Here is a 230,686-nt window from a genome sequence, read left to right as displayed (position 1 = left end):
GGTGCTGCCCGTCGTCGTCCTCACGGCCCGGCACCTGTGCGACCTCGCGCGACAGGTCCGCGCGGGCGTCGCGGCGGAGCGGCACGGCGCCGTCGCCGAACATCTGCGGCTCCTGGGGATGCGGGAGCGGACCATCGTGCTGCGGCATGTGCTGCCCGGATCCCTGGGGCCGGCCGCGCAGCAGTTCGCCCGGTGCGTGGAGGGACTGCTGGGCGGCGCCGTGCTCGTCGAGGCGGTGTTCGGTTTCCGCGGCCTCGGCAGCGGCTTCGTGGAAGCGGTGCAGAACCGGGACCTGCCCCAGGTACAGACGTACGCCCTGCTGTTCGCGGGCACCGCCGTAGCGGTGAACCTCGTCGGCGACCTGGTCGCGCACCGGCTCGTGCCGCGCCGGGAGGTGACCGCGTGACCCCGGCCGGGGAGGCCGGAGCGGCGAGCCGCGGTGACAGGCCGCGCCGGCGTCCGTGGATCGCCCTGGGGCTGGTCGGCGTGCCGGTGCTCGCCGCCGTGCTGGGCCCGTGGATCGCCGACGGTACGGCGCCGGCGCAGGGGCGAGGACTTCCCTCACAGCCTCCGGGAGCCGGGCATCCGCTCGGGACGGACGTACTCGGCCGCGACGTGCTGTGGCTCGTCCTGCACGGCGGTGCCTCCGTCATCGCGAGCACCCTCGCCGCGCTGCTCGTCGGTCTGGCCGTCGGGGCACCCCTCGGACTGCTGGCCGCGGGACCCCGGCGCGGAGTCGACGAGACGGTGATGCGCGGCCTCGATCTGCTGCTCGCCTTCCCGGGGCTGCTGGTGCTGATGACCCTGGCCGCGACGGGGCACCGCGACTGGTACTGGCTGGTCGCCGTCGCGGGGGTTCTTCAGGTTCCGGCGGTCGCACGGCTGGTGCGCGGTGCCGTGCTCGCCCCGGCGACCCGGACGGTCGTCGAGGCGCTGCGCATGCAGGGACGCGGCTGGGCGTACATCCACCTGCGGCACCTGACACGGGAGCTGGCGGCGCCGCTGGCCACCGACACCGGCGGACGGTTCTCCGTCGTGCTGTACCTGCTGGCGTCCGCGAACTTCCTCGGACTGGGACTGCCCGCGTCCTCCCCGGACTGGGCCGTGCTCATCGAGCGCAACAGCGACGCCCTGTTCACCCAGCCCGCCGCCGTGCTGGTCCCCGCCGGTCTGCTGACGGCCCTGTGCGTCGGCGGCAACCTCCTCGTGGACCACGCCCTCGCCCACCACAGGAGAGGCCGATGACCTACTGCCTCCGCCGCGAGCCGCTGCTCGACGTTCCGGAGATCTCCGCCCGCGCCGACGGGGCGCACCGTCTCCTGCTCGACCGCGTGGCCCTGACTGTCCCGCCCGGTAGCGTCACCGCCGTGGTCGGCCCGTCGGGCAGCGGCAAGACGACACTGGGTCTGGCCGTGCTCGGCGCCTCGCGCGAGGGCGTACGGCTGAGTGGCCGGGCGCTGCTCGCCGGAACGGACCTGCTGCCGCTCGCACCGCACCGGCGTCCGGCGGCCCGGGCGGGCCTCGCCGCGCACCTGCCGCAGCACCCGGAGACGGTACTGGACCTGGTACGGCGCTGTGGCGGCGCCCTCACCGAACTGGCGGCCCTCGGCCATACGGGACGCGCCGCCCGCAGGAGCGCGGCACGGGGCGCGCTCGTCGCGGCCGGCCTGGAGTGGGAGACGGTGCGCCGGCGCTTCCCGCACCAGCTGTCCGGCGGCCAGCAGCAGCGGCTGGCACTCGCCTCCGCACTGGTCACGGGCGCCCGCCTCCTGGTGCTCGACGAGCCGACGAGCGGCCTGGACCCGGCGCTCGCGACCGCCCTGGGGCGCAGACTGCGGGACCTCGCGGACGAGGGCACGGGCATATTGCTGCTCAGCCACGACCTGCCGTTGGTCCGCGACACCGCCGACCACGTCGTCGTACTGGAGCACGGCCGGTGTGTGGACCACGGGCCGACGCAGGCCGTCCTCGGCGCGGCCGCCCGCACACCCCGTCACCGGGCCACCCGGGAACTGCTCGCCGCGGAAGCTGGCACCGGCGCGGGCACACGGCCCGGTCCGGCCGCGGCGGCCCCGAAGGCCCGCGTCGGAATCGCCGCCGAGGGCGTCGCCGTACGCCGCCGCTCCGGTGACCCGCTCCCCGGACCCGTGTCGCTGGCGTTCCCGCCCGGGGGCAGGACGGCGCTGCTCGGCCCCTCCGGTTCGGGCAAGACGACCTTCGGACGGGTCCTGGCCGGCCTGACCGCGCCGTCGGCGGGCCAGGTGCGCCACGATGGCGAGGCGCTGCCCGGCCGCGTGGACCGGCGCACGGCCGCCCAGCGCCGTGCCGTCCAGTACGTGCACCAGAGCAGCGCCGCCTCCTTCGAACATCACCGTCCCGTCCTTCCCCAACTCGCCGACACCGCCCGCCTCCTGCGCCGCCGGGAGCAGGCCGGGGCGACGGCCGAGGCCCTGTCGACGGCCGAGGCGCTGGGACTGGAGGAGGAACTCCTGCACCGCACCCCCGGCCGCCTCTCCGGAGGCCAGCTCCAGCGCTGCGCACTGGTGCGGGCGCTGCTGGCGCGCCCCGCCCTGCTGGTGTGCGACGAGGTGACCTCGGCGCTGGACACCGTGTCCCGAAAGCGCGTGGTCGAAGCGCTGCCCGGCCTGCTCGCCGCGGACCGTACAGCCCTGCTGTTCATCAGCCACGACCTGCTCGCCGTACGGCAACTGACGGACGACGCCGTGCTGTTCGAGGCCGGACGGTGCGTGCGGCACGGCACCGTGGACGAGGTGCTGCCGGCCGACTGGCGGCGTGCGCCGACCGTATGCGACCGCTGACGGCCCCGGGGAGGGCCAGCAGACCCTCCCGCCCGCTCCAGCTCCACGGCGGGTACGCCTACCTCGGCGCATACGACACTGAGAAGATCGTCCGTGACCTGTGTGTCCACCAGATCCTGGAAGGAACGAACGAGAACATGCGCGTCATCGTGGCCCGCGGACTGACGGAGGCGTTCCGGTGAACGACGTCCTGTTCCGCACGAGCGGCCGTACCGCCCACGTCACCCTCAACCGCCCGGGGGCCCTGAACTCCCTCACCCATGACATGGTGCTGCGCATCGACGAGGCGCTCACGGAGTGGGAGCACGATTCGGCCGTCGAGACCGTCGTCATCACCGGCGAGGGGGAGCGCGGCCTTTGCGCCGGCGGTGACATCCGCGCCATTCACGACGACGTCCGCGACGGCGACGGCCGAGCCTCGGCCGCCTTCTGGCGCGACGAGTACCGCCTCAACGCCCGCATCGCCCGTTACCCGAAGCCGTACGTCGCCGTCATGGACGGAATCGTCATGGGCGGCGGCGTCGGTGTCTCCGCGCACGGCAGCGTCCGGGTCGTCACCGAGCGGTCGAGGATCGCCATGCCGGAGACAGGCATCGGCTTCGTCCCGGATGTGGGCGGCACCCACCTGCTCGCCCTTGCACCGGGCGAGCTGGGCACCCATCTCGCGCTGACGGGCGCACAGATCGGCGCCCCGGACGCGCTCCTGTGCGGACTCGCCGACCACTACGTGCCGTCCGCCGCGCTCCAGGACTTCGTCGACGACCTCGCCGAGAGGCCCGTACGCGAGGCTCTCGCCCGTCACGTACGGCAGGCGCCGCCGGGAATCCTGGCCGGTCGGCGGGAATGGATCGACTCCTGCTTCTCGGCCGACACCGCCGAGGACATCGTCCAGCGGCTCCTCGACCACGGCGATCCGGCTGCCAAGGAGACCGCCGACACCCTGCTCGCCAAGTCCCCGACCGCCGTGAAGGTCACCCTCGCGGCAATGCGCCGCGCCCGTCGGCTCGGCGCGCTGGAGCGGGTCCTCGACCAGGAGTACCGCGTCTCCTGCGCCTGCCTGAGCAGCCCCGACCTGGTGGAGGGCATCCGCGCCCAGGTCATCGACAAGGACCGTGACCCACGCTGGTCGCCGGCGACGCTCGCGGAAGTCACCGACGCGGACGTCGAGCGCTTCTTCACGCCCCTCGGCGAGCGCGAACTCGGCCTCGCCGGCGTCGGTCCGCTCACTGTCCTCGACAGCGAGGAGTCGAGACCCGAGTGATGAGGAGGGCGCGCGCGATTCGCGCTGGACGCACTGTTCGCCGATGCGCCCGCGGAACAGGTCGATGAAGCCCGCGCCTGCTGCCGGGACATACACGGCGGTGGCTTCTGCATGAACTCCGCGACGGGAGAAGGCACACGCAACCGCGAACTCGCCAACGCTCCTGCATGCTCGGAAGCGCGCGGGCGGCCGTCCTGGAGCGCCTCACCGAAGTGGACCCGACGATCAAGGGTGGGGTGATCACCACGCCCAGCGCCGAGGCGCTCTACCGCCGGGGGATGCTGCCCGCGCTGGCCGAGGTGCAGCGGCAGGCGATGGACCGCTTCCAGGCATTCGTGCGCGAACGGAGCGGCGGGCATTGAGGCGGGGCCGCGGGCCAAGGGCTCGGGTTCGTCGGGCACTTCGCCGGAATCCTGCTGCGCGCCGACCTGGTCGACCGTACGGAGCCGGGCCTCGGCCGGGGAGTAGAACTGACCGGCTTCGACGCGGACGACGGCGCCGTCATCGTGCGGACCGGCCATGGGGCGATACGCGTCGGCCGGCTCGTGGACTGCGACGGCGGCCGCAGCGCGGTCCGCAAGCTCGCGGGGTTCGAATTCCCCGGTACGGGGCCGGAGATGACCTGTCACCAGGCCATAGTGGAGATGACCGGCGCCGAGGACCTGAAGGTCGGCTGAACCGCCACGGACACCGGGGTGTACGCCCACGGGCCGATGCCGGGCCGCGTCGTCACCGTGGAGTTCGACGGCCCGCCGGCCGACCGGGAAGCGCCGGTCACCGAGGACCTCCAGGCGCGGCTGCGCCGCGTCTCCGGCGTGGACGTCACGATCACCAGGGTGCGGACCGCGACCCGCTTCACCGACCACGCGCGCCAGGTCACCGACTACCGCAAGGGCCGGGTGCTGCTGGCGGGCGACGCGACGCACGTGCACTCCGCGTTCGGCAACCGGGGGCTGAGCCTGGGCATCGGGGACGCGATGAACCTCGGCTGGAAGCTCGCCGCGGTGATCGGCGGCCGGGCGCCGGAAGGACTGCTGGACACGTACACCGCCGAGCGCCGCCCGGTCGGCGCGTGGGTCCTGGACTGGACCCGGTCCCAGGTCGCGGCCACGCGCCGATGCCGCACTCCACCTGTTCGCCTGGCGCGGTGCTCGCGGCGACGGCTGATACTCCGGTACGACTTCGCGATCACGTCGGTCTCACGGTCTGCGACCTGGGCGCTCCGCGGCAAGGCAGGCCATGGGGCGTCCCGTCCCCTCGTCAACTCCGCTTCATGCTCTGCAGGCACAGCCCCACGAGCGCATGGCGTCAGTCCTTGGCGCGGTGCAGTTGTATCTGCCGATTGACGAAGAGGTGCACGAAACCGCAACGCAGGCAGATCAGCCCAGTAGCGGACTCGTCCGCCCAGGCCAGATTGAACAATTCCCCGCCTGTGCTGTTGAGTTTCACCCCCCGTTCGCGGAATACGTCGCTCTTGCAGACCTGACACGTGATCCACGTCTCTCCCAGTGAGGCCCGCACCGCTTTGGCCATTGCATCCTCCTTGCCATGCCCAGTGGCTGGGCCGCTGCTCCTCACACTACGTGCCGGCCCCCATCAAGGCGTGGAGCCCCGTGGACAAAGGCCTGCCCGTCCGGGCTGTCACCTTGCGGTAGCCCGGGCCGCCCGCCCGTGTTCGGCCATCACGTCAACGGCCCTTCCGCACTGGACCTCGTGCGTGCCCGGGCATGGCACGGCACCCTGGGCGACCTCGAGCCCAGCGGCCCCGACGGGGTGCGTTACGGCGTGTTCGAGGGGACCGACATCTCCGACGACCTGTCGGCCCACACGCTGCACGTACGGCCCGGCGTCCGCTTCACCGACGGCTCCCAGCTGACCTCCGCCGACATCCTGCGCTCGCTCAGCGCGCTCGCGGCCAAGAGCAAACTGCCGATGTACCGGCTCGCCGCCGCCGACTTCGGCCTCGCGCGGCCTTCGCAACTGCGAGATCGGCTGCTGGCTGGAGCCGTCGGCCGAGGGCCGCGGTCTGATCACGCGGGCCTGCGGACTGTTGCTGGACTGGGCCTTCGCGGCCCGGGGGCTGCACCGGGCCGAATGGCATTGCCGGGCCGACAACGACCGCAGCGCCGCGGTGGCCGAGAGGCTCGGCATGACACTGGAAGGCGTGCGACGCGAGGCGTGGCCGTACGAGGGTGTGCGTTACGACAAGCAGGTCTGGGCGATTCTGGCCGCCGACTGGCGGCCCCGGGGACGGTGAAGCAGGCCACTGCACGAAACCGCCCAGGCCTGAGTACCGGTACCTGCCCGGCTTCAGTACGAGTCCCCGTCCGCCGCCGACAGCGGGTCAGCGCGGCGCTCGTTCAGTCGATGCAGAACTCGTTGCCCTCGATGTCCAGCATCGGGATGCACGCGTCGTTGCCGTCGTACAGGGTTCGCACGTGCACCGCTCCGAGCGGGACCAGCCGTGCGCGTTCGGCCTCGAGTGCGGCCAGGCGCTCCGCGCCCACGAGTCCGGTGCCCACCCGCACATCGAGGTGCACCCGGTTCTTGGCGGCCTTACCTTCGGGGACGCGCTGGAAGTACAGTCGCGGGCCGACACCTGTGGGATCACCGCAGGCGAACCACGCATCGCGCTGCTCGGGTGGCTGCGAACTCCTGAAGTCGTCCCACGTGTCGAACCCTTCCGGAGGCGGTGGTACGACATACCCCAGCACCTCGCACCAGAAGCGGGCGAGGCGCTCGGGTTCCGCGCAGTCGAAGGTGACTTGGAACTTCTTGATCGCCGACACCGGCGCACCCTACCAAGGGGGTCACGTGCTCTGCGACGACTTTCCCCCGCATCAGGGAAGCAGCGCGGAGTTCGTGGGCTTGTCCTGCGGAGGCCGGGGCATTCGTTGGCCTGGAGGTTGATGACTATGGTTCCCCTGCTTCTCGTACTTCTCCTGGCACTGATCCTCTTCGGCGCGGGTTTCGCGTTGAAGGCGCTGTGGTGGATCGCCGTCATCGTGCTCGTCGTGTGGCTGCTCGGCTTCCTCGTCCGGCCCGCCGGCAGCGGCGGCCGCAGGGGGCGCTGGTACCGCTGGTAGACAACGCACCTTTGCCGCACGCTGCGGACAGAGCGGCGGGCCCGGCCGAGCTCGGCCGGGCCCGCCGCTCTGTCCGCCCGGCCGAGTACGGTCGGGCCCGCCGTGCATGCCCGACCGTGGCGGCCGACGGCCCTCGGCGTCCTCGGCGCCTGTCGGGCGTGTCCCGGGGCTACCGGCCCAGTACTGAGCGGGCCACCGTGAACTCGTTGCCGTCCGGGTCGAGCATGAAAGCCCGGCCGCGGGCCCCCTCGCCGGCGGCGTGCGTCGCGCCCAGCGAGAGCAAACGGTCGGTCTCCGCCTCGAAGTCGGCGTCGACGGGGAGCGCGAGTTCCAGATGGAGCCTGTTGGTGCCGGACTTCGGTGCCACCGGCGGACCACCCCAGGTGATCTTCGTGCCGCCGGTCGGGGACTGGATCGCGGTCTCCTGGTCCTGGTCCCAGACCAGCGGCCACCGCAGCGCCTCACTCCAGAAGTAGCCGACCTCCTGCGTGCCGTCGCAAGCCAGTGCTCCGATGGCGCCGGTGCCGGCGAGGAAGTTGTTGCCCGCCTCGATGACGCAGAACTCGTTTCCGTCCGGATCGGCGAGCACCACATGCCCCTCCTCCGGGAGTTGACCCACGTCGATGTGGCTTCCACCCAGTTGCAGGGCCCTGGCCACCGTCCGCCGTTGGTCTTCCGGGGACGTGCTCGTGAGGTCGAAGTGCGCCCGGTTCTGACCGGTCTTCGGTTCCTGGCTCGGCAGGAACCGAATGCGGTACCCGGCGCCGTCAGGGGGCAGAATCGCGATGTCGTCGTCCGGGCCGGCGGCCAACTCCCAGCCCAGTACACCGGACCAGAACCGGGCCAGCCCGGCGGGCAGGGCGGTGTTGAAGCAGATCGCGAACAGTTGACTGGTCATACGCCGCGCAACCTCGATCCGTGACGTTCGTACCCGGAACATCTCCGGCGCTACGACAGGCCGATGCGAGGCCGCTGCCGCCGCCCCACGGCCGCAGCGTAGGGGTGGCCGCGCCGCAACCGCATCCGAGTTTTGCGCGCGAGAGGCGGGAGGCGGCACTGCCCGGCGCAGAACGCCGACTACGTCTGCCGTTCGTCCGGCTCGCCGGCGGCAGGCGGGTGGAAGCAGGCGACAACCGCTTTGCCGTAGGGGCAGGGGCGTGCTTCCCAGCTGTCGGCGAGGGCGTCGACCAGGAGAATGCCCCGCCCGCCGAGGCGTTCGGAGCTCGGCGGGCGGGGAGTGGGCAGGTCACTGGACGCGTCATGGACCGCGACGTGCAGGCAACGCGTGTCCCACGTCATCACCAGCTGGGCGTTGCTGTGGGCGTGGACGTGGGCGTTGGTGACCAGTTCCGAGACGGTCAGGAGCACCGCGTCGACCGTCTGCGGGGCGCTGTCCGTCCAGCCGAGCGCCCGAAGACGCTCGCGGCACCAGTCCCTCGCCGTCTTCACGTCGCTGCTCATCGGAAGGGACCGCGCCCACCCCACAGCCCTGACCGATGATTCGTCCACCTGCATGCACCTTCCATTGACCTGGGTTCCGGTCCTGTGCAGTCGCGTCTACCCCCTGGTGCGGTGTCGACGCGAGGAACGGCGTCGCAACCGGGCTCGGAAGTCGTGGCGCGGGCCAGCGCCTCGCCACGGTCACCGAGTCCGCCGATCGGACGGCGACAGGGGACATGGACGCTCTCGAACCGGGCAGGCGGAGCTTCGTCGGCGCGAGCCGAGGACCGCAGGGCGGTATGACCGGGAGGGCACATTATGACGACGACGACCGCACGAGCCGCCGAGCACGCCACGACGGGCATGCCGGAGATCGCGGACCCGTCGAAGGTGGCGCCCCGGGACGCGCGGGAGTTGTCGAAGCTGTTCGCATCACCCAGACCACCGCGGAAGACCAGATACGCCTGCTGCAGTCCGTGTTCGGCGACAAGTCGCCCCTGAGCGAGGCATCGCGTGCCTACATCCAGGACCTGATGCAGCACGTCGTGGGAAGCCAGGCCTGGGGGGTCTCCGCAGCGGCCGACTCGGGTACGACCGCGCTGAAGAACGGGTGGCTCAAGCGGACCCAGACCGAGAAATGGGACGTCAACAGCATCGGTCGGATACAGCATGAGGGCCGCGTCTACCTGATGGCGGTACTGCTCAACGGCTGCAGCACCCAGGAGGTCGGCATCAGCATCGTGGAACAGGCGACGCGCGCGTCCGCGACGGCGTTCTCCCGGGCACTCAAGGAGAAGTCCGCCACCTGACGGCCCGGACCGCCGTCCACGGATCACGCCCGCCCCCTTTCGCACGGCCTCCTACTTGAACGGCTCCTCGCACCGGGCCGCCACCGCCTTCTCGATCCGCTTCGCGCGCGTCCCGGGCTTCGTCACGCTCTCGACCGCGTGCACGTGCGCCTTCTTCCGACGCGGGGACAGCCCGGCGTAGGCCCTCCGAGCGATCGGGCCGGTGGCTCAGGGCCTCGACGACGTCGGGCGGTTCGGCCAGGTCCCCGGGTTCCGTGTCGAGGCGAGCTGCACCTCGGCCTCCTCGCCGGTCTCCACCTCGGCCGCCTCCCGGTTGACCCTGATCCCACGCAAAGATCCGCGCCCTCGCCGAGAGGGCCGTCGCCACCCTCAAGACCTGAAGGCTGCTGTGAAACCTCCGCTGTTCGACCCATCCGGACAGCAGCCTCGTCCGTGCAGTCCTCGCCCTGCATCTGGCCAGCTCGGACTGAGATCGGACCGACCCGCGTCCACCCAAGGACTTGGTGTAGGCGCCCATGGCGCGGTAGCTCTTTTCGCTCACCAGGTCGTCCAGCCTGCCCATCGGCCACCGCGCCGCGATGGCGCTGACGGTGACCACGCGCGGTGCGGACGAGCGGCGCACGGCGGGCCAGACCTGGGCGTTGAAGGCGAAGTGGCCGAGGTGATTGGTGCCGACCGCCATCTCGAAGCCGTCGTGGGTGGTCCGACGCTCGGGCAGGTTCATCACGCCGGCGTTGTTGAAGAGCAGGTCGACCGTCTCGGTCTCGGCGATTCGGGTGGCCGCGTCGCGGACGGAGGAGAGGTCGGAGAGGTCGAGCACGAGCGTGTCCGTCCGGGCCCCGGGGGTCGCGGCGCGTATGGCCTCCGCGGCCTGGTCCAGCTTGGTCTGGCCGCGGCCGGCCAGGATGACGCGGGCCCCGTGCCGGGCGAGCGCGCGGGCGGTCTCGAGTCCGATCCCGCCGTTCCCGCCGGTGATCAACGCGGTGCGGACGGTCTGATCGGGGATGTCGTCGGGAGTCCAGTGGTTCACCGCGGTGGCCGGCGCGTGGCGGCACGTCGCGACCAGGTGCGACAACACCGTCACCTCCTACGAAGCAGCGGTCTCTCGCCTCGTTCCTGCTCTGGGCGAGACCTGTTTGAAGACGGACCGCTCTAGGTGCGACGTGGGTTACGCGGTGGTGGCCCGCGCGCGAACGGCGGGCGAGACGGCTGATTCAGCTGCGATCGGCGGTTTCGCGTCCCCGGGGGCAGGAGCACGGTGGGATCAGTCCGCCGTACGACCCAGGCGGCGTGTAACAACGGAGGAGACAGCATGAACTGGCCTGCAGGGGAAGCGGCATTCGTCACCGGCACGGCCTCGGGGATCGGCCTCGGTGTCAGCCGGGCTCTCGTCGCCGCGGGCGCGAAGGTGGCCCTCGCCGACATCGACGAGGAGCGCCTGGCCGTCGTGGCCAAGGAGCTGACCGACGCCGGTGGCACGGTGATGACGGTGAAGATCGACGTCGGCGACGCCGACAGTTGGCAGGCGGCGGCCGACAGCGCCGAGGCGGCCATCGGGCCCGTCTCGATCCTGGTCAGCAATGCCGGTCAACGGTGGCGGCACTGTCGAGCAGACACCGCTGGAGGTGTGGCGCTGGGTGCTGGCGATCGACACCGACGGCCCCTACCTCGGCACGTCCACCTTCCTGCCTCGCTTCAAGCAGCGCGGCGGACGCGCCCACCTCATGAACACGGTGTCCATGGCGGGCCTCGTCCGCATGGCGAACGTGGCCCCGTACGTCACCTCCAAGTTCGTCTGTGTCGGCTTCTCCCTGGCGTTGCGCGAGGATCTCAAGGGCACGGACATGTCCGTCTCCGTGCTCACGCCCGGTTCGGTCGTGACCCGGCTCGGCAGCACGGCCCCCGAGGCCGAGGCCAAGCTGCTCGGCCGCGAGGTGGCCAAGAACGTCGTCGAGGCCAACAGCGCGATGCTCGCGCAGGGCGCCGACCCGGACCGCGTCGGTGAGCAGGTCGTCGACGCGCTGCGCGACCGCTAGTTCCGCATCGTCACCCACCGCGACTTCGAACCGCTCGTCACGCGCCTGCACCGCGAGATCGAGCAGACGTTCACGGAGGTCGACGACCGCCACGGGCAGGACCCGGCGGCTCGCATGATGCTCGCGGGCGGAGACCCCGTCACGTCCTGACCCCGCCCCCGTTTTCGCCCCCTGCCGTCCGGACCGGCGGGGGGCGTACGGCGCCTCGCCCCAGGGCGGCGCCTCGCTCCAGGGCGGCGCCTCGTCCCAGGGCGGCGCCTCGTCCCAGGGCATGCCCCCAGCTCAGGCAGGGCACGACACGATCGGCAACCAGGACGTCTGGATCCTGGGCGGCTGCCGTGCTGGTGGCGTTCGTCATCGTCGTGCGGCTGCGCCGACGGACCGAGATGTCTCGTCCGAGTGGCTTCCAAAGCCAGTGCTCAGCCGCCCGCAGCCGGTACGCGCGGTGCGACCAGCGGATATCGAGACGGTTTGTGGGGCGACACACAGGTCGTGTTGGCCTGCGTCCGGTACGCGTGCCTAGCCTCGTGAGTGGAAGTGATCAAACCGGTTACTGATGGTGATACAAGGAGGTGCTGGACATGGCCGAGCACACGCTGAAGGACAAGGTCGCGGTCATTGGCGGGGGCGAGAAGAATCTGGGCGGGCTGCTCAGCAGGTCGTTCGCCGAGGCCGGGGCCAGGGTCGTGGTGCATTACCACACGTCGGAGAAGGAGGCGGAGGAGACCGTCCGGGCCATCCAGGACGCCGGCGGGCAGGCGGTGTCCGTGCAGGGGGATCTGACGGACGTGGCGAGTGTGCGGCGGCTGTTCGACACCGCGGTGGACACCTACGGCGGCGTCGACGTCGCGGTGAACACGACCGGGATGGTGCTGCGCAAGCCGATCCTGGAGACCACCGAGGAAGAGTACGACCGTATGTTCGGCATCAATGCCAAGGCGGCGTACTTCTTCATCCAGGAGGCGGGGCGCCGCCTGACCGATCACGGCAAGATCATCAGCCTGGGCACGTCCCTGCTGGCCGCCTTCACCGATGGCTACTCCACTTACGCGGGCGGCAAGGCTCCGCTGGAGCACTTCACCCGGGCGGCTGCCAAGGAGTTCGCGGACCGGTCGATTTCGGTGAACGTGGTGGCGCCGGGGCCGATGGACACGCCGTTCTTCTACCCGCAGGAGACGCCGGAGCGGGTGGACTTCCACAAGTCGCAGGCGATGGGCAACCAGCTCACGCACATCGAGGACATCGTTCCGCTGATCAGGTTTCTGGCCACCGAGGGCTGGTGGATCACCGGACAGACGCTGTTCGCCAACGGCGGCTACACCACCCGATGAGCCCGCCAAGGGGCGGCTGCCGACCTGCGTGGGCGGAGAACGAGAGACGGGGCGCTTCGCTGCGTCAGCGTCGCAAGGGGGCGACCTGACCCCGTGGGTGTGGACCTGAACAAACTGGAGCACCTGATCGCGGTGGCTGAGGAGGGCAGCATCACCCGCGCCGCCGCCCGCCTGCACCTGTCCCAGCAGGCGCTGTCCACCTCCATCCGCGTCCTGGAACGCGAAGTGGGCGTCCCTCTGCTGGAGCGCACCGCCACCGGTGTGGTACTGCTGCCCGCCGGCGCCGCCCTGGTCGAGGACGCCCGCGTCCTGCGGGGCACGGCACGCTCCGCCCTCCAGCGCGCCCGCCGCATCGGCCGCGGCGAGAAGGAAGTCCTGCGCTTGGGCCACACACCGGCCGTCACCGGGGAGGAGATCATCGCCTTGCTGCGGCAGGTGGGTACCGCCCACCCTCACCTGGCCGGCGACGTCAACCAGCGCTACCCGGGCGAACTGACCGAAGCGCTGCTGGCCGGAGACCTCGATATCGGGCTGTGCCGGGCCATGACACCGCCACACGGACTGGCGCGCACCACCTTGGGGCAGCACCCCCTCAACATTGCGGTCGCCGCCGACCACCCCCTCGCTACTCGCACTTCCGTGGCCCTGTCAGAACTCGCCGACCAACACTTCATCGTGTGGGGCCGATCCGGACACTCCGGCTACACCGACCTGCTCATCAGCCACTGCCGTGCAGCCGGCTTCGAACCCCGCACCGAACGCACCAGCCTCCAAGGCACCCCACCCGCCACCGCCGTCATCGGCACCGGCCATCTCGCCTTCGTCACCACAGCACCAGGCCCCGCTGCGGGCGGCGCCGCCCGCATCATCGCCCTCGATCCACCCCTCTACGCACCCTTGCACGCCCTGTACTCCACGCGGACCACCAGCCCCGCCAAAGACGCGTTCCTCGCCACCGCCGCCCTGTGACCATGCGTGTCCCGTGAGACATGTCGAAGTCTGGAGAAGAACGGCTACCGAGCACAGCTCGCCCGCTACACCGAGGGCCGGGTGCAGCTGCGCTCGCGACAGGGCACGGTCACAACCGGCCCGTTCCCGGAGGGTTGGGGCATGGTGCGGGCGGCGTTGGCGATGATCTCCGCATCGTCAGCCCTGGCAGAGAGACAACCCGGCAGCCCGTATCGCGGGCCACGGCGGCTCTACGCCGACCGCGGATACGACTATGACAAGTACTCCCGCCTGCTGCGGAAGCGCGGCATCAAGCCCCTCATCGCCCGTCGCGGCGTCGCCCATGGTTCCGGCCTGGGCACTGCTCGACGCGGGACGGTGTCTCGTGCTCGAACCGCTCGAAACGAGGGAGGCATCATGGGGCCATGACGCCGGCGTATCCGCCGCCGACCACTGCCAGACCACCTGATCCTGCAGGCTGAACTCGCAGCGCTGGCGTCTCCGGGCGGCGGCCCGACTCACCGTTCAGTCGGCGTCGGTCGATCATGCCGTCGATGTGAGGCCCCGCTCGAGCTCCTCCACGGCGTCCTTCCACAGGTCGGGCAACCGCTCGCCGTGCGGCAGCGCGTGGTCGATCGTGAAGGAGGCTTCGGCCCAGTCGCCGAAGTAGGCCAGTCCCACACCGCAGAGGTGGCCCGGTAGGAGCAGCGGGATCAGGGCCGCGCCTGTGACGTTGGTGGTGCCCAGCGCACCGCCCTCGGCGAGCGGCACGGAGGTGGTCATCATCGTGGTGACGCTCGGTGAGGTGATCTGCCGCATGTACCAGGCCGTGGGCCGGGCGGGCATGTATCGGACCAGGTCGTGGATGGCCTGCCGTCGTGCCCTCCGTTTCACCGCGGAGGTCGCCGCCGCGACGAGTTCGAGCCGCCGCGCCGGAGAGGTCTCGGTCAGGGGGAGCCGCACCGGGACGGCGAAGGTGCGGTTCCCCCACGTCTGCTCCTCGTCGTGCCGACGCGCGTCCACGGGCAGCAGCGCCGACGTACGCCTCAGGGGGATGCCTGCCTGCGCCGACCACCTGCCCAGGGCTCCCGTCAGTGCCGTGAGGTGGACGTCGTTGGCCGACACCCCACGTGCCGTGCCGATCCTCCGCAGCCTCTCGACGGGCATGCGGGCCCGCAGCAGTCTCCGCTGTCCACTGGGCACGAAGGCCGCCGAGGGCCGTCGGCCCGGACGGGGAAGAACGTCGAAGGCGTACTTGGCGGCGAGGCCCAGTGCCATGACCGTCCTGCGCACGTTCTCCCCGTGACCGCGCGGGCCGGGCAGTGGCCGCAGGGCGGGCTCTCCGGTACCGAGCAGGGTACGGAAGGCGAGGGCGGCGGCGACACCGTCCTGGCACACGTGCTCGAACCGGTAACACACGGCGTACCTGTCGGGCGTCTCGCCGTGCACCAGCCACAGTGCCCAGGGGGCGTCGCGGGGCAGTGGCGCGCCGAGGGCTGTCTCCATGGGGGACCGCGGTGCGTCAGGACCGGCCGCCACAACTTCATGGACATGGCGCTCCAGAGTAAAGGTCTCGTCCGGGCGCCACACGGGAGGTCGTGCGGCCCGCTCCAGCCGGTGAGTGAGCATCGGCAGTTTCGGCAGGTGCATTCCCACGTAGGCCCGGAAATCCTCCAGACTCGGTGGTCGGCCACTGAGATACGCGACGCCTCCGGTGTCCCAGCGGGCACCGGGATGAGCCTCCTCCAGCCTGAGGTACGCGCGGTCGATCGGGTGAGTACGCACGTCGGCGGACATGGTCACCATCTTCCGGTCGGGGCGGTCCGGCGGAGCCGCGAAGCGGTCGGCATGGAGAGGGCAGGGCCGACCGACGGACGGAGCAGGGCAGCAGCGGGCGGTCGCTCGAGCGGCCGGCATCCGGGTCGGAAGCACAAGGTAGAGGGCCGTCCCTTTGCGGTCGCGGAGGTCGAAGACCCTTCACGCGGTCGGACCAGGCCTTCGCAAGACTGTGCGTCAATCGCCGTACCGACGTGACGCCTTCGAGGATGAGCGTGAGCAGAAAGGACCCCTCCGGCGTCGGCCACCTGGCACTGTCCTCGATGTGCGTTCGGAGCGTCCGAGGGGGAGGCCGGGGATGAGGGTGGGCGAGTCGGTGGCGCGGAAGCGATCACATTCACCGTCCTTCCCCTGGCGTCGCCCGGGGGAGTCGCAGTCGTGAACGTCGCCCTCACCGGTGCCACCGGTTTCCTCGGCCTCCGTCTGCTGCGGCTACTACTGGAACGACACGGCTCACTGACGCTGCTCACCCACGCGGCTACGGGAGACGTCCTCGGTCGCGTCACCCGGTTCCTGGGGGTGACCGGAGCGCCGGAACGGCTGATCGCGGAACTGCCCACGCGTACACGGGTGGTGCCCACCGACCTGAGCCGACCGCGCATGGGACTGTCCGCGGCGCGGTTCGGGGAACTGGCCGACACCTTCGACGCGATCTGGCACAGCGCCGGCTCCATCAACCTGGAGGGCGACCTCGCCTCGCTGCGCCGCGTGAACGTCGAAGGCACCAGGAACGTACTGGAGTTGGCCGCCGCCGGAAGCCGCCGGCCGGTGATCTTCCACGTCAGCACCGCCTTCGTGGCCGGTGTGCGGCGCGAGGGTGTCGTCTATGAAGACGAACTCGACGACACCCATGGCTTCGAGAACGCATACGAGCGGTCCAAGTACGAGGCCGAGACCCTGGTGCACGCCTGGTCGCGGACACACCGCAGACCCGTCGTCGTCCTGCGGCCGAGCATCCTGGTCACGGACCTGCCACCGCATGCCGAACTGCCCCGGCACCCGCTGCAGGTCATGGACCAGTTGGTAGGGGACGCGCTGCGCGCCACGGGTCTCGCCGACACCCGCCGTGCGCGGGCCGACCTGCCCGTCGCCCGACTGGTCGGCCGACGCTACGGCCACCTGAACATGATGCCCGTCGAGGAGGCGGCGAGGGCGATGGTGCGCCTGGCGGACCGGGAACCGTCCGCTCGGGTCGACACCTACCACGTCGTCCACGAACACGATGTCCCGGTGGCCGCGGTCACCGAACTCATGGAGCGGCTCGCGCCGCTGCGGACCCGACTGGTCGAGAAGCGACCCGATGACGTGTCTGCCCTCGAGGCCTCCATGGACTTCTATCCCGGCATCACGCCCTACCTGAGCCACCTCCGCCGCTACGACGACACCCGGGTACGCACCGTGCTCGGAGCTCCCCGGTCCCTCACCCGGGTGGACGTCGACTACCTGTGGTCCGGTCTCCGCCCGACGTGCCCGGCACCTCCAGCGGTGGCGTCGGCGCAGGCGCGGCACTGAGACCGAGCCAGGCCTCTGCCTCGACCGTCCCCGCACGCACGCCCGCCCATTGGAGCCCGCCCTTGTCCGCTCCCGCCCGACCCGGCAGCACCGCCACGCATCCACCGGTCTTCTCACCCGAAGCGATCACCGCCGGTACCCGGCGGATCCGGGAGCACGTGCACATCGTCAGCGACAGCTCCCGGCGGGCCCTCGGCCTGACGGTCGGACCGCGGCCGGCCGACGAGGTCGTCGGCACGTTGCCGCCGCTGTATCCGGAGTGGCTCGGCGGGCGCACCTTCTGCGAGGCCCACGGCGTCCGCTTCCCCTATGTGGCGGGTGAGATGGCGAACGGCATCGCCACGACGCGCATGGTCACCGCGATGGCCCGCGCCGACATGCTCGGCTTCTTCGGAGCGGCGGGTCTCGGACTGCCGGAGGTCGAGCGGGCCGTGCGCGAACTGGCCGCCCGGCTCCAGGGCAGGACCAACTGGGGCGTGAACCTCATCCACTCGCCGGCCGAACCGGAGCTCGAACACCGGGCGGCGAAGCTGCTGCTCGACCACCGGGTGCCCAGTGTGTCGCTTTCGGCCTACCTGGAACTCACGCCCGCCGCGGTGCTGTGCGCGGCCCGCGGACTGCGCCGGGACGGCGACGGACGGATCCTGCGTCCTACGCGGGTCCTCGCCAAGGTGTCCCGGCCCGAGGTGGCCGAGAAGTTCCTCTCACCCGCACCGCCCGACCTGCTGCGCCGACTCGTGGACCAGGGCGAGCTGAGTGCCGAGGAGGCCGAACTGTCCCGGTACGTACCGGTGGCGGAGGACATCACCGTGGAGGCCGACAGTGGTGGCCACACCGACGGCCGGCCGCTGGGCTCCCTGCTGCCCCGCGTGCTGATGCTGCGCGACGCCGTCTGCCGCCGTTTCGGTTACCGGCGCCCGGTCGGCGTCGGCGCCGCGGGAGGGCTCGGGACGCCCGCCGCGGTGGCGGCGGCGTTCGCGCTCGGGGCGGCCTACGTGGTGACGGGTTCGGTGAACCAGACGGCCACGGAGGCGGGTATCTCGGACGACGCCAAGGAACTGCTCGCCCAGGCGGACGTCGCCGACGTGGCCATGGCTCCCGCCGCGGACATGTTCGAGATGGGCGTCACGCTCCAGGTGCTGCGCAGGGGCACCCTGTTCGCCCCCAGGGCCGCACAGCTCTACGCCGCCTACCGGGCGCACCCGTCCTTGGAGGACATCCCCTCCCCGGTGCGGGCGAAGCTGGAACGGGAGGTCCTGGGTGCGTCGGTCGACGAGGTGTGGGAGCGGACCAAGCGGTTCTGGGCGGCACGCGACCCCGTGCAGATCACCCGGGCGCAGAGCGACCCCAAGCACCGGATGGCACTGGTCTTCCGCTGGTACCTGGGCAGCTCCAGCCGCTGGGCCATCGACGGGGACACCGACCGGCGCGCCGACTACCAGATCTGGTGCGGCCCGGCGGTGGGAGCGTTCAACCGGTGGACGGAGGGAGGCTTCCTCGCAGAACGGCAGAACCGCACCGTGGTACAGATCGCGCTCAACCTCCTCGAAGGCGCCGCCGTTCTCACCCGGGCGCACCAACTGCGCACCTACGGCGTCCCGGTCCCGGCCCCGGCCTTCGCGTACCCGCCGCGCAGGCTCGCGTGACCGCTCCCCTCACCCCGGAGGACGACGCCCCACGAAAGGGAGAGCCCGTGTCCGAAACCCACCCCCGTCAGGTCCCCGTCGCCGTGGTCGGAGTCGGGGCCCTGGCTCCGGGCTCGACCGACCCCGCGGAGTTCTGGCGGACCGTTCTCTCGGGCCGGGACCTGATCACCGACGTGCCACCGTCGCGCTGGCTCGTCGAGGACCACTACGACCCCGACCCCACGGCGCCGGACAAGACCTACGCGCGCAGAGGGGCGTTCCTGCCCGAGGTCGGCTTCGACCCACTGGCCTACGGAATCCCTCCCGCCGCCCTCCCCGCCACCGACACCAGCCAGTTGCTCGCCCTCATGGTGGCCGACCAGGTCCTCGCCGACGCCGGCGGGCTCTCGGGTGTGGACCGCGAACGGGTCGGCGTGATCCTCGGCACGGCCTCGCTGGAGCTGCTGAGCCACATGCAGGGGCGGACCCAACGCCCCGTGTGGCTGAAGGCCCTGCGGGAGAACGGCGTCCCCGAGGCCGCGGCCCGGTCCGTGTGCGACACCATCCAGGACCACTACACGCCGTGGCAGGAGTCGACGTTTCCCGGCCTCCTCGGCAACGTCGTGGCGGGACGCATCGCCAACAGGTTCGACCTGCACGGCACCAATCACACCACCGACGCCGCGTGCGCCAGCTCCCTGGCCGCGCTGTCGGCCGCGGTCGCGGAACTGTCGCTGGGCCGTGCCGACCTGGTCATCAGCGGGGGTGTCGACACCCTGAACGACATCGGCATGTTCATGTGCTTCTCGAAGACACCCGCGCTGTCGCCCACCGGGGACTGCAGGCCCTTCTCGGACGAGGCCGACGGCACGATGCTCGGTGAGGCCGTCGTGATGTACGCGCTCAAGCGGCTGTCCGACGCGGAACGGGACGGCGACCGTATCCACGCCGTGGTCCGGGGGATCGGCAGCTCGTCCGACGGCAGGGGGACGGCGATCTACGCGCCCCTGCCCGAGGGTCAGGCGCGGGCGCTGCGGCGCGCGTACGAGCAGGCGGGCTACGGCCCCGGAACCGTGGAACTCGTCGAGGCACACGGCACCGGCACGAAGGCCGGGGACGCCGCCGAACTCGCGGCACTGCGGGCCGTTTTCGAGGAGAGCGGGCGTGAGGACCGGCAGTGGTGCGCGATCGGCTCGGTGAAGTCCCAGATCGGCCACACCAAGTGCGCCGCGGGCGCCGCCGGGCTGCTCAAGGCGGTCATGGCCCTGCACCACCAGGTCCTGCCGCCGACCATCAAGGTCGAGCGGCCCACTTCCGCGATGCGGACGGGGGACGGCCCGTTCTACGTCAACACCCAGGCGCGCCCTTGGGTGCGCCCGCCCGGTCATCCGCGCCGGGCCTCGGTGTCCAGCTTCGGTTTCGGAGGCAGCAACTTCCACGTCACCCTGGAGGAGTACGTGCCCTCGGCGGGGCCCGACCGTCAGGCCCGGCGCAGCCGGTGCGCGCCCACGGAACTGGTGCTGTTCAGTGCTCCCTCGCCCGCTGCCCTGCTGGAGCGGTCCGTCGACCGGGACCGTCCGCTCGCCGAGATCGCGCGCGAGAGCCAGGCCGGGTTCCGGCCCGCCGACGCGGTGCGCCTGGCGGTCCCGGCGACCGACACCGACGACCTGCACGACAGGTTCTCGCAGGCCGCCGAGGCGATTCGGCGGAGACCGCACGACGCGTTCTCCCTTCCGGGCGCGGTGCACTACGGCATCGGAGAACCCGCCGTCGGCAAGGTGGCGTTCCTCTTTCCGGGACAGGGCGCCCAGTACGTCGGCATGGGTGCGGCCCTGGCCATGTTCGCCCCCGCCGCGCAGGCCGTCTGGGACCGCCTGGCGGGCCGCCGGTTCGAGGGCCGGGCCCTGCACGGCGTGGTGTTCCCGCCTCCCGCCTTCGACGACGCGGAGCGCGACGCGCGGGACACCCTGCTGAACGCCACCGAGTGGGCCCAGCCGGCGCTCGCCGTGCACAGCCTGGCCCTCCTCGAAGTGCTGCACGGCCTGGGGCTGCGGCCCGACTGCGTGGGTGGCCACAGCTTCGGCGAACTGGTGGCCCTGCACGCCGCGGGAGCACTGGACGCCGAGTCCCTGATCGCCTTGGCCCGCAGACGGGGCGAGTTGATGCGTGCCGCGGCCGACACTCCCGGAGCCATGCTGGCCGTGTCCGCGAGCCTCGACCGCGTCAGGGCCGTCCTCGCCGAAGCGGGGGTGGAGCACGTGTGGCCGGCGAACCACAACGCGCCGGACCAGGTCGTGGTGTCCGGCGAGAGCAGGGCGATCGAGACGGCCGAGCGGGAGTTCCACGCCAGGGGCGTCGCCGCGCGCAGGCTGGACACCTCGCACGCCTTCCACACCCCGCTGGTCGCCTCGGCGGCCGAGCCGCTGTCCGCGTTCCTGCGCGACATGACGCTCACGGCACCCGTGATCGATGTGTACGGCAACGCGGACGCGGCACCGTACCCGGGGGACCCCGACGACGTACGCCGCAGGATCGCCGCTCACCTGGCCTCGCCCGTGCTGTTCGACGAGCAGGTCGAAGCGATGTACGCCGCGGGTGCGCGGACGTTCGTCGAGGTCGGCGCCGGGGCCGCGCTGACCGGCCTGGTCGGACGCGTCCTCGGTGACCGTGAGCACGCCGCAGTCGCCCTGGACCGCCGGGGACAGGACGCGGTCGCCACCCTGCACAGCGGACTCGGCAGACTCGCGGCGCTCGGTGCGCAGTTGGACTACGGCTTCCTCTGGGCGCCGTACGGACCGTCAAGGACAGCAGTGAAGGAGCGCGAAGCGCGCATGACCGTCCAGATCAGCGGTGGCAACTACGGTCAGCCCTGTCCCCCGGGGGATGCGGCGGCCGACCCGCTTCCACCGAATGCGCCTCGGAGCCCGTCGCTGCCCGCACCGGCCGCGACGCTCTCGCCTGCCCCGCCGTCGGCGCCGGCCGGCGAACCCGTGCCGGCCCGGGAACCTGTGCCGGCCCGGGAGCCCGTACCCGGCGCGGAAGACGCACCGGCCGAGGTGTCCGGGCCGGCCGCCCGATCCCTGCCGGAGCCGATCGACCCGGCCCTGCCGGCGGACCCTCACTGGCTGGCCATGGTCGAGAGCGTGCAGCGGCACGCGGCGGAGGCCCACGCGGCCTGTCACCGCATGCTGGCCGACAGCCACATGGCGTTCCTGAGGATGACCGAGACGACCCTGGCCGCGCTCCTGGGTGCGCCTTTGGGGGACGACGTTCCCGTCCTGCCCGCGTCACCCGCGTCCCCCGACTTCGCGGCGGCGCCGCTCACCGCGGCCCCGTCCTCCCCTCCCGCAGGCCGGGCGCCCGACGCGACTCCTGGCGCGATGCCGCGGATTCCCGACCCGCTGCCTCAGGCCGCCGACCCCACCGCGGCTCCCGGCGTACCACCCGCCCGCACGCCCGAGCCCTCGCCGCCCCTGGTGCGCGACGACGCGCCGCCGGCCGCGGACCCGGCCCAGTTGGAGGAACTGCTGCTCTCGGTGGTGGCCGAGCGCACCGGTTACCCGGTGTCCATGCTCAACGCGGACATGGCACTCGATGCGGACCTCGGCGTGGACTCCATCAAGCGCGTGGAGATCCTCTCGGCCGTCCGGCAACGGGTGGGTGACCTGCCGGTCGGGGATGTCGCCGTACTCGGCAGACTCAGCACCCTGCGCGAGATCGTGAAAGCCCTCACCGAGGCGGCCGCTCCCGCCGCCGAACCGTCCGTCGCCCAGCCCGAACTCCCCGACCCGAGCCGGGATTCCGAGCCGGTGGAACTGCGACGCCTGGCCCTGCGAACGGTGAAGGCACCCGCGGCGGGACTGGAGATGCCGGGACTCGGTGACGGCCCGGTGTCCGTGGTCGGCGGTCCTCCCGAGACCGCCGCCCTGGTGGCCGGGAAACTCACCGGTCGCGGAGTACGGGCCGAGGCCGCGACACGTGTGCCCGACGGAGCGGGCGCCGTCGTGTACCTCGGCGGACTGGCCGACATCGGGTCACCGGAGGAGGCCGGACAGATCCTGCGCGAGGCCTTCCGCACAGCACGCTCGGTCGCGCCGCGCATGGAAGCCGCCGGTGGTGCGTTCATCACCGTCCAGGACACGGGGGGCGACTTCGGGCTGGACGGCAGGGAACCCGGCCGCGCGTGGCTCGGCGGCCTCGCCGCTCTGACCAGGACCGCGGCACGGGAGTGGCCGGACGCCTCCGTCAAGGCGATCGACTGCGAGCGCGACGGCCGGGACGCCGAGGCCGTCGCCGAGGCGATCGTGGAGGAACTGCTCGCGGGCGGACCGGCACCGGCGGCGGGCCTGCGCGCGGACGGCACCCGCCTCGTACCGTGCGCCGTCGAGTCACCGGTGGAACCGGGCACGGCCACGACGGTCATCGGCCCGCAGTCGGTGATCGTGGCCACCGGGGGAGCGCGCGGCGTCACCGCCGCCGCCCTGACCGACCTCGCGCGGACCCACCGGCCGCGCATCGCTCTGCTGGGCCGCACGGAACTGGTGGCGGAGCCCCCGGGGGCGTCCGCGGCCACCGACGAAGCCGCACTCGTACGGCTGCTCGGCGAGCAGCGAGCCGAGGGCACCGGCCCCGCCGAGATCAGCGCGAGGGCGAGGGAGATCCTGGCCGCGCGCCAGGTACGGGCGACACTCGGCGAACTGGAGGAGGCCGGCTCCCCGGTCCGGTACCTGACGGTGGACGTCAGGGACGGCCAGGCACTCTCGGCCGCGCTGCGCGAGGTCCGCGAGACCTGGGGCCCCGTCACCGGGATCGTGCACGGCGCCGGAGTACTGGCCGACAAACGGATCTCCGACAAGACGGACGAGCAGTTCGACCGGGTGATGTCCACCAAGGTCGACGGTCTTCGGGCACTGCTCGCGGCAACGGCCGACGACCCGGTCGAGACGATCTGCCTGTTCTCCTCGGTGGCCGGGACCTTCGGCAACGCGGGACAGTGCGACTACGCCATGGCCAACGCCGTGCTCGACCACGTGGCGTCGGCCGAGGGGGTCCGGCGGCCCGACTGCCGGGTGCGCTCCCTCGCCTGGGGGCCCTGGCGCGGCGGGATGGTGACCCCGGCACTGGCCGAGCACTTCGGCCGGTCGGGCGTCGAGCTGATCCCGATGGAGCGGGGCGCCGCCGCTTTCACCGCCGAACTCGACGCCGCGGCCGGCGACGGCCGGATCGTCCTGATCGCCGGCGACGGGGACGCGCCGCCGGAAGGCGCGGGCGACCCGCCCACCGCCCACATCCGCGTCACCTCCGACACGCACCCCTACCTGGCCGACCATCGCGTCGTCGACGATCCGGTACTGCCCCTGGCCATGGTCCTGGACTGGTTCACCGGCGCGGCCGGAGCATGGCGCCCCACATCCGGCGTGGCCGTCCTGCGTGACGTGCGGGTACTCGACAAGGTCACCCTGCCGGGGCTGGCCACCGAGGGGCACCGGTTCACCGTGCACGGACGCCGCCGCCTCATCGGCCCCCCGTCGGGCCTGGAGGCGGAACTGCGGGACGCGGACGGGGCGCCGCACTTCCGTGCCGTACTGGACTTCGAGGCGGCAGCGGCCCCCTCGCAACGGGAGCCGTGGGCCGGTCCCCGGACAGGGCGTGTCACGGAGCGCCCCGCTTCCTACGGCGGACGGACCCTCTTCCACGGACCGCGCTTCCAGGCACTCCGCACGCTGCGGGGTGTCGGTGCCGACGGGGCGGAAGCGGACGTCGTGGGCGTCGCCGGACTGGGCTGGGGCGGCGCCCACTGGCAGACCGATCCGGCCGCGGTGGACGGCGCGCTGCAACTGGCCCTGGTGTGGGCGGACCACGCCCTGGGGAGCGCGTCCCTGCCGATGGCCGTCGCCGAGTGCCGCGTCCACCGGCGCGGCCCCGCCGCGGACAGCCTGAGGTGCGTGGTGCGGGCGCGGAAGGTGCACGACACCGGGGCACGGTGCGACGTGGCCCTCTTCGACCCGGACGGCGCCCTCCGCTCGGAACTGCTCGGGGTGGAGCTCGTACGCCGTCCCGACTGAACGAGGGAGCCCCGCGCCCCCGGTCCTCCGTACGCGTGCGCCATGTGGAGTGGAGCAGTATGGGATTCGAACCGATCGCCGTCGTCGGACGCGGCTGTGTGCTGCCCGACGCGTTGGACCCGGACACCTTCTGGGGCAACGTCGCGGAACGCCGCTGCAGCCTGTCGGCGGTCCCGGAGGGGCGGTGGCGGCTGCCCCACCGCTGGGCCATGGGTACGGTCGACGACCACCGCGACCGCACCTGGACGGACATCGGAGGCTACGTCCGGGGGTTCGAAGCGGTCTTCGACCCGAGTCGTTTCCTCATCGGTCCCGAACGGATCCTGGCCCTGGACCCGCTCTTCCACTGGGTGCTGTACGGCGCCCGGCAGGCACTGGGGGAGTCCGGCTACGAGGGACCCGGCGAACGCGCCGGCCTGGTGCTGGGCAACCTCTCCTACCCCACGAGCACCGGGTCGGCCTATGCCGAACACGTCTGGCTGTCCGCCCAGGAGCCGCACGTGCGGGACGCCCTGCTGACCGGCACGCGCCGCCCGCGCCCGGACGCGCGCAACCGCTTCTCCTCCGGACTGCCCGCCCACTTCGCGGCCGGAGCCCTCGGACTGGGAGCGGGGGCCTTCGCGCTCGACGCCGCCTGCGCCTCCTCGCTGTACGCGATCAAACTCGCGTGCGACCGGCTGCACGACCGCACGGCCGACCTGATGCTCGCCGGCGCGGTGAACCGCGTCGACAACCTGTTCTTGCACATGGGGTTCTGCGGCCTGTCGGCCGTGAGCAGATCCGGCCGAAGCCGTCCCTTCCACCGGGACGCGGACGGGCTGCTGCACGGCGAGGGCGCCGGTTTCGTGGCCCTGATGCGACTGGCGGACGCGCTGGCGGGCGGGGTACCCGTCCTCGGGGTGATCCGGGGCATCGGGCTGTCCAACGACGGGCGTGGCCGCGGCCTGCTCACTCCGGCCCAGGAGGGGCAGGAGCGGGCGATGGCGCTGGCGTACTCGGCGGCGGGCGTCGCACCGGAGACGGTCTCGCTCGTCGAGTGCCACGCCACGGGTACGCCGGTCGGGGACGCCGTGGAGGCACGGAGCATGGCACGGACCTTCGCGGCGGCCCGCGACGTCCCCATCGGCTCCGTGAAGTCCAACGTCGGTCACCTGCTGGCCTCGGCCGGGGTGAGTGGTCTGCTCAAGGTGCTGGGGGCGATGCGCGCGGGCATCCGTCCGGTGACGCTCGGCGCCGACCGGCCCCTCGACGGCCTCGACGGCACACCGCTGCGTGTGCTCAGCGAGCCCGAGCCGTGGCGGGGGCTGCGCAGGGCGGCCGTCAGCGCCTTCGGTTTCGGCGGTACCAACGCCCATCTGATCGTCGACGCCTGGGAGGGGGACTCGGGGGCGCACGGGGGAGGTGCGCCCGGCCCGTTCCGTCCGGCCCGGGATGCCCCAGGGGAACACGGCGCTCCGACAGGGGAACACGGCGCCCCGACAGCGGGACACGGCGCCCCGACAGCGGGACCCACGATTGCGGTCGTGGCCGTCGGCGCGCGGGCCGGCGACGGGTCGGGCACCGAAGACTTCCGCCGCGCGGTCCTGGACGGAGAGCGATGCGGTCCCACCACGAGGATCGGTGTGTCCCTTCCGGACCTGTGCTTTCCTCCGTCGGCCCTGCTGAGCACCTCGCCCCAGCAACTCCTGGTGCTGGAAGCCGCTCGCGAGGCCGTGCGAGGAGTCTCCCTGCCCCGCGAGCGGACCCTGGTGCTCATCGGGGCGGGAGTGGACGCCGAGGTGGCGCGCGGCGGCGCACGCTGGAGACTGCCGCACTGGGCGGAGCAGGCCGGGTGCGAAGCCGACCCCGGCCTCCTCGCGCGCGCCCAGGACGCGTTCGTCTCCTCCATGGGGGCGGAGCGGGTGGTCGGCACCCTCCCCAACCTCGTGGCCAACCGGATCAACACCCAACTCGACCTGGCGGGCCCCGGCTTCGCGGTGTCGGCGGAGGAGGCGTCCGGCCTGGTGGCACTCGCCCTCGCGGCCCGGGCCATCAGGGCCGGTGAGGCCGACGCCGCACTGGTCGGCGCCACCGATCTGTCCAGCGGAGCGGTGCACCGCGCCGCCCTGGGCGAACTCGGCCGGGGGACCGGAACCGGGGACGCGGCCGTCGTCCTGGTGCTGAAACCGCTCACCGCCGCCCGCCGGGACGGCGACACGGTGCTCGCCCTCCTCGACGAGGAGAGCGAGGAAGAGGCCGACCTGCTGGTCGGGGACGACGCCTCGGCCACGATCGACCCGGCCTCGATCTTCGGACGGGTCCACGCCGCTCAGGGGCTGCTGTCCGTCGCCGTCGCGGTGACCGCCTTCCCGCACCGTGCGGTGCCCCGCCCGGGAGAGCCCGCCCAGCCGCGACCGGGCCTGCGCACCGCCGAGGCGGTCGTCGCCCCACTGGAGGCCCCCCGCGCGCGTGTCCGGCTGCGCGCCGCCGACGTGCTGCCCCGGGTCGGGGGAGCCGTGCCGCGGCTGCACGTCTTCTCCGGGGCCGAACGGCGGGAGGTGCTGGCCGCGCTGGAGCGGGGAGCGGAGTCCTCGGACGGTCCCGCTCGCCTGGCACTGGTCGTGGACGGCGATGCCACACTCCCGGCGGCCGTGGAGGGCGCGCGCCGCTGGCTCGCCCGAGGCGGGGTCAGGCCCGGTGGTGTGCTGTACCGGGACGCCCCCGTGGTCGGAGAGACCGGGTTCGTGTACACCAACGGCTCGGCCGCGTACCCGGGCATGGGGCGCGAGCTGATGCTCGCCCTGCCCTCACTGGGCGAGGCCGTACTGGCCAGGCACGGTACCGCCGCCCACCCCGTGGGGCCGGGCCCCGCGCCCACGACGCTGGAACGGATCCGGAGCGCCGCCCGGCTGGCCACGGTCCATACCGAGCTGTGCCAGGCGCTGCTCGGTCTGCGGCCCGACGCCGCCATCGGCTACTCCTCCGGTGAGACCGCCGCCCTGGTGGCGCTGGGAGCCTGGCCGGACGCCGAGGGCCTGTACGCGGCCGCCCGCGAGAGCGGACTGTTCACCCGGGAGCTGACCGGAGAACTCCGCGCGGTGCGACGGGCATGGCGACGCGCCGGTGTGGCGGGGACCCGGTGGTCCAGCTACTTGGTGAGCGCGCCCCTCGAACGGGTCGGCGAGGAGATCGCGAAGGAGCCGGCCGTTCACCTGATGGCGGTCAACGCGCCCGGCGTATGCGTCGTCGGGGGAGAGGCACGGGCCTGTGCGGCAGCCGTGGGGCGGCTCGGAGCCGGCAACGCCCTCGCGATCGACTACGACCTCGCCGCCCACGCACCGGAGTTGGCCGAGGTCCGCGACGAGTGGCGCAGCCTCCACCTGCGACCCACCGTCGAGGTACCCGGGGTGCGGCTCTACAGCGGGGCCGAGCGGCGCGCGTACCTCCCGACGACCGAGCGGGCCGCCGAGGCGATCACCGCCCAGGGCCTCGGCACGATCGATTTCGCCGGCACGGTGGAGAGGGCATGGGCCGACGGGGTCCGGATCTTCGTGGAGCAAGGGCCGCGCGGGCTGTGCACCGGGTGGATCAAACGGGTGCTCGGGGACCGGGAGCACGTGGCCGTGGCCCTGGACGCTCCCGACGGCAGGGGCCTGCGGCAGTTGTGCCTGGCCGTGGCCGAACTCGTGGTCGCCGGCGTGCCGGTGCGGGCCGACGCGCTCTTCGCCGAACTGCGCAGGGCCCCGGCGACCGGGACCGCGTCGGACGGTCCGGCGCTGGAGGTACCGGTCCTGGCGGAGCCACGGCTGCCGTCGTCGCTCGGCGCAGCCGCCGTGACCCTCCCCGAGGCGCCCCGGCTGGCCCCCGTACAGGTCCCCGAACCCGGTCCGACCACCCCGCCGCCTGCCTCGTCGGCCGTCGTCGCGCCCCGCGCGGCCGGCGGGCAGGACCCGGGGACCGCGGACCGGCGTGCCCTGGCCGCCCGGCACGCCCTGCGTGTGACGGCGCTCCACCGCGACGTCATGGCCGGACAGGCGCGACTGCACGGACGCTTCCTCGGGATCACCGAGCAGGCCGTCGCCGCGCTGGGACGCGCCGCACCGGTCGCTGCCGTGGACCTCCCGCGACCCGTGGACCCCTCGCAACCCTTGCGCGTGCCGGGTTCCGGTTCGGTGACGCAGCCCGCCGCCCTTCCCGCTGCCGAGCCGAGCCCGCCCGGGCCCGGGGCGCGGCCCGGACCCAGGTTCGACCGCGCCCAGCTGGAACACCTCGCGTCCGGGCGGATCTCCGACCTCCTGGGAGCCCGATTCGCCCCGCAGGACGCCTACGCGGTGCAGACCCGGATGCCGGAGCCGCCGATGCTCCTCGCCGACCGCGTCACCGGCATCGACGCCGTACCGGCGGCACTCCTCGCACCCGGGCCGGCGAATCACCAGGGCACGATCTGGACGGAGACCGACGTCGCCCTCGACAGCTGGTACCTCGACGCCACCGGCCGGATGCCCTGCGGCCTGATGGTCGAGGCCGGCCAGGCGGACCTCCTCCTCATCAGCTGGCTCGGCATCGACCTCCTGAACCGGGGCGAGCGGGCCTACCGTCTGCTGGGCTGCGAACTCACGTACCACGGAAGCCCTCCCCGCGCGGGAGAGACACTCTGCTACGAGATCCACATCGACGGACACGCCGAGCACGACGGTGTCCGGCTCTTCTTCTTCCACTACGACTGCCATGTCGACGGAGAGCTCCGGCTCAGCGTCCGCAAGGGTCAGGCGGGGTTCTTCACCCGGGACGAACTCGCCCGGAGCGCCGGAGTGCAGGGCGACCCCGCCGCCGGCCCACCCGGCCCCGACCTCCCCACCGACCCTCCTGCCGTCCGGTGCGCGCACGGCTCCTTCGGCGCGGACCAGGTGCTGGCCTTCTCCGAGGGGCGTCCCGCGGACTGCTTCGGGCCCGGATGGGAGCGGACCGCGGCCCACGTACGGTCGCCGCGCATCGACAGCGGCCGGCTGCGGCTGCTGCGCGAGGTCACCGCGTTCGACCCGGCGGGTGGGCCCTGGGGCCGCGGCTACCTGCGCGCCGAGACGCCCGTCGCGCCCGACGACTGGTTCTTCGACGGGCACTTCAAGAACGACCCCTGCATGCCGGGGACCCTGATGCTCCAGGGCGGCATGCAGGCGATGGCCTTCTACCTGGCCGCCATGGGCTTCACCGTCGACAGGGACGGCTGGCGCTTCGAACCGGTCGACGGCGCCCCCAGCACGGCCGAGTGCCGCGGTCAGGCCACCCCGGACAGCCGACGGATCGGGTACGAGGTGTTCGTGCGCGGGGTGTCGGCCGGACCGGTGCCGACCCTGTACGCCGACGTGCTGGGCACCGTCGACGGCTGCAGGGCCTTCCACGGCCGGCACGTCGCACTCCGGCTGGTACCGGACTGGCCACTGACGCACTGGCGCCAACTCGGCCCGCCCGCCCAGCAGACCAGCGGAACCCCCGTACCGGTCGCTACGCTCGGCGGCCTGGCGGGACACCGGGAGCCCTCGGCGGTCGCGGTGGTGAACGGCTTGGCCTTCGACTACGCCTCACTGCTCGCCTGCGCGTGGGGCAGGCCCAGTGAGGCGTTCGGTCCGGCCTACGCGCGTTTCGACGGCAGTCGCAGGTGCGCCCGTCTGCCGGGGCCTCCTTATCACTTCATGAGCAGGATCGCCGAGGTGGAAGGGCCGCCGAACGGGATGCGGGAGGGCAGCCGCGTCGTCGCCGAATACGACGTTCCCGACCGTGCCTGGTACTTCGAGCAGAACGACGGCAGGACGATGCCGTTCGCCGTCCTCATGGAGATCGCCCTCCAGCCGTGCGGTTGGCTCGCCACCTATGTGGGCAGCGCCCTGACCAGCGACGTCGACCTGCTCTTCCGTAACCTCGACGGCCGCGGAACCGTCACCGCAGGGGTCACCGACGCGACGAGGACCGTGCGTACCCACGCCGAGCTGACCAGTGTCTCGCGCGGCGGTGACATGATCATCGAGTCGTTCACGGTCCGTTGCCTCGCCGACGGCCGGCAGGTCTTCGAGCTGTCGACGGTGTTCGGGTTCTTTCCGAGCGCGGCCTTCGAGCAGCAGGCGGGGCTCCCCGTCTCCGCGGCCGACCGAGCCGCGCTCACCGCTCCGTGCCACCGCACAGTCGATCTCACGACGCGTAGGCAGGCCTGCTTCGACGGCCCGGCGCGACTGCCGGGCCCCATGCTGCTGATGCTCGACAGGATCACCGGTTACTGGCCGGACGCGGGCGCCGCCGGTCTCGGCCGGCTGCGGTCGGAGAAGGACGTGGACGCCGGGGAGTGGTTCTTCCGGGCGCACTTCTTCCAGGACCCGGTGCAGCCGGGATCCCTCGGCATCGAAGCGATGTGCCAACTCCTGCGGTACTACATGATCGAGCGAGGTCTCACCGACGGCGTCCCGTCTCCCCGGTTCGAGCCGGTGATGCTCGGCCGGGAAGTGACCTGGAAGTACCGCGGGCAGATCACTCCGGCAACCCGTTTGATCACAGTGGAGATGGAGATCCTGGCAGTCGGTGAGGATGCCACGGGCCGCTGGGCCGTCGCCGAGGCGACGCTGTGGGGCGACGACACCTGCGTGTACCGCGCCCACGGACTCGGGATGCGCGTCCTTGGAACGAGCTGCTCGGAGTGACTTCGTGAGCGTTGGTCAAACACCGGGTCAGACAGCCAAATCCTGCTGGATTGCTGGATTGCTGGATTACTGGATGTTCCGTCCCACCCAGGTCAGGGGTTCCAGTAGCCGGTGGTGAATGTGCGGTCGAAGCGACGGGCTTCCAGGTCCGCGCGCTGGATTCCCCACTGCATGTCCACCCCTTCCCGACCGTGGATGTACGGGTTCCAGTGGGCCAGCAGTACCCAGTCCTCGACAGCGCCCGACACGGGCTCACCGCCGCCCCAGCGGCCTTGCTTCGCCTCATGCACGGCCTTTCTCGCGACGGTTTCCAGCGGATCCGGGTCGGAGTCCTCCTGGTCCGCGTACCCGCCGATCTGCAGATGCCCGCTTCTGTCCGCGACTTCGCACCAGACAGTGATCAGCTCGTCGTCGTGCGGGAACCCGGGAAGTGGGTGGTACGGCAGGTCCGGTTCAGTTCTGACTCTCAACTCGCCCTGTGGGAAGGCATCGAAGACCCGCCGCTCCTCCTCGTGGGCGTAGTCCTTCCAGGTGTCCTTGTCGCGTTCCGCCACCGGTGTGCCGGCCGGGACATGGATGGCCTGACCGCGGTTGCCGGTGTCGTACATTTCCCAGAGCGAGGCGAAGAGCAGCAGGCGTCCGTCGGGCGGCAGAGGGAGGTCCGTAGAGCCCTCCGGCAACGCGGCGAAGTCGACGAACCCGACGTAGGGGTGCTCAGGGTCCGGCACCTCGGCGGGCAGCAGCAGCGGCCCGCCGAACCTGCCCGCGACCGGTCCGTCTCCGCCGTTCGTGAGGACCGCGCAAGGCCGGACGTGGCCGATCCACCGGTCCACCTCTTCGGCCGGAATCGGATCCACGTCGTTCCAAGGACTCCCCTCCTCAACGGCCTGCGTACGAAAAGGAATCAACATTTCCCGAAGCTCATCTGTCACACCGGGAACCGTAGTCCCCGCCACCGACAACCGGGCGCCGGCCGAGGAGACGGGTTCGCCGTCTGCGGATCCGCCGGGAGATCCGCGACGACATCCACGAAGCCTCCCCAACTCTGGGACGTGCACCTATCTGCCGGCGGCGCCTGCGCCCACGCCGTCGACCCGTTCAGCAAGTTGGCCGAGGGGACCGCGGGGCGGGACTGCATGCTGCTTCCTGGGCGGCCATGACCTCATCGCCGTGCTCGAAGGCCCATGCGCCGACGGCGTCGATGGGCGCCAGCAAGGTCCGGCCCAGAGCGGTGAGTTGATATGCGACCCGTGATGGCGCGTCGGGGTCTGCCTGCCGGTCGACCAGTCCGTTGAACCGCAGCCGGCGCAGAGTCTCGGTGAGGACCTTGGAGCTGATGCCCCTGATCCGCTCCCGTAGTTCGACCGACCGGGCGTCTGGGGCCGTCGCGCAGTGCCCAGAGCACCACGGCGTTCCAGGTGTTGGAGAGCAGGTCGAAGGCGAGGCGGGCGCGGCAGTCGGCGAGGAAGGCGTCGGTCGTCACGTACCAAATGGTGCCCGAACGGCCTTCTAGCGTCGGTGTGAACGGTCGAAGCAGGCACGGAGACGGGACGTGTGATGAGAATCGGTGTACTGGGAACCGGCAACATGGCCGACGCGCTCGCCACCCACTGGGTGCGGGCCGGGCACGAGGTGACCATCGGGGGACGGGACGCACACAAGGCGGAGCGGCTCGCGACGCGCATCGGAGGCGGTGCGAAGCCTGCCGGTCTGCGCGCGGCGGCCGAGTCCGGTCAGGTGGTGCTGGCCGCGCTGCCCTTCGGGGCGGGAGTGGACGCGGCGCGGGACCTGCACGCGGCCCTGGCGGGCAAGGTGCTGATCGACTGCTCCAATCCGGTCGGGCCGGGCTTCCGGCTTCTGACGGAAGGAGGCCCCTCCGCCGCGCAGCAACTGGCTGCGGCGGCACCGGGAGCCCACGTGGTCAAGGCTTTCAACCTCTGCCACGAGGACGTGTGGCGCATGCGGCCGCCCGTCTTCGACGGGCGACCACTGGCTGTTCCGGTCTGCGGAGACGACGAGACCGCCCTCGCGCGGGTGCGTGAGTTGGTACGGGACGTGGGCTGTGAAGCCGTGGCCGGCGGCGGTCTCGAACGTGCGGGACTCCTGGAAGCGACCGCCGCGCTGTTCGTCGCCCTATGGGTCGGCGAGGGAGCGGATGCCCAGGCGATCGCCCCGCCCCTGGCATACGCGGCCGGACCGAGCCACCAGGAGGCGGAGGGCGGCACGACGGCTTTCCGTTAGGGGTGCCAAGAGCCGACGGCCGCCCGCGGTGGCCGTCGGCTCCCGCGTCGTTCCTGCCTCTCGTCGGCGTCCGTGCGAGCATCGGCGTCGGCCTCACGGCAGCCACGGGCCCCGGCGGCGCCCCGGAATCATCGGTGGGGCGGTACCAACCGCTCTCGCAGCGCCGTCAGTTGGTGGGAGTGCTCGACGGCGCGCGTCCCGTCCAGGGTGGTCATGGCGAGCAGCAGGGCATCGGCGACCAGGAGGCCGGTCAGGGACTCGTTGGTGTTCCCGGTGGGGGTGTGCGGTGCGGTGAGCACGGCGTCGACGCGGTCACCGAAAGCCTCACCGAGTTCGTCGGTGATCAGGACGATGGTGGCCCCCACCGCTCGCGCCCGTTCCACCAGCACGGTCAGTTCGTGCAGGTGCCGGGCCGGCTGGAAGATGACCACCGCGTCGCCCTGGGACAGGGACAGCAGATCGTCGGCGAAGGTGAATCCGGTGGCTCCGCTGAACCGGGAGCGACGCCCCAGCCGGCCCAGGGACAGGGCGAGGTGGCGGGCCCCGACTTCGCAGGCGGCGACGCCGTAACAGAGGACCTCGCGTGCTGAGGCCAGTGCTTCGACGGCCCGTTCGAAAGACTTCGTGCCGGTCAGGCGCCGGGCCTGCTCGATGCGTTCCTGCGCCTCGTCGAACACGTCGCCCCAGATGCTCTCCAGGTCCTGGCCCACGTGGGAGATGCGCTGCTTGAGCCGGACCTCGGGCGCCTGAGAAGCGGTGAAGTCCGCGGCCAGCTCCCTCTTGAGGGCCGGGAGACCGGCGTACCCCAAGTGCTGCAAGGTGCGGACGACGGTGGCGTTGCTGGTGCCGCTGGAGGTGCCCAACTGCTGGGCGCTGGCGAACATGATCTGCTCCGCGGGCGCACTCGCGAGGTACTGGGCGACGGTGCGCTCGGACGTGGAGAGCTCCTCCCACAGATCTCGGATCGCGGTCCGCAGACGGGCCAGCCCGCCGGGACCCACACTGCCAGCCTCTGGAACATCCATTACGCCCCTTGACTTACTCGGTTTCCTGGTTACGCTCTGAGCAACTTGTTCCAATGATGTTCATTCTTGGAATGAATGTTACAGCACTGTTGCCCTCCCGAGGAGTCTTGTCATGCACCACGCCCTGCCGGTCATAGAGATCTCCGGGACACCGGCGGAACGCGGGCGGCAGTACGGCGAAGCGGTGCGCTCCCGCATCGGTGAGGCCATCGGCTACTACACCGAAGCCTTCGGCGAGGCGTCGGGCCTGTCCTGGGACCAGGTCACGGCCCGCGCCCGGCTCTGGCTGGAGCCGGTGCGCGACCACGCTCCCGAACTGGTCGAGGAGATGCAGGGGATAGCCGACGGAGCAGGCGTGGGCCTGCTCGACGTACTGGCGCTCAACGCGCGCGGCGAGGTCATCTACGACTCCACCTTCAGCCGGCTGTCCGAGGACGAGGAGGCCGCCGAGGGCTGCACCTCCTTCGCGGCCTACGGACCGGCGAGCGGCGACGGCCATGTGTGGGCCGGGCAGAACTGGGACTGGCGGGCCGCGGTGGCCGGCACCGTTGTGATGCTGCGCGTCGTCCAGCCCCCGAAGCCGACCCTCGTCATGCAGGTGGAGGCCGGTCAGATCGGCCGCCAGGGCGCCAACTCGGCCGGCATCGCGCTCAACGCCAACGGGCTGGGCGGACGTTTCGACGACACCGTCGGTCTCCCGCAGACGGTCGTCCGCCGCAGCGTGCTGGACCAGTCCAACATCAGTGACGCCCTGCGCGTGCTGAGCCGGACCCGCGCCCACATCGCCGGGAACGCGCTGCTCACCTGCCGAGAGGGCTTCGTGATCGACGTGGAGACCACCCCGGCCGGACACCGCTGGATGTATCCCACCGACGGCCTGCTGGTGCACGGCAACCACTACCAGGCCGGCATCCCCGCCGCTCTCGCCGCCGACTACCGGCCGCTGGCCCCCGACTCCCTGGTCCGCGTTCCCCGTGCCGAACAGGGTCTGCGGCGGCTGCGCGACTCCACAGGCCCCGACGAGTCCCGCAAGACCATCCAGTACGCCATGTCGGACCACCTCGGCTTCCCCGAGTCCCTGTGCACCCACCCCGACCCGCGCAGGTCCCCCGTACGGCAGTGGCAGACACTCGTCTCCTCCTGCGTCGACCTGACCTCCGGCGACTACCACGTCACCGCCGGCACCCCCTGCGACCGCGACTACCAGCACCTGCCCTGGAACCTCTACGACGGCCCCCACGCCCCCCATTAGACCGGATCGAAGGTCACCAAGCCCCCCACCCCCGGAAACGAGCAGTCTCCGCACCACCCTTTCCGCTCAGGAGCCACCGTATGAAGTTGAAGACCTCGATCGCCGCCCTCGGGCTGGCGGGCATGTCGGTTCTCGTCACCGCCTGCAGCGGCGCCGACACCGGCCAGTCCGGGGGCACGGCCCGCGACGTGACCCAGTTGGAGCTCACCCCGACCACGGCCGCGGCCGCCGGTGCGGTGGACAGCGTCGACTGGCTGCTGGAGGACGAGCCCGACTCCCTGGACCTCGACACCCAGGGCGGCAGCGCGGGCCGCACGGTGCTCACCAACGTGTGCGAGCGCCTGTACCAGTTGCAGCCCGACATGACCGTGCGGCCGTGGCTCGTCGACAAGGCCGCCCGGTCGGACGCCAGGACCCTGGTCCTGACCGTGCGCGAGGGCGTCACCTTCCACGACGGCTCCGCCATGACCGTCGACGACGTGCTGTTCAGTCTGCGCCGCCACGCGGACCCGGACATGTCCGAAGCCGACGAGTTCGAGAACGTGACGTCGATGAAGAAGACCGGCGCGCACGAGATCACCGTCAGGTTCAAGGAGCCCGACGCCCTGTTCACCAAGGCGCTCGCCGGCGACGCCGGACTCGTCTACCAACAGAAGCGGGTGCGGGAGCAGGGAGAGGACTTCGGCACGCCGGGCCAGGCCGACGCGTGCAGTGGTCCCTACCGGCTCGCCTCCTGGAAGTCGGGCGACTCCGTCACCCTGGAGCGCTACGACGGCTACTGGGGCGACAAGGCACTGACCCGGAAGGTCGTCTTCCGCTGGGCCGAGGACAGCGCCATGGTCAACGCCCTTCGGACCGGAGCGGCCGACGGCGCCTACACCGACTCCGTCGGCACAGCCGCCGCCCTCGACGGCAAGAAGGGCATCGACCTGCACTTCGGGCCCAGCACCGCGACCCTCGACCTGATCCCCACCGAGCGCGGCGGACTGGCCGACCCCGACATCCGCAAGGCCCTCTCCCTGAGCCTCGACCGCACCGGCATAGCCAAGTCCGGCTACGGCGGCCTGGCCCAGCCGTGGGCCACTCCCGTCGGCTCCGGCGCCTGGGGCTACGAGAAGTCCGTGTTCTCCGCCGCACAGGAGAACCTGACCGGCGCCCCCGCCTCGCCCACCTCCGCCGACATCGCCAAGGCCAAGAAGCTCGTCCAGAACGCCGAGCACAAGCCCGACGGGCCGATCGTCATCGGCACCGACAGCACACAGGGACGCCTCGTCATCGCCAACGGCGTACGCGCCGCGCTCCAGCAGATCGGCCTCAAGGCCCGGATCAAGACCGTGCCCTCCGCCGAGTACGGCGAGTTCTACGGTGACAAGTCCGCCCGGGCCGGCATCGACGTCCTGGTAGCCGACTGGTACATCTCCAAGAGCGACCCCGTCGGCTTCTACGACAACGGCGTCTCCGACGACTCCAACAACTGGGTCGGATTCCACAGCGCCGCCTACGACGCGAAGGTCGAACAGGCCAAGCGGACGCTCGACGACGCCGAGCGAGCCGAGCTGGTCGTCGACATCCAGCGCCGATTCGCCGACTCCGCCGTCTGGATCCCCGTGGCACAGACACCCACCGTCCTGGCCCTCAGCGACAAGCTCACCGGCCCGCCGGCCTCGATGGCCTACCTCTACCACCCGTGGGCCGCGTCGCTCGGCGCGAAGAAGGGCTGAGCACATGATCGTCCGAATCAGCAGACGGCTCGCCGGCCTCCTCGCCACGCTCCTCGCGTCGTCGTTCGTCATCTTCGCCGCGATCTACGCCGCCCCCGGCGACCCCGCGGTCTTCCTGGCGGGCGGCCGCGACACCCTCACCCCCGAGCGCCTGGCCGCCGTACGCGAGCAGTACCACCTGGACGAGCCCCTGGTCGTCCAGTACGGCCGATGGCTGTGGGACTGCCTCCACCTGGACCTGGGACGCTCCTTCCAGTACGGCGACGAGGTCGCGGACCTGCTCGCCGCCCGCTTCCCCACCACCCTGGAACTCGTCACCTACGCCACCGTCCTCTTCGTGGTCCTGGGCGTCAGCGCCGGCGCGCTCGCCGCGCTCAACCGGGGCCGCTGGATCGACTCGGCCGTCGTCGGCGCCACCACCCTCACCGCGTCCGTGCCCTCCTTCGTCGGCGGCATCGCCCTGGTCGCACTGTTCGGCGTGCAGCTGGGCTGGTTCCCCGTCACCGGCAGCGGAGAGGGAGTGGCCGGCACCCTGCACCACCTCACCCTGCCCGCCGTCGCCATGGCCCTGGGCGCGCTCGCGGTCGTCAGCCGGGTCACCCGGCAGGCCGTCGTCGACGCCGACGGAGCCGACCACGTCGCCGTCGCCCGCTCCTCGGGCCTGCCCGAGCGCGAGATCGTCCGACGCCACGTGCTGCGCAACGCCCTCGGCCCGATCGTCACCATGTGCGGTCTGGTCACCGCCGGCATGCTCGCCGGCACCGTGGCCATCGAGACCGTCTTCGGCCTCAGCGGCATCGGCTCCCTGCTCGTCGGCGCCATCAACAGCCACGACTTCCCCGTCGCCCAGGCAGTCCTGCTGCTCATGGTCACCTGCTACGTCGTGGTCACCACCCTCGTGGACCTCGCGCACCCGCTGCTCGACCCGCGCCTGAAGTCGGCAAGGAGCTCCGCATGACCGCCGTACCCGCCGACGCCCCCGCCCCGGTCCGGACCGCACGGCGCGCCCGGCGCCCGGTCGCCGCGCTCGTCGCCACCGGCTTCCTCGCCCTGGTCGTGCTCGCCGCCGTGTTCGCCCCGCTCCTCGCACCGTACGCGCCCGACGCCGTCGATCTGTCGTCTTCCCTGGTCGGCACCAGCGGCGAGCACCTGCTCGGCACCGACGCCTCCGGCCAGGACCTGCTCTCCCGGGTCCTGTACGGTGCGCGCACCAGCCTCGTCGCTCCCGTGGTGCTGCTGGCACTCGCTGCCGTCATCGGGGTGAGCCTGGGCACCCTGGCCGCCTGGCGAGGCGGCTGGATCGACGCCTTCGTCTCCCGGCTGACCGACGTGATGTACGCCTTCCCCGGGCTGCTGTTCGTCGTACTGATCATCGCCGTCTTCGGCACCGGCATGACCACCTCGGTGCTCGGCCTCGGCCTCGCCTTCGCGCCCACCATCGCCAAGTACACCCGCAGCGTGGCCCTGGCCGAGCGTGCCAAGCCCTACATCGACGCCTACCGGGTGCAGGGCATGGGCGGCGCCCGGATCTGCGTACGCCACCTCGTGCCCAACCTCGCCCGGTCGATCGCCGGTTACCTGGTGGTCCTCTTCGGCGAGGCACTGATGAGCCTGGCCACCCTCAGCTACCTCGGCTTCGGCACCCAGCCGCCCAGCTCCGACTGGGGACTGATGGTGCAGGAGGGGCAGTCGGCCATCGTGCAGGGCGCGCTGCTGCCCGCGCTGGTGCCCGGCACCGCCATCGCCGCCGTCGTCGTGGCCTTCAACGTCGCCGGGGTGCACCTCGCCGACCGGCTCGGAACCAGGAGGTAGCCACCCCGTGCTGCTCGACATCGACCGACTCACCGTCCACCTGCCCGGCACCGCCCGTCCGCTCCTCGCCGACGTGTCCCTGCGCGTGGCCGCGGGCGAAGTCGTCGGCCTGGTCGGCGAATCCGGCTGCGGCAAGTCCACCACCGCCAAGGCCGTACTGCGCGTCCTGCCCGACGACGCCGCGGCGCACGGGCGGGTGACGGTCGCCGGAACCGACGTGCTGACCATGACCGACACCGCGCTGCGCGAACACCGGGCCCGGCGCGTGGCCATGATCCACCAGAACCCCCGCTCGGCCCTCAACCCCGTCCACCGCGTCGGCGACTTCCTCGTCGAACGCCTCCTGCACACCGGCGACCGCGACCGCCGCACCGCCCGCGACCACGCCGTCGAACTCCTCGACAGCGTCGGCCTGAACGATCCGGCACGCCGCCTGCGCCAGTACCCGCACGAGATGTCCGGCGGCATGCTCCAACGCGTCGTGATCGCCGGCGCACTGGCCGCCGACCCGGACCTGATCCTGGCCGACGAGTCCACCAGCGCCCTGGACGTCACCACCCAGGCGGAGATCCTCGCCCTGCTGCGCGACCTCGGGCAACGGCGGGAGACGGGCATGCTGTTCATCACCCACGACCTGCACCTGGCCGCCGCGTACTGCGACCGCGTGTACGTCATGTACGCGGGCCGCATCGTGGAACACCGGCCGGGGCGGAGCCTCTTCGACCAGGCCCGCCACCCCTACACCCGCGGTCTGCTCGACTGCTCACCCGAACTCGGCGTGTCCCGCCCCCTGCGGCCCATCCCCGGGCGGCCCCCGTCGCTCGCGGACGGATCCGACGGCTGTCCGTTCGCCGCGCGGTGCCCCCAGGCCGAGTCCGCCTGCGAGGTGTGGACCCCACAGGCGACGGAACTTCCCGACGGCGGCGAGGCCGCCTGCCGCCGGCTGCCCGAAGACGCGGCGGCCACCGCCGGAACGACTGCGAGGAACACCCCGTGACCACCGCGAAAGCCGTACCCCCAGCCCCACCGCTGCTCATCGCCGACGGGCTGCGCAAGACCTACCGGCTCCCCGGCGGGGACAGTCTGGTCGCCGCGAACGACGTGTCGTTCACCCTGCCGGCGGGCGGGGCGGTCGGCATCGTCGGCGAGTCGGGCTCCGGCAAGACGACCGTCGCACGCATGCTCGTCGGACTCGTCCGACCTGACGCGGGAACGATCTCCGTCGACGGACGGGACCGGATGGCGGGCCGACGCCGTGGCCGCGGCGAACGCCTCGCCCGGGCCCGGGAGATCCAGATGGTCTTTCAGGACCCATACCTCTCACTCGACCCCCGGCTGACCGCACGCCAGTGTCTGGCGACCTCGCTGAGCCTCCACGACGCGACCGACGTGGACGGACGGATCGAGGAACTCCTGGACCGGGTCGGCCTCGGCTCCCGCGAGGCCGCCGCCCGCCCGCACGAGATGTCGGGCGGGCAGCAGCAGCGGCTGGCCATCGCCCGCGCCCTGGCGGTGAACCCGCGCGTCCTCGTCCTGGACGAGGCGGTGGCCGCACTGGACGTGTCCATCCAGTCGCAGATCCTGCGGCTGCTCGTCGACATCCGACAGGACACCGGCCTGGCCCTCGTCTTCATCAGCCACGACCTCGCCGTGGTTCAGCACGTCACCGACGAGACGGTGGTGATGCGGCGGGGCACCGTCGTCGAACAGGGCCCCACGAAGCGGCTGCTGACCGCCCCCGAGAACGAGTACACCCGTTTGCTGCTCGCCTCGGTTCCCCGCCGCGGCTGGGACCCGGCAGCCGCGGTACGGGCCCGGGGAGCCTCCGGGGCGGACGGTCGGCAGTCGGCCTGATCAGAGACTGGGTGCGGTGAGCCGCCGCTCGCCTGCCGGTCGGTCTCGCGTGCCCGGCTCAGCCCGCAGGCACGTGAGGCCGGCCGCGGGGCTCAGCGGGTCCGGTAGCGCCCGTAGACGAGCCCGCCGTCGGGGAAGGAAGTCACCGTCGTCAATGACGACGCGACCACGCACACCCTGACGGCGACCAAGGGCGGCGCCTTCGACACCGGCGACATCGACCTGGGCGAGAGCGACACCTTCACGGTGCCGTCCAACCCGGGAGGCTTCCCCTACGACTGCACGTCCGCCCCTTCACGAAGGGCACGCTCACGGTCAAGGGAGGCCCCCGATGTGTGTGTTGGGGGGCCTCCGGGCGCATGGGCGATGGAGGGTGCTACTTCCGGAACGGTCCGGTCACCTCGTAGGTGATGCCGCCGGAGGAACTGCCGGTCGTGCCGCGCTGACTGGAGAAGTACAGGCGGGTGCCGTCGGGGGAGAAGGCCGGTCCGGTGATCCGGTGATCTCCGAGCCGCCCAGGCCGTTGACGCGCAGGAACGGGGTGACAATGTCGTCCGGGGTGATGATGCAGATCTCCATGTTGCCGCCGTCCTCAGCGGCGAACAGGTCGCCGGAGGAGGAACCAGTGACGTTGTCGACGCCGGTCAGCGGAGCCGTGCCGGGGCTGACGAGGCTGTCGTCGTAGGCCAGCTCGTAGGTACTGTTCGCGAGGTCGACCTGCCAGACGCGGTTGTCGCCCTTGGTGGTGAACCAGACGGTGTCGTTGGCGTAGTGACAGCCTTCTCCGCCGTTGAACCGCTTGGCACCGGAGACCTGTCGGCGGGTCAGGGTCGGGGCGCCGTCGGGGTCGGGGCACCGTCGCCCAGGTGGCTCGACGAGTTGAGTCTCAGTGATGCGGCACCGGCGGGTCGCTCACGCGGGTGACGCGTTCGACGGCGATACGGTGTCGAGCGGCGAGGCGGGGGTGCGGCGCTGCTGGCGGTAGCGGGACGGGGGCAGACCGGCCACGCGGCTGAAGGCGTGGCTGAACGTGCTCTCTGAGGCGTACCCGAGCCGCTCGGCCAGCGCGGCGATGGTCGTGTCGGTGGTGAGCAGGGCGTGTCGGGCGAGTCGGATGCGCCACCCGGACAGGTAGGTCAGGGGTGGTTGTCCGGACACGCGGTGGAACTGCCGGGCGAAGTGGCTGCGGGACATGTTCGCCGCGGCGGCCAATTCGGAGAGCTGCCAGTTACGGCCGGGGTCGGCGTGCATGAGGCGGACCGCCGGGCCCAGGCGCGGATTCATCAGCAGGCGCAGCCAGCCGGGCGGGACCATCGCTTCGTGTCGCGTCCCGGCACGAAGCGCTTCGAGGAGAAGCAGTTGCGCGTACTGGTCGGCGGCGAATCCGGCTCCTGCGCGGTCGCCTTCCCTCTCGTCGACGACACGTTCCAGCAGGCGCCGCATCTGTCCCGCCTCCGCGTCCGCGGCGGATGCGTGGAGTACCGCCGGCAAGGCAGAGGTGAACAGGTCGGCTGCTGCGGGGTCGGGACTGACATGCCCGCGGCCTCCGACGCGCAGCTGCGGCGGCTGCGCGGCGGCACGGCGGCGATGATCTTCCAGGACCCGCTGTCGTCCCTGGACCCCTACTACACCGTCGGCGACGAGATAGCCGAGGTGTACCGCGTGCACCACAAGGCGTCGCGGCGGGCGGCACGGGCGCGCGCCGTCCAGGTACTGGACCGGGTGGGCACCCCCGACGCGGTACGGCGTTCGCGCTCGCGCCCGCACGAGTTCAGCGGCGGCATGCGCCAGCGCGCCCTGATCGCGATGGCCCTGGCCTGCGAACCGGAGCTGCTGGTCGCGGACGAGCCCACCACCGCGCTCGACGTGACCGTGCAGGCCCAGATCCTCGGCCTGCTGCACACACTGCGGGAGGAGACGGGGATGGGGCTGCTGCTCGTCACGCACGACGTGGGCGTCGCCGCCGAGAGCGTCGACGACGTCCTGGTCGTGCCGAACGGAGTCGAGGTCGAGCACGGTCCCGTCGCCGCCGTCCTGGGGTCCCCGGCGCAGGCGTACACGCGACGGCTGCTGAAGTCGGCGCCCCGGGGTGGACATGCCACGACCCCGGCAACCGGCCGAAGCGGAGAAGGAACCGGCGTCAGCAGCGGTGGTGCTGGAAGCCGCGCCTGGAGGCGCGATGATCGGCCGAACCCGCGTGAGTGCGTCGCCACCCCACCGCCCAGAGGGGGCAGAAGCCCCCGTAGACCGTGCGCAGCGGAATTGCCATGGTGCTGCGGTGTCTCAGTTCACTTGCGAGACCTTGTCGCCGAGGGCCAGGGCCGCGGTGATCAACTGGCTGCGGGCAGCCGTCGTAGAACGTGCTCACATGGGCGCCTTTCAGTGCGACGGCCTGGCCCACCAACGTGTCGTACGCCAGCCACACGTCGCCGTGCCCCGCGCCGAGGATCTCCTTCAGGACGGCCTGTCCGGCACCGCCGTGGGCCGCTGACAGGGGTGTCCGGACGGAGGGGATTCGTCGGCCAACGAGCAGGCGCGCTACTGACGGGCCGGGGAACGGCCTCCGGAGAGCGCCGTCTGGAGGGCTGCCCTGATGTCGTCGCTCTGCGGGTCCGAACTCCCCGGACATGCCCCGCGCGGCGTCGCCTCCGCCCTGGCCGCACCCGACACCTGTCAGCACACCCCGGACTCCGGTATCGCCGTCGAACAGCGCCGTATGTTCGACGCCACCGGCATCCGCTCCGCCGCCGTCGTCCCCATGCGGGGAACCGGGGAGGTTCTGGAAGGCATCACCCTGGGGCGGGCCGTCACACCGGGGGAGTTCTCCACCCCCGACTCGCCTCTGATCGAGGACATCGCCCGACGTGCCAGCCTCGCGCTGGAACGCCCGCCTCTACCAGCGCCAGCCGGCCGTCGCCGAGACCATGCAGAAGCACCTGCGGCCCGGGGCGCCGAGCGTCCCCGGGCCGCAGATGGCCGTCCGCTGCCTGCCCGCCCCCGACGCCTTCCAGGTCGGCGGGGACCGACGTCTGCATGGCCACGCCCGTCTTCGCCCGCGTCACCAGAACGGACAACGGACCCTGGCGGCTTTCCTGGACCTACGCGGGCCGCACCCGTCCCTGTTCGCCACCCGCGAAGGCCTGACCAACTACCTCTCCGACGGACACAGCCTCCTGCTCGGCACGGGCCCTCAGCACCTCCCGTCCGGACGCGACCATCCTGTTGCCACCGGGTTGCACGCTCCTGCTGTGCACCGACGGCATCATCGGAGTGCCCAGCCACACCCTCGACGAGGGCCTGGACCGGCTGCGTCAGCACGCCGCCGCGCTCGCCCACCGGCCCCTGCAGTCCTTCGCCGGCCAGCTCCTGCACCGTGTCCAGTCGCCCGGCCCCGACGACGTCGCCCTCCTGCCGCTGTGCGTACCCGGGAGAGCTCCATGCGGACATGGGGAACGACTTTCCGGGAACCCGGCCGCCGTCCTGCTCCGACGTGCGGAAGAGACGATGACGACGACACCCGAGGGCCACAGCCACAACCGCTTCTGCAAGGCCTGCGGCACGCCCGCCGGAGACGGACCACTGTGCGAGCACTGCGGCTCCGTCGTGGCACTCCCGGACGACGCCGGGCTGACGGAGGACCAGGGTGCCGCGGTCCGCCGGGACTTCGAGGAGCGCGACGCCCAGCGGAGTCAGTGACTCCAGTAGTCGCGGCGCGGCAGTTTCACCCACACGTCCGGGGGCCCGGCCACGGCACGGCTGTCGGTCGGGCGCAGTCCGGCAAAGGCGCAGGAATACGCAACGGCGTTGTAGTGGTAGAGGTACGAGGACAGAACCTCCTCGGCGGTGTCGTTCTCGTCCGGTCCGCCGCCGGGGTGCAGGTCCCAGCCCTCGACGGTCCCATGACGGGCGATGCTGCCCTGGTTGCCGCTCTTGGGATTGGCGTACAGCCCGTAGCAGACCGTGCCGGCGGACAGCCGGGTCAGCACGCCCGGCATCTGTGGCGCGTACCCCCAGGGCTGGGTCACGACGCAGCCGCCCGGCACGGTGGTGACGCCGACGATCTGCAGGGTCTGGTCCATGTCGTACCCGTACGGGTCCTCCAGCACTTCGTCGACGATCCCGTCCGCGACCGGCGCGGCCTCCAGACGGCGCACCGCCTCGGCCGCGTCGATTCCGGCCACGCAGGCCAGCCCCGTGCCTTCGTAGTGGAACCTGCCCAGCGCCGCGGTGAGCCGCCGGCCCTCCTGCGCCGCCGCGCGCTCCGTGTCGGTCAGACCTGCCCCTTCCGCCACCGGGAACAGATCCGGCGTCGGTCCGGCGAGGCTCAGGCGTCCCGGTGACCAGCCGCCGATGGACGGCCGCCAGGGATCGGCCCCGGCAGCGGCGAGGGCCCGGGCGTTGTGGGGCTTCCCGGACACGACGGCCTCCCACAGTGCTGTCACGCCGTTCTCCAGTGCGTCCACATCCGCGACTCGGCCGGCCAACTCCGCGACGACCTGTGGGGAGCCGAACACCGCTGCGCGATGGAGCGGCCGGCCCCCGCCCCATCGCTCCGGATCAGCGCCTTCGTCCAGACGCCGGCGCACGTCGTCGACATCCGTCCACTTCCAGCCCATGTCCGCCCAGCCGTCACTGCCCGGTGTCATCCGTCTTCCCCCAGCATGTCGCCTGCTTGTCGTGTTCCACGCTCGCACACGGGTCTGACACAAGGGCCGGTCGCCGCACTCGGGCCGCCCGGTCCCGGGGCGCCGTCGGTCGGCGGCTGGCGGTTGGCGAAGACTTTGCGCGTGGCCGATTCCGCGCGGCGGACGCCCTGCCTGAAGGCAACGGAAGGTATCGCGATCGCAAAGGGTGGCCGAAAACGAGGGATGTCGTGTGTCCTTTCCGTTACGGCCGCGTTGACCGTGCCTGCTCCCGTGACGCACGCTTGAAATGTAGATGGCAGCTACAACTGGTTCGTTGTCGATCCGCTCGCAGTCGCAAAAGTGACTGGTCGTGCAGGGTCGCCCGGCGAGCCGGAGGCAGGAGGTAGCGTATGTGCGGTATCACCGGCTGGGTCTCCTTCGACCGCGATCTCGGCACCGAGAGGGCGGCGTTGGATGCGATGACCGAGACGATGGCCTGCCGCGGACCGGACGACCGCGGCGTCTGGACGCAGGGACCCGCCGCGCTCGGCCACCGCAGGCTCGCCGTCATCGACCTGCCCGGCGGCAGGCAGCCGATGAGCGCCGACACCCCCCACGGCACGGTCGCGCTCGTCTACTCGGGAGAGACCTACAACTTCACCGAACTCCGCCGTGATCTGGCGGACCGCGGGCACCGTTTCGCCACCGACTCCGACACCGAGGCCGTGCTGCGCGGCTACCTCGAATGGGGTGACGCGCTCCCCGAGCGCCTCAACGGCATGTACGCCTTCGCGCTCTGGGACGGTCGAGAGAACAAGCTCGTCATGGTCCGCGACCGCATGGGCATCAAGCCGTTCTACTACCACCCGACGGCGGACGGCGTGCTGTTCGGCTCCGAGCCCAAGGCGATCCTCGCCAATCCACTGGTCCGCCGCCGGGTCCGGCTCGACGGGCTGCGGGAACTCTTCACCATGATCAAGACGCCCGGTCACGCCGTCTGGGAGGGCATGCGCGAGGTCGAACCCGGCACTGTGGTCACGGTCGACCGCTCGGGTGTGCACCAGCGCCGCTACTGGGAGCTGGAGACCCGTCCGCACACCGACGGCAGGGACGCCACGGTCGCGCATGTCCGCTCGCTCCTCGACGACATCGTGCGCCGCCAGCTCGTCGCCGACGTGCCCCGCTGCACGCTGCTTTCCGGCGGACTGGACTCCTCCGCCATGACCGCGCTCGCCGCCCGGCAGCTGGGTGAACACGGCGAGAGGGTACGCAGCTTCGCTGTGGACTTCGCGGGGCAGACCGATAACTTCATCGCCGACGAGCTCCGAGGCACCCCCGACACCCCCTTCGTCCACGACGTCGCCCGCGCCTCGGGCACAGATCACCAGGACATCGTGCTGGACGCCCAGGCCCTCGCCGACCCCGAGATCCGCGCCAAGGTCGTCCGCGCCCGGGACCTGCCGGCCGGTTTCGGCGACATGGACGCCTCTCTGTACCTGCTCTTCCGGGCGATCCGCGACCACTCCACCGTGGCCCTGTCCGGCGAGTCCGCCGACGAGGTCTTCGGTGGCTACCTGCAGTTCTTCGACGAGGAGGCACGCCGCGCCGATACCTTCCCCTGGCTGGTCTCGATGAGCCGCCACATGGGAGAGGACACGGACGTGCTGCGCCCCGACCTGGCGGCGAAACTGGACTTGCCCGCGTACGTGGCCGACGGCTACCGCGACGCCGTGGCAGGCATCCGGCGCCTGGACGGCGAGAGCGACTTCGAGTACCGGATGCGGCGGATCTGCCATCTGCACCTGACCCGCTTCGTGCGCATCCTGCTCGACCGCAAGGACCGCGCCAGCATGGCCGTCGGCCTGGAGGTCCGCGTCCCCTTCTGCGACCACCGGCTCGTCGAGTACGTGTACAACAGCCCCTGGGCGCTGAAGTCCTTCGACGGCCGGGAGAAGACCCTGCTGCGCGAGGCGACCGCGGACGTGTTGCCGAAGTCCGTGTACGACCGGGTCAAGAGCCCCTACCCGTCCACCCAGGACCCCAAGTACGCGGCGGCCCTCCAGGACCAGGCCAAGGACCTGCTCACCCGCACCGGCCACTCCGTCTTCGACCTCGTCGACCCCGACCGCCTGCGGCGGGCCGCTGAGCGGGAGGCGCCGATGAGCGGCCAGGCGGAGCGGCGCGGCCTGGAACGGGCCCTCGACCTCGCCCTCTGGCTGGACCTCTACCAGCCGGAACTCGACCTCAGCTGAACGCCCCGGCGCCCACCCCTGCCGAGGAGGGCCTGCCGGCACGGGTGCCCGGAGGCGATGGCCCGGCAAACCGGCGCTCGATGTGTTAGTGCGGGGCGTGATCTCAGGCGCCGCGTGCGGAGTGCTCCTTGGCGCCGTTGGTTGACGGGTGGAACTGGACAGCCTGTCGGCACAACGGTGAGCCGAGGGGGCTTGTGGTGGCCAGTGGGTTCCGCAGGACGAAGGTCCAGGCGAGGTTCGACGTGTTCGACACGGACGACAACGGCTTCTTGGGGGAAGGGGACTTCGAGGCGCTCGCCGCGCGGTGGAGCCGGCTGCCGCGGGTGGCCGCGAGCCCGGAGCTGTCCGACGGGTACGCGGCGTGATGACGGGATGGTGGCAGCAGCTGTCGGCCGCCGCCGACGAGAGCCGGCCCAGCCGGGCCGGCTTGGACGAGCTGATGACCGTGGTCGAGCGGCTGCCGACCATGCCGGAGGCCGTCACGGCCACGGCCGACACGATCTTCGACGCGGTGGACGAGAACGGTGACGGCCGCATCTCCCGCGGCGAACACCAACGGCTCGTCGACACGTGGCACGGCCGCGGCATGGCCACGGAGGACGTGTTCGACCGCCTCGACCAGGACGGCGACGGATACCTCAGCCGTGCGGAGTTCGCGCTGCTGTGGACGCAGTTCTGGATCAGCGACGCCCGACCGAGCACGGCAACGCGATGTGCGGCCCCGTCGCCCCGGCCGCCTGAGGCCACGGTAGCGGCTACTCATCGGCCTCCAGGGCAGACCGAGGAAGTGACCGCAGGCGGGCGGCCCACCAGAGGTTGAGCAGTCCCGGACAGCGAAGCACCTCCCGCCGGGACCGCACCGCGGCACAGCATCCCGCCCACCGATCAGTCCCGGTCGCAGCCGGTGGCGTCGCCGTCGCGGTCGAGGCGGGAGGCGTAACCGGGATCGCCACGGTGCGCGGGAGCGGCGCCGGCGGCTCGGGGGTGACGGTCGTGGCGACCTCGACCACGAGGGTCGTGGCCCCCGTCGGCTCCGGCTCCGGCTCCGGCTTCGCGGTCGCGGTTGCCGTGGGCGAGAGCCGGCACCGGACCCACGTAGCGCATCTGTGCCCGCTTTGATGCGGGTCGTCCGGCTGTAGTCCTCCGGCGCGAAGGTGAACGGCAGGGCGAAGGCCCCCTCCTCCACCTCCCGGTACGCCGCGTGGGCCCGCAGGCGCTCCGCGATCCACTCGGAGGGGCCCACGAGGTCCGGGGCGAACAGCAGACGGGCGGGTCCCTGCGGATGCCGGGTGCGGGGGAGGCGCTGCGCGGCGTACTCCTCGTACTTGGCGCGCTGCGCGGCGTCGGCGGAGTCGGTGGGAACCACCACGAGCCCCTGGGAGACCCGCGCGGCCTCCCCGTCGGGGTGCGCCGCGCGGAAGGCTCGGACGTGGGAGAGCTGGATCGCGGCGAAGTCCTCGGAACCGGCGCCTTCGTCCGGCTCCCCGGCCTTGACCACACTGCTGGTGAGGAGGTGGTTTAACGCGCTCTCTCCGGCCCAGCGGGCCGAGCGCAGGCTGCCGCCCCCGTACCACATTCGTCGCCGCAGGCCGGGGGAGTGGGGCTGTACGCGGTCGGAGTAGCTCTCGATGCCCTCCGTGCCGCGGAAGTCCGTGACCGGCTCACCCGCGACGTGGCCGAGCGGGCGCCGCACCCGCGCGTAGCCGAGATCCTCGGTTTCGGCCGTGTCCGGATACAGTGCGTCCTTCACCCGCTCGTAGTGCATCGGCGGTCCGGTGCTCAGGCCCGGGTTGAAGCGGCCGCCGGACAGGATGTCCACGGTCGCCCAGTCCTCGGCGAGGCGCAGCGGGTTCTCCCACCCCACCGGCGCGACGGCGGTGCCCAGTTCGATGCGGCTGGTGCGCTGGGTCGCGGCCGCGAGCACCGCCACCGGAGAGGTGATCCCGTACTGGAGGTGACGGTGACGCACCCACGCGCTGTCGAACCCGAGTCGCTCCCCCAACTCCAGCATGCGCAGCGTGTCCTCGTGCCCGCGGCCCGGCTCCGCCTCGTCGAACAGCCCGATCGTGAGAAACCACCGGAGGGCGATCCCTGCGGGGCGTATCTCGCCCGGCTGTTCACGAGAACGCAACACCGGAGGGCCGAGCTTCCGCGGCACCCACTCGCACTGGATCCCGGTGTGCAGTACGAACAGGATGCGTTACAGGCAACCTCAGTCGTCCAGTGGCAGCCGGCCGGGATGGCGCGGACGCCGCTGACTGACCGGCAGCAACGGCTGGATCCGCCCTCACAGGTCATCCGCCTGGAAAGTAGGGTGCGGTCGGCTGAGCTGGGGTGATAAATAGGCGATGTGACAGAGAGTCTTGAGTATTCCGCCCTGCTGCAACTGATCGACGAGCGGTCGGCCGCGTTCCGGAGTGCGGTTGCCGCCGCGCCCAGCCTTGACGCGCCGGTGCCGTCCTGCCCCGAGTGGACGTTGTTCGATCTGGTGCAGCACCTGGGTACGGGCCAGCGCTGGTGGGCCGCGATCGTCGCCGCGGGCCCGGCCGAGGCTCCGCCGGCCAAGGATGCCGCGGAAGCGCCGCGCGAGCTCGAGGCGCTGCTGGCCTGGTACGCCGAGTCGAACGAGCTGCTGCTGAGTGCGCTGCGCAAGGCCGGCCCGGAGCGCGAGTGCTGGACGTGGTGGAGCGCCGGCGTGTCGCCGGCGAATGCCTGGGGCGTTGCCCGGCGCCGGGTGCACGAGGTGCTGGTCCACACGTACGACGCCCAGCTCGCCGCAGGCGCAGTGCAGCCGATGCCGGCGGACGTCGCGATCGACGGCGTGGCCGAGTTCCTCGACACCTGCAACTCCACCCCGGCGGCCTGGCCGCACGAGGCCGCCACCATCCACTACCACGCCACCGAGGGCCGCTCCTGGCTCCTCGCGCTGGACAGCACCGGCGCCTGGCCCGCACCCCTCACGGACGACGCCGAGCCCCCTTCCGCTGCGGCCACGGGTACGGCCGAGCAGCTGCTCCTCTTCGTCTGGGGCCGCCTCACGCTGAGCGACCTGAAGATCGAGGGCGACCAGCAGGTGTTCGAGCAGCTGATCGCCTGGGAGCCCGAGGAGTAGCCAGTCAATACCGCCAGCGGACGGCCTCGATGACGTCCGCGCCGGTGAACATCGCACGGCACTGCCGACTCTGCTGTTGCATGCCGATGCCGCGTAGTTGCGCGAAGAGGGCAGTCGCCGTTTCGTCGGGGTGCCACGCGGGGCGGATCGTTTCGGGATCGGCGTGAAGCCCCCGGGGCCCGGGGTGTGTTGAACGATTTTCAGGTCGATGCCGAGAGTGGCTGCGTGCTCGACGAAGTGTTTGCGGTAGCCGCCGTCGACCCCAGACCTTGCGGACGGCGGGGGTGGTCCGCGCCAACCTGGCCGAGGCACGCAAGGCGCACGTGCACGCGGTCGAGAGCGTGACGAAGCCCGGGACGCGCGCGAAGCGGATCGAAATGGCGGTGGCGGCCCAGTGCGAGGAGCCGTTCAAGTAGGAGGCCGCGCGGGAGGGGGGGGCACTTGAAGATCCGCGATGGCGCGGTCGCCAACCGGCCCATCTATGTGGCCCTGGCCGTCACCACTGAGGGTCGGCGGGAGATCCTCGGGTTGTGGGCCGGCGACGGCGGCGAGGGCGCCAAGCACTGGCTGCACATCCTCACCGAGATCAAGAACCGCGGCGTGGGTGACGTGCTGATGCTCGTCTGCGACGGGCTCAAGGGCCTGCCCGAGGCGGTGGAGACGGTCTGGCCGAGGACCATCGTGCAGACCTGCGTCGTGCATCTGCTGCGGAACTCCTTCCGCTATGCCGCCCGCCAGGACTGTGACAAGATCGCCAAGCTCCTCAAGCCCGTCTACACCGCGGCGACCGAGGCGCCGTCCTGGAGCGGTTCGCCGAGTTCGCCGATGCCTGGGGCAGGAAGTATCCGGCGATCGTGAAGCTGTGGGAGAACGCGTGGGAGGAGTTCACCCCGTTCCTGCGGTTCGATACCGAGATCCGTAGGATCGTCTGCACCACGAACGCGATCGAGTCGGTGAATGCCCGTATCCGCCGGGCGGTCAGGGCGCGCGGGCACTTCCCGAACGAGCAGGCCGCCCTGAAGTGCGTCTACATGGCGATCATGTCGCTCGATCCCACGGGCAAGGGCCAAGCCCGCTGGACCGTGCGCTGGAAGACCGCGCTGAACGCCTTCGACATCACCTTCGACGGCCGGCTTTCCGCAGCCCGCCAGTAACCCCAACCAACCTGGTTATTCCGTTCATTTGACAGGCCCTCACCAGCTGCAATCGGGCTGGCGGCTGCGGTCCCGGGCTGGGCCCTGGCTAGGCAGCCGCGTGGGTGGGGGTTCTGTCCCGCTTTGGGAGTGGTTCGGGTATTCCTTCCACCAGCGCCACGACGTCGATTACCTTGCCGGCCTCGGAGCGGTCGCCCCACACGGGGTAGGTACCGTCCCCGGTCGTTGTGAAGGACATGAGCTCGCCGCTGGAAGCCGCGTCCCGGGTGCGGTGCATGAAGATGGAACTGTCGTTGATGTCCTCGTAACCGTCCTGGTCCGACTGTCCCTGGAGCAGCCCTCGGTCGAAGAGCGCGATGAGCGGTTTCCAGGCCGCGGCGTCGGCGAAGCAGCCGGTGGTGCCGTCGGTGTCGTAGCCGGCTGTCTGCTGCTCGATGAGCAGCTGGGGATCGTCGTCCGGACCGAGGGCCGTCTCCCGGGTCGCTGCGGGGGTCTCGCTGAGGAGCAGGCGGACGGCCGTGGGTTTTGTGGTCGTGGCCTCGGCGTCCTGCCACTCGCCGTGGTAGGTGAAGCGGGCCTGCGCCTCGTCGAGTACGTACTTCCCGGCGGGACGGGGACCGTGATGTGTGGCCCGTCGCCGTCGCCGTCGCCGTCGCCGTCGCCGTCGCCGTCGCCGTCGCCGTCGCCGTCGCCGTCGCCGTGGTCGTGGTCGGTGTCGGGGCCGGAGACGGCCAGCAGTCCGCTGGGCAGGCGCAGGGTGCCGGCCCGGTGCGGCTCCACGACGGTCATTTCGGGGTGGTTGCCGTCGGTCACGCGTGTCCCGGGCTGGAACAACTCGTTGATCGGGCCGGGCTGCGCGGGGCGCGGTGGACGCCAGCAGGTGGCGGGGGCGTCTCCGTCACATGGTTCGGCTGCCTGGGCCATCTCAGCCGTCTCGAAGGCCGGCGGCTCAATGAGCCCGTGTACCTGGGCGGAGAGCAGCGGCCACTCCCCGAAGGCGGGGCGGTCCGTCCGGTGCTCGTCGTCCCGGAGTCCGGGCGGGGGTGATGTAGGAGCCCCCGCTCTGGCCCTGCCTCTTCTCTGTCCGTCGGCCCCTCCTGTCCGGGAAGAGGTCCACGGTGATGCGTGGGCATGCCTTGTCGAACTCCGCCATCTCTGGGCCTGTGCAGTACCAGCCGACTGTGTACCGGCGCAGCAGTCGCGACGGGTCGTCGTCCAGCAGCCGCTTGTCCAGGTCGTAGGTGCGGCGGCCCTGGGCGTCGTGGACCCACAGCCCGACGTAGTGGTCCCGCCAGGAGACGGACCGGACTTCCAGCGGAGTCTCCCGGCCCGGCTCCCGGTACACCACCACGTACGCAAGCCCGGCGGCATCCCGCTCCCGGGCCTCCTGGGCGGACGTCGGCCGCCAGGGCGCACAAGCCTCCGGGTCCCACGCCTGCGCGTACCCCACCTCGACGACCACTGCCGCTCCTTTTTCTGCAATCTGCCTCGGGTCTGTGCTGAGCTGCAAGGTAACCGCTGTCCGTGACAACGGCCCTACTGGGCGGGCGGCGGGCCGGGGCGGGGCCGGCTCACCGGGCCGAGGACGTGCGATGGTGGTCGGGGCCCAGGAGGCGAGGACGTGCAGTCTGTCGCGGGTGGGGATAGGGCTTCGGCGGTCCACACGACGAGCTGCTTGTCGGGGTCGGTACTGGCGGTGAGGGTGTCCCATTCCAGTGACGGCTCGCCGGCGACGGGGTGGTTGACGAACTTGGTGCCCACGCTCAGCGTGGCGACGTGGTGGGCTGCCCACCCGGTGCGGAAGTCCTCCTCCTGGACGCGCAGTTCACCGGCCGAAACGGTCAGCCGCGGGTCGTCGGGGTATTTCGCCGCTTCCATGCGCTGCTGTGCGACCGCCGTGCGGGCCACGCTTCTCCAGTCGGCGCAGGGAGTGCGCATGACCGGGTCGGTGAAAAGAATACGGACGTAGGAATACGGACGTAGTTGCGGTGCCTTTCCGGCACGGCTTCGGAATCGGTGACCGTGGCAGTGGCGAGAGGGTACCAGGCGAGTACGTCCATGCGGCGGCCCATGACGACGGCCACGACGGCCGGGGCGGCCGTGAGGTCGTCCAGGACCCGGCGCAGCTGCGGCTGGGCCTTCTGCGCGGCGCGGCGGCGCGGCCTGGCCGTCTCCTTGCCGGCGAGCCCGAAGAGGTAGCGGTGCTGGTCTTCGTCCAGGTCGAGGGCCTGGGCCACCCCTTCGAGTACGGGGGCGGAGGCGGGCAGGCCCACGGTGCGGGGGTCGGCTCGGACAGGCGCGTCTTGAGGAACTCTCCCAGCTCGTTCAGATGCGGTGATGGGCTCATTTCTCCGGTGGCCCAGTGAATACACCGGCCGTGAGGGGGAGGAAGCCTTCCGGGGATGCCGCCCTCCCGGGAAGGCATTCTCCGCTGATCGCGTGTCCGCACGCGTGGCAGTTCGGAATCCGGCATGGCAATACGGTGCTGACGGAAGGGAAACGGAGACCATGGCAGAGAAGCAGTCCGCGGCCAGCGGACCGTCGGTGACCCGGATGGCCCAACGTCATGGGCGCTGCCGCCCAGCTCAAGGCGATCCTCGCCGACGCCGGACAGCCGCCGTTTCGGGAGGCAGCCGTCCCTGCGCAACGCAACGGCGTCTTCGGGCCCCGGCAAGGTTCCGCACGCGGAGTGGGCGCCGCGAAGCCTTGCCGGGGCCCGAAGGCAGCCCAGCCAGTCGGGCCCCCCGGCCCAGTGGCGCGCGAGAACCACGCATCACCCTCAAACCGCAACGATCAAGGAGCCACTCGATATGGCCGACGGATTCGAGCAGATCTTTCCGCTCGGAGAGACGAATGACGCCTACGCCGAGAACTTCGTCGGGCAGAGCTACTTGGCTCCGCTGACCGACGGAAGCGTCCCGGTCAGCAACGTGTCCTTCGAACCGGGCTGCCGCAACAACTGGCACATCCACCACGGCAGGGCCGGCGGCGGCGACCAGGTCCTGCTGTGCACGGCCGGCAGCGGGTGGTACCAGGCCGAAGGCCAGGACGTGGTCAGCATGGAGCCGGGCACCGCGATCCGCGTCCCGGCGGGCACGAAGCACTGGCACGGCGCGAAGGCCGACTCGTGGTTCTCCCACATCGCCTTCATCACCCCGGGGGAAGACGTCAGAAACGAGTGGCTGGAACCGGTCACCGACGAGGTGTACGGCCGACTGCCGAGGAGCGGAGCGAACGCATGAGCATTCTGAACGAGACCTACACCCTTTCCCACGGCGTCAAGATCCCGAAGCTCGGCCTGGGCACGTGGTTCATCGACGACGACAAGGCATCCGACGCCGTGCGCGCGGCGATCGAGATCGGCTACCGCAACGTCGACACCGCTCAGGCCTACGGCAATGAGCGCGGGGTCGGAGCAGGCATCCGCGCCTGCGGAGAGGCCCGCGAGAGCCTCTTCGTGTCGACGAAGCTGGCCGCGGAGATCAAGGACCACGACACCGCGGCCGCAGCCATCGACAACTCGCTGGCGAAGCTGGACATCGGCTACATCGACCTGATGCTGATCCACGCCCCGCAGCCGTGGGACGACTTCCGAGGCGGCGACTACGCCGAGGGCAACCGCGAGGCGTGGCGCGCGATGGAGGACGCCCACAAGGCGGGGAAGATCCGCGCGATCGGGGTGTCGAACTTCCTCCAGACCGACCTCGAGAACATCCTCGCCCACGGAACCGTCGCACCGCACGTGAACCAGGTGCTTCTCCACGCGGGGAACACGCCGGAGGAACTGCTGGCGTTCTGCGCAGAGCGGAACATCCTCGTGCAGGCGTACTCGCCGATCGCGCACGGCACGCTCCTGGACAGCCGTCGGATCACCGCGATCGCCGAGAAGTACGGGGTGAGCGTCCCGCGGTTGTGCATCCGCTATGCCCTGCAACTGGGTACCCAGCCGCTCCCGAAGACCGCGAATCCCGAGCACATGCGCTCCAACGCCGAGGTCGGCTTCGAGATCTCCGAAGCGGACATGGCCGCGCTGCGCACGCTCGACGAGCGGGACTACGGAGAGCACGCCGTCTTCCCGGTCTACAGCGGCAAGTAGACCGCGCCCGGGCCGGCCACGTCGCCCGGACAGCGCGCATCCTTACGCAGGAGCGGGCAGCCCGTGCTCGCGAGCGTATGCCGCACGGCAGCTCTTCGCGCAGAACCCCATGGTCCGGCCCTCGTGCTCGAGAGTGACCGCTCCCCGACCCAGGCGCACATGCATGCCGCACATCGGATCGACCGTGACCCCTTCGGGAAGGTCGGCATGGGCGGCATCGGTTCGCGACCGGTACTCCGCGGTCATGCGGCCGACGACCTCGTCGGCGGTGCCGGGCTTGCCGTCCATCCCGATACTTCCGTCGGCGATGCCGACTACGTTGATCCACAAGTGCCCCTCGGGGCGCTGCCACCCGTACGAACGATCGAGGCGGCGCACCGCGCGGCGCACCATGCCGACCGTGGTCCGCGACATCTCGGTGCGCCACGCTTCCGGCACCGTGAGGGTGACCCACAGCGGCGGCACGTTCCCGGGCCTCCAGGGACCATCGCCGGTGGTCCAGCTGTCGAGTTCGCGGAAGCCGACGTGCGTCATCGCGCGGGCACGGCGCATGGTTTCCTCCGCCACGCCCTCTTCCGCACCGACCAGCACCCGGCAGACGTCGCCGGCGAGTTCCTCTCGGTCGTCAGCGGTCAACGCACCGCGCGGGCATGCGATCTCGATGAGGAACATCCGGGTCCTCCATGAGTCGGAGACGCTCCGTCCAATATACCCCCAGGCGGTATGAAGGGGGGCTCGATTCGCAGAGGCAGTCCACTGTCGCGGCACCGAGCGTGGTTCGCTGCTGGACGGGGGACCGTCTCGACGACCGCTGGCCCCTTCCACCATGGCGTTCAGTGGCGCACGCGCCCGCCGTGTCAGTACCCGCCCCTAGCCTGCGGGCGTGAGTTCACTGACACAGTCCTACGCCTACCTCGACGCGTCCGCCGTACGGGAGTCCGCTTCCGGGCGCAGCCTTGCCCTGGAGACCTCCGGGGGCGCCACGCCGGTGGGGGAGGAAGCCAATCCGCGGTTCTTCAACGGTTTCCTGACCGCGCCTGCCGCCGCGGCGACGGCGCTGCTCGCGGTCGCGGACGTCGCGGCCACCCGGTACCACCGGCCGCGCTCCGCCGCCTCGCTCGACCCCGTCGTCACGGCCAGCGGCGACCGGCTGCGGATGGAGTCCTTCTCCGGCTGCTGCGGCGTCTACGCGCGCCTCGACGTCCTCGCGCCCGGCCTCGACGGCGACGACGTCGGCCACGGCACCACCAACGTCGACATCAATGTGCCCCTGCGCCAGGCCCTGGCCAGACTCGGCGGCCTCGACCCGCTGCGTCTGCGGGTGGGCCCGGAGGGGGTGGCGGCGACCACCCTCGACGGCCGGTTCGTGGAGAAGAAGGCCCCGCTTCCGCAGCGCTGGCTGCGCGGCTTCGCCGAGGCCCAGGTGCTCGGCGCCGGCTTCGTGCCGCGCGCCGAGGTGCCGCCCGCGCAGGCGGCCGCCGCCCTGCGCTCCCTGCCGAGGTTCACCCTCACCTCCGGTGCCCGCACCACGCGCTGGGTGGTCCCCGAGGGGCACACCCTGCGGCCGGTCAGCAGGCCGGTGCCCGGCGCCGTGTGCCTGCCCGGGGCCGAGCGGCTGACGGGCCTGATACCCGTGCTGCGGCACGCCACGGGCGTGCGGCTCTACGCCCCCGCAACCGCCGGGGGCGAGGACGCGGCCGTCGCCTGGGAGGTCGCGCTGCCCGGCATGCGGTTGACGCTGCTGCTCTCCCGGAGCGCATCACGGGGGTTCTCCGGTGAGGGCGGCGTCCTCGACGATCTCGCCACCGGGACCGCGGAGCGGGACGCGCGGCGGCTGGCGGAACTCCTCGCGTGGGAGGCGGAGTTGGACGTGTCCGTCCTGTCGGGCCAGGCCGGCCTGGCGCCCGGGCGGGTCCGCGCGGCGCTCACGGTGCTCGGTGCCTCGGGGCAGATCGGCTACGACCTCGCCGAGGAGGCGTACTTCCACCGTCACCTGCCCTGCGCGGCAGGCGACGCGGAGGCCCGCAACCCGCGGCTGCGCGGGGCGCGGGCCCTGGTGGCGGAGGGCACGGTCAGGCTCGACGGCGCGCTCGCGTGGGTCGGGAAGGACGACCACGCCCACATGGTCCGTGTGGACGGCACCGGGCGGGCGAGCTGCACGTGCCCGTGGTGGGGGAGACACCGGGGCGGACGCGGACCCTGCAAGCATGTCCTGGCGGCCCGCATGGTCCGTGACACGGCGAAGGGGTCGGAGCGGTGAACCTGATCGCGCTCGTGGAGGCCGGTGACACCCAGGGAGTGCTCAAGGTACTCGACGGACCCGCACTCACCCCGCAGCAGCGTGCCGCCCACCACGCGGCGCTGGACGCCCACTTCGGGCAGCAGGACCGGGACGGGCGGCTGCGCCTCGGCTACTGGCAGAAGGTGGCTCTGGCCAGTGCCCGCCTGGGGAGCGTCACCACACCCCGTGAAGCGGCGGACTGGCTGGTGGACAGCCGTGACGTGCCCGGGGGCTGCGACTGGCTGGTGGACGTGGTGGACCTGCGCCCCCCGGCGTGGCGCGCGGAGCTGGTCGCGTGCCTCGACGCGTTCCCGTGGGGACTCGGCGGCGGCGAGCGGTTCGCCCTGGCGGAACACATCGTCCTCGGCACCGGATGCCCGCTGCCGACCTCCGACACCTTCATCCAGGCCTGGCTCACGGACCGCCGGCGCGAACGCCGGTACTGGTGCGAGCGTCCCGGCCACGTGCTCGGCGGCGGGCGCGGCGCCGACTTCCTCGCGCGGCTGCGCAACGACGCGTTCACCCCGACGCTCCTCCCGCTCGCCGTGACCCGCCCCACGGTCCGCATCCATGCCTGCCGCAAGCAGGTCGTCGCCCTCGCCGCCAGGGGTGTCGTCGACCGTGACGCGCTGAGCCGGCGCACCCTCGCGGACCTGGCCCCCGACGGGCCCGCGGCCCGGGCGGCGTGGAAGTCGCTGTCCGGGCAGGGCCTCACCCCCGACGAACAGGACCTGGTGGCGCGGACCCGCGGGGAACTCGCCGCACCTCTGATCGCGCGCCTGCTCCAGGACGGCACCCGCAAGGAGACGGAGACCCCCCTCACCGACCTGCGGGCCCTCGCCCTCACCCCGGCCGAGAACGCGCCCCTGCTCCGCGACCACGTCGCGATGCTCGACCTGTCGGCCCTGGTCGCCGCCTACGGCCAGGACATCCTCATCGGCCTCGACGAGGCGGGACTTCTCGAGGACGACGTCGCCACGGAAATGTGCGAACGCCTCCTGCTCCGCCCCGAGAAGAAGCTGGTGCGCACCCAGCTCGCCTGGCTCGACCGGGCGGCCGAGCGGGACGCCGCCCGGACCGGCAGGCTCTTGACCGACGCGTCGCTCACCTTCCGGCATCCCGACGTGGACCTCCAGGAACGCGCCCTCGACCTGGTCGCCCGTCACCTGCCCGCGGCGGACGAGCGGGTGCTGTCCGGCCTGCGCGAGGCCGCCGGGTCCCTCGGGCCGGGTCTCACCGCGCGCGCCGCCGGACTCTTCCGCCTGCCGGGGCAGGATGCCACCGAGCCGTATGCCGGGCCGCGGCCGGACGCACTGTCAGACGTGCCGCCGGGCGCACTGTCAGGCGTACTGCCGGGCGCACTGTCAGGCGTACTGCCGGGACGTACTGCCGGACGTGCCGGAGCCGGCATTGGTCCACCCCATCGCGACCGCCCCCGAGGCCGCCCTCGAGACCGCGGTGCTGCTCGCCGACGAGGACGACGTGGTGGCGTTCGAGCGTGCCCTCGACGGTCTGGTCCGCCACGCGCGCCTCGACCGGGACACCCTGTCCAAGGCCCTCGGACCGGTCCTGCGCAAGGAGCCGGTGGAGACGTCGGACTGGACACAGCTCGACCTGTACGACGTAGCGGCCGCCGTGCGCGGCGACGAGCCGAGGGCGTGGCACATCCGCACGCGCCGCGAGAATCCGGAATTCCGTCACTGGCGCACCGGCAGGCCGGCCACCCCACCGGAAGCCATGCTCACGGCGCGGCTCGTCGAGGCCCTGAAACTGATCGGGACCGGCGACCAGCCGTACCTGCTCGCCCTGTCGACCCACGCCAACGGCGCGGTGGACGCGGCCACCCTGGCCGCTCGGATCGCCGAGTTCGAAAGCCTGCGCGTCAGACCCGCACCCGTCGACCTGGCCCAGGCGCTGCTGCGGGTCACCCCCACGGACGACCAGCGGGTGCTGGACGCGGCGGGCGCGCTGCGCTCGTCGGCGGGCCGGCGGCTGGCACGGTGGCTGGGCGAGGGCGGCGCACCGCACGGGGACACGACCCCCGAGGGCTGGCCCACCGGTGACCCGACCGGCGCGGAACCCGGCTGGTGGGACCCCGCGGAGCCCCGTACCGACCACGACCTGCCGCTCCCAGGCGTCGCCGCGGCCCTCCTCGGCCCCTACCGCACCCACCGCTTCAGGGCGTACTGGCTCCCCCAGCTGCCGCACCACCGCGACGAGCTGGCCGCGCACTTCACGCACAGCAACGAGCGGTACCTGCTCCCGCGGCTGATGGAGGCGCGGGGCCCCGCGGGTTACGCGACGCACTGGCAGATCCTGTGCGGACTCGATCGGAACCAGGACGCGGCGGTGGACGCCCTGCTGGTCCTCGCCGCGCAGGGACAGCTGGACGCCGGGCTGTTCGCCGGGCAGTGGCAGGCGCTGCTGCGGCACGGGGCGAGCACCCGTGCCACGGCGGCATTGCGCGCGGCGGCCGAGACCGGCGCCCACGCGACCGTCTGGTCGATACTCGAGGCCGCCCTGCCCGCCCTGCTGCGGGACCGGCCGGTCAGGGGAGCGGGCGCGGTCCTGGCCCTGGCCGTCGACTGCGCCTCCCGCTCCGGAGCCAGGGGCCGTATCCCCGAGGTCGACGAGGTCGCCGCGCGCAAGGGATCGAGTCAGACGGTGAGGAACGCCAGGCTCCTGCGCGACGTGCTGAGCTGAGGACGGCGAGCCCGTGCCCGGTACGGGGTCTTGCGGGCGGAAGGCGCGGACCACGTACGGCAGGGCGTCGACGCCCGGGTTCAGCCAGTCCGCGCCGGCCTTGGCGGCGCGTACTCCCGGGGCCCGCCCCCACCCTGGCGGGCGAGGGCGGGCCGCTGGGCCGCGATCGACGCCGGCGGTGAGACCGGTGCCGAGCCCGGTCGAGGCCATGGGGTTGGCCGAAGAGGTTGACCAGCAGGGCCTCACGCCTCGACGACGATGGTGCCTATGGCCGATTCCGGGCCGGGCCCTTGCGGCCGGTCGACCTTCCACCACCCCAGCACGTCCTGGTACTCCGGCTGCGGGATCGCACGTCCCTCGGCAGTCGTCAGGCGTCCCTGATACGCCTGGGCGTAACGTGCCCCGGACCGAGTAGACGCCGGGTTCGTCGGGCACGACGACGTCGCACGACACGTTCACCCACTCCGCCGGACCCGGATTGTCCTCCGCCAGCGCCTCGACGCGCGTGCCGGCGTTGACCACCTTCACGCCGCCCCCGCTGCGCTGCTTGCCGTTCCACACCGATGCCTGGGCCCGGTCCTGGCCCGCCAGGCCGACGATCACCTGGTTGACGGCGTTGCCGCACTCCGAGCAGTCGTGCAGCACGTCGAAACTGACCTCGTGCGAACCTCCTCCGCGGACGTGCACCACGTCGGCCCGGCCATCGATCCGCACGTTGCGGATCTTGAACCGAAATCCCGTCCCGCCTCCGTACGGCTCGACCATCTCGATGCCGGGAGTGGGAGTGGGAGCCGTGGTCCGGTGGGCACTGCCGTAACTCATCTTGTCGGTCATATGCCATGTCAACAGGTGGCGGGACCGTGGGAGTCGAGGTGTTCTGGAGCAGGTGCCGCACCAACTCGCGTCGCGGCCGGCCCGGCCCGGCGGCTTCCCGGCCTACTTGGACTCGACGCGTCCGACGGGGTCGGAGTCGGCCGCCAGCGCATCGCGCGCCGTCTGCCAGGCGGGGTCCTCGGGGTGGAACGCGCTGCGCAGGTAGGCCCAGGCGAGGTGGGCGAGGGCGGCGACCCGCTCGGGGTTCTCGTCGGTGGTCTCGGCGACGTCGTATCCGGAGACCCCGCCGAGCCCGTGCTCCGCGCCGAACAGGGTGAGCAGGGACTTGGGGCCGGGCGCGAGGGTAGGGGTCGGTGTGCCAGTCCGGGCCGTTGACCGTCAGGAAGGCCGAGTCGTCCTTGTCGCCGGCGACCACGAGTGCGGGGGTGGTCATCGTGGAGAAGCCGGTGGTCAGGAAGAAGGAGTAGTTCTCGACGGTGAACTCGGTCAGGGCGTCGCCGCCCCGGCCGGGCGCGGCGAGCAGTACGCCCGCCTTGATCCGCGGGTCGGCCAGGTCCACTTCGGTTCCGTCGTCGGGATCGGTGAGGCGGGCGCCCAGCAGCAGGCTCGCGGTGTGCCCGCCCATGGAGTGCCCGACGACGGCGATCCGGCTCCGGTCGAGACGTCCGGCGCACTGCGGAACGGCTTCCTCGACGGCGTCGAGCTGGTCGAGGACGCGCGTCATGTCCTCGGCCCGGGTACGCCAGTGCGCGGCGGTCCCAGGGGTGTCGGAGTCCAGGCTCAGCGTCCTGGAGTCCAGGTGGGTGGGCTGGATGACGACGAAACCCCGTGCGGCCCAGAAGTCGGCTAGCGGGGCGTAGCCGTTCAGCGAGGAGAGGTTGTTGGAGAAGCCGAGACCGTGCGAGAGGAGAATGACCGACAACTCGCTTCGCGGATCACGTCCGCACCGCCGTCCGCCTCCAGGATGCGAAGGGTGCGGTAGACGGTGGTCAGGCCGATCATGATGCCTGCGGCCTCGGCAGCCGCGTGCAGGGACCGTGCGGAGACGAAGTCCTCGCACGCCTGGAACAGGGTCAGCAGCTCGCGGCGCTGCCGTGTCGAGCGCTGGTTTGCGAGAGCGGAGCCGCCCATGGTCACCTCCCGGTAGATGACGCCGGTACCAGGCTTGACCGGGCCGGGTGATGCCGTGGCTGCGACCATCACCCGGCCCGGGGTCTTCAGACGGGCAGCCCCGTCCCGTGCTGCTCGTGCAAGCAGGCATCGTGGGCCCCGGGGACGTCCCAGACGGGGAAGGGGTCCTCGCCGCCGGTCCACTCGCCGTCCAGGAGGCAGTCCTCCAGCGCCGAGTGCAGGGCCGTCGGCGACAGGTCGGTGCCGATGAACACGAGCTCCTGGGCCCGCTGCTCGGTCGCCCCGGCCTCGCTGATGGCAGCGGGCTCGAAGCGGGCGACGGACCCGGCCTGGGACCACAGGCCGGTCACCCCGGGGCGCCCGGCCAGCGTGAAGAAGCCCTTGCTGCGCAGAACCGTCCCGAACTCGCCGCTGTCGAACCGCTCGGTGATCAGCTGCCACAGCCGGCCCGGGTGGAAGGGCCGGTCGGCACGGAACAGGGTGGAGGAGATCCCGTACTCCTCGGTCTCCGGGACGTGGTCGCCGTTCAGCTCCCGCACCCAGCCGGGTGCCTGCTGAGCCTGTTCCACATCGAACAGGCCGGTTCCGAGCACGTCCGAGGCGCGCACCTGCCCGCGGACCGTCTCGACGAGGCGTGCCCCCGGGTTGAGCCGGGCGAGGACGCCGCGCAGCCGCTCGGCGGAGGTGCCGTCGACGAGGTCGAGCTTGTTCAGGACGATCACGTCGGCGAATTCGACCTGGTCGATCAGCAGGTCGCTCACGGTGCGCTCGTCGTCCTCGTAGGGCGCGAGGCCCCGCTCGGCGAGTTCGTCGCCGGTGCCCAGCTCGGCCAGGAAGTTGGCCGCGTCCACCACGGTGACCATGGTGTCCAGCCGGGTGAGGTCATCGAGCGTCGCCCCGTCGTCGCGCGCGAAGGAGAAGGTCGCGGCGACCGGCATGGGCTCGGAGATGCCGCTGGACTCGATCAGGAGGTAGTCGAAGCGTCCCTCCCGGGCGAGGCGGTCCACCTCTTCGAGGAGATCGTCTCGGAGCGTGCAGCAGATGCATCCGTTGGTCATCTCGACCAGCCGTTCCTCCGTGCGCGAGAGGGCGGCCTCGCCGCCGCGTACCAGCGCGGCGTCGATGTTGATTTCGCTCATGTCGTTCACGATGACGGCGACCCGCAGTCCCTCGCGGTTCGACAGCAGGTGGTTGAGCAGGGTGGTCTTGCCCGCTCCGAGGAACCCGGAGAGGACGGTCACGGGCAGGCGGTCGTGCGGCATGCTGTGTCAGTCCTCCGGGCGGAGAAGGCCGCGCTCGTAGGCCTTCCGCAGGTGCTGGGGCACCAGGTAGGTGCTTCCGTCGACGGTGACGGGGGCGAGCGCCGGCGTGGTCGCGCGCCACTGCGCGCGGCGGTGCCGGGTGTTGCTGCGGGACATCCTGCGCTTGGGGACGGCCATGACGGTCCTTTCGTCGGCGGAAAGCCGGGACGGGGTGGGGTGGGGTGGGGGTCAGCGGCTGGAGTAGGGAAGCAGGGCCATCTCGCGGGCGTTCTTGACGGCCGTGGCGATCTGCCGCTGCTGCTGCCGGCTGACCCGGGTGACCTGGCGGCTGCGGATCTTGCCGCGGTCGGAGACGAACTTCCGCAGCAGGTCGGTGTCCTTGTAGTCGATGTACGTGATACCGGCGGCGTCGAGCGGGTTCGGACGGTTCTTGCGGGCGAGGGGTGCCTTGGCGGGGCGGGGCATGGGACTTCCTCGGTCGTTCGGTGGAGTGGGTCAGGCGGCGGTGTCGAGTAACTGGTCGAAGCCGGTGGGCCGCGGCCAGGCGGCGGGCCCGGAGGCCAGCTCGTCATCCGTGAGCAGGCAGGAGTCCAGCAGCGAGAGCAGCCCCGCGCGGTCCAGGCCGGGGGAGGTGAAAACGAGGTGCTGGCAGCGGTCCCCGTGCTCGGGATGCCAGTCGAGGGCGGCCGCGATGCGGCGCTCGGCCGGCATCATCTCCCAGGCGGCGTCCGGCAGGGAGGCCATCCACGGGCCGGCGTTCTCCACGCACAGTGCGCCCCCGGCCGCGTCCCAGGCGAGCAGGCTGTCCGGCCGGTCCGCCAGCCAGAACCGCCCCCGGCTGCGGGCCGCGGCACAGCACAGGTCTTCCAGTGCCTCGAAGAGGCGGCCGGCGTGGAAGGGCCGCCGGCGCTGCCAGACGAGGGTGCTGACACCCTCCTCGTCGCAGCCGTGCGGAAGGCGGGCGCAGGCGGGGTGCTGGGCGGCGGCGGCCGCGGTCACGTCGAAACCGGCGACCGCGGCGGCGGCCAACTGCCCGGAGGTGACCCGGACCTGACGTGCGGCCGGGTGCAACTGCCGCAGCAGCGCGAGGTCGTCGAGTCCGGTGGCGGGACTGTCGGAGACGGCGAGGACCGGCGCGTACTCAAGCTGTCGCGCGAAGGAGTCGCCCACGGTGCGCTGATCCGTCGGGGCAGCGGCGAGACCGGCCTCCACCAGGTCGTCGCCGTTGGACAGGCAGGGCAGGACGAGCGCGGGATCCACGGCGGTCAGCACGTTGGTGAGCCGGAAGCCGCCGTCGCCGTGGGCGGCGATGACCTCGGCCATGCCGCGAGGTTCCACGGAGTCCCACAGTTCCACGACCGCGAGGGAAGTGAGGCCGACGTCGGCCAGCCGCTCCAGCTCGGGTACGAGATCCTCGCGCAGGGCGCAGCAGGCACAGTCGTTGACCAGGGGCGTCTCGCCCCAGGACGTGGCGCCCGTGGTGTCGCGGACGCGGCGGCGCACCGCGCCGGCCGGGCCGGTGGACAGGTCGTGGTGCAGGGCGACGCTGCCGGGCGCCTCGCGCAGCAGCTGTGCGACCGTCTCGCGGCGGGCGTCAGCGTGCATTCCGCCGACGATCACCACGGGCATGGGTCCCTCGAGGGTCATCGCCGGACTCTGTCCTTTCCGTAGCGGTGCTCGAAGCGCTCGACGCGGCCGGCGGTGTCCAGCACGCGGGCGGTGCCGGTGTAGAAGGGGTGACTCGCGGAGGAGATCTCGACATCAACCACGGGGTAGGTGTGACCGTCCTCCCACTTGATGGTCTTCTCGCTGGTCATCGTCGAGCGGGTCAGGATGGCGAAGTCACCGGCCTTGTCGCGGAAGACGACGGGGCGGTAGGCGGGGTGGATTCCGGGCTTCATGGGGTGTGCCCCTGGTTCGGAGTGCGGGCGGGCGGGCCCGGTGCGGTCAGCGTTCCTCGCGGAAGTCGACATGGCGCCGTGCGATGGGGTCTAACTTCCTGAGGACCAGCCGGTCCGGGTTATTGCGACGGTTCTTGCGGGTCACGTACGTGTAGCCGGTGCCGGCGGTGGAGCGGAGCTTGACGATCGGGCGCAGTTCGTTGCGAGCCATGCGGGTAGCATACGACAATGATTTCCATTACCGATACGTCGGTGTAGAGGAAGGCCGAACCCGTATGTCCGCCCACTGCCAGCTGACCGGCGCCGAGCCGGTCTTCGGCAAGAAGATCTCCCACTCGCACCGGCGCACCTCGCGCCGGTTCGACCCGAACATCCAGAACAAGCGGTACTGGCTGCCCAGCGAGGGGCGCAACGTGCGCCTGCGTCTGAGCGCGCGAGCCATCAAGACCGTGGACGCGATCGGCATCGAGGCCGCTGTCGTCCGGATCCGAGCCCGTGGGGAGCGTGTCTGATGGCGAAGAAGAGCAAGATCGCGAAGAACGAGAAGCGGAAGCTGATCGTGGCCCGCTACGCGCAGCGGCGTGCCGAACTCAAGGCCGTCCTGGTCTCGCCGAGCACCACGGACGGCGAGAGGGCGGCCGCGCAGGCGGAACTCCGCCGGCAGCCCCGGGACGCGAGCGCGACCCGCGTCCGCAACCGTGACAGCGTGGACGGTCGCCCACGCGGCCACCTGCGCAAGTTCGGCCTTTCCCGCGTCAACGTGCGCGAGCAGGCCCACGCCGGATTCCTGCCGGGGGTGACTAAGTCGTCCTGGTGACGGCCGAAGAGGAGGGGGCGGCACGGGTGTGCCGCCCCCTCCTCTTCTGTGCTGCCCGTCGCGCCCAGGCCGATCCGGGCGAGCGCCGGGACCGGGATGTGGCGCGGCGCACGCAGGACGAGGCTTAGCGGCGCGTGTAGATGGAAACGACTAACCCCGGAACGATTGTCGTCACCATCAGGCGGCGACACGTGAACGTGGGGAGGGTACGTGGCGAAGGACGCGCCCCTGTATCTGAGGCCGCGGGTGGAGCCGCCGCTCGCCTCACTGCTCGGGGAGGTGAGGTTCCTGCACTCGCTGGTGGACGCGCTCGGCTCACCGCTGAACGTACTGCTCCCCGAAGTGGTCGCGGAGAACGCCGCACGTTTCCTCTCGGTGTACCGGCGTCACCGCCTCTCCGGCCGGGTGTACTTCGCGCACAAGGCGAACCGGTCCAGTGCCCTGGTGCGGAGGCTGGCCGCGTGCGATCCGGCCGCCGTCGGAGTCGACGTGGCCTCCCTTGGAGAGCTTCGGCACGTGCTGGGCTGCGGGTTCACAGGGGACCGGGTGATGGCGACCGGGCCCAAGGACCCGCAGTTCCTGTGGCTCGCGGCCCGCGTGGGGGCCACGGTCAATGTGGACTCGGCCGGTGAGCTGCGGCAGTTGGCCGAGCTCGTCCGCGGCCACGGCCTGAGCAGGACACGCGTACTGGCACGCCTGTCGGGGTTCGAGTCGGACGCCGGGTACGGCGGCGTCGGCACGCGGGTCCTGTCGCGCGGCAGCCGGTTCGGCACGCCGGTCGCCGAGGCCGAGGCGCTGTGGTCGGCGCTGGACGAGCACACGGACGCCGTCGAACTCATCGGTCTCGCCTACCACTTGGACACCACCGGTCTGGAGGAGAAGGCCCGCGCCCTTGAACGGTGTGTCCTGCTGATGGACGAGTGCCGGGCGCGCGGTCTGTCACCGGGCGCCGTGGACATCGGAGGAGGGTTCGGCGTCGGATACGTCGCCGAGGCCGCCGAGTGGGAGCGCTGGACCACTGCGCTGAGCGAGGCCGTACTCGGGATACGCCCGCCGCTGACCTGGCGCGGCCACGGCTACGGGCTGCGCGCCGAAGGCGGCACGGTGCGCGGAACGGCGGCGCTGTACCCCGCCCACCGGACCGTCGCCGGGCCCGGTTACCTCGACGAGCTGCTCTCCCGCCCCGCTCCGGCGCTGGGCCGGTCGCCGGCCACTCTGCTGCTGGATCACCTGAACGACCTGTACATCGAGCCGGGACGGGCCCTCGTCGACCAGTGCGGGGTGTCACTGGCCCGGGTGCTGGAGGTGCGGCGCACGAGCGACGCCCCCGACCGGTACCTGGTGCGCCTGGGCATGAACGCGGGGGACGTCAGCCTGGAGGAGCACGGCGTGCTCGTGGACCCCGTCCTGCTGCCCCGTGACGGAGCCCCGGACGAGCCGTACGGTGATGGGACCGGGGGTGACGGTCCGGTCGGGGTCCACCTCGTCGGAAACCTGTGCCTGGAGGCCGACCTGGTCACAAGGCGGCTGGTGTACCTGCCGCGACTGCCGCGCGCCGGGGACGTCCTGGCCTTCGTCAACGCCGCCGGGTACGCCATGGACTTCCACGCCCACCGGGCGCAACGGCAGCCTGTCGCACGGACGGTGGCGGTCACGCGGGAGGCCGGCACCTGGCGCTGGTGCCCTGACGAGGACTACTGGCCGCTCATACACCCGCAGAAAGGGCCGTTTTGAGGTACGACAGCATCACCGACGCCATCGGCAACACACCGCTGGTCCGCATCGACGCGTCCGTTCACGGACTGAGCCACATCGACCTCTACGCCAAGCTGGAGATGCTCAATCCCTTCGGGTCCGTCAAGGACCGGCCCGCCTGGCACATGGCCCGTCCGTTCCTGTCGCAGGCGGCAGGCGGCGACGGCACGGTCGTCGAACTGTCCAGCGGCAACACCGCCAAGGCCCTCGCGCTCCTGGCCGGCCTCAACGGGCTGAAGTTCAAGAGCGTGACCAACCGGATGCGCGTGCCCGAGATCAAGGAACTGCTGCTCCTGCTGGGTGCGGAAATCGAGGAGCTGCCCGGACGGAGCGAGTGCTTGGACCCCACGGACACCGACGATCCGCTGACCCGGTTCCACCAGGCGCTGTCCGAGCCCGGCAGCACCTACCTGCACACCGATCAGTACTTCAATCCGCGCAACGTCGAGGCGCATGCGACCGGGACCGGGCCGGAGATCGTCAAGGACCTGGACGGCCGGGCCCCCGACTGGTTCGTCGCCTGCGTGGGTACAGCGGGCTCCTCCACCGGTGTCGCCAAGGTGCTGCGCGAGCACGACCCCCGGGTGCGCGTGCTCGGGCTGGTCGCCGACAAGTCCGACTTCATCCCGGGCATCCGCACCATCGACGAGGTGCACCAGGTCGGGCTGTTCGACCCGGCGACGTACGACTCCATCGCGTCGGTCACCTCCCGGGAGGCCATCGACGGCATGGTCACGCTGATCCGCCGCTGCGGACTGCTGTCCGGGCCGACCGGAGGCGCGGCCTACCAGGGAGCGGTCCGTCAACTCGCCGCGGTCGACGCCGAGCTGGCTGGCACCGGAGACCGGCAGACCGCCGTGTTCATCGTCTGCGACCGGGCCGAGAGCTACCTGAGCTACGTACGTGACCGCCGCCCCGAACTGCTCGGCAGGGCACGGCGCGGCCACTCGGCCGCGTCGCTCACCGACGCCGAGATCCGTGCCGAGGCCCGTACCGTCGCCGTCGAAGAGGCACGGCAGTGGCTGGCCGGGGGTGAACCCCGCCCGCTGGTGATCGACCTGCGCGGTCCGCACGCCTACGCCGCCCTGCACATCGAGGGATCGGCCAACATCGTCGATGAGGTGTTCGACGAACTGGTGCGGACCGGGCTCCCTTTCAGCAAGCGCACCCCGGTACTGCTCGCCTGCCCCGTGGGGGAGAAGTCGCTGCGCTACGCCGCCCTGCTGACCCGCATGGGCCACCCCGACGTGCGCAGCCTCGCGGGCGGCATCGTGGCCTGGCGGGACGCGGGCGCACCGCTGGTGAGGGAGTGAGCCCGATGCCCGGCGAGCCCCCCGACGGCGGAGAGCCCTGGCAGGCCCTGGCGCGCGCCCAGTTCCCCATCCTCACCGCGCACCCGGACCTGGTGTACCTGGACAGCGCGGCGACCTCGCAGAAGCCGCAAGCCGTCCTGGATGCGGTGCACACCTATCTGACGACGACGAACGCCAACGCGGGGCGCGGCACCTACCCGTGGGCCAACCGGACCACGGAACTGGTCGAACAGGCCCGTGAGCGGGTCAAGTCCTTCCTCGGGGACCCCGCGCCGGACCGCTCCACCGTGCTCTTCACCGGCGGGACCACCGAGGGTCTGCGCACCGTCGCCCGCGACTGGCTCACCGGACACCTCACCGACGGCGACGAGATCCTGGTCCCGTTCACCGACCACCAGGCCAACCTCGAACCGTGGCTGGAGGCCCGGCGCTTGCTCTCCGAGCGCGGCACCGAGGTACGGGTGCGGGCCCTGCCCCGGCAGGCCTCGGGCGATTACGACCACCGCGCCCTCGCCGACGCCGTCGGCCCCCGCACCCGCTTCGTCGCCGCGACCCACGTGCACCACGTCTACGGCGGCGACATGAACGTCCACCGCATCCGTGCCGTCGTCGGCCCCGAGGTGCCGATCTGCCTGGACGCGGCACAGAGCGTCGGCCACCTGCCGCTCCGGCTCGACGACCCCGCGCACGACGTCGACTTCGTCGTCTTCTCCGGGCACAAGACCCTGGCGCTGCCCGGCACGGGGGCGGTGTGGGCGCGCAACACCCGGGGGCCGGCCCTGTGGCCCCGGGGATGGCAGGGCACCCCCAACACCGCGGGGATCGTGTCGCTGCTGGCGGCGTTCGACTGGCTGGACGCGGTCGGCGTCGGCCGCATCGCCACCCATGTCTCCGGGCTGGCCAGCCGCCTGACCGACCGATTGCGCCGGCTGGACTCCTACGAGGTCCTCGGCTGTCCCGCCAGTCTGGCCGCCGACTCCGCGCTGCCCGCGGCCCAGCGACGGCACGGCATCGTCACCTTCCGACACCGTGACATACCCTCCGACGACCTGGGCTTCATCCTTTTCAGCCACGGCTTCATGGTCCGGGCCGACAGCCTCTGCCAGGCGGGCGCGGACGAGAAGGAGGGGTCCGTCCGGGTGAGCCTGCACGTCTACAACACCGGTGCGGAGATCGACCGCCTGCTGGAGGTGCTGGCTTCCTTGGAGTGAATGGTTATTGATAACCGTTTCCACCTGTAGATTACGCGGTAGTCGCAAGAGGTGGGAGACGGAAGAGGTGCGCGACCGGTGAGCGTGAGCATGGAGACGGCCAGGACCTGGGTCGAGCGCTGGGAGCGGCAGCAGCAGCGGTACGCGCTGGACCGGGAGGAGCGCTTCACCGTCATCTGTGACGTCGTGGAGCACGTGTGCGTCGACCGCCCCCGGCCGACCCTGCTCGACCTGGGCTGCGGCCCCGGGTCCCTGTCCGTGCGGCTCGCCCGACGGCTGCCGGAGGCGGAGATCGTCGCGGTCGACATGGACCCCATGCTGCTGGAACTGGCGCGCGCCCATCACCCGGACGTCGCGCGCTGGGTGAACGCGGTGATCGGCGAGGACGGCTGGAGCGACGCCCTCGGCCTGGAGCGCGGGCTGGACGGCGCCGTCACGACGACGGCCCTGCACTACCTCCAGGCCCCCGCCCTGCTGAAGACCTACCGGAGTATCGCGGCCCTGTTGCGCCCGGGGGGAGCGCTGATCAACGGAGACCATTTCCCGCCGGACGCGCGCTCCTGCTCCGACCTCACCGCCCACGTGGGACGCCGTCGGGCCGAGCGCGCGGGCGACGGGAGCCACGAGGACTGGGAGTCCTGGTGGTCGGCGGCGGCTGCGGACCCGGAGCTGGCGAACCTCTTCGAGCAGCGTGAACGCAGTCGCCCGTCGTCCGGCGGTGGAGGCGAGAACTGGCATCTGCCGGTGAGCCGTCACGCCGAACTCCTGCGGGAGGCGGGGTTCAGCAGTGTCACGCCGGTGTGGCAGGTGGGGGACAGTTGCGTGCTGGTGGCCTTGAAGGACTGAGAGCACCGAACCCGCTCGGTGTGCCGAGCTGATCCGGCCCCACTCACAGGGCGAGGCTCATCAGGATCTCGTCGCGGTCGTCGCCGGGTGCCAGACGAAGCGCGCCTGGCCACCGCCCCACCTCCGTCCATCCGGCTTTGCCGTAGAAGACTTCGAGCCCCAAACCCGACCGCACCGTCAGCCTGAGCCGCTCCAGGCCCATCTCCTCCCGTGCGATCCGGCGGACGCGTTGCATCAGCGCGGCCCCGACCCCCGAGCCCCGGAAACGCACATGCGTCTGCACGTGGTTCACCGTGCCGCAGTGCGCTTCGAGCGGATGCGTCTCACGCCGGACGAGTAGCCAGCCCGCGAGGGCGACGTCGACGGTGGCCACGACAAGCCTGCACCGTTCGGGCGCCAGTTCACCGGCGATCCGGTCCACGGCGGCTTCCATGTGCGCGGAGGTCAGCGGCGGCAGCGGACAGTCCGCCGGGATGACCGCCCCGCCGGCGTTGACCACCGCGGCGACACCGTCGCGGCGAAGCTGTTGGGCCCGGCGGCCATGGTCACCGACCACGCCTTTATTGAAAATGATTACCGTCTCGTATAGCTTGACGTGGTCACGCTCGAACGATGGGCGCACCGGACTTCGCGTGCCCTGACGGAGTGCACGCCGCGAGCTGTCATGACGGGATGGGGAAGATGGGATCACTGGCACGTTCGGCGTGTGTGGTGGGGGCACTGAGCCTGACACTGTCGGGCCTTCTTTCGGCGAGTGCCGAGGCGGACGGCGTCAGTCGGGCGGTGGGCGGCGCGTACGAGGCGGACGCCGGCACCGTCGCCGAGGATGTTCACGACGAACGCATCGTCATCGACCAGGGGCATGTCGACGCCGTTGCCCCTCGTATGGTCGACGGCACGTTCCGCACCCTGTTCAGGGACAGCAGAACGAGCGACATCGTCTGGCGTGAACCGGAGTCGGTGATCATGCACCTCACGTCCGAGGGGCGGGAGGTCGTTCCCGAGCCCGCCGGCGGTGCGGCGTTCATCGGGGAGGCGGGACATGTCTACTACCTGATCCCTCAGGTGCAGGACTCCGCCCTGCTGTGGGCGGGGTGGAGCACGGAGGCGTTCTCCTCTTCGTCGGTACAGGGGAAGCTGAGCTTTTCGCTCGACCAGGTCGAGGGGCCTGGAGGCGTGCTGGTCTTCGGCTGGTCGCCCTTCGGTGAACCTCTGATGCGCTTCGACTCCCGCGACGGGCTGCCGGACACCTACGGGGTGCCCGCTGTGACCCACGAGCACGCCAACTGGGTGTTCACGGAACCGGGCGTCTACCGCCTGACCTTCACGGTCGCCGCCACGCTCGCTTCCGGCGAGCAGGTCAAGGACAGCCAGACGTACACCATGGCCGTCGGGGACATCGACCCTGACGATGTCCCCCTCCCCGGTGACCCTGGCGGTGACACCGGGGGGAGCACGGGGGGTGACACCGGCGGTAGCTCGGGTGGAGACACCGGCGGCGACTCCGGTGACGACACCGGCGGGAGCTCGGGTGGTGACACGGGTGGTGACTCCGGTGGCAACACGGGTGGCGGCACCGGCGGTAGCTCGGGGGGTGACACCGGCGGCGACGCGGGAGGTGGATCGAACGGGAGCACCGGCGGCGACTCGGGTCAGGTGACCGGTGGTGGAGCCGGCGGCGACTCGGGCGACGACACCGCGGGCCCCTCGGGCGGCGACTCGGGCTCGGGAACCGGTGGCACCTCAGGTGGTGCGGACGTTCCGGACGGCTCGGGCGGCAGGACCGGCACCGGCCTCGTCGCGAACGGCGGCGAAGGCAGCGCCGACAGCAAGGAGTTGGCGCACACGGGGGCAGAGATCGCCGTTCCCCTCGGCGCGGGCGGAGCGGCTCTCCTGCTCGCCGGTGCCGGGGCCGTGTACATCGGCCGGCGCAGGACGCACGCGACGGCGACTGATCACCACTGAGGCAAACGAGGACGCGACGGCCGCCGGCAGTCGCCGTCCGAGGAAGGAAACGTATCGCGATGGGATCAGTCAAGGACCATCGATGGGCAGTGGCGGTAGTGGGTTCCCTGGCCCTTGCGGCCGCTGTCGCACCCGCTGCGACAGCGGACTCGCCAGAGATCGGAGCCGGAAACTCTCCGGTCTCCGCCTCGGCCGACGTGGTGATGGCGCTGGACGGCGACCAGCTGACCCTGGACCTGGGGCAGCCCGGCGTCGGTGATCGCGCCGACGCCGACGCCGAAGCGGGCAGCGGCTCCCGCACGGACGTGTCCGAGGGCAGCCAGTACGGCACCGAGGGTGGAGCGGACACCGCAGCGGCCGTCCCGCGGTGGGACACCACCCAAGTTCCTGCCGGGAGCGTCCAGGACGGCACGGTCACGTGGGCGCTGACGGAGGCCCATGGCCCGGGCGACGTGACGGTCTTCGAACCGACGACCGAGACGGCATCGATTTCCCCGGACCCCGACGCACACGTGCTGTTCGACAGTCGTGACGGGCTGCCCGACACCCAGGAACTGGCGGCGGAACACACCGGTGCGGCGATCTGGGCCTTCACGGAGCCCGGGGAGTACACGATCGTCTCGCAGGCGACGGCCCGGCTCACTTCGGGCGCTGTCACCACCACCACGTCCGAGTGGACGGTGACCGTCCCGGCCGGCGAGCCACGGCCCACGCAGTCTCCCGAGGCGTCGTCCGCACCGTCGGCTTCGCCCGGTGAGCCCCGCGAGACCGGCCGCGCGACGCGCGCCACCTCGGACACCGCCGTTTCGAGGAGTGTCGTCGAGGCGGCGAAGGCGGACATCTCCACCGAGCGGGTGGTCATCGCGGACGGCCATGTGGACGCGGTCGCCGGCAAGATGGTGAACGGGACGCTGCGGACGCTCTTCAAGGACAGCCGCGACCCGTCCCACATCGTGTGGCGCGAGCCGTCGTCCGTCGTGCTGCACGTGAACCCCAAGGCGAAGCAAAAGGTGCCGAAGGACAGTGCCTACGCGTTCCTGGGTGAAGCGGGAAGCAGCTTCTGGCTGATACCGCAGGTCCAGCAGCAGGGTGTGGTCTGGGCGGGGTGGAACACCGAGGACCTGACCGGTGACGACCTCAAGGGCCCCATCGACATGACCCTCACGAACGTGAGCGGTCCCGGCACGCTGGCGATCTGGGAGACCGCCGGTCTGGGAGCTCCGGACGTTCTCTACGACAGCCGGGACGGACTACCGGACGGCCAGAAGGTCAACCTTGGCGTCCATGCCCACGCCAACTGGGCCTTCAGCAAGGAAGGCACGTACAAGGTGACCTTCCGTCTCAGCGGCACGCTCGCATCGGGCGGGTCCGCCTCCGACACCCGCACCTACACGTTCGCCGTGGGAGACGTCGACCCGGGCACGGTCACTCCCGGCGGGGGCGATACGGACGGCGGCGCCACGGCGTCCACCGGCGGCGGTGGGGCCTCCACCGGTGCCGGCGGTGACACGGCGCCCTCCGCCGAGCCGGGCTCGGCGCCCGGCGCCACCGACGGAAGCCTCGCCCACACAGGTGCGGGAGGGGCGCTGCCGCTGGCCGCGGGCGCGGGTGCGTTGGTGGTCGCGGGTGCCGCCGCGACCGGGCTCGTGGCGCGGAGGAGGCGTGCTGCGGTGCCGGGCGCCGGGGGCAACGGCTCCTGACCGAGCTCCTGACCGAGGCCCCACGTCGACCTCCTTATGTGTAATGACTATCATTATCATTAACGAAGCATACTGCGCTTCGGCGAATGATCCACCCTGAAAGGCCCTCATGACCCTGTCCCTGGGGCGTGTCACTCGACGCGCCCGTCAAGCAGCTTCCCTGTTGTCCCTGGGGGGAGTACTCGCCCTGGCGGTCGCCGCACCCGCCGACGCGGCGAGCGGTCCGGCCGACGGCCGCACGGTGTTGGGCGCCGGTCAGCACGTCGACGCCGTCTACCCGGTCATCAAGGACGGCGTCCTGGCCGTCCACTCACTGACGGACAAGGGCGAGACCGAACCCGACAACATCGCCCTCCACATACCCGACACCAAGACGTCCCACGTCACCCTGCCGGAGGAGTACTCCTTCCTCGGCAAGCCGGGCTCCGACGCCTGGATCAGTCCGCAGACGCAGGACATGTCCGTGGTCTGGCCGGGCTGGTCCTTCGAGGGCATCAAGCCCGGTGTGCTGAAAGGCACGATCAGCATGGACTTCGAGGGCTTCGCCTATGCCGGCGAAGCCAAGTCCCCCAAGTTCGCCGTCACCCAGCCCGGCGGGTTCGGCAACAAGAAGGTCAGCCAGCTCATCGTCCCCGGATCGGCGTTCACCAGCGTGTCCGGCGAGGTCGGTTCGCACACGCACGCCAACTGGATGTTCACCGCCCAGGGCACCTACGACATCGACTTCAGCGTCCACGCGACCCTCGCGAACGGCAAGGCGCTCGAAGACACTGCCACCGTGCGCTTCATCGTCGGCGCGGTCCCGGACGAGCAGAAGGCGCCGGTGGCCCAGAAGGTCCGCCATTACAGCGAAGGCTCTGACGACCTGCTGGTCACCCCGAACAAGGTGGACGGGGAGTACTTCGTCGGGCAGACCATCAACCTGACGGCGGCCTCGGACAAGGCCGAGGAGGACTCCGAGTACCGCTGGCACGTGAAGAAGGCCGGTGCGAGCGACTACACGGAGGACCCCGAGCAGCGGACGGCGGTCTACAGCACGAAGCCCGACCGCGCCGTCGACGGCACGCAGGTCTACGCCGAACTGCTGGAGGACGGGAAGATCCTGCAGACCTCCGAGCCGACCACCGTGCACGTGCGCCCGCTCGCCCCCACCACCACCCTGACGGTCACGCCCGACCGCAAGACGTACCACGAGGGCGACACCGCCCGGTTCACGTCGGTCCAGAAGCCGGAGACCGACGACGAGCACTACCACTGGTACCTCAAGCACCGGGGCGAGAGCGCGTACGAGTGGATCGAGGAGTCCAGGCTCGCCGACCAGGAGCTTCCGGTGACGACGGAGCTCGACGGAGCCCAGGTCGTCGCGCGGCTCTTCAACGCCGACCACGCCGTTCTCGCGGAGTCCGCGCCGATCACCCTTTCCGTGGACGGCGGGGGTGCCGCGGCGTCTGCGGTCACCGTCGAGATCGACCAGGACACCGAGGAGCACGCGGCGGGGGAGAAGGCCACCTTCACCGCCCATGTGAAGAACGCTCCGAAGGACCACTCCGTCTCATGGGCCGTGCGCCAGAACGCGGAGAACCCCTTCACCGAGATCGCGGGAGCACACGGAACGACGCTGACGCAGACCCTGCCCGCCGGCTGGAACGGCGCCCAGGTCGTGGCCTCCGTGAAGAACAGCAAGGGTGAGGTGGTCGCAGAGGGCACCGTGCCGGTGCTCAAGGTGACGGAGACCGGGAAGTCTGGCGTGCAGAAGTCCGCCGCCGACCAGCAGTCCGACTCGTCGGGCGCGGTGGTGTGGTGGACGGCCGGAGCCGTCGTCCTCGTCGTCCTCGCGGCCTTGGCCGTCTGGCTGGTGCGGTGCCGCAAGGACCGTACGCCCGCCGCGGAACAGACGCAGTGACAGGTCGGCGCCCGCGGCGAAGACACCGCGGGCGCCGTGACACATCGGTCGGCCCCTGGCCGACCTCTTCCCCTGGGCAGCGCCAGGTCCGTCCACGACTCGGCGCTGCCCCCTGCCACCGGAGTTGGTGCCCTATGCACGTGCCCCGTCCGGCAGGGCGGGCACTGGCCGTGCTTGCCCTGCTCACCGTCACAGTGACCGGTTGCAAAGGTCACGCCCGATCGGGGGACGACGAGAATCCTGATGCCGCCTTGCGCGTGGTGGCGACGACCGAGATCCTCGCCGACCTCGTCCGGCAGGTCGGCGGCGACCGGGTCCACGTCGACTCCATCGTCCCGCCGGGCGGTGACCCGCACTCGTACGAGCCCACCCCGGCCGACGCCGACGCGGTGTCCGAGGCCGACGTGACGTTCACCAATCATCTGCTGCTCGAAGAGCATGCGTTGATCAAGACGATCGACTCCAACGCGCGCAAGGACACCCCGAACGTGTCACTCGCCGAGGCGTCGGAAACCTACGGCGCCAACGTCATCCCGCTGGTCGAGGACATCGGGCTGGACGTCATCTGGCTGGGACTGCGCGTCCAAGGAGAGGGGGAAGCGGCCGGCGCCACCCGCTCCTCCGACGTCCAGCTCTCCGCCACCGACGTGGAGGGGCCCGGAGACCTTGTGGCCTACCTCACGGAGTCACTGGGGCAGCCGAACGTCTACTTCGACTCGTCCGACGGCCTGACCGCGAAGGACACCACGACGCTGCCCCCGGCCGCCCACACTCACCTGAACTGGGCCTTCACCAAGCCCGGTGTCTACAAGCTGACCCTTCAGGCCAAGCTGAAGAACGCGGGCGCGACGGCGAAACCCGTCGGACAGGGAACGTTCACCTTCGCGGTGGGGGTGGATCCGCACACCGTGGCCGACTCCGGCGACACGATCCTCGACGACGGCCACACCGACCTGACCGTGAACATCGACTCGGGCAAGATGTCGGCCTACACGGACGCACGGACCGACGGCAAGAAGCAGGAGGAGATCCCGCCCTCGGACGTCGTGATCGACGTTCCCAACCGGGCCCTGGACAAGGTCCCCTCGGGGGATCAGTTCTCGTTCCTCGGCGAGCCCGGCGCGGAGATCTACCAGCTTCCCCAGGCGGTCCTGGGCAAGCACGTGCACGGAGAGATCGATCCGCACCTCTGGCAGGACGTCGAGAACGCGAAGGCGTACGTACAGCTCATCCGCGACACCCTGAGGAAGGAGGACCCCGAGGGCGCCGCGCAGTACACGGCCAACGCCCGGAGCTACGAGCGGGAACTCGACCAGCTCGACGCCTACATGGCGAAGCAGATCGGCCGCATCCCCTTCGACAGCAGGCAGTTGGTCACCACCCACGACGCCTTCGGCTACCTGGCGGACGCCTACGGCATGTCGGTAGCCGGCTTCGTCGTCCCCAACCCCGCCCAGGAACCGAGCGCGGACGACGTACGGAAACTGTCCCGCACCATCAAGAATCTCAAGATCCCGGCAGTCTTCATGGAACCCAACCTCGTCCAGCGCGCCACGGTGCTCAACCAGGTCGCAAAAGATCAGAAGGTCAAGGTGTGCATGCTGTACGGCGACGCCTTCGACGACGACGTCCAGCACTACACCGACATGATGCGCCACAACGCGGACGAGCTGCTCTCCTGCCTCGGAGGTGAGAAGAAGTGAAGGGCATCGCACTGCGTTACGCCGTCACGGCCCTCGCCGTGGCCCTCTGCCTCTCTGCGCCAGCGACACTCCCCGCCGCGGCGGCCGAAGGTGCCAGGCCCGACACGGCCACCGGACGCACGGTGATCGCGGACGGGCACGTCGACATCGGACCTCGGTTCGCCGAGGACGGTTGGACCGTGCAGATCCGAGACGACACGGTCGACCCCGCCGTGTGGCGCGACACGGACGACGTCGTGCTCCAGGTCAAGGACACGGCCAGGATCAAGGTGCCGGACACGGAGGAGTTCGGCTTCCTCGGCAAGCCCGGCGACGATGTCTGGGTGCTGCCGCAGGCCCAGCAGCAGGGCGTGGTGTGGCCGGGCTGGAACAGTCAGGATCCGCAGGTGGCCGCCACCGTGGCACGCGAGGTGACGTGGGAACTGACCGACGTCACTGGGCCGGGCCACTTCGTGCTGTTCCTCAACGGAGCTTTCGGCACACCCGAGGTCGTCTTCGACACGGTCGAGCGACTGCCTCAGGAGACCGGCATCGAGGTCAACAGCCACGTGCACGGCAACTGGGCTTTCACCGAGCCGGGCACGTATCTGGTCGGCGTGCGGATGACGGCGACCACGAAGGACGGCAAGACCCACGACAGCCGGCGAACCCTGCGCTTCTCCGTCGGCCCGCAGAACCCGGACAGTGCCCTCACGGCGCAGGCTTCCGCGAGCCCCGACGACGCCGAGAAGCCCCAGGGCACCTCCGGCTCGCCGGCGGAGACGCGGTCGGACGACGGCAGCTCCTCCACACCGCTCTGGTTGGGGATCGGGGCGGCGGCTGTCGTAGCGGCCGTCCTGGTGATCGTCGTGCTGCGGCGAGGACGCGGCGACACGGCCGGCCGTGAACCCTCCGCAGAACCCGGTACGGCCTCGGCCGAGCCGACCGAACCCGGCAAGGAGAGGGGGGAGAACGATGAGTCGGCCTGAGGCGACCGACACGCCCGTACTCGAAGTGCGCTCACTCGCCGTGGAACTCGGTGGCCGACGTGCCCTCGACGAGGTGAACCTGGCGGTCCGCACAGGCGAACTGGTCGGCCTGATCGGCCCCAACGGAGCCGGCAAGACGACGCTTCTGCGTGCGGTGCTCGGGCTGCTCAGCCCACAGGCCGGCACCATCCTCCTCGACGGCCGGTCCGTGGACCGAGCCAGAGGCGACGTGGGATACGTACCCCAACGGCACGAGTTCGCCTGGGACTTCCCACTGTCGGTGGAGAAGGCGGTACTGACCGGACGGGTTCACCGCATCGCGTGGCTGCGCAGAGCCAGGTCCACGGACCATGACGCCGTGGCCGAGGCACTCGAACGGGTGGACATGACCCACCTGCGGCACCGTCCGATCGGTGAACTGTCCGGCGGACAGCGCCAGCGGGTGCTGGTGGCCCGCGCTCTGGCGCTGAACCCCACCCTGCTGCTCCTCGACGAGCCGTTCACCGGCCTCGACGTGCCCACACAGGAGTTGCTGACCTCGCTCTTCGGGCGCCTGCGTGAGGAGGGCAAGGCATTGCTGATGACGACGCACGACCTGCCGGCCGCCGCGGACATGGCCAGCCGGCTCTGTCTGCTCAACCGGACGGTGATCGCCGACGGCCCTCCCGAGACGTTGAGAGAGCCCTCGGTCTGGCTGCGCGCCTTCGGTGTGGCCGGTTCCGACCAGTTGCTGACCTCCCTGGGGGTGACGAAGTGAGCGCCGTGATCGACTTCCTGACCGACCCCTGGCAGCACCTCTTCATGCGGCGCGCCTTCGCGGTCGCCGTCATGTGCGGTGTGGTCTCCGGAGTCGTGGGGGCCCACGTGGTCCTGCGCGGCATGGCGTTCATCGGCGATGCCGTGTCCCACTCGGTCTTCCCCGGCGTCGCCATCGCGTTCGTCTTCCACTTCAACCTGGTCGTCGGCGGCGCCGTGGCGGGACTGCTGACGGCGCTGGCCGTCGCGGTGTTCTCCCAGAACCGGCGGCTGAAGGAGGACACGGTCATCGGTGTCTTCTTCGCCGCCGCCTTCGGCCTCGGGATCGTGATCCTCAGCACCGCGCCCGGCTACAGCGGATCACTGGAGTCGTTCCTCTTCGGACAGATCCTCGGCATCAGCGACGAAGACGTCCTCACCGTGGCCGTGATGGGGCTGGTCCTCCTGCTGCTCGCGGCGGCGGTGCACAAGGAGCTGGTCACCGTCAGCCTGGACCGGGAGACCGCCCGGGCCGCCGGGCTGCCCGTCTTCGCCCTGGACATCGTCCTCTACGCCCTGGTCACCGTGACCGTGGTGATCTCCCTGCAGGCGGTCGGCAACATCCTGGTCCTCGCCCTGCTGATCACGCCCGCCGCGTGCGCGCGGCTGCTCACCGACCGGATCGGCGCGATGATGACGCTGGCACCGGTGATCGGCGGCCTGTCGGCCGTGACGGGGCTGTACCTGTCCTACGCCTTCAACCTCGCCGCCGGCGGTCTCATCGTGCTCGTCGTCACGGCCGTCTTCGTCGTCTGCTGGCTCTTCGCACCCAGGCACGGGCTCCTCATGGGGCGCGGCCGTCGCGGTAAGGACGGGGAGAAGGCGGACCGGGACGACGCCGGCCTGCCGAAGGCGTCGGAGGAGACGGCGGCGGTCTGAGAATCGGCAGGGACGTGATGAGGCCGCTCCGCGAAAGGCCGTGGGGGTGGCACTGCCTTCACAGGCGGTGCCACCCCTACGGCCTTTGCACCGAGCTGCTGCTCAGCCGACGGTGAAGTGGTAGTTCACCGGGTCCGAGTTGACGGTCGTGCCGTCCAGCAGCGTGCCGGTCGCCTTGAAGGTGAGTGCGTACTCGCCCTCCGCCTCGAACGCCCAGTTGGTGTGGTGGTGCTCCCCGGCCGCGACGTTCACGGAGTCGGGCAGGCCGTCACCACTGTCGAACCGCTTCGTGGGTCCGCTGCCGCCGACGTCGAACACGCTCACGTCCGCCGGCCCGTCGACCGCGGTCAGCTGCAACTGCACGGCGTCGCCCTGGAAGACACCGGTGTCCACCTCGTGGGCGGCCCAACCCGCGTACAGCAGGTCGGGGTTGTTGGTCTGGGGGAGTATCCACACAGGGTCGCCCGGGGATCCGAGGAACGAGTAGGCGGAGTCCGCGGGAACGGTCGTCTCGGCCTCGGGCTTGACGTGGAGGACGACGTCGGCCGGGTCGTGCTCCACCTCCGTACCAGTGGTCTCCTCGGCCAGGACGAGCCCGAGGGCCCCGTCCTCGTAGCCGATGTCGACGACGTCGACGTGCCCTTCGGAGAGAGTGATGGGGGCGGCCTGCGCGGGGGCGGCCGCGAGGCCGACAGCGGCGATGGCAGCCCCGGTGAATAGCGCCGCACGAGTCGTGGTCGAGAGCAAAGCACCCTCCTGGGGTTGATGTGAACATGAGCATCGTAGATGGATGTGATAATCGTGTTCAATAACGGGGAGGGTGGCGTAACTCTCGTTTGAACGGGGGTGCATGGCGCACCAGTAGTGGACCGGTGCTAGTTGAAGATGGAAGTCGTTTTCGTCTATTGTCTGGTTGTCGTGCCGTCGATGACGTGCGCGGCTACCGGGGAGGGGCCCTCATGACCTTGTCAGACCAGGCGTCCGGACACGAGAGAGTCAGTGCGGAGCGGGACCGGTGCGTGGGGGCGGGACAGTGCGTGCTCGCCGCGCCCGCCGTCTTCGACCAGGACGACGAGGACGGGCTCGTGCTCGTCCTCGCCGAGCAGCCGCCGGCGTCCCAGTCGGACGCCGTGTGCGAGGCCGTGCGGTCCTGCCCGTCCGGAGCTCTCACCCTGCGGTAGACGCCGACTGGACCGATCGCTGTCGACGGCACGACCAGTTCGTACGCGCGCTCGTCGTCCACCGGTCACCCGCCCTCGTCCGGGCCTCAGTTCATGTGCCGTGGAGATCTCCCGGTGCTCGGTTCAGCTTGCGGAACGTCAAGGAGAAACATGTCCAGACAGTTCGATCGCCGTGCCTTCCTCCGTCGGGGAGCGGCGGGTGCCGCGGCTCTGGCGGTCGGACCCGGCCTGCTGGCCGCGTGCTCCACCGACGAGCCCCGCTCCGACGGGAAGGCCGGAGCGGGCGCCTCGCCCCGCTCGGGCGGCACACTGCGAGCCGCTTTCGTCGGCGGCGGCGCCTCCGAGTCCCTCGACTTCTTCAACGGCCCCTCCGCACTGGACCTCGTGCGCGCCCGCGCCTGGCACGGCACGCTCGGCAACCTGGACCCGAGCGGAGCCGACGGGGTGCGCTACGGCGTGCTCAAGGGCATCGACATCTCCGACGACCTGTCGGCCTACACCCTGCACGTGCGGCCCGGCGTCCGCTTCACCGACGGCTCCGAACTGACCTCCGCCGACATCCTGCACTCTCTCAGCGCCCTCGCGGCCAAGAGCACCCTGCCCGTGTACCGGCTCGCCGCCGCCAACTTCGACCTCGCACACGCCAAGGCCGACGGTGACCTGAAGGTCGTCCTGCCCACGCTCCGGCCCATCGCCGACGGCCGCATGATTCTGTGTCAGGGCAACTTCCTCGTCGTCAAGAACGGCACGAAGGCCTTCCGCAAGGGCATGCCCAGTTGCGGCCCCTTCCGGCTGACCGAGTTCACCGCGGGCCAGGGCTCCGCGTTCGAGCGCTACGACGACCACTACGGCCACGTGCCTCACCTGGACGGCCTGGAGCTGCGCTCGATCGCGGACTCGACCGCCAGGGCCGGCGCGCTCACCAGCGGCGAGATCGACTTCGCCCACGACCTGTCACCCGTCACCGCGCGCACGCTCGACGACAACGGGAAGGTCGAACTCGTCCCCACGAAGAGCCCTTACCTGGTCGGCCTCTCCTTCCAGATGAACATGAGCGCCAAGCCCTTCGACGACCCCCGGGTGCGGGAGGCGTTCAAGCTCGCCGTCGACCGGCAGGCCATGGTGAAGACCGTGTTCTACGGCAACGCCCAGGTCGGCAACGACCTCCCCTCCATCGGCTTCCCCGACTACGCCGAGGGCCTGACCCAGCGCGCCCACGACCCGGAGCGGGCCCGCGCGCTGCTCAAGGAGGCGGGGGCCGACGGGATGAAGGTGACGCTGACGACCGGCCCCGAGACGCCGGGCATGGTGGAGATGGCCACCCTCTTCGTGGAGGACCTGAAGAAGGTGGGTGTCCGCGCCTCCGTCCGGGAACTGCCCGCGGGGCAGCTGTACGCGGACTTCCCCGCGTACGCGGCGCTGCCGTTGGCCGGCTCCTACCAGATGCCCATCCCCGCGCTGTCGACCTACCAGATGAGCACGGCCGGCGGATCGCCTTCGGCGTTCGGATGGAAGGAGTCCGCGACCGACGCCCTCGTCGCCAAGGCCCGTGCCGAGAGCGACAGCCGGGAGGCGAAGAGGCTGGGCACCCAGGCGCAGCGTACGCGCTGGGAGGACGGCAACCAGGTGCTGCCGGTCTTCAAGCCGAACCTGAACGCCCAGGCCAAGGGGGTCACCGGGATCCGCGACGACCTCTTCGAGCAGTTCCCCGGCTTCTCCCAGGCCTCGCTGACGTGAACCTGGCCGCGTTCGTCGGCCGTCGCCTCGCGGGGGCGGTCGTCCTGCTCGTCCTGCTGTCGGCCGTCATCTTCGCGGCGACGGCGGTTCTCCCCGGGGACGCCGTGAGCGCGGTCGCGGGAGTGGACGCCTCCGAGGCGCAGCGCGCCGACGTCCGGGCCGAGCTCGGCCTGGACCGGCCGGCCGCCGAGCGGTACGCGGACTGGCTCGCGGGCGCGGTCCAGGGGGACCTGGGCCGTGGTTTCGTGGGAGACCGGCCGGTCACCGAGGTCCTGTCGACCCGGCTGCCGAGCAGCCTGCTCCTCGCCGGACTGACCCTCGCGGTCACCGCGCCGCTCGCCACGCTGCTGGGCCTGTGGACCGGTCTGCGCGGCGGCGCCGCCGACCGCTTCGTCTCGACGGCCGCCCAGACCCTGGCCGCGATACCGGAGTTCGTCGTCGCCGCGCTGCTCGTCGCCGTCCTGGCCGTGTGGCTGGAGATCCTGCCGCGGGTCTCCGTCATCCCCCTGGGCGGCACGCCGCTCGACGTGCCGCACGCGCTGGTCCTGCCCGTACTGACACTCAGCGCGGTCGGTCTCGCGGTGGCCACCAGACTGCTGCGGGTCTCCGTCGCCGACGTCGCGGCCACCCCCTACTGCGAAGCCGCACGGCTCAACGGAGTGCGCGGGATGCGGCTCGCCGTCCGTCACATCCTGCCCAACGCCGCGGGCCCCGCCGTCCAGGCGCTCACCCTCACCACGGGGGCGCTGGTCGGCTCGGCGGTGGTGGTGGAGAACGTCTTCGACTACCCCGGGATCGGCCGGGAACTCCAACTGGCCGTCGCGGCACGGGACATCCCCATGGTGCAGGGCATCGCCACCGCGCTCGCCGGGGTGATGCTCATGGTGCTGCTGGCGGGCGACATCTGCGCGCGTCTGCTGGGCGCAGGGGAAGGGCACGGACGATGACGACGGTCCTCACCCCGCCGGGGAGACGGCTACGCGCCGACCGGCCGGGCACACCCCGGCGCCGTCGGCCACCGCTGATCACGGGGGCGGCCACCCTGCTCGTCCTGCTGTTCGCCCTGCTGGGCCCGCTGGTCGCCCCGCACAGTCCCACCGCGCAGCTCGCCGCGCCCTTCCAGCAGCCCGACGGCCGTTTCCTCCTCGGCACCGACGTGCTGGGCCGGGACGTGGCGAGCCGGGCGCTCGCCGGAGGCCGCACCATCGTCCTCACCGCCCTGGCCGGTACGGCGGCGGCCGGAGCCGTCGGGACGGCTGTCGGCGTACTGGCGGCCCTGGCCTCCCGCCGGTTGGGCAACCTGCTGCTCCGCTGCGTGGACGCCCTCGCGGTGCTCCCCGGCCTCCTGGTCGTCCTGGTCCTGGCCGCGGGGTTCCCCGGCAGCCACGCCGCCCTGGTGGCGGCGGTCGCCCTGGCCACCGCCCCGTTCTCCACCCGTGTGCTGCGTGCCGCGGCGGACACCGTTCTCGGCAGCGGGTACGTCGAAGCCGCCCTGGCCCGGGGCGACGGCCGCTGGGCCGTGCTGCGCCACGACGTGCTGCCCAACATCGCCGGACCGGCCCTGATGGACACCGCGCTGCGCCTGGTCGCCTCCCTCCGCCTCACCGCCACCGCGGGCTTCCTCGGCCTAGGACCGGGTGGGGCGGCGCCCGACTGGGGACGCATGGTGAGCGAGAACGCCCCCGGAGCGACGCTGGCCGCCGCGCCGTTCCTCGCTCCGGCGCTGTTGCTCGTGCTGCTGTCCGTCTGCGTCGGCCTGCTGGCCGGGCGGCTGGCGGACTGGGCGGGAAGGGGTGCCGCATGAGCCGCGTGACCGTCAGCGCGTCGGACGCCGGAACGCTCGCGGAGATCAGCGGGCTGACGGTGGGCCCCGCGGCCGGAGGGCCGCCCGTCCTGCGCGATGCCTCCCTCTCGCTGCCCGCCGGGCAGGTGCTGGGCATCGTCGGCCGGTCGGGGTCGGGCAAGAGCAGTCTGGCGCACGGCCTGCTCGGGCATGTGCGTCCCGGGCTGGAGGCCCGCGCCGGAACCGTCCGGGTGGCCGGCCTCGATCCGTTCGACCCGGCGGACGCTCACCGGCTGCGCGGCAGGGTCGTTTCCTTCCTGGGACAGGACCCGGCCTCCTCGCTGAATCCCGCGCTGCGGATCGGTACCCAGATCGCCGAGGCGGTGCGACTGCGCTCGGCCGTGGCGGGCGGCGAGGGCGTCCGCGCGCGGGTGGAAGAACTGCTGCTGTCCGTGCGGCTGCCTGCCGACAGGAACTTCCGGCGGCGGCTGCCCCGGGAGCTGTCGGGTGGGCAGGCCCAGAGGGTGGCGCTCGCGCTGGCCCTGGCGGGCCGGCCCAGCCTGCTGGTCCTCGACGAGCCCACCAGCGGTCTGGACCCGGTCCTGGCGGACGGAATGCGCGGTCTGCTGGCCGAGACCCTGCGAGAGGGAGACCGCGCCGCGCTGCTGGTCAGCCATGACCCGGCCTGGCTCGGATCGGTGTCGGAAGACGTGATCCGCCTGGAAGCGGGGCGGATCGTCGGCCGCGGTACGCCGGTCGCGCCGTTGCCTGTCCAGCCGTCCGGCGCGTCCTCGGTCGGCGGCTCTCCTGACGAGATCCCCCGCGCCACTGCTGCCGCACCCGTCGTGTCCGACGGGCTCTTCGCGCGGGGACTGCAGGCCGTCCACGGGCGGACCGCCGTGCTGCACGACGTCTCCCTCACCGTCCCGGCGAGCTCCTGCACCGCCGTCGTGGGGGCGTCGGGATCAGGGAAGAGCACCCTCGCCCGATGCCTTGCGGGGCTTCGTCCGAAGGCGGCGGGGACTGTCGAGTGGCGGGGTGAGGGCGCGCCACGGGGACGCGGGGCCCCGGTGCAACTCGTCGCACAGGACGCCCGCGGTGCTCTCAACCCGCGCGAGTCCGTGGGCGCGGCGCTGACCCGCCCGCTCAGGGGGGTCGGAGGCCGGTCGCCGCGGGACGCGTCCGACGAAGCGGTGCGGCTGCTGGGGCTGGTCGGACTGGACGACAGCGTACTGGGACGCCGACCGGGGGAGTTGTCGGGGGGCCAGCGTCAACGCGTGGTACTGGCGCGGACGCTCGCCGCCGGGCCGCGTGTCCTCGTCTGCGACGAGATCACCTCGGCGCTCGACCCGGAGACGGGGGGCAGAGTTCTGGACCTGCTGGACGAGCTGCGTCGGACGCTGGGCCTGACCGTCGTCATGGTGACGCACGACCTGGCGGCCGCGGCCTCCCGCGCGGACCAGGTCGTCGTCCTGGACGAGGGCCGGGTAGTGGAAGCCGGCCCGCCCGACCGCGTCCTGGTGAACCCGGAGCATGCCGTCACCCGGAATCTGCTGGCCCATGAGGGCGGCCCGGTCCTCACCGTGCCGAAGTAGGCGCGGTTGAAGGGCCTCACACGGTGGGCCGGAGGGGCGCCCGGCACAGAGGCGGGCGCCCCTCCGTGCCGCGCGTCACCGGCGGAGCAACTCCCGCGCCAGGGTGGCCTTGTCGACCTTCCCGACAGCCGTGAGCGGGAGATCGGACACCTGGACGACCTCGTCCGGCGCCTTGTACTCGGCGAGTCCGCGCTCCTTGAGATGGGCGGCCACATCCCGCACGCCCGGAGCCTCGCCGTCGCACACCACGAAGGCGACGGTCCGCTCACCCCGGCGCTCGTCCGGCACACCCACCAGCGCCGCCGCGGTGATCGCCGGATGCACGAGCAGCTGCTCCTCCACCTCGACCGCGGCGATCTTCTCGCCACCGCGGTTGATCTGGTCCTTGATGCGGCCCACCACCACGAGGTGACCGGACGGCAGCCGCCGCACCACGTCACCGGTCCGGTAATAGCCGTCCGGAGTGAACGCCGTGCGGTTGTGCTCCTCGGCCCGGTAATAGCCGCGCAGCGTGTACGGGCCCCGGGTGAGCAGTTCGCCCGCCGCCCCGTCCGGCACGGGCCTGCCGTCGGCGTCCACCACCAGGATCTCGTCGTCCGGCGAGACGGGACGGCCCTGGGTGGCGCAGACGAGGTCCTCGGAATCGTCGAGCCGCGTGAGGTTGATCAGCCCCTCCGCCATGCCGAAGACCTGCTGCACGGTCACCCCGAGTGCCGGGCCGAGCTTCCGGGCATGCTCCTCCGGCAGCCGGGCCCCGCCCACCTGCACCAGGGCGAGGCTGCCGAGGTTCCAGGAGCCGGAGGCGGCCTCATCCACCCAGTGGGTGACGAGCGGAGGCGTGAGGGACGTCAGGGTCACGCCTTCTCGCTCGACGAGAGCGAACGCCGTCTGCGGGCTGGGATCCGGGGCGACCACGACCGTGCCGCCGGCCAGGAGGGTGCCGAGTACACCGGGGCAGGCGAAGGCGAAGTTGAACCCGAGCGGCAGCACCGCCAGGTAGACGGTCTGTTCGTCGAGGGCACAGACCTCGGCGCAGGCGCGGGCGTTGTACGCGTAGTCGTCGTGGGTGCGGGGGATGAGCTTGGGAAGTCCGGTGGTTCCGCCGGACAGCAGCAGGAGGGCGATGTCGCCGGGGTCCGCTCCGCCGTCGTCGGCACCCGGCGTCGGCGGGGCGTCCGGCGAGGTGCGTCCGAGCGGCGAGGGAGAAGCCGCCCGCAGTGCCTCGAACGAGACGAATCCGCTCTCCTGACCGGGATCGCCGACCACGACGACGGTCAGCGGCGAGCCGCTCGGCCCGTTCTCCGCCCGCACCGAGCGCATCAGCTCACGGTAGTCGAACCGCGCGTGCCGGTCGCGCACCACACAGGCCACTGCACCCGACACGCGTACCAGATGACCGATCTCCCGGCGCCGGTGGCCGGGCATGGCGTGCACCGGGACCGCTCCGAGGCGCTGCAGCCCGAACCAGACGAGCAGGAACTCGGCGCGGTTGGGGAGCTGAACCACGACGCGGTCACCCCGCCCGACGCCGAGCCCGCGCAGTCCGTGTGCGACGCGGTCGGCCTCGGCGTCCAGGTCCGCGTAGGTCCACCGGCGGTCCCCGTCGACCAGGGCGACACGGCTCCCGTGGTCCGCCGCCGCCCGGCGCAGGCGTGCGCCGAAGGTGACTCCCTCCCAGTGGCCGGCGGTCCGGTAGTGCGCCGACTCCGCCTCGGACCAGGTCTGTTCAGTCTCGGTCATGGGGTTCTGCCTCTCATTGCCGTGCCGAGGGCTCTGGCGCCGCGGCCCCTTGTGTGACTACGATGTGAAGTATAGAAATGAAAATCATTTCTATCTAGGGTGGCTTCGGTCCCTCGGACCAAGCCCCGCCGCCGACGCGGCCACTTCACCCGCCCCCTCAGACCGGAAGGCCCCATCAGTGAGCGATGAAGCAGTCGTCCCAGCGCGAACGGCGAAAGGTGAGAGGTCCCTCTTCACGCCGGACGTCGTGCGTCAAGCGGTGGCACGTGCGCTGGAGATGGCGCCGCACGAGCTGGACGACGACCGCGACCTCTTCGAACTCGGTCTCGACTCACTGATGTTGATGTCCCTTGCCGGCACATGGCGCCGCGCGGGCAGTACGGTCACCTTCCAGGAGCTGACCCGCACCCCGACCCTCCACGCCTGGACGGCCCTGCTCGGGCAGGAGCGTCCCGTCGAGGCACCGACGCGCCCCGCGCCGGCCGGTCCGGCCACCGCGCTCCACGCTCCCACCGACGAGGAACCGGGGGAGTCCTTCCCGCTGGCGACGATGCAGCACGCCTACTGGATCGGACGCCAGGACGGCCAGCCCCTCGGCGGCGTCGCCGCGCACTTCTACGTTGAGCTCGACGGCCAGGAGGTCGACCCGGACCGGCTCGACACCGCCCTGCGCGCCCTCGTGCTCCGCCACGGCATGCTGAGGGCCGTCTTCGACGAGGAGGGCCGGCAGCGCTTCGGCCCGCCGGGAGCCCCCCTCACCGTCCGCGACCTGCGTGACCGCGATCCGCAGGACGCCGAGACCGAGCTTGAGCTGCTGCGCGAACGCAACACCCACGCCCGCCCCGACATCACCTCCGGAGACGTCTTCCGCGCGGCCCTGTGCCTGCTCCCCGACGGCCGGACCCGGCTGCAGATCGACCTGGACATGATGGCCGGTGACGCCCTGAGCCTGCGTGTCCTCCTGTCCGATCTGCGCCGCCTCTACGACTGTCCCGACGACCGGCCCCTCGCACTCGGCCTCGACTACCGCAGGTACCTCGCGGAGCACGACGCCCGGCGGAAGGCGGAACGCGAGCAGCACGCGGCCTGGTGGCGCGAGCGCCTGCCGGAGCTGCCCCGCGCGCCGCGCCTGCCGACGACCGTCGACCCGCTGACCCCGGTCAGCGCCGGCGACCCCACGCTCACCCACTCGCGCCGCCTGCACCACTGGCTGGGTCCCACCGACAAGGCGGCACTGATCGGCGCCGCACGACGGCACGGCATCACCCCCGCCGCGGCCCTCGCCACCGCCTTCGCCGAGGTCGTCGCCGCCTGGAGCGACAGCCGGCGCTTCCTGCTCAACCTCCCGCTGTTCGACCGTGAGATGTTCACCCCGGACGTGGCCGGTCTGGTCGGGGACTTCAGCAGCTCGGTCCTGATCGACGCGGACATGAGCGCGTCCCTGCCCTTCGCCCGGCAGGCCCGCGGCCTTCAGGAACGCCTTCAGGAAAGCATCTCTCACGGCGCGTACGGCGGCGTCGAGGTCCTGCGCGACCTGGCCCGCGCCGAGGGGGCCCCGGTACTGGCGCCGGTCGTCTACACCAGCGCTATCGGACTGGGCGAGATCTTCGAGCAGGACGTCCAGAAGTCCTTCGGCCGCCCCTCCTGGATCATCTCCCAGGGCCCCCAGGTCTACTTGGACGCCCAAGTCACCGAACTCGACGGCGGCCTCCTCCTCAACTGGGACGTCAGGGACGGCGTGTTCGAGGCAGGTGTGCCCGACGCCGCGTTCGACGCCTACCGCCGCCTCATCACCCGTCTGATCACGGATCCCGACACCTGGGCCCGGCCGGTGGACGGCCTGCTCGCCCCCGGTGTCCTGCCGGGGCGCGCGGTGGCCGCGCTGCCACCCACGCCCGTACCGGACCGCGCCCTGCACACCCGCTTCTTCCGGCTCGCCGAGGCCGAGCCGGGCCGCGTCGCGGTCGTCCGCCCCGGCGGCGACACCCTCACCTACGGCGGACTCGCCGACGCCGCCCGCAGGATCGCCGCGCTGCTGCGCGGCCACGGCGTGCGCGAGGGCGACACCGTTGCGCTGACGCTGCCCAAGGGCGGCGACCAGATCACCGCCGTCCTCGGCATCCTGGCCGCGGGTGCCGCGTACGCCCCCGTCGGCGTCGAGCAGCCCGCCGTACGCCGCGAACGCATCCACTCCGTGGCCGGTGCCTCCGCCGTGCTCACCGACCGGGAGTACGCGCCGCTCTGTGAGGGGGTTTCCGCGGCCCCGGTGCTGCTCCTGGAGGACGCCGGGACGCACGAGCCCGCCCCCGTCGTCCAGCCGGACCCCGCCCTGCCCGCCTACATCCTGTTCACGTCCGGCTCCACCGGGCTGCCCAAGGGCGTCGAGGTCTCGCACCGCGCCGTCGTCAACACCGTCGAGGCGATGGAGGAGCAGCTCGGCCTCGGCCCGGCGGACCGCACCCTCGCGATCTCCGCGCTCGACTTCGACCTCGCCACCTGGGACATCTTCACCCCGCTGTCGCTCGGCGGTCAGGTGGTGGCCGTCGGACAGGAGCACCGCCGCGACGCCCACCACTGGGCCCACCTCGTGCGCGCGCACAGCGTGACGCTGGTGCAGTGCGTGCCCGCCCTGCTGGACCTGTTGATGGCCGCCGGGGAGGACCACGGCCTCGGCGACTGTCTGCGCATGGTCCTGCTCGGCGGGGACTGGGTCGGCCTCGACCAGCCCCGCAGACTGCGCGCCCTCGTGCCCGGCTGCCGCTTCGTGGCGCTCGGCGGCATGACGGAGGCCGCCGTCCACTCCACGGTCTTCGAGGTCGAGGAGACCGACCCCGCCTGGAAGTCCGTCCCCTACGGCGTTCCGCTGCGCAACATGCGGGCCCGGGTCGTGGACGGGCGGGGGCGCGACTGCCCGGACCTCGTCCCCGGCGAGCTGTGGATCGGCGGGCCCGGCGTGGCCAACGGCTACCGTGCGGACCCCGGGCGCACCGCCGAACGCTTCGTCGAGTACGACGGCGAACGCTGGTACCGCAGCGGTGACCTGGCCCGCTACCGGCCCGACGGCGCACTGGAGTTCCTCGGTCGCGCCGACCACCAGGTGAAGATCGGCGGTCACCGGATCGAACTCGGCGAGGTCGAGTCAGCCCTGGAGGACGACCCCGCCGTGCTGCACGCGGTCGCCTGCGTCCTCGACACGCCCGCACGGCACCTCGCCGCCGCCGTGTCCGCCCCCGGCGAGGCACCCGATCCCGACCAGGTACGCCTGCGGGCGGCGCAGCGGCTGCCTGCCTACATGGTCCCCGAGCGCCTGCTCGTCCTGCGCGACCTGCCGCTGACCGCCAACGGCAAGCTGGACCGGGCGGCCGTCCGCCGGGCGCTGACCGAGGCGGCTGAGGACGACGGCCCTCGAACCTCGGCGCCGATGGGACCGGTGGAGACCGCGGTGGCAGCCCAGTGGGCCGACCTGCTCGACGTGCCCGAGGTGGGCCGGGAGAGCAGCTTCTTCCTGCTCGGCGGGGACTCGCTCGTCGCGACCCGCATGATCGGCCGGCTGCGTGCCGCCGGATTCCCCGGCGCCCGCGTGGCCGACCTCTTCGCCCGCCCCGTGCTGCAGCACTTCTGCGAGACGCTGCACGCCGCCGCCACGGACGCACAGCCCGTACCGGCCCCGGCGTCGGTCCTCGTGCCCGACCCGGGCCGCGCCCACGAGCCCTTCCCGCTCACGGACGTCCAGGCCGCCTACTACACCGGCCGCGACCCCCGTTTCACCCTCGGCGGCGTCGGCACCTGGCATTACACCGAGTTCGACGGCACCGACATCGACCTCGGCCGACTGGAGCGCGCCTGGAACACCCTCGTCCGGCGGCACGCCATGCTCCGCGCGGTCGTGGAGGACGGACACCAGCGCGTCCTGCCCGACGTACCGCCCCTGCGCATACCGGTGGCGGACGTCCCGGCCGGCGACGCGACGGAGGCGCTGGCCGGCCTGCGCGCCCGCCTGTCCCAGCAGGTGCGCGGCCCCGCCCGGTGGCCCCTCTTCGCGGTCGAGGCGGTGCGCTACCACGACGGGGGCGTCGCACGCACCCGCATCGGAATCGGCCTGGACTACCTGGTCCTCGACGCCCTCTCCATCACCACGCTCTACGCCGAACTGAACGCGCTCTACGCCGACCCCGAGCACCAACTGCCGCCCATCGACGTGTCGTTCCGCGACTACCTCACCGGGCTCACCACCGACCCGGAGTCGGCCGAGCGGGCCCGCGCCCACTGGCAGGAGCGGCTGTCCGAACTCCCGCCCCCGCCGGCCCTGCCCTTCGACCGGGACCCGGCGACCCTCGACGCGCCCGTCTTCACCCGGCGCCGGCTGAGCCTGCCCGCCGAGGACTGGCGGGCCGTCAAGCGGGAGGCGGCCCGGCACGGCCTCACCCCGTCCACCGTCCTGCTGGCCCTGTACGCGGAGGTCCTGGAGGCATGGAGCGGGACGGACGCGCTGACCGTCACGCTCACCCTCTTCAACCGCCGCGACGTCCACCCCCACATCCACCGGGTGCTGGGCGACTTCACCTCCCTCTCACTGGCGGGGCACCGGCGCGACGGCGCGTCCTGGCTGGCGGCGGCCGTGGCACTGCAACACCGCCAGGCTGAGGACCTGGACCACCCGAACGTCCCGATCGACTGGCTGCTGCGGGAGTTCGGCCGCCGTACCGGCACCGTGGACGCCGCCGCGCCCGTGGTGTTCACCAGCGCCGTCGGCGTCGGGGACGCGACCCTGGCCGGACCGGGCACCGGCCTCCCCGCCAAGGTCTGGGGCATCTCGCAGTCCCCGCAGGTGTGCCTGGACAACCAGGTCACCGAGGAGTCCGGGAACCTGGTCGTCACCTGGGACGCCGTCGAGGAACTCTTCCCCGAGGGTGTACTGGACGCGATGTTCGACGCCTACGGCAGGCTGCTGCGGTACGCCGTCGCCGGTGACTGGGACGCGCCGTTGCCCGACCTGCCGCCCGCCTCCCACCTCGAACGGCGGGCCGCCGCCGCACGGGAGGCCGCCCTGGAACCGGTGGACCCGCGCCCGCTGCACGCCGCGTTCTTCGCCCACGCGAAGGCCGCCCCCGACCGGACCGCCCTCGTCACGACCGCGGGGGAGGAGGTGACGTACGGAACCCTCGCCGACCGGGCGCTGCGCACGGCCGCCGCGCTCGGCGACGCCGGCGTGGCTCCGGGCGACCTGGTCGCGGTGACCCTGCCGAAGGGACCGGAGCAGATCGCCGCGGCCCTCGGTGTCCTCGCGGCAGGTGCCGCCTACGTACCGCTGAGCCTCGAACAGCCCGCCGCACGACTGGAGCGGGTGCGCGCCACCGCCGCCTTCCAGGTCGTCGTGGGCGACTGGCCCGCTCCGGGAAGGACGAGTCCCCGCGCCCTGTCCCTCTCGGACACGCAGGGCCACGAGCCGCTGCCCGCACCATGGAAGGTACTTCCCGAAGCGCTCGCCTACGTCATCTTCACCTCGGGTTCCACCGGCGAGCCCAAGGGGGTGCAGATCACCCACGCGGCCGCCTGGAACACGATCGCGGACATCAACGCCCGGCACGGCATCGGTCGGGACGATCGCGTCTTCGCCCTGTCGGCACTGGACTTCGACCTGTCCGTGTACGACGTCTTCGGACTGCTCGGCGCGGGCGGCTCCCTCCTGTTGCCCACCGAGGACCAGCGCCGTGAACCGGCCCGCTGGCCGAGCCTGCTCGACCGCCACGGGGTGACCGTCTGGAACACCGTCCCGGCCCTGCTCGACCTGCTCCTCGACGCCGACGAGCAGGAGGCGCCGGAGGGCGGGTGCTTCGCGGGGCTGCGGACCGCGCTGGTCTCCGGCGACTGGATCGGTCTCGACCTGCCCGGCCGCCTGCGGGAACGCACCGACCGTCCCTGCGCCTTCGTCGCCATGGGCGGCGCGACCGAGGCCGCCATCTGGTCCAACACGCTCACCGTCGGGGAGCCGGACCCCCGGTGGGTCTCCATCCCCTACGGACGTCCCCTGACCGGGCAGCACTACCGCGTCGTCGACCGGGACGGACGGGACTGCCCCGACTGGACGCCCGGCGAACTGTGGATCGGCGGTGCCGGACTGGCCCGCGGATATCTGGCCGACCCGGCGCGCACCGCCGAGAAGTTCGTCGAACAGGGCGGGCGGCGCTGGTACCGGACCGGTGACCTGGGCCGGTTCCGGGGAGACGGACTGCTGGAGTTCCTGGGCCGCCTCGACAGCCAGCTGAAGATCGCCGGCCACCGCATCGAGGCCGGCGAGATCGAGGCCGCGCTGGAGTCCCACCCGGCTGTCGCCCGAGCCGCCGTCGTGGCGGTGGGGGAGCGCACCGCGAAGCGCCTGGCCGCATTCGCCGTACCGCACGCGCCGACGCACGCCGAGCCCGCCGGCGCCGTCGAGTCCGGCGCACCCGCGGCGGACCCCGGCCTCACCGAAAGCCTCTTCGCCCTGCTGGCCGAGCGCGTGCCCGTCTACGCGGTCCCCTCCCGCATCCAGCTGGTGCCGGCCCTGCCGCTCACCGCGAACGGCAAGGTCGACCGGACGGCCCTGGCCGCTCTGGCCGGACCGGAGACGGCGCCCGCCGTGGCCGAACCGCCACGCGGTGAGACCGAGGCGGCCCTCGCCGGCCTGTGGAGCGAGTACCTGCCGCACTGGACGCCCGACCGCCACGCCAACTTCTTCACCGCGGGTGGCGACAGCCTCACCGCCCTGCGTCTGCTCACCGCGATCGAGCGCCGCATCGGGGCCACCGTGCCCGCCCGGCGCTTCTTCGCCGCACCGACCCTCGCCGCGCTCGCCGCGGACATCACCCGAACGCTCGCGGCCCACGGGACCGCCTACGAGACCGGAGAGCTGTGAACATCGCTGAACTGCTGGCCCGTTACGCCGACGAGGGCGTCGTGTTCTGGGCCCAGGACGGACAACTGCGTTTCCGCGCCCCCCAGGGCCGCCTCACCGACGCACACCGGGTCGAACTGCGGACCCACAAGGAAGCCATCCTGTGCCACCTGGAGGCGGAGGAACCGGCGCTGCGGGCCGACCCGGCCAACCGCCACGCGCCCTTCCCGCTGACGGACATCCAGGCCGCCTATCTGATCGGCCGCACCGACGCCTACGCCTACGGCGGTGTCGGCTGCCACGCCTACGTCGAACTGGCATACCCGGACTTGGACGTGGACCGCGTCACCGCGTCGTGGCGCGAGCTGGTCCGGCGGCACGACATGCTCCGCGCCGTCGTCCACCACGACGGCTACCAGCAGGTACTGGCCGACGTACCCTCCCTCGTCGTCGAGGCCGACGATCTGACCGCCCTCGCGCCGGCCGCCGCCGAGGTGGAGCTGGGGCGCACCCGTGCGCGGCTGTCCGCACGCGAGGCGCCCACCGACCAGTGGCCGCTCTTCGAGGTGCACGTGAGCCGGACCGCGGAGCGGGACGTGCTCCACCTCTCCTTCGACATGCTGGTCGTCGACCACGCCAGCCTGCGCATCCTCCTCGCGGAGTTCCAGCGGAACTACGGCGGTGAACCCCTCTCCGAGGCACCCCGGATCGCCTTCCGCGACTACGTCCTGGCCCGCCGCGCCCTCGCCGACTCCGACGCGCACGCCCGCGACCGGGCCTACTGGAGCGAACGGCTCGACACCCTGCCGCCCGCGCCCGAACTGCCCCTCGCCGAAACCTGGGAGGCGGGAGTCGGCGACCCGGGGGAGACGGGCCGCACTCCGGCTCCCGCGGACGCGGTGACCTTTCGCAGGCTGGAGGTCCTGCTGCCTGCGGCCGACCGGGACCGCCTCACCGGGCGGGCCGCGCGGCGCGGACTGACCCTCTCCACGGCACTGCTCACCGCGTACGCCGAGACGGTCGGCCGCTGGTCGCGCACCAGCCGCTTGACGCTCAACGTGCCCACGGTGGACCGGCCCGACCTGCACGAGGACATCGGCCGCCTCGTCGGCGACTTCACCTCGCTCGAACTGCTCGCCGTGGACCTGGACCACCCGGCCACCTTCACGGAGCGGACGCGTTCCGTGGGGGCGCGGCTCCTGGAAGACCTCGCGCATCCCCTGTTCACCGGCTCGGAGGTGCTCGCCGAGCTGTCCCGCAGGGCCGGTGCCCCGGTGCTGATGCCGGTCGTCTTCACCAGCGCCCTCGGCGCCGGCGCCACCTCCGAAGGTGTACCGCCCGAGGTGACGTACGCCGTGACCCGGACCCCGCAGGTGTGGCTCGACTGCCAGGTCATGCACCGCGGCGACACGCTGAGCCTGTCCTGGGACATCCGCGAGGGCGCCCTCGCCCACGGGGTGGCCGACGCCATGTTCGAGGCGTACACGGCACTCGTACGGGCCCTGGCGGCCGAGGGCGAGGCCGGCGACGCCGCCTGGGACGCGGCGGCCGAGATCCCGCTTCCCGAGGCACAGGCGGTGCGCCGCCATGCGGTCAACGCGACCGAGGGACCCCTGCCGGACGCCCTCCTGCACGAACCCGTACTCGCCCAGGCCCGGGCCACACCGGACGCCATCGCGGTCCGCACCCCCGAACTGGCCCTCACCTACCGGCAGCTCGTGGCCCGGGCGAGCGCTCTCGCCGAGGCACTGACCGCATCCGGACTGCGCCCCGGGGAACCCGTGGCGATCTGGGCGGACAAGGGCTGGGAGCAGGTCGTCGCCGTCTTCGGCACGCTCATGGCGGGCGGTGCCTACCTGCCTGTCGACACGGCCCAGCCACCGGCCCGCCGGGACACGATCATCGCGGACGCGGGCGTCCGCACGGTCCTCACCCAGTCCTGGCTCGCCGAGATCGACGACCTCCCAGCGGACGTCACAGCAGTCCCCGTCGACCTGCTCCCCGAGGATGCCGCGGCCACGTTCCGTGCGAACGCGGCACGGCGCGACCCGGACGACCTCGCGTACATCATCTACACCTCGGGCTCCACCGGCACGCCCAAGGGCGTGATGATCAGCCACCGAGCCGCCCTCAACACGATCGAGGACATCAACTGCCGCTTCACCGTCACCGACCGCGACCGCGTCCTCGGCATTGCGGGACTCGGCTTCGACCTCTCCGTCTACGACCTGTTCGGACCGCTCGCCGTCGGCGCCACCCTCGTCCTGCCCCACGCCGACCGGCGCGGCGACCCCTCCCACTGGGCCGAACTCGTCCGTGACTTCGGCGTCACGGTGTGGAACTCCGTACCCGGCCAGCTCCACATGCTCTGCGACTGGCTGCGCTCCGAGCCCCCCGCGGCCGACGCCTCGCTGCGCCTCGCACTGATATCCGGCGACTGGATACCCGTCGCGCTGCCGGATCAGGCCCGAGAACTCCTCCCCGGGCTGGAGATCGTCTCCCTGGGCGGAGCGACCGAAGGGTCCATCTGGTCCATCGCCCATCCGATCGGCGAGGTGGACACCGCACGCCCGAGCATCCCGTACGGCACGCCCCTGACCAACCAGACGTTCGCCGTGCTCGACCGGCACCTGCGTCCACGGCCCGACTGGGTCCCGGGCGAGCTGTACATCGGCGGCGCCGGCGTCGCGCTGGGCTACTTCGGCGACGAGAGCCGCACCGCGGAGCGGTTCCTCACCGACCCCGCCACCGGCGAGCGGCTCTACCGCACCGGTGATCTCGGGCGGTACCTCCCCGACGGCACCATCGAGTTCCTGGGCCGGGAGGACGCGCAGATCAAGATCCGCGGCTACCGGGTCGAACTGGCCGAGGTCGAGGCCGCCGTGCAGGCCCACCCCCGGGTCGCGGCGGGCGCCGTCATCGTCGACGACTCCGCGGCCGGAGGCCGACGCCTCGCCGCGTACGTGGAGACGGCCCGCAAGGACGGCACGGCCGACGCGGACCGTGCCGGGACCCCGGCGACGCGGGCACAGGCGCGCGCGGCCGCGGCCGATGCCGTACGGGAGGCCTCCGCGGCCGTCGACGCCGCACGGCTCACGGAGTTCCTGGCCGCCCTCGACGCCGTGGCCCTCGCGGAGATGACCCGTGTCCTCGACGCCTCGGGAGCGTTCGCGGACGGCGCCTCGCGCACGGCGGAGGAGGTGGGCACGGCACTGCGCGCCACGCCCCGCCACCGGCACATCGTGCGGCGCTGGCTGCGCGCCCTGGCGGCCCGCGACCGCCTCACCCACCGGGACTCCGACGACACCTACACCGGTCTCGTCGCCGTCCCGGAGGGCGAAGCGGAACGCGGCTGGCGGCGGGCCGCGGAACTGGAACACGAGATCGGCTGGAGCACGGAACTGCTCACCGTCATGCGCACCTGCGCCGAGCAGCTGCCCGAGCTGGTCTGCGGGGAGGTCGGCATCCGGGAGCTGCTCTTCCCCGGCGCGGCGACCGAGGCCGCGGACGCCGCCTACCGCGACAACCTCGCCATTCGGCACCTCAACCGCGCGGTGGTCGCCGCGCTGCGCGAGATTGCCGCGGGCCACACCGGTGAGGAGCGGCTGCGCGTCCTGGAGGTGGGCGGCGGCGTCGGCGGCACCACGGGCGAACTGGTGCCCGTCCTCGCCGAGTACGGCGTCGACTACCTGTTCACCGACGCCTCCGCTTTCTTCCTGAGCGAGGCCCGCGAACGCTTCGCCGACCACGCCTGGGTCCGCTACCAGCGCTTCGACGTCGACGAGGACCTGCGCGCACAGCATCTGCTGCCCAACACCTTCGACGTGGTGATCTGCGCCAACACCCTGCACGCCGCAGCCGACGCGGACGCGGCCGTGGGCCGGCTGCGGGAACTGCTGGTGCCCGGCGGACAGCTCGTGTTCGTGGAGAACACCCGCGACGAGAACCTGCCCCTGCTGGTCTCCATGGAGTTCCTGGAGGTCGCGGGACGGACGTGGACCGACGTGCGCGAGCACACCGGCCAGTCCTTCCTCACCCACGCGCAGTGGCGCGAACTCCTCGACGCGCACGGCGCGTCCGAGGTCGCCTCGTTGCCCGACGCGCAAGAGGCGCTGGCCCTGACCGGCCAGGAGGTCTTCCTCGCCACGCTGAAGGACGACCGCCACCACGTCCCGGTCGGCGAACTGGCGCGCACGGCGGCGACCCGGCTCCCCGAGTACATGCTCCCCTCGGTGTGGCAGGTCGTCGATTCCCTCCCCCGCACGGCCAACGGAAAGACCGACCGTGCCCGCCTGCGCAGCTGGCTGCCCCGCGAGAGCGGTCCTGCCGTCGTGGACGAGAAGCCCATGGACGACCTGGAGAGGGGCCTCGCCGAGCTGTGGTCGGAACTCCTCGCGGTCGAGAGCGTCGCCCGGGGCGACGACTTCTTCGACCTCGGCGGCGACTCGCTCCTCGTCGCCCGCATGGTGGGGCGGCTGCGTGAACGCGTACCGCAGGCCGCGGACCTGGAGTGGGAGGTCGTCCTGCGCCACATGCTGCGCCGCCCGACGGTCGCCGGGCTCGCCGCGTTCCTGCGCGGGCTCGCGGGCACCGAGGACGCGTCGGCCGCCGGGCCCGTGCGCACGGACCCGGTGATCCACCTGCACGGCGCCCGCTCCGACGACGAGCCGACCACCGTACTGGTCCACGCCGGAACCGCGACGATCATGCCGTACCGAGCGCTGATCACCGAGATCCGGCGCCGCTCACCGGGCCTCGCCGAGGTCGTGGGCGTGGAGGTCCCGGACCTGAACGGCTTCCTCAACGCCCCGCCGGAAGGGCTCATCGAGCAGATGGCGGCCGACTACGCCTGCGCCCTGACCGCCGACGGCCGCAGCCGTTTCCACGTCGTCGGCTACTGCCTGGGCGGCCTGATCGCCACCGAGGTGGCCCGCAACCTCGCCGAGTCCGGGGCGGAGGTGGAGAGCCTCACCGTCATCAGCAGCCACAGCCCCCGCTTCCGGCTCGACGACGAGCTGCTCGCCGAGTACTCCTTCGCCGTGATGATGGGCATCGACCCCGCCGACCTCGGCTTCCCGCACGACCAGTACCGGGTGGCCGCCGCGGCCGACGCGGTCCTGGCCGCCAGCCCCGGCGTCCTGCCGGACGGCGGACTCGCCGCACTGCCCGAAGAGTTCGCGGACGTCGCGGGACGCTTCAGGGAGCTGGCCGGCGTTCCCCGCGCCACCCGCATCGCGCGAATGTGCGAGGCGGTGCCCGCGTCGGCCGGCACCTACGAACCCGACCACATGACACGGCTCTTCCTCGCCTTCCGGCAGAGCGTCTTCGCCATCACCCGCTACGACGCCGAGCCCTACGCCGGTGACATCACCTTCCTGCGCCACGACGGCGCCTACCCCTTCCCGGGCAGCAAGGACGCCGTCACCACCTACTGGGAGGAACTCACCCTCGGCGACCTGGACATCGTCGACATCGGCGGCGACCACTACAGCTGCCTGTCCGTCGAGCACGCGCCCGGCATCCTCAAGACCCTCGCCGAGCTGACCCAGGGGGCGATCACCCGATGACCAAGCCCGTGATCGGGGTCCTGGGCGCCTCCGGCGCGGTCGGCCGGGCCGCCGTACGCGAACTGCGCGCCCTCGGCCACAGAGGCCTGCGCCTCGGCGGCCGGACCGCGGCGGCCCTGTGCGAGGTCGCCGAGGAGAACCCCGGCGGCCACGACGAGACGGTCTGGGCCGACGCCACCGCACCGGACGGCCTGCGTGCCTTCACCGAGGGCTGCGACATCGTCCTCAACTGCGGCGGCCCCACCTACCGGCTCCGCGCCACCGTGGCATCCGCAGCACTCGACGCCGGCGCGCACTGCGTCGACGTGGCCGGCGACGACCCGGCCGCCGAAGACCTCCTCAAGGGCGGCGATCCGGCCCGCGACGCCCGCACGGTCGTCCTGTCCGCGGGCGCCCTGCCCGGCCTGTCCAGCCTCCTGCCGCGATGGCTGGCCGGGCAGGGCCTGGACAGTGTCGCCGCGTTGACCGCGTACTGCGGGGGTCTGGAGCCCTGTTCGCCGACGGTGGCGCACGACTTGATGCTCTCCCTCAGCTCGGGCGGCGCGGACGGCGCGGCCTACGGCGAGGCCCTGGCGGCCGTCCGCGGCGGCCGCCGCGTGCCGCGCGCCCTGCGCACCGACGAGGACACCGCGCACCCGGCGTTCCCCGGCCGGGTCGCCGTACAGCCCTACCTCAGCGGCGAGAGCGAACGCCTCGCAGGCTGCCTGGGCGTCGACCGGCTCGACTGGTACAACGTCCACCCCGGCCCCGCCGTACGAGCCCTGCTCAACCTCCTGCCCGGCCGCCTCGCGGCCGGAGAGGACCGGGACCGCCTGGCGGAGCGGCTCATCCTCGCCGCCGAGCTCGACCTGGCCGGACGCAAGCCCTACTACGTCATGGACTTCGTGCTGTCGGGCACCGCCTCCGGGGCGCCCGCGACCGTCGGCGCGACCCTGCGCACGGCCAGCAGCTACCGGCTCACCGCCGCTGTGGGAGCCCTGGCGGTGGACGCGGTACTGCGGGGCGGGGTTCCGGCGGGCGTCCGCTTCGCCTGCGACGTGCTGGACCCCGACACCGTGGTGCGGCACCTGCGCTCTCACGGGGGCGCGGACCTCCGGCTCACCGGGGCGACGGCCGGCGCCGAGCTGGAGGAGGAGGGCGTCCTGTGAGCGCCTTGACACCACTGCGCGTGCTGGTCTGCGGCACCAACTTCGGCCGCTTCTACGCCGAAGCCGCACGCCGGCGCCCCGGATACACCCTGGCCGGCATCCTGAGCCGGGGATCGCAAGCCTCCAGGGAGTACGCCGAGAGCCTGGGCGTCCCCTTCCACACGGACGTCGGCGACCTCCCCGACGACGTCGACGCCGCCTGCGTCGCGGTGAGTTCATCCATCTCGGGCGGGCAGGGAACCGACCTGGCCCGGGCGCTCATGGACCGGGGCATCCACGTGCTCCAGGAACACCCCCTGCACGTCACCGAGCTGACGGAGAACCTCAAGCACGCCCGCCGCCGAGGGGTGCAGTACCGGCTCAACACCCACTACCCGCACGTCGCCCCGGTCCGCTCCTTCATCGAGGCGGCCCGGCGGCTCGTCGCACGGCAGCGCCCGCTCTTCCTGGACGCCGCCACCCCCATCCACCTGATGCACCCCCTGGTGGACATCCTCGGGCAGGCCATGGGCACCCTGCGACCCTGGCGCTTCGCGGACCCGGCACCGCTGCCCGCTGGCATCGGCCCCCAGCCGTTCCGCTCCCTGCACGGCGTATTCGCAGGCGCGCCCCTCACCCTGAGGGTGCACCACCAGCTCGACCCGTCCGACCGGGACAACCACGCCCTGCACTGGCACCGGATCTCCCTCGGCACGGAGGGCGGGGTCCTCACCCTGGCCGACACCCACGGGCCCGTCCTGTGGAGCCCCCGGATGCACATCGGGCGGGACGCCGACCAGCGCTTCGTCCTGGACGGCCCCGGCACCGGCCGCCTGGGACTCGGGAGCACGGCGGTGGTCGGCAGCACGGGCTCCTTCCGCACCGTCTTCTCCGACCTGTGGCCGGAAGCGATCGGCAGCGCGCTCGACGGGCTCCGCGCCGCCATCGCGCAGGGCGGCGACGCTCTGCGCGCGGGCCAGTACGACCTGGCTGTGTGCCGCCTCTGGACCGACCTCGCGGCCCGGCTGGGGCCTCCCGAGATCGTCCGGCCGGCCACGCCGCGCCCCCTCGCGGTGAGCGACGTCTTCCCCGCACAGGAGCGGTCCCGGCAGCCCCGCCCCGAGCCGGCCCCGCCTCACGACGCCCGGGTCGCGGCGGGTCCCGGCTCGGACGGGGTGCCGGTCCGCCCCGCACCGGAAACGACGCCGGGCCGGCCGTCGGACGCCGCCGCGTACTCCCCGTCGGCCGAGTTCTTCGACCTCGTCGCCGCCGAACACACCGCGACCGCGATCGCCCCGGCCGTGGCCGCGCTCCTCGCCGACGCCGACCTCGGCACCGGGCCGGTGGTGGACATCGGCGCCGGCACCGGTCTGCTGACCGAGGCGGTCGCCCGGGCACGGCCGGACGCGGAGATCATCGCCTGCGAACCGTCGGTCGGCATGCGCGCCGTGCTCACCAGCCGGGTCTTCAGCGACGAGGACCTGCGGACCCGGGTGACCGTCACCGCGGACGCCGCTCCCGAGCTCGACCTTCCCGACCGGATCAGCGTCGTCCTGCTCTGCGGAGTCCTCGGCCACCTCGACGCGGAGGAGCGGGCCAGGCTGTGGCAGCGGGTTACCCGGCGGCTGGCGCCCGGCGGACTCGTGATCGTCGAACTCATGCAGTTCGAGGAGCCGACGACCCTGCCCGAGACCCGGCTCGCCACCGCGACCGCCGGACGCCACCGCTACGAGTGGTCGTTCGGCGGCGCACCGGACGAGGCGGAGGACGGCGCGATGCGCCTGCACTCCACCTGGCGGGTCTACCGGGACGGCGCCCCGCAGGCGCAACGCGAGGTCCACGACTCCTACCGCTGGGCGCCCTTCGGCCTGAAGGACGTCGTCGCCGAGTCCGGCATGACCGCACGCACCCTGCCCACCCGGCCCGGAGCACCCCCGCTGGCCGTGCTCACCCGGACCCCGGACACGTCCGTCCCGGCCGCCGGACCGCACGTGCCGCGCGCGCGGACCGCGCCCGGCGGTCCCAGCACCCCGGGCGCCCCGGCAACCCCGCGCACCACCCCTCTCCTCTTCTCCTCCTCCGACGGCTAGGACCCTTCATGACAAGCCCCGAGACCCCGACGGTGCCCCGGCCCCCCGGCGAATCCCGCACGGACCCCGCGGCCCCGCCCCGGGACTTCCCCATCCAGCGCGGTTGCCCCTTCGCGGCGCCCGCGGAGTACGACACGCTGCGCACCCACGAGCCGGTCGCCCGCGTCACCCTGCCGACCAAGCGCGAAGCCTGGGTGGTCACCCGCTACGACGACGTACGCGAACTGCTCTCCGACCCCCGGGTCAGCGCCGACATCCGCCGCCCCAACTTCCCCGCCCTCGGCGAGGGCGAGCAGGAGGCCGGGGCGAGGTTCCGCCCCTTCATCCGCACCGACGCCCCCGAGCACACCAAGTACCGGCGCATGCTCCTGCCGGTGTTCACCGTGCGCCGGGTGCGCGCCATGCGCCCGGCCGTCCAGGCCCGCGTCGACGAGATCCTCGACGACATGCTCGCCGCCGACGGCCCGGTGGACTTCGTCTCCGCGTACGCCAACGCCGTCTCCACCTCGGTGATCTGCGAACTGCTCGGCATCCCCCGCGAGAACCTGGAGTTCTTCCGGGACGTCACCCGCGTCTCCGGCTCCCGCCACAGCACCGCCGAGCAGGTCTCCGAAGCCCTCGGCGGCCTCTTCGGCCTGCTCGCCGGACTCGTCGGCCAGCGGCGGGAGGATCCCCGCGACGACCTGATCTCCAAGCTCGTCACCGAGCACCTCGTCCCCGGCCACGTGACCACGGAGCAGCTGCTCTCGACCCTCGGCATCACCATCAACGCCGGCCGCGAGACCACCACCAGCATGATCGCCCTGAGCACCCTGCTCCTCCTGGACCGGCCGGAGCTGATGGAGGAACTGCGCCGGGACCGCTCCCTGATGCCGGCCGCCGTCGACGAACTCCTGCGCGTCCTGTCCGTCGCCGACTCCATCCCCCTGCGCGTGGCCGCCGAGGACATCGACCTGTCCGGCCGGACGATCCCCGCCGACGACGGCGTCATCGCCCTCCTCGCCGGGGCCAACCACGACCCCGAGCAGTTCGACGACCCCGAGAAGGTCGACTTCCACCGCACCGACAACCACCACGTCGCGTTCGGCTACGGCGTCCACCAGTGCGTCGGCCAGCACCTGGCCCGGCTGGAACTGGAGGTCGCCCTGGAGACGCTCATCCGCCGCGTCCCCACGCTCCGCCTCGCGGGGAACCGCGAGGACATCGTGATCAAGCACGACTCGGCCACCTTCGGCCTCGAAGAACTGAGGGTCGCCTGGTGACCGCCCCCTTCCCGCCGAGCGCGTCCTTCCAGCCCCCGGCCCGGCCCGCCACACGGCCCGCCGCCCAGTCCTCCGCCCGCGCCGCACGTGCCGACAGCCCGTGGCTCAGACGGTGGAGCGGAGGGGCCGCACCCCGGTTCACGCTGATCTGCCTGCCGCACGCGGGTGGCAGCGCGAGCTTCTACCGGCCCTGGGCAGCACTGCTGCCTCCCGAGGTCGAACTCCTCGCCGTCCAGTACCCCGGCCGCGAGGACCGCCTGGAGGATCCTGAGGCGGCCGACATGGGCGAGCTGACGGCGGCGGTGGCGGACGCCGTCGCGCCGCTGCTCGACCGGCCGTACGCCCTCTTCGGGCACAGCATGGGCTCCGCCGTGGCCTGGGAACTCGCCCACGAGCTGAACCGCCGCGGACTCCCGGGCCCGCGCCGCCTGTTCGCGTCCGGCCGGGCCGCCCCCGGCACGGCCGTCACCGGTCAGCTCCACCGCCAGAACGACGACACCCTGAGCGCCGAACTGGCCCGGCTGGGCGGCACCAGCCAGGAGATCCTGGACGATCCCGGGCTGCGGTCCCTGATCCTCACGCCCGTACGCCACGACTACCGGATCATCGAGACGTACCGGCCACCCGACCGAGAGCCGCTGTCCTGCCCCCTGCACGTCCTGACCGGCAGCACCGACCCGGAACTCGGCGAGGAACGCAGCCGCGACCGGGCGGGCGGCTGGGCGGACCTCACCACCGCCCGCACCGAGGTACGCGTCTTCCCCGGCGACCACTTCTACCTCACCCCCCGACGCCGTGAGGTGGTGGCGACCGTCCTGCGCAGGCTGGACCCGTCGCTGACCACCGGCGGCGCACACACCTGGCCGAGCACCCCGTGAGCCGCCGTCCCGAGCCCGCCCGCCCGACCACCCCAGTCCGGAGAGCGTCGTGATCGACTACTACTCGACCTCGGCCGAGTTCTACGAACTGGTCGCCACCCGGCACACCGCCAGCAGCGGCCCCCCGCTGACCCGCGTCCTGACCGGACTCGACGTGTCCCACGGCCCCGTCCTGGAGATCGGCGCGGGCACCGGACGCGTCACCGAGGTCATCGCCGCCGCCCTGCCGGACGCGGAGATCCTCGCCGCCGAACCGTCCGCCACCATGCGCGCCATGCTCACCTCCCGGGTCGCCCGCGACCCGGACCTGCGCCGACGCGTCACCGTCGTGGACGGGGCCGCCCAGGACCTCGTCCTGCCCGACCGGCTCTCCGCCGTCGTCATCTTCGGCGTGGCCGGTCATCTCACCGTCCCCGAACGCATGGCGCTGTGGAAGCGGCTCGCGGACCGCCTGCAGGACGGGGCGCCCATCGTCGTGGAACTGATGGGAGTCTCCTCACCCCGCGTCATCCCCCCGGTCATGTCCCTGAGGGAGACCATCGGCCGCCAGACCTACGAGTGGTGGATCGGCGGCGAACCCACCGAGGGCGACGCCATGCGGTTCACGACCACCTGGAAGGTCCTGCGCGACGGCCGCACCGTCCGCGAGGTCGCCGACAGCTACGACTGGCACACCTTCGACGCCGCCGTGCTGGCCCGCGAGGCCGGCATGACCAGCCGCCGCATCACCGAGGCGGGCGGCAGGCCCATCCCCGAAATCGGAGTACTCGTCAAGTGAAGTCACAACCGCCCGAGCCCGGCCCGGCCCCGGCAGCCCCGGACCCCGCAGCCGACGGCGCGGGCACCCCCGACAACCCGCCGCGGCCGCTGCGCACGCTGGCCGCGCCCGTCCGCGGGCGACTGGCCCTCGCCGTCGGCCTCCAGGCCGCCGCCGCCCTGGCCGGAGTGGCGCCGTTCATCGCCGTCTCCCGCATCGCCGAGCGCCTCACCACAGGTTCCCCGGCCGACGGTGACGCGCTCTGGCCGCTGGTGGCGCTGGCCTGCTCGGCCGGCCTCGTCGCCCTCGTATGCGGCACGGCGGCCGGCGCCCTCGCCCACCTCGCCGACAACGACCTTCAGCTCACCCTCCGCCGCCGGCTCGCCCGGCACATCGGTCGGCTGCCGCTCGGCCGGCTCACCGAACGAGGCACCGGCGAGGTCAAGCAGGCCGTGCAGGACGACGTGAGCGCGCTGCACACCCTGTTCGCGCACACCCTCCTCGACGTCGTCTCCGTGCTCACCGCCCCGGTGCTCATCCTGGGCTACCTCTTCACCGTCGACTGGCGCCTGGCCCTGGTCAGCGTGGTCCCCCTGCTGCTGGGCGTGTTCCTGTTCAGCCGGGCCATGGCCGGGGCCGCGGCCCAGATGGCCGAGTTCGGTGCCGCGGTGGGCCGGATCTCCGCCGCCGCCGTGGAATTCGCGTCCGGCATCGCCGTCTTCAAGAGCTTCGGACGCGCAGGCAAAGCCCACGAGCGCTTCGTCCGCGCGACCGAGGGCTTCGCCGACTTCTTCTCCGGCTGGGTCCGCTCCACCCTGCTCACCTCCACCGCCGCGATCCTGGTGGTCGCCCCGGCCGTGGTCCTGCTGCTCCTGACCGGGCTGGGCGCGGTCTTCGTCACTCAGGACTGGATGACCGGCGCCGAACTCGTTCCCTTCCTCCTGCTCGGACCCGCCGTCGCCGCCCCCATGGGCGTCGTGGGGCCCCGTATCCAGCAGATCCGGGCCGGCCAGGCCGCCGCCGTACGCGTCACCGAGCTGCTGGACGCGCCCACCCTGCCCGAGCCGACGACCGCCGTCCTCCCCGAGGGCCACCACGTCTCCCTGCAAGGGGTGTCCTTCTCCTACGACGGGAACACCGACGTCCTCAGCGGCGTCGATCTCGACCTCGCGCCCGGCACGGTCACCGCGCTGGTCGGTCCCTCCGGCTCGGGCAAGTCCACCCTGGCGTCGCTGCTGCCCCGCTTCCACGACGCCACCGCCGGCACGGTGACCCTCGGCGGCGCCGACCTGCGGGACATCCCCGCCACCGAGCTGTACCGACGGGTCGGCTTCGTCCTCCAGGACGTACGGCTGCTGCGGGCGAGCGTCGCCGACAACATCCGCCTGGGCCGCCCCGACGCCACCGACGAGGAAGTCGAACGGTGCGCCCGCGCCGCCCGCATCCACGACCGGATCACGGAACTGCCCGACGGCTACGCCACCGAACTCGGCACCGCCGTCACCTTCTCCGGCGGCGAGGCGCAACGCCTGTCCATCGCACGGGCGCTGCTCGCCGACGCCCCCGTCCTGGTGCTCGACGAGGCGACCGCCTACGCCGACCCGTACTCCGAGGCACTGATCCAGGACGGCCTGTCCGCGCTCGCGGCCGACCGCACCCTCCTCGTCATCGCCCACCGGCTGTCGACCATCCGCTCCGCCGACCGGATCGTGGTGCTGGAGGACGGACGCGTCACCGAACAGGGCCGCCACGACGACCTGCTCGCCGCCGGCGGCCGCTACGCCGCGCTGTGGGAGGCCCAGCGGACCGCGGGCCCGGAGGAGACCGACGGCGTACCGCTCCACCGGTCCGCCCCCGTGAGGGCCGACCGCGCGGCGGACGACATCCGAGAGGGAAGTGCACGATGATCCGTCAGCTCTACCGCGTCCTGGGGCCGGAAGGCTCCCGCCCACTGAACCGGCTGGTGCTCCTCCAGTCCGGAGCGGCCGTCCTCCAGGGCGTCGCCTTCGCCCTTCTCGTGCCCGTCCTCGAAGCCCTGCTCGGCGCGGACCCCGACGACGTCTGGCCCTGGCTGGCGGCGTTCACCGGCTGCGTACTCGCCTACGCGGCGCTCCAGGGCGCGGCCGTCAGCGGCGGTTTCACGGTCGGCTCCCAGCTCTCCGGGGTGCTCCACCGCCGGATGGCGGACCAGGCCCTGCGCCTGCCCCTGGGCTGGTTCACCGCCGGCCGCACGGCCGAGTTCAGCAGGCTCGCCGGACAGAACGTCATCCAGGTGATGAGCACACCGGCCCACCTGCTCCGCCCGTTCCTCACCTCCCTGCTCACCCCGGTGACGCTGGTCGCCGCGACCTTCTTCTTCGACGTACGCACCGCCCTGGTGCTCCTGGCCTGTGTGCCGGTGCTGTTCGCCGTGCAGCAGGCGAGCACGGCACTGATGCGCCGGCTCGACCTCGGCCGCGACGCCGCGATCGGCGAGTCCGCCGACCGGGTCCTGGAATACACGCGCAACCAGCCGGTCCTGCGGGCGTTCGGCCGGACCGCGGAAGGGTACGGGGCGCTGGACGACGCCCTGGTGGCCGAAGCGCGCGCCGACCGGCGGCTCATCGTCCGCGGCCTGCCCGGCCTGGTCTCGTTCACCTTCGCGACCCGGCTCGTCTTCGCCCTGCTGCTCGCCCTCGGGGTGTCCTGGCAGCTCGACGGGTCGCTCACCGTGCCCACCCTCCTGGCGCTCCTGGTGCTGCTGGTCCGCCTCATCGACAGCGTGGCGTCCGCCGCCGAAACCGGCGCCGGCATGCGCATCGCCCGCAACACCCTGGAACGGCTCGGCGCCGTCCTCGACGAGCCGCCCTTCCCGCAGCCGGCCGAACCGAAGACACCCCGCGACGCGAGCGTGGAGTTCTCCGGCGTCGGCTTCCGCTACGACACCGGGGCGGCCGACGGAGCTTCCGCGCGCCCGGTCCTGAACGACGTGACCTTCCGGCTGCCCGAACGCAGCATGACCGCCCTGGTGGGACCCTCCGGCGCCGGCAAGACCACGGTCGCCTCGCTGATCGCCCGCTTCCGGGACGCCACGGAAGGCACCGTCCGCATCGGCGGCGTCGACGTCCGCGAGATCGCCGCCGACGACCTGGCGGCACACGTCTCCCTCGTGTTCCAGGACGTCTACCTGTTCGACGGCACCATCGAGGAAAACGTCAGGATCGCCGCCCCGGACGCCGGCCCGGAGGAACTGGCCGAGGCTGCGGCCCTGTCCGGACTCGACCGGGTGATCGAGGAACTGCCCGACGGCTGGGACACCAAGGTGGGGGAGGGCGGCGCGCGGCTGTCCGGCGGGCAGCGCCAGCGCGTGTCCATCGCCCGCGCCCTGCTCAAGGACGCCCCCGTCCTCGTCCTCGACGAGGCCACGGCCGCACTCGACCAGGAGAACGAGGCGCTGTTCGCCGAGGCCGTGCGCACCCTCGCCGAGCGCAAGACGCTGCTGGTCATCGCACACCGGCTGAGCACCGTCGTCCACGCGGACCAGATCCTCGTCCTGGAGGACGGAGAGATCACCGAAAGGGGCACGCACGACGGCCTGGTCACGGCGGGCGGCACCTACGCCTCCTTCTGGGAGCGCCGGAGCCGGGCCCACGGCTGGCGGCTGGAGGCGGCACGCTCGTGACCTCGTATCCGGCACCCGATCCACCGGCCTCAGCGGCAGTGGCAGTGGCACAAGGAAGGCACGACACGATGAGCAACGGCCCCCGGAACACCTGGGACTCGTGGGCGGGTTCCGTCCCGCCACTCGCATCCGCGAGCACCCTGAAAGCCGGCCACGACGCCGCGGCCACGGCGACGCGCCTCGCGCGGGCAGGCCTCGCCGACCAGTACATGGTGTACGAGGCGGAAGGCAGCGTCTGGCACTTCGCGGCCGGTTCCGCCGTCAGCCTCACCGCGCACGCCACCGGCATCACCGCGCGGGCGAGGGGACGGACATGGACCTCTCGCACCGACGGCAGGCCCTTGACGGCGTTCGCCGCCGCGCTGGAAGCCCTGTCCGAGGCACACGGCGCGCACGCCGGTGGACGCCACTTCTACGGCTGGGCGGCCTTCGAACTGGCCCATCTCCTGCACGCGGACCCCGCGGCCACCGGTGACGGACCGCTGCTGCACGCCCTGATCCCTTCCGTCGAGGTGACCCTCACCGGGGAGGAGACGGTGGTCCACGCGGTGGACGAGGCGTGGCTCCGCAAGGTCGCCGACCTGCTCGCCGAACCGGCCCCCCGGCAGCTCCCGCCGGAGAGGATGACACCAGGAGGAGCCGAACACATCATCGCCGCCGACACGGCCGCCTACGGGAGTGCGGTGGCCCGAACGGTCGAGGACATCCGCGCCGGCCGCCTGGAGAAGGCCGTGGTCTCCCGAAAGGTCCCGCTGCCCGCCGGGCCGGCCGTGGACTTCCCCGCGACCTACCTCGCGGGCCGGAGGTCCAACACCCCGGCCCGTTCCTACCTGCTGGACCTCGGCGGCTACCGGGCGGCCGGTTTCAGCCCCGAGACGGTTCTCGAGGTCGGGGACGACGGACGGGTCAGCACCCAGCCCCTCGCGGGCACCCGCGCCCTCGGGGCCGACCCGACGGAGAACGAGCGCCGACGCACGGAACTGCTCAGCGACCCCAAGGAGATACACGAGCACGCCGTCTCCGTACGCCTGGCCTGGGACGAGGTGGCGGCCGTGTGCCGCCCCGAGTCCGTCGTGGTCGAGGAGTTCATGGCGGTCCGGCCGCGCGGTTCGGTGCAGCACCTCGCCTCGCGGGTGACCGGCAGGCTTCAGCCGGACGCCGGACCGTGGGACGCCTTCGCCTCCCTCTTCCCCGCGATCACCGCCACCGGCGTCTCCAAACGCGACGCCCTCCAGACGCTGGCCCGACACGAGGAAGGCCCCAGGGGTTTGTACGGCGGCGCGGTCTTCCGAGGCAGTACCGCCGGAGCCCTCGACGCTGCCCTCGTCCTGCGCACCCTCATCGGTGCCGGTGAGGAGACCTGGCTACGCGCGGGCGCGGGAGTCACCGCCCACTCCAGCCCGGACCGTGAGATCGAGGAGACCTGCGAGAAACTGCGCAGCGTCGCTCCGCACCTGCGGTTCACTGAGCTTCTTCGAGGGGGCCACCGATCGGGTGACGGTCCGTGAAGCGCAACGAGCGAGGCCCCCGGGCTGTTGATCGAGATGTCTGGCGTCTCAATCACGTTGCTCGGGGGCCTCGTTGGTCATCCATCCTGCCGCACTTGAGCTGCCGCATGCACTCGTGGAGTGGGTCACCATACTGATCGTCACCCGTGAGAGCGACCGGCGCTGCAAGCTCCGTCCGTCTCAGCGGGCGATGGTGGCACTGGTGTACCTGCGCGAGCACACCACGCTGGCGAAGATCGCCGCCGGGTTCGGGATCAGTGAGTCCACTGCCCATGCCTACACCAGCGCGGTCGTCGACCTTCTCGCTGCCCGTGCCCCTGGTCTGCTGAAGACGTTGCGCGAGCACGATCCCGACTTCGTCCTGCTCGACGGGATTCTCGCCGAGTGCGACCGGGTCGGCGACAGCCGGGCCGACTACTCCCACAAGCACCGACGCCATGGCGTGAACGTGCAGGTCGTCACCGACCCCGGCGGCCGGCTGCTGTGGCTCTCACCCGCCCTACCCGGCCGCACCCACGACCTGACCGCCGCCCGCACCCACCGGATCATCCGCATCTGCGAGCGCCAGGGCGTTCCCATCGTGGCCGATCTCGCCTACCAGGGCGCCGGTCCATGGCTGACCACCGGCATCAAACGCAGGCCCCTGAAGGAGCTGCCCCCACCGAGAAGACCCGCAACCGTGCCCTGGCCGCAGCACGCGCGCCCGTCGAACGCGGCGTCGCCCGCCTGAAGTCCTGGCGGATCTTCCGCAGGTCCCGATGCGGCCCCAACCGCATGACGTCAATCGCCAAGGCCGTCCTCACACTGGAGTTGCAACGCTGGAGAAGCTCACTGGGAGCTGATGGACGTGCCAGGTGACCGGACCCTTCGTCGGCCTCGGTGACGGTGCGAAGGATGTCTCGGGCACGGTCAGCCGTAGCCAGCCAATGGGCCGTCTCATAGCGCCGCGAAGGAGGGTAGGGCGTTCTCGTCATACGCCGCGCGACCGGTCGAGGTCGATTCCTAGCCGACTGGTGGGCGAGTCATGCCAGCCTTTCTGCCTTTCGAGGTGCCCCCGTGTATCGCCAGATATCGAGGTTCCTTCCACCGCCACCCGCCGTGCCGAACAAGGTGATCGCGAGGGCAGCATTTTTGTCGAAACTCAGGAAATGCGACACCCTCTCGATTCTCACTGAAATCGTTATCGAATCCATGGCGATAAAGTAGCCCGTTTGTCGCTGCGTGTCCTCCATTGCAGTCTTTCCCGTGAGGGTAGAAATCGGAAGGGAAATTTCACACTGCCGCCCTCGATGGGTGGCCTGAACACCCGTGGAGATGAGTAGCGTGGCGACATCAGCGCAGCACCAGCCGCATCCCGGACACGAACATGCGCACGGTGAGGGCTGCGGGCACGTGGCAGTCCCACACAACGGTCATGTCGACTACGTGCACGACGGCCACCTCCACCGTGAGCACGACGGTCATGCGGACGAGTGCGAGGTTGGCAGGCATCAGGAGCACGTCGGTCACGACCACGAACACGGTGAGGGGTGTGGGCACGTCGCGGTCCCGCACGGTGACCACATGGACTACGTGCACAACGAACACCGCCACGCGCCGCACAATGGCCACTGGGACGACCACTGAGACTTGTTCGTCCGACCCCGTGCGATGCACCTCCGTCAACTCGTAAGGCTCGGAGGGGGGTTTGTTGGTGTACCGGCTGCTCGCTGGCCTGGGGTGTTGTGGGTTCGTTGAGAAGCCGGGTGGGCGGTTAGGTCGGGGTGGGCGGGGGTTGAGCTGGGGTTATGCGTTCTGTGTGGGGCGTGGCGGGGTGAGGTGTCGGTAGTTCTGGCATGTAATGGCTCGTTTGGTGTTTTTGCTGGTCAGGGCTGTTTGGTGTTGCGCTCCCGCTCCGCGTGAGCGCTGCTGACCACTGCGCGGTCAGCCCACCGGCCCGGCTTCGCCGGGCCGGTGACGCTCCGTCCGCTGCGCTCCCGGAACGGCGGGGCCTGCGGCCCCGCTAGGTGGCCTCCGCTGCGCTCCAGCCACACAGGCCGGCCCCGCTGCGCGGTGCGGCCAACGGGCCTCCGGCCCGAGCGGCCACAAGAGAGGGGTGGTGACCCTGCATCAGGTGATGCCCCATGTAACGTTGGCAGAACCTAGGCACCCTCGTGCTTCAAAGTGCAGCACGAGACCTACTCTGGAACCAGGCCCCACCCCTGGCCCTACTGCGCCAATTCACTTGCGCTCGATGTGGGCCACCCATGTAACGGCCTGTACTTTGCTCGGTACCTTCCTGACCTTCTGAGCGGCAGCACGGTAGCAGCCCGGCGAATGCCTCGTGCCGTCCAACCGTTCCCAATTCCCGGTCACGCTGTCCGTAGACTTCACGTACTGCAATACCGTGCGCATGCTGGTCAATTACGACGGCGAATCTCTCTCACGGATCGAAAGAAAAAGCAGAACTCTGCTTCAGTCGAATTACCTGAGAGATGGAGTAGCGCTTGATCCGTCCAGGAGGGGCATGATAGCTGGCCAGAGATCTTCTCCTGCTTCCGATATTTCAGTTCCTGCCTTGTGCTCGAAGCTCACCCGGACCGCACCGGCTACAAGATCGGCCAATTGAATCGACGGGTGGTCCACCGAAGTCCCCCGGACCAAGGCCCGAAGGTCGACAGGGCGTTGTCTCGACGAGCGTGTCGCACCCCAGCCGTTACGTACGACCTTTGCGATGTTGTCCAGCCCGTCGTCAGGTAGAGCTTTCTGTTCATCAGTCAGCACGCTGACCGGACCGAGCTGCGGCCCCCAGTGACGCGCGGCCTGGGCGACCGAGGACACCAGAAGCTCCAGCTGGGGGTGAGTGTTGGTATCGCCGTGAAGAATTTCCGCCTGTGGTCGGGTGGTACGCAACATCATTAGGAGGTCGGTGACATTTCGACGCGTTGAAGATGCCCAAGCTTCCTCTACTCGGTCGAAAAATACCTCCCGTGCCTGATCATCTCTCCGGCCGCGAACAGAAGCAAACGCGACGAACGCAGTCATGAGCCTTTCATAGCCCTGGCCGCCGAGGGCCCGGCGGCCGTGCTGTCGCAACAGTTGTGCGAACTCTCTAGCTCGGCCGTCGGCGTAGAGATCGATTCCTGCGGCGTATGCTTGTTCCTCCAACAAGAGGTCTATAACTTTGGCGACAGCTGCGTACTCCTTTTCGACTACGAAAGCCCAACACCTGCCTTCTAGTGCTCCCCCCTCACCCCACAGTCGACGTAGTGCATCGCGCCGGTTGGCACGCTTCTTGAAGTCGCGAAACTTCAGTTCTGGTGCTTGGTAATGCGTATCTGCGCGCAGTTCCTCAACTATCCCCGTCGCCTCTGCGTCATCGACGGCAACCGCCGCGTAGACGAAGTAGGGCCCACGGCGCCCGATGAGTTGCTCGCCGTCCCATCCGGACTCATCACACGCCACCCACCGCCCGGCAGTGTCACCATCCGTTGTCGGGCCACTCTGGGTGCCTACACGTGGATCATTCGTGGAAGTCATGGCGGCATTGTCGGCCCATCGAGGCCGCCTCGGCTACGGCAGGTCAGCGCTTTGACGAAGACCGCCCCAGGCGGTCGCCGCGTGCTTTTCGTCTCCGGTATTCGCTCATGAGGAGTGTCACGGGTTCGGCTGTGAGGCGGTACCTGGTGCTCCACCGAGCGATCTTGACCCAGAAGTCCCGCTGGGCGAACAGCTCGTTGTCGGCGTCGTCGATGCGCAGCCGCAGCATCTGTGGCCCGGACTCCTGCACTCCGGGAAGCGAGCGTTCGAGTTGGCGGAGGGCGTGAACGACCGCTGTGAAGGTGTCGTACTTATCGACCGTGTGATGCCGGGGGTTCCCCTCGACGCCTCGTAGAAGTGGGGAGTCCCAGTTTACGTATACCGGCTCGGCTGTCTTGTCTGTGTTTCCGCCAGGAGCGGTGCGGGCTCGTCGGGCCAGTACGGCGGCGGCCTGTCGGCTTGCGAGCGCGGCGTTCATCGCCTGTCGGCGTGCGAGCGCGGCATTCATCGCGGTGGCCACGTTAGCCAGGGCCTGGCGGCGAGCGGCTTCCCATTCTGCGGCAGCCCGGTCACGGCCGGTATTTGAGCTGGCGGGTGGGTTGGCCGTATTGCCCGCGGGAAGGTCGCGGGCAATGGCTGGTGTCTGCGGGGTGGTGTGGGCTCGGGGAGCCAGGCCGACGTGCTCACCGAGGGCGTCGAGCTCCTGGGCTTGCGCGGCAAGCTGGGCGCTCGAAGCATCAAGGACTCTGTCGACGTCGTGCAGGGCGGCAAGCCCGAGGTCCTCCAACCGCAGAGCCCTCGCACCCGGCTCGGCGGCGTCCTCCGCGTCGGCGGCGGGGTGGGGTTCTTCCTCGGCGTCCTTAAGTGCCTGCCGCTCTCGCTCGACCATATGGTGGGCGGCAAGGCGGATCTCTTCCGCCTGCTCCCGCTCGCGTCGTGCCTCCTCAAGCAAGGTCCGTGCTGACTCCAGCCTCATCTCGGACTGTTCGAGCTCGCGCTGGAGCTCGCCCCGTACAAGGCTCGCGGCCCGTTCCCGCTCCGCTTCCAGGCGGGCACATCGTTCCTGCAAGGACGCGACCAGGTTCAGGAGCAGATCCACCAGCCGCACGGCCTGGAAGGTCTTTTCCTGGGCTGCGAGCTGTCCTCTGCGCGCATCGTCCAGCCGCAGCTGCAGCTCGGTCGGCGTGCGCGCCCTTTGCGACAGAGGAGGCATTGGCGGCTTGCCCTGCGCGGCCTCAACTGCACGCTGGCGCCGCAAGTGGCCGGCGGCCTTGCGCTGCTCACACAGGCGGTTATCGGTCACGTAGGCGTCGACGAGCTGGCCGATCATGTCCTCGGGGATGAGCTTGCTGCCGTTGAGGTACTCACTGCACAGTGTCTTGCCGATGTGCAGGAGCTGCGCAAGGTCGCGTTGGCTCACCCCCCGGGTCAGGGTCCGCAACCACTGGGCCAGATCATTCGCCTGCGGTGTCTCGCCCTTCAACTCACCCTGGGGCCGCCCCACCTGTGTCATGCGCTCTCCCTGCTTGTCCGCGAACAACGCCTGTGTTGCCCGCACTTCACCTGCGCCTACACACCTGTGGCCAGACGGCCAATCACATCACCGCCCACAGTGATGCCTCCAGTGATTCCCCGAACTTCCCGGAGGCCCGACATGCACTCACCCACCCGCCGTTCCTGGCCCTACGCCGTCACCGCGATCGTGGTGCTGGCATTCGAAAGCGGCTGGGAACCGGCAGAGATCCGCTCCCTCGCCGCTGTCCTGCTGGTCCTCGTCGCCGTCATCTACGCCGCAAGCCGTGACCACGACTGAACACTCGCGGGGTCCGGCCAGGATCGGCCGGACCTGCTTGACGGCCCAGATCGATCCGGGAGCCGGATCAAATGGTGAGGGCGGGCAGGACGAGCGGCCGCGACCTCGCGCACGGCCGCTGCCTTCGCCCCGGTGCTGGCGATCCCCCTCGATTCAGCTGAGCAATGCGGGGCAGCGCGGGGGCACGTCTTCGCCAAGCCGTACGACGGCTACTGCTGAGTACTCGAGGAATGCAGCCAGGCGTCCCACCGGACTGCTCCGCTCCCGCCTTGCCTCCTGGTCGACCCAGGGGGCCTTTTCGTCCCCGCTCCTGCCTGGAAGCCGCTGACTCCAGAGGGCTGGAGAGGAGTTGCGGGGCTAGCCCTCCGCTCCTTCACCGTTCCGACCGCCCGGCCTGTCCGGGACGGACGGACTTTTTTTCGAGGACCTGGAGGAGCACGTGACCAATCAGCAGAGTGACCAGCAGACGCAGGTGCCGGCCGCCACCTCGCAGGTGGACCGCGACCGTCGCGAGTTCGTGAAGCAGGGCGCCCTCACGGTCTCGGGAGCTGCTCGGGCGGTGGTGGCCCACCTCCTCACGGGGGCGGTGAGTGACGCGGCCCGGCAGCCGGTCAGGCCGCGGGACGGATCGTGGACCTGTGTCACCAACGGTAGGGAAGCCACCACGCGGCTCTTCGCATTCCTGGCCATCGCCAAGCGCTACGTCGGACGGTGGTTTCAGCACTTCGCCGGTGGGGCGCCCCACCGGTACTGTCCCGGTGCGGGAGGGGGCGGCCGCGGCCCGTGGCACGTTAGTGCCGTCACTGCAGGCCGGGGCTGTCAGCGGCGGTGTAGCGGGCGGCGGCCTCGATACCGAGTCCGAACAACTCGCAGATCATGCGGGCGTCGCCTCCGGCGGCCAGGACCTCGTCGAGGATCCGCTCGGCGCGCAGCAGGTCGCTGGACAGGGCTGCTGGCGGGGCTGGCGTCCAGGGCGGTCCGGCGGGTGACGAACAGGTGCGGGCTGGTGGTGTCCGGCCAGCGCCGGTGGCGGTGGGCGAGGTAGGTCTCCAGGCGCATGCCCCGAGCGTCCATGTCGGCGGAGCACCCCCGCGTCGACGGGGAGGACACCGTGCACGTCCGGGATCTCACCGGCCCAGGCGGAGCACCCCGCGTCGGCGGAGAGGACCGGACGGACGCCAAGGACGGCGGCCCGCCGGACGGAGCACCCCCGCGTCGGCGGGGAGGACTCTGCCTCACCAACGTGCCCGCAGGCCACACCGGAGCATCCCCGTGTCGGAGGGGAAGACCGTTCGTCCCGGTTGATGTACAGGAACTCCCACGGAGCACCCCCGCGTCGGCGGGGAAGACTTGAGAACGGCTTCCTGCATGCGGATAAGCCGCGGAGCACCCCCGCTTCGGCGGGGAGGACGAGTGCCGGTGCGACGACACCGACGGTGACGGCGGAGCACCCCCGCCTCGGCGGGGAGGGCGGCTGCTGGTTCTCGAGGAGGATCGCGTACGTCGGAGTATCCCCGCGTCGGCGAGGAGGACGCCGACGGCAAGGTCTTAGTCGAGATGCAGGCCGGAGCACCCCGCTTGCGCCGGGGGCCTGCTGCCGACGGCGGCTCATGTGCGCAGTCCCCGGACCACCTCCGCGCTGGCGGAGAGGACTACATGGTGTTCAGTCCGATCGTGTCCATCTTCGGAGCAACCCTGTGTCGGCGGCCAGGATCTCGTGAGCCAGGCCGCCGTCGGAAAGTGGGCTTAGGCGACTGCACGGGCGAGACTGAGCAGGCCGGCGCCGTAAGACTTGGCCCGTCCGATGCCAACCAGTACAGCCTCGGCGAGCGCGTCAGGGTCGGTGACGGTGGCGATGCCGTCGTAGCGCACCAGGTGGTGCCGCATGGCGGCGGCGTTGTCGCCGCGGCCATGTACAGCAGCGACTGGGGTGGGCAGCGCTGTGGCCAGGTGCAGGCCAGCCTCGTGGGCGCGGCGTGCCCACCACTGGTCGGCGTCCGGTCCGGTGAGCGCGATGCGTTTGCCGCGCTGGCCCTTGTTCTCCAGTGGCAGACGTTCGGTTTTGACGGGGTTGACGACGATGCGGTAGCGGACGGCGAGGCCCTTTTGGAGGGCGTTAAACACCGGGGTGAGGTCTTTGACGTCGGCGTGGCCGTAGTCCTTGGGCAGGCGTGTCGGGTTGAGGGTGGCGGCCTGGACCAGGAGCGTGTTGAAGGTGTCGGTTACGTCGAGGCGGTACAGGAGCCCGGCCGCCTGTCGGGGGCTGTCGCCCAGGCCGTCAGGGACCAGACGCATCAGGGTGCGGTGCATGTCGGTGGCGTTGCGTAGGTCGCGTTGGACGGCGGGGCTGTGGGGGTTGAGGCGGATGCGGGCGAGGGCCGCGCGGGGGCTCATGCGGCGGCCTCCTTGTTGGCGAGTCGATCAGTTTCTTGTGCAGGGTGTGATGCTGCCGGTGTTCGGGTGCAAAGGTTCGCGTTTCCGGGTGCGGCGGAGATGGCGTCGGCAGTCGTTGCGGCTGTGTAAGGCGGAGCAGAAGGGAATGTCGTGAGCGGTGAGCACGTCCGCTTTTCTTCGCGGGGGCTGGGCACGAGGGGGGTCGGGCACATAGTCACCGGGCGCTCCTCTCCGCCGTCGCGAAGTGGGTGTCGATGTAGCTCTGGAGCGTCTTCAGATGGTGGGTGCCGAAGCCTTCGTAGGCGGCGTCCGGCAGGTGCACGGCGCGCCGGTACAGCGGCCGGGGCCGGTACTGGCGTGCCAGTGGTGCGAACGACACCGGCTCGTCGGTGACTTCGCCGCTGTGGTGGTCTCCGTCGTCCCTGTCCGGGGCGTCAGAGTGCACGGGGAGCGTACCGAGCGGTCTGTCGCCGTAGAAGTCGATCGGCTGTGGGCCGCTGCGCGGCTTCTTGGCCGCCAAGGGCAGCTGGACCAGGTGGCGCAGCGGGTCTTCCGCGGATCCCAGCAGGATCGGGCCTTCTGGTGGGCAGGACCGGCGGCCGAGGAAGAGGGGCCAGTGCGGGTCGCGCAGGGCTGCGGCGCAGGTGTACAGGAGCGCTTGGTCGTCGGAGGTCAGCGCGAGGGTGAAAGCGGCGTCGGCCAGGTACTGGCGTTTGGATACCAGGGTGCCTTTGCCTTCGGGGCGGTGTTTGCCGTCGACGGTGATCACTGTTTCATCGGCGGGTCGTCCGCCGCCGACGGTGTGGAAGTCGGACAGCACGACGCCGGGCCGGTCGACACGTACGGTCATCGACAACTCTGTGAGGTCGTCCACGGGCGCCTGGCGCGCTCGTCCGAGTGCTGCGGCGAGCATGCCCACGATGCCGGACCGGGTGGGGAATCGGGCGGTGTCGCGTCGCGTGTATTTGCTGTGGGTGCCCCAGGACTGGAGTGGGCCCGCCAGACGCAACAGCAGCCCTCGGGAGGGACGGTCGGTCACTGCGGGGCCTCGGGGAGCGCGACGTCGACGGCGGCGGTGACGAGAGCGTCGAAGGAGGCGTGTCGCTCGCCGAGGTGCTCGAGTTTGTCGTACTGGAGGGAAGCGTGTGACGCGTGCAGCACGCGGTCGGGGCCCAGGAGGGTGTTCGCGGCCTTGGCGTAGGCGTTGATGCCTTCTACGGAGCGCCCGACGAAGCCGCCGTGTCCGGCTGACCGTACGGGTTCTTCGAAGGCTGCGGCGAACGACAGCGGCCGGTCGGAGCGGACGGCCACGTGGACCAGGTGCGGGATGGTGTGCGGGGCGGTGGAGTTCTTCTTCGCCTGGGGCAGGGACTCGATGAAGGAGCGCAGGAACTGGCCGGCGAGTTCGCGGGCGGCGTCGAGTGCGATGTCGCTGTCGTCGCTCAGGTTCGTGATGAGTTCCTTGAGGTCGATGGTGGCGAAGCGGTAGAAGGTGCCGGTGCTGAATTCGGCCGTGCCCATGTGGCCGCTGCCTGTTTCGTCGCCTTTCGCTGCGGTGACATCGTCGACGGCTGCGAAGTAGTCGAGTTCGACCTCGGTGGTGTGTGTGGTGAAGGCGTGTGCGACCTGGACGGCACCGTCGACGTTGGCCTGGTCGACCTCGGTGAGCATGCGGCCGAAGAGGTTGATGACCCCGTTCTTTTTGACGAGGATTTTGTCGATCTTTCCTTTCAGGACGCTTTCGGGCTTGTTTTTTCCTTTTCCGGTGAAGTCGGTCGTGAGCTCTTCCTTGTGGGCTTCGGCGATGTCGGCCAGTTCCTCGACAGCGTCGTCGGGAAGATAGACGAGCGCGTTGGTCAGGACCTTGTTCGTGATGGGCTGCCGGTCCTTTCCCTTGGCCACCTCCCATTTGATGCTGCTGCCCGCCGCGACATGTGCACCCGCGCGTTCGGCAAGCGCTTGGTCCCATCCACGTCCGCGCAGCGCCTCGGTGACCCGCTCGCCGATACGGCGTGTGCGCAGGGCGTTGTGGCCGAGTGTGTCCTGGAAGTGCTCGCGGATGGCCCGTTTCCAGGACTGGCTGGAGATGCGGGTACGCAGGACGTCGCCGTAGAGCATGCTTTTCACCGAGTTGGTGTCGTCCCGGTTCAGGTTCGCGTAGGGAACTGGCTGGACGACGTGGATGTCGATGAAGCGTGGCTCGAGGGTCATCGGGGATCTCCTGTGGGTGAGAAGGATCAGTCCTGGTCGGCGCCGGCCGTGATGCGGTAGAAGTCCTGCAGCCAGCGGCGGCTGATCCGTCCCGACTGGTACTGCCAGTCGACGAGGTCTGCCAGCAGCTGTCCCCAGTCGATGAAGACGCCGGTGGTGCGTACCTGATTCACCGCGGCAGGCAGGTGCAGGTGGATACCGCGCAGGCTCTGCCGGGTCAGGAGGTTGATGCGGCTTTCTGCGGCGCTCATCCGCATCGGCTTGCCCTTTGCGGTGACGGCTTTGCCCAGGGTGGCTCCGAAGGAGGTGCCATACGGGGCCGGGCCGGGCGGAGCAGCCTTTTCGGCCGGTTCCCCCTCCTCGTTCGGAGCCTGGTTTTCTGCCGTTGCGTGTTCGTCTGCGGTGTCTTCGTCGTCTATCTGGTCGGGTGAGAAGGCGTGCCGGGGCTGGGCCGCGATTAGCGAGGCCACCGTGTAATGGGCCTGGGCTGTCGTGTCGTCGCACCCGTCCGGCAGCCGGGGTGTCAGCAGGCGGTGCATGGGGCGTGTGCGCGGGTGGTCCAGGTCGCGGCGCAGGCCCGCGCGCAGCGCCGCACGGGCACCGGGGTCTGTGCGGCACAGACGTTCGATGTGCGTGGTGAATGCGGCATACGTGGCGCGATTGTCCTGCCGCTTGCTTACTTCGGGAGCGTGGAAGGTCACAGCTTGTCCTCGGGTCGGCGGGCGACGGTCACGACTTCTTGGCCGCTCTTTTCGTCGCCGGTTGTTCCATCGCCTTGTGCGGGTCTTTCAGGGCGGCGAGGATGATGGCCTTCGCCCGGGTGACGGCTTTCGCGCCCCGCGGGGTGCGCGTCACGGAGCCGGTGACTGCCTCGTAGGCGTCGAGCGCGTGTCTGCCGAAAGCCCGGCAGGCCTTCTCGAAGTCGAATCCGGTGTCCATGGCGCCGCCGGAGCGTGTCAGCTTCCGGAAGCGGGACCAGAACTCGTCCTCTGCCGACGGCCAGTAGCGGGCCGCGGCCGCGTCCTGCCAGGCCCTGGGATCGTTCTTCTTGTCATCCGTGTACTTCAGCCAGGCTTCCTTCGTGGCCTGCTCCAGCCGGTTTCCGAAGAGCTCGCCGAGTTCACGGAGCTGGCGTACGGGCCGCTCGGTGTGCGCCGCGTCCTCTTCCACTCGGGACAGGAGCACCGGGGTGACGGAGTCGACGTACTGGTGGTTGGCTGCCTGGCTGGCGTCCTGTTCGAAGCCGAGCGCGCGGACCCGCAGGTACTCGCTGACGTCGAAGGCGTGGTCCATGACCTTCGGCTGGACGGGGCTCGAGTCGTCCAGTTGCTTGAGCAGAAGGGCGTCGATGTCCCGCCACAGGGAGCGGGAGGAGTTGGCGGGCCGGGGGGACGTCTTTCCGTCCTTGGCGATGTCCCAGATCAGGTAGTCGTCTTCCGGCCGGATCCGCTCGGCGTCATAAGCCCAGGTGATGTAGGCGTCGGCGGTGTGCGCGCCGTCTGGGGCGGGGACGAGACAGAGCGCGTGCTGTGAACAGGCGGTGAGCCGTGAGCAGGGGCCCTGCGGCTCGGGCATCGGCTTGAGCGGGGCCGGGAGGTCGTCGCGTTCCCACGGGCACAGGTCGGTGTGCCGGCTGACGTCGCTGTCCGGTGGTGTGAGGCCGGCCAGCAGCGTCAGGAGCAGGTTGTCGCACTGAGGGTGGTACGACAGGGCGGCCCGCAGGGGTGAGGCTTTCGCGTAGTGGCTGCTCACCTGTCCGACCGCACGCCTGGAAAGGGCGCCGGGGTCTCCCCAGTAGTGCCAGGTGAGCAGCGATAATGCGGTCTGTGAGAGATCGGGAGGCAGGGGGCGGTCGTGGCTCCAGTGCCCGAACCAGGAGTGGTTGTTGCCCGCTGCCCGGCTCATGACCAGTTTGTGGACGCCGGCCGTGTTGTTCCGGTCGCACTGGTCGGGGAGGCGGGGGTCCTGCAGCCACGGACGATCGCTGTCGAACAGGTCGAAGCGGTGCCTCCACCGGCCGAAGTAGCCGTCGATGCCGGCTTTGCGGCCGTCAGGCAGGTCGATGCTCTGCTCGACAAGCCCCTCTTCGAGGACCTGTTCGCGCCGGTCGCCCCAGCTTCCGGGTCCTGCCTCGTCCAGAGCGGTGATCCGGGCGGTCAGCGCATACAGCAAGCGCAGCAGCGCCGAGTGAGCCGGAGCTTCCGCAACCAGCAGAGTGCGGATCTGGCGGGCGTGTACGAACAGGTCCCTGAGTCCCACTTCAGGCGGGCCCGACTGCCCCTCCACCCATGCGACCGGAATCCATGGCTGGTCGACCAGATTGGACGCAGACGTGGTCACGCGCCCCTCCCCCCATCGTTGCGCGTCACCGCATCCTAGAAGGACACCCGCGGAGGATGTGGGCCGTTCAAGGCAACTGATCGACGCTCAGGCCCAGGTCACTCACGTGGAATCGGTGCCCCTCGCCAGTTCGCACCCATCCTCCGTCTACCGGGGTCACGTTCAGCCGGAGGACAGTCCTGAGGGCGGCCATGTCGCGCCAGACGCTGTTTGCGTCGCCCTTCACGCCGTCGACGAGCCGCTGCGGTACGGGGATCAAGTAGGGGACAAGCTGGCCTGGCCTCGGTCGCTTGTGCTTGGAATCACGCGCAAGCTTCTCCCCGAGGGCCCCGTCCTCGAGGAGAGACCCCGGGTACAGGCACACCACATGCACCAGGTCCTCGCCGAGCACGGAAGGAAGCAGACCAGGCTCCATACCGGGGTGGTCGCGGCTCAGCAGGCCGAGGTCGCCATCGAGCTCCCACGGCCCCGGCACCTGCAGCCAGCCCGCAGTACCCGTGGCCCTTCGTTCCCGCACCGTCCGGCGGTTGTCGAGCTGCTGGAGCTCACGCCCCGCAGCCTCCCCCATCCTGTCGACGAGCTCATCGGCGTACACCTCGTCCAGCAGCAGGGGCACGTCCTCCGGCAGGGAAATCGTCCTGCCGGCCCCCAGGACTAGGCCGGTACGCTGCACCAGCGCGACGTCGTCCAGCTCGGACGTGTGGTCCGCTCGGAGCACCACGAGCCGCGGCCGACCCCCTGAGCTCTGTGCCGCACGGGTCAGCAGGCTGGCCAGCGGCGCCGGCCCCGAAACGACGAAGTCGAAGCGCAGCCCCCTGACGTGTTCCAGCATCGGCGTCGTCACCAGCACGGACGGACCGCTGACGTCGTCGTGGGGAGAGAACATGCTCCGGCAGGCCGCGAGACGCCGCCATCGGTCCTTGTTGCGCATCTGTTCATGGACCAGGGCCACCTCGAGAGCGGGCAGGTCCTGCGAGAGCTGACGGAATGTACGGATGGCTTCCACAGGCGTCGACCGGTAGACGACAGCCCGGCCCTTGCCGGCCTCGGCCAAGGGGGCAAGTGCTGCCTGGATCTCGTCGTACGGCGCACCATCGACGACCTCGACACTGAGCGTGGCAGCAGCAACGGTTCCCGCGGGCTGACGGGGCAGGTGCCCCGTTCCGGCCTGTGCGTCCACGAACGACCACGCCGGCAGCCGACGAGGCTGAACCATCGCCTCCGTGCCGCCTCCAGCACCACGGCGATAGGCCGCCAGCATCGCGTCCACCGACTTGTCCGCAGCCACCGCAGCCAGGACAACAGGAATCTGCAGCGCAGCGGCCCACTCCAGGAACCGGAGCATCAGCTTCTGCCCCCAGGCGCCGCGGGCATGGGCCTCATCCACCACGACGACCTTGCCGGAGAAAGCAAAGAGCCGCATCACGTTGAACTGCACCGGCATCACCGCCTGGAGAAGTTCGTCCACCGTCCCCGTCCCCAGCGCCGCCAGGAGCGCGCGGTGATGCGAATTGAGCCAGCTGTTCGCTGCCAGAACCCACTCCTCACCAGGCTCCGCACTCACCTCACCCGCCGCATGGGCATGCACCCACTGCTGCGCGGCTTCCGCCGGCTTCAACCGCGACGAGCTGTGCAGCAGGAGCGAGCGCCAGGGGCCCGTCAGGGCCTGCTCAGCAAAAGCATGCAGCTGCGCCATGTGACTGTCGGCCGCCGAACCGGTCGGCAGCGCATAGAACAGACCGCGCGCGTCCACCGCATGCCCGAGGACCGCTGCCGCACAAAGAGCCGCCTGCGTGCGCTCCTGCGACGCCGGAGCCGTCACCACCACCAAACCCGGCCCGTGCGCGGACACAAGATCAGGCAACTGGGCTCCCAGGCCGACCGCAAGACTGGTCTCACCCGCGCACTGAACCGGCTCCGGCCGGGCGAACCCCGTCCCGACCAGATCGCTCTGCTCCACCAGACGCAGAGCCGCCGCCCGGGCAACCTGCCAGTAGGCGTCCAAGTCGTCCCGCGTGCCGGCCCATCCCTCGTCCCTGAGCCTGGCCCGAATCCCGTCGTCGATACTGGCCAGCCAGTCCGACAGGGTCACCAGCCCCGTCAGGACGACAGCCGCGCGCGGCGTCATCCGCCCCTGCGGAACTGATGCCGCCCCCGTCACCCGGCGCACCTCATCGAAGTGAACCCGCCGCTGCTCCTCCCACCTGCCCGCGCCCAGACCGGGGTGACGGGCGACAGGGCACCGGTAGTCCTTGGCGTAGACGACCGGGTGGAAGCGGCCGCCGTGCCCACCGAGCATCTGGGCCACCGCGTGACTGAGCCGGGACTGCGGACGCCGCCTCGACGACGGATAGCCGATCTCCTCGAAAATCCCCGCCAGCCACCAGTGCGCCGCCGCCTCGTGCGACTGCCCATCCAGCGCGGCACCGGCCGGGAACCCGTACCCGTCCTCACCGCACAGCTCCTGCGCCAGCAGCTGCCCGTCCGCGTACTTCGGGCCGTAGCGGTGCAGCTGGAACGGCACACTGATCTTCCCGATGTCGTGCAGTCCCGCCCAGAACGCCGCGAGCGCCCGCGCCTCCCCGTCCGCAACCTGCAGCGCCCCGGCCACCATGCTCCGCTGACGCGAGGTCAGCAGTTCGTCCCAGAGGACCTCCGCGACGGCTGCCGTATCCAGCAGATGACAGATCAAAGGATGCGTACGGTGAGCCCCGGCAGCGTTTTTGCCCAGCCCGGCAGCCTTGCCCCACAGGCGGGAATCCAGGGACATGAGCTGCTCCTCGTCACGGATCCAGTACAGGCGCGCTTCAAGAAGGCCGCGGCAGAAACACCCGGCCGCAGCTCCCCCTTCAGCTTGCTTCACCTCGTTGAAGGCCAGGCGGATAATTCCCTCAACCACCGCCACACCAACGGGTTTCCGCCGTAGAGTACATACCGCTGCACGCCTCCCTGGGAGGTGCGCGGAACCGCATTGAATTTCCAGGCGACGGCCACGCCGAGCAGAACGCACGACCCTCTCGAGGGATGAGCGTGACCTCGACCCAGTCTGCGCTCTGGAGATGCAATGTCCCGGTTCCTGCACAAGTTCGTCCTGCGCCGCGAGGTACTCCTCGAGACCTCACGCGTAGTGATCACCGCGGTAATCCGCGCCCTGATCAGCGAGCTCGTCAGCTGGCTCATCTGAGCCAACGGTGACGGACCCCAAGGGGTCCGTCACCCCTCATTTGCACACAACCCCCCACTGGCTGAACACGTCTCCGCGTCACAGGGATACCCACAGGACGAGATACCCCGCAACCAACGATGTTCCGGTGCCGGCACTGTCGGCGCCCGGAACCGGGATGTCCTCCCCGCCGACGCGGGGTGTTCCGACCGGGCAGCCCCTCCCCGGTGCTCAGGCGCCGGTCCTCCCCGCCGACGGGGGGACGTTTCGGGGCTCGCGACGCTGGCGCTCACGATCGGGCAGTCCTCCCCGCCGACGCGGGGGTGTTCCGCCTCGACGCAGGGTCGGCCAGGTTGCGTACCAGTCCTCCCCGCCGATGCGGGGGTGTTCCGACCGACCCTGACGCCGTTGTCGACGGCGCGTGGTCCTCCTCGCCGACGCGGGGGTGTTCCGCGCCCCCTGACGGCCGACGAGTGCACGCTTGCGTCCTCCCGCCGACGCGGGGATGTTCCGCCGCTGAACGGCCCGGTGCCCCTGCTGCACCCGTCCTCCCCGTCGACGCGGGGGTGCTCCGAAGGTGTGGCGGCTGAACGTCGTTGAGACGACGTTCTCCCCGCCGACGCTGGGATGTTCCGACGACCGGCCACAAGGACAACCGGCCCTGGCGGTCCTCCCCGCCGACGCGGGGGTGTTCCGTTCGAACGGATGATCATCGTGGATCGGGAGGCGTCTTCCCTGCCGACGCGGGGGTGTTCCGTTGGGCACGGCCATGAGGTTGGAGTGCGTGCCGTCTTCCCCGCCGACGCGGGGGTGTTCCGATCAAGGGGTATGCGAAGGCGCCGATCCAGTTGTCCTCCCCGCCGACGCGGGGGTGTTCCGAACTGGTACTCATCGTTGCGCTGCGTCGCGAAGTCCTCCCCGCCGACGCGGGGGTGCTCTCCGGCGCAGACCGTCGTGATGGCCTCCAGGACACCGTCTCCCTCGCCGACGCGGGGTGCTCCGAAGGTGTGGCGGCTGAACGTCGTCGAGACGACGTTGTCCCCGCCGACGCGGGGGTGTTCCGCCGATGACGTCGGGGGCGCCGTGCGTCTCTAAGTCTTCCCCGCCCACGCGGGGGTGTTCCGACGGCCTGCCGGTCCCTCGGCGGCCAGCCGAGGTCTTCCCCGCCGACGCGGAGATGTTCCGGTGACGCCATGGCCTCTCCATACCCCGACGGAGTCCTCCCCGCCGACGCGGGGGTGTTCCGGCGCTGTCACTGATCCGTGACCCTGATCGCGGGTCCTCCCCGCCGATGCGGGGGTGTTCCGTTGCGGCCGGTGGCGTCGGGGTCGACGACCCAGTCCTCCCCGCCGACGATGCGGGGGGTGCTCCGATCCTCGGGCGCGAGCCCGTTTTTCTCCTCGGGTCCTCCCCGCCGACGCGGAGGTGCTCCGGCCCGCCAGGAAGAGAAGGACAAGCTGTACTCGTCTTCCCCGCCGACGCGGGGGTGCTCCGTCGAGCTGGGCCGGACCGCCGCCGATGTTGCCGTCTCCCCCGCCGACGCGGCGGCGTTCCGATGAGTAGGTCAAGGTCGTCGAGGTAGCAGGCGTCCTCGCCGCCGAGGCGGGTGTGACTCGTACGATGAGAACGACATCGCTGTCTTCCAGGCGTCCTCCCCATCGACACGGAGGTGCTCCACTGTGCTTGCAGAGGGAGATCTTCATCCGATGGTCCTCCCCGCGGAAGCGGGGGTGTTCCGAACCGCCGCGCTATCCGTACCGCGCTACAGACCGCTCTCCCCGCTGGCGCGGGGGATTTCCGAGCGTGGGCGTGAGCGTGACCAAGACGGGCGGGTCCTCACGACCGACGCGGGGGTGCCCCGACGGTGGGAAACACGATGTACTGGAACGCCAAGCTTTCCCCGTCGACGCAGGGGTGCTCCGTGCTCGGTGCAGCCGTAGGTGACCCAGCGCCGGTTGTCCCTGCCGACGCAGGGGTGTTCCGGCCGACGCCATACAGTGCTGGCGCAGCCGGCAATGCTCCCCGCTGGCCCGCGGGGGTGTTCCGCACCAGCCGACCACCACGGCGGACTGGCCGTCCTCCCCGCCGACGTGGGGGTGTTCCGCCTCGACGCAGGGTCGGCCAGGTTGCGTACCAGTCCTCCCCGCCGAGGCGGGGGTGTTCCGGCGTCCTCGGGTCAGGTGGTGCATGCCGGTCCGTCCTCCCCCGCCGACACGAGGGTGTTCCGCTGGCCACGCCCTCGTCGGCCCAACGGCGCATGTCCTCCCCACCGACCCGGAGTGTTCCGTCTGTCGTGGCCTTCCTTCGGGGCCTGGTCGAGTCCTCCCCGCCGACGCGGGGGTGTTCCGATGCCCAAGAGGCCCAAGGACAAGATCAGCACGTCTTCCCAGCCGACGCGGGGTGTTCCGACGGCGGAAGAACTCGATGCGCTCAGGGGCCAGTCCTCCCCGCCGACGCGGGGTGTTCCGCGCCACATGCCGTGGCGGTAGGTCAGTACGTGGTCTTCCCCGCCGACGCGGGGGGCTCCGTTCCTCGACCCGATCCCGGTGAACATGCAGGGGTCTTCCCCGCCGACGCGGGGGTGCTCCGATTTGGAGGGCAAAGAACGGATGAGCGACTTCGTCTTCCCCGCCGACGCGGGGTGCTCCGATGGCCGCGGCCATCGTCATCACGTCGCCGCGGTCTTCCCCGCCGACGCGGGAGTGCTCCGGATCTCGGGCTCGGCGAGTCGCCGGCCGGATCGTCCTCCCCGCCGAGGCGGGAGTGTTCCGTCCTTCATCAGCCCGACGAAGCCGATGTCGCCGTCCTCCCCGCCGACGCGGGGGTGTTCCGGCGTACTCGCCGATCGCAGGTATCGACCCGCTGTCCTCCCCGCCGAGGCGGGGGTGCTCCGCCGGCGCTGCTGCCGTGGGCCGCCGGAATGGCGTCCTCCCTACCGACGCGGGGGTGCTCCGTCGACGCCGAACACGACGGCTGGCTCTCGCCCGTCCTCCCCGCCGACACGGGGGTGCTCCGCCGTTGGCCCCGTTGCCGATGGCCTGGCAGTCGTCCTGCCCGCCGACGCGGGGGCGCTCCGACGACGGCGGAGGGCTGCTGAACGGTGCGGCCGTCCTCCCCGCCGACGCGGGGGTGTTCCGTGGCAGCTCAAACTTGGGTACCGCGGTTCTGAGTCCTCCCCACCGACGCGGGGGTGTTCCGATGGCGTCGATCATCTGGTTCGCGGGCGTACCGTCCTCCCCGCCAACGCGGGGGTGCTCCGATGGCCGAGATGAGTGAGGGGGTGCTGGCTACGTCCTACCCGTGGAGTGTCATGGACGCCAACACCCCCAACCCGGTGGTCCTCCCCGCCGACGCGAGGGTGTTCCGACGCCCTACCTGGGCGGTGGAGCGGACGTCACGTCCTCCCCGCCGACCGGGGGGGGTGTTCCGGCCTTCGCGGTCTCCACGAACTCCGGGTACGCGTCCTCCCCGCCGAGGCGGGGGTGTTCCGGCGCCGACGACGGTCGGCGGTCCGGCGGCTTCGTCCTCCCCGCCGACGCGGGGGTGCTCCGCTCCGGACGACGGGTGAGAGGCCCGAGCGGTGCCTTCCCGGCCGACGCGGGGGTGTTCCGACTGCAGCCGATGGCGCAGTTGCTTGCTCGCGGTCCTCCCCGCCGACGCAGGGGTGTTCCGCCCCCGCCTCGCTGGAGGTCGGGGCTTCAGCGTCTTCCCCGCCGACGGCGCGGGGGTGCTCCGATCAGCCAGGATGGTGCCCGTGACCGACGCTGCCCCTCTCCGCCGACGCGAAGATGCTTCGACGAGGAGGATCTCCCCTCGTACCGGTCGCCGTCGTCTCCGCCGACGCGGAGGTGCTCCGTTGTGAATCTCGTCGACGAGGAGGTAGTCGATGTCGTCGGCGCAGACTCGTGGGCGTTCCGTGGCCCGCCTCCGACAGGGTACGGACACGCGTCCTCGCCTCCGACGTGGGAGTGTCCCGTGCCTGGTGGACACCAGCGACCCGGATAACGAGTCCTCCCCGCCGAAGCGGGGGGGGCTCCATCCCAGGTGCAGCACGTCCTGCGGACGCAGACGTCTTACCCGCCGACGCGGGGGTGTTCCGATGAAGGCGTACCGCAGGTCGTTCGGCTTGTCGTCCGCCTCGCCGACGCGGGGGTGTTCTGTCCTTGGCCGGCTTCTCAGGCAGCGGGTAACGTCGTCTCCGCCGACTTGGGAGTGTTCCGCTGCGCCGCGAGCACAACCGGCCCGTGTGGGTGTCCTCCCCGCCGACGTGGGGGTGTTCCGATTCAGCATCTTCCGCAGCGCACTCATCCCGTGTCCTCCCCGCCGACGCAGGGGTGTTCCGGCGCTGTCACTGATCCTTGACCCTGATCGCGGGTCTCCCCGCCGATGCGGGGGTGTTCCGAGCCTGGGCCGGACGCCGGACTGGAACAAGTGGCCCTCCCCGCCGACGCGGGGGTGTTCCGCCCCGGGACGCCTGGGACTTCTACCGTCCCGAGTCCTCCCCAACGACGCGGGGGTGTTCCGGCGTTCATGTAGTACGCCGAGCAGAACGGGCCGTCTTCTCCGCCGACGCGGGGGTGCTCCTTCGAACCCCGCTCTTCGGGCCCTGCCGCTCGAGTCTTCCCCGCCGACACGGGGTGCTCCGACCTGCTCGTCGCCGTCTTCGGGGCTGTACGTGTCTTCCCCGCCAACGTGGGGGTGTTCCGTGGGGTGCTCCTCCCACGCCTGCCTCAAAGCGTCCTCCCCGCCGACGCGGGGATGTTCCGCTGACGACCAACCCCGGTGTCTGGGTCATGTCGTCCTCCCCGCCCACGCGGGGGTGTTCCGGCTGCACCGCAGGCACCGCGGTGCTCGCGTCGGTCCTCCCCGCCGACGCGAGGGTGTTCCGGCGACCTGGCCGAAGTCCTCGACCTCGTCCGCGTCTTCCCCGCCGACGCGGGGGTGCTCCGCTCGGCGCCAAGCACGGGTTCACCGTCGTCGCGTCCTCCCCGCCGACGCGGGGGTGTTCCGGCGTAGTTCTTGGCCTGCCCGCCGGGGGTCGTGTCCTCCCCGCCGACGCGGGGGTGTTCCGGCTGCACCGCAGGCACCGCGGTGCTCGCGTCGGTCCTCCCCGCCGACGCGAGGGTGTTCCGGCGACCTGGCCGAAGTCCTCGACCTCGTCCGCGTCTTCCCCGCCGACGCGGGGGTGTTCCGTCACACAACCTCCACGGGCAATGAACATGCGGGTCCTCCCTGCCGACGCGGGGGTGTTCCGTGGACGACCCTCTCCATCGACGGTGTCGACCTGTCCTCCCCGCCGACGTGGGGGTGTTCCGGCGCTCGGAGCGAAGAATGGCGCCGTCCTCAAGTCCTCCCCGCCGACGCGGGGTGTTCCGTTCGTTCCGCCGAAGACCTCGGTGCCTGGCCAGTCTTCCCCGCCGACGCGGGGGTGCTCCGGTGCCGGTGGGGATCTCCTCGGCCATGAGCCGGCCTTACCCGCCGACGCTCGGGTACTCCGGACCTGGAGCGGCGCACGAAGGTACCGCTGGAGTCTTCCCCGCCGACGCGGGGGTGTTCCGTGACCAGCGGGGCCCGTATCTGCGCGGGTCCGGTCTTCCCCGCCGACACGGAGGTGTTCGCGGAAGCGGGAGAGCCAGGTGCCGCCAGCCTTCTGCTCGGGCACGGTCTGGCCGTGCACCTAGTGATCGGTCCCGGCCTGCGTGGCTCGGCGTACGGCGGTGATGGCGCGCTGCTTGCAGTCGTCGCATAGGCGCGGGTGCATGTCGCGTGGGGCGCCCCCTCCGGCGGGCTCGATGGCCTTCCACCGTTCGTCGGTAAACCGGGAGCCGCAGCCGGCGCACACGGGACGGATGGCCTCCCGCTCTGTCCTGTGCTGTGCGGCCCAGCACTCAAGGACGGCTCGCACAGCGCATCAGCGGCTGCCCTCAGTCTTCCGGCCCAACGAGCGGAGGGGTGAGAAGAACCTTCCAGTCCCGGCCGAGGGGCTCTGTCGCAGTAGCTGGGGCCGGGCTTCCCACAGGGGCTATGCGCATCGTCCCTTCCATGAGCACCGTGGTAGACGTCAGCGTCACTGGCTCCTCAAAGACCGCGGAGTCGAGGTTGAGCTCACCTGCGCTCTGCAGGACCTGGATCCTATGCAGGAGCCCGATGCTGTGGAGCATGATGAAAGCCACCAAGGGCACCGCCGCCCGATAGCGTTCCTGGAGTCCGAGGAGGTCCGCCTCCTGCCGTCTGACAGTGTCATGGTGCACGACGTCGCCGTATATCCAGGCCAGAGCCAGCTTGAGATCATCCAGTTCCGCAGACTCTCCAGTCACCGTGTCCGTCACCATCGAGTTGTAGCCGGCCTCATGTGTAGCTGTTTCGACAACACGCGCCTGCCACAGTCGGCGCACTTGCCGGATCCAGTCTCTGTTCTGCGGCGACCGATCGAAGTGATTTAGAGCCTTCAGCGCTTTGTTGTAGTAGCAAGCCTCCCCCTCAAGCAGGAGAGGCCTGACGCGGGCAGCGGCAGACTCGACCTGGGGGCCTCCCCCTGAGTGGTGGACACGCTGATACTGGATCTGCTTGATCCGGAGGAAGCGAGAAGACCGCCGATGGCGATGAAGGACTACTCGGAGGAGTTCAAGGCCGATGCCGTGGCCTTGTACGAGTCCACACCCGGGGCGACGTACAAGGGCATCGCCGCCGACCTGGGCGTCAACCGGGCGACCCTGCGGGAGTGGGTGCTGCGGGACCGCGAACGCCGTGGCGTCACCGCCGCGGCTGCGAAGCCGGCCGCCCGACCGCGGGAGGCGGTACCGTCCGCTGATCCCGACGAGCGGGTCCGGCAATTGGAGGCGAGGGTGGCCGAACTCGAGGCGAGTGAGCGCAAGCTCGCCACCGAGCGGGACATCCTCCGCAAGGCGGCCAAGTATTTCGCCGGAGAGACGAACTGGTGATCAGCCGCTTCCAGTTCGTTGACGACCACCGGGACACCTACGAGGTGAAGCGGCTCTGCCAGGTCCTGGACGTGAACCGGTCCAGCTACTACAAGTGGCTCGCCGGCGCCGAGGCCCGGGCCGCCCGGCAGCACCAGGACCAGGTCCTGGCCGAGGAGATCCGTCAGGTCCACGGCGAGTCCGGCGGCGCCTACGGCTCCCCGCGCATCACGGCCGAGCTCCGCGAGAAGGGACGGCGGGTCAACGAGAAACGGGTCGCCCGGATCATGCAGACGTTCTCCATCACCGGAATCCGCCTGCGCAGACGCGTCCGCACCACCGTCGCGGACCCGGCAGCCTCACCCGTCCCGGACCTGTTCCAGCGGGACTTCACCGCCACCGAGCCGGGACGGAAATACATGGGCGACATCACCTATCTCCCTTTGGGAAACGGGGAGTTCCTCTATCTCGCGACCGTGCTGGACTGCTTCAGCCGCAAGGTCGTCGGCTGGTCCATCGCCGACCACATGCGCACCAGTCTGGTCGCCGATGCACTGCGGATGGCAGCCTCGACCCGGGGCGGCCTGGACGGCTCCGTGTTCCACTCCGACCACGGAGCCCAATACGGTTCCCAAGCCTTCGCCGGCCTCTGCGACCGGCTTGGGGTGACCCGGTCGATGGGCGCGGTCGGCACCAGCGCCGACAATGCGGCCTGCGAGAGTTTCCACGCCTCCCTGAAACGCGAGACTCTCCGAGGCGCCCACGACTACGGCGACGCCGGCACCTGCCGCAGGACCGTCTTCGCCTGGCTGACCCGCTACAACACCCGCCGCCGGCACTCCGCCAACGGCCACCTCAGCTCCAACGAATACGAACGCCGACACCACACCGCTAAACTCACGCTCGCCGCGTGATCAATAACCGCGTGCCCACCTTCACGGGGGAAGGCCCCTGTTCCTCAGGCGGTAGATCCTGCCGGAACTGCGCGGACCCGTCCTCCTTGACCGTGATGTGCATCTGAGCTCTCGCCAGAGACGTCAACGTAGCCTTATCGGCCGCCAGCGAATGAGCTGCCACCCGCCGTGCCCTCAAGACGAATGCCTCCAAGTTCGCCTGGTGCCGCCGGTCCTGTCCCTCTGCTTCACGCGGCCGCTCAGAAACCATTCGATGCTCCCCACCCGACGAGTGAACCGCGCAACCTGCGGTACTGGACGACAAGCATCACGCACCACACTGACACCCGGCTAGGCCAGCTGTAGCACCCGGGGACAAGGGTCAGACAAGGCACGTTTGATGCTGAAGTGCGAGAACGTGCCCCCTCAGGATCGGCCCCAGTGTTCGGCCTCTGGCCTGCCCAGCTTCCCGGCTTCGCTTTCCTCGCATACGCCACCAGCCGCGGACGCATCCTGATCTACCGGCGGCTGTATCTGCCCACGTCGAGGACCGGCGGCCGGGAACGCTGCCGACGGGCCGACGTCGACGACACGGCCGGCTTCGAAACGAAGATGGTCATGGCCAAGTCGATGGTCCGCCGCACGATCGCCGACATGGGTCCTTGCCAGCCCTGCCCAACCGTACGGTTCTCTGCGCGCGCTCTTCCACTGCCGTGGGAGTCAGGTTGATCCTGGTCCAAGGGGCACACGGAGGGGGAACTGTGGGGGCTGAGCGAATCCGAGTGATGGTGACGGTGAAGGCGTACCCGACGCTGTCGCGGCAGTACAACGAGACGGTGTGCGTCGCCGGGATCCGGATGGACACGGAGCAGCCGGAGCACGTGCGGCTCTTCCCGGTTCCGTTCAGGGATATGGAGCAGTCCAAGCAGTTTCACAAGTACGACATCGTCGAGGTCGACGTCACAGGCCATCCCCGAGATGACCGGCCGGAGAGCCGGCGACCGGTGCTGGACTCGTTGGAGGTCGTCGGCCACATACCCAGCGACAGGTCCTGGGAACGGCGGGCTGAGTGGGTACGTCCACTCGTCGCGGATTCGCTGTGTCAGATCAAACGGGACCAGGAGGCGAAGAAGACATCGTTAGGAGTGTTCCGGCCAGCTGAGATCAAGAGCCTTCGGCTGGTCAAGGCAGACGACCGCTCAGCGTGGCAGGACATGATGGCCTCGCAGATGAACATCTTCGACCAGGAACGCAAGTCGCTGGAGGCACTGCCCTACCGTTTCGTCTACAGCTTCCGCTGCAGTGATGAGCGCTGCAAGGGGCATGAGATCGGGCTGCTGGACTGGGAGGCGGGAGCGGCTTACCTGAAGTGGCGTCGCCAGTACGCGCCGGGTGTGCTGGAAGAGAAGATCCATCAGCGTTGGTTCACCGAGATCGCCGGCCCGCGCAAGGATCTGCATTTTTTCGTCGGCAACCTGCACAAGCGGCCTCGCCAGTTCATGCTGCTGGGGGCGTTCTATCCGCCGCGCGGGGTGATGGACCGGTTCCAGCTCTTCTAACCCAGTGAGGCCACCGGCAGGCCGTGATCGGCCCGGGCCATGTCACAGATGACCTTCCGGTGGCAGCGGTCCTCGTCCTGCTCGAAACACAGCACGGCCACGGTCTCCTTCGCCGCCAGATCGAAGAGTTCGTCGAGCGCCTGCGGTGCGGGATCCTGGTCGAGCAGGCTTCGGAAGACCGCTCGTCCTTCCGCGGCCCGTCCCTCCCAGAACGGCGGACGGTTCTCCTTGGGATTGCCCAGAGCCCGCAGATGCCGATAGCCGATCCCGGCCTCCGTGAGCGCGTCGGTCAGCTTGGTCTTGCTGAAGCCCGGCTTGCGGCTGAGAGGCGTGAGCCGCACATCGGCCACCGTCCTGACGTTGCGCACCAGCAACTGCTCCACGAACTCCTCGATGCTCCGCCCCTCGTACCCGGCCGACACGATCCCGGCTCCTGCGGTACCTCGCGCTTCCGCCACCAGTTCGTCGACCGACACATCGAAGGCGTCGGCCAGGGCCGCCACAGTGAACAGTCCGGGATTGGACGTGGACTCAGCCTCGATGCGCTCCAGTGTCCGCGGTGAGATGCCCGCGAGATCTGCCAGCTGCGCACGGCTCCAGCCACGCAGCGCTCTGAGCCGACGCAGGTGCAGGGCCAGCCGCTTACCCTGCGCTCGCTGCAGTGCATCAGTTGTGGGTCGTCCCGCCATGGCCACCGATCCTAAGGCCCATTGAAATAGGTGCACGCACCGGGTGCTCGCTGACTGCAACGATGACGCCACCGTCCGATTCTGCTCGCTTCCGGAACATTGCTGGCACGTGTTTTGTCACTACCTGCGGCCGCCGTCGAAATCCTGCCCCACGATGGCCTCGAGTGAGGACTGCCCTGGTCACGTGCCGGAAGAGCCCGAGGTCAGACGGGAGGCGGCTGGGTGGGCGACGGCCCGATGAACGTCTGCTCGTAGCCCCCTGCCCATTGGCGAACCTGCTCGGTGCCCACTTCTTCAATGGCAGCGAGCAACAGGGCCCGCGCCTGGTCATCCCGCTCACTCACTGAAAGCAGCCGGTAGCGGTTGACCCCGCGGCGCAGGGACTCCCGGGCCTGAGCCGCCAGCACCCAGCGGGGACCAGGGGCGAAGACCTGTCGGAACCCCGTACAGAACAGAGCGACCCCGGCCACTATCGTCGTCACCCACGCCGAGGCATGCAGACCAGCTGCTACCACCGTCGCGGAAGCGCTGGTCAGCGCACCAAGTTCGATTGCGCGGTGCGCGCGCCGCGCAGCATCCCGCCTGCGCTGGTAGAACGCCAACTCCTGCTCGGCCAGTGCCAGCAGGGGGTCGGCGGCGGAGGTCCAGGCATCAGCGTCCAGATTCGGTCTGCGCATGCCAGCATCATCATCACCGCCGCAGACCGGTGTCACCCGATTCGTCAACTCGCAAGCTCATCAGTCCCAGAGACGCTCCTGGTGACAACGAGCCCGCCTCTGTGACGCCTATCGTGCTTCGGCAACCGGCCGCCGACCCAGAATGCGCGGGCCACACTTCCTACAGGTCGAACTCCACGTGCTCGACGTCCGTGAACTCGACTTCAAGGCCTGCGGCGCGGCGGCCGCCGTCGCGGAAGTAGACCTCGCCGAGTGCTTCGGCGGCGAGGGCGCGCAGCTGCTGTTCGCTGGCGCCTTGGTCCTGGGCGTCGAGGAGGCGGGCGGCGTGGTGTGGGGGCAGGGCGAGGGTGAGGTGGCGGATGCGGGCGTCGTCGGTGGTGCCGGGTGCGGCGGTGAAGCCGAAGCGGGCGCGGGTGTCGAGGACCAGGCCGGTGCTGGTGGCGGCCTGGCGGCGGGCCTGGGCGCGGATGCGGGGCTGCCAGCGGGCGCGGACGGCGTCCTCCAGGCGCTGCGCGAGGTCGGTGCGCGGGCGGCGGATCTGGTCTTTGACGTACCGCTCGACGGTGCGCTGGGAGATGCCGAGCAGGCCGGCCACGGCGCGGGTGCCTTTGAGCTGTTTGACCAGGTAGCGCATCTGCGCGCCGGCCGACTTGGGGATGGGGCGGGTGAACGCTCCTTGTACGGCGCGGTCGAGACCGTCCCCGAACAGGCTCATCGTGGCCTACTCCTACTCTCCGTTGTCGGCGTTGGTGACGGTGCCGTCCTTGATGTACCGGGCGAGGTTGAGCTCCGGGGCGTTGAACCGCTCGCGGACCTCCTCACCCCACAGGACGGTCTGGGTGCCCTCGTGCTTGACCAGGCCCGGGTTGATACCGAGCTTGAAGCCGCCGGGCAGCGGCTTGCCCTCCCGGTAGGGCAGGAAGTCCAGCGGGCTCGGTCCGTTCGCGGCGTAGACGACGCAGTCGGACAGGATCGCGACGGGGTACTGGCCGGTGAACGCCGCGTGCTTGACGATCTTGCGGTGCAGGTTGGTGCGGGTGCGGGAGATGACCGCCGCCCGGATGTCGGGCCGCCACGTCGGGCGGGCCAGGGCGCGCCACGGCTGGCCGGGTTTCCAGCCCTCGCCCCGGGGGCGCTCGCGGAGCTTGCCCAGGCCGCCCTTGACCGTCGCCTTGATAGCCGAGACGACGATCGCCAGCTCAGGGTCACGGGCCTTGTAGCCGTCCATCGCGGCGAGGAAGTCGGCCGGCGCGAGGTCGGCACCGACGCCGAGGTCGGCCATCGTGGCCAGGTAGGCATCCCGCAGCCGCTGGTACCAGCCGTCCAGGTAACGGCCGCTTTCGTGACGGACATATGCCTCGATCGGGCGTACCTCATAGCCGAGTTCCGCCGCGTAGGCGACGGTGGGCGTCGCGTACCAGGCCGGCCCCTCGGGGCGTTCGCCCTTCGGCGTGAACGGGGAGGGCAGCAGGCTGCCGTCCAGCTCCACCCACTCCTTGCCGACTTTCACCCTCGACAGATCGATGTGGGACAGGTCGACCAGCCACGAGCCGGGCAGCTTCGGGTCGAAAGCCGGGGCCTTGACGTGCGTCGCCTCGCCCAGGCCGACGGTCAGGCCGTTGGCTCCGGCGGCGAAGGCCATGTTGACGTCGATGCCGACCAGGTACCGCAGCATGCATTCGCCGTCGGTCATGGGCCGGGCCCAGTCGTACGCCTCTTCGAACAGCTTCTCGCCAGGGCCGCGCACATGGAAGCGAGGCAGGTCCTTGAGGACCGGGTGGCCGTCGGGGGCCTCGCAGGGCGCGCAGCCGACCGGGTCCTGGCCCAGACTGCCGGGGTTGTGCTCGGAGTACCGCTTGCCATCGGCGTCAGGCCGGGAAGCGCGGGTCGGCGGGTGCAGCGCGGTCATCAGCTCCAGGCCGGTGACCGCGGTCGAACCGCGCGGGGTCATCACCCTTGAGGCGTACACGCCCAGGACGCGGGCGAGTTCGGCCGGCGGGAGCTGCCCGGCGTGGCCCCAGTGCCGGGCGTCCAGCGCGTTCCAGGAGGGGATGCACAACTGCACGCAGGCCCGCTCCGAACCGGTGGCGGGGCGGTAGATCCGCGCCCACGGGCCGAAGCCGCGTTTGGTCAGCTTCCATTGCGCGCGGGCGAGTTGCTTGACGGCTTTGTGCCCCTCCGGGATCCGGCCGGCGAGCCGCTCCTCGTCCGTGAGCGTGACGGGCATGCCGTAGCGCTCCAGAGCGGCTTGGGTGAGCACGAGCAGCGGGTCGGCGTCCTTGCCCGGCCCGGACAGCTTCGGCTGACCGAGCCTGGCCTCCGTGAGCGTCCAGTCGACCAGGGCCGGGAGGGACTTGGCGGGCACGTCCAGGACCAGGCCGCCCGTGCAGTACGCCCGTACCTGCCCGTCCTCGACGTCGACGACCGCCAGCGGGCCGTTCGCGAACCGCGGGTCCGTGCCACCGGCCGGGGCGGTGTGGAGGCAGGCGGCACTCTGCTTCCCCTCCGTACGCCGGGCCGGCTGTCTGCCAGGCGCCGCCGGGCGGGACGGTGCCGCAGGTGCGGCGGCCGGTGCCACAGGTACGGGGGACGGTGCCACAGGTGCGGAGGGCGGGGCGGCGCCCGGGTCCGGCCGCGGCGGGGCCTCGGTGCTGCCGGACGGCGCGGCGGACGCCGGGAAACGCCGGGACAGGCCCTCCAGGAGTCTGCGGTAGGCCTCGAGGCGTTCGGCTTTCGGTTCGGCACGGCCTGCTTCCCAGGCCTCGATGCTGGCCACACGCACCCCCAGGGCCTGTGCGACGGCGGCCTGCGTCAGTCCGGCCGCCTCACGCAGACGGACCCGCTCGTCCAGGGCTGGCAGCACACCACCGCCGTCGACGGCGGCGAGCAGCGCGTCGACGGCGCTGAACAAGGACTGCGGCTGATCCGTCATGACTGCCCCTCTCCTACCGGACGCCCTGACGGATTTCTTCCAGACGGGTCACCAGCCGCTGGTAGCGCTGGGAAGCCGCCTGGGAGGAATTCAGGCCCTGATGCCCGGCGATCTGCCGCCAGTCCATACCCCGGCGCCGGGCCTCGATGACCACCTGCGTCTCCAGCCGGTCCAGCGCCACGCGCATCTCCTCGAACAGACTCAGCCCAGCGGCCACCTCGTCGGCGCTCACGTCAGGACGCTGCCCACCGTCCTGCCGGTGGCCGGCGGCGGCCGCCAGCAGACGTCCCAGCAGTGCAGCGTCCTGTTCCAGGCGGTGCGCCGGAGCCCAGAGCGCGGCGGGATCCTCCGCGATCGCGGACAGTTGCGCGCGGGCTGGGCCGTGGGCTTCATCTGCCATGCCGGCATGCTACCCCCACCGCACAAGGAAACAACGAAACGTTGTTTCCTTGTGCGGTGGGGGTGCGGGGCGGCTCCCGCGGGGTCCGGGGGCCGCCCGCATGCGCCCGGCCGGAACGCCCCGCCCTTGAGACGGCCCGGTGCACAGTGGCCAGGCGACGCCGGCCTCCGGCCTCAGCCGCTGCCCACGTGAGGAAACGGGCGGGGGCCCGCTCCTTGGCATCGGGGCCCTGGCCCTGCCGGTGCCGGCGGGTGCAGCCTCGCCATGCCGGTGAAGGTGTCGACGATGCGGTGATCACAGTGGCGCAGCAGATGCGCAAGGTCGCGTGGCAGTGCGGCATGGTGCACGAGAACGAATTCGGCAGGGGTGGTGCGGTGCAGGTGGACCAGGTCCGCCCACCGGCCGAGGCCGAGCCGGTGCGCACGCAGGACCGTCACCTGGCACGGGCCCGCGGCGCGCAGAGCCACGCGGACGGCGTCCTCCTGTGCCTCCCGGCCGGCGCGGGCATCGACGCGTGCGCCCAGCGTCCGCAGGATGTCCTGCCACAGCAGCCGGCCGCTCGGAGCGACGGTGGGATGGACCACGAAGTGGCCGGCCGCCGGGTTGTGCGAGGCCAGGGCGGTCTGGGTGATGCGCACATCGTCTTCGCGGTCCACCACCACCGTGCAGGGCGGACGCCCCCGGGTGCGCAGCAGGCGGGGATCAGGACGCCGGGAGCACACCGTCCCGCACACCAGGACATCGACACCGACCTCGCCCAGGGCATTGATCGGATCCATCACTCCCATACCCCTCACTCTTCCTGTGCTGAGGTGCCCGCTTCGTGCCCGGGACCGTCACGGTCTCTGCCGCGGGTGCCGGTCATGCCGCAGGGCCCAGCCGGCTGAAGGCCCACCGCAACAGGTCCCGGTCCACACCCGGCCGGCCGGTACGGGCCAGGGCCAGACGGATATGGGCGGTCAGCTGGGCCCAGGCACGGAAGTTGCCGTGCGCGGCGTGCCGGTCGGCGAAGGCGATGTCGTCCGGGTCGGCGCCGACCCAGACGGGATGGAACAGCGGGATCGCCTCCAGGACCTCGCCGGAGGTGAGACGGGTGAAGTGCTGCCAGATGAAGACACGGGAGGACAGCATCGGCTCACGGCGCAGCACGGTGTGGCAGCCCTCGCCGCCGACGAAGATGATCGCGAGCTGGGTGGCCGGTTCGTCCCACAGGTAGCGGAAGTACTCGAACGCCTCCCCGTTAAGCCACTGGGCCTCGTCCACCAGGAAGGTACGCGGACGGTCGGCCAGGGCCGTCTTCAGCAGGCGGTCGAACTCGCTGGGGTGGCGCGGCGGGTCGCCGGCCAGGTCGAGCGCGGTGAACAGTTCGTAGCGCACCGCACGGGCCGTGGGACGGGCCCTGAAGGTGATCTTGCGGACGTCCTCGCCGGGCTCGAGTGCGCGCAGGCAGGTGTTGACGGCAAGGGTCTTGCCGAAGCCGGCGCCGCCGTGGATGCACATCATCGCGCGGGCCGCGACCGTGTCGGCGATGTTCTCCCGCGCCGCCAGCAGCGCGCGGGTGGTGACCACGGACGCATCGGGCAGGTCGACGTACTGGTAGGTGGCCGCGGTCACAAGGCGTCTCCGTCTTCATCGGTGGTGGGACGTGCGGCCCGCCTGTCGCGGCCGTACGGGGCGGAAGCGCCATCACGGCCGGGCGGGTGCGGGACGCGCGGGCCTGGCGTGGTCAGCGCGGCCAGGGAAGCCGGGGTGCGCCAGTCGGCCGGGGGCGCGGCGTGCGGGATGAGATCCGGCAGCGCGAGTTGCGCGAGGTCGGAGTCGGCACTCTGGGAGAGTTCGGCCTCGGCCTGCACACCGGTCAGCGCGCCGAGCCGCTGAGGCGCCTCGGGCTGGTTCACGGCGGCGTAGCGCTCGCGCTGCGAGGCCTCCAGGTCCTTCTTCAGGCGGCGAGCACGGGCGGCCCGTGCTCGCCGTACGGCGCTGACCTGTTCCTCGGTGGCCTGGTCGGCCAGGTCTGCGGGGCCCAGGTAGCGGCCGGTGGCCGCGTGGTAGACCTCGATGCGGTGGTCGTGGTGGGGCATGAAGCGGATACGGACCTGAATACCGGCCTGGCCGGTCATCCACGGCCCCACATAGTCGCGTTTCCTGAAGCGGATACCGCGGGTGGTGAGCGTGCGGGTGCCAGCGTCCTCCAGGGTGAACGTCCACAGATCCCTCGCGGGCACGTCCCGCAGCGGGGTGGGATCGTCCTGCCACGCCTCAAGCGGAGTCCTGCCCCGCAACGGCGCCGGGCAGTGCTCGGTGTTCCACCACAGCGTCCAGGCCAGCAGCCGGGCGGTGAAGTCCTCGAAGCCCAGCAGCACTTCGTCCTTCGGACGAGAAGCCCGTTTGCCGGGGCGCGGCTGGCGGGCGTAGCCGGGCAGCGCGGCCAGGAACATGCTCTCCACCGCCCGGTTCAATCCCTCCACCGTGCCCTTGAGGTGCGGGGTGTAGGCGGGCAGGTCCTCCACGGTGACGTCCAGGAGATCGAACGCGGCGGTTGCCGTCCTGGACAGGAAGTCCTTGCCACGGTCCACCCGCACTTTCTCGGGCACGCCGCCGAACGGGCCGTAGGGGTCATCGCGCAGGACCGCGGAGCGCAGCGCGGCCAGCACCGATTCCCGCGACGGATGCCCGGGCGTGACCGCGACGCCGGTGATCGCGTTGGTGGCGCAGTCGGTGAACCAGGTGATCCACGGCCTGCGGGCTTTGCCGTCGACGTCGACCAGCACCGGGGCCTGCATGTGGTCGGTCTCCCACACCTGGTTGCGCCAGCCCCGCGGCCGGGCCAGGAACACATCGTGCTTGCGCGCCGCCCGCTCCCCTCCCGCGAGCCCTGCCCGCTCCCCCGGCGTCAGATCACGACGGATCGCCCGGTGCAGCGTCGGAATCGACGGAGGCGGTTCCCCCTCGCCCCTGGCCGCGCGAGCGGTCAGCTCACGATGAACCGCCGCGACGTTGCCCTTCCACAAGGCCAGCAGGCGGCGCACTTCGGGGGTGACGGAGAAACGGTCTTTGCTCTGGGCCCGCGCCCCGGGCTCCGCGGCCGCGGCCTCGTCACGCTCGGCAGCGGCGAGCCACCGCCACACGGTGCGCTCGGTCACTTCCAAGGACTGAGCCATCAGCCGTACATGCCGGGTCGTCAGTTTCTGGTCCTGCCGCAGGGCGAGCAGCCGGCGCACGGCAGGGCCGCGCAGCGCCGACAGGGAGGAGACCGGCAGACCTCCCCGCGCGTGCGGACCGTCCTCGTGGCCGCCAACCTCTCCCGGACCGGAGGCGCCGGTCACAGCGGCCCCATGAGCCGTGCGCAGGCCCGCTCCAACAACCGGCGGTCCACTACCGCACGGCTCTTGCCGTAGATCTCGGCCGTCAGGTGCGAGGTGAGCTTCGCCCACGTCCGGAAATTGCCGTGGCCCACATGCTCGTCCACCCACACGACATCGTCCTCGCTCACGACCTCCCACAGCGGGTGGAAGGCCGCCATCGCCGCTGCCACCTCGCCCGGGCGAAGACGAGGCACCAACTCCCAGGTCAGCACCCGAGACGCCAGCGCGGGCACCCGACGCAGCGCCCGCTCGCTGCCCGCACCCGCCAAAAGGAGCGCCGTGTCCGTGTCCGGGTGGTCCCACAGCCCGCGCAGAAACTCCAGCGCCGGCCCCGGAAGGCGCTGTGCCTCGTCCAGTACCAGCACACGCGGCTGTCGTAGCGCGTTCACCAGCATCAGGTCGGCCTCCCCCGCCCCGCGCGGCAGACGCCTGCCCAGCTCGAGGGCGTCTGCGAGCACCCGGCGCAGTTCGGGAACCGTCGGGTGCACACCGACATGGACCCGACGGACCCTGGCCGGATGCGGCAGCTGGGACAGGGCGTACTGCAACGCGACGGTCTTGCCTTGGCCAGCGTCGCCGTACAAACACACCACCGCCCCCACCGCGGCCGCGTGCGCGACCGTCCGCAGCACCGACCGAACGGCAGGCGTGTGCACCACCTGGGCATCCGGAACCAGGACCGGGACCTGCGCCAGGTGCTTCTGCTCCCGCAGAAACACCTGCCCACCCACGCCCTTCTCGGCCACCACGTCCAGCCCCAGCTCACTGAGAGGATCCGGCCGACGCGACCCGGCCACCTCAGCCTCCCGCCCGGTCAGCAAAGCCCGCCCCGCCCGGCGGTCCCTGCGGATCACCCGGCTCAACGTCGACATCGACGGAATGGGCACCTCACCACCGGCAGCCACCAGCCGACGCCTCAACTCAGAGACATTGCCCCCCGCCTCGCCCAGCAGCTCCCACACCTCGTCCGACACCACGTATCCCTGCCGGACCGGCCCCTCCGCCCGCCCCGTCGCCTTCGCCTGCTCCAGCCAGCGCCAGACCGTACGCTCCGAAACACCCACCGTCTCAGCAACCGCACGCACATGCCGCGTGGCCAGCTCCCCCGCCTGCTGCCGCTCCAGCAGACGACGCACCACCAACGCCCTCGGCAGCACAGCCCCCCGGCCGGCCCCTCTACCTTGATCCACCCCACGATCACACCGGCCCAGCCCGCCCCACCGCATCAGAACTCACGAACCTGAGACAGCATCACCCACCATCAGATAAAGCCTCACGACAGTGACCCCGCCCATCAGGCTCTCGCCACATGACAGTGCCGATCCCGCCCCAACACCCCACTGACCAGCGCCGACACAGCACACCACCAGACCAGCACCACCGACTCTCACCACTACCGACCCCAAGCCACAAGGTCGCACCTGTCCTGTGTCCCGTCCTCGCGGCACTTGGGTTCGTGCGCTGCGGCCCCTGTGGGAACCAGGAAAGACAGACAGCTCCGTGCACTGGAACGGAACCCGCTGGGGCGGTCTCGGGTGACCGAGAGCAGTGCGCGAAAGAGATCACTCTCCACAGCCAGTGCGAGGGATCCGGCCTGCTTGGATTCCGCTGCGCAGTCGCGCGAAAGCGCCCGCCGGGACGACGGACACGAGACCGTGGTGGAGTGACCCACCACCCCGGCCTGTTGCGGACCGCTCCCCTGCAGGGAGAAACCACCTCGTCGCTGATCTGCCGCATCGCAGGCCGCTACGGGATGGAAGCGAAGGTACTGCGGGCCTGCTGGAAGTGGCGCAACTACCCGCCCGGGCACGAGGGCGGGGGCATGCGGGCCGACGCCGAGGTGCTGCTGAACACGGCCGGACGCCGGCTCCTGGCAGGCATGTGCGGCGTCGAGGAAGACGTGCTGGCACGGGCGTTGCCGTCCTGGGGAGAAGGGGACGCCAAGCTGCGCGCTGAGACTGGTGATCCGGTGGGGCTGTGGCGTACCGGTGGCGCGGTGGCCGGTCCCGTGGCGTTCGGCTGCCGGCTGTGCACGGCCCGGCGCACGGGGGCGGCCGTGCGGGTGGTGCGGTACACGCCGCGGTGGGAGCGGGTGTGCGTGCGGCATGGGCGGTGGCTGCTGGACGCGGACGCCGGCCAACCGCTGGAGCACCTCGATCTGCGGGGCCTGCCGGAGGTGGTTGCAGCGCAGCGGCGGTGGGCTTCGGTATCACGGCGGGCGCTGCGGGCCGGTACGGAGCCGGAGCGGGTGTTCGCGCTGGCGCAGGCGGTGGTGGCCCGGTGGTGGGAGCAGGCTTACGGCTGGGAGCGGGAGACGATCTGGCCGTGGCGCCTGCATCAGGTCGCGGGCGGGGATGCCGGGGGTGATCTGGAGCGGTGGCGGATCGTGGGGCGGGACGCGGTCGTCTTCCCCGAAGTGGTGGCGGTGGCAGAGGCGCTGCTGGATCCGGCCATGGCCCAGCTGGTGTGGGTGGACAGCGGTGCCGGGCGGCCGCGGGCGCTGCCCGCCGATGGGATGTTCTGCCGCAGGCTCGGGGAGCGGCTGGGGCGGGAATGGCTGGGGCCGCTGGCCGCGACGGACCACGGCGGGCCGCTCATCGCCTGGATGGGCAGTGTCATCCGTCTTCGCCGTGGTGCCGGCGGGCCGCCCGGGTACGACAACGACCCGTGGTGGCTGCGCCAGGAGCACCGGGCCGCGACCATGGCCGGGCAGTTGCGGGTGCTGGGCAAGGAGAAGAAGGTGCCCGGTTCGGGGACGATGTGGCGGGCTGCGGTGCCCGCCGAGCAGCGCAGGCTGATCACCAGCACGATCGACAGCGCCGAGGAGCAGTTGCTGCAGCTGCGCGGGGTGCAGACCGGCCCGACCGCCGAGGTCGCCCAGCGGCTGCTGCGCGGGCTCGGTCACAGTGCCGGCCTGATCGAGAACGCCTGGAAGCGGACCGCGGTGGCGGCGGTGAACGGCGGGGTGCCGCTTGAGGAGGTGGCCCGGTGGGTCGACCTGCCCGTCGAGGTGCTCCGAAGAATGCTGACCGCGGACAGGCAGGAAGACGACCGCTGAGAGCACTGCGCCAGAAGGAAGTCGGCTGTTAGCTGATACGGCACTCGTTCGTGGCAGAAACACTGAAAACAGCAGTCCGGGCGGGCGGGAGCGGCTTGGCTGACGCGGGTGACCAGCACAGGAGCTGCCCGGCCCCAGAGCCGGGCAGGGCAAGCGGCCGTTGACCAGGCGGGCGGGTTCGAGGCAGTGTTCCTCGACCCGGTGGGGCAGGCGGTGCAGCAGCGGTGGGCGGATGCCGCTTTGACCGTGGCGTTCGAGGACTTGGCGCCGGTGTCGGCGTTCCCGGTGGTCCCGGGGCGGCGCTGGGGGCCGGGACTGTGGTGGTCGGCGACCACCGGGCGGCACGTCGCTGCGGGGTCGAACGCGATGCGCACCCAGTTGATGGTCCTGGACCGCGATCCTGGCGTGACGGGGCTGGCGGGGCGGCCAGTGCGGCTGCTGTGGCGTAATCGCCGCAGGCAGGTGCGTTCCTGGGTGCCGCAGCTCTTCGCCCGCCGTGCCGACGGCACCGCGCTGCTCGCCGACTGCCCCGGCCACCCCGATGCGGGCGGGGAACGCGCGAGAAGGGGCGCCGAGGCGGTTGCGCAGGCGTGCGCGGACATCGGCTGGACCTACCGGCGCCTGCCGCCGCTCGATGACGTGCTGGCCGCCAACCTGAAATGGCTGGCCGGCTACCGCCACCCCCGCAACGCCGGCCGCCCCGGTCTGGCGGCGGCGGTTGTTGAGGTATTCGCGCGGCCGCAGCCGCTGAACGAAGGCGCCGAAGCGGCCGGCGACCCGATCGAGGTTCTCCCGTGCGTCTTCCACGCCCTGTGGCACGGACAGCTGACGGCAGACCTCACAACGCCGCTGCACGAACGCGTCCTCGTCAGCCCGCGGGGCTCGGGCAGCCCGGGCGAGACGGCAGGCGCCCGGTGAGCGCGCGGCGCAATGCCCGGCCGGTTGTGAAGGTCGGTGCGCGCGTCCGGTTCCGTGGCGTGACGTGGCAGGTGGTCGCCCTGTCGGGGCAGGACATCCGCCTCGTCGGCCCGGACGGCGGCGGCCAGGCCGTGCTCGCCGGGCACCTGTTCGCCGACCCCGGCTTCACCGTCATCGGCGCCGATGCGCCTCAGGCGGCACCGCAGTGGGGCCTGTTCGAGACCCGCACCCGCCTCGGCGCGCGAGAAGGCACTGGCCTGGCAGCGGCACGTGCGAGAAGTCGAATGCGGCCTCACCGGAGGGCCCGGCAGCCAAGGAACGGTCCGGCCGCAGTACGACCCGCAGCGGCACACGCTGGCCGAACGCGAGCAGGCCAAAGCGGAAGAGCTGACCGCGCTCGGCTTCGGCCGGGTGGCGCGCACCACAGTGCAGCGCATGCGCCTGGCCTACCGCAAACAAGGTTTGTGGGGGCTGCTCGACCACCGCACCACCCGTGCTTCCAGCCCCACCGGGCGGGCCGACGAGCGGGTCGTCGCCGCCGTCCGTGAAGCGCTGCGCCGCCGCCGTGGCCGCTCCCGCGGCACGATCAACGGCGTCTTCCCGCTGATCAACCAGATCCTTCAGGACCGGCACGGCCCCGGCACGGTGCCCACACCGTCCCAGGCCACGCTGTACCGGCTGGTCACCAACCTCGCCCGGCCCGGCGAACTGCCCACGGGGCCCGTGAGGCAGGTGCCCGCGAGCGTCGACGGGCGGGCCTTCACCCCCGCCATGGCGCTGCGCCCCGGTGAACAGGTGCAGGTCGACACCACCCGCCTGGACGTCCTCGCCCTCTTCGACGACGGGCACCTGGCCCGCCCGGAGCTCACCATCGCCGTCGACGTCGCCACCCGCGCCATCCTCGCCGCCGTGCTGTGCCCCAGCGCGACCAAGGCCGTCGACGCCGCCCTGCTGCTCGCGGAGATGGCCGTCCCGCACCCGGCCCGGCCCACCTGGCCCGGCGTCCTGCGCATGGACCACGCCCCCGCACTCCCCCACCAGCGGCTGGCCGCACTGGATGAGCGTCTGGCCGGCGCGGCGGCCAGGCCCATCGTCCTGCCCGAGACGATCGTCGTCGACCGCGGCAAAGTGTTCGTCTCCGCCGCGTTCACCGCCGCCTGCGAACACCTCGGCATCAGCGTCCAGCCCGCCCCGCCCCATGCCCCCACCGCCAAAGGCATCGTCGAGCGGACCTTCGGCACCATCAACCACCTGTTCTGCCAGCACCTGCCCGGCTACACCGGCTCTGACGTCACTCGCCGCGGCCCTGACACCGAGAAAGACGCCTGCTACAGCGTCGTCCAGTTGCAAGACCTGCTTGATGAGTGGCTGGTGCACTACCACCACCGGCCCCACGAAGGCCTGCGCCACCCGCTGATGCCCCGCAAGGCGCTCACGCCGAACCAGATGTGGGCCGCGCTCATCGCCGTCGCCGGACACGTGCCCGTCCCACTGACCGGCCGCGACTACCTCGAACTGCTGCCCGTGCGCTGGCAGGCCATCACCCCCGCCGGCATCACCATCCACCACCGCACCTACGACGCCGATCTCCTCGCCCCCTACCGCGGCCAGGCCTCCCCCGTCGCCGGCCGAGGCGGGAAATGGGAGATCCACTACAACCCCCACGACGTCCGCCAGATCTGGGTACGGCTGCCCGACGTCGAGCTGACCGAGATTCCGTGGATCCACCGTGACCACGTCCATCAGCCGTTCAACGACCACACCTGGCAGCACATCCGCACCCACGCCCAGCTCAGCCACCACGACGACAGCCAGCAGCACGAAGCCCACCTCGCCGACGCCCTCGACCAGCTGATGCGCCGCGTCCACAGCGGCCACGCCACCACCGCCGAGCAAGCCCTCCTCGCCCGCGCCACCACAACGCCGATCCCCGCCGCCCGGCACCCTCACCACGGCACCGCACCCGCCACAGGCGAACCAGCGCAGCCCGACGAGGACGACAGCATCGACAACCTCTCCGACGACCTTCCCGACGACGGCACCCGCCCCGCCGCGGCCACCGGATACGGGCTCTACGACGCACACGAGGAGGCCGACAAGTGGTGAACCCCCGCCCCCACCCCGCAGCGCACCATCCGGGCAGCACATCGGCCGACGCGGACAGCGGCAACACGGCCGAGCCGTCCTGGCCCCTGACCACCTGGCAGGGCTGGCAGCGCTTCGCCACCACCGACCCGCCCGCCCCACCCCAACCCGAAGACCCGCCCCGCAGCACGGAGGAACGCCTCGCCTACCACTCCGCGTTCGTCACCATCCGCACCCCCGCCCTCAGCCAGCTCGCCACCCAGGCCCGCACCCTGATGATCCTCGGCCGCCACCAGCACACCACCGCACGGCCCTCCCTCATCGTCACCGGCCCCGCCGCGGCCGGGAAAACCACCGCCCTGCTGAACGTCGGCCGCTCCTACCACCTCGCCCACCTGCGAAAAAACCCCGCACCCCCCGGATCAGCCCACAGTGCGGCACCCGTCGCCTACGTCCTCGTCCCGCCCGGCGCCACCGCGAAAACCCTCATCACCGAGTTCGCCCGCTACCTCGGCATCCCCGTCACCACCCGCATGACCCAGACCCAGATCACCGACGCCGTCTGCCACACCTACACCGCCGCAGGCGTCCAACTCGTCCTCATCGACGAAATCCACCGCCTCAACCCCCGCACCACCACCGGCGCCCAGACCGCCGACCTGATCAAAGACCTCACCGAACGACTCCCCGCCACGTTCGTCTACGCCGGCATCAACGTCACCGACACACCCCTGTTCACCGACACCCGCGGCGCCCAACTCGCCGGCCGCGCCACCCTCGTCGACTGCGGCCCTCTCCCCGCCCGGCACAGCACCCGCGAACCCTTCCGCGAAGTCATCACCGACATCGAAAACGCCCTCGACCTCCACCAACACAAACCCGGCACCATCCCTGCCCACGCCCCCTACCTCCACCAGCGCACCGCCGGCCGCATCGGATCCCTCACCAGACTCATCCGCCAAGCCGCCATCACCGCCATCTGCGACGGCACCGAAGGCATCACCAAAGGCGCCCTCGACGCCGTAACGCTCGACCACCTCGCCGAAACCCACCACCGCCCCCGCACCCGCTAACCATCCACCCCACCAGCACAAACAGCCCTGACCAGCAAAAACACCAAACGAGCCATTACATGCCAGAACTACCGACACCTCACCCCGCCACGCCCCACACAGAACGCATAACCCCAGCTCAACCCCCGCCCACCCCGACCTAACCGNGCATCACCCAGACCACCGCGGAAGACCAGATACGCCTGCTGCAGTCCGTGTTCGGCGACAAGTCGCCCCTGAGCGAGGCATCGCGTGCCTACATCCAGGACCTGATGCAGCACGTCGTGGGAAGCCAAGCCTGCGAGAAGCCGTTCAAGTAGGAGGCCGTGCGAAAGGGGGCGGGCGTGATTCGTGGACGGCAGTCCGGGGCGTCAGGTGGCGGACTTCTCCTTGAGTGCCCGGGAGAACGCTGCCGCGGACGCGCGCGTCGCCTGCTCCACGATGCTGATGCCGACCTCCTGGGTGCTGCAGCCGTTGAGCAGTACCGCCATCAGGTAGACGCGGCCCTCATGCTGTATCCGACCGATGCTGTTGACGTCCCACGTTCATCCCGTGAGTGGAGGCCGGACGGTCTATGAAGTCGACAGACGCATCGATTGCGGACGCCTCTGACAGCGCCGGCTACCTACCCATCCGATTCCAGCAGGTTCCCGGACCCACCGCACTGATCGTGGAGGAAGATGACCGTCATGACGGGTGGGAAGAGTGAACTGAGCGAACTGCTCCGCCGCGCCGGCCTGGAGGTGGTCGGGCACGGCCGGGTCTCCGATGCGCGGCCCACCGCGGCCGCCTGGCGCCCTGTGATCTCGGGGAGAACAGAGCCCACGCTCGCGGTGCCGGACAACCACGCCGACCTGGTCGCCGAGTTGAACCGGCAGTGGCACCGAATCGCCGTTGAGCACGATGTGATCAACACGGATGGAGAGTTCCTGATCAGCCTCGCCGACCAGGGCTCCACCTGCTGCGAGCACGGCCACTGGACCAGAGTGCGGCTGACGGAGCAGTGGGACCTGGCCGGTCTTCTCGGCCCGAAGGCGGACCAACCGGCATTCGTGGCGATGTCCTTGGACGGAGAGAGCGTCCTGGGCGTCACCACCGAGAAGTACGCGGTCTGGTTCCTCGCCATCACCCCTTTCAGCGACTGGCTGGAGTCGTCGGCTCAGGCCCGGGCCGCGGAGAGCACGAAGGAGCGGGAAACCGACTGGAACACCATCCTGCGGAGGAAGACCGCCTCGGCCAGGCTGCGGGAAGCATGGCGGGAGGGGTTGGCCAGAAACCGCCGTGCTTCCTCGTCCGTGCTGCTGCGTCTCCTCGACGTCGCTCCCGAGGAGCGGCTCTCGTCTTGGCTCATCTACCGGGAACTCCCCGAAGACGTGGTCGGGGCCTGGATCACGCACCCCGAGTGGCGGGTGCGCAAAGCGTTGGCGGAGCGATGGTTGCTCAACGCCGAACAGCGCGCCGAACTCTTCCACGATCCCGAGCCAAATCACCGGTGGATCCTCCTCACGTGCGCAGTAGCCAACCAATCAACGCTCACCGCCGCGACGTACACCCAGCTCGCCGCCGATCCCAGCCCGGGCGTGCGCGCCGAACTGGCCCTCCACCGCGACCTGCCGGTGCGGCATCTCACCGCGCTCGCCACCGATCCGGACCCCCAGGTACGCAAGGTGGCCGCCCCACGCGCCTGGAATCACCTGACCCCTTCGGTGCAGGCAGCCCTCCTCGCAGACCCGGACGCCGACGTGCGAACAGAAGCCTTCCTCCGGTACCACTGTTCCACCCCGCTCTCGGCGGCCGGCTTCGTCGAACTCCCCAGCGACGGGCGGCGGGAACGCGCTGCCCGTACCTGCGTTCTCGCCCGTGAGTTGGCCGAGGATCTGGTCCACGGAAGCGAGACCGTTCTGCGCAGCGCCGCCGCACAGAACCCCAACCTGGACACCGACTTGGTGGCCCTGCTCGGCCGGGACCCGGAGCCCGGCGTTCGCTCGCTGGTCTCCATCCGCTCGGACCTCACGGAAGCGGAACGCTCCCAAATAGACGTCGTGTTCGACCCCAGCGCGCGCTGCAATCCTCTCCCGTGGGTCCGGGACCTGGAAAACGACGAGGAGGCCATGCGCCGCTGTGCCACCTCCGCGCACGTGATGCTCCGCCGCAGCGCCGCGTGCGCGAGGAATCTGCCACCCGACGTGGTCGACCTGCTGGCGCACGACGAGGACTGGGTCGTCCGGCTCTTCCTGGCCGAACACTGTGCTCAGGCTCCAGCCGACGTACTGCTGGAGATGGCGCAGAGCTGGAACGGCTACTCAGCCGCACGGATGATCGAGCACCCCAACTTCCCTCGGCAGGGGGCCCTGCGCTACACACACGACCCCGACCCCCGCAGGCGCAAGCTCGCTCTCCTCGACCCGAAGTCGACCGCCGATCTGGTGGAGCGGTTCAGCCGGGACCCGGACTCAGGTGTCCGCTGGCGTGCCCTGCGCGACCAGCGCCTGTCCGCCGCATCCGTCATTCGAATGCTCGACGACCCGCACCACGGCATACGGGAGGAGGCGGCTGCCGATCCGCGCCTGCCCACTCGTGTCCTGGCCACCCTCCTGCACCACACCGCGACCGCGGCCGGCGCCGCCGCGAACCCCGCCATCCCCGAAAACGTCATGCACCACCTGCTGGACCGGTAGCCGGGACGCATTGTCGGTGCCCGGGGCCCAGCGGATCGTCGACTACGACAGGGCGGGTGCGCGTCACCGCCAGAGGCACCGAGACCGGCCGCTCGGAGTGCCAGTCGGTACAGCCGCCGGAGGGGCTCCACGCGCCAAAGCGCACGGTGTCAGCGGTCGACGGCGGTCACCTGGTCGAGACCGCAGGTTTCGCTCTCGGTACGAGCCACGCAGATACTCCGGTCGTGTCATGGTGGCGCCAAAAGCACCGGGGTGGACGACTTCGCGTGCTGGAGCCGCGGCACGATCTGCACCCCCACGCCCCCCGTGGACCGAGGCGAACCAGCCAGCCTTCTGGAACAGCCGACTCGAGGGGATCACTGCCTTCAGGTCTGTACACCACACGCTCGAGCCGCCAACTCCCGTCGTCCGGGTAGACAACCAGGCCGACAGCGCAGCCACCCGCCTTCACTGCTTCGTCCATGAGCACTCCGGCTCCGGCATGTCCCGCCCGACATCTCCCCGGGACGCGGCGACCATCGCGGCGTTCCCGCGGACCCGGCCAGTGCACAGGGGATGTCCCGTACTCATGGCGGCGGATACAGCGGGCCCTCCGGTCACTCGGTCCCTGGCAGCCGTGGTGCTTCCCGCGGGGGCGACGCGGTCTGCCCAGGGACCGTGGCGGTCGCCGTGGGGTGGGCGTCGCGCCAGCCAGAGCGGTTCAGGTGGCGTTCGGGGTCGCGGATACCGGCGATCTCGCCCAGCCCGATGACGTACGGCCGCAGGCTCTGCTGGAGTTCGCGCAGGGCCTGCCGGAACTCCGCGTTGTCGGCCCAGGCCGACTCGTCCTCGTCGGGGTGCGTCTCCTCGAAGGTCCGCAGCCGTGGATGCCAGGCGGCGAGGAACGGCGCAAGCTCGAAGTTGAGGATGTCCAGAACCAGTTCGTGGACGGAGTCCCCGTCCACGGGAGGGGGTGGGGCGTCTCCGGACTCCAGTGGTTCGCGGTACATGTCGAACAGCGTCTTGAGGGAGGTGAGGGCCTCCCTCAGGTTGCCGCTTCCGTCCTCCAGCGGTCTGGTCGCTACGCGGGTCGCGGCCTGGAAGAACATGCGCTGCGCCGCCTGCCGCATGTCCGTGTTGGTCTTGAACGTCATCTCGCTGCCGGGCAGGACGAGCCGTACCTCCGTCAACTGCACGGACCTGCGGTACAGATCCGCCCCGAGGACCAGGACGAGGCCGAGCACCGCGCCGACCACGACGGAGAGGAGCTGCCCGCCCGTGCGGCTGATGGAGTAGGCGGCGACACCGACAACAGCGCCCGCCATCGCGGCCAGGGCCGCTCTCGCCACCGTGCGTAACACGGCTCCGGCGTTGCGTCTCCGACGTACCGTCACCCTCGAGCCCCCTCAGCTGTGTTACCCGTGTCCTGCATTGCCCTGCACTGCACTGCCCTGCCTGCACCGGCGGGAAACCCTGCCGGGTACTGCGGCGACAGGGTACTTGGGAGTGCACTGTTCTCACTTCGGCTGCGTCCGGTCTCCCCGGCCGCTATGTTTCTTCCTCGCCCCATGGTGGGAACGGACCGTTACGGACGGGTAGCAGGAAGCAACGCGACGCGGACACGGGGGAACGGACGAGCGGATGAGTACCCATTGATGGCGCCTGCCTTACGGCCCGGCCGTGCGCAGGGCGGAGACTCCAAGGAGCGAGCGGCCGAGTACGACGCCTTCATCTCGTACAGCCATGCCTGGGACAGGGACGTCGCGCAGGCCCTGCAGCGCGCTCTGCAGAGCTTCGGCCGCCCCTGGTACCGGCCGCGCAGCCTGAAGCTGTTCCGTGACGAGACCAACCTGGCGGCGAGTCCGCATCTGTGGCGGGACATCGAGCAGGGGCTGTGCCGGTCCAGGTGGCTGGTGGTGATGGCGAGTCCGTCCGCCGCCGCCTCGCCGTGGGTGCGCCAGGAGATCGACTGGTGGCTCACCCACCGGTCGGCGGACACCCTGCTCCTCGCGTTGACCGACGGCACCCTGGTCTGGGACCGCGAGCGGGCGTCGTTCGACTGGTCACGGACCGACGCGCTGCCGCGCGAGGTGCTGGCCGCCGCCTTCGCCGAGCAACCCCGCTGGGTCGACCTGCGCTGGCTGCGCAGCCCCGAGCAGACCAGGTCGGATCCGCGTCTGCTCGACAGCGTGGCGCAGTTCGTCGCCCCCCTGACGGGCAGGTCGAAGGACGACTTGATCGGCGACCACGTACGTCAGCGCCGGCGGACCCGCCGCTGGTTACAGGCGACGGTCACGGTCCTCACCGTGCTGCTCCTGCTCGCCGTGGCCGGTGGGATCACCGCGTACGAACAGCGCAACCGGGCCCGCGCGCAGACCCTGGTCGCGCAGTCCCGGCAGCTTGTGGCCGAGGCGTCGTCCATCAGTGACAGCCACCCCGACCTGGCCCGCCAACTGCTGGTGCAGGCCTATCGGTTCGCCCCGACGGCCGAGGCGCTCGGCGCGCTCGTGGAGAGCCGCACGATGCCCCGGGTCGTTCCCTCGCGCGGCTCCGTTCACGCGGCCGCGTACAGCAGTCGGGGGATGCTGGTGGTGGCCGACGACAGCGTCCGCCTGTTCGAGCCCGCGCGCATGGACCGGCCGGTGAAGCTCGACTCGGGTCAACAGCGGGTTACGGCCGTCGCGTTCAGCCCGGAGGGGGGACTGCTCGCACTCGGCTCGGCCGACGGCCGGGTTCGGCTGCTGGAGGCGACGGACGGCGGCCGTACCCGCCTGCTGACGACGGTGCCGGCGCCGGCGGGCAGGACGGCGGTCGTCACCCTGGTGCTCACCTCCGCCGGGCGGCTGGTCGTCATGACGGAGAAGGGCGGTGCCGTCCTCGAAGTCCAGGACTCCACGCGCACGAGGACCGTCGCAAAGGTCTCCGAGTCCTCGGTCGCGGCGAGCCCGAGCGGCGATGTGATGGCCACGGCACGCGCGGACGGGCGGCTGCGGCTGTGGGATCTGTCCGGCTCGGGACGTCCGCGCCCGCTCGCCGCTGTCACCGCTCCGCCCGGCGGCAGCGAACGGATGCCGCAGCGTGCGGTGTTCAGCCCCGACGGGCAGACCCTCGCCGTCGCCGGCCACGACAGTCGGGTGCGCCTGTGGGACGTCACGGACCCGGCCCGTCCGGTCGCGCGGCCCGAGCTCTACGCGCGGAGCCGTGACGGTATCCGCGCCGTGGCGTTCTCTCCCGACGCGACCACCCTGGCCGCCGGGGACAGCGACGGCACCATCGCCCTGTGGGACGTCTCCGATCCGCTGCGTCCCCGGCCGGGCGCCCGGATGACCGGCCACACTCAGACGGTGAGCGGCCTGTCCTTCAGCCCCGACGGACACACACTGGCCTCCGTCGGCGAGGCGAGCACGGCGACCCGCGCCGTGCGTCTGTGGGCCCTGTCGGGAACCGAGCGGACCTCCGCGTTCACCGTTGTGCCCGCGTCGGGCTCCTTCGAGCCGTCCTTCAGTGCGGACGGCCGACTGCTGGCCGCGGGCGGCGATCCCACCACCGTGTGGCAGGTGGGAGGCCCGGGCACGCCGCACCTGGCGGCCACCGTCGAAACCGTCCGGGTGACCGGCCAGGCCGCATCCTTCGGCCCCGACGGGCGGACCCTGTTCTCCGGACTGCCCGTGAAGGCGTGGGACCTCACCGATCCGGCGAACCCGCGGGACCTCGCTCCCGAAACCGGACGCACATGGGGCGCGAAAAGCGTCGAAGTCAACCCGCGGCTACCACTCCTCGCCGTGGCCAACCAGGCCGGCGATGCCGTGGAACTGTGGAACGTCGCCGACCGGAAGCAGCCCCAACCGCTCGGCACGCTCGGCGGGGTGGACACGTTCGCCGCTGCGCTGGCCTTCAGCTCCGACGGGGAACTGCTCGCCGCACCGGCCGAGGACGGCAGGTCCGTACGGCTGTGGCAGGTGACCGAAGACGCCCGGCCCACGCGCGTGGGCGAGGTCCCGACGGATCGCGGCCAGGCCTCCGCGCTGGCGTTCACCCCTGACCGCCGCACGCTGCTGCTGGGCGACGAGAGCGGAACCGTCGCCCTGTGGGACGTATCGCGCCCCACTCGCCCCGTACGCGAAGGATTCTCCGCCCGGCACACCGGGGCCATCGGCGGCATCACGGTCCACCCCGGCGGCGAACTCGCTGCGACCACCGGGCTGGACGGCCGCGTCCGCCTGTGGAACGTGGCTGATCCCGCACGACCCGTCGAGATGGTGTCGCTGAGCAACGGAGGCTTCTACCCCGGCGCCGGCATGGCCTTCAGTCCGGACGGAGGCCTGCTGGCGGTCGGCGGGGACCGGGGCATGCGGCTGTGGACCGTGGACCCGGTCGCCATTCTCCAGCGGCTGTGCGCGGAGTCCACCGCGATCAGCCGCGACCAGTGGGCGCAGTACCTCCCTGACCGCCCCTACGATCCGCCCTGCGCCTGACACCCGACCGAAGACCGATGCCCGACTCGTGAATGGAGGACTCCGTGGCTTCTCGCTCTCCACGCGTCGCCGCAGTCCCCGTGCTGGTCCTGGCGGTGCTGGCCCTGGCCGGCGCCTGCGACAGTCCGAGCCCCGCCCCGCCCGTCGGGCCGCCCTCCGAGGACCCGGCCGGAGCCACGTCCCCGAGCCAGTCCACGATCGTGCGGTCGGGGGACGGCCCGGTGGTGGTCGGGCCCGCACCCGAGGATCTGCGGGAGGTGGAATGGGCGGAGGTCCCCACCCCGGGGGAGTTCTGCGGCGTGCCGGAGCTTCTGCGCTTCGGCTCCGGGAGCGAGGTGAAGGCAGCGTCCACGACGTGGGGGACGGTACGGGTCTTCCGCAGCGAGCGGTTCGAGTACGGGGACACCGATGGCGACCGGCGTGACGAGGCCGCCGTCTACGTCGCCTGTCGTGACACGGTGACCATGAACGCGCAGATCACCTCCGGTTATGTGGTGTACGCGCGGGTCGGGGACGACCTCGCTGTTCTCGGCTCGATCACCCCCCGGCGCAAGGACGGCGCGTATCCCACGCAGCTCACGAGCGTGGAGTTCGCGCCCGGCCGGATCATCGTGCACGAGAAGTGGTTCCGCCCCAACGACGCCCACTGCTGCCCCAGCGGTGACGCCACCACCGTGTGGTTGCGCGAGGCCGACCGGCTCACGCCGGGTACCACCCGCGTCACCTCGTGACAGGCCCGGCGCAGTCCGCGGCGCGCACGGACGACGACCCGCGCTACGACGTCTTCATCTCCTACAGCCAGCATCTGGACCGAGAGGTCGCGACGGTCTTCCAGCGAGGCATGGAGAACTTCGGGCGCCCGTGGTATCGGCCGGTGCACCTGCGGGTGTTCCGGGACATGACGCATCTCAGTGCCAGCCCCGATCTGCGGGGCGACATCGAGGACGCGCTGGCCCGTTCGGGCTGGCTCGTCGTGATGGCCTCTCCCCTGGCCGCCGCGTCCCCCTGGGTTCGCGCCGAGATCGACTGGTGGGTGGCGCACAAGGGCGCCCGGCGCATGCTGCTGGCATGGACCGACGGACGGCTGGAGTGGAGCCCTCAGGCACAGGATTTCGATTGGCCCGGAACGGACGCCCTGCCCCGTGAGCAGATGCGCAGGGCTCTGGCCGCGACACCCGGGGCGCCGCGGTGGGTCGACCTGAGATGGCTGCGCGCGCAGATCGACGAGCGCGGCTCCGTTCCCGCCAACGATCCACGGCTCCTCGCGGACGTCGCGGAGTTCGTCGCCCCGATCACGGGGCGGTCGAAGTCCGAGCTGATCGGGCACCACCTCCGGCTGAGGAAGCGGCGGAACCGGCTCGTCGCGGCGACGTTCGTGGCCCTCGGCGCGCTGCTGGCCACGGCGACGGGGCTCGGGCTGGCCGCTGACCACCAGCGGGACGTGGCCACGGAGCGCCAACGGGCTGCTACGTCAAGGCAGCTGGTCGCCGAGGCCACATCTCTCCAGTACGACCGCCCCGACCTGGCGCGTCAGCTCCTCGTGCAGGCCTACCGTCTGTCGCACACAGAGCAGGCGGTCGGCGCGCTGCTGGGCAGCGCGGGCATTCCACGCGTGCTGCACACCGGCGGCGCCGCGCGTGCCGTCGCGTTCAGTCCGCGGGGGCGACTGCTGGCCGCCGCGTCCGACGGCGGGGTGAGGCTGTTCGACACGTTGACAGGACGTGCCGTCTCAACCCTGCCGGGGCACCGGGAGGGTGCGCGGGCGGTCGCCTTCACCGCGGACGGCGGTCTGCTGGCCGTGGGCGACTCGGCCGGGCGGGTACGACTGTGGGACATGTCGGACGGGAACCGGCCCGAACCGCTCGGCTCCGCGCGGCCCGTCGGCGATGTGCACGAGCTGTCCTTCGCCGGGACGTCGCCCCTGCTGGCGGTGGGCAACGGTCTGCGCGTGGTCCTCCTCGACGTCCGGGATCCGCGCCGCCCCGAAGTGACGGGCCACTCCACGGCGTTCGAGTCGGCCCTGGGTTTCGGCGCGGACACGAGCCCGGACGGAGGGCTGGTCGCGACGGGTGCCGGAAACGACCGCGTACGGATCATGGGTCTGTCCCGGTCCGGACGGCTGTCGCCTCTCAATACCCTCGACACACCCTCCTCCGCAGTGGTGTTCAGCCCCGCCGGCCACCTCCTCGCCACCGCTGGAGAGGACGGGAACGCCGCTCTGTGGGACATCTCGGACCCCCGGCGCCCGGTACGGCGTACGACGCTCAACGGCCAGAACTCATGGATCACCCCGATGGCGTTCACCGACGACGGGAGGACCCTGGCCGTCGCGGCGGGCCACGGGGCCGTCCAGCTGTGGGACGTCTCCGACCCCGGCCGTCCCCTCCAGGGCGACCTTCTCACCGGGCCCACGGGGCCCGTCGACTCCCTCGCCTTCGCCCCGGACGGCCGGACCCTCGCGTCCGTGGCCCTGGGCAACGCCGGCAACCCGGACGAGGCACAACGGGCCACAGGCTCGGTACGGCTGTGGAACGTCCACGGATCCCGGGCCTCGTCCGCCTACGCGTCCCTGCCCTCCGGCCAGTTGTCCTCCCAGTCCTTCGGCCCTGACGGCAGGACCCTCGTGACCGGCCGGCCCGGCGCCCTCTACCAGGTGGGCGGTGCGGCGGAACCCCGGCTCCTGGCCGACCTCCCCTCGTTCAACAGCGGTGGCCAGACGTACGCCTTCAGCCCGGACGGACACACCGTCGCGACCGGGCACCCACTCGGCCTGTGGGACGTGACCGACCCCGCACACCCGAGTGAGCGAGGCCGCTTCAAGGAGACGGAGGATCCGCAGGGGGTGGTGTACGGGCCCGACGGCACGGTCCTGGCCGCCGCCGAACCGCTCGGTCCGGTCCGCCTGTGGGAGGTCAGTGACCCGGACCGGCCCCGGAACCTCGGCACCCTGCCCGGTTCCGGGGCCGGTCCGGCGGTCCGCCTGGAAGCCGCACCCGTCGCGTTCGCCGGGGACCGTGGGCTCCTGGCCGTCACCGGCAAGGACCTCAAGGCCGTCCACGTGTGGGACCTCGGCCGCACCGGCCACCGGTACGACCCCGTACGCACGGACGTGATCCCGCTCAAGGCCGCCGCCAGGGTCACCGCCCTGACCGCGAGCCCGGACGGCAACACCCTGTACGTCGGGGACTCGCAGGGCACGCTCACCGTCTGGGACATCACCGACCCGCGGCGGGCCAGGGCGAGGGGCTCCGCCCAGCGGCACGCGGGCGAGGTGACCCACCTTGCGGCGGATCCGGTACGGCCCCTTCTGGCCGGCGCGGACGACACCGGGGCCGTACGGCTGTGGGACGTCGCCGACGCGTCGGCGCCCCGGGAAGTGGCCCTGCTCGCCACCAACGAGCGCTACGCCACCGCAGGTGTCGCCTTCAGCCCCGACGGGGGCATGATCGCAGTCTCCGCGGGCGACAGCACACGCTTGTGGCGCACGGACATCGGCGCCGTCCTGGGGCGGTTGTGCGCCGAGTCGGGGCCGATCACCGAGTCCCAGTGGAAGCAGTACCTCCCCGACCGCCCCTACGATCCTCCGTGCGCATAGCACGGCCCTGCTCCGACCGACTCGCCGTACCCACAGGAGGCCATCCGTGCACCACCCCAGGACGTCGCTTCTCATGACCGCGCTCGTGCTTGCCCTGGGCGTGGGGTGCTCGTCGTCCCCCGAGCCCGACGCAAAGGCTTCCCCCGCCTCTCAACCCCCGTACACGGAGACGTCCGAGCCGCCGTCCGCCCCGTCCCCGGCCGACGACGCGCTGGGCAGCGCCCCCGACAACCTGCGGCAGCTGGACTGGGCGCGCACCGCGGTCCCGGGCGACTACTGTCACGTGGCCGACCCGATCACCTTCACTGCCGGTGAAGCGACGGTGCGGTCCGAGAGGTGGGGGACCGTCCACGCCGAGCAGTATCCGGACGAGGTGGTCTACGGCGATGTCGTCGGGGACTCCCGGGCAGAGGCGGCCCTGCGCGTGGGGTGCGACACCGGCGGCCAGACCGGAAGCGGTCGCCTTGTCTGGGCCTACGTGGTCTTCACCAGCGAGGAGCAGCGGCTGCGTCTCGTGGGCACGGTCACCCCGCAGAAGTACGAGGGCGGTCAGGCCAGCAGCTTCGAGGGCATCGACCTGGCGAATGGCCAGGTCACGGCCCGCGAGAACTGGCACCGGTCGACGGACGCCAGTTGCTGCCCGTCGGGTAAAGCCGTCACCATCTGGCGCGTCGGCGACGACGGCACCCTCAAGGCGGGTGCGCCGCGCGTCACCCAGTGAGACTCGCCGCAATCCGTGTCGCCGAGCAAGGACAACTGTGCCTGGGTCGAGCATCGCGCTACACGATAGAGTCGGCCTCTTCCGGTTCGAGTGGGAACGCGTCGCCGCTCTCGGCGCGACGTCCCGATCCGCTGAGCCTGCGTGACGAGGGCGAGACTCGACGAAGCCGCCAACCGCAGCGCCGTCGACCGCGGTGGTGAACTGGCCGCAAGACGTGAAGGATGTGTTGATGACGAACAGCAGCAAGCCTCGTCGGCCGGACGTCACGACGGTCGAAATCATCGGTGGTGCAGAAGCCCTCGATGTCGGCCTTCACAGCTATGACACCCGGTGGCCGGAGGTCTACCTGCATCACCGGCGTCGAATCCTTGAGGCGCTGGCGGCCGTGGACGTCGATGTCGAGCACATTGGATCCACTTCGGTTCCGGGCCTTGCCGCCAAGCCTATTGTTGACATCGTCGTCGCGGTCGCCGACATCACGGCGGAGGAGGACTACCTCGACGGGCTGTTGGCCGCCGGTTACGAGCTGCGGGTTCGCGAGCCAGGACATCGGCTCGTGCGCACGCCGACTCGTGATGTTCACGTGCACGTGTACGAACGGGGGGACGCGGCGGTGCACGAGTACCTTCTCCTCCGTGACCACTTGCGCACCAATGCAGACGATCGCGCCCTGTACGAGAGTGTCAAACGCACTCTGCTCAGCCAGCAGTGGAACGACATGAACGACTACGCCGACGCCAAGAGCGACGTCATCCTCGCGATCAAGACCCGGGCCAGGGAAGCTCGTTGAAGACGCGGGATGGCCGCGAACCTGGCAGCGATCGACGCCGCCGGGCAGACGGCGGGGCAGGGCCCCCGCCCCAAGGGACACCCCTGGCTCCCATTTGAGCTTCGCCCGCTGGCTCCCAACGGGGCGAAGTCTTCCCGAGGCGCTCCTCAAGGACGCCGCGAACGCCGGTAAGAGCCTGCCGCCTCTGGCCACCTCCCTGTGGCCGCACGGCCTCGACGCCGACGGAACGCCCTCGTCCCCATGGCTGTGACTCCCGGGCCGGATCGCGGCTCGGCGGGCGCGGGACTTGCCCCTGACCCATGGGGCAGCGTTTAGCGTCCGGGCATGAACCCGACGCATCGTCTTGTCCGCCTGGACCGGCGCCCCGACGGGCTGCCGACCCCGGGCGAATTCACCCTGGTACAGGCGTCTCTCCCCCGCCCCGGGGACGGCCAGGTACTCGTCCGCAACACCCACTTCCTCGTCTTCCCCGGCCTGCGCACCCTCATGGGCGGTGAGACTCGCGACGTCCCGCTGCCGCCGCTGCGGCCGGGCGACCCCCTGTTCGGTCCCGCGATCGGCGAGGTGTTCGACGGGCCGCTGGAGAAGGGGCGGCTGGTACTGCGCCTGCAGGGCTGGCGGGAGTACGCGACCCCTGATGCCGCCGAGTGCCGGCTGTTGGACGGCGCGCTGCCCGACCCGGTGGCCCATCTCGCGCAGGGTCTGCGGCGTACGGCGCGCTGACCCGGCTGGCCCGGGTTCGGCGGGGCGACACCGTGTTCGTGACCGGTGCCGCGGGAGCCGTGGGCACCATGGCGGGCCAGATCGCCCGGCTGCTGGGTGAACTCGGGTACGACGCCACCGTGCTGCGCGCGACAGCGGACCCGATCGGCGGGCAACTCGCCGAGGTGGCGCCGGGCGGCATCGACGTCGTCGTCGACACCGTGGGCGGCGAGCAGTTGACGGCCGCCGTCCACGCGGCGAACCGGGGCGCCCGTTTCGCCCTGGTGGGTGCGCTGGACGGTCAGCTGTCGCCGGACCGGGCGGGAGGCAGTGCGCCGACCGTCCTCGACACGTACCGGCTGCTGACCCGGGGCATCACGATCGCCGGGTACAGCTGCGTGGACCACCTGCATGTCGAAACGGAGTGGGAGGGCCGCTTCGGGAAGTGGCTGCGCGGGGGGTGACATCAGTTTTCCGCACACCCTGGTCCGTGGAACGGAACACGCCCCGGGGCGTTGCCTGAACTGATCGCCGGCGGCTCCTTCGGGGCGGCCGTCGTCGAATTGTAGGTCGGGACGGAGCGCGCATGCGGATCGGCAAGGCTGCGGCGGCGGCCGGGACCACACCGCGCGCGCTGCGCCTGTACGAGGCCTGCGGCCTGCTCCGCCCGCCACCGCGCACCGCGGCCGGCCAACGGGAGTACGGGACCGCCGAGGTCGCCCGCGTCCGGGTCATCCGCAACCTGCTGGCCCTGGGCCTCACGCTGAACGACCTGAGCCGCCGCGCCCACCGCCTGGACATGCTCGTCCCGGACCAGCCCTCGACGTCCTGTGGCGGTGGCCCCGGCGAGTTCAGTGACGTCGTGGCCGACCGGCTGGCGGCCCTGGACGCGGAGATCGCCCGTCTCACCCGCCTGCGCCAGAGCCTCGCCGACGCGGCCACGCGACACGACGGGTGACCTGACCGTCCGGTCGCGCGCGTCGGGGGTGCTGGGTCGGTCCGGTGTGCTGTGGAACCGCTCCGCCCAGACGCTGCGCGTGACCCGCCCCGACACGGTCGTCCTCGGTCTCGGGCTGGCCACGTTCGTCCCGGACAACGGCGTCACGGCGATGACCGTCGCCGACGTCGACGGGGTGAAGGTCGTGGGCCTCCTCTTCGACGCCGGAACCACCAACTCGCGCACCCTCATGGAAGTCGGACCGGCCGGGGGCGGGCGCCGACCACGCGGCGAACCCGACCTCGCTGCACAACGTGTACTTCCGGGTGGGCGGCGCCGCCGTCGGCAAGGCCACCACCAGCCTCGTCGTCAACAGCGACGACGTCATCGGCGACCAACATGTGGATCTGGCGCGCCGACCACGGCAGCGGCGTCGGCTGGACCACCAACACGGCCGACACCGGACTCGTCGTCAACGGCGACGCCGTCACCATGTCCGGCCTGTTCGTCGAGCACTACCAGAAGCACCAGACCCTGTGGAACGGCGACGGCGGCCGGACGTACTTCCACCAGAACGAGATCCCCTACGACCCGCCCGGTCAGGCCGCCAGGATGAACGGCTCCACCCAGGGCCACGCCGCCTACAAGGTCACGGACTCCGTGACCAGCCACGAGGCGTACGGCCTGAGCAGCTACTGCTTCTTCAACGTGAACCCGGGCGTCGTCGCGGAGCACGCCTTCGAAGTCCCCAACAGGCCGAACGTGCGCTTCAAAAACATGGTGACCGTCTCCCTCGGCGGTACCGGCACCATGCGCCACGTCATCAACGACCGGGGCGGCCCGTCCAGCTCCTCCACCAACGTGGCCAACCTGGTGAACTACCCGTGAGGCTACGCTCCAGCAACTCGGCTGTTCCTTCGACGCCGTTCCCGATCCACGTGGCGCCGACGCAGGCGGCCAGATCGACCGGCTCGTCCGCGACATGGCCGGCAGCGTCCCCATGGACGAAGTCGACCCGGTCGGCGACGCCGAGTACATCGGCGCGGGCCCGGGCCTGCCCGGTGAAGACGGTGTTGATGTCCACTCCGGTGCCCGTGATCCCGTGGTCGCGGGCCCAGGTGCACAGCATCTCCCCCGAGCCGCTGGCCAGGTCGAGTGCCCGTACACCGGGGGCGAAGCGGAGTGACTCGCCCAGAGCGGCGAGCTTGGCCGATGTCAGCGGGTGGTGGATGCGGTCGCCGCTCTCGCGGACGGTGAAGATGCGGGCAGGTCCATGACCGGGTTCTCTTCCGTCGTGCTGTTGCGCCGAAGCACGATGGTTGTCACCTGGGTGAACGTTGACCTGCTGTTCTGCAGCAGCAAGGCACGGTAGTTGTCACCGAATGAGCAAGCTGCCTGTCACTGTCGGCCCGGGTAGCGCTCCGAGCGAAACCGCCTCGCTAGTCTCGGTGGTATGGGCCCACGGAACCTCGGTACTGCGAAGAGGCGACATGTCGGCGTGGTCGCCTCTTACGACTTCACACGTAAGGCGGAACTGCGCCGCTGGATCCCGCCGATCGTGAAATGCACGCTGACCCTCACGGAAGAGGTTTCCTACCAGGACAATCTGGAGCTCGTCTCCCGCCTCTGCAGACCGAATCTGCTGGCAGAGCCGGTCCACGAGCTCGTTGAACGCGGAGCAGAAGCCGTGGCGTATCTGTGCACCGCTTGCAGTTTCGCCGACGGCGTGGCCGGTGAGCGGGCGTTGCGGGAAGCGATGAGGAAACACGGTGCGCGGCAGGCGCTGACGACCAGCGGCGCGGTCACCGGCGCCCTCCGTGCCGTCGGCGCCCGCCGTCTCGCCGTCGTGCACCCCTACCAGGAGCCGGTCGACCGTCTGCTGGCCGCGTACCTCGAAGACTCCGGCTTCGACGTCGTGGCCCTCACACCGCTGGGTCTCGATGCGGTCGAGGACGTCTACACGGTGAACGAGCAACAGGTACTGGACACTGTCATCGCCGGAGACCATCGCGAAGCCGATGCTCTGTTCATCAGCTGCACCGCTCTGCCCACCTACGACGCCCTCCCCCGCCTCGAAGAACGCCTCGGCAAACCCGTCATCAGCGCCAATCAGGCCACCGCATGGGCGCTGCTGGGTGCTGTGGGCGCGCAAGCGCACGGACCAAGACAGCGGCTCCTGTGTCGTGGCCCTGGCTGAAGCCCTCGTCGGCGCCCAGACCGAGCAACTCAGCAGCGCAGTCGCCCAGGGCGCGCCGCCCAGTCTGTGACATCAAGCCTGCCCACGTGACAACTATCGTGCTTCGGCTCAGCTGTGAAATTCGGGGCCGGGGCTGGAGCAGGTTCCTACAGCTCGAACTCCAGGTGCTCCACGTCCGTGAACCGCACCTCCTCCAGGCTCCCGGCGCGGCGGCCGCCGTCCTGGAAGTAGACCTCCTTGAGGGCTTCGGCCGCGATTTCCTGCAGGCGGGCGTCGGTGGCGCCGGCCTCCTGGGCGTCGAAGAGGCGAGCGGCGTAGTGCGGGGGCAGGGCGACGGTCAGGTGCCGGATGCGGTCCTGGTCCGTCGAGCCGATCGGTGCGGTGTAGCCCATGCGGGCGCGGGTGTCGATGACAATGCCGTCGGTGGTCGCCGCCCGGACTTTGGCCCTGGCGCGGATCTGGGGCTGCCAGCGCTTGTTCACCTCGCGCTCGAGGCGGGCGGCCAGGTCCGCGCGGGGCTTCTTGATCTGGTTCTTCACGTAGCGTTCGACGGTGCGCTGGGAGATGCGCAGCATCTGGGCGACCGCCTTGGTGCCCTTCAACTGCCTGACCAGGTAGCGCATCCGCGCGGGCGCGGTCTTGGGCGCCGGGCGGGTGAAGGCCTTCTGTACGGCGGCGTCCAGGCCGTCTGCGAACATGCTCATCGGCTGCCTGCTCCCCTACTCGCCGTCGTCGGCGTCGGTGACGGTGCCGTCCTTGATGTACCGGGCGAGGTTGAGGTCGGGGGCGTCGAACCGGTCGCGGACCTCTTCGCCCCACAGGACGGTCTGGGTGCCCTCGTGTTTGACCAGTCCGGGGTTGATGCCGAGTTTGAAGCCCCCGGGCAGCGGCTTGCCGTCCCGGTAGGGCAGGAAGTCCAGCGGGCTGGTGCCGTTGGCAGCGTAGACGACGCAGTCGGACAGGACCGCGACGGGGTACTGACCGGTGCACGCCGCATGCTTGACGATCTTGCGGTGGAGGTTGATCCGGGTGCGGGAGATGACCGCCGCGCGGATGTCCGGCCGCCAGGTGGGCCGGGACAGGGCGCGCCACGGTTGGCCGGGCTTCCAGCCCTCCCCGCGCGGGCGCTCGCGGAGCTTGCCCAGGCCGCCCTTGACCGTCGCTTTGATGGCAGAGGCGACGATCGCGAGCTGTGGGTCGCGGTCCCTGTAGTTGTCCATCGCGGTGAGGAAGTCGGCCGGGGCGAGGTCGGCGGTGACGCCGAGGCCGGCCATCGTGGCGAGGTAGGCGTCACGCAGTCGCTGGTACCAGGCGTCCAGGTAGCGGCCGTTGTCGTGGCGGACGTACGCCTCCAGCGGGCGGACCTCGTAGCCGAGCTCCACCGCGTACGCCACGGTGGGCGTGGCGTACCAGGCAGGGCCCACCGGGTGGTCGCCCTTCGGTGTGAACGGCGAGGGCAGCAGGCCGGCGTCCAGGTTCGCCCAGGTGTCCTTGCCGGTCTTCACCCGGGACAGGTCGACGTGGGAGAGGTCGACCAGCCAGGAGCCGGGCAGCTTGGGATCGAACGCGGGCGCCTTCACATGCGTGGGGGCTCCGAGGCCGACGGTCAGGCCGTTGGCACCGGCGGCGAAGGCCATGTTCACGTCGATGCCGACCAGGTGGCGCAGGGTGCACTCGGCGTCGGTCATCGGCCTCGCCCAGTCGTAGGCCTCCTCGAACAGCTTCTCGTCGGGGCCGCGGACGTGGAAACGGGGCAGGCCCGCCAGGAGTGGGTGCCCGTCGGGGGCCTCGCAGGGCGCCGGGTCGACCGGGTCCTGGCCCAGCGAGCCGGGGTTGTGCTCGGAATGCCGCTTGCCTGCCGGGTCCGGCTGGGAGGCGCGGGTCGGCGGATGCAGGGCGGCCATCAGCTCCAGACCGGTCACGGCGGTCGATCCGCGCGGGGTCATGACCCGCGAGGCGTACACGCCCAGCGCGCGGGCGAGTTCCGCCGGCGGCAGCTGCCCTGCCTCCCCCCAGTGCCGGGTATCCAGCGCGTGCCACGACGGGATGCACAACTGCACGCAGGCGCGCTCCGAACCCTGCGCGGGACGGTAGATCCTCGCCCACGGGCCGAAGCCGCGCCGGGTCAGCTTCCACTCCGCGCGCGCGAGCTGCCTGACGACCTTGTGGTTCTCCGGGATCCGCCCGGCGAGCCGCTCCTCGTCGGTGAGGGTGGCGGGCAGGCCGTAACGCTTCAGGGCTGCCTCGGTGAGCACGAGCAGCGGGTCGGCGTCCTTGCCCGGCCCGGACAGCCTCGCCTGCCCGAGCTGCGCCTCGCGCAGCGCCCAGTCCACCAGGGACGGGAGGCTCTTGGCAGGCACGTCCAGAACCAGGCCACCGGTGCAGTACGCCAGCACCTGACCGTCGGTGTCGGCGTCGACGACTGCCAGCGGCCCGTTCGCAAACCGCGGGTCCACGGCCGCGGCGGTGTGCTCGGAGAAGGTGCCCTGCCTACCGTCCGGACGCTTCGTGGGCTGTCTGCTGCTGGGCGCCGCCCGGCGGGATGACGATGCGGGCGCGGCAGGCGACGTCGCGGCTGCGCGCGGTGGCGTCGCGGCTGCGGGCGGTGGGCCTGTATCCGGATCCGGGCGCCGCAAAGCGCCCTCGTCGCTTGCGGACGGCGCCGCAGGCACCGGAAATCGCCGGGCAAGGCCGTCCAGGAGTCTGCGGTAGGCCTCAAGGCGCTCGGCCTTCGGTTCGGCGCGGCCTGCCTCCCATGCCTGGATGCTTGCCACGCGCACGCCGAGGGCCTGCGCGACAGCGGCCTGGGTCAGTCCCGCCGCCTCGCGCAACCTGATCCGTTCGTCCAAGGAAGGCAGCACACCGCCGTCGTCGACTGCGGCGAGCAGCGCGTCGACGGCGTTGAACAAAGGCTGTGGCTGGTCCGTCATCTGCTGTCCCGCTCCCCTACCGGACGCCCTGACGGATCTCTTCCAGGCGGGTCACCAGCCGCTGGTAGCGCTGAGAGGCCGCCTGGGACGAATTCAGGCCCTGATGCCGGGCAATCTGCCGCCAGTCCATGCCGCGGCGCCGGGCCTCGATGACGACCTGTGTCTCCAGCCGGTCCAACGTCACGCGCATGTCCTCGAACAGGCTCAGCCCGGCGGCCACATCATCGACGCTCACGCCAGGGTCGTCAGGGTGCTGCACATCGCTTCGCCGATGGCCGGCGGCAGCCGCCAGCAGACTCCCCAGCAACACGGCGTCGTGTTCAAGATCGTGCGCCGGGGCCCAGCCGGCGGCGGAGTCCTCCGCGACCGCGGACAATCTCGCGCGGGCGGTACCGCGAGCTTCAGCTGCCATACCCGCACTCTATCGCCGCCGTACAAGGAAACAACGAATCGTTGTTTCCTTGTACAACCGAGGGCGTCGAGCTGCCCCCAACAGCCGGCTACTCGCGGCGACGTCGGTCCCTGTCTCATGATGTCGCGATGAGTTCGGTCGCCTCTGCCAGTCTGTACGTTTGTCGCGCGGTCCGATGGCCTCACGACAACACGCAACTGCTGCTTTCAGAGAGAAGCTGACGTCCGACACCACCTGCCACATGTCGATCTCTCTCGACGGCTTCGTCGCCGGGCCCGAGCAGAGCCGTGACAATCCACTGGGTAACCGCGGCCAAGAGCTGCACGGCTGGCATATCGGCGACCCGCGCGACCGAAGCCGACAAGACGGCCAACGGCTGGCTGATGCGCCCGCGTGGCGCCTACGTCGTGGTCCGAAACATGTTCGGGCCGATCCGGGGTGAGTGGAACGAGACGTGGGACGGATGGTGGGGCCCCGAGCCCCCTACCACGCCCCGGTCTTCGTGCTCACTCGCTACGTCCACGAACCGATCAGGATGGAGGGAGGGACCACCTTCCACTTCGTCACCGAAGGCTTCGACGCCGCTTACGCGCAGGCGCTCGAAGCCGCCGACGGCAGGGGTGTGGACGTCGCCGGTGGCGCTTCGACGGTTCGACAGGCACTCAACGCCGGCGTGGTCGATGAACTCACCCTCGACATCGCACCCGCCCTGCTCGGCAGCGGCGAGCGCCTGTTCGACGACGTCGAGACCTTCGATTTCGAGCCCGCCGAGGTGCTTCACTTACCGCTGGCCACTCATATCCGCTACCGCAAGCGCGACGCCGGCTGAGCAGCAACTGGGCTTCGTCGCCGACGCGGGATGTTCCGAGCGAATCAGTGCTCATGGCCCCGCCCAGCGACAGTTCCCTTGTGGTGGCGAGGGCGACGCCGGGCTCGAGGGCCGCACTGATCTGGTGAGCACACCCGAGCGGCCCCGGACGCGCCCCCCTGTACCTCCGCTTTCTGCCCCTGGGCTTGCCCCCCTGGCCCTTTCCCGCCGGCCGCCAGGGGTGGACGATGCTCCTTTTCTGCCCTGGCGGACATGAAGGAGAAGTGGCGTGCGCGCGCAGACACGGCCCGGTGCGATCGAGGAGACCGGGGCCGGGCGGCAGCGGTCCGCAGCGGCGACCGTCCGGCCGCCCGTGCGGAACCTGAGCCCCGCGGGCGTCCGGGACCTGCAGCGGTCCGCCGGCAACGAAGCGGTGGCCCGGACGGTCCAGCGGCACCGGGGCTCCGCCGCGACGGTCCAGCGGACGACGACGGCCGACCCGGAGATCCAGCCCATCGTCGACGCGGTGGAGGAGATGCTGGGGACCGCCCGGTCCTTGATCGCCACGGCCCAGGGGCTCGGCTTCCGGCTGCGGGGCAAGGAGAGCCAGCAGAAGCACTGCGACGACCTCGGCATGTCTCTGGACACCGCCGAGCACATGGTCTACCGGCAGTTCCGCGCCGACGGCCCGGCCGGCCGGACGACCAACCCACGCACCACCGCGCTCAAGGGCCTGCTCGACGAGATCCAGAAGCGGCACATCGAGTACGTGGGCATCCTGCGCCGGTTCAACCTGCGTCCCGTCGGCGCCGACATCGGCCCCCAGGACACCGAGGGCCGGGCACAACTGTCGAACACCTGGTCACGCGTGGTCGGCGGGCAGGGCATCAAGACATCGTCGACCCCGCGGCCGTTCGGCGAAGACCGTACGCCCGCGCCGCTGCCGGGCTTCCAGGACCAGATGCTGTCCCACCACGCCCGGCTGCTCTCCCGGCAGCACGGCCGGGACCTGGTCGGCGGTCTCACCGCCGGGGTCGCGGGCGCCGGCGCGGCCATGGTGAACGCGGTGCCCTTCCACCCCGAGCAGATCGAGTTCATGGGCGGCAACAGCGTGGTCGGCGCGGAGGCGGCCGTCGACACGCCCGAAGGCCTCGCGTCCGCCCCCGACGCCCCCGGCAGAGGCAGCACCAGCGTCGTCGCTGTGCCGCACGGTCTGCGGGACAGCGAGGGCGCGCACGAAGGCGAAGCCGTCTCGCCCGCCTTCCTGGTCTACGGACACGAACTGATCCACGCACAGCACAACATGCACGGCGTCAACATCCGGAACATCGGCGACGAGGAGGCGGCGACCGTCACCGGCAATGAGGCCTCCACCGCTCTGCACGAGCAACGGCAGGTGCCGGTCACCACGGAGGAAATGCTGCGCGACGAACACGGCCTGCCCCGCCGCGGCGGCTACACGTAGCCGCCCCCGGCCCCCTCCCCTGTCCGCGTCCCGGGTCCAGGGCTCTCCCACGGGGTTGCGGCCACCGGTCGCACTGGCTGAAAGGGCGGCCATGATGGTGTCCGGTAACAGCTCCGACGAAGGCGGCATGACATGGCCTATGGCTACATCGGTTCGATGAAGACCCGTCCCGGCAGGCGCGACGACGTGGTTGCGATCCTGCTCTCCGGAGCCGAGAGTCTCCGCGACTTCGGCTGCAGAAGCTACGTGGTGGGCTTGGCCGCCGATGACCCGGACACGATCGTGGTCACGGAGGTCTGGGAATCGAAAGAGCATCACGACGCGTCCCTGCGGCTGCCCAAGGCCAAGGAAGCGATCGCTGCCGCCATGCCCATGCTCACCGGCGAGTTCACCAGTCGCGAACTGGTCGTCGCCGGCGGCCTCGGCGCCGGCGACTGATGGACCACGGTGACCGGGCGGCCGCCGCGCGGACCGCGGCGCTTCCGGTTGGGCTGCTGGTCGGCGGGTTCGGGGATGGCCGGGCGGGATTCCGCGCCTCGCAGGTGGGCCCGGACCACCCGAGGTGAGCAGGCGCGGTCGGCGAGCACGGCGTCGGGACGAACACGAGGTCGACTGTCCGCCGTACCGGCATCCGGTCCGCGCATTCGCAGTCAACGTGGACCGCACCGGTAGATGCTGGGCCGGACGGACGAAAAAGGATGTGCGTTCGGTGGGGTGGCGTCGGCAAGCTGCCGGGCGTGACTGAGCTGCCGAGCAACGCTGTTCCTCCCCGTGCCGTCCTCGATGCCTTCCGCGTGGAAAGTGAGACTCCCGTCCCGCTTGTTGGTGGGCAAGGACGGAGCGTCCTCGTCGGTGGGTATGTGTTCAAGCCCGCCGAGGCGCCTGAGGACGAAGTCGACTGGGCTGCTTCCCTGTTCGAGAAGCTGGCGCCCGACAGCGGCTTCCGCCTCCCGCGGCCGCTCCGGACCGCTGACGGGCGGACCGTCGTGGACGGCTGGACTGCCAGCGAACTCCTCACTGGCGAGCCCGGTCCCCAGGGACGCTGGGCCCAAGTGCTCAGCGCCGGCCGCGCCTTCCACGCGGCCCTGCGACAGCTGCCCCGACCCGACTTCCTTGACCGGCATACTCATCCATGGGCGGTGGCCGACCGGGTCGCGTGGGGCGAACAGGACACCGACGTGATCAAGGACCTCTCCACACCGTTCACGAACCTGCTGGAACTATGGCGGCCAGTGAGGCAGGACGAAGCCCAGCTCATTCACGGAGACCTCACCGGCAACGTGCTCTTCGCTGCGGACGCGTCCCCTGCCGTCATCGACTTCTCGCCCTACTGGCGGCCTCCGGTGTTCGCCGAGGCCATCGTGGTCGCCGATGGTCTGCTGTGGTTCGACCTCCCGTCCGAACTGGTAGCGGGTGGCAGCGATCATCCCGACTGGCAGCAGATGCTGATCCGTGCACTGCTCTTCAGGCTCGTCGCCCACAGTGAGAGCACCCGACCATCGCAACAGGCTCAGACTGGTGAACCGGAACGGTACGCAAGGGCAACCGGCATCGTGGAGAGGCAGTTCGCTATGAAGTCCTGACCGAAAGCCCCCGTGCGCCCTGCGATTCCTGATGGCTCGGTCCGGCCGCATAGGCCAGTGGTGGTGCGATCGCTTGGGCGTCGGCTCCCTCGCCGATCCACAAGGCGATGAACAGCGCGGCAGTCGCTTCCAGGAGTCCCGCACGTTCGAGACCGCCGCCGGCCACGGGTTCGCCGCCCGCGTCCCGCACCAGCTCGCGTACCCGCGCGAGGGCCGTCTCGTCGTCCCCGCAGACCGGCACGGCCAGGGGCCGTCCGTCGAAGACGGGCGGCCGCATGCGCCACACGTTCTCGTGGCAGAGGTTGAAAGCCTTGACCACGCGGGCTCCTGGCGCCGCCGCAGCCAGTTGTTGCACGGCCGAGGGGCCTCCTTCCGTCAGCAGCCGGAAGCCCGGGCCGACCGGGTTGGAGCAGTCGATCAGCACCTTGCCGTCCAAGGCCGCGCGCAGGTCCCGTGCCACGTCCGCTCCCGCCCCGAACGGCAGCGCGGCCAACACCACCTCCTGACCGGACCCGGCCGCTGCGCGCAGGCCGGCAGGCTTCGCGCTGCCTCCGATGCGCGTCGCCAGTCGCTCCGCCTTGTGTGCGTCCCGTCCCCCGATGGTTACCTGGTGCCCCGCCCGCACCCAGTGGGTGGCGAGCGCGTCGGCCATGCTGCCCGTTCCCAGTACGCCGATTCTCATCACACGTTTCCTCTCCGTGCCTGCTTCGCCGGTTCACACCGACGCTAGAGAGCGGTTCGGGCACCATTTGGTACGTGACGACCGACGCCTTCCTCGCCGACTGCCGCGCCCGCCTCGCCTTCGACCTGCTCTCCAACACCTGGAACGCCGTGGTGCTCTGGGCACTGCGCGATGGCCCCCGGCGCCCGGTCGAACTACGGGAGCGGATCGGGGGCATCAGCTCCAAGGTCCTCACCGAGACTCTGCGCCGGCTGCAGTTCAACGGACTGGTCGAGCGCCTGGTCAACCCCGACGCCCAATCAGGCGTTGAGTACCAGCTCACCGCCCTCGGCCGGACCTTACTGGCGCCCATCGACGCCGTCGGCGCCTGGGCCTTCGAGTACGGCGACGAGGTCATGGCCGCCCAGGAAGCAGCATGCGCTTCTGACCCGCAGTCCCCTCGTCCGAATTGCTAGACGGGTCAACAGCGTGACGCCGATCGGGCGGCCTGCTCGATCCTCGCGCGGTAGGCGGCACGGGCCTCCTCGTCGGTCCGCTGCTCGTGTTCGGCGCGCAGCCCGGTCCGGCCGTCGAGGCCCTCGCGCAGGATGTCGGCGTGCCCGGCATGCCGGACGGACTCGCTGAGGACATGCACCATGATGGCGAACAGATTCGTGTTGGGACAAGGCTCCGGCCACCACGGCACGTGGCCGGGGGCATCGAGGGGAAGCTCGCTGATCGTCGCGTCCGAGTGGTCCCACGTGCGTCGGTAGGACTCGATGATCTGATCGCGCGTCTCGTCCTCGGTCACCCACAGATCGCTGCCGTCGTGGTCATGCCACCGGGGCAGTGGTTCCGGAGAAGGGCGGTCGAAGACCTCGCCGAAATACCTGGCCTCGACGCTGGCCACGTGTTTGACCAGGCCGAGGAGATTGGTCCCGGTCGCTATCAAAGGCCGACGGGCGTCGTCTTCCGACAGTCCCTCGAGTTTCCGGAGCAGCGCCTTGCGGTCTCGCCGCAGGCTCCCGTGCAGGTTGTCCTTCGCGAACTCATCGATCACGCGGCATGAGCCTGCCATGGGCTGCTTGTGGCCTCAAGATCCCGTACGTGGACCGCAGCGTCCGGCAGAGCCAAGGCCTGGCCATGCAATGGACACCGTGCTGAGCTGCTACGAGCAGCTCGCGAAACCTAGTAGGGCTTGGTCAGGTTTATTTCTGGATGGCGTGTCCGTTGGCCAGCCGACGAGAGCGAACCGGTGCAGTTCTGGCTGTCCAGCCTGCCCTCCGGCATGCCTTTGGCCGCCCTGGTGCGGCTGGCCAAGCTCCGCTGGCGCATCGAGCACGACTACCGCGAGATGAAACAAGCCCTGGGACTGGCCCACTTCGAGGGCCGCACCTGGAACGGCTGGTACCACCACGTCACCCTCGTCTCCGCCGCCCACGCCTTCTGCACACCCCAACGGCTGGCACGAGACCCAAAAGACACGGCGCAGGACTGAGCCTCTACCAGACCGTCCGCGATGACCGCCGTTTCCCTCAGTGCCAGCGACTGGACTCCTCCACCACTGCGACGTGATCTCGATCAACGGCCCCAGCTACCGGCTCAAGAACCGGCTCGCCGCCGTCGAGCGGGATAGCCAGGTGGCCTGACCAGCGAGAACAGCGGAACCCGTCACCGGATGACAGAAACCCCCGGAAGGGGCTGCTGCCAATCACCCAGTTCCGCAACGAGAACCTGGCGGGCCAGCCGCCGGGCCAGAGCCCATCCCTCGTCGGTGGACAGTGCATCCCTCGTCCATCGATCAGCGATCCCGCCACCGCTCATCCCACTGAAGATCACGTCGATCTCCTGCAGGTCAGCCATGACTCCGCGGGCGAGCTGTCCTTCGACCACCAGGGCCTCGGCCATGCGGAAGGCGTGATCAAAGTCCAGGGCGATCTCGTCCGTCATCACCGCATGCCTGACCAGCCAGGCCACCTGGATCTGGACATCAGCCGCCAACACGGTCAACGCCTCCATCAACAGGCGCCGACGGAACGAGGGATCAGAACTCTCCACCACACGATCGTCGCACGCCCCCTGGTGACAACCCACAGGCAAACATCGGGCTGAGCACATTTGTCTGTACTTGCCTGAGAAGCCGTATCTCAACCGGATCAAGCAGTGGCGTGGTCTGGCCATGCGAACCGACAAGCTCGCCATCGCCTACCAGGCCGCACTGCAACTCGCTGCGATTCTCATGTGGACATGGCTCCGACCTAGGGCCAGAGCCTAGGACAGCGGCCGGCGCCAAAGCCCGTCCGTTTGACGCCGCGAGGCGAGTACGTCTATCCATCCCTGGCGGACCAGGGGACAGGGGAACGGACGTGCCATTACTCGATCCTCTCAGGGAATCGAGCCTCCATCAGACCCGGAGCGGTTCAAGATGCCGTGATCACATGACAGTGTTTGCCCTGAAGCCAGCAAAAGGCAAAGGCGGCAAGACGATCGGCTGGAGGGGCACGTGCTGCGCGGCATATGGGCATTCGTTGCGGTAATGGTCGCCTTCTTGGCGACTCTGGCGATCTTGGATCTGAGCAACGATCCCGAGCCGCGTGCGTCCTCAGTGCCCTTGCCGGACCGGCCCGCCGAGAACCCGTGTCCTTCCGAACTTGGCGACAAGCCCCGCCGGTCGACGTTCACCGACCAGGCAGCACCCTACGAGGGACCGGCCCCACACCCGGTCAAGGTGGTGAACGAGACGGGTTTTTCCGAGGCTAACGCCCCGCACCGGGCCCTGCCCGACGGATGGGAGGCTACCTACAACACCCTCGAGACCCAGTTGGTTGTCTGCGAGTACCTCGTGTCGACCGGGGAGGTGGTGGACTCGTGTGAGTACATCGGCAACAAGTTCGTGCCGCTCGTCAGCGCCACGTGGACCTACCGGGTACTGGCAGCCAGAACGGCCAAGCAGGTCACGCAGTTCACCCTCAAAGGAACCGACACCTGTCCGTTCGACATCGAATATCCAGAAGGGGACTACCCGACGCAGACACCACAGTCTGTCCGAACCGAGGACCTCGTGAATGCACTCCAGCCGTACGTCGCCCCGTAGGCCGGCCTCCTCAACACCAGTCCCCCCGGCCGAAGGGGGCGTCGCCCAGGGCAACGAACGCCCCCACGGGCCGCTCGACCGGAGCCCGAACCATTCACCACCTCCTGGCGCATCGGTCCCGTGGCAATCGAATGCCCTGTCGGCTACGCGAAGCGACATGTACACAACCGCTGCAGCTGCGTTCCTCTGAGCATGTTGTGAGCGATCGCCATCACCGCGGGTACAGCGAGCAGCTGACAGCCCCGGGGCCCGGTCGCATCGGATGGCGTCCGCTGTGTGGTGTAGGGGATCTCCGCGGCTGAGTGCGCGGGTTCCGCTCCCTCGGGTGCACCGTTTGCCGGTGTCTGCTCCCTGCTCAACTGGCAGGCCACCGTGCAACTCGAAACAATGCTGGACGGATGGCTCGCGGACCTGGAGGCGAGCGAATACGCCACCTGGCAGGATCTACGCGAGTACGCCGAGGCGATCAATGGTCCGGCCGGACGCACGGTCCTGCGGCTGGTGGAACCGATCCACGCGCGGGCCGACCGTGCCATGACCGCGCTTGTCGTGGCCCTGCAACTGGCCAACGTAGTGCGGGACGTCGGGGAGGACAGGCGTCTCGGCCGGATCTACCTGACGACCGAGGACCTGCGCCGCCACCACGGGAGCGTTGATGAGCTGCGCTCGGCTCGACCCACCCCTCAACTGCGTCGCCTGATCCGCTTCGAGGTGCAGCGCGCCCGCGAACTGTTCGTCGGCGGTATCGAGGTGACCGAGCTGACCCATCCCCGTTGCAGGCCGTTCGTCTGGGCTGTCATCGAGCACCGCCGCGTCATACTGACCCAGGTTGAGCGACGCGGGTACGACGTCTTCACCCGCCCTGCCACTCTGGGCGCGTGAGGACTGGCCTCGCTCTCCTTCCTGGTGGGGGCCCGATCGTCGCCGAGGACGGTGCCACGCGGGCCGGTCGCCGGGCAATGAGCGGCCGTGCGGGCGGTCGGAACTGCCGGACGACGTCTCGAAACCCGGCGCTGTCATTGCCATCAACCTTGCCGCCTCACCGGCTGCCGCAGCACCCACCGACCCGACGGGGCCCCGGCCCGGCGACACCTGCACGGCGGCCGACCTCGGCACACGCCACCCGTGCATCAGGACCACCGACGTGTTGCCGACGATGTTGGCGGAGTGCATTTGTCTCGCGGGTGTCGTATCCCGATGCAGAAGCCCGCCAGGCCGTCCGCTTCCAGCTCTGACCCTTGCGAGTCGGGACGAGCTCGCTCTTGCTTCTGTTCTCAGCTCTGAGGTGCACCCGGTGATGGCTTGATCACGGGGTGGTGAGCGGACCCGATGAATACACTGAGCGGCTTCACACTTCGGAGGTTGGGTTGGTACGGCGGAGCATGCTCGGGCAAGACTTCCGGCGGTTGTGGAGTGCGTACGCGGTCAGCGCGGCGGGCAGTGCCGTCGGAATGGGGGCATTGCCGCTGATTGCCCTCCTGGTGCTGGATTCCTCGGCGTTCCAGGTCTCTGTGCTCGCTGCGTTGTCCGCGGTGGCCAGCGGGGTGATCGCTCTGCCACTCGGTGTGCGTATCGAGCATCAGTACAAGCGGCCAGTCATGATCTCTGCCGATCTGGTCCGCTGTGCGGTGCTGGCAAGCGTTCCGGTCGCCTTGGCTTTCGACAGGCTCACCTTCACCCACCTGTGTGCGGTCGGCGTTCTGCAGACAGCGGCGTCTGTTGCATTCGACGCGGCGAGCGGGGCACATCTGAAGGCACTTGTCGTGCCCGAGCAGCGCCTTCGTGCCAACAGCCTGTTTGAGACGACCAATTGGATTACCGTCAGCGCCGGACCGCCCGTCGGCGGGCTTCTGATCGGAGCGCTGGGCGCGACCGCCACGTTGGTGGTCGACGCACTGTCCTTCCTCGGCTCTGCCCTGGGCATCCGTCGGATTCGGCAGCCCGAACCCGCGCCACCGACACGCTCCGCCACCTCTCACCTGGGCCGTGACATCGCTGCCGGTTGGCAGTACCTCCTTCGGCACCCAGGATTGCGGCCGTTGTTCTTCAACGCGCTCCTCTTTGGCGGATCCATCATGATGACATCACCGCTGATGGCTGTCCTCATGCTGGATGACCTCGGCCTGGCACCGTGGCAGTACGGACTCGCCCTCGGACTGCCGTGCCTGGGCGGCGTGCTGGGCTCACGCCTGGCCCCGCTGCTCACCCAGCGATTCGGACAGCGCCGCGTCTTGCTGCTGTCCGGTGTCGCAAGGACGCTCTGGACGGTCCTCCTGCCGCTGGCACCCTCCGGTGCCCTCGGCGTGTTCGTCATCGTGGCCGCCGACTTCGGCTTGCTCTTCTCAGCCGGCGTCTTCGGCCCGTCGTTCACCACCTACCGCATGGCTGCCACCCCCGACGCGTTCATGTCCCGCGTCGCCACCTCCTGGTCCGTCGGCTCCAAGACATGCCAGGCCGCCTTCATGATCGCCGGTGGCCTGATCGTCGCTGCAGCCGGCGTACGAGGAGCCCTGCTCATCGCCGGTTTGCTGTGCATGGCGAGCGCCCTGCTCCTGCCATGGCGAGAGGCACGTACCTCCACCGGGCTTGTTCCAGCGCCCGCAACCGAAGGGACCTCGTCCCCGGTTACGGATGGTTCCTCGGCTTAGCTTTTGCCGGACTGCGAGGGTGCCCGCCGCTGACGAATGATCGCTTACACCACACCAACGGGCACGACCTATCGCCGTATCAGCGATGAGTTTCCTGCCGGGTGAGAGTCGATACAGACGTAGGGTCGATACGGACGTACGGACGGTATTCGCAGCGAAAGGACGACCTGACCATGGCCTTCACACATGTTCTCGCGGTGGCCCCGGTGCGCGACATCGAGCCCGCAGTGGCGTGGTACGAGCGGCTCCTGGGAAGGCCCGCCGACATCAGGCCGATGGCGGGGCTGGCCGACTGGCACGTCTCCCCGTCCGGCTGGGTCCAGGTTTTCCAGTCACCCGACCACGCCGGAGCGGCGCTGCTCAACCTCGTGGTTGATGACCTGGACAAAGCACTCGCGGACCTCGCCGGTCGCGGCATCGAGGTCGGGGCGATCCAGCCGGGCTCCCAGAACGTACGGTTCGCCGCCTTCCACGACCCCGACGGCAACCGGATCACGCTGATCGAGAATCCGGTGTCATAGCGCGGTGTCCCGCCTGGCAATTCAACGGCGAGCAAGGTTTCCTACGTTCTTCGATGGCCTGCGGTCCACCTTCGCTGTCACAGGACACCCGAACCCCGGTTTCGTGCCGCCTCGACGATCAGCGTGACACCCCTCTCAGGGCAACTACGATCCGCATCCGGATCCGATCCCTCGCCCGCCTGGACAGTCCGGCCGATCTGTGTCATCGCCCCCCTCGCATGAAGGAAATACGCCTGCGGCCGGGGCAGGTCCGAGCGGAGACGGCCCCGCCCGCGGCTCGGGGGCGTCACCCGTTCGCGGCGCTCTCTGCGAGGAGCGCGGCGACGCGGTCAAGCTGGGACGAGTCCTCCAGCGCGGAGCCGATGGCGACGCCTCGGGCGCCCGCTCGCAGGAAACTGGCGGCGTTGCCGGCATCCACGCCGCCCGTGGCGACGATCCGTAGGCGGGGGAAGGGAGCCAGCACGGCCCGTATCCAGTCGGGCCCCAGATGGGCGGCCGGGAATGCCTTGACCCAGTGCAGGCCGCTTCGCTCGGCCCGGTGCACCTCGGTCGGCGTGGCGACCCCCGGGAGATGCGGGAGGCCCGCGGCGAGGCTTGCGTCCAGGACGTCGTCGTCGAAGCCGGGTGCGACGGTGTAGGCGGCGCCCGCCTCCCGTGCGAGGCGGACCAGGCCGGCGGTGGTGACGGTGCCTGCGCCCACGCACAGACCGCGCTGGGTACTGGCGGCAACGGCCGCCTGCAGGGAGGGTACGGCGTCGGGGTCCTGGAGGGGAACTTCGATCTGGGTGATGCCGAGGTCCCAGGCGCGTGTCGCCAGTTCCACGGTGCGCTTGGGCGGATAGCCGCGCAGGATCGCCATGACAGGGCCGGCAGCGAAGGACTCGTCGAAGAAGCGGGTGAAATCCGCGGGTTCGCAAGGCATGCGAGTTGCTCTCGGTCGCAGCGACAGATGGTCGGGGGTCACCGGGCGACGTCCTCCGCCGTTGTGAAGGAGTCCAGCTCGTGGCGGAACGGCAACCCCTCACAGTCACCAGGGACGGTGACCGCGTAGGCGCCGGCGCGCGTCGCGGTGGTCAGCCGGGTCTCGGTGTCGGCGCCGGCAAGGAGCTCGGAGAGGTATCCCGCCACGAAGGCGTCCCCGGCGCCGACCGGGTCCGTGGTCCGCACGGGGATCGCGGCCAGCGCGTGGGGTCGCCCCGCGATGACGGCGACGCAGCCGCGTGGGCCGTCCTTGACGACCGCCTCACGGGGGCCGAGCGCGGCCAAGGCACGGGCGAGGGCCAAAGGGTCACGGTCCGTGCCACTCGCCTCGACGGGGCCGGTGTGGGGCACGAGCGCGTCGGTGCCGAGGACGAGTGCGGCTTCTTCGGGACCGGCGAAGACGATGTCGGCCAGGGAGACCAGTTCACGCAGGACGGGAGCGGCGTCCTTGGGACACCAGAGCTTGGCCCGGTAGTTGACGTCCACCGAGACCCGCACGCCGGCCGCCCTGGCTGTGGTCGCGGCCCACAGCGTAGTGCGCCGCGCGGTCTCGCTGAGCGCCGGGGTGATGCCGGTGACGTGGAGGACGGCCGCCCGGCGGATGAGGTCTTCCCCGATGTCCTCGGGGGCCAGCCGGGAACCGGCGCTGCCGGCCCGGTGGTAGTCGACCCGCACGCCGGCGTTCGTCCGGCGCGAGCAGACCATGAGCCCGGTGAAGCCGTCGTCGCGGGTGATCCGGCCGCGTACTCCTTCCGTCCTCAGGCGCCGCTCGATGAGGTCTCCGACGCTGTCCCGGCCGAGGCGCCCCGCCCAGGTGACGTCGGCGCCGAGGCGGGCCGCTGCGATCGCGACGTTGCTCTCGGCGCCCCCGACCGAGAGGGTGAAGGCACGGGCGGAATCCAGCAGGCCGATCTGGTCGGTGCTGATCCGACCCATCGACTCGCCGAAGGTGACCAGCCCTCCGGCACGCACCGTTTCCGCCGCCCCGGCCGTCTGATCGGTCATCGTCCGGCCTCGAAGAAGTCCGGGTGCCGGCGTGCCCAGTCGGTGTACTCGGCGACCTGCTCCGCCAGCGCGGACGGTGTCCAGGACAGTTCCCGCTGGGCCTTGCCGGACGGGTAGACGCCGTTCTTGCCGTGCTCGGTGGCCGGGTCCATGTCGGCGTCCGCTTCCTCGGGCGCGACCGTGAGCGCCTTGACGCCGAACAGCTCCAGGAGTTCCGGGACGCCGGTGCGGATGCCGCTGGAGATGTTGTAGGTGCCGGTGCCGTCGCCCTCTCCGCGGGCGAGCAGGTGCAGGGCGCGGGCGGCCTCGGGCGCGCCGAGCCAGTCGCCGCCCGCGGCGAGAGTGCGCTCGGTGAGCCGGACGGGACGGCCGTGCACCGCCGCCGCGGCGAGATGGTAGGGCAGCGACATGACGGCGCGGCCGGAGCTGGGCCGTTCCATGGGGCCGAACATCTTGGTCAGGCGGACGATCGGCACGTCCAGGCCGTACAGCCGGGCGAAGCGCCGGGCGACGAGTTCGCCGGCCACCTTGCTGACGCCGTACATCTCGTCGGGGGCCGTCGGGGACTCCTCGGTCAGTGAGTTTTCCGGCGAGTCGCCGTAGACGGCGCCGCTGCTGACGAGGAGGACGCGCCGCACACCGCCGGTGCGCCGCGCGGCGTCCAGGACGTTCACCGTGCCGTCCACGTTGACGCGGACGAACCGCGCGGGATCACGCAGCTCGGTCGCCGCGTCGTGGGTGACGGTGGCGCCGTGGACGATCACGTCGGGTGTGCTCGCCGCGACCGCGTCCGCCACAGCCCGCGCGTCGGCCACGTCGGCGCGGACATGACGGACACGGTCCTCGTGACCGGCGAGGTACGCGGTGAACACCTCGTCGGGGGCGTGCAGGTCGAGGGCGGTGACGACGGCGTCGGGTTCGGCGGACAGGAGCCGTCCGGCCAGGACGCTCATGACGAAGCCGCGGGCTCCGGTGACCAGATAGCGCATGTTCAGCAGACCTTGTCGTCGTGAGGGAGGGGGCTACGGGACCGGGTGAGGGCGCCGCTCATCTCGCGGACCGCGTCGTCCACCGTCAGCACCCCGGTGAGACCGAGCTCGGCGGCCAGCACCGCCGCCTGCGGGGGCCGGATGTTGGTCTCCTGGAGCACCTCGCGGCGGGAGAAGACCTCGGCGGGCGTGCCGTCGGTGAGGACGTGGCCCTTGCGCATGGCGATGACGCGGGTGGCGTACTCGGCGACCAGGGCCATGTCGTGGGAGATGATGACGACCGTGCGGCCCTGGGCGTGGTGATGGGCGAGCGAGTCGAGGATCTTGCGTGACTCGGCCCGGTCCTGGCCGGTGGTGGGCTCGTCGACGACCGTGACGTCGCAGCCCATGATCAGAGTGGAGGCGATGGCGAGACGCTGGCGCTCGCCCCGGGACAGATGGATGGGGTTGACCTCCTCGCGTCCTTCGAGACCGACCAGGTCCAGCGTCTCGGACACCTGCCGGGCCAGGGCGGCGGGATCGGCGCCGAGGTTGCGCGGGCCGTACTCCAGTTCCTCGCGGCAGGTATCGTGGAAGATCTGCCGGTCCGGGTTCTGGAAGACGTACCCGACGGTGCGGGCGAGGTGGTGCAGCCGCGTGTGGCGGGTGTCGACCGTCCCGCCGTCCCGTGTGCGCAGACGGACCGCGCCCTCGGCGTTGGTCGGCCGGAGCAGGCCGTTGAAGTGCTTGGCGAGCGTGGTCTTGCCGGAGCCGTTCTTGCCGATGATCGCGACGAACTCGCCCCGGCCGATGGTCAGGTCCACCCCGGCGAGGGCCTTGGTGGTCCCGCCGTAGGCGTGCTCGACGCGGCTGATCTCGATGACGGCGTCCTCGTGGTTCATGGGCAGGTCCTGTCGGTGTGCGGGGCGTTGGTCATCGACGTCCAGGCGCTCACCGCCGCCGGGACGGACAGCGGGAGTTCGGCGTCCCAGTGGCCCTGGTCCCGCAGGCGCAGGGCGATGTCGAGGACCTGGGGCCGGTCGGGCGCCGCGGCGCCGGTGAGCACCTCACGGGGAGTCCCGGCGGCCTCGATCCGGCCCTGGCGCATCACCAGGAGGCGGTCGGCGTGGACGGCCAGTTCCTCGATCTTGTGCTCGACGATGACGACGGTGACGCCCTCGTCGGCCAGGACCCGGACGGCGTCCATCACACCCTCGGTGCCGGCCGGATCGAGTTCGGAGGTGGGCTCGTCCAGGAGCATGATCCGGGGACTGAGGCAGAAGATCGAGGCGACGACGACGCGCTGCTTCTCGCCGCCGGACAGGGCGTGGGTGAACCGGTCGAGCAGGCCTCCGATGTCGAAGAGGTCGGCGGCCCGGCGCAGACGCCGGTCGATCTCCGGGACGGGCACGCCCCGGTTCTCCATGCCCCAGACCAGTTCCTCGCGCACCACGGTGTTGACGAGCTGGACCTCGGGGTCCTGCATGACGAGGCCGACGGTCTCGGTGATCTCGGCGAGGCCGGAGAAGTCCGTCAGGGGGCGCCCGAAGACCGAGATGTCACCGCGCATCGCGGCGTCGTCCTCGTGCCTCGGGATGACGCCGGACAGACACTGCAGGAGGGTCGACTTGCCGGCGCCGGTCGGGCCGAGGATGCCCAGGATCTCGCCCGGGGCCACCTCGAAGCCGACTTCGTCGAGAGCGCGCCGGTCGGCTCCCTCGTAGCGGACGGACAGTCCGGAGACCGCCAGAGCTGGTGCGGTCATGGTCACGCCCCTTCGGTGAACGGTGCGGGCAGTTGCCACTGCAGGACGAACAGGGCGGCGGCCAGCAGGAGGACGCCGAGGAGCAGAAGGGCGTCGCCCGCCCGGAACGACGCCGACCGGTGGAAGGTCCGCGGACCCGGCAGGCTGTAGCCGCGCAGCTCCATCGACAGGGCGATGTCACTGCTGCGTTTCATGGAGCCGGCCAGCATGGGGAAGAGCATCCGGACGATGGCCCGGCCGCGCCGCAGCGGATGGCGTGAACTGCTCTCCGCGGATCCGCGGACCGCCATGGCGGTGAGCAGGGTCCGGGCCTCGTCCTGCAGCAGCGGCAGGAACCGGAAGGCGAAGCTCGTCAGGTAGGCGAACTTGTAGGGCACGCCCACCTTGTGGAGCGCGAGCGCGATGTCCGACGGGCTGGTGGTCACCGAGAACCCGTAGAAGCAGATGCCCATGGCGAACAGGCGCATCCCGATCCCCAGACCGAGCAGCACGCCCGACCGGGAGAGGGACACCCCGCCGATCGTGGCGAGCGCCGGTCCGCCCTGGACCAGGGCCTGCAGGAGGGTGAGCAGGAGGACGAGCGGGATGACGAGGAGGAAGGCCTTGGCGTACGAACGCGGAGTGATCCGTGCGAGCACGGCGAGGCCGATGACGACGACGGCGGTCAGCGCGACCAGGACGTCGATGCGGGTCGTCGTCAGGGCGACGACCAGGACGACGATGATGGCAGCGATCTTCGCGCGCGCGTCGGCACGGTGCAGGAACGTTTTTCCGGGCTGGTAGAGCATGGTTCCGCTCATCGGGGCAGCTCCCTGGTACGGAGGGACCGGTCAGATCGCATCGGCCGCCGCCTTGCCGTCGCGCTCCTTCTGGACGAGCCCGGTGTTGACCAGCCGGCGCATGATCCCGTAGGTGATGAAGGACCCGGCGAGGTAGCAGGGCTGGACGACGAGGACCTGGCCGGTGATGAAGCCCCACGGCAGGTGCAGGATGACCCGGTTGCCCACGCCGAACATCAACGCGTCGCCCAGGCCGCCGATCTGCCCGATGAGGACGAGCTGCCAGAGCTTGAGGCCCTTGTCCCTGGACTTCATGGCCCACACCAGCAGGGCCACGGGGACCGTGTGCGCGGCGTTGGTGAGGAACAGGAAGGGCGCCATGGGCTGGGAGGCCGTGAGGTTGGAGATGATCGGGTTGATCCACGCGGTGATCAGCGCCCCGGTCAGTCCGTAGAACGCCGCGGCGGGCACCCAGATCGCGCAGACCACGATGGCCGAGACGATCGGGACGCTGCCGCCGGTCAGGGCCAGGTCCAGGCGCTCGGTGATCTGGAGGATCACCGCCATGGTGAGGCCGAGGAACACGCACGTGATGATGGTGCGGGTGTCGCGGGGCAGGAGCCGGAATTTCCAGTTGGGGAGCGTCGTCCACCGCTTCGCCGGCAGTGACGATGTCGTTGCCATGGATCTTTCCTCTGCTGGTGAGTGCGGGTGCGGCGGCTGGGGGACGCGCTCCGCGAGGTGATCGGCGGGATCGCCGTGGGTGCCGGTCACCTGGTGGTGGCCGGGTGGGGGCCGTCAGGCTCTGGCGGCCTCGGGCTCGGGCCGGGCCAGGGCGCGGTTGACGAGGAGACGGGTGGCGGAGCCGGCGCTGTCCAAGCGGCCGGCCAGGATGTCGGCCTCGGTGAAGCGGGCGAGGTAGATGCCCCGGTCGCCGAAACGGTCGTGGTCGTAGACGACGAAGATCCGTCCGTCGGGGGCGACGGCGGCGTCCGGGTAGGACACGTCGTCGCGGTCGTCGAGCAGGAGGCGGTGCGGCCAGGTCGCGCCGTCGTCGTCGCTGAGGAAGGCGGTGAGGTTGGTGCGGCCCTTCCACTCCTTGACGTTGCCCTGCTGCTCGATCTCCTCGCGGGAGCGCCGGTCGCCGAAGTCGGCATGGTTGATCATGAGGAGTCGGCCCGAGGGCAGCCGCCGGATGTGGAAGCGGGAGCAGGGGCCGTCGACGTGGCTGCGGCGGCCGGGCGACCAGGTCCTGCCGCCGTCGTCGGAGTAGCTCTCGCCCACACCGTCGAAGCACCGCACGAGCATCCACAGCCTGCCGTCGCGCTTCTCCACGACCATGTGCTCGTCGAAGCTGCGGTTGGGCACGTCGGCCCCACCGAGGTAGGCGATCGTCTCGCCCTCGTCGGTGGACGCGTAGACGTTGGAGAATCGTTCCGCTGCCAGCGGGTGCTCCTCAGTGGGGGTGTGACAGGCCCAGATTGCCGTGGGGAACAGCCACATCCCGTCCGAGAGCACGGTGGGCTTGTTCATCATCAGGCCGTTGGCGATGCGGCGGGGCTCCGTCCAGTCCGGCTGGTCGTCGTCGGGGTTGTCGCTCGTGGCGGCCCAGACGCCGACCCGGCCGTCGAAGAAGTCACGGCTCTGGTTCCACGTCAGCCAGAGCCGGCCCTTCGGGTCGAGCCACAGGCAGGGGTCGTAGACGCGGACCTCGGGGTCGTCGTGCTCCACGACGAACCGGGGGCCGTCCCAGGCGGTCCCGTCGTCGTCGCTGCTGGTGACGACGACGAAGTTGCCACCCGTCTCCGTGTCCATCCCGGTGTACCAGTCGGCGTAGAGCCGGCCGCCCCGAGTACGCTCGACCGACGGGATGCCCTGCCACTTGCGGTACTCGTCCTGGTACCGGGCGCCGGTGGGGTGCGGGAGGATCCGGGCGGGGGCCAAGGTGCCTGTCGGGGGCATGCCTGCTCCTGTCGTCTGTGGTGCGGCGCCGCCGGTTGTGCGGCGGTGCACGACAGTGTTGGCCCGGCCACCTGCGTCTGTCAATAGTGACTAACGCTCATCATCGAGAACCGTGCTCGGGCACCCACTCCAGCAGTCGCTGCACCAGCACCTCGTTGCCGCCGACGACCGACGTCTCCACGGCCGCGATCATCGCCTCGAAGTGGGTCCGCATGGCTTCCTCCGCACCCGCTGGGTCGTGGTGCGTGATGCGGTCCAGCACCGCCCGGTGTTCCGCGACCACCTTCTCCTCGTCGCGCCGGGTGGCCAGCACCGTGTCGAGCACCGCCTCCACCCGGTCCAGCTGCGGCGCCAGCATCATCTCGGCGGCCACCTTGAGCATCCGGTTGGTCGACATCCCGACCACGCCCCGGTGGAAGCGGAGCCCCGGCTGCTCGATCAACGGCGCGCTCCCCACCACCCGGGCGTGCTGCTCGCACACCTCCCGCAGCTCGGTCAGCGGCTCCTCCTCCGGGGCCCGCGCCGCGTCGCCCGCGGCCGCGCTCTCCACGGCCAGGCGTGCCCTGAGCAGGTCGAGGAGGTCCTTGGTGTCGCGCACCGCGTGCTGCAGCGAGTCCGAGGCGCGGTGGGTGAGGACTGCCTCGGCCGCGCGGCGCCGGCCCTCCGGCGCGAGGGTGCGGCCCTTGGTTCCCACGGGGTGCGTCCAGCCCCTGGTGTCCATCTCCCGCAGCAGCCGCGAGACGGACGACTCGCTCAGCTCCCTGCCCCGCCGCGCCAGCTCGCGCTGGGCGTTGCGCGTGCCCAGCGGCCCGCTCGACGCCGACATCAGCTGCAGCAGCGCGAGCATGGCTCCTTCGCGGTCGTTCATGGTCATCCTCTCGCTCGTCCCGCCGGACCCCTCGCCCGCCGGCCGTTCCCCCCACCGCGAGGTGAGGGGGCAGGGGGGTGCCGGGGCGCCGCACTTGACGCGGCATCCTCTGGCGACCATGGTTAGTCAAAACTGACCGACGCCTGCCGGACTCAGGATATCGCGCCTGTTCCTGTGACGGCACGGCCTTGTCCGATCTAGGCGGGTACTTCCGATGACGCTCCCTTCCCCCTCCAGCCCCTCCGACGACTACCCACGCGACCTGGCAGGCTACGGCGGACGGCCGCCGCACGCCCAGTGGCCTGGCGGCGCGAAGGTCGCCGTGCAGTTCGTCATCAACGTCGAGGAGGGCGGCGAGAACAACGTCCTGCACGGCGACGAGGCCTCGGAGGCCTTCCTCACCGAGGAACCGACCACCGCGCTGCAGGGCCGCCGCAACCTCAACGTCGAGTCCCAGTACGAATACGGCACCCGGGCCGGCTTCTGGCGGCTGCGCCGGCTGTTCGAGGAACGCGCTCTGCCCGTGACGGTCTTCGGCATCGCCGAGTCGCTGCGACGCAACCCCGGCCTCGTCGCGGCCGCCCGCGCATCCGACTGGGAGATCGCCTCGCACTCCCTGCGATGGATCAACTACGCCGAACTGCCGCCGGACACAGAGCGCGACCACATCGAACGCGCCGTGCGCATCCACACCGAGGTCTGCGGGCAGGCCCCCCTCGGCTGGTACACCGGCCGCAACAGCGCGAACACCCGCCGCCTCGTCGTCGAGCACGGCGGCTTCCTCTACGACTCCGACTCCTTCGGCGACGACCTGCCCTACTGGGTCGACGTTGACGGCACCGCACAGCTCGTGCTCCCCTACACCCTCGACAACAACGACGGCCGGTACGTCAACACCTACGGGTTCCAGTCCGAGTCGTTCTCCGCCTACCTCACGCGGGCCCTCGAGCTCCTGCTCGAAGAGGGGGCGGACCGGCCGCGGATGATGAGCGTCGGTCTTCACCTGCGCATCAGCGGACGGCCCGGACGCGCCGCCGACCTGCGCCGATTCCTCGACCTCGTTGCCGGGCACCCCGACGTATGGGTCGCCCGCCGGGTCGACATCGCACGGCACTGGCGCGCGACCCACCCCGCCGCCCAATGGCTGCCGCACGCCACAGACCCACTGGCAACGGACGCCCTGGTCTCGGCCCGACCTGCCCCCTGAGCCCTGTCCACCAGTGTCACGCCCACCGGCAAGAGGCTTCGAGAGTGATGGCGGCTTGGCAGGACTCGGTGGTCTTCCCACACCATGTGGCGCGCCGCTGCTGCACGAAGCACCGTTGGTTCGCCAAGCGGCCAGTGGGTCCCGCCTGCCTGGGGGGGGTTGACGCTGGCCAGGGCCCGGTCTCTGCAAGGACTACGGGCCTGGGCCGGTTGGGCGGCGTTCCCCCGCCGGCACTGTTTGGTGGGACGTGCCGTTCCGGAACGGCCGTCGATCGCCCACCAGGGCCGACGGGCACCGCGCGATCTGCCACGGATGTTCCCCAGCCCCCGTTCCGCTGTGACGCGCTTCGCAGGAGTCACCGCAGCACCGCACGGGGCTGCTCGCTCGGGCGGCGGTCGTGTTGCTGCCCGTGGGCCCGAGGCCGGCTGAGGCGCCATTCGGATGGAGGTGGCAGCCCGCCCGGTGGTGTTCGCCCAGCTCCGATCACGCCGGGTGTCAGGGTCGTCGTATGAAAATCGGCTACAAACTGGCGTCGGAAGCCTTCGGCCCACGAGAACTCATCCGGCAGGCGGTCCGTGCGGAGGAGGCGGGTTTCGACTTCGTCGAGATGAGCGATCACTACCACCCATGGCTCGACGTCCAGGGACACTCGTCCTTCACCTGGACGGTGCTGGGCGCGATCGCCGCCAGGACGGAACGTGTCGCGCTGGTCACCGGAGTCACGTGTCCGACGATCCGCTATCACCCGGCGATCATCGCGCAGGCCGCGGCCACCCTCGCTCTGGTCTCCGAGGGCCGCTTCGTCCTGGGCGTAGGCTCCGGTGAACGGCTCAACGAGCACGTCGTCGGCCGGGGTTTCCCCGACACCGTGAGCGAGCGGCACGAGCTGCTCCGCGAGGCGCTGCAGATCATCCGCCTGCTGTGGCGCGGCGGCTACCGCTCGTTCGACGGGAAGCACCTCCGGCTGGCGGATGCCCGGGTGTTCGACCTGCCCGAGCAGCTTCCGCTCATCGCCGTCGCCGCGAGCGGACCGCACTCCGCGCGGATCGCCGCTGAACTCGGCGACGGCTTGTTCGCCACGGAGGACAAGGCGTCGATCGTCCAGCACTACCGGAACGCCGGCGGCTCCGGGCCCGGATACGCGGAGGTGCCCATGGCGTGGGCGCGGGACGAGCGGTCCGCCGCTCAGGAGGCTTTGAGGACGTCACGGTGGGCGCTGACGGGGTGGAAGGTGATGAGTGAACTCCCCAACCCGGTCAACTTCGACGCGGCCACCGCCACCGTGCGAGAGGAAGACATCCTCGAGAAGTTCGCCTGCGGACCTGACCCGGCGCGTTACGTCGCAGCGGTCCAGCGGTACGCCGACGCGGGCTTCGACCGGCTGGTGCTGCAGAACGCCGGCCCGGACCCCGACGGATTCATCGACTTCTACCAGCGTGAGCTCGATCAGCCCCTGCGCCGCCTGCGTGCGTCCGGCACCGGTTCCTGAGCCCGTGGCACAGGACTCCGTCTGCCGTGGCATCGACCATGTCGGGGTCACCGTCCCCGACCTCGAAGCGGCGACCGACTTCTTCGTCCGGGCCCTGGGTGCCGAGGTGCTCTACGACACGCTGCGCCGTGAGGACGGTCCCAACGGCGGCGCGGGTCTGGAGCAGCGGCTGGGCGTACCGCCCGGCAGTCGGCAGCGAGCGATCCGGATGCTCGCACTGCCCCACGGTCCCGGCATGGAACTCTTCGAGTTCGACGGGCCGCGCCAGCAGGACGCTGCGCTCCCGTGCGATCTCGGCTGGCAGCACCTCGCCGTGTACGTCGACGACGTCGACCGCGCCGTCGCCGATGTCGAGCAGGCAGGCGGCCGCGCTCTGTCCGGACCGCAACCGCTGCCGGGCCCGGAGGCCGGCCCGCACAACCGCATGGTGTACACGCGAACGCCGTGGGGCAGCACGTTGGAACTGATCACCTATCCCGACCCGCAGCCCTACGAAGAGCACACCTCGCGTCGGCGCTACCGGCCGCGTACAGATCGGTGACGCAGGGTGCGATTCGGGGACATTGAGTAGTGGCCGGGTCCGACTGCCGACACGGCACCGGGTGGCCGCATGGCGGGCTGTCCGTCGGCAGGTGACCATGGGGGTGGACGCAGGTCTCCGGCCTCCGTCATCCGGTCGGAGCGCGCGACGACCTCAGCGCCTCCGTCGCCCCTCGACCGTCTCGTGCGGTGTTGGCCGCCGGCCACTCCCCGTTCCGGTTCGACCGTTCCCGGGAGGCATCATGTCCCAGCCCCGACAGCAGCAGTCTCCGCCCGGTGTGACTTCCGAGATGGTTCCCGGGCCTGATCACGGCGAGGAGAGCTACCGCGGGGCCGGTCGGCTGACCGGCAAGACGGCGGTGATCACCGGCGGAGACAGCGGGATCGGGCGTGCGGTGGCGATCGCCTACGCGCGTGAGGGCGCCGACGTCCTGGTCTCCTACCTCGACGAGCACGAGGATGCGGAAGAGACCCGGCGGTGGGTGCGGGAGGCGGGGCGCACGTGTGTGCTCGTGCCCGGGGACGTGGCCGATCCGGCGCACTGCCGGTCGATCGTCGACAGGGCAGTGGAGGCGTTCGGCCGGATCGATGTGCTGGTGAACAACGCCGCCTTTCAGATGACGCGGGACTCCATCGAGGACATTCCCGATGAGGAGTGGGACCGCACCCTGGCGATCAACATCAGCGCCTTCTTCCACCTCACCAAGGCCGCCGTCCCGCACATGCGGCCCGGCTCGGCGATCATCGGGAGCACGTCGGTGAACTCGGACAGTCCGCCGCCGCAGTTGCTGGCCTACGACGTCACCAAGGCGGGTATCGCGAACATGGTGGGCTCGCTGGCCCAGATGCTGGCCTCGCGAGGCATCCGCGCCAACAGTGTCGCCCCGGGCCCCATCTGGACACCGCTCATCCCGGCGACGATGCCGCCCGAGCAGGTGGAGACGTTCGGTTCTCAAGTCCCGCTGGGGCGGCCGGGGCAGCCGGCCGAGCTGGCGCCGGTCTACGTGCTGCTCGCCTCGGACGAGGCCAGCTATGTCTCCGGCGCCCGTATCGCGGTGACCGGCGGGCAGCCGATCCTGTGAGCGCGCACCGGACGGACGGCAGAAGGCCCGGTTTGTACCCGCTGCGGCTGACCGTCACGGCGAAATCGCTGGTCTTCGGCGGGCATGCGATCGCCGGCCGACTGGGCAAGACCGGCATTCCTGACTGGAGCATCGCGGAAACTTGGGAGTGCAGCGATGTCGAGGGCCACAGCGGCGTCGTGGCCGACGGGCCCCTGGCCGGTGTTTCCTTGCGCCAGGTGGTCACCGACCACGCTGAAGCCCTCATGGGCGCCGGATGGTCCGGGCAGTACTTCCCCGTACTGACGAAGTTCATCGACGCGGCGGGGACCCTGCCCGTGCATCTGCACGCCGACGACGAGGCCGCCTGCCGCCTGGAAGGGCAGCCCAACGGCAAGACCGAGGCATGGCACATCCTTGACGCCGCACCCGGCGCCACCGCCCTGTGCGGCGTGAAGCAGGGTGTGACGGCCGAACAGCTGCGCGCCGCACTGGAGGCGCAGGACTTCGACGCGGTACTCCGGCGTCTGCCGGTGCGCGCGGGTGAGACCCTGTACGTTCCCGGCGGGACCCTGCACAGCTTCGGCCCCGACACTCTGGTCTACGAGATCGAGCAGACGTCCGACATTCAGCAGCATGCGATGCGCTGGAGGATGGAGGACGGGTCTCCTGTGGACGATGCGGAATTCGGTTCGAATCTCGACATGCTGATGCAGCAGGTCGATCTGGATGCCAGGCCGGATTTCCTGCCCGGCCTGAGGGTTGCCGTCGCTGACGGGGTGGAGCGGGTCTTCTTGTGCGCGGGCCCGTACTTCGCTCTCGAACGCTGGCATGCCGGGACGGCGGAGCCGTTGCGGCACTCGTTCGCCACCGCGCAGGTCCTGTCCAATGTCGGCGGCCCGGTGGAGGTGCGGGCGGGTGCCTGGAGCGGCGAGCTCGGCCAGGCGGAAACTCTGCTGCTGCCTGCGGTCTGCGGGAAGGTCGAGATCGCCGGTCCGGCCGACGTGCTGTTCGGCTACCTGCCCGACCTCGACCGCGACGTGCGCCGCCCGTTGCTTGAGGCCGGCTACTCACTCCAGGTCATCGCCGGCCTGGGCGCGGGCATCCGCGGCACGGGGACAGCGAAGTCACGGACCCGACGACTGCCTCCATGACTGGGAAACGGAAGGAGGCCATCGTCCCTGATATCTCAAGTCGCAGCGAACGACGGGACTCGGATGTCCACCCGTTGCAGCGAACGTGCCGATCGGCATCCGGTTCCCGACCGGCGCGTCGCGGGCCGCGGTATCAGACGAGGTGCCGGGCGAAGAACCTCAGCGTGCTCTCCAGCACGAAGGCAGGGATCTCCCGATGCTTGCCGGGATTGGCGTGCAGGGTCTTCTCGGCCGAGGCCAAGGCATCGAACAGCGCCAGACTCTGAACTCGCGGCACCCGCTCATCGTCCCACTGCACCAAGAACTCCACCGGGGCGGTGATCCTCGCGGCGGCCTCGGCCGACGCCTGCACCCCGCCCAAACCCAGTACCGCCGCGCGGACCCGCGGTTCCGCAGCGACGAACGGAACACCGAGTCCACATCCCAGCGAGACTCAGGATCGACCCCCGCTGCGGCCTTACCAGCGACGGCTTCGCCGCACTCACGGCATGGGCGACCAGCCTGCGCTGACCCACGACCGGTCGGCAGCCACCTGCAACGCCGCTCCGCACCATCACGCGTCGCTTTTGAGGGTCCTGTTTCCGGGAAGGCTGATGCTCGGACCCGGCTCCTTGGGCCTGCGCAAGTCGGCGACCTGGGCACGCCGTTCCTTCAGCGTCATGGGACGCTCCGGTTTCAGCGGCTTCGCCGCTCTGACCGCTGGAGGCTCCTTCGCCGAGCCGGCCCGGCTTGCTGCCGCAGCCACGCCCCCACCGCCGTGACGCTTCCGCCCAGCAACACCAGGAGCGCGGTGTCGCCGAGGGCGTGAGGGGTTGTGGAGAGCAGCCATCCAGTACCGAGCTGCGAGGAGGTGCGCGCCGTGGTCGAAGTGGCGCGCCAGGCAAGGACGTGGGCGAGGTCGGCGGCTAGCGTGCAACCCCTGAAGGGTGGCCGGACGATCGCCGTCGGTCTCCAGCATGTCGGTGACGGTGCCGAGGTCGGCGGCCAGGAGCCTGCTGGTGTGCTGCTCGTGGGCTGGGCCGGCTGCGGTGAGGCGGTCGACGGAATCGCGCAGGACACCAACGAGGTCCTCGCCTGTTCCCGGCGGTCCGGCACTGGCGCCGAGGGCCGCAGCTGGCCCCTTCCCCCGCCTGCGAATCGTCGCCACGGGCGGCGTGAACGCCGGGAACGGAGCCAGCGTCCTGCGTGCCAGCACCCCCGGCATCGCCCTGACGGACCCGTCCCAACACGACCGCGTCGCCGCTCTCCTCGCGGAAGGCGTCGCGGAGGAGTGAAGGCCGGGCCCGGCGCAGCTTTCGTCCTGGTGGTGACTGCCCGGACACGCGGGTGGGCCCGCCTCCCTTAGAGGTCGTTTTCGCCTGGCCTGTCCGTTTACCCAGTGGTTTGTAGACCGACAGGCTGTGGTGCTGGTGCTGCTGGAGATGCGAGGTGATCTTTGCTGGTCAGGTGGGGTGGCAAGTGAGGCGTGACGTGACTTGCGCCTGTCTCATCCCAGGGCGTCCGGCCTGCGCAGCCGAGTGCTTCCGTTGTCGTCGCTGTACGCCTGGGCGCACTCGGTCCGCGACGGTACGCCCGAAGCATCCCGACGCGACGCCCGTACCTGGTGGAGCGGGGCTGGCTGGTGGAGAAGAAGCCGGGCAGGTTCACACTGCCCGCATCTGAGCAGGGCCCTGGTGCCGGGCGGTCACGCGGCGGCTCGTGAGCATGGTCATGGACCACAGGATGAGGGCCTCGCTGGTGTCGGTGCGCCGCTCGTAGTCCCGGGCCAGGCGCCGGCTGCGCAGGCACCAGGCGAAAGACCGTTCCACGGCCCAGCGGCGGGGCAGCACCTCGAAGCCGCGGGTGTCGTCGCTGCGGCGGACGATGTCGAGGGTGACTCCCAGGAGGATGCGGGCGGCGTCCCGGTCAGTGGTTGAGGCCGGGGTGACCAGCACGTCCAGCAGCAGCCCGAGCGTGTCGGTGAGCAGGTGCCGCTTGCGCCCGTTGGCCTTCTTGCCGACGTCGAAGCCCCTTGAGGTGAGGGCGACGGTGGCGTCCGCCTTGACCGACTGCGAGTCCACGATGGCCGCACTCGGCTCCTGATCACGGCCTTCGGCAACACGGACGGCATCACGCAGCCGGTCGTGCACCTCGGCCACCAGTCCCGTGTCCCGCCAGCGGGCGAAGAAGGCGTACACCCGTGGCCAGGGCGGGAAGTCCGAAGGCATCGACCGCCACTTGATGCCGTTGTCGACGAGGTAGCGGATCGCGTCGATCATCTGTCGGTGGCAGTAGCCCTCCGGCCGCCCGTTCCGTCCCGCCAGCCAGCCCGGAACGGGCAGAAGATCCCGTACAAGGGCCCACTCCTCATCGTTCATGTCCGAGCCGTACCGGCGCCGACGCTCCGGCCGGTCAGCGGCGTTTCCGAACCTGTGGGCGAGGCAGTCACACCCAGGAGTGGACCAACTGGACCCGGCAACCGTGACCACGCGACACTTCGACAACAGGGCCTCTTGCTTCTCGTTGGACTCGACATCCGCGAGCTACCAAGAGGCCCTTCTTCCATGCATCCGCACCAGCCGACTCACCCAGACCAGGACCCTGTTCGAACCCCACCGACCACCCGAGCGGATAGAGAACGGCCAGTAAGCCGGTGGCGCCCGCCTGTGGGGACTCGCGTGAGATCATGCGTCCATGAGCAGCGACCTGGAAGTGAGTGCTCTGGCGATCAATGTCACGATCCCGCAGGCGCTTCGCTGGACGGACACTCGACGCGGTGAAGCGTTCACGCTCACCACACTCAACGTCCGGCTTCTCCCGGACGGTCACCTCGCCGTAAAGGCCTATGGCCGACCCGTCGGTGGCGGTCGGGGCGCGTACGTCTCGTTCCCAGTCCCCGACAAGCCCGAACTGGCGTCCCTGGTCGCAGACGCTGCCAGCCGCGCCGGGACGTTGTGGGCCGCCCATCGCGGTCTCGGCTGAGCCCAGTTCGACTCGATGGCCGACGGTGGCAGTCCCAGGTTTTCGCCTCCGCGGCGCGCCTGGGGAGGATAGATCTTCTTGCATGACACGAGTACAACTGACGGATGAGGATTGGCAGTTCATCGGGCCGTACCTGCCCATCGGCGAGTATGGCCCGTACCCCGGACGGCTGCGGCAACAGTTCGAGGGTGTGATCTGGCGGACAGTGGCGGGAGATGCCGACGCAGTTCGGTGCCTGATCGACCGTTCACGACCGCTTCCGGCAGTGGCGGGGCGCCGGGGTCTTCGCGGCCCTGCTGGAGGGCTTGATCGCGGAGGCCGCAAAGCGGGGTGAGGTGGACCTTTCTCTGGTCAGCATCGACTCCACCGCCGCCCGGGCCCACCACGACGCGGCCGGGACGTCATCACCGAGTACAGCCTCGGATGCAGGGCCGACCCGCTCCAGCAGGTTGAGGCGCTAGGGCCTGTCGTTTGGATCAGCGGGCTGACCAGAGGAAGATGCCGGCGACGTGGAGGCCGGCCAGGTAAATGGTCGCGGTCTTCTCGTAGCGGGTGGCGATCCCTCGCCATTGCTTGAGGCGGTTGATGCACCGCTCGACGGTGTTGCGCTGCCTGTATGCCTCTCGGTCGAAGGCAGGTGGGCGCCCGCCCCGGCTGCCGCGCCTCAGCCGGTGGACGTTCTGGTCGGCCCGGACCGGGATGACGGCCCGGATGCGACGAGAGCGCAGGTGCCGGCGGATCGCGCGGGATGAATACGCCTTGTCCGCCAGGACTACGTCGGGTCTGGTGCGGGGCCTGCCCCGGCGCCGCGGGACACGCAGGCGTGCCATCACCTCGGTGAAGGCCGGCGCGTCGTTGGCCTGTCCGCCGGTCAGGAAGAAGGCCAAGGGGCGGCAGCGACCGTCGGCCGCGAGGTGGATCTTGGTCGTCAGTCCTCCGCGGGACCGGCCGATGGCATGGTCTGCCGGCTCGCCTGCCGGGGCCCCTTTTTGTGGGCCCCGGCGGCATGCTGGTGGGCACGGACGATCGTGGAGTCTACCGAGACCACCCAGTCCAGGTCGTCCTCCTCGTCGGCCTGGGTCATGAGCGCGGTGAACACGCGCTCCCACGTGCCGTCAGCGGCCCACATCCGCAGCCGGTTGTAGACACCCCGCCAGTTGCCGAACTTCTCTGGCAGATACATCCACTGCGTCCCAGTCTGGAACTTGTAGGCGATCGCGTCGATCACGTCGCGGTGATCGCGCCACCGCCCACCCCGCTTCGGCGTCCGATCCGGAAGCAACGGCTCGATCCGCGCCCACTGCGCGTCAGTCAACGGCACAACCGGACCAACGATCAGACGATCGGAAGGGAGCGGCTATGCACCGGCCACGTCACCAGCCGGGCTGGTCGAAGTCCACCAGTCGATCACTAGGGCGGCCATGACGTCTGGCCGCAGGCCCAGAGAGTACAGACCGAAATGATCTTCCAGCTCGTGCCGCAGGAACTTACCGATCGCGGCCTGGTCGGCGCCGGAACGAAGCCGCTGGAGCAGAGGATCGAGCATGCAGTCGTACTCGTCCTGCACTTCGTCAGCGACGCCGATCGGATCCCACTCATTGAGCAGACGCCGCAGGTCGTCCTCGGCGGCGGTGTCCCAGGGTCTCATGGCCCCAGACTGCCACCCACGAACGACCGCCATCACCCGCCCCTGATCCAAACGAAACCGCCTAGATGTATTGATCACGATCATTGTCAACGCCGACCGGGCTTGATCATGGCGAAGACCCTTCCCCGCCGAACGGAAGATCACCATGTCCGAGGAACTGCAGAACGTCCCTGCCCCTGGCGAGGGAGGGCACGGTCACCGGTCGTACCGGTGGGAGCGGCACATCACACACCTGCTCTGAATGAACTCGGCCGCAGCCGCCGGTCACAGCTCGGGCCCGGTCCTCCCAGTGGGAGGGCCCGGCCCGGCGGCTGCGCAGGCGACGTCCCAGCGAGTCTCGCATTCCCCTGAGGCCGCGCCGCCTCATTCAGCGTGGAGAGGCGTCACTCTTCTTGTCGGTTCCGATTGGCTTCGTACTCGAGAGCCGACACTCGTTTGTCACCGACTTTGGGCAGCGCGCTTGTCTCTCGCAGAGCCGGAATATGTTGGTGAGAACTAGGTTCTGTCTCTCCGGTCACGACCGGAGAGACACACCGTCGACGTGGCGTCTGCTCAGTTCTTATGTGCGGTTACCAGAGCGAAGGAGAGGAATTCTCCGCGGTCCGTGGTAAGCATGTCGATAACGGGCTGGTTCGCGCTCTGGCCGTCGGGATGGTGTTCAGCGCCGGCCCGGGCCCACAGCAGCCAGTCCTGCCAGGCGTTCTGCTGCAGCCGCGCGGATGTGACCTTCACCAACTCGGTGATGTCCCACTGGAAGCGCCACCACTCCGCCGTGTGCCAGGCGATCGCTTCCCAGCCGACCACTTTCTTGATGTGGGGCGGGATCATCCCGAGTTCACGGATCTCCCGTGTCATGGCGGGGGTCGCCATGCCCAGCTGTCCCCCGGGCCGGAGGAAGCGCAGCAGGTAGGGCAGGAAGTTGTCCGCCGTACCGAAGTACTCGAAGGCGTCCACGCTGACGATCGCGTCGAAGCTCTGCTCCTCGAACGGCAGGGCGTGCGCCTCCGCTCGCACGGCCTCCACCTGGTCACCGACCCCCGCCTCGGCGAAGACCGCTGCCGCCTGTTCGGGGGCGATCCACAGGTCGGCCGCGACGACCTCGACTCCGTACTCGCGGGCCAGGAACACCGAGGTGGCGCCCTTGCCGGAGCCGAGGTCGAGAACCCGCATGCCCGGGCGCAGGTCGAGATCGTGGGCGAGGTCTTCCAACAGCCACAGCGGGTTCGGCCCCATGTCGAGGTCGAGCAACCAGGCGGGGTCATACCGAGAGGAGCGTGGATAGGGGTCCGGACGTACGAGATCGTTCAATGCAGTCACGAGCATGCACCCAAGCCGATCACATGCCCGGTCGCAACCCGTTTTGGCCCTACTACGTCGGCTCTTGGTCCACATGGGACGGTGCGGGCGGCAGTCGGATATGCCTCCGGTCAGGAGCGTAGCCAGATCAGGAGTGCTGCGGCGGTGACGGTGCCGAGGAAGACGTATCGCTTGTCGTAGCGGGTTGCAACAGCTCTGAACTGCTTCAGCTTGTTGATCGCGCGCTCGACGGTGTTGCGCTTCTTGTAGCGGTCCTTGTCGAGTCCGGGAGGCCGTCGGCCGCGGGATCCTCTGCGCAGGCGGCCGGCTGTCTGGTGCCGCTTCTCCGGGATCACGTGTCGGATACCGCGCTCGCGCAGATAGGTGCGGGTCTGCGGTTGCTGTATGCCTTGTCGGCACCCACACTGTCGGGCCTTCGGCGAGGCCGACCCGGGCCCAGCCGAGGAACACAAATCTTGTCCATGACCGCTTCGAACTGCGTACAGTCGACCCACTGCCCTGGTGTGATGACCAGCGACAGCGGCCGGCGCTTGCCGTCCGCGCTCAGGTGCAGCTTCGTCGTCAGCCCGCCGCGCGAGCGACCGAGAGCCTCGCCTGCCGCACCGCCTCCTCCAAGAACGGCCGCAGATACAAGTGCGCGCGCATGTGAGCTGATCTTTCCGCTGCCCCCCTTTGATGTGGCCGACAGGGTGGCGGCGGTGCCTATGGCGCTCCGGCGGCGTGCAGGTGAGCGCGGATCGAGGTGGAGTCGATGTTGATGTCCCAGTCGATTTCACCCGCCACCTGCCACATCGGTTGTTGCTCTTCGGTAGCAGCGGCTCCGAGACCGCCCACTCGTCGTCGGTCAGATCCCCCCTGCTGAGCATGACCAGAACAACGAGCAACTGATCGAAGAGACACGACCTGGCACCGGTGCGGGATGGGCGAACTCTGTGTCGCCGCGCTGCACGGCTCTTGCTGAAGGGGCCCGTCACATGGGAAGTGAGAACAGCCGTACTGACCCTGAGTGCCACCGGGCGTCGTCGTGCAGAGGCGTCACCATGGTCCGCAGCGGCATGGTCACGAGGCGGCCTTCTGGTTGTTCGACGAGTACGCCCTTGTCGAGCGGGTGCCATCCGAGGCGCTGGTAGAGCGGCACGAGGGGAGGCCGGCAGAAGAGGAGTGAGTGTTGAGGACCCATCGTTCGGGCGTGCTCCAGGGCAGCTGCGACGACGAGGCGAGCGAGGCCCTGACCTTGCATGCCGGGTGAGACGGCCACCCCGCCGACCCCCACCACCTCTGTCTCGGCGTCGCCGATCGCAACAGGCAGTCGCAGCAGGCCGGCGTGTGCCACGAGGCGGCCGTCGTGCCGGATGCCGAAGTGCTCTTCCTTCGGCAGCCAGGTCAAACCGGTCCAGGCGACCCCGAAGGGATCATCGCTGTTGCCGAGGATCTCCTCCTGGTCCGCCTTCGTGTACTGGGCGAGCCGCACCGCAGTCCGTGCGACAGTAGATCGGTTCTCGGACATTCCCACATGATGATCTCTCCGCCCGGCACTGGCCAAGCGAACTCGGTGATCGCTTCTGGCGGCAGCACCCACGGCTCTGGCACGTATCCCGTCGCCGGCCTCCGCGGCGGACCGCCAGAACAGTGCGGTCGCCAGCTTGTAATCCCAGTAGAGGATCAGGCCAACGCGGATGAAACCGATGCCCGCGCCGTTGGTGGGCGTGGAGGCGAGACCGAGTTCGGTGCAATGAACCAGGACCCAGCTTGGTTTCGCTCGGGCTCGCCGGTGCCCGCGTGGACCAGGCCCGAGCCGGTGGAGCGGCGGTGGGGAAGCGGACCGGTGTGGAAGGCGCCGCCGTTGCCAGTGGCGCTGGGCCTCAGTCGATCAGGACGCTCGCGCCCGGGGCCAGCCGGCGGTAGCGGGCCGGGACCCCGGGGCCCCGCTCGCCGAGGAAACCCTCGACCATCGCGGTGCCGACGTCGTTGAGGGCACCGTCGTGCACGGCGTAGGCATGGCGGGGAGCGACCTCGCGCGTGTAGTCGATCAGGTCTCCGACAGCGGACCAGGGAGCGTGCACGGGCAGCAGCAGCGTGCCGACCTCAGTGGCGGGGATGGTCAGGGCGTCGCCAGGATGGAAGATGGTCTCGTCCACCAGGAACCCGATGTTGGGGATGCGCGGGACATCCGGGTGGATGACGGCGTGCCACGTTCCGTGAACTCGGATGTCAAAGCCCGCGACGCTGAAAGCGTCCCCGTCGCCCGTGGCGGTGACCTGCGTGCCGATGCCGACCAGTTGCTTCGCCACGGAGGAGTTGGTCCAGATACGCAGCCCCGGACGCGCCGCGGCCGCCCGCCGCAGCACCTCCTCCGAGAAGTGGTCGAAGTGCTCGTGCGTAACGAGTACTGCGTCTGCGCCTTCCAGCGCCGCGGGGTCGGTCAGACCGCCTGGGTCGATCACCAGGCGGCGCCCGTCCTTCTCAAGCCGCACACACGCATGACCGAACTTGGTGAGTTCCATGACTGCCATGTCCTTCCGCTCCTGCCGACTTATTTGTACAACTGAACTGTACAACTAAGTATTGGAAGTGCGGCTAAGATGGCCTCATGGACGAAGACGCGCTGGCCGAGGAGCTGCGACGGTCGATCGGTGAGCTGGTCCGGGCGGTACGGGCCGTGGACACCATGCCGCCCGGCGAAGCCGCCATCCTCGGACACCTCGACCGCGGCGGCCCCTTGACCACAGCCGACCTCGCCCGGCTGCGCGGCGTCACGCACCAGTCGGCCGCCAAGTCGGTCAAAGACCTCTCCGCCGACGGCCTGGTCCGCAGCGAGCAGCACCCCGCCGACGGCCGCAAGCTCCTGCTGCACCTCACCGACGCCGGCCGCTCCCGCCTCCAGCGGGAACGCACTCGCCGCGCAGGGGCCCTCGGCACCGCCATCCGCGAAACCTTCGACCCGGACGAAAGACGGCAACTCAGCGAGTCAGTCGACCTGCTGTCACGCCTGACGGCCCGCCTGACCGGACACTGACCGCTCGGCGAGCAAGCAGTCGAGCACACGGGACACCTGGTTGCGAAGAGGATCCACGTCCGGCCCTCCTGTCCGAAGTGACGTCGGCCGGCGGGCGCCGATCGCCACCGGGCACCTCTACACCGCCTTCGGCTTCACCGACGTCTTCCTCACCAACCTCCTGGACGGAGTGTGCGCCTGACCGGCCTGAGCGAGTGGTCGGCCGGGGCAGGGGTACGGGATACCGCCGGTCGGCGAGGTCAGCGGGAAGGCCTCAGGCGTCCGCGATCCAGCTGCCGTGGAATCCCAGCGGTACACGGCCGGGCAACTGGACACGGGCCAGTGGGTGACCTCCGAAGTCCTGGGCCGAAAGGACCACCAGGTCGGTCGCACCACGGTCGGGGTCGTTCACGTACGACAGGACGTAGCCGTCGTCCTCGTCCCGCGCCCCACGCCGCGGGACGAACACTGGCTCGCTGACCGCCGCACCCCTGCGGAACGGTGGAACTGCCTGCTGCCCCGCGCCATGTCGTGCTTCACCAGGTAGTCGGTGAACTTCTCGTCCGGGCACGTCCGGTCGACGGTCTCGTACGCGCGCACATCTCGGCCGCGCCGGCGGTGTAGGCGTAGCGGTGTCGTCGCGAGACCAAGGGATTCATTGAGCGTTTTCAGAGTGGCCACCGATGGGATGACAGCGGCGAGGGCGCAACGCACGAGGCACTCGTGCCGTTGAGGGGTGGGTTCGAATTCTCAACTCACCAGCCCAGGTTCCTCGTTGGTCCCCTGTCCTGCCGCACTCGACCTCCCCCATGCGCTGGTCGAGTGGGTCCCCATGCTCATCATCACCCGCGACCAGATCTCCGCCGGCTTCGGCATCTCGGTCGGCACCGCCCACGCCTACACCGCTGCGGTGATCGACCTCCTGGCCACCCGGGCGCCCGGTCCACTCAAGGCCCTGCGCGAGCACGGACCGGAGTACGTCCTGCTGTCCCTGGGGTTGCAACAGCCGCCGGATGCCCATAAACGTGCAGGTCAGGGTGTGATCACTCCCGAAGCGAGGCAGAACCCGGCGTACAGCCCGACTCGTCTGCCGCCACCAGCGGCTTCACCTCAAGAAGGGGCTCTGCGTCGTACCTGTCACCCTCGCCTCGCTCCTGGTGCGGGCGTGACATCCGAAGGCTCTCTCCGGACCGACGGCGTGCTCTCGGGGCTGGTGTACACACAGGTACCGAAGTCGCTCCACCCCGGCTGGAGCTCATCCCAGTCACCCTGGCCGTAGTAGCCGGTGTCGGCTTCGCTCAGGGTCACGCCGCCGTCCTTCTGACGGCCGATGTACTCCGCGTATCCTCCGTCTCCGGCGGACTGGAACACGTGCAGCTCGGCGCGCCCGTCCTGGTCCTCGTCGGTCGCACGCACCGCGGCGACGAAAAACGAGACCTGAACGCGGATGGTGCCGCTCCGGCTGCCACTCAGGTCCCGGGCGAGCGGTCCGTAGCGCACCTCATGCACGAGCAGGTTGGAGCGGGGGCTGTCCCCGATGTCCTCCTGACTGCGGAACAACGCCAGATCGAGATAGCCGTCGCCGTCGAAGTCGCCGAACGTGCCCCTGGTCTCCAGGTCCGACGTCAGCAGGCCACGGGCCTTCTGCCGTACGCCGAGAGCCTCGCCGACACCGACCTCGATACGGTCATCGGCCCGGCTGAAGAGGACGGAACCCTTTCCCGAGCGGTCGGGGTCGTGTATCTCGTCCAGCCGCCCGTCCGCGTCCACGTCGGCGGTCAGGCTGGTGTTGTCGGTGTCGGAGCACACCACAGTCGGTGCGTGATCACCGGGCTCGGGCCCGGAACAGAGGGCGAGCGTCGTGGCGACCGCGGCCAGAGCGGCTCCCGTGCCGATGAGCAGCCGCCTTCGCCCGCGTGTGTACGGTCGTCTCAGCCGGGCGGTGAACACGCTGCCGACACCGCCCTGTTGTGGACTCACGGGTTCCGCCATGGCGGGATTCTAGTGTCCTGTGCCAGAAGTTGATCGTCAGTGAGCGTTTTCAGCGCTGCCTCTCCAGGGTGAGGACGGCCTTGGCGACTGACGTCGTGCGGTTGGGACTGATCCGGGACCTTGGGTGCGGGCCGCGGTCAGGTCGTGGCACCGGCCCGGCAAGGCCGGCGACATCCACAGCACGTGCCCGGCCGGGTCGGTCACGACCTGCATGTCCACGCCGTGGCGGCGGTGCTTGTGCGAGTAGTCGGCCCGGCCGGGGACTGTAAATCGTTCGGTGTAACTCCCGATCATGGAGGATGCATCGATGGCCAGTGAGAACGTGGCCGAGCACGAGGCCGGCGAGGCGGCAGCGGCTGCGCCGCCCAAGGCCGTTGACGACCAGCTGATNGTGGCGTCGGCCGTGGTCCTGATCGGCGGCGCCACCTACGCGATCGTCGGGAGCGACTCCGGCGAGTCGTCCGCGTCCGCCGGTGCGAAGGCTCCGTCCCCACCGGCCGTCTCCGCCCGGGCAAAGGCGGGTGAGGCGCCGGAACCGTCGTTGTCGCCCACCCCGGCGCCGAAGCCGTTCGACCTCGAACCGGCGCTGGCCCCCGTGACCACGCTCTTCGGCGACAACCGGATGTCCGTGGCGATGCTGGACGTCAGCAGTGGTGCCATGGCGACGTACGGACAGGACGCCTTCGACACCGCCAGCATCGTCAAGGTGGACATCCTGGCGACCCTGCTGCTCCAGGCCCAGGACCAGGGGCGGAGGTTGAGCACCGAGGAGCGCGCCCAGGCCGCTGCCATGATCCAGAAGAGCGACAACGACTCCACCAGCGCCCTGTGGACCCGGATAGGCAGTGCCCCCGGGCTCGACGCGGCCAACGAACGGCTCGGCCTGTCCCAGACGCACGGCGGTGAAGGGACCGTCTGGGGCATCACCCAGACCACCGCGGAAGACCAGATACGCCTGCTGCAGTCCGTGTTCGGCGACAAGTCGCCCCTGAGCGAGGCATCGCGTGCCTACATCCAGGACCTGATGCAGCACGTCGTGGGAAGCCAGCCGCACCCGCGCCGAGGCACTCCAGCGCGCCGCCCGCGCCCTGGACGAATTCCAGGTCGAGGGCATGGCCACCGCCATCCCCTTCCACCGCACCGTCGTCCGCGACCCGGCCTTCGCGCCCGAACTCACCGGCTCCACCGACCCCTTCACGGTCCACACCCGCTGGATCGAGACGGAGTTCGTCAACGAGATCAAGCCCTTCACCGCCCCCGCCGACACCGAGGCGGACGAGGAGAGCGGCCGCGAGACCGTCGTCGTCGAGGTCGGCGGCAAGCGCCTGGAGGTCTCCCTCCCCTCCAGCCTGGGCATGTCCCTGGCCCGCACCGGCCTGGCGGCCGGGGCCCGCCCCAAGCGCCGCGCGGCCAAGAAGTCCGGCCCCGCCGCCTCCGGCGACACCCTCGCCTCCCCCATGCAGGGCACCATCGTCAAGATCGCCGTCGAAGAGGACCAGGAAGTCCAGGAGGGCGACCTGATCGTCGTCCTCGAGGCGATGAAGATGGAACAGCCCCTCAACGCCCACAAGTCCGGCACCATCAAGGGCCTGGGCGCCGAGGTCGGCGCCTCCCTCACCTCCGGCGCCGCCATCTGCGAGATCAAGGACTGAGCGAACCGGTGGGTGCACCGAGCGCGCTCGGCGGACGACGACAAGCCCTCCGCCGGGCGCGCGGTTCACAGGAACGCCGTCAGGTCGGCCTCCGTCGGCACGAACGGCTGCTCGGCCCAGATCGTCTTCCCGTGCCCTCCGTAACGGCACCCCCAACGGCTGCTGAGCTGCGCGACCAGGAACAGGCCGCGGCCGCCCTCGTCGGTCCAGCGGGCACGGCGCAGCCGCGGCTGGGTGTTGCTGGGATCGGTGACCTCGCAGACCAGGGCGTTCTCGCGGATCAGCCGCAGTCCGACGGGACCGCCCGCGTAGCGCACGGCGTTGGTGATCAGCTCGCTGACGATCAGTTCCGTGGTGAAGGCGACGTCCTCCAGACCCCAGTCGGCCAGTTGCCGGGTGACCGCCTGGCGTGCGGTGGCCACGGCCGTCGGCTCGGCGTCGAACTCCCAGCACACGGTGTGGTCCGCCGGCACGGCCCGGGTGCGGGCCAGCAGCAGCGCGATGTCGTCGCGGGGCGGGGCGCCGTCGAGTTCGGCCAGCAGGGCGCGGCCTGAAGCGTCGAGTGGGCGACCGGAGCCGCAGGCGGCCGCGAGGCTCTCCCTGAGCCAGCGCCATCCGCCGTCGGCGTCGGCGTCGTCAGCACGATGCTCGACCAGACCGTCGGTGTAGAGGGCCAGGACGCTGCCGGGCTCCAGGTCGACCGTGACGGTCTCGAAGGGCATGTCGCCCACGCCGAGGGGCGCGCCGGGGGCGACGCCGATCACTTCGGTGGTGCCGTCGGGCCGGACCAGGACGGGCGGCGGGTGACCTGCGCCGGCCACGGCACAGCGCCGGGCGACCGGGTCGCAGACGACGTACAGGCAGGTGGCGACCACGGGGCTCGCCGGATCCGCCTCCCGGGTGAGTTGCTGCACCCGGTCGTCCAGGTGGGTGAGCAGTTCCGTCGGGTCCAGTTCCAGGTCGGCCAGGGTGCGGACCGCTGTGCACAGCCGACCCATCGTGGCGGTGGCGTACAGGCCGTGTCCGGTCACGTCCCCGACGACGAGGGCGACCCTGAAGGACGGCAGCGGAATGACGTCGTACCAGTCGCCGCTGATTCCGGCTCCGCTGCCGGTGGGCAGGTACAGGCCCGCGGTCTCCGCCGCGGGTGTGTCGGTCGTGGGGTCCGGGAGCAGGCGTTGCTGGAGGGCGAGGACCGACCGGTGCTCGCGTGTGTAGCGGCGGGCGTTGTCGACGCTCAGGGCGGCCCGGGAGGCGATCTCGGTGAGCAGGTCGGCGTCCTCCGCGTCGAACGGGTCCGGCCGGTCGGTGCGCCAGACGGCCACGGTGCCGAGGACCAGGCCGCGCGCGAGCACGGGCACCCGCATGGCCGAGTGCCCGTGCTCGGGTACGGCCGTGCGGCGCCATCCCGGTTCCCGGAAGAGGGCGAGCACCGCTGCCCGGTCGAGCACGGCGGCCCTGCCGTGCTGGACGTTCCACAGGCCGGCCGTGTTCAGCACCGGCGGGACGGCCCGGCCCGGCTGCAGGAGGGCGCTCGGCCACTCGCCGGTCGCGGAGGCTACGGCGTCCTGCGGCGCAAGCGGGTCCGCCGGGCGGCCGGCCGGGGACGCCGCCGCACCGCCGAACGCCCGGGGGCCGGTGTTGCTCCGCACGACGGTCAGATCGGGTCCGTACAGGGTGACCCCGATCCGGTCCTGTTCGAGCAGGGCGCGCAGGGCGCCCTCGCCGTGCTTCCACGCCGTCGCGTGTTCGGTGGGCACGAAGAACAGGAGCAGCTCGGCGGCGGGTTCCAGTCGCTGCACCCGGAGCGTGACGTCCACCGGACGGCCGTCGCGGTGCCGAAGGAACGTCCGGCCCTCGGCCGGGACACCGGTGTCGTCGGTTCCGGCTCCCGAACCGTCGGTGAGCAGTGCGCGCACCGGACGGCCGCAGACCTCCTCGGCGGTCCGGTCCAGCAGGTCGGCGGCCGCCCGGGACCAGCGCAGCACCGTCCCGCGGTCGTCCAGCACCGCTGTCGCGACGGTCGGGATCGGATACGCCCGTTCCACGTAATCTGCGGGCCCGCGCATCTCACTCTTCGGACTCGGCCCCTGGAACCTCTGTTCTCACGCTACGTCCGGCTCACCGGGACGCGCGTCCTCAGCTCAACTCCGGAAGTGGGATTCTCCGCCCTACCAACTGAGGTATTTTTTATATGATGCGTGATCTAATGCCGCGTGGCTGCCGAGTCACAGAGCTCACTCATCACGAGAGAGGCATCGAGGCCGATGTCAGAGAAGACCACCGAGAAGACCACCGAAGAGATCGCGCGGAACTGGTTGCGCGCCCTGTCCGACGTCGACGTGTTCTACGCGTTCTGCGCGCCGGACTGCCGGGTGTGGCACAGCTCGGACGACAAGTGGATGAGCCTCAAGGGGGCCATCGACGCCGTGCACGGCCGCGGGGGCCTTCCGCCGTTCCGCAACTCCCGTTACACGCTGACGGACAAGGGCTTCATCATGCAGACCTCCACGACCCTCGACGGCACGAACGTGCACATAGTCCAGGTGGCCGTGGTGAAGGACGGCAAGGTCGTCTCGGCGGAGGAGTACATCGGCCCCGAGATGGACATCGCGGTCTAGCCGGCGGGACGTGCCGCACGCGGCTGTGGCCTCACCGCAGCCGCGTGTACCGGTTCACTCCCTGGGCGGCCGACACCGTGGCCGTGCCCCGCAGGACGAGGACGTCGAGGTGGGCCACCGTCTCGTTGACCGCGAGCATCTGGTTGAGGGCGTTGAGGTCGCCGAACGGCACCTCGCGGCGGGTCCAGGCGAGGGACCGGGCGACCGTGAAGGCGTCGTGCGTCCCGTCCCCGAGGACGGCGAGGGTCTTGGCCAGCCGGTCGTCGTGGTGGGCGACCAGTTCGGCGACCCGGGTGTGCGTGCTGTCCGTGACGGGGCCGTGGGCCGGCAGCAGACGGGCGTCGGCGTACCGGGTCACCAGATGCAGTGAGTCCAGGTAGGAGGCCAGCGGCCGGCCGCCGGGTTCGGCCGCCTCGAAACCGATCGACGGCGTGATGCGCGGCAGGACGTGGTCGCCGGAGAACATCAGACCGCGCCGTTCGTCCAGGAAGACGACGTGGCCCCGGGTGTGGCCGGGGGTCGGGATCACCTGGAGCTCGCTGCCGCCGAAGCGCAGGGTCTCCGCGTCCAGCCAGCGGTCCGGGGTCTCCCAGTCCTCCGGGCGGTACAGGTCGGGATACGTCGCCCGGACGTGGTCGGCCAGCTCGTCGGCGCCCGCCTGCCGCAGGATGCGCAGGGAACAGGTCAGTCCGCCGCGCAGCTCGTTGAGCAGCTCCAGGCCGCGGCGTTCCCCGGCACCGAGGTAGACACGGGAGCCGAGCAGCCGGCGCAGTTCGACGGCCTGCGTGTAGTGGTCGCGATGGACGTGGGTGACCAGGATGTGGCTGATGTCGCCGAGGTCGCGGCCGATGGCGGCCAGGCCCTCCTCCAGCGTCTTGCGCGCCTCGGGAATGGCCCAGCCGCCGTCGATCATGACCAGGCCGCCGTCCTCGGCCAGATCCTCCAGCAGATAGACGTTCACGGCGTGCAGACCGTCGTTCGGGAGGGGCAGCGGCACGCGGTGCACTCCGGGCTGAACGGTCTGGACGCCCGGTGTGGCCCAGGAACCCTGGTCGAACCGCTTGGTCATGACTCTCCCTTGCTGGTGTTGCGTGTGGAACGGGCGCGACGCTCGCGGTCAGCCGCGTGGACCGCCCGCGACGTAGAGGACCTGCCCCGTCACGAAGCCCGCACCCTCGCTCGCGAAGAACGAGACCGCGTGGGCGATGTCGTCGGGCTCGCCCACCCTGGGCACGGGAGTGGCGGCCGCTCGCTTCGCCTTGAACTCCTCGAAGGGCACGCCCAGCCGTTCGGCGGTGGCGGCGGTCATCTCCGTGACCACGAAGCCGGGGGCGACCGCGTTGGCCGTGACGCCGAACTTGCCCAGCTCGATGGCGAGGGTCTTGGTGAACCCCTGCAGCCCCGCCTTGGCGGCGGAGTAGTTGACCTGGCCCCGGTTGCCGAGCGCGGAGACGGAGGACAGGTTGACGATGCGGCCCCAGCCTGCCTTGGTCATGTGCGCCTGGGCGGCCTTGGACATCAGGAAGGCTCCGCGCAGGTGCACGCCGATGACCGCGTCCCAGTCGGCCTCGGCCATCTTGAACAGCAGGTTGTCCCGCGTGATGCCCGCGTTGTTCACCAGCACCGCGGGCGGGCCCAGTTCGGCCGCCACCCGCGCGACGGCCAACTCGACGCGTCCGGCGTCGGACACGTCCACGCCGACGGCCAGGGCGCTGCCGCCCTCCTTCCCGATGGCGGCGACGGTGTCGGCGCACGCCGTCTCGTCGAGGTCGAGGACGGCCACGGCGAAGCCGTCGCGGGCCAGCCGCCGGGCGGTGGCCGCGCCGATGCCGCGGGCCGCGCCGGTGACGACGGCGACGCGCTGGGCGGGGGTGGTGGATTCGGACATGCTCGTAACTCCTTGGCAGCGCGGGAAGGGGTGGGGGCGATCAGGTGTAGAGGCGGGTGACCGTCTCCGCGACACAGGCCGGCTTGTCGGCGCCCTCGATCTCGACGGTCACCCTGACGACCACCTGGTGCCCGCCGGGGACCTCGTCGGCCGCGACGACGTCCACCGAGGCCCTGACCTTGGAGCCGACCCTGACCGGGTGCATGAAGCGGACCTTGTTCAGGCCGTAGTTGACAGCCATGGCCACGCCCTCGGTCCGGTAGACCTCCTTGACCAGGCCCGGGATCAGGGAGAGCGTCAGGAAGCCGTGCGCGATCGTGGCGCCGAACGGGCCGGACCCGGCACGCTCGGCGTCGACGTGGATCCACTGGTGGTCGCCGGTCGCGTCGGCGAAGCGATCGATCCGGTCCTGCTCGACGGAGATCCACGCACTGGTTCCGACGTGGGTGCCCACGGCCGCGGCCAGCGCGGCGGGAGAGGGGAAGATCCTGGTCATCGGTCGGTCTGTCGCCTTTCGGTGCGAGCTCACTCGGCGGAGAAGAGGGCGGCCATGCCCTGGCCGCCGCCGATGCACATGGTCTCCAGCGCGTACCGGCCGCCCCGGCGCCGCAGTTCGTGCAGCATCGTGGTCATGATCCGCACGCCAGTCGCCCCGATCGGGTGGCCCAGGGAGATGCCCGAGCCGTTGACGTTGAGGCGGTCGGGGTCGTGCCAGCCCCACTCGGCCAGCACCGCGAGGACCTGCACGGCGAACGCCTCGTTGACTTCGACGAGATCGAGGTCGTCGAAGGACTTGCCCGTGCGGGCGAACAGCTTGGCCACGGCCGGCACCGGACCGATGCCCATGACCGCCGGGTCGCAGCCGGCGGCCGCCCAGCCCTCCAGGAATCCGATGGGTTCGAGCCCCAGCGCCTCCAGCCGGTCCTCGGCGACGACCAGGCACGCGGCGGCGGCGTCGTTCTGCTGGCTCGCGTTCCCGGCCGTGACGGTGCCGCCGGGCACAACGGTGCGCAGTTTGCCGAGGACCTCGGTGGTGGAGTCCGCTCGGACGCCCTCGTCCCGGTCCACGACGACGGGCTCACCCCGCCGCTGCGGCACCGCGACCGGTACCACCTCGTCCTTGAAGACACCCGACTCCCAGGCCGCGGCGGCCTTGAGGTGGCTGGCGACGGCGAACCGGTCGGCCGCCTCGCGGGTGATGCCGTAGCGCTCCGCCAGGTTCTCCGCGGTCTCGACCATGCCGGAGATCTTCCCGAAGCGGTGCTCCGGCTGCGAACGCTCCCGGCCCCGGTCGAGCCGGTCGTACATCTGGACGTTGCCCGCGCGCCGCCCCCAGCGCATCGAGGTGGTGTAGTGCTCGATGTTCGACATGCTTTCCACGCCGCCGGCGACGACGACGTCGCAGGCGCCCGTCTGCACCATCATCGCCGCCGTCACCAGCGCCTGGAGCCCGCCGCCGCACCGGCGGTCGGTCTGGAAACCGGGCACCGCGAGCGGCAGCCCCGCGTGCAGGGCCGCCCAGCGTCCGATGCAGGGCGTCTCGGAGTTGGCGTAGGACTGCGCCATGGCGACGTCGTCGATCCGTTCCGGGTCGATGCCGGTGCGCTCGACCACCGCCTTGATGACCGTGACCGCGAGATCCTCGACCGGTACCGGCCGCAGGGCTCCGCCGAAGGCGCCCACGGGCGTACGCACCGGACTGACGATGGCTGCTCGTCGCATGGCTTCGCGCTCCCTTCTCCAAGAAATACTTAAAATAAAATATCTGATCTCGGTTTCGAGGGCAAGGCACGCACGAGCGGGCGGGCGGACGGACGGACGGCGTCAGTGCACCGCCGCGAACATCAACGCCTCCTCGTCGGCCTCCTCGGGATCGAACTCCGCGGCGATGGATCCCTGCTTCGCGACCAGGATCCGGTCGGAGAGCGCACGGATCTCCGGCAGGTACGACGAGATGACCACCACCGCGACGCCCTCGTCGGCGAGCGCCCGGATCATCGCGTGGATCTCGACGATCGTTCCCAGGTCCACTCCACGGGTCGGTTCGTCGATGATCGCCACCAGCGGCTTCCTGGTGAGTCCCTTGGCGAGGACGACCTTCTGCTGGTTGCCTCCGCTGAGCTCCACGAGCTTCGCCCGATCCGGTCGCAGGGTCCGCACCTGGAACCGCTCGACGAAGCGGCGTCGCACATCCCGGACGCCTTGACCTCCAGGACGACGCCGTCGGGTCCCGGCACCGGGTCGTCGAACTCCGCGGTCTCCAGTTCGCGGTTCCCGCGGAACACGACTCCTCGCATGATGTCTCCTTCGTGCCCGTGCCCGGGCTGTCGGTCCGGCGGGTCAGGACTGGCGCGACAGGGTGTCCGCGAGCGAGGCGGGCAGCCCGTACGACTTGAGCTCGACGTACGCGTCGAAGCCCTCCAGTCCCGCCTCCCGGCCTATGCCGCTGCACTTGAAGCCGCCGATCGGGGCGTGGAAACCGACCCCGTTGCCGTTGAGTTCGACGGTCCCGGTGCGGATGCGGCGGGCGACGGCCAGGGCGTGCTCGGGGTCCGCGGTGAACACCGAGCCGTTGAGGCCGTAGTCCGAGTCGTTGGCGACGGCCACGGCCTCGTCCTCGCCGTCGAAGGCGAGAACGGTGAGGACCGGCCCGAAGATCTCCTCCTGTGCGATCCGCATGGAGGGCTCGACGTCGGTGAAGACCGTCGGCTCGACGAACCACCCGCGGTCGAACCCGGCGGGGCGGCCACCGCCCACGAGGACCTTGGCCCCCTCCTGCCGGCCCACTTCGATGTATCCCTCCACGCGCTCGCGCTGGGCCGCGCTGACCACCGGACCGACATGGGTGGCGGGATCGGCGGGATCGCCGACGCTCAGCGAGGTGACCATCTCGCTCATGCGGTCGAGGAGTTCGGCCTGCCGGGAGCGCGCCACGACGATCCTCGTCTTGTTGCTGCACGCCTGCCCGTTGTTGCGCAGCGACAGCGCCTGGATCGACGGGACGACGACGTCGAGGTCCGCGTCGTCGAGGACCACGGCGGCGGACTTGCCGCCGAGTTCCAGCGTCACCCGCCGCAGGTCCTGGCCGCACAGCGCGGCGATGCGCCGGCCGGCCGCGGTGGATCCCGTGAAGGACACCTTGTCCACGTCCCGGTGGGTGACGAGGTACTCGCTCACCTCCCGGTCCGCCGGAACGATGTTGACCACGCCGTCGGGCAGTCCGGTGTCCTTGAGCAGGTCGGCGAAGAGATAGCTGTCGAGGGTGGCCTCCGGGGACGGCTTGAGCACGACCGTGCAGCCGGCCAGGAGGGCCGGAACCGCCTTGAGCATGGTCACCAGCAGGGGGGCGTTCCAGGGCACCACGGCGGCCACCACACCGACCGGTTCGCGGGTCACCAGCCCGTTGCCCGTGTCGGACCGCCGCACCGTGCTCCACTCGTAGCGCGGGGCGAGGTCGAGGAAACTGTCGAGCAGCAGCTGGGCGCCGGTCGTCTGCATCGTGTGCGACAGCGAGATCGGACAGCCCATCTCCTGCGAGATGAGGGTCGCCATCTCGTCGTGCCGCTCCGCCAGGGCCGCCGCGAGCCGCCGCAGGACCGTCATCCGCTCGGTGAGCGGCATCCTGGGCCAGGGTCCGTGGTCGAAGGCCTCACGCGCGGCCGCCACGGCCCGGTCGACGTCCGGCCGGGAACCGGCGGGGACGCGGGCCAGGACCTCTTCCGTGAACGGCGACACCACGTCGAGGGTGTCGTCCGCGGCGGCGTCGACCCATGTGCCGCCGATGTAGAGCTGTGAATAGTTTCCTTGCCGGACCATGAGTGCTCCTCACACTGTCGTCGACGGGGAAGGTACGGCCGGCGTGAGGCAGGTCACTATCCATTGGCCGATCGGGAACAGCCACATTGCGAAGGAGTCACGTCCTCGGTGCCGGCCTTCCACCGTCCGACGTCTCGATATTTAATATTTATCAGCGCGTCACACCGCGCTCAGGCAGTCGGCAACCAGGTGCGAGGAGGCCCAGTTGCCCATGATCCGGCCACAGCACGCGCCCGGGGACGCCCTGCACGTCAGCACCCGCGATCCCGAGGTCGCCCGGGAGCACGGCAGCAAGAACTTCGCGCGGCACGAGGTGCGGCTGGCCCCCGGCCACCAACTCGACTTCCGCCTCGATGTCGCCCCGTCGGCGCGCGTCACCCTGGGGCGGCTGAGCTACGGCGCCGACACCAGGCTCACGGTTCCGCCGATGCGGCGTTGCTATCACGTCAACATCCCGCTGAGCGGGTCGAGTTCGGCCCGGCAGAACGACGCGCGGGGCGACTCGGCGCCCGGCCGGGCCGGGGTGGCCTTCGTCCCGGACGCGTCGCTGCGGGTGCACTGGAGCCCAGACGCGCGGCAGTACGTGATGCGGTTCCCCCGGGAGCTCCTGGAGGCCCACGCGGCGAAGCTCGCCGGGCTCCGCGCACCGGAGCCGATTCGTTTCGCCCTGACGTTCGACCTGGCGGGGGGAGCGGGCCAGGCACTCGTCGCGACCACCGGTTTCCTGTTCACGGAGCTGGCCCGGCCCCATGGGCTGGCCACCATGCCCGCGGCCTGCCAGGAGCTGGAGGCGGCGCTGATGACCCAGCTGCTGACGGCGGTGCCCAGCCAGCTGAGCCCCGTCCTGTACGGCACCCCGCGGCCCACGCGGAGGTCCAAGGTCCGTGAGGTGATGGACTTCATCGACGAGCATCCGTCGGCGACGACGAGCACGACCGACCTCGCGGCCATGGCGGGCGTCAGCGCACGCGCCCTGCAGCTCGGTTTCCAGGAGGCCGTGGGCATGTCCCCGACCACCTATCTGCGCAACGTCCGGCTCGACCGGGCGCACCTGGAGCTCACGTCCGGGACCGGCGGTTCGGTGACGGAGGTGGCGGCGCGCTGGGGGTTCTTCCACCCCAGCCGTTTCGCCGGCCGGTACCGGGAGCGGTTCGGCGTGCTGCCGTCCGAGACGGCGCGCGGCACCCGCCCCTGAACGGAGCGGATGCCGCGGTGGGGCCGGTGTCCCCGGCGTCAGCCGTCCGTACGGCCGACCAGGCGCATGACGTCGCGGAAGTCCTCGACCGTCTCCAGGTTCAGGACGGCTTCCACCACCTGCTCGACGGCGGCCTCAGGGATGACCCCCTCGGCGTGGCCGCGGAACTTGGCCACCAGCTCGTCGTTGGTCATCGCGGTCCCGGGCTCCGGCGACTTGCTGCCCTTCGGGTAGCGCCGCTCCCCCGTGAAGGTCGTGCCGCGCGCCGCGACCTCGATCCTGGCCGGACGGCTGGCGGCGTTGCCGGAGAGCAGCTTCACGTAGTCCGGGTGCACCTCGTACGTCACCTTGTCCATCAGGCCCATGACCGAGTCGCCGAAGACCAGGTCGGGGTCCTGCCACGCCTTGGTGGGCGGCACCCGGTGCGCCCCCACCGCGAGGCCGTGGGCGATGCTGAACTGGGCGTCGTGGACGTGCTCGATCCTGCGGTTGACCCACAGGGGCTGCTCGACGAAGCCCTCGACCCAGGCCTTGATCCCGTGGATCTCCTCCGGCTTGATGTCGTTCTCCGTCACGATCTCGGTCAGGGAGTCGAGCAGCGCGTGGAGGATCCGGCAGTGCGGGTACGGCTTGTACGCCTGCTCGGCCGGGAACCGCCAGTCACTGCCCAGCGCGTCCGTGATGACGTCCGGCTCCCAGCGGCTGGTGCCGATGAAGCGCGGGAACCCGAACTCGCGGTCGTCCAGCACCCGCAGGTCTCCGCGGTGGCCCAGCTCGCCCAGGTGGGCGGCGGTCAGCGCCGCCTGGGTCAGTGCGCCGGCCAGCAGGTACTTGATGGTGGAGGTCGGGGCGTGCTCGCTCCAGGAACGGAAGGAGTTCACGGGGGCGATGCTCCCCGCGATCCCGAGGGCGTGCGCCAGGACACCCGGGTCATGGGCCTTCAGCTTCCCCACGGCCGCCGTGGCCCCGAAGACCGTGCTGCTGTAGCCGTAGACCGGCGGCGGGGTGACCTTGCCGTCCTTGAAGTCGCGCAGGTAGTCCATCGCCTTGCCGATCCGGTACGACATCTCGTGCGCGACGGCGACGGCGGTGAGGACGTCCTTGCCGGACGCGCCCACGCTCTCGCCGACGGCCAGGGCGCCCGGCAGCACGTACGGGGTGACGTGGCCCGGGGGCAGCACGGCGTCGGCGTCGAGGGTGTTGATCAGCTCGCCGTTGGCGAAGGCCGCGCCGAAGACCGAGACCCGGTCACCGGTGCCGATGATCGTCGCGTCCCCGCCGGTGCCGCCGGTCATACGGCCGTACTGGATGCCGATGCGGCCCTTCGGCTCGTCGACGGCGCCCAGGGCGCAGCCGAGCGAGTCCAGCACGATGCGCCTGCTCTCGTGGACGACGTCCGCCGGCAGCCGGTCGTAGGTCGTCGCGGCGGTGAACGCCGCGAGTTGCTCGACCAGGGTCTTGTCGCTCATTGCTCAGTCCTCTTTCTCGGTGGTGGGACGACGGCTCAGGAGGCCTGGGGCCGTGCGTCCGCGTAGGGGCGCGCCGGCGTGCCGTGGTGCCAGACGGTGGTCCGGCCGCGGGTGTAGGTCCTGAGGACCTCCGCGCCGTTCTCGCGCCCGTAGCCGCTGTGCTTGTAGCCGCCGTACGGCGCGCTCGGGTGGATGGTCCGGTAGGTGTTGACCCATACGGTTCCGGCTTCCAGGCCGCGCGCCAGGCGGTGGATCGCCGTCAGGTCCTCGCCCCAGATCTGCGCGGTCAGCCCGACGTCGAGGCCGTTGGCGCGGGCGAGCACCTCGTCGAGGTCGTCGTAGGCCAGCACTCCGACCACCGGGCCGAAGATCTCCTCGCGTGCCGCGACGTTGGTGTCCTCCAGGTCCACGAGAAGCGTCGGCTCGAAGAAGTGGCCGCCCGCGTGGGGGCCCTCCGTGCGGGCGCGTCGGCCGCCCGCCAGCAGCGTCGCTCCGCCCTCGACGGCCCTGCCGACCAGGTCCTCCATGCGGGCGACCTGCTGGGCGCTCACCACGGCCCCCATGTCGGAGGACGGCGAGAAGGGGTCGCCGGGCCTGATGCGCCGGGTGGCCGCCGCCATCAGGCCCGCCAGTTCGTCGGCGCGCCGGCGCGGGACGAAGACACGTGAACCGGCGGCGCAGCTCTGCCCGCACTTGACGAAGTTGGAGTGCAGCAGGTGGGGGACGACCCGGCCGAGGTCGACGTCGTCCAGCAGGATCACGGCGTTCTTCCCGCCCAGCTCCATGGTCAGGGGCTTGGCGCCGTGCGCCGCGGCGTCGATCACGCTCCGGGCCCCGCGCAGACCGCCGGTGAAGACCACCGTGCCCACCTCGGGGTGCCCGACCAGGGCCGGGCCCGTGACGTGGCCGCGGCCCGAGACGACGCTCACGACGCCGGGCGGGATGCCGGCCTCGACCGCGAGCTCCGCCATGCGGAAGGACGACAGGGGGCCCAGCTCCGGCGCCTTGAGGACGAAGCAGTTGCCGGTGGCGAGGGCGGGTGCCGCCTTCATCCCGAACATGAGCATGTTGCCGTTGAAGCTGTTGATGCCGGCCACGACGCCGTAGGGCTCCCGCGTGATGTGCGCGACCCGGTCGGGACGGGCCGGGACGCTTTGGCCCTCGGTCTTGTCGGCCAGTCCGGCGAAGTACCTCAGCCACCGGGCGGCGCTCGCCACGTCGGCGGCGGACTCGCGGTAGAGGTGGCCCACGTCGGTGGTCTCGATGCGGGCCAGCTCGTCCTGATGCTCCATCAGGACGTCGGCCCAGCGGACCATCAGGCGGGCGCGTTCCAAGGGCTCGACGTCCCGCCACCCGTCGCGGAACGCGGCGGCCGCGCCGGTGACGACGGCGTCGATCAACTCCTCGTCGGCCTCGCGGACCTCGGCGTACGTCACGCCGGTGGCGGGGTTCTCCAGGGGCAGCCACTCCCCCCGGCCGGTGTAGCGTCCGGCGCCGACCGCCTCGGCGCGAATCAGCTGCTCAGGCATGGGCGGGCCTTTCGGGGTCGGTGCCGGACCCGGTCCTCGTCAGGGGCGGGGTCCGCTCGGACAGGGGCGTGAGGTCCCATACGACCGCCTTGGTCCGGGTGTTCTCGTCGAGGGCGTCGAGGCCTCCTGCCGCGCCGTACCCGCTGCCGCCCCAGGGGGTCATGGGGATCTCGGGCGAGAGGGCGTCGTGGGTGTTGATCCACACGGTGCCCACCTCCAGCCGGCCGGCCAGCTCCTGTACGGCGCCTGCTTCGCGGCCCCAGATCTGGGCGATCCCGCCGGAGCGCGTCGCGTTCGCCTCCGCCGCGGCCGTCCCGGCGTCCTCGAACGAGGAGACGGTCAGGACCGGACCGGCCACCAGCCGCGCGCGCAGGGGGTTGGCCGGCGTGGCGTCGGTGACCACCGTGGGTTCGAAGTACGCTCCCCCGTCGGGCCGCGGTGCCCGCCGGCCGCCGGTGCGGACCCGTGCGCCCGCGGCCACCCCGGCCGCCACCGCCGTCTCGACCCGGTCCCGGGCGTCCTCGGAGACCAGTGGCCCGATGTGCGTTCCGTCGGCGAGCGGCGGTCCGATCCTGAGGCGCCGCGCCAGGGACACGGCCGCCTCGACGAACTCCTCGTACAGGGAGACGTGGACGTGGACGTGGGCGGCGCCGTACCAGTTCTGGCCCGCGCAGGAGAAGCGGGAGTACAGGACGCACGGCACTGCGGTGCCCAGATCGGCGCCGGCCAGGACGAACGCACTGTTGCGGGAGGCCAGGCCCACCGTGAGCGGGGCGACCGGTCCGGCCGACGCCCGGATGATCTCCCGGCCGTCCTCCGCGGAGCCGGTGAAGGCGATCATGCCGACCTTCGGATGCCCCGCCAGGTACGGTCCCGTCCCGCCCCGCCCGGTGAGCACGGCGACGGCCTCGACTCCGGCGCGCTGCGCCAGGTGCGCCATCAGCGTCGGTCCGAGCGGGGCCGTCGGGTCCGCCCCGAGGACGTAGCCGTTGCCGCACGCCAGTGCCGGCGCCGACTGCCGGGCGAACATCGACAGGGCCGAGTTCCAGGAGTTGAGGCCCGCCACCACACCGTGGTGTTCGCGGGCGGTGTGGCCGAGGTGGCCCGGGATGCCGCTCAGCGTGCGGCCGTCGACCTTGCCGACGAGCCCGGCGTAGTAGCGGACGCAGTCCACGGCCCGGTCGACGTCCGCCGCCGCCTCCCGGCGGAGCGCCCCGCTCTCACGGGCGACGAGCTCGGCGACCGTGTCACGGTGTTCGTTCAGCGCCTGCGCCCACCGCAGCAGGGCCTCGGTGCGGGCGTGGACCGGCAGCGCGCCAGCGGGCCGCGGCGTCACCGACCGTGTCGACGACGGTGTCCACGTCCTGCTCGCCGCAGTCCGCGACGGTGAGGACGACCTGCCCCGTCGAGGCGTCCGTGACGTCGAGGAAGCTCCCCTTCGCGGGAGGGGCGAAGGCGGCGCCCAGCGGTATGCCTACGGGGTTGACCAGTGGTGATGTATGCACGTCATGGGACCTTCCAGTGACAGAGAGCGCGGGTGGTGTCCGTCCGAAGGTTCAACGGAAGAAAGGAAACATGATGCATGATATTTCTTGCCTCGCCCGATGTCACCGGTCCGGCGCCTCGGACCGGTGGCCTTGACAATCCGGGGACCTCGTCCGTCACATGTCTGTACGGTCGGCCACGGCGCCGACGGAACGAGGTCACCGATGCAGCACACGCCGCTCCACGGCATCCGGGTCCTGGAGGTCGGGGGCTACATCTCCGTGCCCTACGCCAGCTCACTGCTGTGCGCGCTGGGCGCCGAGGTGGTCAAGGTCGAGAAGCCGGGCACCGGCGAGGACTTCCGGCGCCGCAGGAACGACCGCAGCGCCTACTTCGTCCAGTACAACGCGGGCAAACGCTCTCTCGCGGTCGATCTGAAGCGCCCCGAGGGCGTCGACCTCGTGAAGGCGCTCGTCCCGCGCTTCGACGTCGTCCTGGAGAATCTGCGGGCCGGCAAGCTCACCGCCCTCGGTCTGGGCCCGGACGTCTGCCGCGCACTGCGGCCCGACCTCGTGTACGCGTCGGTCACCGGCTTCGGCAACGGCGGCCCGCTCGCCGGGCGCCCCGCCTACGACACCATGGGCCAGTCGTTCGGCGGCCTCTACTCCCTGCTCGGCGACGCCGGCTCCCCGCAGCTCTCCGGGACGGTCCTCGCCGACCTGATCACCGGGGTCTCCACCGCCACCGGCGTCCTGGCGGCCCTGGTCGGCAGAAACAGCACCGGTGGGCAGCACGTGGAGACCTCCGTCATGGAGGCCGTCAGCACCCTCACCGCCGACGCGGTCGGCCAGTACGCCGAGGACGGGGGCCGGGACCCCAGCCGCCGGAGCCGGCATCCCCAGGCCCAGAACTTCTGCCTGAGGACCGCCTGCGGGCAGGACATCACCGTCCATCTGTCGTCCTCGCAGAAGTTCTGGCGCGGCCTGCTGGCGGCGATGGACCGGGCCGACCTGGGCGAGGACCCGCGCTTCGCCACCTATCCGGACCGCGAGCGCAACTACCCGGAGCTCGTGGACCTCGTGAGTGCGGAGTTCCGCGCCCGGCCGGCGGCCGAGTGGGAGAAGCGGCTCACCGACGCGGACGTCCCGTTCGCCCCGGTCCTGACCGTGTCGGGCGTGCTCGACCACCCGCAGACCCGGTGGCTGGAGCTCTACGAACCGGGCGCCGACGGCGTCGCGCTGCTGCGCCCGCCGTGGCGGTTCGACGGCACCCGGCCCGGTCGCGGCGATCCCGCCCCGCGCGTCGGCCGGCACACCCGGGAGATCGCCGGCGAGGTGTACGACGCCGCGCGCGTCGAGGAGCTGCTCGCGGCGGGCGTCCTCTTCGCGGAACCCTGACCACCTCGCCCCGCGGCGGAGTGTGCCGGGCGCACCGCGGTCTCACGCCGCGCCCGCGCCCCTCTCGTCCGCGGGGCTCCGGGTGACGTGCGGGCCGGGCAGCAGCTCCGGGTTGTGCTGGCCGACCTCGGGAGCGGGTCCGGGCTCCAGCCGTGCGCCGTCGACGACGATCGGTGACTTGGGGGCCAGGTGCGGTCCCACGCCGGGCTGGTCGACCACGGCGAACAGATCGCTCTCGCGCAGTGCGGCACCGCCGTCGCGGCCGAGTTCCTCGAAGCTCCGGTAGCGTTCCCACAGGATCCGGTGCCGGTCCAGGACCTCCGCCGCCTTGGCATACGGCGTGACGCCGAACCATCGCGCCAGGAGGGTCGAGATCAGCTCGCGGTGTTCGTAGCGCTGCGACTCGCTGGAGAAGTCGGTGTCCAGGGCGTCCGCCAGGCCCTCGAACGCGGCCGTCAGCCCGGTGGCGGCGAGCAGCTTCTCCCAGTGGCGCTTCGTGAGGATCACCAGCATGACCCGCTCCCCGTCCGCGGTCACGAAGTCGCGGCCGTACGTACCGAAGACGTCGTTGCCCGACTTCGTACGCCGGTGGGATGTGACCTGCGCCTCGGCCAGATAGCCGAGATTCCCCGCGGTGGCGAGCGCGACGTCCTCCAGGGCGAGGCGGATCTCCCGGCCCCGTCCCGTGCACAGGCGTTCCCGCTCCGCGGCGAGCAGTCCGACGGCGAGGTACAGCCCGGCCGCGATGTCCCAGGCGGGCAGGACGTGGTTGACCGGCGACGCGCTGTCCGGTGCCCCGGTGATCATCGGGAAGCCGGTGGCGGCCTGGACGGTGTAGTCGACACCGGCGCCTCCCCCGGCACGCCCCTCCAGCAGCACGTGGATCACGTCGCGGCGGCGGGCACTGAGTTCCGCGTATCCGAACTCCGGGTAGCGGTCGCTGTTGCTCACCACGGCGCAGGGTCCGCCCCGCACGATCAGGTCCGCCACGCGCCGGCGGTCCTCGGCGCTCTCCATGTCGACGGCCACGGCGCGCTTGCCCTTGTTCAGCCCCGACCAGTACAGGCTCGTGCCCGAGTCTGCCAGCGGCCACCGCGTGCGGTCGGCCGCGCCACCGAGAGGTTCGACCCGCAGGACGTCGGCGCCCAGCTGGGCGAGCGTGAGTCCGCACAGCGGGGTGGCGACGTAGCTCGACAGCTCGACCACCCGCAGCCCGGCCAACAGGCCCGATCGCGAGCGCGGTTCTCCAGGAGACACTGCTGATCCTTTCCGGCCGCCGGAAACCGGCGGCGCACACGTCGTACAGGGGGCGGGGCAGGACTTCGTCGGGGGGACGGATCGTGCTCGTCGCTTCCCGTGCGGAGGACGTCAGCCGCGGGACGGGGTCCAGTGCCGCATCAGGTCGCGCAGGTTCACGGGCTCGGCGCTCGGGGCGGCGGGCCGCCTGCCGGGCGTACGGCTGAATCGCGGTGCCGGGGACGGGTGCAGGACGTCGCCGACCCGCTGGAAAGTGCCGCGCGCGCGGTTGTGCGGGTCCTCGGCCGCCTCGTCGAAGGAGAGGACGGGGGTGACACAGGCGTCGGTGCCGGCGTAGATCTCCGCCCACTCGGACCGGGGCCGGGACTCGATCGCCGTGGCGATGAGTTCGCGCAGCTTCGGCCATGCGCCCCGGTCGTCCTGGTCCGGCCAGTCCGTGACGTCCACGCCGAGGCGCGAGGTGAACTCGCGGTAGAAGTCCGGCTCCAGGGCGCCCACCGCGAGGTAACGTCCGTCCGCGCACCGGTAGGTGTCGTAGAACGGGGCGCCGGAGTCGAGGTGGTTGGTGCCGGGCTCGTCGTCGTACAGGCCGGCGGCGCGCAGTCCTTGCAGCTTCGCCGTCAGCAGGGCCACGCCGTCGGTCATCGCGGCGTCCAGGACCTGGCCGCGTCCCGAGGTCCGTGCCTCCAGCACCGCGCACACGATGCCGTACGCGGCCATGGTCCCGCCGCCCGCGTAGTCGCCGAGCAGGTTGACGGGAGGCCTGGGCGCCTCGCCCCGGCGGGCCATGGCGTGCAGGGCTCCGGACTGGGCCACGTAGTTGATGTCGTGGCCGGCCGTCCTCGCCAGCGGTCCGCTCTGGCCGTAGCCGGTCAGGCGGGCGTAGACCACGGCGGGATTGCGGTCCAGCACCGTCTCCGGCCCGAGGCCGAGGCGTTCGACCACCCCCGGGCGATAGCCCTCGACGAAGACGTCCGCGGCCTCGGCGAGCCGGAGCACCGACTCCACGCCGTCGGGGTCCTTGAGGTCGACGGCGACGGTGTCCACGCTCCGGTTGGCCAGGTCGTGCTCCTCCCGCATGCCGTCGGTCTGGCTCAGCTCACGGCCGGGGCGGTGGGCCGGCCTGGCCACCCGGACGACGTGGGCGCCCATGTCGGCCAGGAGCATGCCCGCGAAGGGGACGGGCCCCATGCCGGCGAGCGCCAGCACGCGCACACCGGTCAGCGGGCCGCTCATCCGCGGTCACCGGCGGGCACGCCGCCCCGGTCCCCGGTACCACCGTCGTCCTGCGTGCGGATCACCATGTCGCGCATCCCGTCCTCGTGTTCTCGTGCGGTCGCGGACGCGTCCGGCGCGTCCCGGGGTGGTGCTCCCCCGGGTTCGCACCGGACCGTCGTCCCGGTCAGGAGGCCGCCCGGGGCGACGCCCGGGCCCGCCCGGTCAGTAGGCCCTGGGCAGCCCGAGCGCCTTGGTGGAGATGTAGTTGAGCACCATCTCCTGCGAGAACGGCGCGTTGGGCAGCAGCCGCGCCTCCCGCCACAGCCGCTCGACGTGGTACTCCTTCGCGTACGCGAAACCGCCGTGGGTCTGCATCGCCCGGTCGCACGCCTGGAAGCCGGACTCGGCACCCAGGAACTTGGCGGCCGCCGCCTCCTTGCCGCAGTTCTGCTCCGCGTCGAAGAGCCGGGCGGCGTTCAGGCAGACCAGCTCGGCCGCCTCCAGCCGGATCCAGGAGTCGGCCAGCGGGTGGGCGACGGCCTGGTTCTTGCCGATGGGCCGGTTGAACACGACGCGCTCGTTGGCGTAGGTGCTCGCCAGGTCGAGGGCGGCGCGGCCGAGACCGATGCCCTCCATCCCCACCACGATGCGCTCGGGGTTGAGGCCGTCGATCAGATAGCGGAAGCCCTGTCCGACCTCGCCGACCACCTCGTCGTCGCCGACCTCGAGGTTGTCGATGAACAGCTCGTTGGAATCGATCGCCGCACGGCCGAGCTTGTCGATCTCCCGAACGGTGATCCTCGAACGGTCGAGGTCGGTGAAGAAGAGGGTCATGCCGTCGAGCGGCTTGCTCTCGTCACGCGGGGAGGTGCGGGCCAGCAGCAGGATCTTGTGCGCGTTCTGCGCGTTGGTGATCCAGACCTTCTGACCGTTGACCACCCAGCCGCCGTCGACCTTCTCGGCCTTGGTGCGGATGCGGGAGGTGTCCACGCCGGCCGTGGGCTCGGTGACGCCGAAGGCCATCAGGATCTCGCCCTTGGCCAGCTTGGGCAGGTACTTCCGCTTCATCTCCTCGGAGCCGTACCGCAGGATCGGGGCCGGCGGGAAGACGTAGAAGTGGATGGCCGAACCGCCGCTCATACCGGCGCCGGACTCGGCGATCTCCGTCATCATGACGGCCGACTCGGTCACCCCGAGCCCCAGGCCGCCGTACTCCTCGGGGATCATCGCGCCGAGCCAGCCGCCGTCGGCGAACGCCTTGACGAACTCCCAGGGGTACTCGTGCTTCTTGTCCTTCTCCCGCCAGTACTCCAGGTCGAAACGGCGCGCCAGCTCGCGCACCGACTTCCGGATCAGCTCCAGGTCGCCGGGGTCGGTCGTGGCCATCAGTGCTCTCCTTCGTAGACGGGAATGTCGTCCAAGGGGGTCAGGGGGTCGAGCGACGAGAGGTCGCCCGTCGGGGCTCCGAGATGGCGAGCGCGGATGGCACGGCGCATGATCTTGCCGTTCTTGGTCTTCGGCAGCGTCGCCACCACGTGCAGCGTCGGGGCGAAGGACCGGCCGACGTTGCGCACCGCGGTGGCGGTGACGTCGTCCAGGTCTCCGTCCGGGGCGCCGGTGACGACGAAGGCCACCACGCGCTGCCCGCGCTGCTCGTCCGGGACGCCGATGACGGCCGCCTCCACGATCCTGCGGTCCTTCAGCAGCGCCGCCTCGATCTCGGCCGGGCCCACCCGGCGGCCGGACACCTTGATGGTGTCGTCGGAGCGGCCGTGGATCCGCCAGGTTCCGTCCTCGTCGACGCCCGCGAGGTCGCCGTGCACCCAGACGCCGTCCCAGCGGTCCCAGTAGGTCTCCAGGTAGCGCTCGCGGTCCTGCCAGAAGGCATGGGTCATGCCCGGGAAGGTGTTGAGCACCGCCAGCTCGCCGATCTCGCCGACGGCGGGCTTTCCGTCCTGGTCCAGGACCGCGAGGTCGAC

The 230,686-nt window shown here is 70.9% G+C and carries 179 protein-coding genes and 28 pseudogenes (2 of these 207 only partly in view); 113 read left to right on the top strand and 94 right to left on the bottom strand.

All coding sequences use genetic code 11. From position 1 onward, the window contains the following. The 6 genes and pseudogenes from ABS735_RS18430 to ABS735_RS18405 all read left to right on the top strand — a co-directional run. Positions 1-406, top strand: partial view of an ABC transporter permease gene (locus ABS735_RS18430; RefSeq protein WP_373903334.1) — the final stretch only. Its footprint begins 542 nt before the window's first position; the window shows 406 of its 948 coding nt (coding positions 543-948); its start codon lies off the left edge, out of view; it ends in the stop codon at positions 404-406. Beyond that, positions 403-1,245, top strand: coding sequence for an ABC transporter permease (locus tag ABS735_RS18425; protein WP_373903335.1), 843 nt, complete (start codon positions 403-405; stop codon positions 1,243-1,245). Before ABS735_RS18430 ends, ABS735_RS18425 begins: the two co-directional genes overlap by 4 nt. After that, a complete protein-coding gene (locus tag ABS735_RS18420) occupies positions 1,242-2,819 on the top strand; it encodes an ABC transporter ATP-binding protein (RefSeq protein ID WP_373903336.1) in 1,578 nt (525 codons plus the stop codon). The genes ABS735_RS18425 and ABS735_RS18420 overlap by 4 nt, the downstream gene beginning before the upstream one ends. A 29-nt stretch (positions 2,820-2,848) precedes the next feature. Then, positions 2,849-3,001 (top strand): annotated as a pseudogene (locus ABS735_RS18415) (acyl-CoA dehydrogenase family protein); the annotation flags it as partial. Further along, a complete protein-coding gene (locus tag ABS735_RS18410; protein WP_373903338.1) occupies positions 2,998-4,080 on the top strand; it encodes an enoyl-CoA hydratase/isomerase family protein in 1,083 nt (360 codons plus the stop codon). The pseudogene ABS735_RS18415 and the gene ABS735_RS18410, both read left to right, overlap by 4 nt. A gap of 167 nt (positions 4,081-4,247) precedes the next feature. Then, positions 4,248-5,195 (top strand): annotated as a pseudogene (locus ABS735_RS18405) (FAD-dependent monooxygenase); the annotation flags it as partial. A 193-nt stretch (positions 5,196-5,388) separates the two neighbouring features. On the opposite strand, the gene ABS735_RS18400 reads toward ABS735_RS18405, so the two are convergent. Next, positions 5,389-5,613: a hypothetical protein gene (locus tag ABS735_RS18400; RefSeq protein WP_373903339.1), complete on the bottom strand. Its 225-nt coding sequence runs from the start codon at positions 5,611-5,613 to the stop codon at positions 5,389-5,391. Positions 5,614-5,769: 156 nt separating this feature from the next. On the opposite strand from ABS735_RS18400, the pseudogene ABS735_RS18395 reads away from it, so the two are divergent. Both ABS735_RS18395 and ABS735_RS18390 read left to right on the top strand, forming a co-directional pair. Continuing rightward, positions 5,770-6,048 (top strand): annotated as a pseudogene (locus ABS735_RS18395) (ABC transporter substrate-binding protein); the annotation flags it as partial. A gap of 10 nt (positions 6,049-6,058) precedes the next feature. Further along, positions 6,059-6,337: pseudogene (locus tag ABS735_RS18390) on the top strand (GNAT family N-acetyltransferase); the annotation flags it as partial. Positions 6,338-6,440: 103 nt separating this feature from the next. On the opposite strand, the gene ABS735_RS18385 reads toward ABS735_RS18390, so the two are convergent. Next, positions 6,441-6,869, bottom strand: a complete 429-nt coding sequence (locus ABS735_RS18385) for a VOC family protein (protein WP_373903340.1) — start codon at positions 6,867-6,869, stop codon at positions 6,441-6,443. A gap of 126 nt (positions 6,870-6,995) precedes the next feature. On the opposite strand from ABS735_RS18385, the gene ABS735_RS18380 reads away from it, so the two are divergent. Beyond that, positions 6,996-7,166 (top strand): DUF5670 family protein, encoded by a 171-nt coding sequence (locus ABS735_RS18380; protein WP_030418959.1) that lies wholly within the window; start codon positions 6,996-6,998, stop codon positions 7,164-7,166. A 169-nt stretch (positions 7,167-7,335) separates the two neighbouring features. Here the strand turns inward: ABS735_RS18380 and ABS735_RS18375 are convergent, their stop codons facing one another. Next, a complete protein-coding gene (locus tag ABS735_RS18375; protein ID WP_373903341.1) occupies positions 7,336-8,064 on the bottom strand; it encodes a VOC family protein in 729 nt (242 codons plus the stop codon). A gap of 179 nt (positions 8,065-8,243) precedes the next feature. Further along, positions 8,244-8,627 (bottom strand): ATP-binding protein, encoded by a 384-nt coding sequence (locus tag ABS735_RS18370; protein WP_373903342.1) that lies wholly within the window; start codon positions 8,625-8,627, stop codon positions 8,244-8,246. 278 nt (positions 8,628-8,905) lie between these two features. On the opposite strand from ABS735_RS18370, the gene ABS735_RS18365 reads away from it, so the two are divergent. Continuing rightward, positions 8,906-9,415, top strand: a complete 510-nt coding sequence (locus tag ABS735_RS18365; RefSeq protein ID WP_476755842.1) for a hypothetical protein — start codon at positions 8,906-8,908, stop codon at positions 9,413-9,415. On the opposite strand, the gene ABS735_RS18360 is transcribed toward ABS735_RS18365, so the two are convergent. Continuing rightward, positions 9,393-10,493 (bottom strand): SDR family NAD(P)-dependent oxidoreductase, encoded by a 1,101-nt coding sequence (locus tag ABS735_RS18360; protein WP_476755841.1) that lies wholly within the window; start codon positions 10,491-10,493, stop codon positions 9,393-9,395. The genes ABS735_RS18365 and ABS735_RS18360 overlap by 23 nt on opposite strands. Positions 10,494-10,727: 234 nt before the next feature. Here ABS735_RS18360 and ABS735_RS18355 point away from each other — a divergent pair. From ABS735_RS18355 to ABS735_RS18340, 4 genes and pseudogenes are all read left to right on the top strand, one after another. Then, positions 10,728-11,451, top strand: a pseudogene (locus tag ABS735_RS18355) (SDR family oxidoreductase). 581 nt (positions 11,452-12,032) lie between these two features. After that, a complete protein-coding gene (locus ABS735_RS18350; RefSeq protein ID WP_373903343.1) occupies positions 12,033-12,782 on the top strand; it encodes an SDR family oxidoreductase in 750 nt (249 codons plus the stop codon). A gap of 93 nt (positions 12,783-12,875) precedes the next feature. After that, on the top strand, positions 12,876-13,751 hold the full coding sequence (locus tag ABS735_RS18345; protein ID WP_373903344.1) for a LysR family transcriptional regulator: 876 nt from the start codon (positions 12,876-12,878) through the stop codon (positions 13,749-13,751). A gap of 201 nt (positions 13,752-13,952) precedes the next feature. After that, positions 13,953-14,099 (top strand): annotated as a pseudogene (locus ABS735_RS18340) (IS5/IS1182 family transposase); the annotation flags it as partial. A gap of 174 nt (positions 14,100-14,273) precedes the next feature. Here the strand turns inward: ABS735_RS18340 and ABS735_RS18335 are convergent. After that, a complete protein-coding gene (locus ABS735_RS18335; RefSeq protein ID WP_476755840.1) occupies positions 14,274-15,527 on the bottom strand; it encodes a wax ester/triacylglycerol synthase domain-containing protein in 1,254 nt (417 codons plus the stop codon). Between the two features lie 417 nt (positions 15,528-15,944). Between ABS735_RS18335 and ABS735_RS18330 the strand changes: the two genes are divergently transcribed. The 4 genes from ABS735_RS18330 to ABS735_RS18315 all read left to right on the top strand — a co-directional run bounded on the left by ABS735_RS18330 (position 15,945) and on the right by ABS735_RS18315 (position 31,433). Further along, positions 15,945-17,078 (top strand): SDR family oxidoreductase, encoded by a 1,134-nt coding sequence (locus ABS735_RS18330; RefSeq protein WP_373903346.1) that lies wholly within the window; start codon positions 15,945-15,947, stop codon positions 17,076-17,078. Between the two features lie 62 nt (positions 17,079-17,140). Then, positions 17,141-18,724, top strand: a complete 1,584-nt coding sequence (locus ABS735_RS18325) for a PfaD family polyunsaturated fatty acid/polyketide biosynthesis protein (RefSeq protein WP_373903347.1) — start codon at positions 17,141-17,143, stop codon at positions 18,722-18,724. Positions 18,725-18,771: 47 nt separating this feature from the next. Then, positions 18,772-24,768: an SDR family NAD(P)-dependent oxidoreductase gene (locus tag ABS735_RS18320; protein ID WP_373903349.1), complete on the top strand. Its 5,997-nt coding sequence runs from the start codon at positions 18,772-18,774 to the stop codon at positions 24,766-24,768. Between the two features lie 59 nt (positions 24,769-24,827). Then, entirely contained in the window at positions 24,828-31,433 is a 6,606-nt protein-coding gene (locus tag ABS735_RS18315; RefSeq protein WP_373903350.1) for a beta-ketoacyl synthase N-terminal-like domain-containing protein, read from the top strand. A 92-nt stretch (positions 31,434-31,525) separates the two neighbouring features. Here the strand turns inward: ABS735_RS18315 and ABS735_RS18310 are convergent, their stop codons facing one another. Further along, positions 31,526-32,290 carry a YwqG family protein gene (locus tag ABS735_RS18310; RefSeq protein ID WP_373903351.1) on the bottom strand — a complete coding sequence of 255 codons (765 nt, stop codon included), beginning with the start codon at positions 32,288-32,290 and terminating at the stop codon, positions 31,526-31,528. Positions 32,291-32,531: 241 nt separating this feature from the next. Then, positions 32,532-32,916, bottom strand: a pseudogene (locus tag ABS735_RS18305) (winged helix-turn-helix transcriptional regulator). Positions 32,917-32,990: 74 nt separating this feature from the next. Here ABS735_RS18305 and ABS735_RS18300 point away from each other — a divergent pair. Next, a complete protein-coding gene (locus tag ABS735_RS18300; protein WP_373903352.1) occupies positions 32,991-33,674 on the top strand; it encodes an NADPH-dependent F420 reductase in 684 nt (227 codons plus the stop codon). 128 nt (positions 33,675-33,802) lie between these two features. Here the strand turns inward: ABS735_RS18300 and ABS735_RS18295 are convergent, their stop codons facing one another. Further along, a complete protein-coding gene (locus ABS735_RS18295; protein ID WP_373903353.1) occupies positions 33,803-34,699 on the bottom strand; it encodes a MurR/RpiR family transcriptional regulator in 897 nt (298 codons plus the stop codon). A gap of 112 nt (positions 34,700-34,811) precedes the next feature. Here ABS735_RS18295 and ABS735_RS18290 point away from each other — a divergent pair, with 112 nt between their 5' ends. The 6 genes from ABS735_RS18290 (at position 34,812) to ABS735_RS18265 (ending at position 41,338) form a co-directional block, all read left to right on the top strand. Further along, positions 34,812-35,951, top strand: coding sequence for a C45 family autoproteolytic acyltransferase/hydolase (locus tag ABS735_RS18290; RefSeq protein ID WP_373903354.1), 1,140 nt, complete (start codon positions 34,812-34,814; stop codon positions 35,949-35,951). Positions 35,952-36,031: 80 nt separating this feature from the next. Then, complete coding sequence (locus ABS735_RS18285; protein WP_373903355.1) at positions 36,032-37,672, top strand: ABC transporter substrate-binding protein; 1,641 nt, start codon at positions 36,032-36,034, stop codon at positions 37,670-37,672. 4 nt (positions 37,673-37,676) lie between these two features. Then, a complete protein-coding gene (locus ABS735_RS18280; RefSeq protein ID WP_373903356.1) occupies positions 37,677-38,630 on the top strand; it encodes an ABC transporter permease in 954 nt (317 codons plus the stop codon). Beyond that, entirely contained in the window at positions 38,627-39,484 is an 858-nt protein-coding gene (locus ABS735_RS18275; protein ID WP_373903357.1) for an ABC transporter permease, read from the top strand. The genes ABS735_RS18280 and ABS735_RS18275 overlap by 4 nt, the downstream gene beginning before the upstream one ends. 7 nt (positions 39,485-39,491) lie before the next feature. Beyond that, the gene (locus tag ABS735_RS18270) at positions 39,492-40,481 is read left to right on the top strand and encodes an ABC transporter ATP-binding protein (protein WP_373903358.1); all 990 of its coding nucleotides are present in this window, start codon (positions 39,492-39,494) and stop codon (positions 40,479-40,481) included. Next, on the top strand, positions 40,478-41,338 hold the full coding sequence (locus ABS735_RS18265; protein ID WP_373903359.1) for an ABC transporter ATP-binding protein: 861 nt from the start codon (positions 40,478-40,480) through the stop codon (positions 41,336-41,338). Before ABS735_RS18270 ends, ABS735_RS18265 begins: the two co-directional genes overlap by 4 nt. A gap of 376 nt (positions 41,339-41,714) precedes the next feature. Here the strand turns inward: ABS735_RS18265 and ABS735_RS18260 are convergent. Both ABS735_RS18260 and ABS735_RS18255 read right to left on the bottom strand, forming a co-directional pair. Continuing rightward, positions 41,715-42,206, bottom strand: a pseudogene (locus ABS735_RS18260) (translocation protein TolB); the annotation flags it as partial. A 44-nt stretch (positions 42,207-42,250) separates the two neighbouring features. Further along, positions 42,251-42,829, bottom strand: coding sequence for a helix-turn-helix domain-containing protein (locus ABS735_RS18255; RefSeq protein ID WP_373903435.1), 579 nt, complete (start codon positions 42,827-42,829; stop codon positions 42,251-42,253). Positions 42,830-42,862: 33 nt separating this feature from the next. Here ABS735_RS18255 and ABS735_RS18250 point away from each other — a divergent pair. The 3 genes and pseudogenes from ABS735_RS18250 to ABS735_RS18240 all read left to right on the top strand — a co-directional run. Then, positions 42,863-43,522: pseudogene (locus ABS735_RS18250) on the top strand (ATP-binding cassette domain-containing protein); the annotation flags it as partial. A gap of 184 nt (positions 43,523-43,706) precedes the next feature. Beyond that, a complete protein-coding gene (locus ABS735_RS18245) occupies positions 43,707-43,829 on the top strand; it encodes a hypothetical protein (RefSeq protein ID WP_373903360.1) in 123 nt (40 codons plus the stop codon). 138 nt (positions 43,830-43,967) lie between these two features. After that, positions 43,968-44,773, top strand: a pseudogene (locus tag ABS735_RS18240) (PP2C family protein-serine/threonine phosphatase); the annotation flags it as partial. A gap of 254 nt (positions 44,774-45,027) precedes the next feature. Here the strand turns inward: ABS735_RS18240 and ABS735_RS18235 are convergent. Further along, complete coding sequence (locus ABS735_RS18235) at positions 45,028-45,984, bottom strand: ankyrin repeat domain-containing protein (protein ID WP_373903361.1); 957 nt, start codon at positions 45,982-45,984, stop codon at positions 45,028-45,030. Positions 45,985-46,373: 389 nt separating this feature from the next. Between ABS735_RS18235 and asnB the strand changes: the two genes are divergently transcribed. The 3 genes from asnB (at position 46,374) to ABS735_RS18220 (ending at position 49,035) form a co-directional block, all read left to right on the top strand. Further along, complete coding sequence (gene asnB, locus ABS735_RS18230; RefSeq protein ID WP_373903362.1) at positions 46,374-48,215, top strand: asparagine synthase (glutamine-hydrolyzing); 1,842 nt, start codon at positions 46,374-46,376, stop codon at positions 48,213-48,215. Positions 48,216-48,412: 197 nt separating this feature from the next. Next, positions 48,413-48,580 carry an EF-hand domain-containing protein gene (locus ABS735_RS18225; RefSeq protein WP_373903363.1) on the top strand — a complete coding sequence of 56 codons (168 nt, stop codon included), beginning with the start codon at positions 48,413-48,415 and terminating at the stop codon, positions 48,578-48,580. Further along, positions 48,580-49,035: an EF-hand domain-containing protein gene (locus tag ABS735_RS18220; RefSeq protein WP_373903364.1), complete on the top strand. Its 456-nt coding sequence runs from the start codon at positions 48,580-48,582 to the stop codon at positions 49,033-49,035. Before ABS735_RS18225 ends, ABS735_RS18220 begins: the two co-directional genes overlap by 1 nt. Positions 49,036-49,100: 65 nt before the next feature. Here the strand turns inward: ABS735_RS18220 and ABS735_RS18215 are convergent, their stop codons facing one another. The 3 genes and pseudogenes from ABS735_RS18215 to ABS735_RS18205 form a co-directional block, all read right to left on the bottom strand. Then, a complete protein-coding gene (locus ABS735_RS18215; RefSeq protein ID WP_373903365.1) occupies positions 49,101-49,319 on the bottom strand; it encodes an excalibur calcium-binding domain-containing protein in 219 nt (72 codons plus the stop codon). A 31-nt stretch (positions 49,320-49,350) separates the two neighbouring features. Beyond that, positions 49,351-50,319, bottom strand: a pseudogene (locus tag ABS735_RS18210) (LLM class flavin-dependent oxidoreductase); the annotation flags it as partial. Positions 50,320-50,355: 36 nt separating this feature from the next. Then, positions 50,356-50,499, bottom strand: a pseudogene (locus tag ABS735_RS18205) (IS5/IS1182 family transposase); the annotation flags it as partial. Between the two features lie 66 nt (positions 50,500-50,565). On the opposite strand from ABS735_RS18205, the gene ABS735_RS18200 reads away from it, so the two are divergent. From ABS735_RS18200 to ABS735_RS18190, 3 genes and pseudogenes are all read left to right on the top strand, one after another. Beyond that, positions 50,566-51,327 (top strand): maleylpyruvate isomerase family mycothiol-dependent enzyme, encoded by a 762-nt coding sequence (locus tag ABS735_RS18200; RefSeq protein WP_373903366.1) that lies wholly within the window; start codon positions 50,566-50,568, stop codon positions 51,325-51,327. 269 nt (positions 51,328-51,596) lie between these two features. After that, positions 51,597-51,743 (top strand): hypothetical protein, encoded by a 147-nt coding sequence (locus ABS735_RS18195; RefSeq protein WP_373903367.1) that lies wholly within the window; start codon positions 51,597-51,599, stop codon positions 51,741-51,743. A gap of 25 nt (positions 51,744-51,768) precedes the next feature. Then, positions 51,769-52,481, top strand: a pseudogene (locus tag ABS735_RS18190) (IS256 family transposase); the annotation flags it as partial. An 88-nt stretch (positions 52,482-52,569) separates the two neighbouring features. Here the strand turns inward: ABS735_RS18190 and ABS735_RS18185 are convergent. From ABS735_RS18185 to ABS735_RS18170, 4 genes are all read right to left on the bottom strand, one after another. Next, positions 52,570-53,358 carry a DUF4241 domain-containing protein gene (locus tag ABS735_RS18185; protein ID WP_476755884.1) on the bottom strand — a complete coding sequence of 263 codons (789 nt, stop codon included), beginning with the start codon at positions 53,356-53,358 and terminating at the stop codon, positions 52,570-52,572. 72 nt (positions 53,359-53,430) lie between these two features. After that, a complete protein-coding gene (locus ABS735_RS18180; RefSeq protein WP_373903368.1) occupies positions 53,431-53,943 on the bottom strand; it encodes a hypothetical protein in 513 nt (170 codons plus the stop codon). Between the two features lie 74 nt (positions 53,944-54,017). Then, a complete protein-coding gene (locus ABS735_RS18175; RefSeq protein ID WP_373903369.1) occupies positions 54,018-54,419 on the bottom strand; it encodes an MmyB family transcriptional regulator in 402 nt (133 codons plus the stop codon). Further along, positions 54,323-54,754 (bottom strand): MmyB family transcriptional regulator, encoded by a 432-nt coding sequence (locus ABS735_RS18170; protein WP_373903370.1) that lies wholly within the window; start codon positions 54,752-54,754, stop codon positions 54,323-54,325. The genes ABS735_RS18175 and ABS735_RS18170 overlap by 97 nt, the downstream gene beginning before the upstream one ends. Positions 54,755-55,291: 537 nt before the next feature. Here ABS735_RS18170 and ABS735_RS18165 point away from each other — a divergent pair. Further along, complete coding sequence (locus tag ABS735_RS18165) at positions 55,292-55,723, top strand: cupin domain-containing protein (protein WP_373903371.1); 432 nt, start codon at positions 55,292-55,294, stop codon at positions 55,721-55,723. Beyond that, complete coding sequence (locus ABS735_RS18160) at positions 55,720-56,577, top strand: aldo/keto reductase (RefSeq protein WP_373903372.1); 858 nt, start codon at positions 55,720-55,722, stop codon at positions 56,575-56,577. Before ABS735_RS18165 ends, ABS735_RS18160 begins: the two co-directional genes overlap by 4 nt. Positions 56,578-56,619: 42 nt before the next feature. Here the strand turns inward: ABS735_RS18160 and ABS735_RS18155 are convergent, their stop codons facing one another. Then, positions 56,620-57,249 (bottom strand): hypothetical protein, encoded by a 630-nt coding sequence (locus ABS735_RS18155; protein ID WP_373903373.1) that lies wholly within the window; start codon positions 57,247-57,249, stop codon positions 56,620-56,622. A gap of 211 nt (positions 57,250-57,460) precedes the next feature. Here ABS735_RS18155 and ABS735_RS18150 point away from each other — a divergent pair, with 211 nt between their 5' ends. Beyond that, on the top strand, positions 57,461-58,837 hold the full coding sequence (locus ABS735_RS18150) for an SWIM zinc finger family protein (RefSeq protein ID WP_373903374.1): 1,377 nt from the start codon (positions 57,461-57,463) through the stop codon (positions 58,835-58,837). A gap of 1,431 nt (positions 58,838-60,268) precedes the next feature. Continuing rightward, a complete protein-coding gene (locus ABS735_RS18145; protein WP_373903375.1) occupies positions 60,269-61,561 on the top strand; it encodes a DUF7824 domain-containing protein in 1,293 nt (430 codons plus the stop codon). Positions 61,562-62,497: 936 nt separating this feature from the next. On the opposite strand, the pseudogene ABS735_RS18140 reads toward ABS735_RS18145, so the two are convergent. The 8 genes and pseudogenes from ABS735_RS18140 to rpmG form a co-directional block, all read right to left on the bottom strand. Then, positions 62,498-63,317, bottom strand: a pseudogene (locus ABS735_RS18140) (alpha/beta hydrolase family protein). Further along, positions 63,260-63,595 (bottom strand): transcriptional repressor, encoded by a 336-nt coding sequence (locus ABS735_RS18135; RefSeq protein WP_373903376.1) that lies wholly within the window; start codon positions 63,593-63,595, stop codon positions 63,260-63,262. Before ABS735_RS18135 ends, ABS735_RS18140 begins: the two are co-directional and overlap by 58 nt. 17 nt (positions 63,596-63,612) lie before the next feature. Further along, the gene (locus ABS735_RS18130; protein WP_373903377.1) at positions 63,613-64,788 is read right to left on the bottom strand and encodes a GTP-binding protein; all 1,176 of its coding nucleotides are present in this window, start codon (positions 64,786-64,788) and stop codon (positions 63,613-63,615) included. A gap of 6 nt (positions 64,789-64,794) precedes the next feature. Next, complete coding sequence (gene rpmF, locus ABS735_RS18125; protein WP_373903378.1) at positions 64,795-64,965, bottom strand: 50S ribosomal protein L32; 171 nt, start codon at positions 64,963-64,965, stop codon at positions 64,795-64,797. Between the two features lie 51 nt (positions 64,966-65,016). After that, the gene (gene rpsR / locus ABS735_RS18120; RefSeq protein WP_373903379.1) at positions 65,017-65,253 is read right to left on the bottom strand and encodes a 30S ribosomal protein S18; all 237 of its coding nucleotides are present in this window, start codon (positions 65,251-65,253) and stop codon (positions 65,017-65,019) included. Positions 65,254-65,283: 30 nt separating this feature from the next. Next, positions 65,284-66,435 carry a GTP-binding protein gene (locus ABS735_RS18115; RefSeq protein ID WP_373903380.1) on the bottom strand — a complete coding sequence of 384 codons (1,152 nt, stop codon included), beginning with the start codon at positions 66,433-66,435 and terminating at the stop codon, positions 65,284-65,286. Next, positions 66,432-66,689, bottom strand: a complete 258-nt coding sequence (locus tag ABS735_RS18110) for a type B 50S ribosomal protein L31 (protein WP_373903381.1) — start codon at positions 66,687-66,689, stop codon at positions 66,432-66,434. The genes ABS735_RS18115 and ABS735_RS18110 overlap by 4 nt, the downstream gene beginning before the upstream one ends. A 46-nt stretch (positions 66,690-66,735) precedes the next feature. Continuing rightward, positions 66,736-66,900, bottom strand: coding sequence for a 50S ribosomal protein L33 (gene rpmG / locus ABS735_RS18105; protein ID WP_373903382.1), 165 nt, complete (start codon positions 66,898-66,900; stop codon positions 66,736-66,738). A gap of 64 nt (positions 66,901-66,964) precedes the next feature. Between rpmG and rpmB the strand changes: the two genes are divergently transcribed. The 6 genes from rpmB (at position 66,965) to ABS735_RS18075 (ending at position 72,631) form a co-directional block, all read left to right on the top strand. Continuing rightward, complete coding sequence (rpmB, locus tag ABS735_RS18100) at positions 66,965-67,201, top strand: 50S ribosomal protein L28 (protein WP_373903383.1); 237 nt, start codon at positions 66,965-66,967, stop codon at positions 67,199-67,201. Continuing rightward, complete coding sequence (rpsN, locus tag ABS735_RS18095) at positions 67,201-67,506, top strand: 30S ribosomal protein S14 (RefSeq protein ID WP_373903384.1); 306 nt, start codon at positions 67,201-67,203, stop codon at positions 67,504-67,506. The genes rpmB and rpsN overlap by 1 nt, the downstream gene beginning before the upstream one ends. 210 nt (positions 67,507-67,716) lie before the next feature. Beyond that, positions 67,717-69,240, top strand: a complete 1,524-nt coding sequence (locus tag ABS735_RS18090; protein WP_373903385.1) for a Y4yA family PLP-dependent enzyme — start codon at positions 67,717-67,719, stop codon at positions 69,238-69,240. After that, on the top strand, positions 69,237-70,574 hold the full coding sequence (locus ABS735_RS18085; RefSeq protein WP_373903386.1) for a pyridoxal-phosphate dependent enzyme: 1,338 nt from the start codon (positions 69,237-69,239) through the stop codon (positions 70,572-70,574). The genes ABS735_RS18090 and ABS735_RS18085 overlap by 4 nt, the downstream gene beginning before the upstream one ends. Positions 70,575-70,579: 5 nt before the next feature. Next, entirely contained in the window at positions 70,580-71,785 is a 1,206-nt protein-coding gene (locus ABS735_RS18080; RefSeq protein WP_373903387.1) for an aminotransferase class V-fold PLP-dependent enzyme, read from the top strand. A gap of 78 nt (positions 71,786-71,863) precedes the next feature. Further along, positions 71,864-72,631 (top strand): class I SAM-dependent methyltransferase, encoded by a 768-nt coding sequence (locus ABS735_RS18075; RefSeq protein WP_373903388.1) that lies wholly within the window; start codon positions 71,864-71,866, stop codon positions 72,629-72,631. A 43-nt stretch (positions 72,632-72,674) separates the two neighbouring features. Here ABS735_RS18075 and ABS735_RS18070 read toward each other — a convergent pair whose 3' ends face one another. After that, positions 72,675-73,187, bottom strand: coding sequence for a GNAT family N-acetyltransferase (locus ABS735_RS18070; RefSeq protein ID WP_373903437.1), 513 nt, complete (start codon positions 73,185-73,187; stop codon positions 72,675-72,677). 125 nt (positions 73,188-73,312) lie between these two features. Between ABS735_RS18070 and ABS735_RS18065 the strand changes: the two genes are divergently transcribed. The 7 genes from ABS735_RS18065 (at position 73,313) to ABS735_RS18035 (ending at position 82,544) form a co-directional block, all read left to right on the top strand. After that, complete coding sequence (locus ABS735_RS18065) at positions 73,313-74,596, top strand: choice-of-anchor M domain-containing protein (protein WP_373903389.1); 1,284 nt, start codon at positions 73,313-73,315, stop codon at positions 74,594-74,596. A gap of 203 nt (positions 74,597-74,799) precedes the next feature. Beyond that, on the top strand, positions 74,800-76,296 hold the full coding sequence (locus ABS735_RS18060) for a TIGR03773 family transporter-associated surface protein (RefSeq protein WP_373903438.1): 1,497 nt from the start codon (positions 74,800-74,802) through the stop codon (positions 76,294-76,296). Between the two features lie 163 nt (positions 76,297-76,459). Further along, positions 76,460-78,199, top strand: a complete 1,740-nt coding sequence (locus tag ABS735_RS18055) for a choice-of-anchor M domain-containing protein (RefSeq protein ID WP_373903390.1) — start codon at positions 76,460-76,462, stop codon at positions 78,197-78,199. A 257-nt stretch (positions 78,200-78,456) separates the two neighbouring features. Continuing rightward, positions 78,457-79,902, top strand: coding sequence for an anchored repeat ABC transporter, substrate-binding protein (locus tag ABS735_RS18050; RefSeq protein WP_373903391.1), 1,446 nt, complete (start codon positions 78,457-78,459; stop codon positions 79,900-79,902). Continuing rightward, positions 79,899-80,870, top strand: a complete 972-nt coding sequence (locus ABS735_RS18045) for a TIGR03773 family transporter-associated surface protein (RefSeq protein WP_373903392.1) — start codon at positions 79,899-79,901, stop codon at positions 80,868-80,870. Before ABS735_RS18050 ends, ABS735_RS18045 begins: the two co-directional genes overlap by 4 nt. Beyond that, positions 80,857-81,627: an anchored repeat-type ABC transporter ATP-binding subunit gene (locus ABS735_RS18040; protein ID WP_373903393.1), complete on the top strand. Its 771-nt coding sequence runs from the start codon at positions 80,857-80,859 to the stop codon at positions 81,625-81,627. The genes ABS735_RS18045 and ABS735_RS18040 overlap by 14 nt, the downstream gene beginning before the upstream one ends. Beyond that, positions 81,624-82,544 (top strand): anchored repeat-type ABC transporter permease subunit, encoded by a 921-nt coding sequence (locus tag ABS735_RS18035; RefSeq protein WP_373903394.1) that lies wholly within the window; start codon positions 81,624-81,626, stop codon positions 82,542-82,544. The genes ABS735_RS18040 and ABS735_RS18035 overlap by 4 nt, the downstream gene beginning before the upstream one ends. Before the next feature lie 102 nt (positions 82,545-82,646). Here ABS735_RS18035 and ABS735_RS18030 read toward each other — a convergent pair whose 3' ends face one another. Next, complete coding sequence (locus ABS735_RS18030) at positions 82,647-83,291, bottom strand: choice-of-anchor M domain-containing protein (protein WP_373903395.1); 645 nt, start codon at positions 83,289-83,291, stop codon at positions 82,647-82,649. Positions 83,292-83,503: 212 nt separating this feature from the next. Between ABS735_RS18030 and ABS735_RS18025 the strand changes: the two genes are divergently transcribed. The 5 genes from ABS735_RS18025 to ABS735_RS18005 all read left to right on the top strand — a co-directional run bounded on the left by ABS735_RS18025 (position 83,504) and on the right by ABS735_RS18005 (position 88,840). Further along, a complete protein-coding gene (locus ABS735_RS18025) occupies positions 83,504-83,725 on the top strand; it encodes a ferredoxin (RefSeq protein ID WP_373903396.1) in 222 nt (73 codons plus the stop codon). A gap of 150 nt (positions 83,726-83,875) precedes the next feature. Beyond that, positions 83,876-85,462, top strand: a complete 1,587-nt coding sequence (locus ABS735_RS18020) for an ABC transporter substrate-binding protein (protein WP_373903397.1) — start codon at positions 83,876-83,878, stop codon at positions 85,460-85,462. Further along, on the top strand, positions 85,459-86,409 hold the full coding sequence (locus ABS735_RS18015; RefSeq protein WP_373903398.1) for an ABC transporter permease: 951 nt from the start codon (positions 85,459-85,461) through the stop codon (positions 86,407-86,409). The genes ABS735_RS18020 and ABS735_RS18015 overlap by 4 nt, the downstream gene beginning before the upstream one ends. Beyond that, positions 86,406-87,266 (top strand): ABC transporter permease subunit, encoded by an 861-nt coding sequence (locus ABS735_RS18010; RefSeq protein WP_373903399.1) that lies wholly within the window; start codon positions 86,406-86,408, stop codon positions 87,264-87,266. The genes ABS735_RS18015 and ABS735_RS18010 overlap by 4 nt, the downstream gene beginning before the upstream one ends. After that, entirely contained in the window at positions 87,263-88,840 is a 1,578-nt protein-coding gene (locus tag ABS735_RS18005; protein ID WP_373903400.1) for an ABC transporter ATP-binding protein, read from the top strand. Before ABS735_RS18010 ends, ABS735_RS18005 begins: the two co-directional genes overlap by 4 nt. 75 nt (positions 88,841-88,915) lie before the next feature. Here the strand turns inward: ABS735_RS18005 and ABS735_RS18000 are convergent, their stop codons facing one another. Continuing rightward, a complete protein-coding gene (locus ABS735_RS18000; protein ID WP_373903401.1) occupies positions 88,916-90,580 on the bottom strand; it encodes a (2,3-dihydroxybenzoyl)adenylate synthase in 1,665 nt (554 codons plus the stop codon). 277 nt (positions 90,581-90,857) lie between these two features. Between ABS735_RS18000 and ABS735_RS17995 the strand changes: the two genes are divergently transcribed. The 11 genes and pseudogenes from ABS735_RS17995 to ABS735_RS17945 all read left to right on the top strand — a co-directional run bounded on the left by ABS735_RS17995 (position 90,858) and on the right by ABS735_RS17945 (position 115,162). Further along, positions 90,858-97,475, top strand: coding sequence for an amino acid adenylation domain-containing protein (locus ABS735_RS17995; RefSeq protein ID WP_373903439.1), 6,618 nt, complete (start codon positions 90,858-90,860; stop codon positions 97,473-97,475). Beyond that, complete coding sequence (locus ABS735_RS17990) at positions 97,472-103,021, top strand: non-ribosomal peptide synthetase (RefSeq protein WP_373903402.1); 5,550 nt, start codon at positions 97,472-97,474, stop codon at positions 103,019-103,021. The genes ABS735_RS17995 and ABS735_RS17990 overlap by 4 nt, the downstream gene beginning before the upstream one ends. Then, the gene (locus tag ABS735_RS17985) at positions 103,018-104,169 is read left to right on the top strand and encodes a saccharopine dehydrogenase NADP-binding domain-containing protein (protein WP_373903403.1); all 1,152 of its coding nucleotides are present in this window, start codon (positions 103,018-103,020) and stop codon (positions 104,167-104,169) included. Before ABS735_RS17990 ends, ABS735_RS17985 begins: the two co-directional genes overlap by 4 nt. Continuing rightward, complete coding sequence (locus tag ABS735_RS17980) at positions 104,166-106,238, top strand: Gfo/Idh/MocA family oxidoreductase (protein WP_373903405.1); 2,073 nt, start codon at positions 104,166-104,168, stop codon at positions 106,236-106,238. Before ABS735_RS17985 ends, ABS735_RS17980 begins: the two co-directional genes overlap by 4 nt. Before the next feature lie 8 nt (positions 106,239-106,246). Then, positions 106,247-107,500: a cytochrome P450 gene (locus tag ABS735_RS17975; RefSeq protein WP_373903406.1), complete on the top strand. Its 1,254-nt coding sequence runs from the start codon at positions 106,247-106,249 to the stop codon at positions 107,498-107,500. After that, positions 107,497-108,378 (top strand): thioesterase II family protein, encoded by an 882-nt coding sequence (locus ABS735_RS17970; RefSeq protein ID WP_373903407.1) that lies wholly within the window; start codon positions 107,497-107,499, stop codon positions 108,376-108,378. Before ABS735_RS17975 ends, ABS735_RS17970 begins: the two co-directional genes overlap by 4 nt. Before the next feature lie 49 nt (positions 108,379-108,427). Then, entirely contained in the window at positions 108,428-109,156 is a 729-nt protein-coding gene (locus tag ABS735_RS17965) for a class I SAM-dependent methyltransferase (RefSeq protein WP_373903408.1), read from the top strand. Beyond that, positions 109,153-111,042: an ABC transporter ATP-binding protein gene (locus ABS735_RS17960; RefSeq protein ID WP_373903409.1), complete on the top strand. Its 1,890-nt coding sequence runs from the start codon at positions 109,153-109,155 to the stop codon at positions 111,040-111,042. Before ABS735_RS17965 ends, ABS735_RS17960 begins: the two co-directional genes overlap by 4 nt. Further along, entirely contained in the window at positions 111,039-112,796 is a 1,758-nt protein-coding gene (locus tag ABS735_RS17955) for an ABC transporter ATP-binding protein (RefSeq protein WP_373903410.1), read from the top strand. The genes ABS735_RS17960 and ABS735_RS17955 overlap by 4 nt, the downstream gene beginning before the upstream one ends. A gap of 68 nt (positions 112,797-112,864) precedes the next feature. Beyond that, positions 112,865-114,304: a salicylate synthase gene (locus ABS735_RS17950; protein WP_373903412.1), complete on the top strand. Its 1,440-nt coding sequence runs from the start codon at positions 112,865-112,867 to the stop codon at positions 114,302-114,304. Positions 114,305-114,377: 73 nt separating this feature from the next. After that, a pseudogene (locus ABS735_RS17945) lies at positions 114,378-115,162 on the top strand (transposase). Positions 115,163-115,326: 164 nt separating this feature from the next. Here the strand turns inward: ABS735_RS17945 and ABS735_RS17940 are convergent. After that, a complete protein-coding gene (locus ABS735_RS17940; RefSeq protein ID WP_373903413.1) occupies positions 115,327-115,536 on the bottom strand; it encodes a hypothetical protein in 210 nt (69 codons plus the stop codon). 82 nt (positions 115,537-115,618) lie between these two features. Here ABS735_RS17940 and ABS735_RS17935 point away from each other — a divergent pair, with 82 nt between their 5' ends. Further along, positions 115,619-115,930: a hypothetical protein gene (locus tag ABS735_RS17935; protein WP_373903414.1), complete on the top strand. Its 312-nt coding sequence runs from the start codon at positions 115,619-115,621 to the stop codon at positions 115,928-115,930. A 594-nt stretch (positions 115,931-116,524) separates the two neighbouring features. On the opposite strand, the gene ABS735_RS17930 is transcribed toward ABS735_RS17935, so the two are convergent. From ABS735_RS17930 to ABS735_RS17920, 3 genes are all read right to left on the bottom strand, one after another. Continuing rightward, a complete protein-coding gene (locus ABS735_RS17930) occupies positions 116,525-116,698 on the bottom strand; it encodes a DUF7178 family protein (protein ID WP_476755839.1) in 174 nt (57 codons plus the stop codon). A gap of 69 nt (positions 116,699-116,767) precedes the next feature. Beyond that, the gene (locus ABS735_RS17925; RefSeq protein WP_373905220.1) at positions 116,768-117,823 is read right to left on the bottom strand and encodes a DUF3800 domain-containing protein; all 1,056 of its coding nucleotides are present in this window, start codon (positions 117,821-117,823) and stop codon (positions 116,768-116,770) included. 43 nt (positions 117,824-117,866) lie between these two features. Beyond that, positions 117,867-119,336 (bottom strand): coiled-coil domain-containing protein, encoded by a 1,470-nt coding sequence (locus ABS735_RS17920; protein WP_373905221.1) that lies wholly within the window; start codon positions 119,334-119,336, stop codon positions 117,867-117,869. A 141-nt stretch (positions 119,337-119,477) separates the two neighbouring features. Here ABS735_RS17920 and ABS735_RS17915 point away from each other — a divergent pair, with 141 nt between their 5' ends. Next, a complete protein-coding gene (locus ABS735_RS17915; RefSeq protein WP_158913600.1) occupies positions 119,478-119,636 on the top strand; it encodes a hypothetical protein in 159 nt (52 codons plus the stop codon). A 1,746-nt stretch (positions 119,637-121,382) separates the two neighbouring features. Here the strand turns inward: ABS735_RS17915 and cas6e are convergent. From cas6e to ABS735_RS17880, 7 genes are all read right to left on the bottom strand, one after another. Continuing rightward, positions 121,383-122,030 (bottom strand): type I-E CRISPR-associated protein Cas6/Cse3/CasE, encoded by a 648-nt coding sequence (cas6e, locus tag ABS735_RS17910; protein ID WP_373905222.1) that lies wholly within the window; start codon positions 122,028-122,030, stop codon positions 121,383-121,385. Positions 122,031-122,244: 214 nt separating this feature from the next. Beyond that, entirely contained in the window at positions 122,245-123,069 is an 825-nt protein-coding gene (cas5e, locus tag ABS735_RS17905; RefSeq protein ID WP_373905223.1) for a type I-E CRISPR-associated protein Cas5/CasD, read from the bottom strand. Next, positions 123,066-124,241 carry a type I-E CRISPR-associated protein Cas7/Cse4/CasC gene (gene cas7e, locus ABS735_RS17900; protein WP_373905225.1) on the bottom strand — a complete coding sequence of 392 codons (1,176 nt, stop codon included), beginning with the start codon at positions 124,239-124,241 and terminating at the stop codon, positions 123,066-123,068. The genes cas5e and cas7e overlap by 4 nt, the downstream gene beginning before the upstream one ends. Before the next feature lie 26 nt (positions 124,242-124,267). Continuing rightward, on the bottom strand, positions 124,268-124,942 hold the full coding sequence (gene casB / locus ABS735_RS17895; protein ID WP_373905226.1) for a type I-E CRISPR-associated protein Cse2/CasB: 675 nt from the start codon (positions 124,940-124,942) through the stop codon (positions 124,268-124,270). A 28-nt stretch (positions 124,943-124,970) separates the two neighbouring features. After that, positions 124,971-126,581 (bottom strand): type I-E CRISPR-associated protein Cse1/CasA, encoded by a 1,611-nt coding sequence (casA, locus tag ABS735_RS17890; protein ID WP_373905227.1) that lies wholly within the window; start codon positions 126,579-126,581, stop codon positions 124,971-124,973. A gap of 67 nt (positions 126,582-126,648) precedes the next feature. After that, positions 126,649-129,486, bottom strand: coding sequence for a CRISPR-associated endonuclease Cas3'' (locus tag ABS735_RS17885; RefSeq protein ID WP_373905228.1), 2,838 nt, complete (start codon positions 129,484-129,486; stop codon positions 126,649-126,651). A 6,182-nt stretch (positions 129,487-135,668) separates the two neighbouring features. Then, positions 135,669-136,139, bottom strand: a complete 471-nt coding sequence (locus ABS735_RS17880; RefSeq protein ID WP_476755838.1) for a hypothetical protein — start codon at positions 136,137-136,139, stop codon at positions 135,669-135,671. Positions 136,140-136,340: 201 nt separating this feature from the next. Between ABS735_RS17880 and ABS735_RS17875 the strand changes: the two genes are divergently transcribed. The 3 genes and pseudogenes from ABS735_RS17875 to ABS735_RS17865 all read left to right on the top strand — a co-directional run bounded on the left by ABS735_RS17875 (position 136,341) and on the right by ABS735_RS17865 (position 139,116). Beyond that, positions 136,341-137,578 (top strand): IS3 family transposase gene (locus ABS735_RS17875; RefSeq protein WP_373905230.1). Its coding sequence is split into 2 segments (ribosomal slippage): positions 136,341-136,664 and positions 136,667-137,578, totalling 1,236 coding nucleotides; the frame shifts between segments, so codons are not numbered across the junction. A 459-nt stretch (positions 137,579-138,037) separates the two neighbouring features. Further along, positions 138,038-138,220, top strand: a pseudogene (locus ABS735_RS17870) (IS701 family transposase); the annotation flags it as partial. A 122-nt stretch (positions 138,221-138,342) separates the two neighbouring features. Beyond that, positions 138,343-139,116, top strand: coding sequence for a hypothetical protein (locus ABS735_RS17865; protein ID WP_373905231.1), 774 nt, complete (start codon positions 138,343-138,345; stop codon positions 139,114-139,116). On the opposite strand, the gene ABS735_RS17860 is transcribed toward ABS735_RS17865, so the two are convergent. The 9 genes from ABS735_RS17860 to ABS735_RS17820 all read right to left on the bottom strand — a co-directional run bounded on the left by ABS735_RS17860 (position 139,113) and on the right by ABS735_RS17820 (position 148,315). Next, complete coding sequence (locus ABS735_RS17860; protein ID WP_161378133.1) at positions 139,113-139,805, bottom strand: DUF488 family protein, N3 subclade; 693 nt, start codon at positions 139,803-139,805, stop codon at positions 139,113-139,115. The two genes, ABS735_RS17865 and ABS735_RS17860, sit on opposite strands and share 4 nt — an antisense overlap. Positions 139,806-140,008: 203 nt before the next feature. Next, positions 140,009-140,482: a DUF4231 domain-containing protein gene (locus ABS735_RS17855; protein ID WP_373905232.1), complete on the bottom strand. Its 474-nt coding sequence runs from the start codon at positions 140,480-140,482 to the stop codon at positions 140,009-140,011. Between the two features lie 160 nt (positions 140,483-140,642). Then, positions 140,643-141,197: a telomere-protecting terminal protein Tpg gene (tpg, locus tag ABS735_RS17850; protein ID WP_373905233.1), complete on the bottom strand. Its 555-nt coding sequence runs from the start codon at positions 141,195-141,197 to the stop codon at positions 140,643-140,645. Positions 141,198-141,209: 12 nt separating this feature from the next. After that, positions 141,210-143,414: a telomere-associated protein Tap gene (gene tap, locus ABS735_RS17845; RefSeq protein ID WP_373905234.1), complete on the bottom strand. Its 2,205-nt coding sequence runs from the start codon at positions 143,412-143,414 to the stop codon at positions 141,210-141,212. Between the two features lie 13 nt (positions 143,415-143,427). After that, positions 143,428-143,814: a hypothetical protein gene (locus ABS735_RS17840; protein ID WP_373905235.1), complete on the bottom strand. Its 387-nt coding sequence runs from the start codon at positions 143,812-143,814 to the stop codon at positions 143,428-143,430. Positions 143,815-143,987: 173 nt separating this feature from the next. Next, entirely contained in the window at positions 143,988-144,593 is a 606-nt protein-coding gene (locus ABS735_RS17835) for a hypothetical protein (protein WP_373905236.1), read from the bottom strand. An 82-nt stretch (positions 144,594-144,675) separates the two neighbouring features. Then, a complete protein-coding gene (locus tag ABS735_RS17830; protein ID WP_373905237.1) occupies positions 144,676-145,428 on the bottom strand; it encodes an AAA family ATPase in 753 nt (250 codons plus the stop codon). After that, positions 145,425-147,035, bottom strand: a complete 1,611-nt coding sequence (locus ABS735_RS17825; protein WP_373906188.1) for a Mu transposase C-terminal domain-containing protein — start codon at positions 147,033-147,035, stop codon at positions 145,425-145,427. Before ABS735_RS17825 ends, ABS735_RS17830 begins: the two co-directional genes overlap by 4 nt. Positions 147,036-147,136: 101 nt before the next feature. Then, complete coding sequence (locus tag ABS735_RS17820; protein WP_373905238.1) at positions 147,137-148,315, bottom strand: AAA family ATPase; 1,179 nt, start codon at positions 148,313-148,315, stop codon at positions 147,137-147,139. Between the two features lie 527 nt (positions 148,316-148,842). Here ABS735_RS17820 and ABS735_RS17815 point away from each other — a divergent pair. From ABS735_RS17815 to ABS735_RS17795, 5 genes are all read left to right on the top strand, one after another. Beyond that, a complete protein-coding gene (locus ABS735_RS17815; RefSeq protein WP_373905239.1) occupies positions 148,843-150,237 on the top strand; it encodes a TniQ family protein in 1,395 nt (464 codons plus the stop codon). 186 nt (positions 150,238-150,423) lie between these two features. Next, the gene (locus ABS735_RS17810) at positions 150,424-151,155 is read left to right on the top strand and encodes a TnsA-like heteromeric transposase endonuclease subunit (protein ID WP_373905240.1); all 732 of its coding nucleotides are present in this window, start codon (positions 150,424-150,426) and stop codon (positions 151,153-151,155) included. Between the two features lie 270 nt (positions 151,156-151,425). Beyond that, positions 151,426-153,261 carry a Mu transposase C-terminal domain-containing protein gene (locus ABS735_RS17805; protein WP_373905241.1) on the top strand — a complete coding sequence of 612 codons (1,836 nt, stop codon included), beginning with the start codon at positions 151,426-151,428 and terminating at the stop codon, positions 153,259-153,261. An 86-nt stretch (positions 153,262-153,347) separates the two neighbouring features. After that, positions 153,348-154,313 carry a TniB family NTP-binding protein gene (locus ABS735_RS17800; RefSeq protein WP_373906189.1) on the top strand — a complete coding sequence of 322 codons (966 nt, stop codon included), beginning with the start codon at positions 153,348-153,350 and terminating at the stop codon, positions 154,311-154,313. A 668-nt stretch (positions 154,314-154,981) separates the two neighbouring features. Then, on the top strand, positions 154,982-156,970 hold the full coding sequence (locus ABS735_RS17795; RefSeq protein ID WP_373905168.1) for a PE-PGRS family protein: 1,989 nt from the start codon (positions 154,982-154,984) through the stop codon (positions 156,968-156,970). A gap of 596 nt (positions 156,971-157,566) precedes the next feature. On the opposite strand, the gene ABS735_RS17790 is transcribed toward ABS735_RS17795, so the two are convergent. Further along, the gene (locus tag ABS735_RS17790) at positions 157,567-158,274 is read right to left on the bottom strand and encodes a hypothetical protein (protein WP_373905169.1); all 708 of its coding nucleotides are present in this window, start codon (positions 158,272-158,274) and stop codon (positions 157,567-157,569) included. Positions 158,275-158,604: 330 nt separating this feature from the next. Here ABS735_RS17790 and ABS735_RS17785 point away from each other — a divergent pair, with 330 nt between their 5' ends. The 9 genes and pseudogenes from ABS735_RS17785 to ABS735_RS17745 all read left to right on the top strand — a co-directional run. Beyond that, positions 158,605-161,424 (top strand): TIR domain-containing protein, encoded by a 2,820-nt coding sequence (locus ABS735_RS17785; RefSeq protein ID WP_373905170.1) that lies wholly within the window; start codon positions 158,605-158,607, stop codon positions 161,422-161,424. 44 nt (positions 161,425-161,468) lie between these two features. Further along, the gene (locus ABS735_RS17780) at positions 161,469-162,155 is read left to right on the top strand and encodes a hypothetical protein (RefSeq protein WP_373905171.1); all 687 of its coding nucleotides are present in this window, start codon (positions 161,469-161,471) and stop codon (positions 162,153-162,155) included. Further along, positions 162,152-165,019: a toll/interleukin-1 receptor domain-containing protein gene (locus tag ABS735_RS17775; RefSeq protein ID WP_373905172.1), complete on the top strand. Its 2,868-nt coding sequence runs from the start codon at positions 162,152-162,154 to the stop codon at positions 165,017-165,019. Before ABS735_RS17780 ends, ABS735_RS17775 begins: the two co-directional genes overlap by 4 nt. A 73-nt stretch (positions 165,020-165,092) precedes the next feature. Continuing rightward, a complete protein-coding gene (locus tag ABS735_RS17770) occupies positions 165,093-165,740 on the top strand; it encodes a hypothetical protein (protein ID WP_373905173.1) in 648 nt (215 codons plus the stop codon). Positions 165,741-165,969: 229 nt separating this feature from the next. After that, on the top strand, positions 165,970-166,530 hold the full coding sequence (locus ABS735_RS17765; RefSeq protein ID WP_373905174.1) for a GrpB family protein: 561 nt from the start codon (positions 165,970-165,972) through the stop codon (positions 166,528-166,530). A 324-nt stretch (positions 166,531-166,854) separates the two neighbouring features. Further along, on the top strand, positions 166,855-167,253 hold the full coding sequence (locus tag ABS735_RS17760; protein WP_373905175.1) for a hypothetical protein: 399 nt from the start codon (positions 166,855-166,857) through the stop codon (positions 167,251-167,253). Positions 167,254-167,291: 38 nt separating this feature from the next. After that, positions 167,292-167,696, top strand: a complete 405-nt coding sequence (locus tag ABS735_RS17755) for a zinc-binding dehydrogenase (protein WP_373905176.1) — start codon at positions 167,292-167,294, stop codon at positions 167,694-167,696. Positions 167,697-167,818: 122 nt separating this feature from the next. After that, positions 167,819-168,190 carry a MerR family transcriptional regulator gene (locus tag ABS735_RS17750; protein ID WP_373905177.1) on the top strand — a complete coding sequence of 124 codons (372 nt, stop codon included), beginning with the start codon at positions 167,819-167,821 and terminating at the stop codon, positions 168,188-168,190. A 67-nt stretch (positions 168,191-168,257) separates the two neighbouring features. Continuing rightward, positions 168,258-169,057 (top strand): annotated as a pseudogene (locus ABS735_RS17745) (coagulation factor 5/8 type domain-containing protein); the annotation flags it as partial. On the opposite strand, the pseudogene ABS735_RS17740 reads toward ABS735_RS17745, so the two are convergent. Beyond that, positions 169,020-169,430, bottom strand: a pseudogene (locus ABS735_RS17740) (SAM-dependent methyltransferase); the annotation flags it as partial. The pseudogenes ABS735_RS17745 and ABS735_RS17740 overlap by 38 nt on opposite strands. A gap of 237 nt (positions 169,431-169,667) precedes the next feature. On the opposite strand from ABS735_RS17740, the gene ABS735_RS17735 reads away from it, so the two are divergent. Beyond that, the gene (locus ABS735_RS17735) at positions 169,668-170,366 is read left to right on the top strand and encodes a maleate cis-trans isomerase family protein (RefSeq protein WP_373905178.1); all 699 of its coding nucleotides are present in this window, start codon (positions 169,668-169,670) and stop codon (positions 170,364-170,366) included. Between the two features lie 146 nt (positions 170,367-170,512). Here ABS735_RS17735 and tpg (ABS735_RS17730) read toward each other — a convergent pair whose 3' ends face one another. From tpg (ABS735_RS17730) to ABS735_RS17720, 3 genes are read right to left on the bottom strand one after another with little or no spacing between them, the layout of a single operon-like run. Next, positions 170,513-171,070: a telomere-protecting terminal protein Tpg gene (tpg, locus tag ABS735_RS17730; protein WP_373905179.1), complete on the bottom strand. Its 558-nt coding sequence runs from the start codon at positions 171,068-171,070 to the stop codon at positions 170,513-170,515. A 15-nt stretch (positions 171,071-171,085) separates the two neighbouring features. Next, positions 171,086-173,296 (bottom strand): telomere-associated protein Tap, encoded by a 2,211-nt coding sequence (gene tap / locus ABS735_RS17725; protein ID WP_373905180.1) that lies wholly within the window; start codon positions 173,294-173,296, stop codon positions 171,086-171,088. A 16-nt stretch (positions 173,297-173,312) separates the two neighbouring features. Continuing rightward, positions 173,313-173,708, bottom strand: a complete 396-nt coding sequence (locus ABS735_RS17720) for a hypothetical protein (protein ID WP_373905182.1) — start codon at positions 173,706-173,708, stop codon at positions 173,313-173,315. A gap of 463 nt (positions 173,709-174,171) precedes the next feature. Between ABS735_RS17720 and ABS735_RS17715 the strand changes: the two genes are divergently transcribed. From ABS735_RS17715 to ABS735_RS17700, 4 genes are all read left to right on the top strand, one after another. After that, a complete protein-coding gene (locus ABS735_RS17715) occupies positions 174,172-174,537 on the top strand; it encodes a dihydrofolate reductase family protein (RefSeq protein ID WP_476755883.1) in 366 nt (121 codons plus the stop codon). Between the two features lie 268 nt (positions 174,538-174,805). Beyond that, positions 174,806-175,981: a type III secretion system effector protein gene (locus ABS735_RS17710; protein WP_373905185.1), complete on the top strand. Its 1,176-nt coding sequence runs from the start codon at positions 174,806-174,808 to the stop codon at positions 175,979-175,981. Positions 175,982-176,113: 132 nt separating this feature from the next. Then, entirely contained in the window at positions 176,114-176,419 is a 306-nt protein-coding gene (locus tag ABS735_RS17705; RefSeq protein ID WP_373905186.1) for a putative quinol monooxygenase, read from the top strand. 299 nt (positions 176,420-176,718) lie between these two features. Then, positions 176,719-177,564, top strand: coding sequence for an aminoglycoside phosphotransferase (locus tag ABS735_RS17700; protein WP_373905187.1), 846 nt, complete (start codon positions 176,719-176,721; stop codon positions 177,562-177,564). Here the strand turns inward: ABS735_RS17700 and ABS735_RS17695 are convergent. Then, on the bottom strand, positions 177,551-178,246 hold the full coding sequence (locus ABS735_RS17695; protein ID WP_373905188.1) for an NADPH-dependent F420 reductase: 696 nt from the start codon (positions 178,244-178,246) through the stop codon (positions 177,551-177,553). The two genes, ABS735_RS17700 and ABS735_RS17695, sit on opposite strands and share 14 nt — an antisense overlap. A 74-nt stretch (positions 178,247-178,320) precedes the next feature. Here ABS735_RS17695 and ABS735_RS17690 point away from each other — a divergent pair, with 74 nt between their 5' ends. Further along, on the top strand, positions 178,321-178,701 hold the full coding sequence (locus ABS735_RS17690) for a winged helix-turn-helix transcriptional regulator (RefSeq protein ID WP_373905189.1): 381 nt from the start codon (positions 178,321-178,323) through the stop codon (positions 178,699-178,701). A 5-nt stretch (positions 178,702-178,706) separates the two neighbouring features. Here ABS735_RS17690 and ABS735_RS17685 read toward each other — a convergent pair whose 3' ends face one another. Next, positions 178,707-179,285, bottom strand: a complete 579-nt coding sequence (locus ABS735_RS17685) for a DinB family protein (RefSeq protein ID WP_373905190.1) — start codon at positions 179,283-179,285, stop codon at positions 178,707-178,709. 165 nt (positions 179,286-179,450) lie between these two features. Here ABS735_RS17685 and ABS735_RS17680 point away from each other — a divergent pair. Both ABS735_RS17680 and ABS735_RS17675 read left to right on the top strand, forming a co-directional pair. After that, positions 179,451-179,723, top strand: a pseudogene (locus tag ABS735_RS17680) (transposase); the annotation flags it as partial. 55 nt (positions 179,724-179,778) lie between these two features. After that, positions 179,779-179,874: pseudogene (locus ABS735_RS17675) on the top strand (AAA family ATPase); the annotation flags it as partial. A gap of 22 nt (positions 179,875-179,896) precedes the next feature. Here ABS735_RS17675 and ABS735_RS17670 read toward each other — a convergent pair. Then, positions 179,897-180,283, bottom strand: a complete 387-nt coding sequence (locus ABS735_RS17670; RefSeq protein ID WP_373905191.1) for a hypothetical protein — start codon at positions 180,281-180,283, stop codon at positions 179,897-179,899. 445 nt (positions 180,284-180,728) lie between these two features. On the opposite strand from ABS735_RS17670, the gene ABS735_RS17665 reads away from it, so the two are divergent. The 4 genes from ABS735_RS17665 to ABS735_RS17650 all read left to right on the top strand — a co-directional run bounded on the left by ABS735_RS17665 (position 180,729) and on the right by ABS735_RS17650 (position 184,488). Further along, positions 180,729-181,319 carry a hypothetical protein gene (locus ABS735_RS17665; protein WP_373905192.1) on the top strand — a complete coding sequence of 197 codons (591 nt, stop codon included), beginning with the start codon at positions 180,729-180,731 and terminating at the stop codon, positions 181,317-181,319. Positions 181,320-181,706: 387 nt separating this feature from the next. Continuing rightward, a complete protein-coding gene (locus ABS735_RS17660) occupies positions 181,707-182,201 on the top strand; it encodes a phytoene/squalene synthase family protein (protein ID WP_373905193.1) in 495 nt (164 codons plus the stop codon). Between the two features lie 500 nt (positions 182,202-182,701). Beyond that, positions 182,702-183,967, top strand: a complete 1,266-nt coding sequence (locus tag ABS735_RS17655) for an MFS transporter (RefSeq protein ID WP_373905194.1) — start codon at positions 182,702-182,704, stop codon at positions 183,965-183,967. 173 nt (positions 183,968-184,140) lie between these two features. Further along, positions 184,141-184,488 (top strand): VOC family protein, encoded by a 348-nt coding sequence (locus ABS735_RS17650; RefSeq protein ID WP_373905195.1) that lies wholly within the window; start codon positions 184,141-184,143, stop codon positions 184,486-184,488. A 286-nt stretch (positions 184,489-184,774) separates the two neighbouring features. Here the strand turns inward: ABS735_RS17650 and ABS735_RS17645 are convergent, their stop codons facing one another. From ABS735_RS17645 to ABS735_RS17605, 9 genes are all read right to left on the bottom strand, one after another. Next, entirely contained in the window at positions 184,775-185,410 is a 636-nt protein-coding gene (locus tag ABS735_RS17645; RefSeq protein WP_373905196.1) for a bifunctional 4-hydroxy-2-oxoglutarate aldolase/2-dehydro-3-deoxy-phosphogluconate aldolase, read from the bottom strand. A gap of 38 nt (positions 185,411-185,448) precedes the next feature. Beyond that, positions 185,449-186,474, bottom strand: coding sequence for a sugar kinase (locus ABS735_RS17640; protein WP_373905197.1), 1,026 nt, complete (start codon positions 186,472-186,474; stop codon positions 185,449-185,451). Then, positions 186,471-187,463, bottom strand: a complete 993-nt coding sequence (locus ABS735_RS17635; RefSeq protein ID WP_373905198.1) for an NAD-dependent epimerase/dehydratase family protein — start codon at positions 187,461-187,463, stop codon at positions 186,471-186,473. Before ABS735_RS17635 ends, ABS735_RS17640 begins: the two co-directional genes overlap by 4 nt. Positions 187,464-187,465: 2 nt before the next feature. Further along, positions 187,466-188,344, bottom strand: coding sequence for an energy-coupling factor ABC transporter ATP-binding protein (locus ABS735_RS17630; protein ID WP_373905199.1), 879 nt, complete (start codon positions 188,342-188,344; stop codon positions 187,466-187,468). Next, positions 188,341-189,207 (bottom strand): energy-coupling factor ABC transporter ATP-binding protein, encoded by an 867-nt coding sequence (locus ABS735_RS17625; protein WP_373905200.1) that lies wholly within the window; start codon positions 189,205-189,207, stop codon positions 188,341-188,343. Before ABS735_RS17625 ends, ABS735_RS17630 begins: the two co-directional genes overlap by 4 nt. Positions 189,208-189,209: 2 nt before the next feature. Beyond that, a complete protein-coding gene (locus ABS735_RS17620; protein WP_373905201.1) occupies positions 189,210-190,007 on the bottom strand; it encodes an energy-coupling factor transporter transmembrane component T family protein in 798 nt (265 codons plus the stop codon). A gap of 30 nt (positions 190,008-190,037) precedes the next feature. Then, complete coding sequence (locus ABS735_RS17615) at positions 190,038-190,670, bottom strand: hypothetical protein (RefSeq protein ID WP_373905202.1); 633 nt, start codon at positions 190,668-190,670, stop codon at positions 190,038-190,040. A gap of 114 nt (positions 190,671-190,784) precedes the next feature. Further along, positions 190,785-191,948 (bottom strand): sialidase family protein, encoded by a 1,164-nt coding sequence (locus tag ABS735_RS17610; protein ID WP_373905203.1) that lies wholly within the window; start codon positions 191,946-191,948, stop codon positions 190,785-190,787. 100 nt (positions 191,949-192,048) lie between these two features. Continuing rightward, positions 192,049-192,816: an FCD domain-containing protein gene (locus ABS735_RS17605; RefSeq protein WP_373905204.1), complete on the bottom strand. Its 768-nt coding sequence runs from the start codon at positions 192,814-192,816 to the stop codon at positions 192,049-192,051. Positions 192,817-193,030: 214 nt separating this feature from the next. Between ABS735_RS17605 and puuE the strand changes: the two genes are divergently transcribed. The 5 genes from puuE to ABS735_RS17580 all read left to right on the top strand — a co-directional run bounded on the left by puuE (position 193,031) and on the right by ABS735_RS17580 (position 198,267). Next, positions 193,031-194,023: an allantoinase PuuE gene (gene puuE, locus ABS735_RS17600; RefSeq protein ID WP_373905205.1), complete on the top strand. Its 993-nt coding sequence runs from the start codon at positions 193,031-193,033 to the stop codon at positions 194,021-194,023. A 508-nt stretch (positions 194,024-194,531) separates the two neighbouring features. After that, positions 194,532-195,512 (top strand): TIGR03557 family F420-dependent LLM class oxidoreductase, encoded by a 981-nt coding sequence (locus ABS735_RS17595; protein WP_373905206.1) that lies wholly within the window; start codon positions 194,532-194,534, stop codon positions 195,510-195,512. A 4-nt stretch (positions 195,513-195,516) separates the two neighbouring features. After that, positions 195,517-196,053, top strand: a complete 537-nt coding sequence (locus tag ABS735_RS17590; protein WP_373905207.1) for a VOC family protein — start codon at positions 195,517-195,519, stop codon at positions 196,051-196,053. A gap of 241 nt (positions 196,054-196,294) precedes the next feature. Next, a complete protein-coding gene (locus ABS735_RS17585) occupies positions 196,295-197,134 on the top strand; it encodes an SDR family oxidoreductase (protein ID WP_373905208.1) in 840 nt (279 codons plus the stop codon). A 32-nt stretch (positions 197,135-197,166) separates the two neighbouring features. Beyond that, positions 197,167-198,267 (top strand): type I phosphomannose isomerase catalytic subunit, encoded by a 1,101-nt coding sequence (locus ABS735_RS17580; protein WP_373905209.1) that lies wholly within the window; start codon positions 197,167-197,169, stop codon positions 198,265-198,267. Positions 198,268-198,400: 133 nt separating this feature from the next. Here ABS735_RS17580 and ABS735_RS17575 read toward each other — a convergent pair. Further along, positions 198,401-198,700: pseudogene (locus ABS735_RS17575) on the bottom strand (alpha/beta hydrolase); the annotation flags it as partial. Positions 198,701-199,910: 1,210 nt separating this feature from the next. Continuing rightward, positions 199,911-200,624: an IS5 family transposase gene (locus ABS735_RS17570; protein WP_373905210.1), complete on the bottom strand. Its 714-nt coding sequence runs from the start codon at positions 200,622-200,624 to the stop codon at positions 199,911-199,913. 316 nt (positions 200,625-200,940) lie between these two features. On the opposite strand from ABS735_RS17570, the gene ABS735_RS17565 reads away from it, so the two are divergent. Then, positions 200,941-201,228 (top strand): hypothetical protein, encoded by a 288-nt coding sequence (locus ABS735_RS17565; protein WP_373905211.1) that lies wholly within the window; start codon positions 200,941-200,943, stop codon positions 201,226-201,228. Between the two features lie 82 nt (positions 201,229-201,310). After that, positions 201,311-201,626, top strand: a pseudogene (locus ABS735_RS17560) (transposase); the annotation flags it as partial. 78 nt (positions 201,627-201,704) lie between these two features. Here ABS735_RS17560 and ABS735_RS17555 read toward each other — a convergent pair. The 6 genes and pseudogenes from ABS735_RS17555 to ABS735_RS17530 form a co-directional block, all read right to left on the bottom strand. Continuing rightward, a protein-coding gene (locus ABS735_RS17555) for an IS5 family transposase (RefSeq protein ID WP_373905212.1) occupies positions 201,705-202,549 on the bottom strand; the annotation gives its coding sequence in 2 pieces (ribosomal slippage) (positions 201,705-202,193 and positions 202,196-202,549; 843 coding nt in all). Positions 202,550-202,585: 36 nt separating this feature from the next. Beyond that, on the bottom strand, positions 202,586-202,876 hold the full coding sequence (locus tag ABS735_RS17550) for a hypothetical protein (protein WP_373905213.1): 291 nt from the start codon (positions 202,874-202,876) through the stop codon (positions 202,586-202,588). Positions 202,877-203,428: 552 nt separating this feature from the next. Further along, positions 203,429-204,124 carry an SAM-dependent methyltransferase gene (locus tag ABS735_RS17545; protein ID WP_373905214.1) on the bottom strand — a complete coding sequence of 232 codons (696 nt, stop codon included), beginning with the start codon at positions 204,122-204,124 and terminating at the stop codon, positions 203,429-203,431. Between the two features lie 179 nt (positions 204,125-204,303). Further along, positions 204,304-205,059, bottom strand: a pseudogene (locus ABS735_RS17540) (IS5 family transposase). A gap of 104 nt (positions 205,060-205,163) precedes the next feature. Beyond that, entirely contained in the window at positions 205,164-205,700 is a 537-nt protein-coding gene (locus ABS735_RS17535) for a GNAT family N-acetyltransferase (protein ID WP_373905215.1), read from the bottom strand. Between the two features lie 355 nt (positions 205,701-206,055). Continuing rightward, positions 206,056-206,697: an MBL fold metallo-hydrolase gene (locus ABS735_RS17530; RefSeq protein WP_373906187.1), complete on the bottom strand. Its 642-nt coding sequence runs from the start codon at positions 206,695-206,697 to the stop codon at positions 206,056-206,058. 86 nt (positions 206,698-206,783) lie between these two features. Here ABS735_RS17530 and ABS735_RS17525 point away from each other — a divergent pair, with 86 nt between their 5' ends. After that, complete coding sequence (locus ABS735_RS17525) at positions 206,784-207,209, top strand: MarR family winged helix-turn-helix transcriptional regulator (protein WP_373905216.1); 426 nt, start codon at positions 206,784-206,786, stop codon at positions 207,207-207,209. 40 nt (positions 207,210-207,249) lie between these two features. Further along, entirely contained in the window at positions 207,250-207,390 is a 141-nt protein-coding gene (locus ABS735_RS17520; RefSeq protein ID WP_373905217.1) for a hypothetical protein, read from the top strand. Between the two features lie 72 nt (positions 207,391-207,462). Here ABS735_RS17520 and ABS735_RS17515 read toward each other — a convergent pair. Next, positions 207,463-207,838: pseudogene (locus ABS735_RS17515) on the bottom strand (carotenoid oxygenase family protein); the annotation flags it as partial. A 125-nt stretch (positions 207,839-207,963) separates the two neighbouring features. On the opposite strand from ABS735_RS17515, the pseudogene ABS735_RS17510 reads away from it, so the two are divergent. After that, positions 207,964-208,176, top strand: a pseudogene (locus ABS735_RS17510) (transposase family protein); the annotation flags it as partial. A 149-nt stretch (positions 208,177-208,325) separates the two neighbouring features. Here the strand turns inward: ABS735_RS17510 and ABS735_RS17505 are convergent. The 3 genes and pseudogenes from ABS735_RS17505 to ABS735_RS17495 all read right to left on the bottom strand — a co-directional run bounded on the left by ABS735_RS17505 (position 208,326) and on the right by ABS735_RS17495 (position 209,999). Next, positions 208,326-209,180: a hypothetical protein gene (locus ABS735_RS17505; protein ID WP_373905218.1), complete on the bottom strand. Its 855-nt coding sequence runs from the start codon at positions 209,178-209,180 to the stop codon at positions 208,326-208,328. Between the two features lie 123 nt (positions 209,181-209,303). Further along, positions 209,304-209,435: pseudogene (locus ABS735_RS17500) on the bottom strand (transposase family protein); the annotation flags it as partial. A gap of 171 nt (positions 209,436-209,606) precedes the next feature. Further along, positions 209,607-209,999, bottom strand: coding sequence for a hypothetical protein (locus ABS735_RS17495; protein WP_476755837.1), 393 nt, complete (start codon positions 209,997-209,999; stop codon positions 209,607-209,609). Here ABS735_RS17495 and ABS735_RS17490 point away from each other — a divergent pair. Together ABS735_RS17490 and ABS735_RS17485 are read left to right on the top strand one after the other, a co-directional pair. Beyond that, positions 209,971-210,159 (top strand): annotated as a pseudogene (locus ABS735_RS17490) (serine hydrolase); the annotation flags it as partial. The gene ABS735_RS17495 and the pseudogene ABS735_RS17490 sit on opposite strands and share 29 nt — an antisense overlap. Positions 210,160-210,232: 73 nt before the next feature. Further along, positions 210,233-210,832, top strand: a pseudogene (locus ABS735_RS17485) (biotin/lipoyl-containing protein); the annotation flags it as partial. Positions 210,833-210,897: 65 nt separating this feature from the next. Here ABS735_RS17485 and ABS735_RS17480 read toward each other — a convergent pair. Next, positions 210,898-212,901, bottom strand: a complete 2,004-nt coding sequence (locus tag ABS735_RS17480) for an ATP-binding SpoIIE family protein phosphatase (RefSeq protein ID WP_373905243.1) — start codon at positions 212,899-212,901, stop codon at positions 210,898-210,900. A gap of 198 nt (positions 212,902-213,099) precedes the next feature. On the opposite strand from ABS735_RS17480, the gene ABS735_RS17475 reads away from it, so the two are divergent. Beyond that, positions 213,100-213,453, top strand: coding sequence for a hypothetical protein (locus ABS735_RS17475; RefSeq protein WP_373905244.1), 354 nt, complete (start codon positions 213,100-213,102; stop codon positions 213,451-213,453). A 31-nt stretch (positions 213,454-213,484) separates the two neighbouring features. Here ABS735_RS17475 and ABS735_RS17470 read toward each other — a convergent pair whose 3' ends face one another. From ABS735_RS17470 to ABS735_RS17445, 6 genes are all read right to left on the bottom strand, one after another. Then, positions 213,485-214,522 carry an MBL fold metallo-hydrolase gene (locus ABS735_RS17470; protein ID WP_373905245.1) on the bottom strand — a complete coding sequence of 346 codons (1,038 nt, stop codon included), beginning with the start codon at positions 214,520-214,522 and terminating at the stop codon, positions 213,485-213,487. A gap of 48 nt (positions 214,523-214,570) precedes the next feature. Continuing rightward, a complete protein-coding gene (fabG, locus tag ABS735_RS17465; protein ID WP_373905246.1) occupies positions 214,571-215,341 on the bottom strand; it encodes a 3-oxoacyl-ACP reductase FabG in 771 nt (256 codons plus the stop codon). Between the two features lie 40 nt (positions 215,342-215,381). Continuing rightward, the gene (locus ABS735_RS17460) at positions 215,382-215,837 is read right to left on the bottom strand and encodes a MaoC family dehydratase (protein ID WP_373905247.1); all 456 of its coding nucleotides are present in this window, start codon (positions 215,835-215,837) and stop codon (positions 215,382-215,384) included. Between the two features lie 29 nt (positions 215,838-215,866). Continuing rightward, on the bottom strand, positions 215,867-217,063 hold the full coding sequence (locus tag ABS735_RS17455) for an acetyl-CoA C-acetyltransferase (protein ID WP_373905248.1): 1,197 nt from the start codon (positions 217,061-217,063) through the stop codon (positions 215,867-215,869). 102 nt (positions 217,064-217,165) lie between these two features. Continuing rightward, positions 217,166-217,531 (bottom strand): ATP-binding cassette domain-containing protein, encoded by a 366-nt coding sequence (locus ABS735_RS17450; RefSeq protein ID WP_373905249.1) that lies wholly within the window; start codon positions 217,529-217,531, stop codon positions 217,166-217,168. Positions 217,532-217,681: 150 nt separating this feature from the next. Then, positions 217,682-219,157: an aldehyde dehydrogenase gene (locus tag ABS735_RS17445; protein ID WP_373905250.1), complete on the bottom strand. Its 1,476-nt coding sequence runs from the start codon at positions 219,155-219,157 to the stop codon at positions 217,682-217,684. A 211-nt stretch (positions 219,158-219,368) separates the two neighbouring features. On the opposite strand from ABS735_RS17445, the gene ABS735_RS17440 reads away from it, so the two are divergent. After that, complete coding sequence (locus ABS735_RS17440; RefSeq protein ID WP_373905251.1) at positions 219,369-220,352, top strand: AraC family transcriptional regulator; 984 nt, start codon at positions 219,369-219,371, stop codon at positions 220,350-220,352. A 38-nt stretch (positions 220,353-220,390) separates the two neighbouring features. Here the strand turns inward: ABS735_RS17440 and ABS735_RS17435 are convergent, their stop codons facing one another. Genes ABS735_RS17435 through ABS735_RS17425 form a run of 3 tightly spaced genes read right to left on the bottom strand, consistent with a single transcriptional unit; the run spans position 220,391 to position 224,686 of the window. Continuing rightward, a complete protein-coding gene (locus tag ABS735_RS17435; RefSeq protein WP_373905252.1) occupies positions 220,391-221,821 on the bottom strand; it encodes an MmgE/PrpD family protein in 1,431 nt (476 codons plus the stop codon). A gap of 35 nt (positions 221,822-221,856) precedes the next feature. Then, positions 221,857-223,350 carry an aldehyde dehydrogenase family protein gene (locus tag ABS735_RS17430; RefSeq protein ID WP_373905253.1) on the bottom strand — a complete coding sequence of 498 codons (1,494 nt, stop codon included), beginning with the start codon at positions 223,348-223,350 and terminating at the stop codon, positions 221,857-221,859. Continuing rightward, on the bottom strand, positions 223,343-224,686 hold the full coding sequence (locus ABS735_RS17425; RefSeq protein WP_373905254.1) for an aldehyde dehydrogenase family protein: 1,344 nt from the start codon (positions 224,684-224,686) through the stop codon (positions 223,343-223,345). The genes ABS735_RS17430 and ABS735_RS17425 overlap by 8 nt, the downstream gene beginning before the upstream one ends. Before the next feature lie 373 nt (positions 224,687-225,059). Between ABS735_RS17425 and ABS735_RS17420 the strand changes: the two genes are divergently transcribed. Continuing rightward, entirely contained in the window at positions 225,060-226,232 is a 1,173-nt protein-coding gene (locus ABS735_RS17420; protein WP_373905255.1) for a CaiB/BaiF CoA transferase family protein, read from the top strand. Positions 226,233-226,274: 42 nt separating this feature from the next. Here ABS735_RS17420 and ABS735_RS17415 read toward each other — a convergent pair whose 3' ends face one another. The 4 genes from ABS735_RS17415 to ABS735_RS17400 all read right to left on the bottom strand — a co-directional run. Beyond that, the gene (locus ABS735_RS17415) at positions 226,275-227,489 is read right to left on the bottom strand and encodes a CoA transferase (RefSeq protein ID WP_373905256.1); all 1,215 of its coding nucleotides are present in this window, start codon (positions 227,487-227,489) and stop codon (positions 226,275-226,277) included. Positions 227,490-227,600: 111 nt separating this feature from the next. After that, positions 227,601-228,725 carry a CaiB/BaiF CoA transferase family protein gene (locus tag ABS735_RS17410; RefSeq protein ID WP_373905257.1) on the bottom strand — a complete coding sequence of 375 codons (1,125 nt, stop codon included), beginning with the start codon at positions 228,723-228,725 and terminating at the stop codon, positions 227,601-227,603. Positions 228,726-228,929: 204 nt separating this feature from the next. Beyond that, entirely contained in the window at positions 228,930-230,093 is a 1,164-nt protein-coding gene (locus tag ABS735_RS17405) for an acyl-CoA dehydrogenase family protein (protein WP_373905258.1), read from the bottom strand. After that, a protein-coding gene (locus ABS735_RS17400) for an AMP-binding protein (RefSeq protein WP_373905259.1) crosses the window boundary here: on the bottom strand, positions 230,093-230,686 show its 3' end. 1,353 nt of this gene lie beyond the right edge of the window; the window shows 594 of its 1,947 coding nt (coding positions 1,354-1,947); its start codon lies beyond the right edge, outside the window; its stop codon occupies positions 230,093-230,095. The genes ABS735_RS17405 and ABS735_RS17400 overlap by 1 nt, the downstream gene beginning before the upstream one ends.

The organism is Streptomyces sp. MMCC 100 (assembly GCF_041538145.2).
Taxonomy (GTDB): Bacteria; Actinomycetota; Actinomycetes; order Streptomycetales; family Streptomycetaceae; genus Streptomyces.
Note: the sequence above shows the minus strand (reverse complement) of the source record. Positions and strands in the feature narration are given on the sequence as shown.

Bases quoted from the DNA above. Each gene is read 5' to 3' on its own strand.
- ABS735_RS17835 (WP_373905236.1), bottom strand. From the start codon at position 144,593: ATGGATCCGATCAATGCCCTGGGCGAGGTCGGTGTCGATGTCCTGGTG.
- ABS735_RS18400 (WP_373903339.1), bottom strand. From the start codon at position 5,613: ATGGCCAAAGCGGTGCGGGCCTCACTGGGAGAGACGTGGATCACGTGT.
- ABS735_RS18025 (WP_373903396.1), top strand. From the start codon at position 83,504: ATGACCTTGTCAGACCAGGCGTCCGGACACGAGAGAGTCAGTGCGGAG.
- ABS735_RS17915 (WP_158913600.1), top strand. From the start codon at position 119,478: ATGCACTCACCCACCCGCCGTTCCTGGCCCTACGCCGTCACCGCGATC.
- ABS735_RS18005 (WP_373903400.1), top strand. From the start codon at position 87,263: ATGAGCCGCGTGACCGTCAGCGCGTCGGACGCCGGAACGCTCGCGGAG.
- ABS735_RS17620 (WP_373905201.1), bottom strand. From the start codon at position 190,007: ATGAGCGGAACCATGCTCTACCAGCCCGGAAAAACGTTCCTGCACCGT.
- ABS735_RS18290 (WP_373903354.1), top strand. From the start codon at position 34,812: ATGCACCACGCCCTGCCGGTCATAGAGATCTCCGGGACACCGGCGGAA.
- ABS735_RS17410 (WP_373905257.1), bottom strand. From the start codon at position 228,725: ATGAGCGGCCCGCTGACCGGTGTGCGCGTGCTGGCGCTCGCCGGCATG.
- ABS735_RS17505 (WP_373905218.1), bottom strand. From the start codon at position 209,180: ATGGCGGAACCCGTGAGTCCACAACAGGGCGGTGTCGGCAGCGTGTTC.
- ABS735_RS17475 (WP_373905244.1), top strand. From the start codon at position 213,100: ATGTCAGAGAAGACCACCGAGAAGACCACCGAAGAGATCGCGCGGAAC.
- ABS735_RS18335 (WP_476755840.1), bottom strand. From the start codon at position 15,527: ATGTCCGCCGACGTGCGTACTCACCCGATCGACCGCGCGTACCTCAGG.
- rpsN (WP_373903384.1), top strand. From the start codon at position 67,201: ATGGCGAAGAAGAGCAAGATCGCGAAGAACGAGAAGCGGAAGCTGATC.
- ABS735_RS17930 (WP_476755839.1), bottom strand. From the start codon at position 116,698: ATGCGCACGGTATTGCAGTACGTGAAGTCTACGGACAGCGTGACCGGG.
- ABS735_RS18235 (WP_373903361.1), bottom strand. From the start codon at position 45,984: ATGACACCGGGCAGTGACGGCTGGGCGGACATGGGCTGGAAGTGGACG.
- ABS735_RS17525 (WP_373905216.1), top strand. From the start codon at position 206,784: ATGGACGAAGACGCGCTGGCCGAGGAGCTGCGACGGTCGATCGGTGAG.
- asnB (WP_373903362.1), top strand. From the start codon at position 46,374: ATGTGCGGTATCACCGGCTGGGTCTCCTTCGACCGCGATCTCGGCACC.
- ABS735_RS18040 (WP_373903393.1), top strand. From the start codon at position 80,857: ATGAGTCGGCCTGAGGCGACCGACACGCCCGTACTCGAAGTGCGCTCA.
- ABS735_RS18175 (WP_373903369.1), bottom strand. From the start codon at position 54,419: ATGCGCACTCCCTGCGCCGACTGGAGAAGCGTGGCCCGCACGGCGGTC.
- tap (WP_373905234.1), bottom strand. From the start codon at position 143,414: ATGACGGATCAGCCGCAGTCCTTGTTCAGCGCCGTCGACGCGCTGCTC.
- ABS735_RS18285 (WP_373903355.1), top strand. From the start codon at position 36,032: ATGAAGTTGAAGACCTCGATCGCCGCCCTCGGGCTGGCGGGCATGTCG.
- ABS735_RS18115 (WP_373903380.1), bottom strand. From the start codon at position 66,435: ATGACCCTCGAGGGACCCATGCCCGTGGTGATCGTCGGCGGAATGCAC.
- ABS735_RS18060 (WP_373903438.1), top strand. From the start codon at position 74,800: ATGGCGCTGGACGGCGACCAGCTGACCCTGGACCTGGGGCAGCCCGGC.
- ABS735_RS17995 (WP_373903439.1), top strand. From the start codon at position 90,858: ATGGCGCCGCACGAGCTGGACGACGACCGCGACCTCTTCGAACTCGGT.
- ABS735_RS17720 (WP_373905182.1), bottom strand. From the start codon at position 173,708: ATGGCAGCTGAAGCTCGCGGTACCGCCCGCGCGAGATTGTCCGCGGTC.
- ABS735_RS18110 (WP_373903381.1), bottom strand. From the start codon at position 66,689: ATGAAGCCCGGAATCCACCCCGCCTACCGCCCCGTCGTCTTCCGCGAC.
- ABS735_RS18130 (WP_373903377.1), bottom strand. From the start codon at position 64,788: ATGCCGCACGACCGCCTGCCCGTGACCGTCCTCTCCGGGTTCCTCGGA.
- ABS735_RS18300 (WP_373903352.1), top strand. From the start codon at position 32,991: ATGAGAATCGGTGTACTGGGAACCGGCAACATGGCCGACGCGCTCGCC.
- ABS735_RS18220 (WP_373903364.1), top strand. From the start codon at position 48,580: ATGACGGGATGGTGGCAGCAGCTGTCGGCCGCCGCCGACGAGAGCCGG.
- tap (WP_373905180.1), bottom strand. From the start codon at position 173,296: ATGACGGACCAGCCACAGCCTTTGTTCAACGCCGTCGACGCGCTGCTC.
- ABS735_RS18365 (WP_476755842.1), top strand. From the start codon at position 8,906: ATGACCGGGAGGGCACATTATGACGACGACGACCGCACGAGCCGCCGA.
- ABS735_RS17935 (WP_373903414.1), top strand. From the start codon at position 115,619: ATGAGTAGCGTGGCGACATCAGCGCAGCACCAGCCGCATCCCGGACAC.
- ABS735_RS17865 (WP_373905231.1), top strand. From the start codon at position 138,343: ATGGTGACGGTGAAGGCGTACCCGACGCTGTCGCGGCAGTACAACGAG.
- ABS735_RS17985 (WP_373903403.1), top strand. From the start codon at position 103,018: ATGACCAAGCCCGTGATCGGGGTCCTGGGCGCCTCCGGCGCGGTCGGC.
- ABS735_RS17790 (WP_373905169.1), bottom strand. From the start codon at position 158,274: ATGGCGGGCGCTGTTGTCGGTGTCGCCGCCTACTCCATCAGCCGCACG.
- ABS735_RS17795 (WP_373905168.1), top strand. From the start codon at position 154,982: ATGACGGGTGGGAAGAGTGAACTGAGCGAACTGCTCCGCCGCGCCGGC.
- ABS735_RS17920 (WP_373905221.1), bottom strand. From the start codon at position 119,336: ATGACACAGGTGGGGCGGCCCCAGGGTGAGTTGAAGGGCGAGACACCG.
- rpmG (WP_373903382.1), bottom strand. From the start codon at position 66,900: ATGGCTCGCAACGAACTGCGCCCGATCGTCAAGCTCCGCTCCACCGCC.
- ABS735_RS17480 (WP_373905243.1), bottom strand. From the start codon at position 212,901: ATGCGCGGGCCCGCAGATTACGTGGAACGGGCGTATCCGATCCCGACC.
- puuE (WP_373905205.1), top strand. From the start codon at position 193,031: ATGACGCTCCCTTCCCCCTCCAGCCCCTCCGACGACTACCCACGCGAC.
- ABS735_RS18420 (WP_373903336.1), top strand. From the start codon at position 1,242: ATGACCTACTGCCTCCGCCGCGAGCCGCTGCTCGACGTTCCGGAGATC.
- ABS735_RS17405 (WP_373905258.1), bottom strand. From the start codon at position 230,093: ATGGCCACGACCGACCCCGGCGACCTGGAGCTGATCCGGAAGTCGGTG.
- ABS735_RS17445 (WP_373905250.1), bottom strand. From the start codon at position 219,157: ATGGTCCGGCAAGGAAACTATTCACAGCTCTACATCGGCGGCACATGG.
- ABS735_RS18160 (WP_373903372.1), top strand. From the start codon at position 55,720: ATGAGCATTCTGAACGAGACCTACACCCTTTCCCACGGCGTCAAGATC.
- rpmB (WP_373903383.1), top strand. From the start codon at position 66,965: ATGTCCGCCCACTGCCAGCTGACCGGCGCCGAGCCGGTCTTCGGCAAG.
- cas7e (WP_373905225.1), bottom strand. From the start codon at position 124,241: ATGACCCTCGAGCCACGCTTCATCGACATCCACGTCGTCCAGCCAGTT.
- ABS735_RS17760 (WP_373905175.1), top strand. From the start codon at position 166,855: ATGAACCCGACGCATCGTCTTGTCCGCCTGGACCGGCGCCCCGACGGG.
- rpsR (WP_373903379.1), bottom strand. From the start codon at position 65,253: ATGCCCCGCCCCGCCAAGGCACCCCTCGCCCGCAAGAACCGTCCGAAC.
- tpg (WP_373905233.1), bottom strand. From the start codon at position 141,197: ATGAGCCTGTTCGGGGACGGTCTCGACCGCGCCGTACAAGGAGCGTTC.
- ABS735_RS18065 (WP_373903389.1), top strand. From the start codon at position 73,313: ATGGGATCACTGGCACGTTCGGCGTGTGTGGTGGGGGCACTGAGCCTG.
- ABS735_RS17530 (WP_373906187.1), bottom strand. From the start codon at position 206,697: ATGGAACTCACCAAGTTCGGTCATGCGTGTGTGCGGCTTGAGAAGGAC.
- ABS735_RS17640 (WP_373905197.1), bottom strand. From the start codon at position 186,474: ATGACCGATCAGACGGCCGGGGCGGCGGAAACGGTGCGTGCCGGAGGG.
- ABS735_RS18080 (WP_373903387.1), top strand. From the start codon at position 70,580: ATGCCCGGCGAGCCCCCCGACGGCGGAGAGCCCTGGCAGGCCCTGGCG.
- ABS735_RS17460 (WP_373905247.1), bottom strand. From the start codon at position 215,837: ATGACCAGGATCTTCCCCTCTCCCGCCGCGCTGGCCGCGGCCGTGGGC.
- ABS735_RS17695 (WP_373905188.1), bottom strand. From the start codon at position 178,246: ATGAGAATCGGCGTACTGGGAACGGGCAGCATGGCCGACGCGCTCGCC.
- ABS735_RS18370 (WP_373903342.1), bottom strand. From the start codon at position 8,627: ATGAGCAGCGACGTGAAGACGGCGAGGGACTGGTGCCGCGAGCGTCTT.
- ABS735_RS18165 (WP_373903371.1), top strand. From the start codon at position 55,292: ATGGCCGACGGATTCGAGCAGATCTTTCCGCTCGGAGAGACGAATGAC.
- ABS735_RS17420 (WP_373905255.1), top strand. From the start codon at position 225,060: ATGCAGCACACGCCGCTCCACGGCATCCGGGTCCTGGAGGTCGGGGGC.
- ABS735_RS17430 (WP_373905253.1), bottom strand. From the start codon at position 223,350: ATGCCTGAGCAGCTGATTCGCGCCGAGGCGGTCGGCGCCGGACGCTAC.
- ABS735_RS18350 (WP_373903343.1), top strand. From the start codon at position 12,033: ATGGCCGAGCACACGCTGAAGGACAAGGTCGCGGTCATTGGCGGGGGC.
- ABS735_RS17585 (WP_373905208.1), top strand. From the start codon at position 196,295: ATGTCCCAGCCCCGACAGCAGCAGTCTCCGCCCGGTGTGACTTCCGAG.
- ABS735_RS18135 (WP_373903376.1), bottom strand. From the start codon at position 63,595: ATGGTCGCAGCCACGGCATCACCCGGCCCGGTCAAGCCTGGTACCGGC.
- ABS735_RS17770 (WP_373905173.1), top strand. From the start codon at position 165,093: ATGACCGCGCTCGTGCTTGCCCTGGGCGTGGGGTGCTCGTCGTCCCCC.
- ABS735_RS17660 (WP_373905193.1), top strand. From the start codon at position 181,707: ATGCTGGACGGATGGCTCGCGGACCTGGAGGCGAGCGAATACGCCACC.
- ABS735_RS17625 (WP_373905200.1), bottom strand. From the start codon at position 189,207: ATGACCGCACCAGCTCTGGCGGTCTCCGGACTGTCCGTCCGCTACGAG.
- ABS735_RS17470 (WP_373905245.1), bottom strand. From the start codon at position 214,522: ATGACCAAGCGGTTCGACCAGGGTTCCTGGGCCACACCGGGCGTCCAG.
- fabG (WP_373905246.1), bottom strand. From the start codon at position 215,341: ATGTCCGAATCCACCACCCCCGCCCAGCGCGTCGCCGTCGTCACCGGC.
- ABS735_RS17860 (WP_161378133.1), bottom strand. From the start codon at position 139,805: ATGGCGGGACGACCCACAACTGATGCACTGCAGCGAGCGCAGGGTAAG.
- ABS735_RS17595 (WP_373905206.1), top strand. From the start codon at position 194,532: ATGAAAATCGGCTACAAACTGGCGTCGGAAGCCTTCGGCCCACGAGAA.
- ABS735_RS18155 (WP_373903373.1), bottom strand. From the start codon at position 57,249: ATGTTCCTCATCGAGATCGCATGCCCGCGCGGTGCGTTGACCGCTGAC.
- ABS735_RS18215 (WP_373903365.1), bottom strand. From the start codon at position 49,319: ATGCGCTACGTGGGTCCGGTGCCGGCTCTCGCCCACGGCAACCGCGAC.
- ABS735_RS17955 (WP_373903410.1), top strand. From the start codon at position 111,039: ATGATCCGTCAGCTCTACCGCGTCCTGGGGCCGGAAGGCTCCCGCCCA.
- ABS735_RS18295 (WP_373903353.1), bottom strand. From the start codon at position 34,699: ATGGATGTTCCAGAGGCTGGCAGTGTGGGTCCCGGCGGGCTGGCCCGT.
- ABS735_RS17570 (WP_373905210.1), bottom strand. From the start codon at position 200,624: ATGAACGATGAGGAGTGGGCCCTTGTACGGGATCTTCTGCCCGTTCCG.
- ABS735_RS17535 (WP_373905215.1), bottom strand. From the start codon at position 205,700: ATGTCCGAGAACCGATCTACTGTCGCACGGACTGCGGTGCGGCTCGCC.
- rpmF (WP_373903378.1), bottom strand. From the start codon at position 64,965: ATGGCCGTCCCCAAGCGCAGGATGTCCCGCAGCAACACCCGGCACCGC.
- tpg (WP_373905179.1), bottom strand. From the start codon at position 171,070: ATGAGCATGTTCGCAGACGGCCTGGACGCCGCCGTACAGAAGGCCTTC.
- ABS735_RS17635 (WP_373905198.1), bottom strand. From the start codon at position 187,463: ATGCGCTATCTGGTCACCGGAGCCCGCGGCTTCGTCATGAGCGTCCTG.
- ABS735_RS18375 (WP_373903341.1), bottom strand. From the start codon at position 8,064: ATGACCAGTCAACTGTTCGCGATCTGCTTCAACACCGCCCTGCCCGCC.
- ABS735_RS17950 (WP_373903412.1), top strand. From the start codon at position 112,865: ATGAGCAACGGCCCCCGGAACACCTGGGACTCGTGGGCGGGTTCCGTC.
- ABS735_RS17750 (WP_373905177.1), top strand. From the start codon at position 167,819: ATGCGGATCGGCAAGGCTGCGGCGGCGGCCGGGACCACACCGCGCGCG.
- ABS735_RS17925 (WP_373905220.1), bottom strand. From the start codon at position 117,823: ATGACTTCCACGAATGATCCACGTGTAGGCACCCAGAGTGGCCCGACA.
- ABS735_RS17650 (WP_373905195.1), top strand. From the start codon at position 184,141: ATGGCCTTCACACATGTTCTCGCGGTGGCCCCGGTGCGCGACATCGAG.
- ABS735_RS17455 (WP_373905248.1), bottom strand. From the start codon at position 217,063: ATGCGACGAGCAGCCATCGTCAGTCCGGTGCGTACGCCCGTGGGCGCC.
- ABS735_RS18380 (WP_030418959.1), top strand. From the start codon at position 6,996: ATGGTTCCCCTGCTTCTCGTACTTCTCCTGGCACTGATCCTCTTCGGC.
- ABS735_RS17785 (WP_373905170.1), top strand. From the start codon at position 158,605: ATGGCGCCTGCCTTACGGCCCGGCCGTGCGCAGGGCGGAGACTCCAAG.
- ABS735_RS17610 (WP_373905203.1), bottom strand. From the start codon at position 191,948: ATGCCCCCGACAGGCACCTTGGCCCCCGCCCGGATCCTCCCGCACCCC.
- ABS735_RS17940 (WP_373903413.1), bottom strand. From the start codon at position 115,536: ATGGAGGACACGCAGCGACAAACGGGCTACTTTATCGCCATGGATTCG.
- ABS735_RS18280 (WP_373903356.1), top strand. From the start codon at position 37,677: ATGATCGTCCGAATCAGCAGACGGCTCGCCGGCCTCCTCGCCACGCTC.
- ABS735_RS17440 (WP_373905251.1), top strand. From the start codon at position 219,369: ATGATCCGGCCACAGCACGCGCCCGGGGACGCCCTGCACGTCAGCACC.
- ABS735_RS17705 (WP_373905186.1), top strand. From the start codon at position 176,114: ATGGCCTATGGCTACATCGGTTCGATGAAGACCCGTCCCGGCAGGCGC.
- ABS735_RS17550 (WP_373905213.1), bottom strand. From the start codon at position 202,876: ATGAGACCCTGGGACACCGCCGCCGAGGACGACCTGCGGCGTCTGCTC.
- ABS735_RS18275 (WP_373903357.1), top strand. From the start codon at position 38,627: ATGACCGCCGTACCCGCCGACGCCCCCGCCCCGGTCCGGACCGCACGG.
- ABS735_RS17435 (WP_373905252.1), bottom strand. From the start codon at position 221,821: ATGAGCGACAAGACCCTGGTCGAGCAACTCGCGGCGTTCACCGCCGCG.
- ABS735_RS18245 (WP_373903360.1), top strand. From the start codon at position 43,707: ATGGGCGCCTTTCAGTGCGACGGCCTGGCCCACCAACGTGTCGTACGC.
- ABS735_RS17615 (WP_373905202.1), bottom strand. From the start codon at position 190,670: ATGGCAACGACATCGTCACTGCCGGCGAAGCGGTGGACGACGCTCCCC.
- ABS735_RS17645 (WP_373905196.1), bottom strand. From the start codon at position 185,410: ATGCCTTGCGAACCCGCGGATTTCACCCGCTTCTTCGACGAGTCCTTC.
- ABS735_RS17605 (WP_373905204.1), bottom strand. From the start codon at position 192,816: ATGAACGACCGCGAAGGAGCCATGCTCGCGCTGCTGCAGCTGATGTCG.
- ABS735_RS17840 (WP_373905235.1), bottom strand. From the start codon at position 143,814: ATGGCAGATGAAGCCCACGGCCCAGCCCGCGCGCAACTGTCCGCGATC.
- ABS735_RS17715 (WP_476755883.1), top strand. From the start codon at position 174,172: ATGGTGGGGCCCCGAGCCCCCTACCACGCCCCGGTCTTCGTGCTCACT.
- cas6e (WP_373905222.1), bottom strand. From the start codon at position 122,030: ATGAGCCCCCGCGCGGCCCTCGCCCGCATCCGCCTCAACCCCCACAGC.
- ABS735_RS17655 (WP_373905194.1), top strand. From the start codon at position 182,702: ATGCTCGGGCAAGACTTCCGGCGGTTGTGGAGTGCGTACGCGGTCAGC.
- ABS735_RS17765 (WP_373905174.1), top strand. From the start codon at position 165,970: ATGACGAACAGCAGCAAGCCTCGTCGGCCGGACGTCACGACGGTCGAA.
- ABS735_RS17630 (WP_373905199.1), bottom strand. From the start codon at position 188,344: ATGAACCACGAGGACGCCGTCATCGAGATCAGCCGCGTCGAGCACGCC.
- ABS735_RS18020 (WP_373903397.1), top strand. From the start codon at position 83,876: ATGTCCAGACAGTTCGATCGCCGTGCCTTCCTCCGTCGGGGAGCGGCG.
- ABS735_RS17975 (WP_373903406.1), top strand. From the start codon at position 106,247: ATGACAAGCCCCGAGACCCCGACGGTGCCCCGGCCCCCCGGCGAATCC.
- ABS735_RS18315 (WP_373903350.1), top strand. From the start codon at position 24,828: ATGGGATTCGAACCGATCGCCGTCGTCGGACGCGGCTGTGTGCTGCCC.
- ABS735_RS18000 (WP_373903401.1), bottom strand. From the start codon at position 90,580: ATGACCGAGACTGAACAGACCTGGTCCGAGGCGGAGTCGGCGCACTAC.
- ABS735_RS18010 (WP_373903399.1), top strand. From the start codon at position 86,406: ATGACGACGGTCCTCACCCCGCCGGGGAGACGGCTACGCGCCGACCGG.
- ABS735_RS17855 (WP_373905232.1), bottom strand. From the start codon at position 140,482: ATGCGCAGACCGAATCTGGACGCTGATGCCTGGACCTCCGCCGCCGAC.
- ABS735_RS17565 (WP_373905211.1), top strand. From the start codon at position 200,941: ATGAGCAGCGACCTGGAAGTGAGTGCTCTGGCGATCAATGTCACGATC.